This window comes from Anaerosporobacter mobilis DSM 15930 (genome assembly GCF_900142955.1).
Taxonomy (GTDB): domain Bacteria; phylum Bacillota; class Clostridia; order Lachnospirales; family Lachnospiraceae; genus Anaerosporobacter; species Anaerosporobacter mobilis.
Genome location: NZ_FRCP01000005.1, coordinates 288,358 through 519,043 on the forward strand (window position 1 = coordinate 288,358; position 230,686 = coordinate 519,043).

General features: G+C 34.7%; 207 protein-coding genes and 1 tRNA gene (2 of these 208 running past the window's edge). 10 read left to right on the forward strand and 198 right to left on the reverse strand.

Annotated elements, in window-relative coordinates; all coding sequences use genetic code 11:
* A protein-coding gene (locus BUB90_RS01190; protein WP_073281890.1) for an AraC family transcriptional regulator crosses the window boundary here: on the forward strand, positions 1 to 163 show its final stretch. 752 nt of this gene lie to the left of the window's left edge; the window shows 163 of its 915 coding nt (coding positions 753-915); the start codon falls outside the window, past its left edge; it ends in the stop codon at positions 161 to 163.
* A 391-nt stretch (positions 164 to 554) separates the two neighbouring features.
* On the opposite strand, the gene BUB90_RS01195 is transcribed toward BUB90_RS01190, so the two are convergent.
* From BUB90_RS01195 to BUB90_RS01645, 92 genes are all read right to left on the reverse strand, one after another.
* Positions 555 to 920 carry a hypothetical protein gene (locus BUB90_RS01195; protein ID WP_073281892.1) on the reverse strand — a complete coding sequence of 122 codons (366 nt, stop codon included), beginning with the start codon at positions 918 to 920 and terminating at the stop codon, positions 555 to 557.
* Positions 921 to 1,197: 277 nt separating this feature from the next.
* Complete coding sequence (locus BUB90_RS01200) at positions 1,198 to 1,596, reverse strand: hypothetical protein (protein WP_073281894.1); 399 nt, start codon at positions 1,594 to 1,596, stop codon at positions 1,198 to 1,200.
* Between the two features lie 108 nt (positions 1,597 to 1,704).
* Positions 1,705 to 2,112: a GNAT family N-acetyltransferase gene (locus BUB90_RS01205; protein ID WP_242952453.1), complete on the reverse strand. Its 408-nt coding sequence runs from the start codon at positions 2,110 to 2,112 to the stop codon at positions 1,705 to 1,707.
* Between the two features lie 577 nt (positions 2,113 to 2,689).
* Positions 2,690 to 2,989: a DUF3888 domain-containing protein gene (locus tag BUB90_RS24370; RefSeq protein ID WP_084139022.1), complete on the reverse strand. Its 300-nt coding sequence runs from the start codon at positions 2,987 to 2,989 to the stop codon at positions 2,690 to 2,692.
* 243 nt (positions 2,990 to 3,232) lie between these two features.
* Positions 3,233 to 3,799 carry a flavin reductase family protein gene (locus BUB90_RS01215; protein WP_073281897.1) on the reverse strand — a complete coding sequence of 189 codons (567 nt, stop codon included), beginning with the start codon at positions 3,797 to 3,799 and terminating at the stop codon, positions 3,233 to 3,235.
* A 294-nt stretch (positions 3,800 to 4,093) separates the two neighbouring features.
* Positions 4,094 to 4,252 carry a hypothetical protein gene (locus BUB90_RS23365; RefSeq protein WP_170865420.1) on the reverse strand — a complete coding sequence of 53 codons (159 nt, stop codon included), beginning with the start codon at positions 4,250 to 4,252 and terminating at the stop codon, positions 4,094 to 4,096.
* 22 nt (positions 4,253 to 4,274) lie between these two features.
* The gene (locus tag BUB90_RS01220; protein WP_073281899.1) at positions 4,275 to 4,484 is read right to left on the reverse strand and encodes a hypothetical protein; all 210 of its coding nucleotides are present in this window, start codon (positions 4,482 to 4,484) and stop codon (positions 4,275 to 4,277) included.
* Between the two features lie 132 nt (positions 4,485 to 4,616).
* Positions 4,617 to 5,075 (reverse strand): NUDIX hydrolase, encoded by a 459-nt coding sequence (locus BUB90_RS01225; protein WP_073281901.1) that lies wholly within the window; start codon positions 5,073 to 5,075, stop codon positions 4,617 to 4,619.
* A 483-nt stretch (positions 5,076 to 5,558) separates the two neighbouring features.
* Positions 5,559 to 6,485 carry a translation elongation factor Ts gene (gene tsf / locus BUB90_RS01230; protein WP_073281903.1) on the reverse strand — a complete coding sequence of 309 codons (927 nt, stop codon included), beginning with the start codon at positions 6,483 to 6,485 and terminating at the stop codon, positions 5,559 to 5,561.
* A gap of 244 nt (positions 6,486 to 6,729) precedes the next feature.
* Positions 6,730 to 7,458 (reverse strand): 30S ribosomal protein S2, encoded by a 729-nt coding sequence (rpsB, locus tag BUB90_RS01235; RefSeq protein WP_073281905.1) that lies wholly within the window; start codon positions 7,456 to 7,458, stop codon positions 6,730 to 6,732.
* Between the two features lie 201 nt (positions 7,459 to 7,659).
* The gene (locus BUB90_RS01240; protein ID WP_073281907.1) at positions 7,660 to 8,286 is read right to left on the reverse strand and encodes a hypothetical protein; all 627 of its coding nucleotides are present in this window, start codon (positions 8,284 to 8,286) and stop codon (positions 7,660 to 7,662) included.
* A 32-nt stretch (positions 8,287 to 8,318) separates the two neighbouring features.
* Entirely contained in the window at positions 8,319 to 9,011 is a 693-nt protein-coding gene (locus tag BUB90_RS01245; RefSeq protein WP_073281909.1) for a DUF6115 domain-containing protein, read from the reverse strand.
* 15 nt (positions 9,012 to 9,026) lie between these two features.
* The gene (locus BUB90_RS01250) at positions 9,027 to 9,344 is read right to left on the reverse strand and encodes a hypothetical protein (RefSeq protein ID WP_073281911.1); all 318 of its coding nucleotides are present in this window, start codon (positions 9,342 to 9,344) and stop codon (positions 9,027 to 9,029) included.
* 21 nt (positions 9,345 to 9,365) lie between these two features.
* Positions 9,366 to 10,970 (reverse strand): DUF342 domain-containing protein, encoded by a 1,605-nt coding sequence (locus tag BUB90_RS01255; RefSeq protein ID WP_073281913.1) that lies wholly within the window; start codon positions 10,968 to 10,970, stop codon positions 9,366 to 9,368.
* 131 nt (positions 10,971 to 11,101) lie between these two features.
* Positions 11,102 to 11,869, reverse strand: coding sequence for a FliA/WhiG family RNA polymerase sigma factor (locus BUB90_RS01260; RefSeq protein WP_073281915.1), 768 nt, complete (start codon positions 11,867 to 11,869; stop codon positions 11,102 to 11,104).
* 81 nt (positions 11,870 to 11,950) lie between these two features.
* Entirely contained in the window at positions 11,951 to 12,214 is a 264-nt protein-coding gene (locus BUB90_RS01265) for a hypothetical protein (RefSeq protein WP_073281917.1), read from the reverse strand.
* A 150-nt stretch (positions 12,215 to 12,364) separates the two neighbouring features.
* Positions 12,365 to 12,850 (reverse strand): chemotaxis protein CheD, encoded by a 486-nt coding sequence (locus BUB90_RS01270; protein ID WP_073281919.1) that lies wholly within the window; start codon positions 12,848 to 12,850, stop codon positions 12,365 to 12,367.
* Between the two features lie 9 nt (positions 12,851 to 12,859).
* Positions 12,860 to 13,468: a chemotaxis protein CheC gene (locus tag BUB90_RS01275; protein ID WP_330393717.1), complete on the reverse strand. Its 609-nt coding sequence runs from the start codon at positions 13,466 to 13,468 to the stop codon at positions 12,860 to 12,862.
* A 72-nt stretch (positions 13,469 to 13,540) separates the two neighbouring features.
* Positions 13,541 to 13,996 carry a chemotaxis protein CheW gene (locus tag BUB90_RS01280; protein ID WP_073281921.1) on the reverse strand — a complete coding sequence of 152 codons (456 nt, stop codon included), beginning with the start codon at positions 13,994 to 13,996 and terminating at the stop codon, positions 13,541 to 13,543.
* Between the two features lie 12 nt (positions 13,997 to 14,008).
* The gene (locus BUB90_RS01285; RefSeq protein WP_073281923.1) at positions 14,009 to 16,114 is read right to left on the reverse strand and encodes a chemotaxis protein CheA; all 2,106 of its coding nucleotides are present in this window, start codon (positions 16,112 to 16,114) and stop codon (positions 14,009 to 14,011) included.
* Between the two features lies 1 nt (position 16,115).
* Positions 16,116 to 17,267, reverse strand: a complete 1,152-nt coding sequence (cheB, locus tag BUB90_RS01290) for a chemotaxis-specific protein-glutamate methyltransferase CheB (protein ID WP_073281925.1) — start codon at positions 17,265 to 17,267, stop codon at positions 16,116 to 16,118.
* The gene (locus BUB90_RS01295) at positions 17,268 to 18,038 is read right to left on the reverse strand and encodes a flagellar brake protein (protein ID WP_073281928.1); all 771 of its coding nucleotides are present in this window, start codon (positions 18,036 to 18,038) and stop codon (positions 17,268 to 17,270) included.
* A gap of 81 nt (positions 18,039 to 18,119) precedes the next feature.
* Positions 18,120 to 19,010, reverse strand: coding sequence for a MinD/ParA family protein (locus BUB90_RS01300; RefSeq protein ID WP_073281930.1), 891 nt, complete (start codon positions 19,008 to 19,010; stop codon positions 18,120 to 18,122).
* Positions 19,010 to 20,227, reverse strand: coding sequence for a flagellar biosynthesis protein FlhF (gene flhF / locus BUB90_RS01305; protein ID WP_073281933.1), 1,218 nt, complete (start codon positions 20,225 to 20,227; stop codon positions 19,010 to 19,012). The genes BUB90_RS01300 and flhF overlap by 1 nt, the downstream gene beginning before the upstream one ends.
* Positions 20,227 to 22,260: a flagellar biosynthesis protein FlhA gene (gene flhA / locus BUB90_RS01310; protein WP_073281935.1), complete on the reverse strand. Its 2,034-nt coding sequence runs from the start codon at positions 22,258 to 22,260 to the stop codon at positions 20,227 to 20,229. Before flhA ends, flhF begins: the two co-directional genes overlap by 1 nt.
* Positions 22,261 to 22,277: 17 nt before the next feature.
* Positions 22,278 to 23,429, reverse strand: a complete 1,152-nt coding sequence (gene flhB / locus BUB90_RS01315) for a flagellar biosynthesis protein FlhB (RefSeq protein ID WP_242952454.1) — start codon at positions 23,427 to 23,429, stop codon at positions 22,278 to 22,280.
* A gap of 17 nt (positions 23,430 to 23,446) precedes the next feature.
* On the reverse strand, positions 23,447 to 24,223 hold the full coding sequence (gene fliR, locus BUB90_RS01320; RefSeq protein ID WP_073281938.1) for a flagellar biosynthetic protein FliR: 777 nt from the start codon (positions 24,221 to 24,223) through the stop codon (positions 23,447 to 23,449).
* Positions 24,224 to 24,256: 33 nt separating this feature from the next.
* On the reverse strand, positions 24,257 to 24,526 hold the full coding sequence (gene fliQ / locus BUB90_RS01325; RefSeq protein ID WP_073281940.1) for a flagellar biosynthesis protein FliQ: 270 nt from the start codon (positions 24,524 to 24,526) through the stop codon (positions 24,257 to 24,259).
* A 28-nt stretch (positions 24,527 to 24,554) separates the two neighbouring features.
* Entirely contained in the window at positions 24,555 to 25,403 is an 849-nt protein-coding gene (fliP, locus tag BUB90_RS01330; protein WP_073281942.1) for a flagellar type III secretion system pore protein FliP, read from the reverse strand.
* Positions 25,404 to 25,414: 11 nt separating this feature from the next.
* Positions 25,415 to 25,834, reverse strand: a complete 420-nt coding sequence (locus BUB90_RS01335) for a flagellar biosynthetic protein FliO (protein ID WP_073281945.1) — start codon at positions 25,832 to 25,834, stop codon at positions 25,415 to 25,417.
* Positions 25,835 to 25,838: 4 nt separating this feature from the next.
* Positions 25,839 to 26,201, reverse strand: coding sequence for a response regulator (locus BUB90_RS01340; RefSeq protein WP_073281947.1), 363 nt, complete (start codon positions 26,199 to 26,201; stop codon positions 25,839 to 25,841).
* Positions 26,202 to 26,229: 28 nt separating this feature from the next.
* On the reverse strand, positions 26,230 to 27,435 hold the full coding sequence (fliY, locus tag BUB90_RS01345; RefSeq protein ID WP_073281949.1) for a flagellar motor switch phosphatase FliY: 1,206 nt from the start codon (positions 27,433 to 27,435) through the stop codon (positions 26,230 to 26,232).
* A gap of 4 nt (positions 27,436 to 27,439) precedes the next feature.
* Positions 27,440 to 28,417: a flagellar motor switch protein FliM gene (fliM, locus tag BUB90_RS01350; RefSeq protein WP_073281952.1), complete on the reverse strand. Its 978-nt coding sequence runs from the start codon at positions 28,415 to 28,417 to the stop codon at positions 27,440 to 27,442.
* Between the two features lie 207 nt (positions 28,418 to 28,624).
* Positions 28,625 to 29,140, reverse strand: a complete 516-nt coding sequence (locus tag BUB90_RS01355; protein WP_073281954.1) for a flagellar basal body-associated FliL family protein — start codon at positions 29,138 to 29,140, stop codon at positions 28,625 to 28,627.
* A gap of 44 nt (positions 29,141 to 29,184) precedes the next feature.
* Entirely contained in the window at positions 29,185 to 29,994 is an 810-nt protein-coding gene (locus BUB90_RS01360; RefSeq protein ID WP_073281956.1) for an OmpA/MotB family protein, read from the reverse strand.
* Positions 29,987 to 30,805 (reverse strand): motility protein A, encoded by an 819-nt coding sequence (locus BUB90_RS01365; protein WP_073281958.1) that lies wholly within the window; start codon positions 30,803 to 30,805, stop codon positions 29,987 to 29,989. Before BUB90_RS01365 ends, BUB90_RS01360 begins: the two co-directional genes overlap by 8 nt.
* 78 nt (positions 30,806 to 30,883) lie before the next feature.
* Entirely contained in the window at positions 30,884 to 31,075 is a 192-nt protein-coding gene (locus BUB90_RS01370) for a flagellar FlbD family protein (RefSeq protein ID WP_073281960.1), read from the reverse strand.
* Positions 31,076 to 31,258: 183 nt separating this feature from the next.
* On the reverse strand, positions 31,259 to 32,683 hold the full coding sequence (locus BUB90_RS01375) for a flagellar hook protein FlgE (protein ID WP_073281963.1): 1,425 nt from the start codon (positions 32,681 to 32,683) through the stop codon (positions 31,259 to 31,261).
* A gap of 99 nt (positions 32,684 to 32,782) precedes the next feature.
* Positions 32,783 to 33,193, reverse strand: a complete 411-nt coding sequence (locus tag BUB90_RS01380) for a TIGR02530 family flagellar biosynthesis protein (protein WP_073281966.1) — start codon at positions 33,191 to 33,193, stop codon at positions 32,783 to 32,785.
* A gap of 52 nt (positions 33,194 to 33,245) precedes the next feature.
* The gene (locus BUB90_RS01385; protein ID WP_073281968.1) at positions 33,246 to 34,025 is read right to left on the reverse strand and encodes a flagellar hook capping FlgD N-terminal domain-containing protein; all 780 of its coding nucleotides are present in this window, start codon (positions 34,023 to 34,025) and stop codon (positions 33,246 to 33,248) included.
* Between the two features lie 24 nt (positions 34,026 to 34,049).
* Positions 34,050 to 35,390, reverse strand: a complete 1,341-nt coding sequence (locus BUB90_RS01390; protein ID WP_073281970.1) for a flagellar hook-length control protein FliK — start codon at positions 35,388 to 35,390, stop codon at positions 34,050 to 34,052.
* Positions 35,391 to 35,535: 145 nt separating this feature from the next.
* Positions 35,536 to 36,300, reverse strand: a complete 765-nt coding sequence (locus BUB90_RS01395) for a MotE family protein (RefSeq protein WP_073281972.1) — start codon at positions 36,298 to 36,300, stop codon at positions 35,536 to 35,538.
* Between the two features lie 2 nt (positions 36,301 to 36,302).
* Entirely contained in the window at positions 36,303 to 36,764 is a 462-nt protein-coding gene (gene fliJ / locus BUB90_RS01400) for a flagellar export protein FliJ (RefSeq protein ID WP_073281974.1), read from the reverse strand.
* 8 nt (positions 36,765 to 36,772) lie between these two features.
* The gene (gene fliI, locus BUB90_RS01405; protein ID WP_073282550.1) at positions 36,773 to 38,077 is read right to left on the reverse strand and encodes a flagellar protein export ATPase FliI; all 1,305 of its coding nucleotides are present in this window, start codon (positions 38,075 to 38,077) and stop codon (positions 36,773 to 36,775) included.
* 29 nt (positions 38,078 to 38,106) lie between these two features.
* The gene (locus tag BUB90_RS01410; protein WP_073281975.1) at positions 38,107 to 38,907 is read right to left on the reverse strand and encodes a FliH/SctL family protein; all 801 of its coding nucleotides are present in this window, start codon (positions 38,905 to 38,907) and stop codon (positions 38,107 to 38,109) included.
* Positions 38,900 to 39,916 carry a flagellar motor switch protein FliG gene (gene fliG, locus BUB90_RS01415; RefSeq protein WP_073281977.1) on the reverse strand — a complete coding sequence of 339 codons (1,017 nt, stop codon included), beginning with the start codon at positions 39,914 to 39,916 and terminating at the stop codon, positions 38,900 to 38,902. Before fliG ends, BUB90_RS01410 begins: the two co-directional genes overlap by 8 nt.
* 6 nt (positions 39,917 to 39,922) lie before the next feature.
* Complete coding sequence (locus BUB90_RS01420) at positions 39,923 to 41,521, reverse strand: flagellar M-ring protein FliF C-terminal domain-containing protein (protein ID WP_073281979.1); 1,599 nt, start codon at positions 41,519 to 41,521, stop codon at positions 39,923 to 39,925.
* A gap of 131 nt (positions 41,522 to 41,652) precedes the next feature.
* The gene (fliE, locus tag BUB90_RS01425; RefSeq protein WP_073281982.1) at positions 41,653 to 41,961 is read right to left on the reverse strand and encodes a flagellar hook-basal body complex protein FliE; all 309 of its coding nucleotides are present in this window, start codon (positions 41,959 to 41,961) and stop codon (positions 41,653 to 41,655) included.
* Between the two features lie 18 nt (positions 41,962 to 41,979).
* A complete protein-coding gene (flgC, locus tag BUB90_RS01430; protein WP_073281984.1) occupies positions 41,980 to 42,414 on the reverse strand; it encodes a flagellar basal body rod protein FlgC in 435 nt (144 codons plus the stop codon).
* Positions 42,415 to 42,464: 50 nt separating this feature from the next.
* Positions 42,465 to 42,851 (reverse strand): flagellar basal body rod protein FlgB, encoded by a 387-nt coding sequence (flgB, locus tag BUB90_RS01435; protein WP_073281986.1) that lies wholly within the window; start codon positions 42,849 to 42,851, stop codon positions 42,465 to 42,467.
* Between the two features lie 521 nt (positions 42,852 to 43,372).
* Complete coding sequence (gene codY / locus BUB90_RS01440; RefSeq protein ID WP_073281988.1) at positions 43,373 to 44,146, reverse strand: GTP-sensing pleiotropic transcriptional regulator CodY; 774 nt, start codon at positions 44,144 to 44,146, stop codon at positions 43,373 to 43,375.
* 317 nt (positions 44,147 to 44,463) lie between these two features.
* Complete coding sequence (gene topA / locus BUB90_RS01445; protein WP_073281990.1) at positions 44,464 to 46,542, reverse strand: type I DNA topoisomerase; 2,079 nt, start codon at positions 46,540 to 46,542, stop codon at positions 44,464 to 44,466.
* A gap of 297 nt (positions 46,543 to 46,839) precedes the next feature.
* Positions 46,840 to 47,973: a DNA-processing protein DprA gene (gene dprA, locus BUB90_RS01450; RefSeq protein WP_073281992.1), complete on the reverse strand. Its 1,134-nt coding sequence runs from the start codon at positions 47,971 to 47,973 to the stop codon at positions 46,840 to 46,842.
* Positions 47,974 to 49,512, reverse strand: a complete 1,539-nt coding sequence (locus BUB90_RS01455; RefSeq protein WP_073281994.1) for a YifB family Mg chelatase-like AAA ATPase — start codon at positions 49,510 to 49,512, stop codon at positions 47,974 to 47,976.
* A 180-nt stretch (positions 49,513 to 49,692) separates the two neighbouring features.
* Positions 49,693 to 50,154: a transcriptional regulator NrdR gene (nrdR, locus tag BUB90_RS01460; RefSeq protein ID WP_073281996.1), complete on the reverse strand. Its 462-nt coding sequence runs from the start codon at positions 50,152 to 50,154 to the stop codon at positions 49,693 to 49,695.
* A gap of 165 nt (positions 50,155 to 50,319) precedes the next feature.
* On the reverse strand, positions 50,320 to 50,580 hold the full coding sequence (locus BUB90_RS01465) for a YlmC/YmxH family sporulation protein (RefSeq protein WP_073281998.1): 261 nt from the start codon (positions 50,578 to 50,580) through the stop codon (positions 50,320 to 50,322).
* Between the two features lie 20 nt (positions 50,581 to 50,600).
* Entirely contained in the window at positions 50,601 to 51,383 is a 783-nt protein-coding gene (gene sigG / locus BUB90_RS01470; protein ID WP_073282000.1) for an RNA polymerase sporulation sigma factor SigG, read from the reverse strand.
* Between the two features lie 134 nt (positions 51,384 to 51,517).
* Positions 51,518 to 52,258, reverse strand: coding sequence for an RNA polymerase sporulation sigma factor SigE (gene sigE, locus BUB90_RS01475; RefSeq protein WP_073282002.1), 741 nt, complete (start codon positions 52,256 to 52,258; stop codon positions 51,518 to 51,520).
* A 15-nt stretch (positions 52,259 to 52,273) separates the two neighbouring features.
* A complete protein-coding gene (locus BUB90_RS01480) occupies positions 52,274 to 53,167 on the reverse strand; it encodes a sigma-E processing peptidase SpoIIGA (protein ID WP_073282004.1) in 894 nt (297 codons plus the stop codon).
* A gap of 259 nt (positions 53,168 to 53,426) precedes the next feature.
* The gene (gene ftsZ, locus BUB90_RS01485; RefSeq protein ID WP_073282006.1) at positions 53,427 to 54,650 is read right to left on the reverse strand and encodes a cell division protein FtsZ; all 1,224 of its coding nucleotides are present in this window, start codon (positions 54,648 to 54,650) and stop codon (positions 53,427 to 53,429) included.
* A gap of 264 nt (positions 54,651 to 54,914) precedes the next feature.
* A complete protein-coding gene (locus BUB90_RS01490) occupies positions 54,915 to 55,646 on the reverse strand; it encodes a cell division protein FtsQ/DivIB (RefSeq protein WP_073282008.1) in 732 nt (243 codons plus the stop codon).
* Positions 55,647 to 55,789: 143 nt separating this feature from the next.
* Complete coding sequence (murA, locus tag BUB90_RS01495; protein WP_073282010.1) at positions 55,790 to 57,052, reverse strand: UDP-N-acetylglucosamine 1-carboxyvinyltransferase; 1,263 nt, start codon at positions 57,050 to 57,052, stop codon at positions 55,790 to 55,792.
* 134 nt (positions 57,053 to 57,186) lie between these two features.
* On the reverse strand, positions 57,187 to 58,332 hold the full coding sequence (locus BUB90_RS01500; protein ID WP_242952455.1) for an FtsW/RodA/SpoVE family cell cycle protein: 1,146 nt from the start codon (positions 58,330 to 58,332) through the stop codon (positions 57,187 to 57,189).
* 57 nt (positions 58,333 to 58,389) lie between these two features.
* On the reverse strand, positions 58,390 to 59,751 hold the full coding sequence (murD, locus tag BUB90_RS01505; RefSeq protein ID WP_073282012.1) for a UDP-N-acetylmuramoyl-L-alanine--D-glutamate ligase: 1,362 nt from the start codon (positions 59,749 to 59,751) through the stop codon (positions 58,390 to 58,392).
* Between the two features lie 159 nt (positions 59,752 to 59,910).
* On the reverse strand, positions 59,911 to 60,879 hold the full coding sequence (gene mraY, locus BUB90_RS01510; RefSeq protein WP_073282014.1) for a phospho-N-acetylmuramoyl-pentapeptide-transferase: 969 nt from the start codon (positions 60,877 to 60,879) through the stop codon (positions 59,911 to 59,913).
* A gap of 76 nt (positions 60,880 to 60,955) precedes the next feature.
* The gene (locus BUB90_RS01515) at positions 60,956 to 62,899 is read right to left on the reverse strand and encodes a penicillin-binding transpeptidase domain-containing protein (protein WP_073282016.1); all 1,944 of its coding nucleotides are present in this window, start codon (positions 62,897 to 62,899) and stop codon (positions 60,956 to 60,958) included.
* Between the two features lie 135 nt (positions 62,900 to 63,034).
* Positions 63,035 to 65,170, reverse strand: a complete 2,136-nt coding sequence (locus BUB90_RS01520) for a peptidoglycan D,D-transpeptidase FtsI family protein (protein WP_073282018.1) — start codon at positions 65,168 to 65,170, stop codon at positions 63,035 to 63,037.
* A gap of 9 nt (positions 65,171 to 65,179) precedes the next feature.
* Positions 65,180 to 65,746, reverse strand: coding sequence for a septum formation initiator family protein (locus BUB90_RS01525; protein ID WP_073282021.1), 567 nt, complete (start codon positions 65,744 to 65,746; stop codon positions 65,180 to 65,182).
* 78 nt (positions 65,747 to 65,824) lie between these two features.
* Complete coding sequence (gene rsmH / locus BUB90_RS01530; RefSeq protein ID WP_073282023.1) at positions 65,825 to 66,760, reverse strand: 16S rRNA (cytosine(1402)-N(4))-methyltransferase RsmH; 936 nt, start codon at positions 66,758 to 66,760, stop codon at positions 65,825 to 65,827.
* A gap of 115 nt (positions 66,761 to 66,875) precedes the next feature.
* Positions 66,876 to 67,304 carry a division/cell wall cluster transcriptional repressor MraZ gene (gene mraZ / locus BUB90_RS01535; RefSeq protein ID WP_073282025.1) on the reverse strand — a complete coding sequence of 143 codons (429 nt, stop codon included), beginning with the start codon at positions 67,302 to 67,304 and terminating at the stop codon, positions 66,876 to 66,878.
* A 325-nt stretch (positions 67,305 to 67,629) separates the two neighbouring features.
* A complete protein-coding gene (lgt, locus tag BUB90_RS01540) occupies positions 67,630 to 68,508 on the reverse strand; it encodes a prolipoprotein diacylglyceryl transferase (RefSeq protein WP_073282027.1) in 879 nt (292 codons plus the stop codon).
* Positions 68,509 to 68,624: 116 nt separating this feature from the next.
* Positions 68,625 to 69,722, reverse strand: a complete 1,098-nt coding sequence (gene ychF / locus BUB90_RS01545; RefSeq protein WP_073282029.1) for a redox-regulated ATPase YchF — start codon at positions 69,720 to 69,722, stop codon at positions 68,625 to 68,627.
* A gap of 122 nt (positions 69,723 to 69,844) precedes the next feature.
* A complete protein-coding gene (locus BUB90_RS01550; protein WP_073282031.1) occupies positions 69,845 to 70,507 on the reverse strand; it encodes a thiamine diphosphokinase in 663 nt (220 codons plus the stop codon).
* A gap of 21 nt (positions 70,508 to 70,528) precedes the next feature.
* A complete protein-coding gene (gene rpe / locus BUB90_RS01555) occupies positions 70,529 to 71,179 on the reverse strand; it encodes a ribulose-phosphate 3-epimerase (protein ID WP_073282033.1) in 651 nt (216 codons plus the stop codon).
* 108 nt (positions 71,180 to 71,287) lie between these two features.
* Positions 71,288 to 72,166, reverse strand: coding sequence for a ribosome small subunit-dependent GTPase A (gene rsgA, locus BUB90_RS01560; RefSeq protein WP_073282035.1), 879 nt, complete (start codon positions 72,164 to 72,166; stop codon positions 71,288 to 71,290).
* Complete coding sequence (gene pknB / locus BUB90_RS01565) at positions 72,166 to 74,292, reverse strand: Stk1 family PASTA domain-containing Ser/Thr kinase (protein WP_073282037.1); 2,127 nt, start codon at positions 74,290 to 74,292, stop codon at positions 72,166 to 72,168. Before pknB ends, rsgA begins: the two co-directional genes overlap by 1 nt.
* Positions 74,293 to 74,431: 139 nt before the next feature.
* A complete protein-coding gene (locus BUB90_RS01570; RefSeq protein ID WP_073282039.1) occupies positions 74,432 to 75,154 on the reverse strand; it encodes a Stp1/IreP family PP2C-type Ser/Thr phosphatase in 723 nt (240 codons plus the stop codon).
* A gap of 15 nt (positions 75,155 to 75,169) precedes the next feature.
* A complete protein-coding gene (rlmN, locus tag BUB90_RS01575) occupies positions 75,170 to 76,213 on the reverse strand; it encodes a 23S rRNA (adenine(2503)-C(2))-methyltransferase RlmN (protein ID WP_073282041.1) in 1,044 nt (347 codons plus the stop codon).
* Positions 76,214 to 76,273: 60 nt separating this feature from the next.
* A complete protein-coding gene (gene rsmB, locus BUB90_RS01580; protein ID WP_073282043.1) occupies positions 76,274 to 77,641 on the reverse strand; it encodes a 16S rRNA (cytosine(967)-C(5))-methyltransferase RsmB in 1,368 nt (455 codons plus the stop codon).
* Positions 77,634 to 78,347: a zinc metallopeptidase gene (locus BUB90_RS01585; RefSeq protein ID WP_073282045.1), complete on the reverse strand. Its 714-nt coding sequence runs from the start codon at positions 78,345 to 78,347 to the stop codon at positions 77,634 to 77,636. The genes rsmB and BUB90_RS01585 overlap by 8 nt, the downstream gene beginning before the upstream one ends.
* Positions 78,348 to 78,388: 41 nt before the next feature.
* The gene (gene fmt / locus BUB90_RS01590; RefSeq protein ID WP_073282047.1) at positions 78,389 to 79,318 is read right to left on the reverse strand and encodes a methionyl-tRNA formyltransferase; all 930 of its coding nucleotides are present in this window, start codon (positions 79,316 to 79,318) and stop codon (positions 78,389 to 78,391) included.
* Between the two features lie 11 nt (positions 79,319 to 79,329).
* Entirely contained in the window at positions 79,330 to 79,812 is a 483-nt protein-coding gene (gene def / locus BUB90_RS01595) for a peptide deformylase (protein ID WP_073282049.1), read from the reverse strand.
* 546 nt (positions 79,813 to 80,358) lie between these two features.
* Positions 80,359 to 82,641 (reverse strand): replication restart helicase PriA, encoded by a 2,283-nt coding sequence (priA, locus tag BUB90_RS01600; RefSeq protein WP_242952456.1) that lies wholly within the window; start codon positions 82,639 to 82,641, stop codon positions 80,359 to 80,361.
* Positions 82,642 to 82,698: 57 nt separating this feature from the next.
* The gene (locus BUB90_RS01605; protein ID WP_073282052.1) at positions 82,699 to 84,174 is read right to left on the reverse strand and encodes a UDP-N-acetylmuramoyl-tripeptide--D-alanyl-D-alanine ligase; all 1,476 of its coding nucleotides are present in this window, start codon (positions 84,172 to 84,174) and stop codon (positions 82,699 to 82,701) included.
* 109 nt (positions 84,175 to 84,283) lie between these two features.
* Positions 84,284 to 85,753: a UDP-N-acetylmuramoyl-L-alanyl-D-glutamate--2,6-diaminopimelate ligase gene (locus tag BUB90_RS01610; protein WP_073282054.1), complete on the reverse strand. Its 1,470-nt coding sequence runs from the start codon at positions 85,751 to 85,753 to the stop codon at positions 84,284 to 84,286.
* Positions 85,754 to 85,798: 45 nt separating this feature from the next.
* Positions 85,799 to 87,271 (reverse strand): UDP-N-acetylmuramoyl-L-alanyl-D-glutamate--2,6-diaminopimelate ligase, encoded by a 1,473-nt coding sequence (locus tag BUB90_RS01615; protein ID WP_073282556.1) that lies wholly within the window; start codon positions 87,269 to 87,271, stop codon positions 85,799 to 85,801.
* A 194-nt stretch (positions 87,272 to 87,465) separates the two neighbouring features.
* Entirely contained in the window at positions 87,466 to 88,329 is an 864-nt protein-coding gene (dapF, locus tag BUB90_RS01620) for a diaminopimelate epimerase (RefSeq protein ID WP_330393719.1), read from the reverse strand.
* Positions 88,330 to 88,812: 483 nt separating this feature from the next.
* Positions 88,813 to 89,994 (reverse strand): trans-sulfuration enzyme family protein, encoded by a 1,182-nt coding sequence (locus tag BUB90_RS01625; RefSeq protein WP_073282057.1) that lies wholly within the window; start codon positions 89,992 to 89,994, stop codon positions 88,813 to 88,815.
* Positions 89,995 to 90,201: 207 nt separating this feature from the next.
* A complete protein-coding gene (locus BUB90_RS01630) occupies positions 90,202 to 91,755 on the reverse strand; it encodes an ABC-F family ATP-binding cassette domain-containing protein (RefSeq protein ID WP_073282059.1) in 1,554 nt (517 codons plus the stop codon).
* A gap of 153 nt (positions 91,756 to 91,908) precedes the next feature.
* A complete protein-coding gene (locus tag BUB90_RS01635) occupies positions 91,909 to 93,078 on the reverse strand; it encodes an ABC transporter permease (protein WP_073282061.1) in 1,170 nt (389 codons plus the stop codon).
* On the reverse strand, positions 93,065 to 94,195 hold the full coding sequence (locus tag BUB90_RS01640) for an ABC transporter permease (RefSeq protein WP_073282063.1): 1,131 nt from the start codon (positions 94,193 to 94,195) through the stop codon (positions 93,065 to 93,067). The genes BUB90_RS01635 and BUB90_RS01640 overlap by 14 nt, the downstream gene beginning before the upstream one ends.
* A 25-nt stretch (positions 94,196 to 94,220) precedes the next feature.
* On the reverse strand, positions 94,221 to 95,153 hold the full coding sequence (locus BUB90_RS01645) for an ABC transporter ATP-binding protein (protein ID WP_073282066.1): 933 nt from the start codon (positions 95,151 to 95,153) through the stop codon (positions 94,221 to 94,223).
* A gap of 264 nt (positions 95,154 to 95,417) precedes the next feature.
* Here BUB90_RS01645 and BUB90_RS01650 point away from each other — a divergent pair, with 264 nt between their 5' ends.
* Positions 95,418 to 96,512, forward strand: coding sequence for a sensor histidine kinase (locus BUB90_RS01650; protein ID WP_073282068.1), 1,095 nt, complete (start codon positions 95,418 to 95,420; stop codon positions 96,510 to 96,512).
* A gap of 4 nt (positions 96,513 to 96,516) precedes the next feature.
* Positions 96,517 to 97,143 carry a response regulator gene (locus BUB90_RS01655; protein WP_073282070.1) on the forward strand — a complete coding sequence of 209 codons (627 nt, stop codon included), beginning with the start codon at positions 96,517 to 96,519 and terminating at the stop codon, positions 97,141 to 97,143.
* A 97-nt stretch (positions 97,144 to 97,240) separates the two neighbouring features.
* Here BUB90_RS01655 and BUB90_RS01660 read toward each other — a convergent pair whose 3' ends face one another.
* From BUB90_RS01660 to BUB90_RS01885, 47 genes are all read right to left on the reverse strand, one after another.
* Positions 97,241 to 98,110 carry an AraC family transcriptional regulator gene (locus BUB90_RS01660; RefSeq protein ID WP_073282072.1) on the reverse strand — a complete coding sequence of 290 codons (870 nt, stop codon included), beginning with the start codon at positions 98,108 to 98,110 and terminating at the stop codon, positions 97,241 to 97,243.
* A gap of 85 nt (positions 98,111 to 98,195) precedes the next feature.
* A complete protein-coding gene (locus BUB90_RS01665; protein ID WP_073282074.1) occupies positions 98,196 to 98,564 on the reverse strand; it encodes an ACT domain-containing protein in 369 nt (122 codons plus the stop codon).
* 37 nt (positions 98,565 to 98,601) lie between these two features.
* The gene (locus BUB90_RS01670) at positions 98,602 to 99,411 is read right to left on the reverse strand and encodes a class I SAM-dependent methyltransferase (protein ID WP_073282080.1); all 810 of its coding nucleotides are present in this window, start codon (positions 99,409 to 99,411) and stop codon (positions 98,602 to 98,604) included.
* 2 nt (positions 99,412 to 99,413) lie between these two features.
* Entirely contained in the window at positions 99,414 to 99,932 is a 519-nt protein-coding gene (locus BUB90_RS01675; protein WP_073282082.1) for a GNAT family N-acetyltransferase, read from the reverse strand.
* A gap of 127 nt (positions 99,933 to 100,059) precedes the next feature.
* Entirely contained in the window at positions 100,060 to 100,506 is a 447-nt protein-coding gene (locus BUB90_RS01680; RefSeq protein ID WP_073282084.1) for a GNAT family N-acetyltransferase, read from the reverse strand.
* Positions 100,507 to 100,682: 176 nt separating this feature from the next.
* Positions 100,683 to 100,946: a CD3324 family protein gene (locus BUB90_RS01685; RefSeq protein ID WP_073282086.1), complete on the reverse strand. Its 264-nt coding sequence runs from the start codon at positions 100,944 to 100,946 to the stop codon at positions 100,683 to 100,685.
* A gap of 369 nt (positions 100,947 to 101,315) precedes the next feature.
* Positions 101,316 to 103,178, reverse strand: coding sequence for an ABC transporter ATP-binding protein (locus BUB90_RS01690; RefSeq protein WP_073282088.1), 1,863 nt, complete (start codon positions 103,176 to 103,178; stop codon positions 101,316 to 101,318).
* Complete coding sequence (locus BUB90_RS01695; RefSeq protein WP_073282090.1) at positions 103,162 to 105,099, reverse strand: ABC transporter ATP-binding protein; 1,938 nt, start codon at positions 105,097 to 105,099, stop codon at positions 103,162 to 103,164. Before BUB90_RS01695 ends, BUB90_RS01690 begins: the two co-directional genes overlap by 17 nt.
* A gap of 149 nt (positions 105,100 to 105,248) precedes the next feature.
* A complete protein-coding gene (locus tag BUB90_RS23880) occupies positions 105,249 to 106,397 on the reverse strand; it encodes a sensor histidine kinase (protein WP_242952457.1) in 1,149 nt (382 codons plus the stop codon).
* The gene (locus BUB90_RS01705; protein WP_073282092.1) at positions 106,391 to 107,113 is read right to left on the reverse strand and encodes a LytR/AlgR family response regulator transcription factor; all 723 of its coding nucleotides are present in this window, start codon (positions 107,111 to 107,113) and stop codon (positions 106,391 to 106,393) included. The genes BUB90_RS23880 and BUB90_RS01705 overlap by 7 nt, the downstream gene beginning before the upstream one ends.
* 8 nt (positions 107,114 to 107,121) lie before the next feature.
* A complete protein-coding gene (locus tag BUB90_RS01710) occupies positions 107,122 to 107,634 on the reverse strand; it encodes a signal peptidase II (protein ID WP_073282094.1) in 513 nt (170 codons plus the stop codon).
* A complete protein-coding gene (locus BUB90_RS23370; RefSeq protein ID WP_170865421.1) occupies positions 107,631 to 107,801 on the reverse strand; it encodes a hypothetical protein in 171 nt (56 codons plus the stop codon). Before BUB90_RS23370 ends, BUB90_RS01710 begins: the two co-directional genes overlap by 4 nt.
* A 234-nt stretch (positions 107,802 to 108,035) precedes the next feature.
* Positions 108,036 to 108,665 carry a hypothetical protein gene (locus tag BUB90_RS01715; protein WP_073282096.1) on the reverse strand — a complete coding sequence of 210 codons (630 nt, stop codon included), beginning with the start codon at positions 108,663 to 108,665 and terminating at the stop codon, positions 108,036 to 108,038.
* A 193-nt stretch (positions 108,666 to 108,858) separates the two neighbouring features.
* The gene (locus BUB90_RS01720; protein WP_084139025.1) at positions 108,859 to 110,799 is read right to left on the reverse strand and encodes an ABC transporter ATP-binding protein; all 1,941 of its coding nucleotides are present in this window, start codon (positions 110,797 to 110,799) and stop codon (positions 108,859 to 108,861) included.
* On the reverse strand, positions 110,786 to 112,537 hold the full coding sequence (locus BUB90_RS01725; RefSeq protein ID WP_073282098.1) for an ABC transporter ATP-binding protein: 1,752 nt from the start codon (positions 112,535 to 112,537) through the stop codon (positions 110,786 to 110,788). Before BUB90_RS01725 ends, BUB90_RS01720 begins: the two co-directional genes overlap by 14 nt.
* A gap of 153 nt (positions 112,538 to 112,690) precedes the next feature.
* Entirely contained in the window at positions 112,691 to 113,131 is a 441-nt protein-coding gene (locus BUB90_RS01730; protein ID WP_073282100.1) for a MarR family winged helix-turn-helix transcriptional regulator, read from the reverse strand.
* A 127-nt stretch (positions 113,132 to 113,258) separates the two neighbouring features.
* The gene (locus tag BUB90_RS01735; RefSeq protein WP_073282102.1) at positions 113,259 to 114,170 is read right to left on the reverse strand and encodes a magnesium transporter CorA family protein; all 912 of its coding nucleotides are present in this window, start codon (positions 114,168 to 114,170) and stop codon (positions 113,259 to 113,261) included.
* A gap of 74 nt (positions 114,171 to 114,244) precedes the next feature.
* The gene (locus BUB90_RS01740; protein ID WP_073282104.1) at positions 114,245 to 114,721 is read right to left on the reverse strand and encodes an LURP-one-related/scramblase family protein; all 477 of its coding nucleotides are present in this window, start codon (positions 114,719 to 114,721) and stop codon (positions 114,245 to 114,247) included.
* A 227-nt stretch (positions 114,722 to 114,948) separates the two neighbouring features.
* A complete protein-coding gene (locus tag BUB90_RS01745; protein ID WP_073282106.1) occupies positions 114,949 to 116,652 on the reverse strand; it encodes a M3 family oligoendopeptidase in 1,704 nt (567 codons plus the stop codon).
* 223 nt (positions 116,653 to 116,875) lie between these two features.
* Positions 116,876 to 117,616, reverse strand: a complete 741-nt coding sequence (locus tag BUB90_RS01750; RefSeq protein ID WP_073282108.1) for a LuxR C-terminal-related transcriptional regulator — start codon at positions 117,614 to 117,616, stop codon at positions 116,876 to 116,878.
* 134 nt (positions 117,617 to 117,750) lie between these two features.
* Positions 117,751 to 118,899, reverse strand: coding sequence for a PucR family transcriptional regulator (locus BUB90_RS01755; protein ID WP_073282110.1), 1,149 nt, complete (start codon positions 118,897 to 118,899; stop codon positions 117,751 to 117,753).
* A gap of 17 nt (positions 118,900 to 118,916) precedes the next feature.
* Positions 118,917 to 119,540, reverse strand: coding sequence for a cytidylate kinase-like family protein (locus tag BUB90_RS01760; protein ID WP_073282112.1), 624 nt, complete (start codon positions 119,538 to 119,540; stop codon positions 118,917 to 118,919).
* Positions 119,541 to 119,560: 20 nt separating this feature from the next.
* Positions 119,561 to 120,823, reverse strand: a complete 1,263-nt coding sequence (locus tag BUB90_RS01765) for a Zn-dependent hydrolase (protein WP_073282114.1) — start codon at positions 120,821 to 120,823, stop codon at positions 119,561 to 119,563.
* A gap of 83 nt (positions 120,824 to 120,906) precedes the next feature.
* The gene (gene preA / locus BUB90_RS01770) at positions 120,907 to 122,454 is read right to left on the reverse strand and encodes an NAD-dependent dihydropyrimidine dehydrogenase subunit PreA (protein ID WP_242952458.1); all 1,548 of its coding nucleotides are present in this window, start codon (positions 122,452 to 122,454) and stop codon (positions 120,907 to 120,909) included.
* Positions 122,455 to 122,488: 34 nt separating this feature from the next.
* Complete coding sequence (gene hydA, locus BUB90_RS01775) at positions 122,489 to 123,862, reverse strand: dihydropyrimidinase (RefSeq protein ID WP_073282116.1); 1,374 nt, start codon at positions 123,860 to 123,862, stop codon at positions 122,489 to 122,491.
* A gap of 530 nt (positions 123,863 to 124,392) precedes the next feature.
* Positions 124,393 to 125,580 carry an ABC transporter substrate-binding protein gene (locus BUB90_RS01780; RefSeq protein ID WP_242952459.1) on the reverse strand — a complete coding sequence of 396 codons (1,188 nt, stop codon included), beginning with the start codon at positions 125,578 to 125,580 and terminating at the stop codon, positions 124,393 to 124,395.
* An 83-nt stretch (positions 125,581 to 125,663) separates the two neighbouring features.
* On the reverse strand, positions 125,664 to 126,494 hold the full coding sequence (locus BUB90_RS01785; RefSeq protein ID WP_073282118.1) for an ABC transporter permease: 831 nt from the start codon (positions 126,492 to 126,494) through the stop codon (positions 125,664 to 125,666).
* Positions 126,495 to 126,512: 18 nt separating this feature from the next.
* Complete coding sequence (locus BUB90_RS01790; protein WP_073282120.1) at positions 126,513 to 127,343, reverse strand: ABC transporter permease; 831 nt, start codon at positions 127,341 to 127,343, stop codon at positions 126,513 to 126,515.
* Complete coding sequence (locus BUB90_RS01795; RefSeq protein ID WP_073282122.1) at positions 127,340 to 128,146, reverse strand: ABC transporter ATP-binding protein; 807 nt, start codon at positions 128,144 to 128,146, stop codon at positions 127,340 to 127,342. The genes BUB90_RS01790 and BUB90_RS01795 overlap by 4 nt, the downstream gene beginning before the upstream one ends.
* A gap of 76 nt (positions 128,147 to 128,222) precedes the next feature.
* Positions 128,223 to 129,371 carry an iron-containing alcohol dehydrogenase gene (locus BUB90_RS01800; RefSeq protein WP_073282124.1) on the reverse strand — a complete coding sequence of 383 codons (1,149 nt, stop codon included), beginning with the start codon at positions 129,369 to 129,371 and terminating at the stop codon, positions 128,223 to 128,225.
* Between the two features lie 41 nt (positions 129,372 to 129,412).
* Positions 129,413 to 130,744, reverse strand: coding sequence for an aminotransferase class III-fold pyridoxal phosphate-dependent enzyme (locus tag BUB90_RS01805; protein WP_330393720.1), 1,332 nt, complete (start codon positions 130,742 to 130,744; stop codon positions 129,413 to 129,415).
* A gap of 305 nt (positions 130,745 to 131,049) precedes the next feature.
* Positions 131,050 to 132,570, reverse strand: a complete 1,521-nt coding sequence (locus BUB90_RS01810) for a GGDEF domain-containing protein (protein ID WP_073282128.1) — start codon at positions 132,568 to 132,570, stop codon at positions 131,050 to 131,052.
* 409 nt (positions 132,571 to 132,979) lie between these two features.
* Complete coding sequence (locus BUB90_RS01815) at positions 132,980 to 138,796, reverse strand: DUF3320 domain-containing protein (RefSeq protein WP_084139026.1); 5,817 nt, start codon at positions 138,794 to 138,796, stop codon at positions 132,980 to 132,982.
* A gap of 279 nt (positions 138,797 to 139,075) precedes the next feature.
* Entirely contained in the window at positions 139,076 to 139,621 is a 546-nt protein-coding gene (locus tag BUB90_RS01820) for an N-acetylmuramoyl-L-alanine amidase family protein (protein WP_073282131.1), read from the reverse strand.
* A gap of 101 nt (positions 139,622 to 139,722) precedes the next feature.
* Positions 139,723 to 140,739 carry an ABC transporter ATP-binding protein gene (locus tag BUB90_RS01825; RefSeq protein WP_139241678.1) on the reverse strand — a complete coding sequence of 339 codons (1,017 nt, stop codon included), beginning with the start codon at positions 140,737 to 140,739 and terminating at the stop codon, positions 139,723 to 139,725.
* 46 nt (positions 140,740 to 140,785) lie between these two features.
* Entirely contained in the window at positions 140,786 to 141,568 is a 783-nt protein-coding gene (locus BUB90_RS01830; RefSeq protein WP_073282134.1) for an ABC transporter permease, read from the reverse strand.
* Between the two features lie 78 nt (positions 141,569 to 141,646).
* Positions 141,647 to 142,468, reverse strand: a complete 822-nt coding sequence (locus BUB90_RS01835) for an ABC transporter permease (protein ID WP_073282136.1) — start codon at positions 142,466 to 142,468, stop codon at positions 141,647 to 141,649.
* A gap of 43 nt (positions 142,469 to 142,511) precedes the next feature.
* On the reverse strand, positions 142,512 to 143,681 hold the full coding sequence (locus tag BUB90_RS01840; RefSeq protein WP_073282138.1) for a serine hydrolase domain-containing protein: 1,170 nt from the start codon (positions 143,679 to 143,681) through the stop codon (positions 142,512 to 142,514).
* A gap of 243 nt (positions 143,682 to 143,924) precedes the next feature.
* Positions 143,925 to 145,076 carry a serine hydrolase domain-containing protein gene (locus tag BUB90_RS01845; RefSeq protein ID WP_073282141.1) on the reverse strand — a complete coding sequence of 384 codons (1,152 nt, stop codon included), beginning with the start codon at positions 145,074 to 145,076 and terminating at the stop codon, positions 143,925 to 143,927.
* Positions 145,077 to 145,353: 277 nt separating this feature from the next.
* Entirely contained in the window at positions 145,354 to 145,818 is a 465-nt protein-coding gene (locus BUB90_RS01850; protein ID WP_073282143.1) for a low molecular weight protein-tyrosine-phosphatase, read from the reverse strand.
* Positions 145,819 to 146,024: 206 nt separating this feature from the next.
* A complete protein-coding gene (locus BUB90_RS23885) occupies positions 146,025 to 146,270 on the reverse strand; it encodes a hypothetical protein (protein ID WP_073282145.1) in 246 nt (81 codons plus the stop codon).
* Between the two features lie 247 nt (positions 146,271 to 146,517).
* The gene (locus BUB90_RS24375) at positions 146,518 to 146,799 is read right to left on the reverse strand and encodes a hypothetical protein (RefSeq protein ID WP_330393721.1); all 282 of its coding nucleotides are present in this window, start codon (positions 146,797 to 146,799) and stop codon (positions 146,518 to 146,520) included.
* 25 nt (positions 146,800 to 146,824) lie between these two features.
* The gene (locus BUB90_RS01865; protein ID WP_073282147.1) at positions 146,825 to 147,034 is read right to left on the reverse strand and encodes an excisionase; all 210 of its coding nucleotides are present in this window, start codon (positions 147,032 to 147,034) and stop codon (positions 146,825 to 146,827) included.
* A gap of 80 nt (positions 147,035 to 147,114) precedes the next feature.
* Complete coding sequence (locus BUB90_RS01870) at positions 147,115 to 150,186, reverse strand: HD domain-containing protein (RefSeq protein WP_073282149.1); 3,072 nt, start codon at positions 150,184 to 150,186, stop codon at positions 147,115 to 147,117.
* 878 nt (positions 150,187 to 151,064) lie between these two features.
* On the reverse strand, positions 151,065 to 153,773 hold the full coding sequence (acnA, locus tag BUB90_RS01875; protein WP_073282152.1) for an aconitate hydratase AcnA: 2,709 nt from the start codon (positions 153,771 to 153,773) through the stop codon (positions 151,065 to 151,067).
* A 124-nt stretch (positions 153,774 to 153,897) separates the two neighbouring features.
* Positions 153,898 to 154,386, reverse strand: a complete 489-nt coding sequence (locus BUB90_RS01880) for a hypothetical protein (protein ID WP_073282154.1) — start codon at positions 154,384 to 154,386, stop codon at positions 153,898 to 153,900.
* 15 nt (positions 154,387 to 154,401) lie between these two features.
* Entirely contained in the window at positions 154,402 to 154,935 is a 534-nt protein-coding gene (locus tag BUB90_RS01885) for a PadR family transcriptional regulator (RefSeq protein WP_073282160.1), read from the reverse strand.
* 240 nt (positions 154,936 to 155,175) lie between these two features.
* On the opposite strand from BUB90_RS01885, the gene BUB90_RS01890 reads away from it, so the two are divergent.
* Complete coding sequence (locus BUB90_RS01890; RefSeq protein WP_073282162.1) at positions 155,176 to 155,664, forward strand: CarD family transcriptional regulator; 489 nt, start codon at positions 155,176 to 155,178, stop codon at positions 155,662 to 155,664.
* A 69-nt stretch (positions 155,665 to 155,733) separates the two neighbouring features.
* On the opposite strand, the gene BUB90_RS01895 is transcribed toward BUB90_RS01890, so the two are convergent.
* Positions 155,734 to 156,609 (reverse strand): EFR1 family ferrodoxin, encoded by an 876-nt coding sequence (locus BUB90_RS01895; RefSeq protein WP_073282164.1) that lies wholly within the window; start codon positions 156,607 to 156,609, stop codon positions 155,734 to 155,736.
* Between the two features lie 326 nt (positions 156,610 to 156,935).
* On the opposite strand from BUB90_RS01895, the gene BUB90_RS01900 reads away from it, so the two are divergent.
* Positions 156,936 to 157,301 (forward strand): hypothetical protein, encoded by a 366-nt coding sequence (locus tag BUB90_RS01900; protein ID WP_073282166.1) that lies wholly within the window; start codon positions 156,936 to 156,938, stop codon positions 157,299 to 157,301.
* A 177-nt stretch (positions 157,302 to 157,478) separates the two neighbouring features.
* Here BUB90_RS01900 and BUB90_RS01905 read toward each other — a convergent pair.
* From BUB90_RS01905 to BUB90_RS01940, 8 genes are all read right to left on the reverse strand, one after another.
* Positions 157,479 to 157,551 (reverse strand) — tRNA-Thr (locus tag BUB90_RS01905).
* A 74-nt stretch (positions 157,552 to 157,625) separates the two neighbouring features.
* A complete protein-coding gene (locus tag BUB90_RS01910; protein WP_073282168.1) occupies positions 157,626 to 158,633 on the reverse strand; it encodes a LacI family DNA-binding transcriptional regulator in 1,008 nt (335 codons plus the stop codon).
* A 150-nt stretch (positions 158,634 to 158,783) separates the two neighbouring features.
* A complete protein-coding gene (locus BUB90_RS01915; RefSeq protein WP_330393722.1) occupies positions 158,784 to 159,623 on the reverse strand; it encodes an ABC transporter permease in 840 nt (279 codons plus the stop codon).
* Positions 159,595 to 160,386 (reverse strand): ABC transporter ATP-binding protein, encoded by a 792-nt coding sequence (locus BUB90_RS01920; RefSeq protein ID WP_073282170.1) that lies wholly within the window; start codon positions 160,384 to 160,386, stop codon positions 159,595 to 159,597. The genes BUB90_RS01915 and BUB90_RS01920 overlap by 29 nt, the downstream gene beginning before the upstream one ends.
* A 124-nt stretch (positions 160,387 to 160,510) precedes the next feature.
* Positions 160,511 to 161,227, reverse strand: a complete 717-nt coding sequence (locus BUB90_RS01925; protein WP_073282172.1) for a hypothetical protein — start codon at positions 161,225 to 161,227, stop codon at positions 160,511 to 160,513.
* A 248-nt stretch (positions 161,228 to 161,475) separates the two neighbouring features.
* Positions 161,476 to 162,315 (reverse strand): DegV family protein, encoded by an 840-nt coding sequence (locus BUB90_RS01930; RefSeq protein ID WP_073282175.1) that lies wholly within the window; start codon positions 162,313 to 162,315, stop codon positions 161,476 to 161,478.
* Positions 162,316 to 162,557: 242 nt separating this feature from the next.
* Positions 162,558 to 164,528, reverse strand: a complete 1,971-nt coding sequence (gene htpG / locus BUB90_RS01935) for a molecular chaperone HtpG (protein WP_073282177.1) — start codon at positions 164,526 to 164,528, stop codon at positions 162,558 to 162,560.
* Positions 164,529 to 164,683: 155 nt separating this feature from the next.
* The gene (locus BUB90_RS01940) at positions 164,684 to 165,181 is read right to left on the reverse strand and encodes a DUF5721 family protein (protein WP_073282179.1); all 498 of its coding nucleotides are present in this window, start codon (positions 165,179 to 165,181) and stop codon (positions 164,684 to 164,686) included.
* A gap of 256 nt (positions 165,182 to 165,437) precedes the next feature.
* Between BUB90_RS01940 and BUB90_RS01945 the strand changes: the two genes are divergently transcribed.
* Together BUB90_RS01945 and BUB90_RS01950 are read left to right on the forward strand one after the other, a co-directional pair.
* The gene (locus BUB90_RS01945; protein WP_073282181.1) at positions 165,438 to 166,730 is read left to right on the forward strand and encodes a M18 family aminopeptidase; all 1,293 of its coding nucleotides are present in this window, start codon (positions 165,438 to 165,440) and stop codon (positions 166,728 to 166,730) included.
* Between the two features lie 106 nt (positions 166,731 to 166,836).
* Positions 166,837 to 167,043: a hypothetical protein gene (locus tag BUB90_RS01950; RefSeq protein WP_073282183.1), complete on the forward strand. Its 207-nt coding sequence runs from the start codon at positions 166,837 to 166,839 to the stop codon at positions 167,041 to 167,043.
* Positions 167,044 to 167,325: 282 nt separating this feature from the next.
* On the opposite strand, the gene BUB90_RS01955 is transcribed toward BUB90_RS01950, so the two are convergent.
* The 3 genes from BUB90_RS01955 to BUB90_RS01965 form a co-directional block, all read right to left on the reverse strand.
* A complete protein-coding gene (locus BUB90_RS01955) occupies positions 167,326 to 167,997 on the reverse strand; it encodes a TraX family protein (protein ID WP_073282184.1) in 672 nt (223 codons plus the stop codon).
* A 193-nt stretch (positions 167,998 to 168,190) separates the two neighbouring features.
* On the reverse strand, positions 168,191 to 170,179 hold the full coding sequence (locus BUB90_RS01960) for an alpha-amylase family glycosyl hydrolase (RefSeq protein ID WP_073282186.1): 1,989 nt from the start codon (positions 170,177 to 170,179) through the stop codon (positions 168,191 to 168,193).
* 40 nt (positions 170,180 to 170,219) lie between these two features.
* Positions 170,220 to 172,016, reverse strand: a complete 1,797-nt coding sequence (locus BUB90_RS01965; protein WP_073282187.1) for an ABC-F family ATP-binding cassette domain-containing protein — start codon at positions 172,014 to 172,016, stop codon at positions 170,220 to 170,222.
* Positions 172,017 to 172,341: 325 nt separating this feature from the next.
* On the opposite strand from BUB90_RS01965, the gene BUB90_RS01970 reads away from it, so the two are divergent.
* The 3 genes from BUB90_RS01970 (at position 172,342) to BUB90_RS01980 (ending at position 176,727) form a co-directional block, all read left to right on the forward strand.
* Positions 172,342 to 173,970 (forward strand): ABC-F family ATP-binding cassette domain-containing protein, encoded by a 1,629-nt coding sequence (locus BUB90_RS01970; RefSeq protein WP_073282188.1) that lies wholly within the window; start codon positions 172,342 to 172,344, stop codon positions 173,968 to 173,970.
* 193 nt (positions 173,971 to 174,163) lie between these two features.
* On the forward strand, positions 174,164 to 175,255 hold the full coding sequence (locus BUB90_RS01975; RefSeq protein WP_084139028.1) for an HD-GYP domain-containing protein: 1,092 nt from the start codon (positions 174,164 to 174,166) through the stop codon (positions 175,253 to 175,255).
* 209 nt (positions 175,256 to 175,464) lie between these two features.
* Complete coding sequence (locus BUB90_RS01980; protein ID WP_073282191.1) at positions 175,465 to 176,727, forward strand: HlyC/CorC family transporter; 1,263 nt, start codon at positions 175,465 to 175,467, stop codon at positions 176,725 to 176,727.
* A 135-nt stretch (positions 176,728 to 176,862) separates the two neighbouring features.
* On the opposite strand, the gene BUB90_RS01985 is transcribed toward BUB90_RS01980, so the two are convergent.
* The 47 genes from BUB90_RS01985 to BUB90_RS02195 form a co-directional block, all read right to left on the reverse strand.
* Complete coding sequence (locus BUB90_RS01985) at positions 176,863 to 178,716, reverse strand: right-handed parallel beta-helix repeat-containing protein (protein ID WP_073282193.1); 1,854 nt, start codon at positions 178,714 to 178,716, stop codon at positions 176,863 to 176,865.
* On the reverse strand, positions 178,713 to 179,954 hold the full coding sequence (locus BUB90_RS01990; protein ID WP_073282195.1) for a right-handed parallel beta-helix repeat-containing protein: 1,242 nt from the start codon (positions 179,952 to 179,954) through the stop codon (positions 178,713 to 178,715). The genes BUB90_RS01985 and BUB90_RS01990 overlap by 4 nt, the downstream gene beginning before the upstream one ends.
* A gap of 235 nt (positions 179,955 to 180,189) precedes the next feature.
* On the reverse strand, positions 180,190 to 182,649 hold the full coding sequence (locus BUB90_RS01995) for a hypothetical protein (protein WP_073282197.1): 2,460 nt from the start codon (positions 182,647 to 182,649) through the stop codon (positions 180,190 to 180,192).
* A gap of 225 nt (positions 182,650 to 182,874) precedes the next feature.
* Complete coding sequence (locus BUB90_RS02000) at positions 182,875 to 185,238, reverse strand: ABC transporter permease (protein ID WP_073282200.1); 2,364 nt, start codon at positions 185,236 to 185,238, stop codon at positions 182,875 to 182,877.
* Between the two features lies 1 nt (position 185,239).
* The gene (locus tag BUB90_RS02005) at positions 185,240 to 186,001 is read right to left on the reverse strand and encodes an ABC transporter ATP-binding protein (protein WP_073282202.1); all 762 of its coding nucleotides are present in this window, start codon (positions 185,999 to 186,001) and stop codon (positions 185,240 to 185,242) included.
* Between the two features lie 28 nt (positions 186,002 to 186,029).
* On the reverse strand, positions 186,030 to 186,797 hold the full coding sequence (locus BUB90_RS02010; RefSeq protein WP_073282204.1) for a YfjL-like protein: 768 nt from the start codon (positions 186,795 to 186,797) through the stop codon (positions 186,030 to 186,032).
* 296 nt (positions 186,798 to 187,093) lie between these two features.
* Positions 187,094 to 188,287, reverse strand: coding sequence for a sensor histidine kinase (locus BUB90_RS02015; protein ID WP_073282206.1), 1,194 nt, complete (start codon positions 188,285 to 188,287; stop codon positions 187,094 to 187,096).
* Positions 188,284 to 188,973 (reverse strand): response regulator transcription factor, encoded by a 690-nt coding sequence (locus BUB90_RS02020; protein ID WP_073282574.1) that lies wholly within the window; start codon positions 188,971 to 188,973, stop codon positions 188,284 to 188,286. The genes BUB90_RS02015 and BUB90_RS02020 overlap by 4 nt, the downstream gene beginning before the upstream one ends.
* A 194-nt stretch (positions 188,974 to 189,167) precedes the next feature.
* On the reverse strand, positions 189,168 to 190,061 hold the full coding sequence (locus tag BUB90_RS02025; protein WP_073282208.1) for a hypothetical protein: 894 nt from the start codon (positions 190,059 to 190,061) through the stop codon (positions 189,168 to 189,170).
* Complete coding sequence (locus BUB90_RS02030) at positions 190,048 to 190,602, reverse strand: hypothetical protein (RefSeq protein WP_073282210.1); 555 nt, start codon at positions 190,600 to 190,602, stop codon at positions 190,048 to 190,050. Before BUB90_RS02030 ends, BUB90_RS02025 begins: the two co-directional genes overlap by 14 nt.
* A 10-nt stretch (positions 190,603 to 190,612) precedes the next feature.
* Complete coding sequence (locus BUB90_RS23375; protein WP_170865422.1) at positions 190,613 to 190,771, reverse strand: hypothetical protein; 159 nt, start codon at positions 190,769 to 190,771, stop codon at positions 190,613 to 190,615.
* 1 nt (position 190,772) lies between these two features.
* Positions 190,773 to 191,225, reverse strand: a complete 453-nt coding sequence (locus BUB90_RS02035; RefSeq protein ID WP_073282212.1) for a hypothetical protein — start codon at positions 191,223 to 191,225, stop codon at positions 190,773 to 190,775.
* Between the two features lie 57 nt (positions 191,226 to 191,282).
* Entirely contained in the window at positions 191,283 to 192,944 is a 1,662-nt protein-coding gene (locus tag BUB90_RS02040) for a hypothetical protein (RefSeq protein ID WP_073282214.1), read from the reverse strand.
* Positions 192,941 to 194,611: an ATPase, T2SS/T4P/T4SS family gene (locus BUB90_RS02045; protein ID WP_139241680.1), complete on the reverse strand. Its 1,671-nt coding sequence runs from the start codon at positions 194,609 to 194,611 to the stop codon at positions 192,941 to 192,943. The genes BUB90_RS02040 and BUB90_RS02045 overlap by 4 nt, the downstream gene beginning before the upstream one ends.
* Positions 194,612 to 194,655: 44 nt before the next feature.
* Complete coding sequence (locus BUB90_RS23185; protein ID WP_139241681.1) at positions 194,656 to 195,564, reverse strand: hypothetical protein; 909 nt, start codon at positions 195,562 to 195,564, stop codon at positions 194,656 to 194,658.
* Positions 195,558 to 196,205, reverse strand: coding sequence for a hypothetical protein (locus tag BUB90_RS02050; protein WP_073282216.1), 648 nt, complete (start codon positions 196,203 to 196,205; stop codon positions 195,558 to 195,560). Before BUB90_RS02050 ends, BUB90_RS23185 begins: the two co-directional genes overlap by 7 nt.
* Before the next feature lie 297 nt (positions 196,206 to 196,502).
* The gene (locus BUB90_RS02055) at positions 196,503 to 197,000 is read right to left on the reverse strand and encodes a hypothetical protein (protein ID WP_073282219.1); all 498 of its coding nucleotides are present in this window, start codon (positions 196,998 to 197,000) and stop codon (positions 196,503 to 196,505) included.
* Positions 197,001 to 197,218: 218 nt separating this feature from the next.
* A complete protein-coding gene (locus BUB90_RS02060) occupies positions 197,219 to 198,865 on the reverse strand; it encodes an amino acid ABC transporter ATP-binding/permease protein (RefSeq protein WP_073282221.1) in 1,647 nt (548 codons plus the stop codon).
* Positions 198,865 to 200,613, reverse strand: coding sequence for an ABC transporter ATP-binding protein/permease (locus BUB90_RS02065; RefSeq protein WP_084139029.1), 1,749 nt, complete (start codon positions 200,611 to 200,613; stop codon positions 198,865 to 198,867). Before BUB90_RS02065 ends, BUB90_RS02060 begins: the two co-directional genes overlap by 1 nt.
* Positions 200,614 to 200,682: 69 nt before the next feature.
* Positions 200,683 to 201,060, reverse strand: coding sequence for a YbaN family protein (locus BUB90_RS23020; protein ID WP_084139030.1), 378 nt, complete (start codon positions 201,058 to 201,060; stop codon positions 200,683 to 200,685).
* Between the two features lie 371 nt (positions 201,061 to 201,431).
* The gene (locus tag BUB90_RS23380) at positions 201,432 to 201,584 is read right to left on the reverse strand and encodes a hypothetical protein (RefSeq protein WP_170865423.1); all 153 of its coding nucleotides are present in this window, start codon (positions 201,582 to 201,584) and stop codon (positions 201,432 to 201,434) included.
* 28 nt (positions 201,585 to 201,612) lie between these two features.
* Complete coding sequence (gene pyrE / locus BUB90_RS02070) at positions 201,613 to 202,290, reverse strand: orotate phosphoribosyltransferase (RefSeq protein ID WP_073282223.1); 678 nt, start codon at positions 202,288 to 202,290, stop codon at positions 201,613 to 201,615.
* Between the two features lie 17 nt (positions 202,291 to 202,307).
* Positions 202,308 to 202,580, reverse strand: coding sequence for a CD3324 family protein (locus BUB90_RS02075; RefSeq protein WP_073282226.1), 273 nt, complete (start codon positions 202,578 to 202,580; stop codon positions 202,308 to 202,310).
* A gap of 137 nt (positions 202,581 to 202,717) precedes the next feature.
* Positions 202,718 to 203,620, reverse strand: coding sequence for a dihydroorotate dehydrogenase (locus BUB90_RS02080; protein ID WP_073282227.1), 903 nt, complete (start codon positions 203,618 to 203,620; stop codon positions 202,718 to 202,720).
* On the reverse strand, positions 203,620 to 204,387 hold the full coding sequence (locus tag BUB90_RS02085) for a dihydroorotate dehydrogenase electron transfer subunit (RefSeq protein WP_073282229.1): 768 nt from the start codon (positions 204,385 to 204,387) through the stop codon (positions 203,620 to 203,622). Before BUB90_RS02085 ends, BUB90_RS02080 begins: the two co-directional genes overlap by 1 nt.
* A 200-nt stretch (positions 204,388 to 204,587) precedes the next feature.
* Positions 204,588 to 205,658, reverse strand: a complete 1,071-nt coding sequence (locus BUB90_RS02090) for a branched-chain amino acid aminotransferase (RefSeq protein WP_073282231.1) — start codon at positions 205,656 to 205,658, stop codon at positions 204,588 to 204,590.
* Between the two features lie 172 nt (positions 205,659 to 205,830).
* Positions 205,831 to 206,322: a dihydrofolate reductase gene (locus BUB90_RS02095; RefSeq protein ID WP_073282233.1), complete on the reverse strand. Its 492-nt coding sequence runs from the start codon at positions 206,320 to 206,322 to the stop codon at positions 205,831 to 205,833.
* 61 nt (positions 206,323 to 206,383) lie between these two features.
* Positions 206,384 to 207,229 (reverse strand): thymidylate synthase, encoded by an 846-nt coding sequence (thyA, locus tag BUB90_RS02100; RefSeq protein WP_073282235.1) that lies wholly within the window; start codon positions 207,227 to 207,229, stop codon positions 206,384 to 206,386.
* 274 nt (positions 207,230 to 207,503) lie between these two features.
* Complete coding sequence (locus tag BUB90_RS02105; RefSeq protein ID WP_073282237.1) at positions 207,504 to 209,909, reverse strand: ribonucleoside triphosphate reductase; 2,406 nt, start codon at positions 209,907 to 209,909, stop codon at positions 207,504 to 207,506.
* Between the two features lie 308 nt (positions 209,910 to 210,217).
* Positions 210,218 to 211,468, reverse strand: a complete 1,251-nt coding sequence (gene hflX, locus BUB90_RS02110; RefSeq protein WP_073282240.1) for a GTPase HflX — start codon at positions 211,466 to 211,468, stop codon at positions 210,218 to 210,220.
* A 25-nt stretch (positions 211,469 to 211,493) separates the two neighbouring features.
* On the reverse strand, positions 211,494 to 212,702 hold the full coding sequence (locus BUB90_RS02115) for a tetratricopeptide repeat protein (RefSeq protein ID WP_073282242.1): 1,209 nt from the start codon (positions 212,700 to 212,702) through the stop codon (positions 211,494 to 211,496).
* Positions 212,703 to 213,250: 548 nt separating this feature from the next.
* A complete protein-coding gene (locus BUB90_RS02120) occupies positions 213,251 to 215,197 on the reverse strand; it encodes an ABC-F family ATP-binding cassette domain-containing protein (RefSeq protein WP_242952461.1) in 1,947 nt (648 codons plus the stop codon).
* A 69-nt stretch (positions 215,198 to 215,266) separates the two neighbouring features.
* On the reverse strand, positions 215,267 to 216,754 hold the full coding sequence (gene abc-f, locus BUB90_RS02125) for a ribosomal protection-like ABC-F family protein (RefSeq protein WP_073282244.1): 1,488 nt from the start codon (positions 216,752 to 216,754) through the stop codon (positions 215,267 to 215,269).
* Between the two features lie 526 nt (positions 216,755 to 217,280).
* A complete protein-coding gene (locus BUB90_RS02130; protein ID WP_073282246.1) occupies positions 217,281 to 217,910 on the reverse strand; it encodes a TetR/AcrR family transcriptional regulator in 630 nt (209 codons plus the stop codon).
* A 43-nt stretch (positions 217,911 to 217,953) separates the two neighbouring features.
* Positions 217,954 to 219,048, reverse strand: coding sequence for a radical SAM protein (locus tag BUB90_RS02135; protein ID WP_073282249.1), 1,095 nt, complete (start codon positions 219,046 to 219,048; stop codon positions 217,954 to 217,956).
* Positions 219,049 to 219,176: 128 nt separating this feature from the next.
* Positions 219,177 to 219,986: a GNAT family N-acetyltransferase gene (locus tag BUB90_RS02140; RefSeq protein WP_073282251.1), complete on the reverse strand. Its 810-nt coding sequence runs from the start codon at positions 219,984 to 219,986 to the stop codon at positions 219,177 to 219,179.
* A 575-nt stretch (positions 219,987 to 220,561) separates the two neighbouring features.
* Positions 220,562 to 221,326 carry an ABC transporter permease gene (locus tag BUB90_RS02145; RefSeq protein ID WP_073282253.1) on the reverse strand — a complete coding sequence of 255 codons (765 nt, stop codon included), beginning with the start codon at positions 221,324 to 221,326 and terminating at the stop codon, positions 220,562 to 220,564.
* Positions 221,327 to 221,336: 10 nt separating this feature from the next.
* Positions 221,337 to 222,260, reverse strand: coding sequence for an ABC transporter ATP-binding protein (locus tag BUB90_RS02150; RefSeq protein WP_073282255.1), 924 nt, complete (start codon positions 222,258 to 222,260; stop codon positions 221,337 to 221,339).
* Complete coding sequence (locus tag BUB90_RS02155) at positions 222,261 to 222,479, reverse strand: PLD nuclease N-terminal domain-containing protein (RefSeq protein ID WP_073282258.1); 219 nt, start codon at positions 222,477 to 222,479, stop codon at positions 222,261 to 222,263.
* Between the two features lie 28 nt (positions 222,480 to 222,507).
* Positions 222,508 to 223,614 (reverse strand): helix-turn-helix domain-containing protein, encoded by a 1,107-nt coding sequence (locus tag BUB90_RS02160; protein WP_073282259.1) that lies wholly within the window; start codon positions 223,612 to 223,614, stop codon positions 222,508 to 222,510.
* A gap of 370 nt (positions 223,615 to 223,984) precedes the next feature.
* Positions 223,985 to 226,210 (reverse strand): alpha/beta hydrolase family protein, encoded by a 2,226-nt coding sequence (locus tag BUB90_RS02165; protein ID WP_073282261.1) that lies wholly within the window; start codon positions 226,208 to 226,210, stop codon positions 223,985 to 223,987.
* A 116-nt stretch (positions 226,211 to 226,326) separates the two neighbouring features.
* Positions 226,327 to 227,004, reverse strand: coding sequence for a biosynthetic peptidoglycan transglycosylase (locus tag BUB90_RS02170; protein ID WP_073282263.1), 678 nt, complete (start codon positions 227,002 to 227,004; stop codon positions 226,327 to 226,329).
* Between the two features lie 170 nt (positions 227,005 to 227,174).
* Complete coding sequence (locus BUB90_RS02175; RefSeq protein ID WP_073282265.1) at positions 227,175 to 227,852, reverse strand: hypothetical protein; 678 nt, start codon at positions 227,850 to 227,852, stop codon at positions 227,175 to 227,177.
* Between the two features lie 264 nt (positions 227,853 to 228,116).
* Entirely contained in the window at positions 228,117 to 228,683 is a 567-nt protein-coding gene (locus BUB90_RS02180; protein WP_073282267.1) for a TetR/AcrR family transcriptional regulator, read from the reverse strand.
* 53 nt (positions 228,684 to 228,736) lie between these two features.
* Positions 228,737 to 229,282, reverse strand: coding sequence for a hypothetical protein (locus BUB90_RS02185; RefSeq protein ID WP_073282269.1), 546 nt, complete (start codon positions 229,280 to 229,282; stop codon positions 228,737 to 228,739).
* A 123-nt stretch (positions 229,283 to 229,405) separates the two neighbouring features.
* Positions 229,406 to 230,533: a 4Fe-4S dicluster domain-containing protein gene (locus BUB90_RS02190; RefSeq protein WP_073282271.1), complete on the reverse strand. Its 1,128-nt coding sequence runs from the start codon at positions 230,531 to 230,533 to the stop codon at positions 229,406 to 229,408.
* Between the two features lie 35 nt (positions 230,534 to 230,568).
* Positions 230,569 to 230,686: the final stretch of a TetR/AcrR family transcriptional regulator gene (locus BUB90_RS02195; protein ID WP_073282274.1), read on the reverse strand. It continues 458 nt past the right edge of the window; 118 of the gene's 576 nt are visible here — the last part of the coding sequence; its start codon lies beyond the right edge, outside the window; its stop codon occupies positions 230,569 to 230,571.

Genomic DNA, 230,686 nt, shown 5'->3' on the forward strand with positions numbered 1-230,686 from the left:
GGATAAAACAATATCAGAAATATGTTATCAGGTCGGTTTTTCAGGCGCTAGCTACTACACCGAAACTTTTCATAAAGCGTATGGATATACTCCCAAGAGATATCGGTCATTAAATTCCAAAAGCGATATACTACAATCTACTTTCGGTAAAAGCTTCTACTAAACCGTAATTTTTGGAATGTAATTATCAAACTTATGGTCTACTTCAAGCGTTACCTCTCCTATCCCCCCGCCTTCCTTAGCACTATGTATCGCACGTAATTACCAAATACTCCTTACATTCTCATCTTCTCCACTTATTCCTTAGTGTTCCATCATTTCATCATTACATTCAATGTATAGAAGTGCTACAATGAACTTGTTCCTAAGAAACAGTAGTCATTCAAAGGAGGATAAGATTATGTTTAATTTTTTCAGTTCTTGTAACTTAAGCGACTTATTAGATTTAATTTCTAAGTACTGCTCACAATAATATTTGACTTTTACGGCCCATCTTAGTAGGTGGGCCTTTTTAATTAACCTTTATAAAGCATGTCCCTTTCACATAACAGGTCTTAGCGACCTGCTTTTGGATCATATGGGAAATATGATATTTTTGTCTCCTCGTTTATAACCAAAGTATATGGTGAACCCAGAGTTTTTCTTACATTAAACAAAACACTACCTAGTGAATAATAATAACTCTCTTGATCAGGTGTTTGTACCGGATTACGTATCGCAGTTATTATAAATCCTTTTTCTCCTTTAGAACAACCCACACATGCAAGCGAGCTTTCATCTATTGAAACATTTATATAAATACCTGATTTATGATACTCCTCATATATTGCTTGATTCCATACTTCCACGATATATTCTCTTTCTGGTAGATTTCTTCCTATGAAAGAAATAAAAATTTCATACTTTTCAGTTACAAACATAATAGTTTCCTTTTTTATTCATATTATGAAATCTTAAATATAAATGTTCTACTCTTTAAAATATATCGTAAAATTAGTGCAATAGTTGGTTCTCAGACCTTATTATGGGTTAGTTAGAGTAACACTTTTTATGGATAAAGTAGATATTATTGCAATATGTAGCATAAATAAGTTTTTTAAGTAAAAAAGAGCTGCCGCTTTACGATTTTTCAATCGTTGAAGCGACAGCCCCTTGTTCAAATTAATCTCTATCCTGCCTTACATAATAGAAAATGTCCTATTTATTATTCAATAACATATAATATCTTTCTTCATTCCTATTCCAGCTAATGGGTAAGCCAATCAGATTACCGATTAAATACCCACTGAGTACAGACAAATTAAAATCACTACCTAAGACCACAAAACAGAATAGATAAGTTACCAAAAACACTAAACTATTAGTCATAAAACTATATAATAGATATAAAAGTTTACCTTTTTTTCTATTCTTCTCCCAATTTATAATGAATTTTTCGTCATCTGTATAAAATATTCTTGATACTTTGCTTGCTTTTATCTTATTTGATTTAATTAAATACTTAAATAAAAGGTTTATCGCAATATAGATAATAAGAACAATAACCAATATTTTCAATACCCCCACATTAATATCTAATCGTTTCCCATTAATCATAACAATACTCCCCCCAATTGATTTTATCTAAATGTTAAAACTTTGCTTCGCATATTTCTTATGATGTTACACAGAAATCAATAATTATATTATACCATACTGAATAGATTATCTTTGGTTTCGTAACATCCCACATCTGTTTTCTGGTAAATATTCAAATCGATGTTTACAGTAAAGTTTATCAGCAGGATGATTTGCTATCAGACAAATATAACTATCTTCATGTGTATGTTCTTCAAAATAATTATCAATTTCTTTCATAATCTGCTCCGCAAAACCATTTCGCTGATACTCTTCATCTACCATAATATCACTCACCACATAGGTTATGCCACTGTCACCAACTACTCTGCCAAACGCAACAAGTTTTTCCTCATCATATAGGGATGACGTGAACAAGGAGTTTTCTAAGGCAATCTGGCTTCTTTTTAGATTTTTATTACCCATACCAGATCGTAACCTAAGATTCACATAATCTTCTGCAGTCGGGGGTTGGTAAACAAGTTTCATATTCATAGTTTTCTCCTCCATAAATTCTAATTTGTTAAATTCCTATCTCAGGGTGTTAATTATTAAACTTACTAAATATAATACCAGTCATTTCATTAACTATCAATATTCAGTTTTTTAATGTACTCTTACATCGTTAAGTCCTAACATTAACATCCTTTCTATAGTATCAATATTACATTTAATTATATTAATTTACATTATTCACCTTCGACTAAAAATACATATTAATAATATGATTTTGAAAAGTTGTTGTATACATCTATTCGTAGAAAATCGATATTTTTTTATATAAATAAGATTTATTCCCCTATGCGAGTAACGTAGAATGGAATACGTAAAAAACGCAAACAAAAAGACTGGTATATCTATATACACCAATCTTAAGTAAGCTAAGGTCCAACTCACTTAGCAGATTTTGTGTTCTTCAACACAAATTAAATATATTTAATACACTATAGTGAAAATCGCAAATATAATAGGTATTATTTTCAAACTATTGCATTTTCTATTTTTCTGCTAATTCTAAACTAAAATTAAATGCCACAAGCAAACTATAATTATTTATATACTAACTTTTTGTTTAGGGATAGGGTTTAATCATATTAGGTTGGAACCGTAAGGGTATTTCGTACGATTTCTTATGAATAAAATTCACCAACGTTTTGGTCCCAGATGCATCCACTTTATAAGTAATTTCATCAACACCTACAGGAATATGTGGACCTATCATTGGTGTTGTCTCAAATGTAATGTAAATATTAATTGGTTCTCCCTGTTTTTTAATATCTTTAATCTTAAATATGTAATTGAAATATTCTAATGCATCTGTAAAATAATTATCATAAAACTTATTACTCCAAAAATTCGCATCTAACTCTATACTCCAATGCTGCCACTAACTATCAATATTCATTTTTCAATGCACCTAATTACTGTATCCATTAATCACCTCACTTTCTTAATATCAATTTTCAGTTTCAAATTTTAGTTTACCTTACTAACTTTTTTATTTTTACATAAAAAAACTACCAACTCAATACTGATAGTTGGTAGTAAAAAGATATTTATTTGTTACCTTATGATTATGCTCAAATAAATTCTACAACTGGAATTTATCTATTCCTCATTTCTTATAGAAGTCTCCAATTTTCCCAAGGTTCTTTCCGATGGAATGATACTGTCCTGAATATATCACCGGCTTAAATTCTACCAAATCAATTTCAAAAGTATCTCCTACTTTGATATCTTCATCAATTTGAATATTTTTTATACGACAAAAGAATGTATCTGATTCCCCTGTTTTTACTACTTCTGATACTTCACATTCATATATCCAGCGGCTAGAATCCAACAAAGGCGCATGAACATATTCACTTACAGTATATGAATAGGAAATATCATTTTTCCACCTATCTTTCCCTGATGTACTTCCAAAATAATCTACTAACTCCAGCATATCGGTACTTACTAAATTTACAGAAAGTTGTTTTGTTCTTACTATATTCTGCTTTGTTTGCTTAGTACCATACATACTAACAACAAGTAAGTAATCCTCCCCTTCACAAGTAACACTAATCCATGTAATAGGTGCAAAATCCGGATTACCATTCTCGTTGTATGTACCAATAATAAATGTTGGTTGAACACACATCGAATAATGTGTTCCAATAGATTTTCTTTTCACACGCATTCTCTTATACTCCCTTCATCAAAATCAAATTATATCATTATTTATAAATAACTTTACAAAAAGAAGAATACTACATATTATACCAACTATCAATATTAAGTTATCAATGTACTTAGTTCTCTAAAATATCAAATTTAACAGCTATGCTTAGTTGAGTCTGAATCTACTATGTCTGGTATTCCAAAAGGACAATCTTCACATCTGTAAATGCATCTAAACGTTCCACAATCTTCATTTGGGTCAACTCCATTTTTCTCTTCATTTATCATTCTTCTTCCTCCACTAGATCCTAATTTACTCTTCTTGTGATTCACAATTTCCAATGCACTCTCCAAGTGTTACATTCTCCAAATTGTCAGTAAGTTCACAGAAGCATAGTACTTCTCCAATTGCATTAACTTTACCTCCAATTGCATGTTTACATTGTTTTGCTATTTTATTTCCATCTTTCACAAATACTACCTCCACTAAAATATCACTTTAAATTAATAATTAAAATTCCATTTTCTTGTAATTCCGTATTGTATCCAGTATTAAAGTTTTCATGGCACATACATAACAATGAACGCTGATATGGATTTAAACTATTTAATTCTATACTTTTGTTGGTTTTAGTGTTAAACAAGTCATAAGGTTTACCTTTTAGTGTGTATACCATATCTTCTACTTTGTATGATTTTCTCATTATCTGCCTCCTCCAAATATCAATTAACAATTTCGAATTTTAGGTAAAAAAACTACCAACTCTATATTAATAGTTGGTAGTCTGGGTGTACGTATTAAATTATTCTGTATAAAGCTTCTCATAAAACTAGAATTACTTAATCAATCCTAACTTTATTTTATTATCTAATTCCCACAATGCAGTCTTATTACTATCATATTGAAGTCGTTTGTTTGCAATTTCATAACCAACCCATTCATATTCTATATGTTCATGAGATAATTCCAACTTTGTTCTATCTAAGTTAACTGCAAAAGAATATTCTGGGATAACAAGACATTCTTCTCCCCATACTTTTCTTGCTTTACTAAAACAAGAAGTCGGTATACTACTAATTGTATCTAAAGCACTATACTTACTGCTCATATCTATACCAGCTTCTTCATACGCTTCTCGTTTTGCTGAGACTAACTCAGATACATCTTCATCTTCACCACCTCCAGCAATGAATTGCCATGCATCCATATCGCTTCTATGAAAGATACCATATTTCACAGTGTCATTTTCTATGTAGTACGGAATAATTAATACCTGATATTTTGCTCTTGCCATTATACTCACCTCATGTATTTTCTGTGTTAATTAAATAATGTTTATAATACCATTTATCCAACCAACTATCAATATTCAGTTTTCAATGTTCCATAGTTACTTAAACTATCATTTTCTTTTCTACACAATATTCTTTTATATGTGTTATAACGTAACGACGATATTAACTCTCATTATTAACTTTCACCTGATAATACATATTAATCATCGACGAAGCATTAAACAAAGCAGTCAACATATAATTCTATATATTTCTCACTTTTGTCCGATTCTCTTGCATGTAGTCAATTTGTTGTCTAATATATCGCATATACTTAGACACACTCCCTCCTTCTGCTGAAGAATGTAGTTCTGTATTCGATCTCGGTATATTTTAGAAGATAGCAAAAAGGCCCCAAACACCTTATATATCATGTAAAAACCGATAATATAAGGCGTTTGGAGCCTCTGTAAGTTTAAATTATATTATATTGAAAACTTCGCTTATTTAGCCATTTGAGCAGCAACTTCTGCAGCAAAATCTTCTGATTTCTTTTCGATACCTTCGCCAGTTTCGAAACGAACGAAGCTCTTAATTGTGATATCAGCACCGATTTCTTTAGCAGCTGTTTCAACATATTTTTTTACTGTTAAGTCTTCATCTTTGATGAAAGCTTGTTCTAATAAACAAACTTCTTTTAATTGTTTGTTTAAACGACCAATGATCATTTTTTCAATGATGTTTTCTGGTTTATCTGGGTTTTCGTTCATAGCTTGAGCTTTTAAGATTTCTTTTTCGTGCTCTTTGTAATCAGCTGGAACTTCATCAGATGATAAATATTTAGGAGCGATAGCAGCGATTTGCATAGCTACATCTTTAGCAACAGTCTTAGTTTGGTCATTCACTACAGTAGTTTCAACTTCAACTAAAACACCTACTCTACCACCAGCGTGGATGTATGATTCAACAAATCCGTTTTCAGCAACGATTTTTTCGAATCTTCTGATGTTCATGTTTTCACCGATAACAGCGATTTGAGCAGCTAGAGCTTCTTTAACTGTCATATTTGTATCAGGAGCCCAAGCTTCTGATAAGAAAGCTTCGATATCTGTAGCTGTAGTTGAAGCTGCTTGAGCTGCTACATCTGCTACATAGCTTTGGAATTTTTCGTTTTTAGCAACGAAATCTGTTTCACTGTTAACTTCTACGATAGAAGCTACTTTACCATCTGCAGATACGTTAGTTGCTACAAGACCTTCAGCTGCGATTCTACCAGCTTTCTTTTCAGCTGCAGCTAGTCCTTTTTCTCTTAAGAATTCTACTGCTTTGTCCATATCACCATCAGTTTGTGCAAGAGCTTTTTTACAATCCATCATTCCTGCACCTGTCATTTCTCTAAGTTCTTTTACCATTGACGCTGTAATAGCCATGTTCGAATACCTCCGTTATAATTTACGTTTCCGTTTTTTATTCTTATTATGAGTAGCGTAAACGCTCTCTTTATAATACAAAACTAATACACATCATTCATAGAATTGACATGCAAAGTATTAATTTATTCATAAACAATAGAAAGTACGCTTTGCGAACTTTCTATTATCATGAATAATGCTTCAACCGGGTAACCCTGGCTGAAGCATTATCGCAAGCCCATTATGGGTATGAATAATCAGATTAAGCTTCTACTGCTTCTTCAACAGGAGCTTCATCGTTTAATTGAGCACCTTGATTAGCTTCGATAACTGCATCAGCCATCTTAGCAACGATTAATTTAACTGCTCTGATTGCATCATCATTACCAGGAATTACGAAATCTAATTCTTCTGGATCACAGTTAGTATCAGCGATACCAATTAGTGGAATTCCTAATGTATGTGCTTCTTGAATACAGATTCTTTCTTTCTTAGGATCAACAACGAAGATTGCATCTGGGATGTTCTTCATGTTCTTGATACCACCAAGATTCTTTTCAAGTTTTTCTTGCTCTTTCTTAAGATTGATAACTTCTTTCTTAGGAAGAACTTCGAAAGTTCCGTCTTCTGCCATAGTTTCGATAGCTTTTAATCTTTCAATTCTACCTTGGATAGTCTTGAAGTTTGTAAGCATACCGCCTAACCATCTTTCGTTTACATAGTACATTCCGCAACGTTCAGCTTCTGATTTAACAGAATCTTGAGCTTGTTTCTTAGTACCAACGAAAAGAACAGTACCACCATCAGCTACGATATCTTTAATAGCATTGTAAGCTTCATCTACTTTACCTACAGATTTTTGTAAATCGATAATATAGATACCGTTTCTTTCAGTGTAGATGTACTCTGCCATTTTAGGGTTCCATCTTCTAGTTTGGTGTCCGAAATGTACACCAGCTTCAAGTAATTGTTTCATTGATATAACGCTCATAATTTACCTCCATTTGGTTGATTTCTTCCGTATATTTCAACTTACTAACAGACCATTACGGCACCCTGTCAGAAATCAATATACGTGTATTTTAACATAGCAAGTATATCACATGAATTTACATATGACAAGCTTTTTTTACTTTATTTTAATTCTTGCTAATAAGACTCTACTCTTCTAGTGATAGCAATCAGATAACTGCTATTTCTTTCTTGTAATTATATCCGCTATCTTCTTATAAGTAGCATCCAGGGGAATCAGGTATTCTCCAACTAGTATTTTGCTTGAATAACCTTGTTCTGACATATAGATACGAAATTCATCTATATCTTCTATAACTCCCTTTTCATTTAACAACTTTCCCACGCTAGTAGCTGTCATCCCGGAAGTGATTTTAATTGGAGTATAGTCAATGGATATTATCATACCCTTATCTTTCGTTGAGTCCATATCGGATTCTACTTTATCATTACCATCTTTATTATTTTGTTGATCATCATCATTGGATTCTTTTAATTGATCGTCTTCTGCATCTTGTTCATCTTTTGCATCTTGTTCATCTTTTGCATCTTGTTCTTCTTTTGCATCTTGTTTTTTTTCTTGGCTTTGTTCTTCTTTTGAATCATTTTGTTCAACAGAAGTAGTATCGTCCGATGCATTCATTATCATTCCATAACCCATGGCTTTTTCCATAATTTCTTCTTTTGTTAATGCATTTTCTCTTATTATTCTGCTACGAGAGGCTTGTAATGACAGCGACATTACAATAGCTGTGAATACAATCCCCATTCCTAGCCCACGAATAAAGTATCTTAGTTTTAATTTCATATGCGAACCAAACCTTCCTAACCAATAACAAATTAATTCTGCTTATAAAGATTTAATACGAAACTCACTTCGCCTTTTCCTAAATCTAAAGTCTTAGCAATTTCAGTAATACTCTTCCCTTGCGTATATAACTTCATAATCTCTTGGTTGTTATTTTGTTTATCTTCATCTGTAAATTCTTGTTCATTATATGAATAATTCGTATTATTAACAAGCATAGCTGCCTCTTCGTCATTAATACCTTGAATCTCTCTCTCTGGCTCTGTGACTTTACTATCTATTACAGTTGAATTATTAGTATCTGTTTGGTTTTCTAAATCGTTACTTTTAGATTCTGAATCCTTTGTTTTGTTTTCTTTCTTACAATAATTTTCTTTCATAGCATTTTCTTTTTCATTAAGCATATTATACAGGAACACTACTTCCATATGGTTTTGCTCTATCTTCTCAAGAATCTGCTCTGAATACTCACTAATAGCCATTATTTTTTCATTAGTTACCTTATTAAGATCGTTTTCCGTCTTAACAATGGTTGCTTCTGATATCTTTTCTAAATTTTCTTCCAGCGTGTTTTGTATTACAAGTAAATGCTCCTCATCTAGTCCTATTATTGAATTAGTCACTTCTTCCTTTTTCCCCTTAGAAGTAACCTTCTCTGTGAAAAAGAAACTTACTCCAATTAAGACTAAACCAAGAATTAACATGCATACCTCAAATACCGTCATATACTTTCTCCTAGCTTATATTTTAATATCAAATGAACTTCTATTAGTAGGAGGAGTATTAACATGGGTTTCTTCTTGTTTCTTTTTCCCCTTCTTGTTTCTCTCTCCTAATGATTGTCCATTCCCTTTTTCTTTCGCATCATAACGCATTTCTTTGTATTCACCCTTTTTAGTTTCCACCGTTTTGTTCTGTTCATGCTTTATGTGTTGTTGAAACATACTGTTCATCTGCGCTTGTTCTTGTGCAGGTCGCTGCATCTCAACATGTCTAATTTGAGACACTTCGTTTGTACGAGGTACCAATGTTAACATATCTACTTGAGAAATTGACATAAGATCCTCCCTTTCTATAGGCTAATTCAAACCTAACACCTTAATATCCGCTCTATCTTTAACAAACTGGCAATGATGTTCTGTAGTCTTAATAATGTATACTACACTTCCAATTGATATACGCACACCCGAATACGCCATGTTTTCTACTACAACTTTACCATTAATATTTTCTTCCATCTTCTCTTGCAATTGATCGTATTGTTTTATTAATGGTTCAAGCACTTTATCTAATTCAGCATTTTGTATCGACAATTTTTGTAAATGTTGTAATTTCTCAGTTGATAGTTTCTCTCCACACATAACCTTTTTCTTAAATAACGTTAGAATTTGAACTATTTTATCTTTTTCTTCTTGCAGTGATACAATTTTCACTTCACAATCTCTATATGAATCGACTAATGTTGGGTCAACTCCCACTTCAAGTACTGTAGAAGTACCCATAGTTGATCCCGCAGTTTTTAAGCGAATAAGCGAACCCGCTTTAATCTCCCCACCAGTTACTAAGCCTTTCCTACCACTAACAACAACATCTGTCCTAGCATATACCTTACTGTGTAGGATTGTTTCAGTATCAACATAGCCACCCGACTTAACAGTTGAACTTTCAATGAACTTACTTAATATGTTACCCTCAGCTTGTAGAAGTCCGCGATTCATACCTTGAATTCCACGTTTTAAAATAATATGTCCCTCACTATATAATTTTGCTCCTTCAACAACACCATCTACAATAATATCACCTTTTGCTCGTACCGTAAATCCAGTTCTAACATTCCCCTTTACATAAACATTCCCGTCATATGTAATATCGCCTGTTGAAGTATCAACATCGGCTAGTACTTCCAGTGTATCCGATACAAAAACCTTGTCATCTGCTAATTCAACATGGCCTGATACACCAGAATACATCTTTAAGCCATCCTCTGACATGTAGATGTTATTTCCATGTCTCAAGATCTTATTAACAATCTTTTGTGGCCGTATTATATTACCAAGTACATCAATTCCTGGAACCCCTGCATCAGCTGGAACTAGCTCAGCTAATAATTGATCTTTATTAACATGACTAATCATATCTAGTTGATGAAAATCAACGGATCCATCTTCATTATGCTTTGGTTGTAATGTACGATCAGTCTGGAAATAATACTTAATTACTGCACTCTTTCCCTCTACAGCATCTAAGCCTTTCGCAATAACTATATTAGTGTTATAGCACCGTTCTCTTAGAAATTCAGCAATAGCTGTACTTTGTATCCCATACTTAATTCCTTCTCTTGTTAAATTTGATTTAATATCTTCATTATCTAATAATTTTCCATTGATTGAAGGTGGATACCATTTAGCAAAAGCAGTTTTCCTATCATCTGATATGGTTATTGTCATCAATTCCATAACAGGTAGCATAATATCCTCACTTAATTTAACTTCTGTTTCTTCAACCAAAGAAACTACCTCTGTATGTAATTTTTTAATGTCATAATTATTAACCTTAACTTTTGATAGGTATGCTGATATTTCATCTATAGTTACAGATAAGCCACCTTGCATGTTGGGAACTAGATGTATATACACTCCGTCATCTTTCATGTGTAAATAAAAATATCCATTTTTCTGTTTCATGTTATTCCCCCACTTTCGTCATTAACAGATACATTAAGGATCTGCCAGTCCTTCTCCATTATTATACATTTATATCTTGGTACTAAAACAAGTCCTCTGAAACCTTTTACGATAAAGAGAACTTGTCGTTATTAAAATATATTAAATATTTCTATATTATTTCCCATTTTACTTCTCATTTTCTGAAGTGCCTTAGTGTGTAACTGCGACACTCTCGATTCTGATACTTCCAATGATAAACTGATTTCCTTTAATGTTAATTCTTCATAATAATACAGTATTATTACTTTCTTTTCTTTTTCCGTTAATGATTCTAAACTTACTAATAAAATCTCTTTCAATTCATTACGTTCAACCAACTTCTCTGGCTGCATATAATGCGAGTTTTCATTCGCTTCTACTTTTACATCGCTTCCGTGTTCAATGTATTCATCTAATGATACAAGTGATGATACCTTAGTTTGACTTTGCCATGTGATTAATTCCTTAACTGTAATTTCTAACTCTTCTGCTAATTCTTCATCAGTAGCTACTCTACCTAATTTAGCCTCTATCTTTTGGTATGCTGAATCTATCTTCTTTTGTTTCTGACGATACGTTCGTGGTAACCAATCCATCTTTCGAATTTGATCTAAGATAGCTCCTCTTATACGTAAGGTTGCATAGGTTTCGAATTTTACACCCTTGCTATAATCGAATTTGTCAATAGCATCTATTAGTCCAAAGATTCCATACCCCACTAAATCATCATATTCAACATTATATCCGAGATACATACTGAGTCGTCCAGCTACTATTTTAACTAATTCAGCATATTCAAGAATTATTTTCTCCCGATTAGAACTAGTTCGGCTCTTACTGTACTCTTCCCATAATCTATTTTTTCCTTCTTCGTTCATGTTCGCCTCCAAAAGACTGTTTCATAATTACACTATTGGTTACTATTCAGTCATTCCTGCGGACTAACTAATTAATAACCTTTATTGCTCTGTAACGTCATCTTCAACAGTTACAGTTTCTTCACCTTCCGTAGCGACATCCATATCTTCCGGTTGTTTCATATCCGCTGATATAATTCTATTAATTAAGTTCCTTGCTATTAATCCAATCATATAGAATATGATTAATACACCAAGTAAAATCTCTAACGTTAACTCAACGCTATAAGATTTAATTAGGCAGAAAGCACAAGTTATTGTTCCTGCTAGCAGCATTATTATTGATGGTATATATCTTGTCCTCATTACATTCACTCCTGCTAGAATTTACTTTTTATGTTGCATTCCCATGCATTTACTAAAATATAATAACTAAAACGTTTAACAGTAATTGATTGCCTATTAGCATATGTATGCTCCATTCCTATTATGAAAATATCATAATGAAATAACACACTATATAGTCTTTATCGGTTTACCAACAGATTTAATTAATAGGTCTCCTGTCTCAGTATAGAATTCAATCGTACGTCCATAATTCAAACCTGTATCTTCTCCGATCACTCTTATACCAAGTGAAGATAGCTTGGCCTTTGTAGCCTCTACATTTCTGTCACCAATACGTAGCATATCATTATTCGATGTAAACGCGAACATTTGTGCTCCACCTGCTATCTTAGCAACAAGATTATGCTTGTTTGCACCCAATGAAATCATTTGTTTTATTAACTCATCTATACCTGTATCTGCGAATTTTGCATGGTTTTCATTTTTGCGTATCTTCGTACTATCCGGTAGCATTATATGAGCCATCCCTCCAACCTTAGTCGAAGGATCATACAATGCTATCCCAACACAAGATCCTAATCCAAGCGTTGTTAAAGCACCTGGATATTTACAGGCGTTCAAATCTGCCATCCCTATTTTTATCATCTCTCCCATATAAATCACCTATAACCCTAAAGAACTCATGATCTTGCCGTATGAGTCTAATGTCGGTATAAGTATAAAGTATCCGTTAACCTCATCATCATCTTCACAGAATTGAGATTGTATTAATAGTGCTTTATCACCTATCTTACCAAATTCTATTGCTGGCACACTTAGAATTGCTCCAGCCATATCAATTGACATGTAAGGTACGGAAGCAGATATTCGCATATTAGTTAAAGCAGAGAGGGATGACAGATACGCTCCTGCTATAATATTACCGATTTCATTCAGTGCCGATAAATCCATCTCTGTAAATTCATTCGACCCATCTGTTTTTTTGCCAACTATCATATCAACTAGATGATGTGCCGATTCTTCATCTAACATAAACATCATCATCCCATCTATATCACCATCTAATGTTAATAATATCCCTACAACTATCGTTTCTGCTCCACCTACAGTATCTGGCAAATCACGGAATTCAAGAAGATCAACTACAGGCACCTTCATATCAACCTTAGAATTAATCAACTGTGATAATGCCGTAGTAGCATTGCCCGCTCCTATATTACCGATTTCTTTCAATACATCAAAATGCATATTATCAATATGTTCTAAATCCAAAGTAACACCTCACAGTCCATACTCTTTCGTAAAAAGGGGTTGGATTTGCATCAACCCCTTCTCATATCAAGCTTACATAGCCTCTTTATCTACAATAACACCTGCGATATTAAGCAACGAGATTAAGTTATCTCCATGTTTGCCAATACCACTAAGAAACATTGATTTTTCATCTTTTGCATTATAAGTAACCTTATCAATACTTTCATCTTCTAATGTTACTACTTCCTTAACTTCATCTACAAGAATTCCAATTGCAGATTGCGCGTCAAACTTAAGAATAATAATTCTTGTTGCGTTAGTAATTTCATCTGCTTCAAGGCCAAATTTAAGACGTATACTCATCACTGGAATAATCTCACCTCTTAGATTAATAACACCTTTAAAGTACGATTGTGCCTTTGGAACTCTTGTTATACGCTGCATCCTTACAATGTTATCTACATTCTGAATATCAATTCCATATTGTTCATTACCAATTCTTACAACGATATATTGCTTTGCTTCTGTTCTTAATTTTGTATCCATAGTAAGTACCTCCTATACTAATGTATTAACATCAAGAATTAGGGCTACTTCACCATCGCCAAGGATTGTTGCTCCGCCAATCATCTTATTGTTGTTAATATATTTTCCTAGTGATTTTATAACAATTTCTTGTTGTCCAATTAGATTGTCAATTACAAGACCTGCTAGCTTGTCTCCCTTAGAAACAATAACCACTGTAAGATTTTCAGGAGATTCTTTTGTTTGTTCTACATCTAGAATATCAGCTAAACGGATAATTGGTATAACAGTTCCCCTTAAGTTGATAACTTCTTTCGTTTGAACGTATTTAATATCACTTACAGGAACATCTTCAATCGTTTGAATACTTCCAAGTGGTATCGCGTATTTTTCTGGCCCAATCTCAACCATTAATGCTTGAATAATTGCAAGTGTTAATGGTAATCGAATGATGAAATTACTTCCTTCGCCAAACTTAGTACGAGCTTCTATATCACCACCAAGAGCTTCAATTCTTGTCTTAACAACATCAAGACCGACACCTCTTCCTGACACATCTGTAATCTTTTCTGCAGTAGAGAAGCTTGGACGGAATAACAAGTCAATAACATCTTTATCTGTCATTGTTTCAGCTTGTTCTCTTGAAATCGTTCCCTTTTCTATAGCTTTTTGTTTCACTTTTTCTACATTGATACCTGCTCCATCATCACGTACTTCAATCACAACGTTATTACCATCTTGATAGGCGTCTAAGAATATTGATCCAACTTCTGGTTTACCGGCTTTTCTTCTATCTTCTGAGCTTTCAAGACCATGATCAGCAGAATTACGAAGTAAATGCATTAAAGGATCACCAATTTCATCAATTACAGTACGATCAAGTTCTGTATCTTCACCTGTCATGTATAATTCCATCTTTTTATCTAATTTCTTTGATAAATCACGTATCATACGAGGGAATCGATTAACAACACTTTCAATTGGTACCATTCGAACTTTCATAACGGATTCGTGTAAATTAGTTGTTACTCTTTCAAGATACTCAATTTGTTCATTAAATGCATTTTCAGAGCGGTTTTCATTGTCTCCAGAACTAATAGATACCAAACCGTTTTTCGCAATAATTAACTCACTTACTAGATTCATTAATACATCAAGTTTTTCTATATCCACACGTACAGAACGATTCACTACAGGTTTTGCCTGTTGTTTTGCAGTTGCTTGTGCTTTACTTTGATTCGTATCTTTCTTTTCCACTGGAGCTGTTGCAGTTGCTGATGCTGCTTGCACCGTATCCGCTTTATTATCAGTGGTTTCTACTTCTTCATTCTCTTCATTCTTTTCTTCAGGTGCTTGCATCACGTCAATATATACTGACTTAATTTCAGACACATTAAGAATTTTAGCTTTTACTTCTTCAAGTGATGACTTGGTAATTAAAATTACACTAAAATCAAATTCGAATTTTTCATCTTCTATATCTTGAACCTCAGGATATGATTTAATCACTTCTCCAAATTCCTCTAATGCTTTGAACACTAGGAATGCTCTTGCAGCCTTGAGAATACAAGTTTCTTGAATATAGATTGTAATACCGAATACATTTTGTCCGGTATCTTTTGCTTTTAACATTGCATGACTTTCATAATCAGCAATTCTAAGATCTTGATACTTAGCGCATTCCTCTTTTTCTTCTACTGTTTCAGCTTGAGTTGCCATAGCCGAAGTACCTTGACCTTCTGTTTTCTCACCAATGCCTTCTTGAAGAATCTTATTTAACTGCGTGATTATAGGCTCATTATCTTCCGTTCCTTCATCAGCAGTATCTAATATGTTACTTAAATAAGACTCAAGTGCATCTAATCCTTGGAATAAAACATCAACTAAGTTTGCACCAACGGACATTTTACCATTTCTAATTTCAGAGAATACGTTTTCCATATCATGTGTTAAACGTTGCATTCTCTTATATCCCATTGTACCAGCCATTCCTTTTAGAGAATGGGCTGCTCGGAATATTTCATTAATTGTATTCACATTATCTGGTTCTTTTTCAAGAATTAGTAATTGTTCATTAAGATTTTGTAAATGTTCTTTTGTTTCATCGATAAATATCTCTAGATATTGACTAACGTCCATCTTACAGCACCCCCACGTGATTTGTTATAGCTTCTGAAACTTTCTTTAATGGCACGACTTCATCTACCAATCCGGTTTCTGCAATTACTTTAGGCATCCCATAAACAGTAGATGTTTCTTCATCTTGCGCTATAACATAAATATTCTTGTTTTCATTAAGTTTCTTAATTCCTTGCGTTCCATCTCCACCCATACCAGTTAAGATGACACATGTTATTTCATCATAATTAGAATCTACTATTGATTCATACAAAATATCTGCACAAGGTTTTAATCCACCTCTTGCGGCTTCTAATGAGACTGATAAGAAGTGTTTATCGCGCTCTTTTCTAATTCTCATCTGATATCCACCTTTTGCAATATAAACATGTCCTTTTTGCACTTCTTCACCATCAACTGCCTCTTTAACAACTAGATCACTCATCTCGTTAAGTCGCTGTGCTAGCGAATATGTGAATCCTTCTGGCATATGCTGTACAAGTAAAAAACTTGCATTCAGATTCTTAGGCAGTAATGGAATCACTTCTTGTAATGCTTTCGGTCCTCCCGTAGAGCAGGCCAATGCGACTAGTTTGTTAGCATCTTTGTTAACAGACTTGCTTTCTTTGGTAATTAACGTACTATTCATCTTTTCTTTCATAAACTCACGTTTTAAGAAAGTGTTATTGTTTAGACTACTACCTATAACATTATCAATGTTTTTCGAACCTTTTTGTGTTCGATTATAGGTTTGTTGATTGTTAGAATTTTGTCCGGTTGCTACTAATAGACAATTGATTAATCGATTTTTAAAACTGTCTCCTTTCGCTTCGATAAAGCTCTCTGGTTTAGTAACGAAATCAAATGCGCCAAGTTCCAATGCCTGTATGGTTTCTTTCGTACCTTCTTTAGCTAATGTACTAACAATAATAACCGTTAGTTTAATGTTCAGTTTAGAGATTCTATCCATCAACTGTAATCCATTCATTTTAGGCATGTTTATGTCTAAGACGACCGCATCAATATTTCTATAATTTATGGTAATATAATCAAGTGCCTCTAATCCGTTAAAAGCGACTTTAGATACCACAAATCGATCATCTGAATTAATTATATCAGATAGCAATCTTCTCATAAGTGCAGAATCATCAACAACCAAAATATTTTTTTTCATTTAATCATTTCCTTTATCTCGTCGTCTTTTAGAACGCTGTACATCAAATACATAACGAACTATTTTTTCTCTTGTATCATTAGTTATATCATAAAATATAGCACGATACTCGTAATTCATTGGTTTCACACGAATACGTGATGCAGCTATAATACGAACATTCACTTCAATAAATAATTCACGGTTTCCTTCTGATAAAATAAAGTTAAACTTTAATTGATCTTTTATCGTATGCTTATCCTCTGAATGGAACCGTATACCACCAGCACTGAGGTCAGTTATTGTGGCAGTTAAATTATAGTTTTGTAATTGATTAAGACTTTCTCTACACATATTATAAATTTCATCATCTTTATTTAGATTAGAATCAATTCTTTTTTGAAGCATTTCTTCCATAGGCGTAATAACACGATATGCAGCCTCAAGAATACAAGCTAAGCGGTAATAATTTCTCCTTTGATAATGTTTGAGTTCCGTCAATATATAGATTTCAGCAACTTTAATACTCTTATCTATGTATTTTTGAATTATCTTTCCTTTTGCTCTATAAGTCTCTGTTTTCGTAAAAAACGTTAACATATATTCACCATCTTGCTCAAGGTTAATAATTCTATTTTTATAAATTGGCATTGTTATAACTATAGAGTTATCTGATTTTAATTCAATTAACTTCGATGCGTACATCTCATTACTTTCCTCTCGGAGTACATTTTCGTTAACTTTTGATATGCTAACTTTATCACCGATAGTAAGATTTTCCATGTTTGCCATATACTTTCGCTCCCCTTTATCATGATAATTTCGTAAACATACTCTTACAATTACCCCTTATTCTGATACTCTATGCTAATCTTATTTTATCTTGTTCTTTTTTAGTCTTACTAAATTCGAGAAGAGTTGCGAAATTCCTCTCTTTTGTTGCTTTTCAACAATCAATTCTTCGTTACATACTGCTATTGCAATATCAGCAATTGCCTTAGCAGCGTCTGAATTAGGATATGCTAATGTCACAGGTTTCTGTTTGATTACTGCCTTCGAAACATTCATATCGGTTGGTATTGCCCCAAGGAATTCGATGTTAAGGTGTAGAAAATTCTGAACTACTACGCTTAATTTATTGTATAACTCTCTCCCTTCCGCTATCGAAGCAACTCGATTTGGAACCATCTTTATGACCGTGTCTTCTATAGAAAACAACGAGCGTTTTGAAAGTGTTTTTAATAATGCATAGGCATCCGTGATGGAAGTCGGTTCAGGTGTAGTTACTAAGATTACTTCTGAACTAGCCGCTACGAATTCTAATACACTATCCGATATTCCAGCTCCCGTATCTACTATAATTACATCCGCTAGGTCATCTAACTCATATAACATCTTTCTCAAATCATCAAGTTGAACTCTTGTTAGATTCGCAAGCTCTTCAATTCCAGATCCACCTGATATAAAGCCAATGTTTTGTGGTCCTTCTGTAATTATTTCACGTAAAGTCTTTCCCCTGAACATTAAATCTGCCAAGTTATACTGTGGTCGAATACCTAGCATAATCTCTACATTCGCTAATCCAAAATCAGCATCTAGAATCACTACTCTTTTACCAATTTGGCTTAACTGCACAGCAAGGTTAACGGATATGCTAGTCTTACCAACTCCTCCCTTACCGCTAGTTACAGTGATTACTCTTGCCACATCGTTCTTACGCATATCTTTTTCTATCATCCTTCGTAATTCTTCCGCTTGATCCATCAATCACTGCCCCCTAACAGTTTTTTAGCAACAAATTGCGCATCGAGCCTTCCAATATCATTTGGCACATTTTGTCCCCAAGCAACATAAGATAAAGGTGAACCTGTCATCATTTTGACATTAAGGATATTACCCATGCATATCGTTTCATCAAGTTTCGTAAATATAATTCTGTAGTTTGCAATCGTAGAATACGTTTCCGTAATACGTACCAAATCTTTATATTTTGTTGTCGCACTTAATACCAAATAAATCTCCTTCATAGAGTCATCCACGGTACCTAAAAGTGCTTCTAAGTCATCTTTTTGTTCTGTATTCTTATGTGATCTTCCTGCTGTATCAATTAAAACAATATCGTAATCTTCAAATTCTTCTTTTGTCTGACTCATTTCTTCAGCAGAATAGATTACCTTTAGGGGTACTCCAAGAATATTCGCATAGATTCTTAATTGTTCAACTGCAGCAATTCGATACGTATCCGAAGTAACCAAAGCCATCTTCGTATTCTTATTCATCTTAAATCCAGAAGCAATCTTAGCGATTGTGGTAGTCTTACCTACCCCTGTAGGACCGATGAAGAACACAAATTTAGTATTCTTTTCTTCTAATTCAATGGTCTCTGGTTGTCCTAGCTTTAGCACGATTTTTTGATATATACTAGTTAACACCGTATCTACTGAGGCTCCTTTTTGTAAGGTAGCTTCAATTTCATTAATGATTTGATTGGCGTATTTTTCATCAACTTCATTGATAAGCATCTGTTTGTAGATAAGCTTAATATACTCGTTTTCATTGCTCTTATCTTCTTCAATAGATAGAGTTACATTCTCTTGCGTTGGTTTTATCTGTTTTTCAATCAAATTTTGAAGACTATCTAATCTTTTTTCAATTTCTGATGAATATGTGGACTTTACATCATCAAAAAGATTCTCCTCTTTATCTAATTGTTTCTCAATAACCTTTTTTGTTTCTGTTTGCTTATTCGAATGATTTTCGTTGATTAACTTTTGAAAAGAGGATAATAAACTATCCTCTTCATAATTAACTGTATCGTCGACAGCTGCTGTTATTTCAACTTTTGATGGTCTAAAAAACTTATATATTCCTTTCGGTTTAATAGTCTTTATATTAGTTACTATTGCATCTTTACCTAATTCTTCTTTTGCCATTAATATGGCTTCTTTCTCTGTTTCCGCTTGAAATTTCTTAATTATCACTACGATGTCACCATCCCTACTGATTGTAATTCAACATTTGTATCAATTTCACTATACGAGATTACGATCAAATCTTTAAAGTAATCGGAAGTCAATTTTTTAAAATACATGCGCACGATAGGGGACGTAATAACAATAGGATTTCTTCCCAAATTCTCAAGCTTTGATACTTCATCCCTAACAGAATTCATAATTCCCTGTGTCTTTTCTGGATCCAAGGTTAAATATGCACCTTGTTCTGTTTGCTTAACAGCGCCCATGATTTCTTGCTCGATTTGTGGATCGAGAGTAACTACACTTGTAGTTTCCCCATTTGGAAAATACTTATTTGAGATTGCTCGTTTTAGGCTCTGACGTACATATTCAGTAAGTACATCTGTATCTCTTGTTACAGCTGCATTATCTGCAAGTGTCTCAAAAATAGTAACTAAATCACGAATTGAAATTCCTTCATGCAATAAATTCTGTAGAACTTTTTGAATTTCACCAACACCAAGTTGTTTTGGAACCAACTCGGATACAAGTGTCTCATTAGCTTCTTTAACATTGTTGATAAGATTTTGAACATCTTGACGACTTAATAATTCGCTTAGATTATTCTTAACAACTTCAGTTAAATGTGTTGCAATAATTGAAGGTGGATCTACTACTGTATAACCAAGCGATTCTGCTCTCTCTCTTTGGTTTTCTGTAATCCAGATTGCAGGTAGGTGGAAAGAAGGTTCAAAAGTTGGAATTCCTGTGATTTCTTCTTCAACATATCCTGGGTTCATAGCCATATAGTGATCAAATAAAATCTCACCATCACTAACCGGAATACCCTTAATCTTGATTACATATTGATTAGGATTTAATTGTATGTTATCACGTAATCGAATGATTGGAACAACACAACCAAGTTCTAAGGCAATTTGCCTACGGATCATAACAACTCGGTCTAACAAGTCACCGCCTTGGTTAACATCAGCTAAAGGTATAATACCATAACCAAATTCCAATTCAATTGGATCAACCTGCAACAGCGCAGTAACATTCTCTGGTTTACGAATCTCATCCGCATTATCTTCTGTGGCTGCTACTTCATCTTCAATATTGCTCTCTTCAATCTTGGCATTGATCATTCTACCACATATAATAAATGCTGCACCATATGCACAGAATACAATAACATTAAGAGGAGTTGCTATTCCAAAGAATATTAATGCCCCACCAACTATATATAATACCTTTGGTATTGAAAACAATTGACTAACAAGTACTTCTGACAGATCTGCCTCTTTGGAAACCTTCGTTACCAATAGACCTGTTGCTAGAGAGATCAGTATCGAAGGTATCTGACTTACAAGACCGTCACCAATAGTAAGAATGGTATACTTTTGAAGCGCATCAGCCATTGGCATACCTTGATTCATTACACCAGTTATTAAACCACCAACAATATTGATAGCTGTAATAATTAAACCCGCTGTCGCATCTCCTTTAACGTATTTCGTAGCACCGTCCATCGCTCCGAAGAATGCAGATTCCGCTTGTAACTTCTCTCTTCTTTCTCTTGCTTCTGTGTCTGTAATTGCACCAGTATTCAGATCAGCATCAATCGCCATCTGTTTACCAGGCATGGCATCAAGTGTAAATCTTGCAGTAACTTCTGCAACTCTTTCAGAACCTTTATTGATAACCATAAACTGTACCAATATTAAGATTAAGAAAACAATTGCACCAATTACAAGGTCACCACCACCTACGAATTCACCGAATGTTCTAACCACATTACCCGGATCACCAGTAGAAAGAATTAACTTTGTTGATGATATGTTAAGCGATATACGGAATATTGTAGTAAATAACAGTACCGTTGGGAAACTTGACATATCTAATGCTTCTCTAGAAAATAGAGCATTGAATAAGATAATCATTGCTATTGCAATATTAAGTGCTAATAATACATCCAATAAAAGAGAAGGTATTGGTACAATCAAAAATACAATAGCCGCCAGGATATATAACCCAAGTACCAAATCTGACTTTTTCATTCACCTTACCTCCTAATCTAAATTTTATTTTTTATTCTATATACATAAGCTAATATCTCAGCCACCATTTGATAAAGCTCCTGAGGTATCTCTTGATCGATTTCGACATTAAAATATAACATTCTTGCAAGTGGTTTATTCTCAACAATTTCAACTTTGTTTTCTCTTGCTATATCTTTTATTTTTTGAGCCATAAAATCCGCACCTTTAGCGACTACAACAGGGGCAGAGCCCGACTCCCTATCATACTGCAATGCCACAGCAAAATGTGTTGGGTTAGTAATGACAACATCTGCATTTGGTATCGCATTCATCATTCTACGCCTTGATGCCTCTAACATCTTGGATTTGATCTTACCTTTGATATGAGGATCACCTTCGGCATTTTTCCATTCATCTTTAACTTCCTTCTTAGACATCTTCATATCTTTTTTGAATTTCATTCTTTGATAAAACAAATCAGCGAATCCAATGACTAAGAATACCGAACTAATCTGCATACCTAGTGAAATCACCATACTACCGATAACTCCAATTGCTTGGAATAGAGAAAAATCATATAAACTGAGAATTAACCCCCACTGATCTTTTAAAGTATCATAAACTAGGACTCCAATTAATATTATCTTAAGTAATGAAAACAGTAATTGTACTAACTTTTCTTTAGAAAACATCTTTTTAAATCCCTTTATCGGATCTAACTTACTTAATTTAGGCTTTAAGGGCTTTGTTGTAACTTTCCATTTAATCTGCACTTTATCAACTAAAAAACCCACAACTACACCAACCAAGAATATTGGGAGTGCAATTAAAATAATCGTTTTTATTGCATATCCAAGTAAAGACATTATGATATTCATCGACATATCATCTTCAACAACAAGTGTAATACTTCCATATATCTTCTCATATACATCAATAAATTGGTTTCCAATAGAGCCAATATAAATCTTTAGAACAAGAAATAACGCAAAAAGCATGACTGCAGTATTTAATTCGGTGCTTTTTGCTACTTGACCTTCGTCTCTCGCCTCCTTAAGTTTCTTAGGCGTAGCATCTTCAGTCTTTTCTCCGCCCTCATCATTTGCAAATAACTGCAAATTATATCGTAAGAGTGTCTTATGTTTGTATATTAAGTTCTGATTGAAATCATTCTTTTGTAAACTCAACTTCTCGTTACCTCAAATCATTCTATAAGATTCTTAACTATCATTTGAATCATGTACTTCATCTCCGAAAAGATAAAATCTGCAACTTGTGGCATAAGGCCAATAACAAAGAATAAAACAAAAAGTCCAACAAAAACTTTAAGCTGCATACCAATAACAAACATATTCATCTGAGGCGCTACTTTTGCTAGAATGCCTAGTACTATATTTACTACTAATAATGATGCAAATACTGGAAGTATAATTCGAAAACCAATAATAAAGTAATCTGTGATAAACTTTATAGCACCATCATATAATCCAGAATTAAAAACAGTATGCCCTATTGGTATTAAGTTGAACGTATCCATAATAGCTTTAATAAGATGCAAATGCATATCACTTAAAAGCATGATTAACATAACAAGATACGTATAAAAATTCGATGTTATCGTTGTCTGCATCCTTGATGTAGGATCAAATTGTGTTACCATAGAAAAACCGATCTCCATATCAATCATCTGCCCAGCAAAGGATAAAACAAAGACACACATATTGGCACTAAATCCAATTAAAATACCTGTGATTAATTCTTTGGTTACTAAAATGGCATAATCAATTATACCAACATATTCAAGCTGTATACCTTTTACAGAGCTAAAGATTACAAGTGCCATGAAAGCACTAAGTCCAATCTTAACTTTCCTAGGCACGCTATTTTGACTAAGGAAAGGTGCAGTATATACGAAACCTGAAATTCGAACTAATATTAATAAAAATACTTCTATATCTTCTACTGCTAAATCAACATTCATATTATCCTACCTAGTTATATACAGCATCTTTAATCATTTTATGTAGGTTCCGAAATTCGAAAACAATTCATAAGTAAAATCAACAATAGTTTTGAATACCCAAGAACCTGTTAACATTATTACTAAAAATATAGCTAATAATTTAGGAACAAATGTTAATGTCTGCTCCTGAATCGAGGTAATGGTTTGAAAAATACTTATAATCAAACCAACAATTAATGATACTAATAGCATCGGAGCAGAAGTTTTTATAATAACTAAAAGTGTCTCTCTCGCTATGTCAATTACTACATCTATATTCATATAAGCCTCCAAAACGAAAAACAATTAACTATCCATAGAAAGTCTTTACTACGTTTCCAATTATTAAGTTCCAACCATCGGCTAAGATAAATAACAGTATCTTAAATGGCATTGAAATTGTTGTTGGAGGTAACATCATCATACCCATAGACATTAGCGTAGATGCAACTACCATATCGATAACAATAAATGGTATATATAACAGGAATCCAATAATAAATGCGGCTCTTAACTCACTAATCATAAAAGCAGGTATCAATACAGAATTCGGTATATCATCAAGTTTATATACCGTTATATTAGCGTCACCTAAGTTGGCAATATCCATAAATAATTTAATATCTTGTGGACGATTCTTAACTTGATTAAACATAAATCCACGAATCGGTTCCATACCTTTTTTGAACGCCTCTTCTTGTGTAATTTCACCTTTGGATAAAGGTTTAATGGCTTCATTATTAACCTGTGTAAAAACCGGTCCCATTATAAATACCGTTAGAAATAATGCTAATCCAATAAGTACTTGATTTGGCGGTGTCGTTTGTGTCGCCAGAGCTGATCTAACAAAATGTAATACTACAATAATTCTTGTAAATGAAGTTACCATCAATAATAAAGAAGGCGCTATAGAAATTACAGTTAGTAATATTACTATTTGTAATGTTGATGCTACACCTGAGCCCTCTCCATTCGTAGAGAGGTTAAAATTAAAACCAAATGGTTCATCATTAGAAGTAATCGCAACATCTGATGAATCTGTCTGACTACTAGCTTTTACAGGAACAGAAAAAACTAGAATGATGGTAGACATTACAAACAAAACAACAAGTGAATTTATAATCATTTTACTAATTTTATGTTTTATCTTAGCGTTCATACTTTTAACCTCTACACATCATTCTCATCTTTTTCATTCTCTATACAATCCTTGGATTTTACATTTGTACCCAATTTAATCTTTGATAGCACTTCTTTAAAAGAAGGTGTATCCATAACACCTTCAAAGCTTTTCAATTGATCTCCATCAATATCAGTTAAATATTCAACATGATCCTTAGATACCGCAATTACAATATATTTATTTGCTATTTTAATTATCTGAAGATATTTTGTTTGACTTAATCTTAGCGTTTCTATAATTGTAATGTTATGGTTTTTGGTGGTCATTCCTGCACCAGTTTTACCTATCCACTTTGAAGTGTAATAAGCTAATACCAATATCAATACAAATACAAGTAATAATCCAAACAGTTCTGCAATATTACGTATCGTAGAACTGCCTTGGAATAAATAATTTTTTGCAATCATCTTATTAGCCTATCGCTTTTTTAACAGCTTCTAAAACTCTATCAGCTTGGAAAGGCTTAACAATAAAATCTTTTGCTCCAGTTTGGATTGATTCGATTACCATTGCTTGTTGTCCCATTGCCGAACACATAATTACATTAGACGCTGGATCCATTGCCTTAATTTTTTTAAGTGCTTGTATTCCATCCATTTCTGGCATAGTAATATCCATCATAACTAAATCTGGTTTTGTCTCATTATATTTTTCAACTGCCTTTGCACCATTTTCAGCTTCACCAGCAATTTCATAACCATTCTTTGTTAAGATATCCTTAATCATCATTCTCATAAAAGCTGCGTCGTCACAAATCAAAATTCTCTTCGCCATTTTTACCTCTCCTATCTATACTTCTCTTCTATTTAACAATCTCTGTCACTCTAATACCAAAGCACTCTTCGATTACTACAACTTCACCCTTCGCAACAAACTTACCATTAACTAAAACATCAATTGGTTCTCCAGCAAGCTTATTTAATTCTATAATTGTTCCTGGTGTGAAGTCTAAAATTTCTTTAATTGACTTATTTGTTCTACCTAGTTCTACTGTAACTTCAAGTGGAACATCCATAATCAAATCAATATTCTCTTGCCCTGGTAACTGGGCAGCATTATTATTAAACGCTTGAAATTGAGCTGGTTGAACATTTACATCTTGCATTGGCATCATTTGCCCCATTGCAGGTTGTGTGTAAGGCATCTGACCTTGATACATAGGAATCGTTCCATAACCAGGCATTGGTTGACCCATCATCGGTTGACCCATCATTGGTTGACCTCCCGTCATTGGTTGTACAGGAATAGTTTGTTGATTTAATTGTTGTTCCTGTTGTACTGGTTGCTCAACTGAACTAGCCTGTTGTTCTTCAGAATTAGATCCTGACTCCGAGAATTTCCTATATAAATCTCTCGCGAAATCAAACGGATATAATTGCATAATTTGACTATCAACCAAATCTCCTATCTCCATTTTAAATGCAACCTTAACAAAAGGTTGTTTTAAGAAATCTGATATCTCTGCCTCATTAATAGTACTGTTTAAATCAACAAGACTAGCAACTGGAGGACTAATGTCTACTTTCTTTTCAAGCATGGAGGACAATGAAGTAGCTGCAGAACCCATCATCTGGTTCATAGCTTCACCAATAGCACTAAGATGTAGTTCTGATAGTTCACCATCTACATTAATGCCTTCTCCTCCCATCATTAAATCTGTAATTATCTTCACATCTGATTCTTTAAGAATCAAGATGTTATTACCATCTAAACCTTCTTTATAAGAAATCTGAATAAACACACATGGCTTTCCAAACTCTTGTGATAGATTATCCCATGTAGAATAAGAAACAACAGGTGTTGTAATCACTACTTTATTGTTTACTAATGTAGACAAAGTTGTAGCTGCCGTCCCCATGCTTATATTTGATATCTCACCTACTGCATCTTTCTCATCTGCTGTTAAAGAATCTGATGAGCTAGAAGCCGTACCATTAGCAGAAGAATCCATGTTATCAATACTACCTAATAACGCATTGATTTCTTCTTGCGATAACATACCGTCCATATTCTTACTCCTCTCTAATAATTGATGTTAATCTTACAGCATATGTATCCGAAGATGCTCCCGGAAGTGCAGTAAATTTTTTGATGTTACCAACGAAAATATCTAGTTCATCATCGACCTTTGTATTCAGTCGAATAATATCACCTTTTTGAATATTAAGGAAATCATTTACCGATATCATACTGTTACCAAGAACCGCTTTGATTGGAATCTTAGCTTTCTCGATGGCTATCTCGATGATATCTTGATAAGTTTCATCATCCTTAACTTGCATAGTTGAATACCAATACTTTGTATTCAACTTATCTATAACTGGTTCTAAACAGTTATATGGTAAGCACACATTCATTAATCCTTCTACATTACCAATACGGATATTCATAGTAACAATTGAGGTCATTTCGCTAGGCTGAATAATCTGAGCAAACTGAGAATTTGTTTCAATTCTTTCTAGTCTTGGTTCAATATTAATTACATTTTGCCAAGGTTCTATTAATAAATTTGTACATATATTAAAAATTCTCTCAATTATTATTAACTCAATCTCTGAGAAATCTCTCGATTTTTCGAGCGGCAGTCCGTTACCACCAAGCATACGATCTACAATTGCATAACCTAAATTAGCCGCAAGCTCAATAACAACGTTTCCTTCTAATGGAGCAAAATTAATAATACCAAGCAACACTGGATTAGATAATGCATTCGAAAACTCTGAATAAGCAGCTGCCTCTGAATTCATTACTTCAACCTGAACATTCTTACGAAGATATGCAGGTAAATTCGTAGACAGTAACCTACCATAATGTTCAAATATAATCTCTAACGTTCTTAGATGTTCCTTCGAGAATTTTGATGGCCGCGCAAAATCATAATTTTTAATTTGCTTCTCGCCTGTGTCTTTAATCTCATCAGCATCTAATTCACCACTACTTAGTGCAGCAAGCAAATTGTCTATCTCATTTTGCGATAAGACGTCACCCATTATCTCTCACCTCCCAGGTGATATTTTATATTATTTCAAATTCCGCAAACAAAATCAATAGAAAATGACGGTTGTCGTAAATTTCTACATTCTTTTACATAAATAATCATAAAAATTAATTATAATTAATAATATCACATTTTTCATTTAATATAAAGCAATAAATTAGGATTCTTTCTGATACAAATGTATCATTTTTATAAAATATTATTGGTATATTAAGCTACCAAAAACAATATCTTGTACTACTTTATCACCATATTTATCATTTAACATCTGAATAATGTTTGCTTTTATAGTATCTTCATTAGCTTTTGCCTCATCAATTGTATAACTTGTAAACCCTTTTCTTATAGTATCATAGATACCATCTTTGGATTCATCTATATTCTTTTTAACCTTTTCATAATCAGAAACACCATTATATAAAGTTAATGAAATTTTTGAAACAACAGCGTATCTCTCTTTTGATGAATCTGTATCTTTCTTTAAATTAATAATTATTTCTTCCTCTAAAGCATAATTGTCTAAGTCATCTGATGTAATTATCTTTTCGTTCCCATTTTGCGCTTCTAAGTCTAGATTAATGATTTCTGATACTTGATTAATTAAATTATTAGTTTTACTTACATTAGGTACTACTGAGAATACAATTACAGCAGACAGAACCAAATTTACAATTGATAATGCTAAAATAACGATGGTTAATATATTTCTTTTCATAAGTTGTCACTCCCTATTTTTTTGTATAGTACTGAGTTAATAAGCTATTTGCTCAACTCATTGTATATCTTTATCTCGACACGTCTGTTCTTTGCACGACCTTCCGGTGTATCATTAGAAGCAATTGGATCAAATTCGCTTCGCCCTGAAGCTTCTAGTGTAGAAGGATCCAAACCTTTCTTGTCCGTCAGATAATTCCATACTGATATCGCTCTTGCTGCTGATAGATCCATATTATCAGCAAATTTAATGTTAGTGGTTATTGGTGCATTATCCGTGTGACCTTCTATTTTAATCAAACAATCACTATATTCATTCAATATATCTCCGATTTTATTAAGTATTGGCAATGCTTCTTGTTTTATCTCTGCTATACCTGAATCAAAGAGAACGGATCCACCAATGGACAACTTAATATACTGATTATGACCATCAATCTTAACATCAACTTTTTGATCAATCTTATATTTTTCAGTCAACTCTGTAATCTCATCATACATTTCTTCAGATAATTCTTTTCTTTGCTCTTCTAGATACTTCATAGGGTCTGTCTCATCTGAATCCACTTCTTCCTCTGCTTCATAACCCATCTCGGAAACATAACTATCTAATTTATTCAGCTGACTAACACCACTTGATATTAATTGCCCTTCGCCAATAGCTGAACCTCCACCACTGAAGATACTAAAGGAACTATTAAGGGAAGCTAATAATTGATCGTATTTATCTTCATCAACTGAAGACATTGAGAAAAGTAAAACGAAGAAACAAAGCAATAGATTCATCAAATCACTAAATGTATTCATCCAAGCAGGAGAACCCTTTGGTGGATCATCTTGCCTTTTTCTAGCCATTTACTTCACCACCTTCATTTTCTTCACTCATACCGCTTCTCATAACTGGAGGAAGGAATGATTTTAATTTCTCTTCAATAACACGAGGATTTTCACCAGCTTGTATTGATAACAATCCTTCTACCATAACTTCTTTTGTCATTATTTCAGTGTCATTATTCGATTTTAACTTAGTTGCAATCGGTGTACAAATCCAGTTTGCAAGCATGGAACCATATAAGGTAGTGATAAGGGCTACTGCCATTGAAGGACCGATCGAATCAGGATCATTCATTTGCTTTAACATATTAATCAGACCAATTAAGGTACCAATCATACCCCAAGCAGGACCCATTGTTGCAAGATCTTCCCAAAAGGATATTGTCTTTTTATGTCTTCCTTCTATGGAAATTAATTCGGTTTCCAAGATACTTCGTACAAGTTCTGGATCAGTACCATCGACAATTAATAAAATTCCTTTTTTCAAAAAAGAATCTTCAATTCCATTAGCTGCTTCCTCAAGAGCAAGCAACCCTTCTTTTCTAGCAACATTAGACAACTCAATAATAGTTGTAATTGTTTCTGCTTCATTGGAAGGTAATGTTTTTAATGCTAATTTGAAACTCTTTAAATTATTAAAGAACTCTTTTGTACTCTTTGAAGCTGTATAAACAGCCATAAAAGAACCACCAAACGTAATTAATACAGAAGGATAGTTAATAAAACTACCTAATTTGTAAAAATCAAAGCCTAATGTATCCTCATTGAAAACAATTCCGAATATAACTAATATAAAACTTAGTATCAATCCACCTATAGTTGCCATATCCATAGCTCCACCGCCTATTCTATGTATTTTAATCTATATCAAAAGTTTATACTTTTTAAACTCTATTGTTCAAAGCTAAAATCAAATCGCATTACCATAAATTTGTTTTTTAAAATTTATTACTAGTTTTTTAATTTGTTCCATATTCTCAGAAACAATAAACTTCTTCCCATTAGTCAAGGTAATTACTGTGTCTGGTGTTTCCTCTACGGTTTCAATTAAATCACAATTAATAGAAAACCTCGCTCCGTTCAGTCTCGTAACTTCGATCATAATCTTCCTCCTTGTTATGTTATCAATGATATAGTAAATCCTGCTTCTACATTGTAAGGAAGCAGGACTTACTTATCATGTAAATATGATTCTTCCTTGAATCTTTACCGTTCATTAAAACTTGTAGTTATTCTATTCCTTGCATGAAGTTTAATAACTAATCAAATAATACCGCTAATTTTATTATCTCTTAAGATTGATCAACTCATCTAATAACGTATCCGAAGTAGTAATAATTCTTGAATTTGCCTGGAAACCTCTTTGAGTTGTAATCATGTTTGTAAACTCAGATGACAAATCTACATTAGACATTTCAAGTACACCAGTTGAGAATTTACCACCATCTTCTGAAACGTCCTTACCTTTACCATCAAACTCACCAGAGTTTTGAGTTGCAGCGAACAAACTACCACCAATCGACTCTAAACCTGCTGGATTAGCAAAATTAGCTACAGCTATTTGTCCAAGCAATTTGCTTGTCCCATTATCATAAGAACCATAGATTTTACCATCAGTTTGTATACTAATACCAGATAAGTTACCAACTTTCTTTCCAGCACCTGTGTTTTCAAGACTTCCTTTGCTTGAAGAGATACTACAAGCTCCAGTTGTTGAGTATTGAGTGATGGAAGATAAGTCGTATTTAATTACACCTTCTTTACCAAACAAGGTAACTTTTCCTGTTGTATCGGAGGCTGCTGTAATTTTCATGTCAAGTGTCTTTATTGGTGCGGCTGCCGTACCTGTGCTTGTTGAAATAAATGCACCTGTATTCGCATCAAATTTAACAATTGCTGATGTACCTGTACCTGTAATTTTACCAGTTGCATCTATCGTGTAATTATCACCACCAAAAGTAACACCTGTCATCAAAGCACTCGTAACCGCTTTACCATCTTTGTCTGTAATACCTGCAAGTGTCATTTTGTATTGATTTTCATCCTTTGTAGCTGCTGTATCCTTTTCCAGCTTAATTTTTGCCGTATATGCATTACCTAAATTATCATAAAATTCAGATGAAATAATATAACCATCCCCAGTAAGATTACTATCTGTTTTATCTATATTACCTTTCAAAGTAACATCAGTAGTAGCCTCTGGAGGTGTTGTAGAATTCTCTGGTGTTTGTATTGCTATCTTATTCACGGTGTCTTGTTTAATCTTATTAGGATCAGCAGGATCTGGTGACCAACCCATTACATAATATCCTGATTCTGTAGCAAGATATCCAGAACCATCAATTGTGAAGGAACCGTTCTTTGTGAAATAATTTCCGTTTCCATTATTAACAACAAAGAATGCGTTTCCTGTAATCATAATATCGGTAGCGTTATCCGTTCTTTGTGCTCCACCTTGTGTAGACATGGAAGCTGAGATTGACGACAATGTAGTTCCTAAACCAATTTGCTTCGCATTCATACCTGCCATACCAGTTAGTGCATTGGCACCACTGGCACTTTGTGTTGTTTGATAGAAAACGTCTGAAAATTGTACTGTACTTGCTTTAAAACCTATTGTATTAACGTTAGCGATATTGTTACCAATAACGTCCATTTTTGTCTGGTGGACTTTAAGTCCTGATACCCCAGAATAAAGTGATCTCATCATAATGCATATCCTCCTATTATATAGCACGTTACGCAATTTGTTATCCCAATAACTTTATCTGTCATTCAAAAGTTATAAGCCTCCTATAAGGTCCGGCCTCTATGCTATAACCGCGCCATCAATGTTTGTAAATACTTTGCTTTCATTTTCGTCTATCGCTGTTACTACTGTACTACTAGGAACATTCACTATGAACGCCATGTTGTCTATCATAACAAGTGATTCCTTAATACCTTTTTGTTGAGCTTTACGTGTACCATCTTCCAAACGTTGTAAAACCTCACCAGACAAATCTATATTTCTACTCTCTAATCTTTGATTTGCATGTTTTGAGAATTTTAAAGATGTTTCCGTTTTTTCTTCTAGCCCTTGTTGATGTTTGGTTTGGAATAATTCTTTAAACGAAAGGGCTGTTTCTGTCTTCGGTTTTTCATGTGTTGTTTTACGATTTTGAAGAAACTGACCCGTCATTTGCTCAATCGACGTATATTGACTGTTTCTGATATCCATATCTTATCACCTCACACAGAGAAAAGTTCCTTCTCTTCTCCACCCATACCTGTTACTTAGTTGCATCACCCTCGTTTTTATCACCATCAGTTGTCCCACCGTCAGAATCTTCTTCTACAGGTTTATTGACAACTGTTACTGTTACCTTGTTACTAATCGTTGTTTCATATGAGTTATTGAAGCTTATTGAAATCCTATAAGTACCTTCTTCTAATTCATCAAAAGCTTCTTTCTTAATTGTTAATTTATCATCTTTAATAGTAATATACTTTTCACTGATTTCCTTACCATCAATTGTTACTATCGCTTTTGAAGCTGAATGTTCACCGAATCCTAGACTTATCTTGATATCTGCATCTTTCGGATCTGCTATATTGTACGTAATTTTTGTATCAGCTACCTGTGGCAATTGATTCATATAATCACTGTTAATTACCGTATCTAACTGATCAGCTGGATATAAATTACCACCAATTGAGAAATATGCTTTTCCATTCGTAACAGTGACAAAGTCTACCGTACCACTATAGTACGATGTACTACCATTACTATCAACCGCCTTCATAATTACATCTTTTCCAACTAAGCCAAATGATTGAGAATTTGTCATCGTTGTTCCAAGATTCTGTAACTGTTCCAATTGTGAAAACGTTGCTAATTGCGCAACAAACTCAGTGTCAGATGAAGGATTTAATGGATCTTGGTACTTCATCTGTGTTACTAGTAACTGTAGGAATGCATCTTTACCCAAAGAGTTGTTTGACGAATCCGAATTTACAGTTGATGTTTTTTTAATTACACCATCGGTTATTGTTCCTATTAGATCTGACATAGCCCTACCTCCTTTTTGAATTTTCTATGCACTATAATCGACACTGTTTCCATTTTGGCTCATAATATCAATCTTCATTGCATCTTCTTCTGTTATATCATCGTCAAGCAGATCAAGATCAGCTAAATTAATATTTTTCTTTTTACCAGAAGATTTTTGTTGTTCTTTACTTCCTTCAGACATGTTGTCTTGCGAAAAAGGCGAATTTGAAACTAAAACTTCTACAGCATCAACTTTCAAACCTTGATTCGTAAAATTTTCTTTTAGCGTCTGCATTTGACTTTCCAATGCTTCTTTCGCTATTTCATTTTGAACAGTAAATTGAGCTGTTAATAGCCCGTTTTTTTCAGCTACTACTAAATTTACTTTACCTAAACTTTCAGGATTTAGATTCATCTCCATACTTGTCTGGTCAGGTTTAATAATTACCTTGATTTGTTCCACTACTTGATTCGCAATATCTCTCAACTGTTGAATCTGAACAAGTTCATTACCAAAACTCTCTACTGTATTAACTTTAGTAACATTATTAAGAATCGTATTAAGGTTTGCATGTTCAACGGAAGCATCTTGGTTTTGCTTTTTAGAACTTGAAGAATCCGCATCAGAATCAGTGGTGTGTTTTTGCACTTCAACCTTAATATTTTGATTCTCCACAGTCGACTTTTGATTTAAAGTTTCTTGATTATCAACTACATTTTCTTCTGAATCATCACTAACAGCTGTAGTTACCATTGCTTCTTCTGCAGGAACCTCTTCTGCATTGTTAAGGTTCAAGTTCTCAAGATACAAAGCTATATCTTCAGTAGTTAATCCTATTTCTTCCAAATTAACTTGTCCAATTTGCTCAACTAATTGACTAAATTGGTCAGACAAAAGTTGGTCAGTTAACATCTGGGTAGGATCACTTAAACCATTTGCCTCCATGAAAACTTGAGCTAAATTACTAGGTTCTAATAACTGAAGATAGTTTAATCCCAAGGTTGACATAATAACTTCTAATTGTTCTTCTGTGATTTCAAGATTATCCATTATTATGTTTTTAACTTCTGTCGTCAATTGATTTAATTTGTCCTCAATCGGGTTTTTATCATTGCTTACATTGTTTGTAGTTTCTGTTAAATCCGACTTTTTTGTTTCATTAACCGTCTTTTTACTATCATCGTTATTAGCCGTTTTATTGTTACTCTGACTAACTACAGAAGATTTTTTTTCAACGGTCTGACTATTGTTATTTTCTTCTCTTGATTGTAAATTACTATCCATAATACCTTGAAAGTCAGTATTCTTTCCAGTATTTACTTTAGAACCAGCTTGGTAACTTGTAATAGTTGGTATCTGTGATATTACTTCATTTGCTTTCATGTTTTTCCTCCTTTCATAATAATAATCTATATCTAAAACTTATATTGTTATTAATCATTTGTAACCATTCAGAATCTTTAAGAAAAAGTAAGTCAAGCAAGCAGTATTTCTGAATAGTTACAATAATACAAGTCTTAGTACCAATTTAATTTTCGTCAAGCGTTGAAAGACGTTTAACAACTTTTGCATTAAACAATGGGTCCATCTCGTCCATAATCGTAGCACTTTGCGCTGGTTTCATTGCCTTCAATATTTTACATACTAACTTAATATCACCAGTCATCTCTTGCATTGTTTGTGCAGCCACTTTCGGATCCATCTTAGCAAAGCGATCTGCTTGCGCCTGGATTAGCTCATCTGCGGCAAGTTGTTCTATCACTTGTCTATAAATCTCTTCAGCATTAGCTGGATCTATTCCTTCATAAAACTTCTTATATTCTTCGATATCTGGTGCTTGTTCCGCGAATACTACTTCTTCATTAAATTCTTTAAGTTTCTTCTCGTACTCTAATTGATTATCTTCAAACACTTGTAATCTTGCGACTTCAGCCTGTAAATCTAGAATTGTACTATCATTTGTACTATTAGAACTTTGAGTAGATTCTAGCTGTCTCTCAAGTTCCTTAATTTTAGCGTTTGCCTTCGCAATATCGCTATATTCATAATCATTCTCTTCCGCTAATAGTTCATCAGATACATCTGGTAATATCTTATTAATAATAGGTACATCTTTCAGAATTGGACGTAATACCCCTGATCCAAAACCTCCAACATCGAATTTTACTAATAAAGCAAAAATAGCAAGCCAAATTAGGACTATAAGTACAGCTATAAGTACTGTAACAATTCGATTTCCACCTTTTTCTTCACTATCCAGTTCCATCTCATTTCTATTTTTGTTTTTCGCCATACTTAATCTTCCTCACTACTTACCGTATTATTGTTATATTTGAAACTTACTAATTCATCAATTTCCTTACTCTCTATGGAATTTAACTCATTCTTAAATTCTTCAAACTCATTCTCTTTCAACTTTTCATGAGTCTTACGATCAACCATAATTTCGGTTAGTTTTACTCTTGCAGCTTCTAATTCATTCTCTGCACGTTTTACCATAAGCATCTGAATTTTAATCTTGTACTTCATGGTTTCAACTGCGTCTTCATACCATTTGATATCTTGAATGTTTAGCACAGATTGCATCTGCATCTTTAATTCTTGTTGATATTTCTGTTTTTTTATGTTTAGATCTTCTAATTTCTTCTCTTCTTTGGTTAATTTATGTCTTGCTATAGAAAATACTGTTTTCTGTTGCTCTTCTAATTTATACTTAATATCAAGTATATTTTGCATTGTATATATGAACTTGGCCACCTTATCACCTATTCTTCAAATATATTCTCTAATAAAGAGACAACTTCATCAAAATCAAATTTTTCATCAACATCCTGTCTCAGGAACGCATTCACTTCTTCAATTTTTTCAATTGCATAATCAATATTCTTATTAGAACCACTCTTGTAGGCACCAATATTAATCAAATCTTCTGCTTCACTATAAGTGGCAAGAACACTTTTCAATTTACTTGCATTCGTTTTATGTTCCTTTTTCGCAACAGAACTCATAACACGCGAAATACTTTGTAATATATCTATTGCAGGATAATGATTCTTGTGTCCGAGTTTTCTAGACAGCATAATATGGCCATCTAAAATACCTCTGGCTGTATCCGTGATTGGTTCATTGAAATCATCACCATCAACTAGGACAGTATATAATCCAGTAATGGATCCAACTTCAGAATTACCAGCCCGCTCAAGTAATTTTGGCATCTCTGCATATACACTTGGTGGATACCCTCGAGATACAGGAGGCTCACCAGACGCCAAACCAATTTCTCTTTGAGCCATAGAAAAACGAGTAAGAGAATCCATCATAAGTAGAACATCTTTCCCTTGATCTCTAAAATACTCCGCTATTGCGGTTGCTGTCTTTGCAGCTTTATTACGAATTAATGCCGGCTTATCAGAAGTTGCAACAACTACTATTGACCTTCGCATACCTTCCTCACCCAAGTCCCGTTCAATGAATTCACGTACTTCTCTACCACGCTCTCCAATAAGAGCAATAACATTAATATCCGCTTTTGTGTTTCTCGCAAACATACCAAGCAATGTACTTTTACCAACACCACTACCTGCGAATATTCCGATTCTTTGCCCTTTACCAACTGTAATTAATCCATCAACCGCCTTAACACCGAGAGGTAAAACTGAATCAATTATCTTTCTCTTTAATGGATCAGGTGGCTCTGCCACAACAGGGTAAGACGAACTTGAATGTAACGCAGACCCATCGATAGGATTTCCTAGGCCATCTAATGTTTTTCCAAGTAACTCATCACCAACTTGAACTTGCAACGGTTGATGGGTACTTTCTACCATACTTCCAATTCCTACTCCTTCGACATTGCCATATGGCATTAATAGAATTCTATTATCTTTAAACCCTACTACTTCCGCCATAATCTTCTGCGTTTTGTCTTGCGAGGTAATCACACACAAATCATTCAGATTAGCACTTGGACCAATCGATTCAATTGTAAGACCAACAACCTTAACAACTTTACCAAGCCTACGCTCGTACTTTTTGTCAAGTAATTCTGTGTATTTATTAAAGTCTATCACACTCAACTGATTACCTGCTTTCTTCTATTCTATATACCCGCTAAAAAACGCAGGTCTGTGATTAGATTTTCTAATTGAACATCTAAACTGCAATCAATTACACTTGTGTCTGTTTCAATAAAGCATTGAGATTTCTCAAGTTTGTTATCTATTACAATCTCAACAATTGCATTTTCTTTTAATAACGACTTAACCACATCAACTCTGTTCTTTACATACTCATAATCTTCTCTTGATACACGAATACAATAATTTTCATCATTTTCATTATCTTCAAGAGCTTTTTGAATTAGATGTAAAATTACAGATTTATGTTCAGACGAAACAATTCCTGTTAACTTTCCTAAAAGCTTAACTACCAGATTGGTATATTGAGGCTCAATGCTTTGTATTATCCTTTGTTGTTCTCTTGCATTATCTCCAATCTGATTTTTTAGATCTTCTTGCAATTTAGACACTTCATCTTTACCATCTTGGTAACCTTGTTGGAATCCAGCAGTTTTTGATTCCTCAAATATCTGTTCTGCTTCTTCTTTCGCATCTTGAATAATACGTTTTGCTTCTTCATTTGCTTTATTAATAATGCCTTCCGCTTCTCTAGTAATAAGCTCGAAATCAGGTTGTTCTACCTGGTTTATAGGCACAGCTTGAAGACCTGGAACGAAACCGTCCAAGCCCCCTTCAGTCTCAGCTGTTTGTGTGGTTTTGATAATTTCTAAATTCTCAAAGCCTAGCGGTTTAAAAAAAGGAAGTTTGGAGTCAGAGTCGATAACAATTTTTTCTTCTTTATCATAATTCACATAATTGAATTTAATTAAGTTACTAGACAACGATCTCGTCACCTCCGCCTCTAGAGATTATAATTTCACCAGAGTCTTCTAATTTACGAATAATATTAACTATTTTCTGCTGTGCTTCTTCAACATCCTTCATACGAATAGGTCCCATGAAATCCATATCCTCTTTTATCATTGCAGATAAACGTTTTGATAAGTTATTAAAGATAACTGTTTGAACTTCTTCATTAGAACCTTTAAGCGCAACAGCAAGTTCATTATTATCAACTTCTCTAAGAACTCTCTGAATAGACTTATCATCAAGAGAAAGAATATCTTCGAATACGAACATTTTTCTTCTAATTTCATCAGCAAGTTCTGGTTCTTCGATTTCAAGAGTTTCCATGATATGTTTTTCTGTACCACGATCAACAGTATTCAAGATATCTACGATAGAATCCACACCACCAACGATTGTATAATCTTGATTTACAAGTGATGATAACTTTCTTTCCAATACTTTTTCCACCTCTTTGATTACATCCGGCGATGTACGATCCATCTGTGCAATACGTTTAGCAACATCTGCTTGTTTATCCGGAGCAAGCGAGGATATAATTGCTGCCGATTGTGAAGAAGAAAGGTATGACAAGATTAACGCAATGGTTTGAGGATGCTCGTCTTGAATAAAGTTCAACAACTGACTTGCATCCGTCTTTCGAATAAATTCAAACGGACGTACTTGTAGACTCGCCGTAAGTTTACCAATAACATCTCTTGCTTTCTCCGCACCAAGCGCTTTTTCAAGAAGTTCCTTAGCGTAACCAATACCACCTTCAGCGATATATTGTTGTGCAAGACAGATTTCATAGAATTCATCTAATACGTCATCTTTCACAGTTTGCGATATGCTTCGTGTATTGGCAATTTCAAGCGTAAGTTGTTCTATCTCATCTTCTTTTAAGTGCTTAAATATATTAGCTGACTTCTCTGGTCCCAATGCAATTAGTAAAATTGCAGCTTTTTGAACACCTGAAATATCAGAGTTTTTCTGTGTTGCCATATAAGGTCACCCCCAATCATCGTTGAGCCAGTTTCTAAGCAATTGTGCAACCGCTTCTGGATTCTCGTCGACGAATTTCTCTATCATCTTTCTAGTCTCAGATTTCTCACTAAATTCTATATCTTCAAGAGTCTGATTCTCTTTCGTAGTAGCTAATAACTGTTCAACAGATAATTCCGGCTCTTGTTCAGTAACTTCAACCGGCGCAGTTCCTTTGAACACAACGAACAATAATAATGCAACAATTAATACGAATAAAATAATTGCTAGATAATTAGTTGCACTAGATGTACCCTTTTCTGTAGCTTGGAATACTGGAACTTCAAAAGCTTGCACGCTTATAGATTTTGAAGAAATACCAGTAGTATTCGCAACAGTAGTGATTGTATCTTCATCAATTTCTAACTTAGTTCTTGTATTATTAGCCTTAACATATTCATCAAAAGTCATGTCACCAAGAACACCTTGTTTTTTAAGATCTTCTTCTTTATACACAACATATTTTGTGAGTATAATTGCAATCGAAGATTCTTCCGGAACAATCGCACCTACTTCTTTCTTCGTATTAGTAGATCTTTCATTAGGAAGATATTCAATAGTTGATGTCTTAGTTTCGGAGTCTGAATTAGAGGAATCCTGTGTAAGGTAATCCGTTCCGTCATTCGAATCTGTTCCAGGAACACCACCCGAAGTATTTGTTCCTGTTGTTTCATAGTTGTAACTTGATTTGTAAACACCTTGCTCTTGTCCTTCCGCAGGTGTATATTCATTTTGCAATTCTTCTACAACATCCATATCAAGTTTTAGATTCAATCCGATTTCAGCGTCATCATAACCAAGCTTTAACATCATCATATATATTGAGTTAGAAATTGTAGCATTCAACTTTTCTTTATATTCTAAATTCGTTTTAAAATTACCAACAGAATACAAATCACTTGTCCCATTATATAAGACATCTCCATTTTGATTTGTAACTTTAATCTTTTCTGTAGATTGATTTCCAATCGCAGATGCAACCATCATCGCTATTGCTTCCGCTGAACTTGCACTAAACTCATCATTAACAGTCAATAATACGCTTGCTGGTTTTTCCTTCTCATCTTCAAAAATTGTATATGAACTAGCATTATCACCTATGTATACAACTGCATCTTTCACACCTGTCATATTCGAACGGATGGTTCTTGCAATATCATCTTGAAGATAAATCGTAGCCTTTAAATCTCTCTCACTTTGTGTTGTCGTAATACTTGTATTAAACAAGTCTTCCTTTGTCATACCAGTTGTCATAATATCTTCAGAACCAAGTTTCAAAAGAGCATCTGTGTATCTTTTCTCATCAACATATATCGTTAAGCCATTATCTGATTCACGGTGCGGAATTCCCTCGTCTTCAAGTAAAGTTACAACTTCATTTGCTTGTTTTGTATTCTCACAACTCGTCAATTCCTTCCATGATGTACGAGAAAGCATATAAACTAGAATAACAATCGTCAAAAACACAGCTAGTACAACACTTATAATCAGCGTTTTTTGTTTGCTTGTAAATTTGTTCCACGTTTCAAGCAACGTGGTAGGTATCTTTTTTAATCTTTCTACCATTGTAACGCTCCTCTAATCACCCTTACCTAATACAACTCACTAAGCAATTTTGGGTTATTTCTTTTGCTTTGTATATTGTAAAAAATCTATTCTGCAAAATATACACTGCAAGATACTTCTTATATCTCTAACTAAAACTGCATATTCATAATTTCTTTATAGGCTTCTAATACTTTATCTCTCACAGCTACTGTGAATTGTAAAGAGGTGTTGGCTTTTGTCTGAGCTACCATCAAATCTAGCGCACTATCCGAATAGCCTAATGAATATTTGATTGCCTCTTCTTCTGCCTTATTTGTTAACGTGTCTGTCTCATTAACCATATTTAATGCAGACTGAAATAAACTCTCAAAACCTGTACCATTATTTGTTTTTTTTACAGCTCCATTATATGTATTATCTAGTATACTTGATATATTTTTAATAGATTCTATATTCATTCTGTACTCCTCTTAATATTATTTCCCAATTTCTAAAGCTTTAGATTCCATTGCTTTTGCACCATTAAAACAAGTAATATTTGCTTCATAAGCACGACTTGAATCAATAAGATTTGTCATTTCTGTTACCGTGTCCACGTTAGGATAACTTACATAACCATCTTGATCAGCGTCTGGATGAGCGGGATCATAAACTTTCCTCATCGGTGTTTGTGTATCCTCTACTATTTTTGTAACTTTAACTCCATTGCTAGAAGCTAAAACATTCTGTAAAACTCCACTAAAACTTCTGGTATCTTTTTCAGCAAAAACTACCGTTTTTCTAACATATGGTTTCCCATCAGCGCCACGAGTTGTATTTACATTCGCAATATTTTGCGAAATAATATCCGTTCTCAATTGTTGCGCTGTCATTCCACTTGCACTCACGTTCATTGCATTAAATAACGACATGCTATTCCTCCATACTAGTTATATTTTATCTATTCTTATCCGTGTTAAATTTACTTGCCCATTGCTATTTTAATCGCACTAAATCCTCGATTCATATAATCCACTAATGTATTATACTTTAACTGGCTTTGTGCATAATAAGAACTTTCTGTTGATATATCTACATTGTTACCATCTGAGCGATAACTTAAATTCGCATTATCTGTATATACCTGAGCATTTAATCTTGCTAAATCCATGGAAGCTATTTTCGAATCTAGACTTCCACCGCCAGACATCTGTGCTGCTAATAAGGATTCAAATTTAACATCCTGTCTCTTGTAATTTGGTGTATCTACATTTGCAATATTATTTGCTATAACTGTACTTCTCATCTTACTTGCAGCAGCAGCTTGTCCAGTTACATTAATATAATTATACGCATCTGATAATATCATTCTCTCACACTTCCTTTCAAAGGATCTTCAAAATAATCATTCCTATAATAATTATATTGATTTTTGTCAAAAAAACAAGTTTTATTTCTTTATAGCACAATTCTTTTCTTTTCATCAATTCTCTAAAAAATGTTGAATTTAAGCCATTTACAACCAATAATAGAATAATTTGAATTTCTAAGGGCAAAGTAAATAGGATTATTTTACTATCTAAAAATCAGATAAATATACAATAATTTTTATATTTCGATTAATAATTTCCGTGTATTTTGTCAATATTTTACATATAGTAATTTATTTTGTTTGTTTTCATTGTTAATATAGATTGCAAGCACTCGTTAATAATTATAAAAGACAAAAAAGTAATATAAGAAACCGAATTATTTTTTCCACAAATACCCAATCGAATAACATCAAAAAAAGAATCTGCAACGTGTGCAAATTCTTTTCATAATTGAGTTCGAAAAAATGATACACAACATACCAGTAAGAATTCTTCGAATTTTCAACCTTCCTACTTACTATTTGTATTTCAATTTTTTTAATTCATCAAATACAACATCATTAAGGACCTTAATATATGTTCCTTTCATGCCCGATGATCTCGATTCAATAACACCTGCACTTTCGAACTTACGAAGCGCATTAACAATAACGGATCTTGTAATACCAACTCTATCCGCAATTTTGCTTGCTACTAGAATTCCTTCATTTCCATCCAACTCTTCAAAAATATGTGTTATTGCTTCTAACTCTGAGAAAGATAATGTACTAATCGCAGATTTCACGATCTGTACTTTCCTATGTTCTTCTGCATTTTCTTCATTTACCGAACGCATCATCTCTAACCCAACAACTGTAGTACCATACTCACTAAGAATAATATCGTCTATTATATACTGTGCATTATTCTTGTATATGAATAATGTTCCCAAACGCTCCCCTGCAATTTCAATTGGAGTAATCATCGCCTGGCAATCATTAATATTATCGAATTCAAAACCAAGTGTTAGAAGATTCACATTTTCTTTTGTTGAAAGAATATTTAGCAAACGTTCATTCAAAAGTTTATCAATGTGACCTCCTACACTATCTTTAATAAGCTCTTTGATTTCACTAATATCACTACGATTTTTAATTCCTAGAACTTTACCCTTTTTACTAATTACCAATATGTTAGATTCAAGAATTTCACTAAGCACATCACAAATATCATTAAATACTACTTTATGAGAATTATTATTGTGAAGAAGCTTGTTAATCTTTCTTGTCTTATCTAATAATTGCACGCTCATATTGTCAGCCCTCCTGCTTTTTGTTACATAAACTCAACATTACTAACATCACGCACTTACTTATATATAGAATAACTATATAATTTTCTGCAAATAAAAGATATCTTCTTATATTTAAACAATAGACCCCCAATACGAGAAGACTTCAGTATTTAAACATACCATTTGCAAAATATTTCTTGATAGACCAAGTTTATCATACATTTTGAATAAAAACAATAGTTGTTTGACAATTATAGCACAAATCTCATAAATACTAAAGGTTTTATATAAAAAACTAGCGTTAATATATAATTACATAGTATTAGTTATTACTATTAATCTTCTTTTTTTATTTCTTTAGGTTGTGTATGCCCACAAGTTTCTTCACTACAAACAAGAGTATTTCCTCGTTCTACCATAATAGCTCCACATTTCGGACATTTTTCATTCGTAGGTCTTTGCCATGTCATAAAATCGCACTCTGGATTGTCTTCACAACCAAAGTACTTTCGGCCTTTTTTAGTCTTACGGATAACAACATCTTTGCCACATTTCGGACATGCAACACCAATCTTTTCAAGATATGCTTTCGTGTTTCTACACTCTGGGAAGCCAGGACATGCTAGGAATTTACCATGTGGACCGTATTTAATAACCATTTTTCTACCACATTCTTCGCATTCTACATCTGTAACTTCATCTTCGATTTTTATTTTTTCTAATTTCTTCTCTGCATTTTGAACTGCTTCGTCTAAATCCGGGTAGAAGTTACTAACAACAGTTTTCCAGTTAACAGATCCATCTTCTACTCTATCTAATAACATCTCAAGGTTTGCTGTGAAATTAACGTCTACAATGCTAGAAAAAGCTTGTAGCATAATTTTATTAACGATTTCACCAAGTTCTGTTACATAAAGATTCTTATTCTCTTTCGCAACATATCTTCTTGCTATAATTGTTGTAATTGTTGGTGCATAGGTACTAGGACGACCAATTCCTAACTCTTCCAACGTCTTAACCAATGAGGCTTCTGTAAAATGAGCTGGTGGTTGCGTAAAGTGTTGTTTACTTTCAGTGTCGATTAGTGTCAACTTAGAATTTGTATCTAATGTTTTAGATAGGTTATTCTTTTCTTCTTTATCATCTTCAGTATTGTATACAGATAAGTAACCATCAAACACTAGTTTTGATGCACTTGTGGTAAATCTATATCCGTTTGCAGAGATTTTCACAGAAGTTGTTTCGTACTTCGCTGGTTGCATACGAGATGCCACAAATCTTTTCCATATCAATTGATATAGACGGAATAGATCTCTACTTAACGACTCTTTAATCTTCGTCGGTGTCATATCAACATAAGTAGGTCGAATTGCCTCATGCGCATCTTGAATCTTCTTACCTACATTCTTATTGCCATCTTCTGAGGTTACATATTTTTCACTATAATTTTCCTTGATAAATTCTTTAACACTTGCATCTGCCTCTTCTGAGATACGCGTAGAATCTGTACGCAAATAAGAAATCAAACCAATTGTTCCACTACCTTTGATATCCACACCTTCATATAATTGTTGGGCAAGGCGCATCGTCTTTTGAGTAGAGTAGTTCAATACTTTGGCTGCTTCTTGTTGTAATGTACTAGTTGTAAATGGTAATGGAGCTTTCTTAATACGTTCTCCAACTTTAACATCAGTAACCTTGTACTCAGCATTCTCTAACTTCTTCAAGATTTCATTCATCTGTTCTTCGGATTCAATCTCTATCTTGCTCTTCTCATCACCGTAGAATTTGGCAACTAATGGTTTTTTTTCACCATTAGCCTGAATACTAGCTTCCAGTGTCCAATATTCTTGAGGTACGAACGCATTAATTTCCTCTTCACGATCGCAGATAATTCGAAGTGCAACTGATTGCACTCTACCAGCACTTAATCCACGTTTTACTTTTTCCCATAATAGTGGACTAATGCAATAGCCTACCATACGGTCTAGCATTCTTCTTGCTTGTTGTGAATTAACTAAATTCATATCTATTGTTCTAGCTTGTTTCAATGAATTCTTAACTGCTGTCTTAGTAATTTCATTAAATGCAATTCTATTTGATAATGTTGTATCTAACTTTAATGCTGTTGCTAGATGCCATGAAATTGCTTCTCCTTCACGGTCAGGGTCAGTTGCAAGATAAACTTTATCTACTTTCTTTACTTCTTTTCTTAGTTTGGCAAGTAAATCCCCCTTACCTCGAATTGTTATATATTTAGGTTCATAATCATGTTCAAAATCAATACCCATTTGGCTCTTTGGGAAATCTCTTACATGACCACTAGAAGCTAATACTTCATAATTGGAACCAAGAAATTTTTTTATTGTCTTTGCCTTAGCAGGTGATTCTACTATCACGAGATATTTTGGCATGTAATCACTCCTTTAATTATTAAGTGAATTTATATTCCCATACTATTTACTAATTCACTATTCATTATTCCAACGTTAATAACAAATATCTGACATTTGTATTACCGTAGTCTAAACTTAAACTAGCATACACTATTTTTTAATACGTTTCAAGCGAATTATTATTTATTTTCTTTTTTTGGGTATATTTACTATTTCCCTTCATAAATCAATCCATATTTTGCAGTTCATTTATATTATATAACCAAACATAAGAGATACCCTCCTTTTATAAGGAGAAAACCCATATTTCCATTATTAAGAATACACGAATATTGTATGTAATATATAGTATTGTGCAGATATCTCTTTTATTAAACCTTTCATCTGTAAAACAAAAATAACTTCCATTAACTTAACGGTATCTAATCCAGTATCTATTAATAGCTTCTCAAAATGTACTGGCTCATACCCTAGTTTCATAAGAACTAACTTCTCCTCATCTGTCACTTGATTTTCAAAAACAATAGACTCTTGTTTACTCTTTTTTCTCTTATTCACTAAGAAAGGATATCGTCCTGCTAGTTCATCTATAATATCACTAGCTGTTTGTACTAATTTTGCACCGTTTTGTATTAATCGATTACATCCAATTGATAACTGATCCGTAATCTTTCCTGGTAGCGCATAAATATCTTTACCTTGTTCAAGACCACAATCTACTGTAATTAGCGTCCCGCTCTTTTCCTTCGCTTCCACTACGAATATGCCATCTGATAGTCCCGCTATAATTCGATTCCTAACAGGAAAATGAAATGCTAATGCCGGAGAACCTAGTGGGTATTCCGATAGAACACCACCTTGATATTCCACATCGTGATACAATTGATAATTCTCTCTTGGATAGCAGATATTCACACCACTTCCAATAACACCAAATGTCTTTCCTTTCCCTTCTAATGCTCCTCTATGAGCATAGCCATCAACTCCTTTTGCAAGTCCACTTACAACTTGTATGTTGTTCATAGCTAATTCTTTAGCAAACTTACGTGCCACCTCTAAACCATAGGCAGAACAAGCCCTCGCCCCTATTATTGCAACAGTAGGTAACTTCTCATCTGGTAGTTCTCCAAGATAATACAAAAACCAAGGCGGATCATACATATTCAGCAATCGTTTTGGATATCTTAGATCTTCTTGTACTACAAAATGTATGTCCTTTCTATTTAACTCTTCATATGATTTATATTCTTTTTCTAGATCTATACCTTCTAGTATCGTAACTTTAGCACTATCAGATAACCATTCTAGTGAATTGATTTCATCTGCTTCTACCGTTAACACAGCTTCTATTGACCCATAATAAGCTAATAGGTTAGTGGTTTCTTTATATCCTATGTTCTCCTTCTTTGACCAGGCATACCATAATAATTTCTGTTTTGAACATGCCATTTATAAATCCCCCCAATATTTCTTATCTAAGCTTCGATAACTAATCGCTTCATACAGATGTTCTTTTCGTATCGTTTCCTCCCCACAAAGATCAGCTATCGTTCTGCTAACTTTAAGAATCCGATGGTATGCACGAGCACTTAAATTAAGCGTATTGAATGCATTCTCAATGATCTTTTCTTCTTCACGCCCAAGCTTACAATATTTATTAATCTGCTTCGTATTCAACATAGAATTATAATAGATTCCTGTACCTTTATAACGTTTACTTTGTATCTTTCTTGCTTCTTGAACCCGTTTTTGTATTTCTTTTGAAGACTCTCCTTTTTCAGAGCAAACTAATTCTTGATACTCAACTGGTGTTGTTTCCACACAGATATCGATTCGATCTAGTAATGGTCTTGATATCTTCCCTAGATATTGTTTAACTTGGTGAAGCGAACAGTTACACCTTCGTGTGTCAGGATAATATCCACATTTACAAGGATTTAACGCGGTAACAAGCATAAAACTTGCAGGGTATCTATAGGTCGCTTGAACTCTAGTTATGGTAACCGTGCGTTCTTCTAATGGCTGCCGCAAGACCTCAAGTGTACGAGTTTGAAATTCTGGAAGTTCATCCAGGAAAAGAACGCCTCCAGATGACAAGCTAATCTCTCCTGGGACTGGCATTCTTCCGCCACCAACTAACGCTGTTGGTGTAATAGTATGATGTGGTGCACGATACGGTCTATTATGTACTAATACTCGATCTCCTCCTAATAAGCCCGCGATACTATACACTTTTGAGATCTCCATGCTTTCTTCGACACTCATTCGAGGCATTATACTCGGTATCCGTTTGGCAATCATAGTTTTACCTGCCCCTGGCGGACCAATTATTGCAATATTATGCATCCCTGCAACAGCAACCTCAACAGCTCTCTTCATCATATTCTGTCCAACCAAATCACTAAAGTCATCATATTCTTGATAGCTTTCATTTTCAAACAGGGCTTCTAAATCAACGAAACACGGCTCGATTATTCGTGTTCCATTCAGATACTCTACCGCTTCCATTAATGTCCTTATACCGATTACTTCAATATCCGTTACTACAGCGCCTTCTCTAACGTTATCAATCGGAACTAAGCACCTCTTAAAACCATGCTTTGCCGCAGCAAAAGTCATGGGAAGCACCCCATTTACACGTTGTAGATGCCCATCTAGACTTAGCTCACCAATTATCATACAATCATCTATATTGTCTTGTGGAATATAGCCAGAAGCGACTAGAATCGCGATAGCGATTGGAAAATCAAAAGCAGTTCCCTCCTTGCGGATATCTGCAGGTGATAGATTAATTGTGATGTGTTTGGGTGGTAGACGAAATTCTGAATTCTTTAAAGCTATTCGCACTCTTTCTTTTGCTTCCTTAACTTCTGAAGCAAGAAAACCGACCATATCAAAACTTGGCAGACCATCACTAACATCTGCCTCCACTTGTACTGAAATTCCATCTATTCCTAAAATAGCAGCACAGTATGATTTACTAAACATAATGATCCTTTCCCTCTCTTCAAGACTTTAAGAACCATATATTTACACTATAGCATAATTACCATATATGTACAAGCTCGTCTTAAAACATAACATACCTACACGTCTTTTTTGCAAATCAAAAAGACTATCAAGTAATATATTAGTATCACTTCATAGTCTTTATTTACTAGTTTTAAGTTATTCACCTTGGTTATCAAGAATCTTCTTGAGTTCATCCATAAATGTATTAGCATCTTTGAACTCCCTATATATAGAAGCAAATCTTACATAAGCTACAGGATCTAATTCTTTTAATTTATCCATTACAATTTCACCAATTAAGTTACTATTAATCTCGTTCTTATCCAAGTTGAAAATCGCATTTTCAATGTCATCAACGACAGCCGTAATACTATTCACAGAAATTGGCCTCTTATGGCAAGAACGAAATACCCCTGCTTCAATCTTTGATCGATTGTAAGGCTCACGATTCATGTCTTTCTTTATTACTACTAATGGAATTACTTCTATCTTTTCATACGTAGTAAAACGTTTTCTACATTGGTCACATTGACGTCTTCTACGAATGGAACAATTATCATCGGCTGGTCTAGAGTCAATAACTCTAGTATTTTCTTCACCACAAAATGGACACTTCATTAAATCCCCCCTCAATTACATATTCGTTTTACTTTCTCCTATGAATATCGCATGCTTGTCTGCGTTATTACAAAAAATTAGAGTGTGTACAATTATATGTACACACTCTAATTATAGTAACTGATTGTATTATGTCAAGAACTTTATTGACATTTAACCTTATCATTAACACTTGCACCCAACAAGGCACCTTTCTTCATCAATATCTACTAGAATAACATCTTCTCCTATTTGCTTGACACATGCAATGTCAATGATAAATTCGCTTTCTCTACCAAGTATACCCCAGATTTTACAAGGTCCTGGTACTATCAAACATCGTATCTTTGCGGTACATGTATCAAAATCAAGGTCACATACAAATCCTAATCTCTGTCCGTTTCTACAGTTAATGACCTCCTTCTCTCTCAATTCACAAAAACGCAAGCATATCGCCCCTTCAGATTTTATTTGCCCATTAAATAATTCTTCATATTCTTAAGTGCTGATTTTTCTAATCTCGAAACTTGCGCTTGAGATATGCTTATCTCATTTGCTACTTCCATCTGCGTTTTTCCTTCAAAAAATCTTAATTTAATAATATTATTTTCTCTGTCAGATAATTTACCCATCGCCTCTTTTAAAGCAATTTCTTCAATCCAGTTCTCTTCTTTGTTCTTCTTATCACTAATTTGATCCATAATATAGATGGCGTCTCCGCCTTCTGAATAAACTGGCTCATATAGGGAAACTGGACTTTGAATTGCATCTAAAGCAAACACGATATCTTCTTTGCTTATGCCAATTTCGCTGGCAATCTCGCATACTGTTGGCTCTTTATCATTCTTCCTCATCAAAGCTTCTTTGGTATAGATTGCTTTATAAGCTGTGTCACGTAAGGATCTACTAACACGAATGCTATTATTGTCCCTAAGATATCTACGAATCTCTCCAATAATCATTGGAACTGCGTAGGTACTAAACTTTACATTTTGTGATATATCAAAGTTGTCAATCGCTTTCATAAGACCAATGCAACCAATTTGAAATAAGTCATCAACATTCTCATTGCTGTTAGAAAATCTTTGAATTATACTAAGAACAAGTCTAAGATTACCTTTTATATAAAGATCTCTCGCTTCTTTATCCCCTTTAAGTATACGATCAAAGAGTTCCTTTTTTTCGTCATTCTTAAGTAAAGGCAATTTTGCTGTATTAACACCACATATTTCAACTTTGTAAAGAGCCATTTCATTAACCTCCACATCAAATATATACATAAATGATGTGCTAATTAATGGCACTTTATACTTATTATATTTTTCATTATTTAGTACTTTTTACCATATTATATAGTATTCAACTTTTCTGGTAACGTTACACTCTACTCAAGTCTCACAATTTCTTTTTTTAGACGTTTCATTATTTTCTTCTCTAGCCTTGATATGTATGATTGTGAGATCCCTAAAAGATCAGCCACTTCTTTTTGCGTCTTTTCCGTACCATCTTTGGAATTCAAGCCAAACCGAAGCTGAACAATAACCCGTTCTCTCTCACTAAGCTTCCCAAGCGCTTTATTAAGAAGTTTTCTATCAACTTCATCTTCGATATTCCTATATATAATATCCTCATCCGTTCCCAATATATCGGATAATAGCAATTCATTTCCATCCCAATCTACGTTAAGAGGCTCATCAATAGATACCTCCAACTTTGTCTTATTGTTTCTGCGTAGATACATCAAGATTTCATTCTCGATACATCTTGAAGCATAGGTTGCCAACTTAATATTCTTATCAGGTTTAAACGTATTAATCGCTTTTATCAACCCAATCGTTCCTATTGATATTAAATCTTCGACACCAACACCAGTATTGTCAAACTTCTTCGCTATGTACACAACTAAACGCAAATTATGTTCAACTAAGATTGATTTCGCTTTTGCATCATCGTCGGTTCCCAACCTTGAAATAATATCAGATTCTCTTTCTGTATCTAGTGGTGCAGGTAAAACTTCCGCTCCACCAATATAGTGAATGTCACCTCTTTGTTTAAAAATTACATTTTTAAAATCTGGTATTACTCTGAATTGAAATTTATTCGGTATTGATACCTTTAGCAACATGCTCCATTCCTCCCGTTATAATAATTCCTCATGTAAGATAATATGATAACTGTTATCCACCGTTAATTTACCTTGATAAATTGCAACTGTAATATTCGGATTATGTACTACTCCATCTTCCTTAAGGATATTCACTTCATCAAATACAATTCCTGGCAAGATACCTTCTTCAGTACCCACAGCATGATAGGGAATCCATTTGATTCTTACCACAAATCGATCGATATTCTTATGTATTGCATCACTCATAAAATCTTTTGCATAATCAATCAATTCCTCTGGTAAAATATCTTTAATTCCATCTAGATCCGCAATAACTACTGGTCTCTTCGATACCGGTTCTCTAAGATGGTTCCCCGTATCTAAAAAACCTTTACATGTTATCTTTTTTTCACCAAATACTAATTCCACATTATAGAACAACTCCCTTGTTCCTTTCATTTGTATCAAAATTCGTTTCACAAGATGGATAAAACCTCCAGCAATAGCAAAAAAACAAATCAAATAGAAAAAATTAAGAGCTTTTGATGGCAATATTCGCATAAACTCAGTAATATAATATCCTGCACTTGTATAATAATATAAGTAATTCAATATACCACCAACTAAGAAGGTTATTGCATAATATACTAAAATATCTCTCGCAAGTGCTTTCATAGTTTCATAACGAAACGCGATCTTAAGCATAAAACCTGCCAATATAACTCCAAATAGTATCATAAAGATACCTGATCGAAACGTTGGTACCATAATACTGAAGCAAGCTCCCAAACCGCCTAGTATTGCAGCAAATATTTTTCGACCCATTTTACTATTCTTCTTCACGAGTTTTTGCATCATTTCTAGAAGTAAGTAATCCATGATTAGATTTACCCCGAAGACTAAATCAATGTAAACCTCTAGTTTCAATGTTCACCCCCATCTCTTGTCGCTTAACGATGTACCGAAACGTGATCATCAAACACACTCAGTGAACTCATTATAACGTATTTGCAATATTGTTTTTGTCATTTATTGGTAATATATTCCAATTACTTTTCATCAAAGTAATACAGAATCCTACAGAATGTAGGTCAAGAATACACAAACTTTATTTTTTAGAGAAAAAACAAGAGAAAAATAGGACCATTATGTACAATGGTCCTAATAAGTTTCAACAACAATTTTATTATTTACGATTTTTCTTTAAGAATTCAGGAATCTTAATACCATCATGATCGGTATCTTGAGATACTGGTCTTGAATAAGTCTGAACAGGTCTAGAGGCAGCTGATTGCGTATGTGCTACTGGAGTAGGATTGTTAGATAATGGTCTTGAGAATGAACTTGAAGTGCTTGTCCCACTATTTGATCCTGTACCAAACTTAGGTGCTTGTTGTGTTACCTGGCGGTTAGTACCTTGATTTAAAAACGAAGGAGCCTTTACAGGTTCTTTCTGAGATGATTCTTCTAATCCCGTTGCAATTACAGTAATTGTACATTGATCAGGTGATGATTCATCATACATAGCACCAAAGATTATGTTTGCACTCTCACCAGCTAATTCTTGTACAAAAGTTGCTGCTTCATTTGCTTCGATTAAACTGATATCACCAGAGATATTAATAATAACATGAGATGCACCCTCAATTGTAGTTTCTAGTAATGGACTTGTGATTGCTTGTTTTACTGCTTCAACACACTTATCATCACCATGTCCAACACCGATACCGATATGAGCTACGCCTTTGTTCTTCATTACAGTTTGTACGTCAGCAAAATCTAGATTGATTAAACCAGGTACGTTAATAAGGTCTGTAATACCTTGTACACCTTGTTGAAGTACTTCATCAGCTTTTCGTAGTGCATCAGGCATTGTTGTTCTACGATCAACAATTTCAAGTAATCTATCATTTGGGATAACAATTAATGTATCAACATTCTCTTTCAAACGTTCGATTCCAGATACGGCATTGTTCATTCTTGCTTTTGCCTCAAATTTGAAAGGCTTTGTGACAATACCAACGGTAAGTATACCAAGTTCTTTCGCTATCTGTGCTACTACAGGAGCTGCTCCAGTACCTGTTCCGCCTCCCATACCACAAGTAACGAAAACCATGTCTGAACCCTTTATAATTTCTGTTAAGTCTTCTCTATTTTCCTCAGCTGCTTTTGCTCCTACTTCAGGTTGTGCACCTGCGCCAAGCCCTTTTGTAAGCTTTTCACCAATTTGTAAGCATGTAGGTGCTTTACAAGTTTTCAAATGTTGGTTGTCCGTATTCACACAGACAAATTCAACCCCTTTAATATTCTCTTCTATCATTCGATTAACAGCATTATTGCCTGCACCACCAACTCCAATGACAAGTATTTTAGCAGTTGAATCAGATTCGTTAGTTCTTATTTCAAGCAAGGTACTTCCTCCTTTTTACTTATATCAATTTTTATAAAACAAAATCACTCCCCGAAGTGATCTTGTAATTTTCAAGAACGCCTTAGTGCGCTTGCTGCAAGTCATGCATCACTGTACATGACTCTAAACTTTTGTATGGCTTTTCAATCTCGCCGTTGGCTTTTATTCTTGGAAGAGAATAAAATTACTTACAATGATAACATCATAACTATATTATATAATATCTTTTATTACCTAAATAATCAACCCTTATTTAAAAGAATTTTACTTGGAATATTCAAAATAGGTCTTATTTCCTGTTGTAAAGTTTTCCATATGCAAAGTACCTTTTTTGCCTTCAATATTAGGCAACATATTCTTAAGTTCTGCAATCTGTTCATCATACATATCCTTCTTTCCAAGCAAAATTTTTATGTCTTGACTATACAATATTAACTCATTGTTTGACTGAAAATGTATGGTATCGATATTGATTTCATACTTATGTATAAGTTTTGTCAAATCCTTAATAACATCAAACAACTCGTCCTTTTGCACTGTAAGTTTTTCTGTTAGCATCATAGTTTTGAATGTTAGCCCTGTCACAATTGGAATTCCTTCGTATCGTTCATTAGAACTATCAACAACGATACCATCTTTATCAAAATACATATAGTCACCAAAATATTTGATACAGCCAAAAATTGATTTTTCATATACATGAACGGTAAGCGTATTTACACTCGTAAGTTTGACATCCATGTATTCAATGAAAGGTACATTCTTAGGTTCTCCATATTTGTACTTAAGATATAGATATATGCTATTATTATAGTGAGTGTCTGATAACAATATATCTTTTATCTCTTCCTGCGAATACCGTTCACAACCAATTACTTTGATATCCTGAATTCGGCTTACTTGTGAGAAAACAACTAGTCCAAGTGCTAGCAATACAAATACAGACAATATAATCTTAGCTTTTATTCTCTTTTTATATTTTCGTACTTTTCTCATGCTTTCTCACCATTTTCTTCGTATTCTAAGGTATCAACCAGTATTCTTCGCGATAACCTCTTCACCACAATAACAGAAACTTCTATTACCGTGGTGAAGGTTAGTTATCAAATTCGTAATTACATACACTATTACATATGTTATTACATATTTTCTTCCATATAATTCACATTAGCTCCAAGCATCTGTAAATCTCTACAGATATCTTCATAACCTCTTAATATATATTCAATCGAATGAATTTCCGTTGTTTCCTTCGCTATCATGCCTGCAATAACAAGTGCTGCCCCTCCACGTAATTCATATGACTTAACGGAAGTTCCATGCAAAGTTTTAACACCTCTAATTATAGCAATTTTACCATCAATCTCGATATTGGCACCCATTTTTATAAGTTCTCTTACCACCTTATATCTTGCTTCAAATATATTCTCAATCAGTATACTATTACCTTTCGCAACTGTTAAAGCAGCCATAACTGGCGACTGCAAATCAGTTGGAAAACCTGGATATGGCTTTGTTCTCAACAAATCATATGCATTTGGTCTTGATTTTTGTATAACTGTAATACCATCTGAGCTAGTTTGTGTAATACAGCCCATTCTATTAACTACCCCAATTACCTCCTCTAAATGCTCTTTTACTGCTCCACGTAAGGTTATTTTCCCTCCTGTAGCTGCTACTGCAGCCATATACGTTCCCGTAACAATTCGATCCGCCTTCACTGTGTATTCGCAATCATGTAATGCAGTCACACCTTGAACTGCAATAGTACCAGTTCCAATACCATCAACTTTAGCTCCCATACAGGTTAAGAATTCACATAATTCTTCAATCTCAGGTTCCTTTGCAGCATTTTTAATGATAGTTGTACCTTCCGCTAATACAGCGGCTAGTAATATATTCTCAGTTGCACCTACGCTAGGAAAATCAAGATTAATTTCACTTCCCATTAACTTTGTAGTCATACATGTAAGTAGATCGTTTGCTTCTATAATTTCGGCACTCAAACGTTTTAGCCCTTTAACATGTAAATCAATCGGTCTAGCACCTATTGTGCAGCCACCCGGATATGAAATGGTAACAAAATGCTGTCTTCCTAATAACGGGCCAAGTAATATAATTGAAGATCTCATTCTTGCTACATATTCATCTGGTATACGATAATTGTTAAGCTGTGTGGCGTCTACAATTATTGTAGACCCTTCTTTCTTAATCTTACAGCCTATACTATCTAATATACGAATCATACATTGTACATCACTAATATCTGGACAATGATGAATTGTCGTAACACCATTATGCAGAACACTGGCAGCCAAAATAGGAAGTACCGCGTTCTTTGACCCTTGAACTTCAATATCACCGTGAAGCTTTTTGCCCCCGATAACCTGAATATAAGTCACAGCGCACACCCCTAACAGTCCATAAATATAATATATTATATGAACTCTTAAAATATGTGTGCTAAATTAAAAACATTTGTAACTAATCGGGACTACCTCCCTCATTCATAATGAACGAAATCTTATTTATTAATTTATCTTTCCGTTCGAATTTGATTAGAAACACTTAAAGCAACACCGATTTCAGCCAATAATACCGATACAGAGGTACCACCGTAACTGATGAATGGTAGTGGAATTCCTGTTGATGGAATTGAATTTGATACAACCGCTATGTTTAAGATGACTTGTATTGCTATATGTGCCATTATACCAACCGCAATAAGCCCACCAAAAAGATCTGGTGCATTAATTGCAATGATGAATAATCTCCATAATAATAAAACAAACAATAATATAACTGCTATTGCGCCAAACAAACCTAATTCCTCACATATGATTGTAAAAATCATATCATTATGCGCCTCAGGAATAAATCCTAACTTTTGCATACTTTGGCCAAGACCTGTACCAAAGATACCACCCGATGCAATAGCAAATAAGCCTTGTAGAATCTGATATCCTTTTGGATGTGTCTCAACGTTTCTCCAGACATCAACACGTTCACTTCGATAACCAACCCCAAATACATAAAGAGAACCAACTGCAACACATAGTATTCCAACTATGATAAAGTATAATTTCTTTCTACTCGCTACAAAGCAAATAGACACCAAAATACCTGCTATAACAATCGCTGTACTTAAGTTTTCTTTCGCGATTAACCCTAACAAAGGTGCCATATAAACTGCGATGCGAAAGAAGCCTGTAATTTTGTCAAGTCTTCTTGGGGCTAGATTAACCACATATGCCACAAACAGTATTGTAGCTATTTTGGACAAGTCAGATGGTTGAAAGGATATAAAACCAAGATCAATCCATCTCTTTGCACCTTTAACCTCTCTACCGAAAATAAGAACCGCAATCTGTAGAGACACTGCACCTATGTAGATTAACGTTACGAATCGAATCTTTAATATAGGTACCTTTTTTAGGAATATTCGGTAGTCAATTTTCGAAATTACCAACATCGCTGCAATTCCAAGCACCACTGCCAATCCTTGTTGTTTTACAAAATGAGTAGAATCACCGAACATTCTTTGCGCATTAAAGGAGCTCGTACTGTATATCATAACAAGCCCAAAACAAACAAGAAATAAGGTTAGAAATAGTAAACTATAGTCGTAGTAACTATATCTTTTTTTCTTTTGCGTTATACTCCTACTTTCACTTCTTGCCACTTTCTATCCCCCTGCCTTTCTCGTTTTGAGTTTTTCCCAGAACAGGAATAAGTAATATTACTCTTCTATCTTATGAACCAATTCTTTGAAAACTGTTCCTCTTTGTTCATAATCTTTAAACATTCCCCAACTAGCACAAGCCGGAGATAATAATACAGCTTCGCCTGACTTAGCTTCATTCATACAAATTTCAAAAGCTTCTTCTAAAGAATCAGCAAAAACATAATCAGTAAATCCACATTTCTTAGCTGTATTTGCAATCTTCTCTTTTGTTTGACCTATTAATACTAATTTCTTGACTTTCCCATCAAAGGCTTGAATCCATTCTGTATAATCAGAATCCTTATCGTAACCACCACCAATTAGCATTGTTGGTGTTGACATAGACTGGATGCCTTTAATAGCCGCATCTGGATTTGTTCCTTTCGAGTCGTTATAGTATTTTACTCCTCTTTTCGTTGCAACATATTCTATTCTATGTTCAACAGCTTCAAAGGAACAGATTGCTTTTTTGATGTATTCCATAGGGACTTTCATTGTAATTGCAATTGCAATTCCAGCCATTACATTCTCATAACTATGCTTACCAATTACCTTGAGCTCATGAACATTACAGATTTTTGTTTCTGTTCCATCAAAACGGCTATAAATCTCTTCACCTTTCAGATAGATTCCTTCTTCTAACTCTCTAGCTGAACTGAAATAAATTACTCTTACATTAACTGTTTTTCCGATCTCTCTAAGTATCTCATCTTCATAATTAAGTACACAAGTATCCTCTGGCGTCTGATTCTTCATTATGTTAACTTTCGCTTGAATATAATTCTCCATTGTATGATGACGATTGAGATGATCTGGCGTAATATTAAGTATAGCACTCACTGTTGGTCTAAATCTCTGAATTGTTTCTAATTGAAAACTACTCATCTCAGCTACAGTAACAGAATCTTTGGTTGTCTGTGCAACAACGTTTGTATATGGAATACCGATATTGCCAACAACAAAAACATTCTCAAAATAAGTCTTCATAATTGCTCCCGTTAGCGCTGTTGTTGTTGTTTTGCCGTTCGTACCAGTTATTGCAGCCACATGACCTTTTTCAAACTGATAAGCCAATTCGATTTCACCCCAAATAGGAACACCCGCTTCTCTTATCTTGTTAACAAGAGGTAAATCCGTAGGTACTCCAGGACTTATAATCATAAGATCTAGTGTTGCAATTATCTCCTCGGTTAACTCTCCAGTCACAATATTAACATTCTCTACATTTCCAATACGTCTTTTTACTGCCTCCACATCTAACTCTACATTCGAGTCAAACAAAGTAATATTTGCTTTCCCTTGCTGTAAGAGCTCTGTTGCAGCAATACCACTAATCCCAGTTCCAAGTACTAATACCATTTTATTCTCTAATTCCATACTTATACCCATGCATATCGCAAGTATACTTGTGATTGCTCATATAAAAGATTGAAAGCGAGCAACGCATGACACCTTTCTTAATATTGAATATTCTTTCAACCATTTTCTCGTCTGCGTCTGATTATACGCTCGTGCGCAAGTACACACGAAATCATCTTACATAGCAGCAAACGCAACTATACAAAGTACTGCGGTAATGATTGAGAAAACAGCCACTACTCTTGTTTCTGACCAACCACATAATTCAAAGTGATGGTGGATTGGTGCCATCTTAAAGATTCTCTTACCACCAGTTAACTTAAAATATGTTACTTGAATCATAACCGATAGGATTTCCACCAAATAAATCAATGCCACAAGAATAATGAATAACGGCATTTTTAACATACATGCTGTAGCGGCAACAAAACCACCTAACGCTAGCGAACCAGTATCTCCCATGAACACTTTTGCCGGATATACGTTATATATCAAGAAACCTAGTAAACTTCCTGCAACTGCTAGAGTAATCGGAGAAATTCCACTGTTCGCACCGATTGGCGCAATAATTGCCACTACAGAAAAGAATGTCGCAATAAGTACTGTTACACTTGATTCTAAACCATCAAGACCATCTGTAAAATTAGAACCATTCACGGTACCTAACATTACGATAAAGAACATCGGAATATACAACCAAGATATATCAACTAACTTCCCACCCATAAATGGAATTAGTATCTCAGTACCAACATCTGAATAATTCATCAGGTAGTAACCGAATACTGCTGTTACTATAAGTTGACCAAGCATCTTTTGCCAAGCACGTAAACCAAGATTACGCTTCATAACTATCTTGATGTAGTCATCTAAGAACCCGATTAATCCAAAACCTAAAGTTACAAAAAGAATTGGAGTAATACTAGGATTGTCTTTAATATAGAACAAACAAGTAACTACTATACTTACCAATATAATAATTCCTCCCATTGTAGGAGTACCTGATTTCTTCTGATGTGATTGTGGTCCTTCACCACGAATATACTGTCCAAATTTAAGTCTCTTTAAAAACGGAATCACTATAGGGCACAGTATAATCGTAACTGCAAACGATATCAACACTGGTAATACTAATTTTAAATTCATGTCATTCACCTCATATTTTCATACGTATTTTGCATTTATATAAACGTCGCAAACCCGCCTAACTTATAATTATAATCTAATCAAGATATAGAATCAAGTCACTATTTTTGTCAACAGTCTCACCTGATAACGGGAATTGTTCTGCTACTGTATCCCCTTCTCCTATATAGTATATTTCACCGAAATCATGCACTTTAATCAATTGATTGGCTTCATCTTTTGATTTCCCTAGAAAGTCAGGTACAGTAAAACTTCCAATTCCATACTCTTCAATTTCTTGCTCAGAATAGTTTTCTTCAACCCCTAGATATGGCAATACATTATCAAATACTCCTGAGATAACAGGGGCTGCTATTGTTCCTCCATAGTATATTCCTACTGGTTCATCAATCAATACTATTGCAATAACCTGTGGGTTATCTGCTGGGGCAAACCCAATAAAGGAAGAAATGTATTTGCCCGTACCTCTTGGAAGTTTCTCTGAAGTCGCTGTCTTTCCTCCGATTCTAAAACCAGGTAGATACGCACGTTTACCACTTCCGTCTGAAACAACTGCTTCAAGTAAACTCTTCATCGTGTCAGAAGTAGTCTTTGACACTGCTCCATCACTCACATCATACTTAAGCTTCTGAACATTCCCCGTGTCTGGATTCGTAATTGATACTCCGAAGTGTGGCGTTATTAAGTTACCACCATTAACAATAGCACTGGCTGCTCTTAACAACTGCAAAGGGGTAATCTGAAAGGATTGGCCAAAAGAGATGGTTGCCAACTCTACAGCACCTATATCGTCTACCTTATGCATAATAGAATTTGCTTCACCAGGTACATCAATACTCGTTCTACTAAACAATCCAAGCTTTTTGAAATGCTTATACATATTCGTAGCCCCTACTCTTGCTCCAATCTCGATAAACACTGGATTACAAGAGTTCTTAATACCATCTATGAATGTTTCAGCTCCATGTCCGCCTACCTTATGGCACCGAATCTTGCGGTCCTCAACAATCTTATACCCCGGACAATAGAAGTTATCTGTAAGTTTAACAACACCTTCTTCTAATGCCGCTGCCGCTGTAACAGTTTTGAAAGTAGAACCAGGTTCATAGGTATCACTGATACATGCATTTCTCCACATCTCATTTAGCAAGTTATTCTTCTCTTTGTCAGTTAAAGTCGTTGCCTGAGATTCATCTTGATTAAGTAATGTATATGGCGAATTCAAATCGAATTCAGGATAATTTACCATGGCATAGATTTCACCATTCTGAGGATTCATCAAGATCATCTTAACACTCTTTGCTTGTTTTTCCTCCATAACTTTCTTAGCGGCCTGTTCACAATATTGTTGTATATTCACATCTAAGCTTAGCGTCAGACTATTCCCTTCCATTGGTTCCACACGATCCTCCGCTGCATTCTCAATTTCAAGACCTTGGGCTGTTGTCAGAGTTAAAATCGTTCCATCAATTCCTTGTAGATACTTGTCATATTCCACTTCCAAACCAATTATACCTTGGTTATCACTACCCGTGAAACCAATTACTTTCGACGCTAGAGAACCGTATGGATAATACCTCTTATAGTCTTCATCTACCATAACACCATCTAAGTCATAATTTCTTATTATATCAGCTGTTTCTTTATCAACGTTAGCCTTAATTCTTTCTATTGATGATACTTTTTCTACACGTTTTCTTACCTTATCTTCACTTATACCGAGTGTTTCAGATAATAGTTTTATTACCGTCTCAGGTTCCTTGATTTGGCTATGAATTACGGATATTGTACATACTGGTTTATTAGACGCAATCTCAATACCGTTTCTATCATATATAATACCTCTCTCAGCCTTGATTGGTCTTTCTCTTTCGTGTAATTGTTGTGCCCTCACTCCATAATAATCTGCTCGATATACCATTATGTAAGTAAGTCTGCCAACAAGAACAAGGGAAATAAGTAGTACAATTGAAAACACTGTAAAAATGTTCCTTCGATTATAAGTTCGATTTGTAGCCATTCCTAAACCTCGTTTTGTTATTAATTCATTGTATTACTAATAACTTTGGGTTATTCCTAAGCTTACAAACCTTCTTGTTATGCAGAAAAATTGATAGGTCGACAATGTTAAATTGAACACTGTCGACCCAGGTCGTTATTCTTCGCCTTCCGTGGCAGGTCCTTTTTCTTCCTCATCACTCTTGCTAGAATCTAACCCATTCTTAATCTGGCTATCAACATCATCGTCGAAGAAATCATAATTTTCAGTATCATTCTCCTCATCCTCACCAGACTCTACATTTTGTTCACCACTTGTAGCTTCATTCGCTTGATTTGTGTTGTCAGCATTTGCATCATTTGCATTTGTGCCATTTGTTTGTGATGAATTAGAAGCGTCATCTTTCTTGTCCGTAGTATCTTTTTTGTCCGTCTTATCTTTATCCTCAGTCGTACTATCATCACTTGATTTTAATACTCCTAAGAACGGAAGAATCTCTTCTAGGATATCATGTGATAACTGCTGTGCATAACGACTTTGTGCTTGATCATCCGCATTCACTTCATCAACAATTGTATAGATAACATATTGCGGATTATCATAAGGTACATATCCGATAAACGATACTAGATACGCACCTTCATCTCCTGTATGTTTCTCAGCTGTACCTGTTTTACCACCTATTTGATAACCCTTTACTCCTGCAGTTACAGCCGTTCCTTTTTCAACTGTGTTATATAGATATCTTCTTAGCAAGTCACTAGTTTTAGTACTAATTACTTGCTTTGATAATACAGCATCTTTATTCTCTACTGTGGCTCCATCCGCATTCTTAACCTTATTCACAAGATGTGGAGTATAATAATATCCACCATTGATAGTTGCACTTAAAGAGGAAGCCATCTGTACCATTGTAGTTGTAAGGCCTTGTCCAAATGAAGTTGTGGCAAGTTCAAGAGGATTCAACTGATCCTCTGTAAACACTTGCCCCTTCTCTTCACCTGGCAAATCAATTCCTGTCTTTCTTCCGAATCCATAATTAAATTGATATTTTGACATTAGTGAGCGTCCCATCTTAGCTACAACTTGCATCATGGTGTCATTACAAGACTTCATAATTGCTTCTTCAATTGTTAGGTCACCATGACCACTACGATTTACACAACGGATTCTCTTCGTTCCTTCCACTACTACTTCACCACCATCACAATAAAAATGGTCTCCATCTGATACGATTGCTTCATCTAGGGCTGCGGCCATAACAAAAGGTTTAAATGTAGATCCAGGTTCATAGTTTTGTGAAATCGCAAAATTCTTCCATATGTCATATAACGCATTCAAACGTTCTTCTTCCGACATTTTCTTAATTTCACTATCCGTATAATATCCTGTCAAGTCATATGGATCATTCAAATCATATTGCTTGTCAGATGCCATAGATATAATCTCGCCAGTATTAGGGTCCATTACTATAACCGCCGTATTCTTAGCACCAATATCTTTCATAAATTTCTTAATATGTTTTTCTACAATTTGTTGAATGTTTAGATCAATGGTTGATACAACTGTGTCACCATCTACAGCAGGTTTCACTGTTCTTTCAAGATTTAATTCCGAATCAAAATACCCATACTCTCTTCCATTCGTCCCATTAAGATAAGAATTATATGTCTGTTCAAGTCCCCAGTTACCAACATTCCCCGAAGAAGTGAATCCTATGATATCACTGGCAGTAGAGTTATATGGGTAGATTCTCTTATACTCCTCTTCAAACCAAACTCCTTGTATCTTACTATCCTCTTTTGCCATAGCTTCCTTAAAATCTTTAATTTCATTATACTCTAATTGTTTTAGCATAACTGTGTATTGATTTTTCGGTTTATCAATTAAGATTTGATTTAATTCATCATATTCTACATCGAAATATGTAGTTAAAGCTTGAAGCGTTGGTTCACGATAAGGTGTTGTCACTTCTCCATTAACCTTCTTCGTCTCTAGGATTGTCTTTGGATCAAGTATAAGATTATACACTTTAATCGAAGTAGCAAGTACCGTTCCATTGCGATCAACAATATCTCCTCTTCTATAAGGAATTACACTACTACTATAGGTCTGTTGTGATAGTACCTTTTTAGAATATCTATCGCCATTTTCATTCCTTAAATACGTTAGTCTAGCTACCAAAATTATCAACAATAGCAAAACAACACCAAATACAAGCAATGTTTTTGCTTGCATTTGGTGCGTAAATTTTTTCATTTTCTTCTCTTTCACTCGATCTCTTCTATTCATAAACGTCACCTACTTAGCATCTTCTTCACTTGGAATTTCTTCGAACTGTTTAACATAATCACTTTTTCTACTCTCATATTTAATTACTTGATTTGCATCAGGAAATACCATTCCTAGTTCTTTCGTAGCAATCTTATAAACATAACTCAAATCAAACGTTCTTGAAATCTCTTCTAAAGCAGCATTATTATCCTTCTTCATCGTTACCACTTGGCTCTCTTTTACTGCTATGCTTTTACTTAACGCCGTAATATCCGTGTGTACTCTAATATATTGAAGACATACATAAAACGTAACTGCCATCGCTGCTACAAGTACAATTAGTGATATTCCATCCATTGTCCTCGTTTTTTCTCTTCTGCGACTCGCAGCTCTTTCTCTACGCTTTCTTTCCTGATATGTCTGCTTTCTTCTTCTTTCTTCTTCCGCATAGTCATAATCATCATCGTAATCACGATTGTCTGCGTAATCTGGGACAGCCTGCAATTTTCTTGCAGTGGCTCCATCAACGTAGTTTTCTCTTTGATAGTCCTTATATTGCACGTTACGATTTTTTCTAACTTGTTGTCGTGCCATCGTCCATTCTCCTTCCCAGACTTAATATAGTAATATTAGTCGATGGCTTACTTTGTAGTCCCTTCGCCTATATCGCTATTATATTTTCTCAAATACCCTTAATTTAGAACTTTTTGATCTCTTATTCTCTTCTATTTCCTCATCTGATGGAATAATTGGTTTTCTTGTTATAACTTTTCCCTTTGGTTTCTTACCACATGCACAAATAGGAAAGTTCGGAGGGCATGTACAAGGATTTTCATTATTACGGAAGATGCTTTTAACAATTCGATCCTCCAAAGAATGGAATGTTATAATACATATTCTTCCCTCTGGGTTTAATAATTCAATCATATCATTCAAAGTATCATTCAATACTTCAAGTTCCTTGTTCAACTCAATTCTTATAGCTTGAAAAGTTTTCTTAGCAGGATGCCCTGTATTCATTCTTACTTTCATAGGGATTGCTGCCTTAATTACTTCCGTTAACTCATCGGTTGTCTCTATAGTCTTTTCTTCTCTCGCTCTTACAATGTGTTTTGCAATGTTTTTTGCAAACTTGTCTTCTCCGTAGTCACGAATAATCCGATATAAATCAAATTCACTATAGTTATTGACAATATCCTTTGCGGTTTGTTCTTTTCTTTGATCCATTCGCATATCAAGAGGAGCATTCTCACGATACGTAAATCCTCTCTCGGCCGTATCTAATTGATATGAGGAAACTCCCAAATCGAGAACGATTCCATCCACCTTTTCAACACCTAATTCCTGCAACACTTGACGCATATTACAATAATTATTTCTTACAATTGTTACTTTATCTGAAAATTCATTCAATCTCATTGTTGCAGCTCCAATGGCAGCCTCATCTTGATCGATTCCAATAAATCTTCCTTGTTCACCAAGGCGTTTACATACTTCATATGCATGTCCACCGCCACCTAGTGTTCCATCAACATAGATGCCGTCTGGCTTAATATTAAGGCCATCAATTGTCTCATCTAATAATACCGACTTATGTTTAAATTCCATTTCTTGACCTCCATCGCTGATGTTGTATATTCCATCTTCTTTAGTATATCCTACTGTCAATTGTGTATTCGAGATCTACTTTACTATTAATAGCCACTTGAAACTTTCCCAGCGACTAAAAACTCAAACCAAACTCTGACATGTGTTCTGCAATTTCATCCATATTTTCATATGTATTGTTACTTTCCCAGCGTTCTTTACTCCAAATCTCTATCTTATTAAGCACACCGACTAATACTAATTCCTTGTCAAGTCCTGCATGTTCACGTAATTTTTGTGGTATCAAAAATCTTCCTTGCTTGTCCACCTCACACCCAGCAGCTCCAGCCATAAAGTAACGTTGCAATTGTCTTGCTTCTTTACTTCCAGGAAGTCCTTTTAATTCATTTACAAAGCTAATCCACTCGTCATTTGGGTAAACAAATAAACACCCATCAAGTCCAAGAGTTAGAACAAACTCATCTCCCAGTTCTTCTCTAAATTTGGCGGGAATAATTACTCTGCCTTTGGCATCGACTGTATGATTATGTTCACCCATAAACATATGACACACCTGCTTTCGTGCTAGGTTGACTACCCCAAAATGAATTTGGTATACATGGTACTTTTGATTCTTTTACCACTTGATGAATTATTTAACCACTTTCTCACCACTTCGTACCACTTTACACCACTTTGCACCACTTGTAGTGTAATTTTATAACATTTTCAAGATTTTATCAAGCCTTTCTGTAAACAAAAAGGCGACAAATTATGGTATCATAATTTGTCGCCTTTAAAATTTTACAATATATTGTGTATATTTATTAATTTTTTCTTAAGAATACAATATATTGATTTTTTATCAATACAAGTCTTTAGTCCTATTTTTAGATCTCTTTTTTCTTTTGCCTGTAAATCATAACATGTTTGTATATCAATAAACACGCTGCAACTATAGCTACCACTATAGATAACAACTCTGAAACAGGAAGATTAGTTCCCCATAATAGTAGTTGATCCGTACGTAATGATTCAATCCACGCACGTCCAATTCCATAACCGAGCGCATAAATCAATGTAAGTTCTCCGTTAAACTTTTTGTGATTCGTATATAATAATATAAGAATCAACAACGCTAAATTCCATAGAGATTCGTATAAGAAGGTTGGATGGACTTGAATATATTCAACCCCATCAACTACAGCAATATGATTCATAAGTTCTGCACTAATATTCGAAGCTGCTACTTCCGATTTTTTTATCTGCATAGCCAAAAGTCCGTCGCTAAATCCACCGAAAGCTTCTCTATTAAAGAAATTGCCCCATCTACCAATAATTTGTCCAATTAACAAACCTACACAACTGGTATCGGCGAGTAAAGCAAAAGATACTTTCTTTACTTTAGAGAATACAACCGCTGTAAGAACACCAGCTATAATTCCGCCGTAGATTGCTAATCCACCACCACGTAGATTGAACACACTCCATAGATTATCTTTGAATTCATCAAATGCAAAAACTACATAATAAAGTCTCGCCCCGATGACTGAGATAACAATTGCATATAATGCAAAGTCAAGATACATCTCTTTATTCTGACCTGTTCTCTTTGCTTGCCACTCCACCAACAAGTAGCCCACTAACATCCCTATCGCGATTATTATACCATAATACGCAATCTGAATACCAAAAAAATCAATTCCAGTCCCTAAGTTTTCTATCTCTATACCAAGCTTAGGAAATCGTATACTTGCACCTAATAGCATTCTACCATCCCCTTCTATTGCAAAACTAAATTATATTCAAAGTAAGATAGATGTTACTTAAGCGACATTTATTCTACTTTAATACTATTATCTTTAGTTACATTTATATTATTATCCTATACGTTGAAACGGAATAATACTACATCTCCATCTTGAACAACATATTCTTTACCTTCTGAACGTACAAGACCTTTTTCTTTTGCTGCATTATAACTACCACAAGCTACAAGGTTATCATAACTAACGATTTCTGCACGAATGAATCCTCTTTCAAAGTCTGTATGAATCTTACCCGCAGCACCCGGAGCTTTTGTTCCTTTCGTAATCGTCCAAGCTCTTGTCTCTTGTTCACCTGCTGTTAGATAACTGATTAAACCTAAGATTTCATAACTTGCATGAATTAGTTTTTCCAGTCCTGACTCTTTTAAACCTAAATCTTCTAAAAATTCTTTCTTTTCCTCTTCATCAAGTTCAGCAATTTCTTGTTCAATTTGTGCACAGATAACGAAAACTTCAGAACTTTCGTTCTTCGCGAATTCTCTAACCTTTGTTACCATTGCATTATCTGCACCATCCGTAGCAAGATCATCTTCATTAACATTAGCCGCATAGATAACTGGTTTATATGTTAATAAGTTATAGGACTTAATCAATTCGATTTCTTCGTCATCGTCTGATTCAAAACCTTTTGCAAGTCTTCCTTCTTCTAAGAACTCTTTTAATCGCTTGATTAATTCCACTTCTTTAGCAAGTGCCTTATCATTCTTAGCTCCTTTGGAGGCTCTTGAAAATCTTCTTTCAAGTACTTCGATATCTGAAAAGATCAATTCAAGATTAATCGTCTCGATGTCACGTAGAGGATCAACATTACCATCAACGTGGATTACATTGCCATCTTCAAAACAACGAACAACATGTACAATCGCATCAACTTCACGAATATTAGATAAGAATTGGTTTCCTAAACCTTCTCCTTTGGAAGCACCTTTTACCAACCCTGCAATGTCAACAAATTCAACAACTGCTGGAAGAACACTTTTAGAATTATACATTTTAGAAAGAACATTCAATCTCTCATCTGGTACAGGTACAATACCTACGTTTGGATCAATCGTACAGAATGGATAATTTGCTGATTCTGCTCCTGCTTTTGTTAATGAGTTAAACAATGTACTCTTCCCTACGTTTGGTAATCCTACAATTCCTAATTTCATTTGTGTCTCCTTTTCTATCACTTAATCATATTCTATACTTATTAACTATCAAGCCATTTTCTGTATTCCTGAGGAATTATTCCATACTAAAATCTCCAGTAGAAAAGACTTGTTATATAAACTTAGTCTCTTGATTCAATTACAATAAGAATTCCTTTGTCTAGTTTGATAACTCCTTCCTCTTCAAGAAGCTCATTACTTATACCTAGACTATTCCCTTTAGTCATTGTCATATCATACAAGGGATATTTAAAACCAATTAATGTTACTCCAGTAACACAATCTGTATAAGGAATAAGAGACACATATTTACCATGTATCTTATCTTTTTTAAGATGCTTATCAGCGTCGATGACATAGATTTGATTATGAACATCAACGATCCTTGCTTCTATACCATGATTTAAACATAACGATAATAGATTCACATTCGCCATTACATGGTCAAGTCTTGTTCCAGTTGCTCCTAGTATGGTTACTTTAGTAGCACCTGATTCAATCGCCGTAACAATAGCAAGATGTGTATCTGTGTAATCTTTTTCTGGAGGAAATTCTTTTAATATCAATCCAGAATCGTCATTTGCTAATTGATTTTTTATTTCTACTAGTATCGATGGTTCTAAAGAATCAAAATCACCAAGGATATAGTCAATTGGAATATTCAACAACTTCGCTGTCTCCACTCCTCGATCAGCCGCTATTACCATATCAAAGCTCTCCGCTTCAAGGTATGCTTTAGCAAAAGTGGCATCCACGAATCCTCCCGTAATGATTATTACATTCATCTTTACACCTACTTTACCACTCTATTTCATCTTATCATAAAACAGCTTTACATTATTAGCCTTATCGCCAGAAAAAACTGCTGTACCAGCAACAATAATATTGGCACCCGCCTTAATAATGTCTTCTACATTGTCAAGATTTACTCCTCCATCAACTTCTATATCAATATCCATACCCCTATCACTAATAAAGTGACGAAGCTTTCTTAATTTTTCCAAAGTAAATGGAATGAACTTCTGTCCACCAAATCCAGGATTTACACTCATTATTAATACCATGTCAAGATCATCGAGAACATATTCAAGAACTTCTACAGGTGTGGCTGGGTTTAGTGCAACGCAAACCTTCTTTCCACATTCTTTAATCTGCTGAATCGTTCTATGGAGATGTTTACATGCTTCATAATGAACGGTAATAATATCTGCTCCAGCATCTGCAAAATCCCTGATATACCGATCCGGATCTTCAATCATCAAATGTACATCAAAAACACGACTTGTCTTTTTCCGTAGTGACTTAATAACCGGTATACCAAAAGATATGCTTGGTACAAACATGCCATCCATGACATCAATATGAAGGTATTCTGCTCCCGCTTGATCTATTTTTTTTACTTCTTCGCCTAATTTAGAAAAATCAGCCGCAAGAATCGACGGTGATAATTTGTTCATAACTAACCATGCCTTTCTCAAAGCCTGCATACTTTGGGCCGTAGGCACAAAGTTACATGTGAAAATTTTGATTCATCACACTAGCTTCTTTTACCGGGACTGTTTACCCTAATATTTCTTCTTGTCTTTTAATTCATTGTATAATAATAGATAGTTTTCATATCTGGTTTTGCTTATTTTACCTTCCTCTAAGGCTTGTTTCACACCACATTGTGGCTCATTAATATGAGCACACCCTTGGAATCTACAATACTCTTCATATGGAAGGAACTCAGGAAAATATGATTTCAATTCTTCCTTTTCAAAATTATCAATATATAAAGAACTAAATCCAGGTGTATCAAATATGAAAGAATCGTCATCAATCGCAAATAATTCCGAATGCCTTGTTGTATGTTTACCTCTCTTAATCTTCTCACTAATACTGCCTACTTCCATCTGGGCCGTAGGAATTAAAGAATTGATAATTGAGGATTTACCAACACCAGAAGGTCCTGCAAGAACTGTAGTTTTACTTTTGACAATGTCCTTAATTTGTTGTAATCCTTCGCCTTGTAAAGCACTAGTAAAGATTACATGATAACCACCTAAACGATATGTTTCTTCTAATAATTTCTGCTCTATAGCAGTAACGATATCTTGTTTGTTAAAACATACATAGGTTTCCACTTCTTGTTTACTCATCATAATTAAGAAACGATCTAGTAAGTTCAAATTAGGATTTGGGTCAGCAGCAGCAAAGATAACAAGTGCTTGATCTACATTGGCTACAGCCGGCCTTATCAGTTCATTTTGTCTAGGCAATATCGATATGATATTGCCTAGCTTCTTCTCTTCATCTAATACTTCAATCTCTACATTGTCACCAACAAGTGGTTTAATCTTTTGATTACGAAAGATTCCTTTCGCCTTACACTCATATATCCCTTTCTGGGATACATGAATATAATAAAAACCTGCTATTCCTTTAATAATCTTTCCCTGCATTATTTAGCTACCTTCTTGAATCTTACATTGGTACTACCGAATTCCTCTCCGTCAAGATAGAAGACTACCGTTGCACTACCTTCTTGCGTACCTTGAAGTGTAACAGTTTTAGGGAAATCTGCTGAGGATAATGTTTGCTTATAAGCATCCATAATAACTTCATCTGAATTATCATAATAGATATCCATAGAGATTACACCATCTTCCATATCATCAGCAAACGGACTTGAATCCATTGTTGCACTTGCCGTATAGATGTATGTTACTTCTTCTACTTTTGGTCCAAGGCTTACTGTAAAGTCAATCTTAGTACCTTCTTCCACTTCTGTATCAGGAGAATACGATTGATCCATAACAACACCTTGTGCATAGTTATCTGAGTTAGCAGTACTAACTTTACCCTTTACAAGACCTTTTGATTTCAGTATATCTTCTGCTTGTGATTGAGTATAATTACGTAAATCAGGTACTTTCACGTATTTTGTTTCTTTTCCTTTACTTACATAAACCGTTATTGTATCACCCTTTTTCACATCAGTTCCTGCTTTTGGTGACGTACGAATTACAAGGTTTTCTTCTATAGTATCGTTGTATTCATACTCATGCACAACTTTAAGTTCTTGATCATTCTTAAGGATGGTATCTGCTTGGTCAACAGTAAGTCCTGTTACATCGCGTAATTGATTAGATTCCACACCTGTACTTACTGTAAGCACAACCACTGTATTCTTATCAACTTCTTCACCAGCTACAATGCTTTGTTCAATTACATAATTTTCAGGAACAACATCTGATGGTTTTTCTTCGTTTCTAGAGCTCAATTCTGCTTTCTTTAATAAATCAATTGCTTCTTCTAATGACTTACCTGCTACATCTGGAACAGTTGTTTTGTTTGCAGTATCTTCAGTTTGCTCTGTATCATCAGTTGTTTCATCTTCTGGGAGCGTAGTTTCATTCTGAATATTATTATCTTTACTTCCGTGACCGAATTTGAACAAGCCAAAACCTTTGCCTACTATAGCAATGATTACGATACCAAGAACAATTGCTACGGTAATAGAACCTGCTATGATGAATTTTTCTAACTTTGGATCAACATCTTTATCCTCATCTAAATCCTCATCATCTGATTCATACAATTGATTTTTATCATCCATCTCATTATAACCACCTGGATTATTACGAGTTCCATTTCCTTCACCAGTATAACCAGAAGCTTCTCTGATTTCACCTACTTGTTCCGGGGTAAGATTAATGGTTGGAGAATCTGTAACTCCAACTGGTGCCATCTTAACAAATTCACCATTCGGATTTGCTAAGGAACGTTTTAAGTCTTGAATAAATTCAGAAGCACTAAGATAACGGCGTTCTGGCTTCTTTTGCATACATTTCTGTACAATTTTATCTAAGCTTGGTGGAATTGTCGGATCGAGTTGTCTCAAAGGTGTAGCTTCTCCTTGAATGTGAAGCAATGCTACGGATACAGCATTGTCACCTTCAAACGGAACTTTACCAATTAACATCTCATATAAAGTAACACCTAAAGAATAGATATCACTCTTTTCATCACTATAACCACCTCTCGCTTGCTCTGGCGAGATGTAATGTACAGATCCCATGGCATTCGAAGTAATCGTATTCGACGATGCAGCTTTGGCAATACCAAAATCAGTTACTTTGACTTTTCCTTCCCTAGATATGATTATGTTCTGTGGCTTTATGTCCCTATGGATAATATGATTCGCATGAGCTGCTTCCATACCTTGTGCGATCTGAATTGCAATACCAACAGCTTCTTTTATCTCAAGTTTTCCTTTTCTTTCAATAAAACTCTTAAGTGTAATACCTTCTACCAATTCCATTACAATATAATGTAGATTTCCATCATCACCTACATCATATACATTAACGATATTAGGATGGGATAATCCTGCAGCAGACTGTGCTTCGCCTCTAAATTTTGAGACAAATGTTTGATCATCACTATATTCAGGTTTTAAGACTTTTATTGCGACATTACGGTTTAAGCGATGGCATTTTGCTTTATAAACATCAGCCATTCCTCCTGTACCAACTTTTTCAATTATTTCATATCTGTCGCTAATAAATATTCCTGGTTTAATCATTTTCTCACCTCTCTATTATGGTTTTACGTAACTTTTCAGTTAACCAGTTTATTCAAAACTGGATATAATAAATTAAACATAACGTATTTTGTCACTGGCTAACTCGATAAAGTAAGTCCTTCTCGAGTATTCTGAATTATCACGGTTTCACAACAATTGCTGTTATATTATCTTTGCCACCATACTCGTTTGCTTTCTCAATTAAAGCTCTGACTGCACTCTTAATTTTGTCTCTTCTAGAGGATACAGTCTCAAAAATCTCTGTATCATCAATCATATTAGATAAACCGTCAGAACACATAAGTATTATATCCTCATTCTTTAAAGAAACTTCAAAGAAATCAGGTATTGCTTCACCACTAGCACCAAGTGCTCTAGTGATAATATTCTTATTCGGATGAAATCTTGCTTCACTCTTGGTTAATTCACCATTCTTAATCATCTCTTCTACAAGAGAATGATCTCTAGTGATTTGCTTAATATCATCATGTATTAGATACAAACGAGAATCACCAATATTTCCAACGTACAAAATATCCTCCATGATTGTTGCAATAACAAACGTTGTTCCCATACCTTCCAAATTCGGATTTTCTTTTGCCTCATTCAAAAGTAGCATATTCGTATTCTTAATGGCTTCCTCAAAAATCCGAATAGGTGATGTTAATTTACTACTTCGTATATATTCAACGACTTTCTCTACACTGAATCTAGATGCAAAATCCCCCGCTTTATGTCCTCCCATGCCGTCAGCAACTATAAACAAATTGGGAAGGTTGCCAACTTGATTTTGTTCACAAAAAACAAAGTCTTGATTCATCTTACGTTTTACACCGATATCTGTAATAGAAAATGATTCCATGGCGTTACCTCCTTATTAAGTAGTATGCTCATCCATGTAACTTTTTCTGAGCTGTCCACAGGCTGCATCAATATCTGAGCCCATTTCTCTTCTAATAGTAACATTAATTCGATTTTTTTCAAGTATATTTTTGAAATTTTGAACAAACTGCATCTGTGTTTGCTTGAAATCCCTCTCCTTAATTGGGTTTACTGGAATTAAGTTAACATGACAATTTAGTCCCCTCACAACATGAATTAATTCCTTCGCATTTTCTTCACTATCATTCACACCTTCTACTAAGCTATATTCAAAGGAGATACGCCTACCAGTTTTATTATAGTAGAATGTAACTGCATCAATAATTTCATTGATTGTATATTTATTAGCAATCGGCATAATCTCTTTACGAATCTTGTCATTGGGAGCATGAAGAGATATGGCTAACGTTATCTGTAACTCTTCATTGGCAAGATCTCTAATTCGATTTACCAGACCACATGTGGAAACTGTAATGTTTCTTTGGCTAATGTTAAGCCCGTTCTCATCTGTTAATAATTGAATGAACTGTAGAACGTTATCATAGTTATCAAGAGGTTCCCCTGTGCCCATAAGTACTACATTGGAAACTCGTTCTCCAGACATCTTCTGAATCTTATAGATTTGATCTAGCATCTCTGCAGGAGTTAAGTTTCTCTCAAGTCCACCAAGTGTAGATGCGCAAAAACGGCATCCCATTCTACACCCTACTTGCGAGGAGATACAAACTGAATTCCCATGTTTGTATTTCATCAGCACACTTTCGATTACTCGGTTATCCGAAAGTTCAAAAAGGAATTTACAAGTTCCATCTTTTGCTGACTCCCTCTTATCTACCACACGCAAGGAGGTTAATTCAAAATTCTCCGATAATTTATCCCGTAATGCCTTGGACAGATTCGTCATTTCATCAAAACTATCAATTAATTTCGTATGCATCCATTCGTAGATCTGCTTCGCACGAAATGCTTTCTCACCAAGTTCTTCCATCACTGCTTTAACTTGTTCAAAATTCATGGATTTTAAATCACGCTTATCCATATTATGTTATCACCTCCTGATTCATTCATAGTCATCTAATCCAACTACATACAAACTTAATTACTTCTTAACTAATCTCGCTAAGAAAAAGCCGTCCGTATTGTAGATACCCGGTATAAAATTAATATACCCTTTGTCAATGGTACTTTCTTTACCTTCTCGCTTAACGAATCTCTCAGGTAAATATGCTCTCAATGATTCTAACTCAAAGTCATACCTGTCTACAAACCACTCAACATTACTAAGATTTTCTTCCCTATTTACTGTACAAGTACTATATACTAAAGTTCCACCCTTTTTCACATAATGCTGTACAACATGTAAAATATTCCTTTGTAACTGAGCAAGATCCTTTTGTTTTTCAGGTGTAACATTGTATTTGATATCGTTTTTCTTGCCAATTACCCCAAGTCCAGAACAAGGTAAATCAGCTATTACGACATCTGCTTTATCAATTAATGTATCATCTAATTCTAATGCATCTTGTACTCTTGGTTCTACATTCGTATATCCCAAACGTTCCACATTTTGCTTAATTAAATCTACTTTATACTCTGTTAAATCACATGCAATAACGCTTCCCGTTCCTTCTAATAGTTGAGCCACATGCAAGCTCTTTCCCCCTGGTGCTGCACACACATCTATAATAAGGTCGTCCTTTTTGATTCCAGCTGCATGTGCCACCATCATAGAACTTTCATCTTGAACTTGGAATAAACCATTCGTAAAACCATATAACCTTTGAACCGAATCATATTCAGAGATACGTAAGGCTTCTTCCACATAAGCTCCATCACCAACAAGTACTCCTTGACTCATTAGACCTTTTCTTAATTCATCTGTTGTAGTTTTATTCGTATTGCAACGAATTGTTGTCTCTCGTTCTGTTAATGAACATTGCAACATCTTCTCTATCGTTTCAAACGAAAACTCTTCTAACCAATTACGAATAATCCATTCCGGCATTGAGTAAACAACACTGAGATAAGAAATCGGCTGTGCAATTTTACTAGGATAGGCGATATTTTCAACCTCTCTACTAATTGTTCTAAGAACACCATTCACAAAACCCTTGAGGTTATGAAATCCTTTTTTCATTGCCAGTTTAACCGACTCATTACATGCTGCACTCACAGGTACTTGGTCCATATATTTGATTTGGTATACACCTAAACGTAAAATATTACGAATTACTGGTTTTAACTTATTAACCTTCACATTCGAGTACTGATTAATAATATAATCCATCTCAATCATTCGCTCTATTGTACCTTCGGTTAATCTCGATAGAAACGCTCTATCTTGCTTCGCTAGATATTGATATTTTGATAAAGTCTGGTTAAGCACTTTATTACTAAATTCACCATTCTGAGTAACTTCCATCAGGATCGCGAGTGCTAGTTCTCTCAGATTCATTTCTTTAGTCACGATTTCTGTTTCCTCCAAATAATATAATTAAACGAAGTAATTGTAAAATCGATGCCGCTGCTGCCGCAACATAAGTAAGCGCTGCAGCACCAAGTACTTGCTTCGTTTGTGAAACTTCTCTATCTGATAATATTCCAGTGCTAGCAAGAATCTTAACTGCACGATTAGAAGCATTGAATTCCACAGGCAGTGTTACTATCTGAAATAAAACTGCTGCACAGAATAGAACAATTCCTAATGTAATTAATGTCTGGGACCAACTAAACAATACCCCAATTAAAATAAGGGGCCAAGATAACGTTGCACCAAAGTTTGCAACCGGAACAAGTGCTGTACGAATCTTAAGTGGTGCGTACTCTTTGTTATGTTGAATCGCATGTCCACATTCATGCGCTGCTACACCAATGGCAGACACTGAAGTATTACCAAACACACTATCAGACAAACGAAGTACTTTATTCTTAGGATCATAATGGTCCGTTAAATGTCCACTAATCCTTTGAACAGATACATCAAAGATACCAGCATTGCGAAGAATTCTCTCTGCTGCCTGTGCACCCGTAAGACCTGACATACTTCGTACATTAGAATATTTAGCAAATGTTGATTTAACCTTAGCAGATGCTAGCAAACTGATTATTACACCTATAATTACCAAAATATAAGTCGGATCAAAATAATATCTATAACCATAAAATAATGCCATAATAAAAGCTCCTTTCTATTATCTTAAGAGACTAACTCTTTCTAACCGAGTTTCTCGCCTTTTTCAACTGTAACACCACGTAAGAAAGAAGCGACATCCATACGTTTCTTTCCTTCTAGTTGAATTTCCTTAAGAGCTAACGCTCCATCTGCTGTTTTCACGCAGATAGAATCTTTTGTTACGTCAACGATTTCACCTAAATCTCCATCATACTGCTTCTCTATAACATCGGCCTTCCATACTTTTAAGGTCTTACCATTTAAGGCAGTATATGCGCTTGGCCATGGATTTAATCCTCGAATCAAGCGTTCTAACTCAACAGCTGATTTGCTAAAGTCAATCTTTCCTAATTCCTTCGTAAGTCTAACCGCATAATTTGACTTTGAATCATCTTGCTTCTCACGTGTTACCGTTCCTTTTTCAAACATTTCTAATGTTTCTACCAATAACTCTGCTCCAGCGACAGCAAGTTTGTCATGAAGACTACCATAAGTTTCTTCTTTATCAATTGGCACTTCAACTTTACTAATCATATCCCCTGTATCAATTCCAGCATCCATCTGCATGATTGTAATACCTGAAACAGCCTCACCATCAATAACAGCCCATTGAATTGGTGCTGCACCACGATATTTGGGTAGTAATGAACCATGAACACACACACAGCCAAAGGTTGGCATATCTAATAATGTTTGAGGCAAGATTTGACCGAAGGCAGCAACAACTCCGATATCTGGCTTTAATTGTCGTAATTCCTCAATGACACTTTCTTCTCTTACTTTAACTGGTTGATACACTGGAATATTGTGCTCTAAAGCCTTTTCCTTCACAGGTGTATACAAAACAGCTTTTCCTCTACCTTTTGGTTTATCTGGTTGTGTAACTACTCCAACAACTTCATGTCCCGCTTTGATAATACTATCCAACGTAGATACTGCGAAATCAGGAGTTCCCATAAAAAGAACTTTCATTCTAATCCCTCCTACTCTTCTTCTAAATCACTGGTATTGTAGAGTTTTCCTTCTACTTTCTCAACATATAAGTGACCATCTAGATGATCAATTTCATGGCAGAACGCTCTTGCTAGTAAACCTTCTCCTTCAAGAATTCTCTCTTCCATATTACGATCCAAAGCCTTAACCTTAACGTAATTAGGTCTCGTAACAACTCCAACTTTACCTGGAACACTAAGACAGCCTTCATCACCTGTTTGCTCTCCACTAACTTCTATGATTTCTGGGTTAATTAAAACGATAGGCTCGTTTGCCTCAGGAGATACATCAATAACTACTAATCTCTTCAAGATTCCAACTTGAGGAGCCGCAAGGCCTACACCCTGTGCCTCATACATCGTATCTAACATATCATCAATTAATTCCTGCGTGCGATCGTTCATCTCAGTAATTGTTTTTGCAGTCTTATTAAGTACCGCATCACCCATAGTTCTTATATTTCTTATTGCCATATTAATCTTCCTTTCCCTATTTAAATTATTATAATAAACCAGTTTTGATTATATAATCAATATTTCTGGATAATTTACTTGATAACTAATGAAATAAATACTTTTCTCACATTTTATATTTAGCTAGCTTTCTAGTCTGACATTATTATTGATTCCACTACCATTGAACCGCTCTGTGCACAACAAGACTCTCAATCACACCTCAAATTATTCAAACACAATCTTACTTACTCAAACCTTGTTGAAACTTAACGAAACTCGTTTCAAAGCCTAACCCATACTTCTATCCTTAAACACAATTCTAAGAAATGATAGCGAAGAAACTATAGTACTTCTTAGAGTACGCCGAGATACCTAGGAAGGTGAGGCATGGACGCCGAGCCAGCCCGAACACGACAGGATGTCGTGTTGAGGGTGTTTCCGTACGCATCTAACAACAAAACGCGCACTCTTAGAAGTACTTAGTTTCGTAGCGTATTTCGTGAATCGTGTTTAAGGCTAGAAGTATGTTAAACACCCTACCCGAGTTTTGTAACCCTCAACAAATCAATAGCTATTCATTGGATTGAAGTCAAATTGAACATTACAACCTTTGAAGATAGTTGAGTAATCAATGAAACCTTCCATAAAATTCTTTAGGTTCTTTAAATATATATAATCCATGTGCTTCATATATAGTACATATCGGTATATATCATTCACTTTCGCAACATTTGCTTTCACTGGTCCAATGATCTCAAGGTCCTCTGTTTCAACAATGTCTTCCGCTGTATCCATCTGGGATTTCAATTGTATCTTATAATCAAGAACTGCAGCTTTGAATAAATCAGCTGCCTTAGCAACCGCTTCATCATTCTTAGACGTCAGAAATGCTACAAGGATATTGGATACAGGTGGATACTTCATCATTGTTCGAAAGGCTATTTCTCGATTATAAAACGCTTCATAATCGTTATTAGCTGCGGTTGTTACACTATAATGCTCTGGATTGTACGTTTGAATAACTACTTCTCCATTGTCCTTACTTCTACCTGCACGACCTGCCGCCTGTGTTAATAACTGAAATGTTTTTTCAGCTGCACGGTAGTCATTGGCATACAGCGATAAATCAGCTGCTAGTATACCCACCAAAGAAACATTTCCAAAATCATGTCCCTTAACAATCATCTGTGTTCCCACTAAGATATCAGCCTCTCGATTCGCAAAGGCTGATAGAATCTTCTCATGTCCTTCTTTGCCTGTCGTTGTATCCATATCCATACGAAGCACCCTAGCAGTAGGGAATTCCTTCTTAACCATCTCTTCTACCTTCTGCGTTCCGGTACCAAACGTAGCTATATATGGAGAGCCACAACTTGGACACTTACTTGGCATCTCTTCTTCATAACCACAATAGTGGCAAACAAGCTTATTCTTGTCCCTACCATAATGGTAGGTTAGGGAAACATCACAATGGGGGCATTTCATTACATGACCACAGCTTCTACAAGATACAAAACCTGCAAATCCTCTTCGATTAAGGAACAGCATAATCTGTTCCTTATTATTCAAACGATCTGTAATAAGTTCTTTCAACTTCTCACTAAAAATCGATTTATTCTTCTTCTTTAATTCTTCCCTTAAATCCACTACATAGACACAAGGTAACTTCGCCCCACTAATTCTTTCATTTAATTCATACAACTTGTATTCTCCATCTTTCGCACGCTTATATGCTTCTAAGGATGGCGTCGCAGAACCAAGTACTACACTTGCACCAAGTAGGGAAGCTCTGTAAATCGCTACTTCTCTTGCATGGTACTTCGGAGGCATCTCACTCTTGTAGCTACCTTCGTGTTCCTCATCTATAATAATTAATCCAAGTTTCTCAAACGGCGTGAATAATGCTGACCTTGGACCAATCATAATATCGATATCCCCTTGTTTTGCACGCATATATTGATCGAATCGTTCACCCTTTGACAATCTTGAGTTCATAATGGATATTCGATCCCCAAATCTTTTATAGAACCGCATTACCGTTTGATAAGTTAGAGCAATTTCTGGTATTAGTAATATAACCTGTTTACCTTGTTCAAGTACATGTTCAATCATCTCCATGTACACTTCTGTCTTTCCACTACCAGTTATACCATGAAGTAGATATGTTTTTCTAATCCCTTCATCGTATTCGTTACAAAAGTCATCTGCAATAGCCTGTTGCTTATGTGTCAATACCATTGCCTGTTCTACCTGTTGCTGATTTTTAATTGGGTTACGATAAACCTTAGTTGCTTCAACTTCAATAATATTATGTTCTACAAATGTCTGTATTGTCGGTCTAGTAATCCCATACTTATTAATTGCCGTATCATAATCTACTACATTTCGTTCTAATAATAATTCTAGAAGACGAATTCTAGCTTTATAATTTTTTCGCTGTAATTCTATTAACTTAGCATTCGCTTCGTCCAGTCCTAATAGCAAACGAATTGTCCGTTTTTCCACCATCTTAACCGTTTGCTTTACTGGAAGAACAATTTTAAGTGCATCATTCAAAGTAGCACCATAATTATCGCGTATCCAAGATGCAAGCCTAATCAAATGAGATTCCATCACAAGGGCATTATCAACAACCTCGTCAATCTCTTTAATATACGACACATCTATACTTGGTGTTTGCGATAAAGAAATGATATATCCCTTGATAATACGATTTGCCTTACCAAATGGAAATCTAACAAGAGAACCAACAACCGCTTTTTCTTCAAGATGCTTTGGTACTGCATACTGATAGGTTTTGTCTAAGTTCTCATGCGAGATATCCACTATGATGTCTGCATATATCATTTCTCCCACCACCTTTATCGACTTTGTAATTGAACAGTTCCCTATTCATCAAACTTTCTATTGTTTTAACGCAGTAACGATCTCGTCTGTATGCATGCCTCTCGATCCCTTAACTAAGATTGCATCCTTTGATTTTAGTTTTTCTTTTAGATAAACTATCGCCTCTTGATTACTATCAAAAGAATGTGTAATAATATTTACTTTCGCACCTTCTACTGCTTTCACAATAGCCTTAGCTTCATTACCTATAGTTACTACTTCATCTATATTCTTATTGGCAATATATTCACCAACGCCATAATGACAAGAATATGAATATTCTCCTAATTCTAAAACATCTGCTAACACAGCAAATCTTCGAGAAACATTTTCTAGTTCAAGTAAAACATTAATCCCACCGCGCATGGAATCTGGACTGGCATTATAAGTATCATCAATTATTGTTATACCGTTCGTTTTCACAATCTCACCACGCATTGCTAATGGTAGATATTCTTTTAGTCCATGTTTTGCTACCGATGTTTCAATTCCTAACTTATTCGCAATTGCTATAGCAACTAGTGCGTTATAGATGTTATGTTCTCCAAGTACCTGTAATTCTATTTGATTCTCCTCATATTTTACTTCTTCTACAGTTTTTTGTAGATAAAACTTCGTATGACCAGAACTTACTGTAGCATCTGTAGCGTAATACATACAGTCTTTTTGACAACCAAATGTGACAACATCAGCACGACATAAACTTTCAACTGTAGCATCACTTACGTCAATTATATCATATTTCTGTGTTTTTTCTTTGTCAGATAACTTAAGAAATTGTGAAAAAGGTAAAATATGCATTAACATATCATCAGTTCCATTCACAAAAAGACAACTACCTTCGCCAAATTCATTTACAATATTCAATTTTTCTTTACGAATATTCTCTCTCGAACCAAGTTGGCCAATATGAGAAACGCCAATATTAGTAATAACTGCATGTGTAGGCTTAGCAACACGTGCTAACTTACACATCTCTCCCGCTTCACTAATCCCCATCTCAATCACCGCAACTTCATGGGTATGATCAATACGGAAGATTGTAAGTGGTAACCCAACTTGACTGTTCATATTACCAGCAGTCTTAAGAACGTTGTATTTGGTTTCAAGTGCAGCGGATATCATCTCCTTCGTGGTTGTTTTACCAACACTACCTGTAATTCCAATTACCGGAATATCAAATTTGTCACGGTAATAAGCTGCTAAGTCCTGCAATGCTTCCTTCGTATCCTCTACTTGAATAACCGCTTGGTTTTCTTTTATCCCATATAAATCAATTTTCTTACTTGTAATAACTGCTGTTCCACCAGCTTCTAATACAGACGGAATAAATGTATGGGCATCCACACGTTCACCAACAATTGGAACGAATAAGGTACCTTCTTCCACTTCTTTTGAATTTGTGCTTACTGCATGAATCTGTAACTTGTCATTACCACAAAGTAACTCTCCCTTCGTGGCCTTAACGATTTCTCCTATATTCAGTAATTCCATACGTTATAATTCCTTTCATATCTTTATTAATTAAGCAATCAAAAGCTATTTATAATAGCGGTAAAATGTGTTTTATGCCTTGTGTTACAATTTCACGAATCTGACTATATTAATAACGATTTCCCGCAAGAATATTCGCTATAATCACTCTCTCATCCATCGGATATTTGACACCTTTGATTTCTTGATAATCTTCATGACCTTTTCCCGCAAGTATAACAAAGTCCCCTTCTGTTGCATTGTCCATACAAAATTGAATTGCTTGCCGGCGATCTGCTATCATAATGCAACTACCTTTTCCTTTTTCGATTCCAATCTTGATATCCCCTATAATATCCATAGGTTCTTCATATCTTGGATTATCCGAAGTGATAACTGTCAGATCTGCCATCTTTGCAGATATCTCACCCATTTCATATCTTCTTAATTTTGAACGATTACCTCCACATCCAAACAAACATACAATACGTTTCGGTTCATACTCACGAAGCGTAGTTAATAGACTCTTTAAACTTAAAGCATTATGGGCATAATCAATCATAAGAAGATACGACCCCGGCACTTTAACTATCTCCATACGACCTTTTACGCTTACATGATTAAGTGCTTCTACAAGTATATTCATAGGTACCGGGAGATGTCTACATAACGCAATAGTGGTTAACGCATTATATACATTGAATACACCCGGTATTGGTAGGCAGGCATCAAGATTTACCTTTCCATTCACACGGAATTTTACGCCTAGCATATTTTCATCTTGATATCTTCTAATATCTGTTGCGTACGAATCCGCTTCCTTTGTCAGACCGTAGGACTCTACTTCACAGGTATGCCCTTCAAGCACTTGCATAACGTACGGATCATCGCTATTGACAATACCACATCTACATTGTTTGAACAATTTCCCCTTACATCTTATGTATTCTTCCATATCTGCATGTTCTTTCGGACCAATATGGTCTTCTTCTAGATTGGTAAAGATACCATAATCAAAGAGTATTGTGGCTGTACGCTCTAATTTAAGCCCTTGGGAAGAAACTTCCATTACAGCATACTCGCAGCCATCATCTACCATTTGACGGAGATATTTCTGTAATGTATAGGCTTCTGGAGTTGTATTATCCGAAGGTATTCTATCATCACCAATAATCGCTTCAATCGTTCCAATTAAGCCAGTTTTTAATCCAGCATATTGAAGAATAGATCGAATCATATAGGTGATTGTCGTCTTTCCCTTCGTACCTGTAACACCAATTGTTGTTAATTTCCTCGCTGGATATCCAAAATACGCAGCAGACATAGCTGCATATGCGTACTTCGTATCCGTAACACGAATAATGGTAACATTAAACTGCTCCATACCCGTTATTTCTTCTTCTACAACTATAGCTGCTGCACCTTTTTTGATAACTTCTTCCACAAATATGTGTCCATCGACGGTAGCTCCGTTTATACAAACGAAGGCGGTGCTCTTTTGTTCTTTTCTCGAATTCATGGATATATCGGTAATATCAATATCTATGCTTCCTTGTACTACAGTGTAAGAAACTTCTTGTAACAAGGTATACAGTTTCATGTATTCACTCCCATTAATAAAATCCACTTTATTACTAGTATATAACTATTTCAACGCAAATGTTCTGTTATTTGCATATTCCTCAATTACTTCACGCTCATTGTAATAATGTTTTACCCCTTTAATTTCTTGATATTCCTCATGGCCTTTACCAATAAGGATAATGATATCTCCAGTCCTTGCATGGTCGAGCGCATAGTGAATCGCTTCAGTACGATCTTCGATTTCCATATAATTACCACCGCTTCTAGCAAGTCCGACTTTAATATCATCATTGATATCCGAAACTTCTTCATCTCTAGGATTATCACATGTTAAAATTGACAAATCTGCCATCTTACCACATAGTTCACCCATATCATAACGACGTAATTTGGAACGATTACCACCGCAACCATATACACAAATTATTCTCTTTGGATTATATTCAGAAACTGTCGTTAATAGACTCTCAACACTTACTGCATTATGAGCATAGTCAATCATAACAATAAATTCATCCGATACTTTAACGATTTCAGCGCGGCCTCGAACCGTAATATTCGAAAGAGCATCTAACATAACTTCTTTTGATAAGCCAATATTAATCCCTACTAATAACGCTACCATCGAATTATACGAGCTAAATCTTCCTGGTATATTGGTCTTAACATGCGCATTTAACTTGCCTTCAACATCAAAGGAAATCCCAAGATGTCCATGCATCATTAAGAAATCGATATTCGATGCACGTAAATCCGCACCTTCACTAAAACCGAAGGTTTGCACTTCACACGTATGTCCTTCAAGCACACCCACATAATAATCATCATCTTTGTTTATGATTCCAACCTTACATTGTTTGAATAGTAAACTCTTACAATATAAGTATTCTTCCATATCTGCGTGCTCTGTAGGTCCGATATGATCTGCCGAAAAGTTTGTGAATACACCGTAATCAAATTCTATTCCAGCAACACGGTCCATCTTCAATCCTTGAGAAGATACCTCCATAACTACATACTCACACCCCGCCTCAACCATCTCATTAAATAAAGAGTGTAATTCATATGATTCCGGGGTTGTATTTTCGGTCTTTACTTTTGCTCCATTAATTACCGCACCAATCGTTCCTATAACTCCAACCTTCTTGCCTGCTTCTTCTAGCATCTTCTGAATCATGTAAGTTGTAGTAGTCTTACCTTTGGTCCCTGTTAAACCGATTGTTATCATCTTCTTAGCAGGATAATCAAAAAGTGACGCTGACATAAGTGCTAATGCTTTTCTTGTACTCTCTACTTGAATAACCGTTACATTGCCTTCAACTTCTATCATCTTTTGGACAACAATAACACTAGCTCCTTTTGCAACTGCATCCGGAATAAATCTGTGCGCATCAACAGCCGTCCCACTAATACAAAGAAAAGCCACATCTTTTTTAACTTTTCTTGAATCATAGATAACATCTGTGACTGACAGGTCTAATTTACCTTTTAATACTTTATAATCAACTTGTTCTAGTAATTTACGTAATTGCATTTTACATCCCATGCATAGTGTATCGGCCTCTCTCAAGTTCCTTTACACTTCCACCCATCGTAATATAATTAAGTGGATTACATGGCTCCTTTCCTAGATTTATTATTCAATGAGTCATTACTATTACGCACAAATATCCCCTCTTCTTCTCCATGCAACTCCATCATATCAAAGAATAGGGGATAACGTTATCATTATTCTTCCTTAACTATGTGTCCGACTTCAATATCGGATTCAAACATCGTATGAGATGGTCCAGTCATGAAAACATGATTTGTCTCTTCATCCCATTCTACTGCTAATGGACCACCAATTTGTTCAACAGTTACTTTGCGGTCACATCTTCCTGTTAATACAGCCGCTACTACAGCTGTACAGCAGCCCGTTCCACAACCAATGGTTTCACCAGTTCCTCTTTCCCATTCACGCATCTTAATATAGTCTCTACTAATTACTTGGGCAAAAGTTACATTTGTCTTATTAGGGAATAATTCTGTATTATATTCAAAAGCTTTTCCATAACCATGCACATCAAAAGATGCTACATCATCTATAAACTGTACACAGTGAGGATTCCCCCAAGACACTGCTGTTGTATGGAACTGTCTATCAAGGACAGTTACTGGTTGCTCTATGAATTCTTCTAACTCGCTATTCACAGGAATTACTTTCGTACTGAGTCTTGGCTCTCCAATATCAGCCTTGATATTCACTGCTACTCCATTTTCAATAAATAGTTGCAACTTCTGAATCCCACCAAGAGTTTCAATCGTTAGGGACTCTTTATCCGTAAATCTATGATCATATACATATTTGCCAACACTTCGAAGAGCATTACCGCACATTTCACCCTCTGTTCCATCCGGATTAAACATACGCATTCTAAAATCTGCCACCTCAGAAGGGCAAATCAAAACCATACCATCTGAACCAATAGCAAAATGTCTATCACTTACGTATCTCGCAAGTTCTGGTAAATTATTCACCTTTTGATTAATGGCATCAATATATACATAATCATTACCATACGCTTGCATCTTCGTAAAACGAATTCTCATCTTAACCCCATGCCTATCACAAACGTTCTTGTGATGCTGCTCTTATAATAGGTTGAAAGAAAGCAATGCATGGCCCCTTTCATAATATTTAAAATCTTTCAACCCTGCTCCCCGTATCTTGTAAACCCTTACAAACACTACGGTAATGAAGCACGAAAATTATTTTTGATTTATTGCTCTTAGCCTGTTGAATCTTAGTTATTTAATCTATCTACAATACTACATAAATAAATGAGCGTGAGCAGTCTATTGTTCTCACCTAGACCTGTGCAATTCTACACAGATCCTATCTATTATTTCTTTAACTACGTAATCACTTCATAATTTAACCAAAACAGCGCAATGCAAAACTCACCACAACTTAGACCCACACCTGAAAACTTGATGGGGTGCTAAGAAACGATAGCATAATAACTATAGTGTTTCGTGTATCCCATCAAGTTTTCAAGTGTGTTTAATAACTGTCGAGTTTCGCTTCACTATCTAGCTGTTTAATGCTTGATCAAGATCTTTGATAATGTCATCAACATGCTCAAGACCAACTGATAAACGTAAGAAGGTTTCTGTAATACCAAGTTTCTGTCTTGTCTCTTCAGTTAAGGATTCATGGGTTTGTGTACGTGGGTAAGTAATTAAAGTCTCTGTTCCACCTAAACTCTCTGCAAACATAATCATATCTAATTTTGATAATAACTTCTCTACAGTTTCCAAACTATCTACATTAAAGGAAATCATACCACCAAATCCTGACGTCTGTTTCTTAGTCACATCATAGTTAATATGATCTTCAAAACCTACATAATATACCTTTGTTACTTTCGGTTGTGTTCTTAACCAATTAGCAACCTTCATTGCATTCTCGTTATGACGATCCATACGAAGTGGTAGTGTTTTCAAACCACGAATTAATAACCAACTATCAAATGGAGCAAGCATATTACCTTGTGTCTTAATTTGGCCACGGATAAACTCTGCCATCTCCGGTGTCTTAACAACAACGATACCAGCAAGAGCATCATTATGACCACCAATAAACTTAGTACCACTATGAACTACTATATCTGCACCAAGTGTTAATGGTTTCTGGAAATATGGTGATAGGAAGGTATTATCAACTACGGTAATAGCACCAACAGTTTTCGCAATCTTTGAAATTTCTTCAATATCTGCCACTTTCATCATTGGATTGGTTGGTGTCTCAATAAAGATAATCTTTGTTTTCTCAGTAACTGCTGCTCTAACATCTTCTACGTTTGACATATCAACGTATTTGAAATCAGCTCCATATCTACGGTAAATATCCTCACCGATACGATACGTCCCACCATAGATATCATCTGTTAATAAAACTTCATCACCTTCATTCAAGTTCATGAAAACAGCCATATTCGCTGCTTGTCCACTTGTGAAAGCAAAGCCTTCAAATCCTTCTTCTAAGATGGCCATCGTTCTTTCTAATTCTTGTCTTGTTGGATTTTGAAGACGAGAATAATCAAAACCTGTTGATTGTCCTAATCCTTTATGACGGAATGTTGATGTTTGATATATTGGAAAGCTTACAGCACCTGTAATAGGATCATTACCTAATGCACCATGAACAGCTCTAGATTCGAAATGTAAATCTTCTTTTCTACTAAAATCGTTATAATTACTGAAATTTTTCATTTTATACACACCTCTTTACTTTCTGTGATTCCCACAAATGTCTCTAATGAGTGAGTGCGATTTCTTAATGAATCGCTTGTATCAAAAAAGTCATAAAAGAATTCTCATTCTCTTATGACTTATTCTTTATTGTTAAATTATAATCCACGTATCATACCATGTCAACTTTTTGTTAACATTCGATAATTCACATCAAAATTATAGTACTTAGATCCTCGTAGACCAATTAGAGCAATCAATTACTTTTGTTGCAAAGTCTTCATAGAATTCAGGCTCATGGCAAATCAAAAGAATACTTCCTTTGTAAGCTTTTAACGCTCTCTTTAATTCGTCTTTTGCCTCTACATCAAGATGATTAGTAGGCTCATCTAGTAATAAAATATTAGTTTCTACATTAATTAACTTACACAGACGAACTTTCGCTTGCTCACCACCACTAAGTACACGAACTTGACTCTCAATATGTTTCGTAGTCAAACCACATTTGGCAAGTGCCGAACGCACTTCGTATTGCGTATAGGACGGGAACTCTTTCCAGATTTCTTCGATACAGGTATTGTTCTTAGCACCAGTCATCTCTTGTTCAAAGTAGCCTTTGTATAAGTAATCCCCTAGTGTAACTTTACCTTCAAGAGGAGGAATAATTCCTAAGATGCTCTTTAATAAAGTTGACTTACCAATACCATTTGCACCAGTAAGAACTAGTTTCTCACCACGTTCCATTGAGAAGGTAATTGGTTTTGATAATGGTTCTTCATATCCAATTACAAGGTGTTCTGTTTGGAAAATATAACGGCTAGCAGCACGAGCTTCTTTGAAGTTAAACTCTGGTTTTGGTTTCTCTTTTGCAAGTTCAATTACATCCATCTTGTCTAACTTCTTCTGCCTTGACATCGCCATGTTTCTAGTAGAAACTCTGGCTTTGTTTCTAGCTACGAAATCTTGTAACTCATTGATTTCTTGTTGTTGTCTCTTATAAGCTGCCTCTAATTGTGCTTTCTTCACTTCATATACTTCTAAGAATTTATCGTAATCACCCACATAACGATTTAACTCCGCGTTCTCCACGTGATAGATAATATTAACCACACTATTAAGAAACGGGATATCATGGGAAATCAATATGAATGCATTCTCGTATTCTTGTAAGTAACGTTTTAACCATTCGATATGAACAACATCTAAGTAGTTCGTAGGCTCGTCTAGAAGAAGAATATCAGGTTTCTCTAGTAATAATTTCGCAAGCAGAATCTTCGTTCTTTGACCACCGCTTAAGTCTGTAACATCTTTATCAAGTCCAATTGCATCTAAACCTAATGCTCTTGAAATCTCATCAACCTTAGAATCAATGATATAAAAATCATGGGAATCTAAAGTATCTTGAATGACACCAAACTCTTCCATCAAAGCAGCAAGTTCATCATCGTCTGCTTCTGCCATCTTGTTACACAAATCATTCATCTTTGCTTCTAAATCAAAAAGAAACGCAAATGCTGATTTAAGTACGTCACGTATTGTCATTCCTTTTGTAAGTACTGCATGCTGGTCTAGATAACCTACACGTACATTCTTAGACCATTCTACATTCCCTTCATCTGGCATTAATTTACCAGTAACTATATTCATAAAGGTAGACTTACCCTCACCATTTGCACCTACTAGTCCAATATGCTCTCCTTTAAGTAAACGGAATGACACATTATTAAAGATAGCACGATCTCCAAAGCCATGGTTGAGATTCGTTACATTTAATATACTCATTATACAATATACTCCTTGTCAACTAAGATTGTTGCATGACGGATTATTACATGACCTCGCAGCAACCTAAATTAATTAAGGTCGACAGTACCGTCGACCTACTTATTAGTCAATGTATATTATATCGAAAAAATTCATAAAATCAAGTATTAATTATTCTGTGCGTTGACTTTTCATCTTACTAATTACTATTGCAATACAAAATAATGCGACAGCAAATACCATTTGTATTCCCATATAACCAAGCAATTCTGATACATTTGCTTTCGTAAATGTAGTAATCTCTGCAATCTTATCATTGGTATATACATACCAAAAATTCGGTGTAAATCTAGCCACCTTAAGCACCGTATCGGATAGTAGAAATTGTGGCACAAAAGCTCCACTTAAGAACGCAAGACCAAGGGAAACAATGGTTGCAATCGCTCCAACTACATTTTCTGATTTTGCTGTTAACCCAACAATATAGCTAATAGCAAGTGCACTAAATAAGAATACAAAAGAATTTAATATATTAAGTCCCAATCCAAACGATGCAACTTTGCTAGGGCTAAGCATAATACCTATACTAATCATAATTATAAAGAAGATACAAACAAAGATAAAATTAGCAATCATCATCTGTAAGTTAACAATCTTATTCGAAATAGGAGCAACAGTATTCCTTCTTCTTATATTTACATCATTAAATACTAACATAATACTTCCAATACAAGAAATGAACCCTGCCACAAATAGATACGATAGGAAATTAAAAAATATGTTATAATGCTTTGTTGCACTTGCAACCACTTTATCCTGTACCAGATTAACGGTAGCGGATTCTTTTAGGGTATCCCTAGTTAGGCTACAGAGTTCACCTAATGAAGCATCTGGCATGGTATCTGCATAGGTTTTTAGTGTATTAAAATATGTGTTTACAGCATTGTCAACATAATAACTATTCTGTGAGTCTGGAACACTTCTTTTATCAATTGCTACTACTTTTCCATCTAAGAAACGTTGTTCGAAACCCTCGTCAATATTAATGATATATTCAACCTTGCGAATGAATAACGCATCTTGTAACTCTTCTTGATCCGTTCCAATATCAATAAATTCACAATAATCTCCTAAGTATTCTTTAAAATCTGCTATTAACGCACTATCCTTATCATTATTAACGAATGCGGTCGGTACTTTTGTTGCTTCGAATGTTCCTCCTGCTTTACTCCCACCAGAATTTGAGAAGATAATTAAAATTACTGAAAATACTGCCACATAGATTAACAACGTGGGAATTGATCTTTTTAATACTTTGATATAACCATTAAATACTTGCATATTGTCTCCTCCTTGTGGCGAAATATGTGATTGCTACAAATACTAGAGTAACAAGTACCATACAAACGATATTAAACCAGTATCTATCAAGTGAATCAAAATAGTACAAATAATAGAAGCTATCTGTTATTAGATTAGCAGGATTGATTTTAGCAAAAATTGGTATATTATCCGCTACCATATATTTTACTTCAGGATTCATAAGCCCTGATAAGAACGATAATATCAATACCGCAGCATTTGAAATTGCATTAACAGTCTTCTCATTCTTCTTAAGAACAGATCGTAACATTGCACCAAATGTTACACCGCAAATACTTGCAAGCACACAGGTTAGTACCACTAATCCGACTCTTGAACCAAAATCAATGGACAACACATATGCCATAAAAGTAATGGCTACTAATACACAAAGCACTTGAACCGTGATTGCTGCAAATATATTGCAGATTAACAATTTTAACTTATGAACAGGAGCCACATTAATCCTCGCTCCCTTTGCTGATTTGTCTGCTTGTATATCACTAATCTCTGTAATACCAAAATTACTACCATACAAACATGCTAATGCTAATAAAGCATAATAATAAATCAAGGTAAAGTTTGGTGCCCTGCCAGATACGTTCGTGTCACTAATATAATCAGCTCTCTTCATTGATCCATTAATTAATTCTTGTACTTTCTCTGGATTAGTACTTGCTACAATTGAGATCTTCTTTACTGTTTGCAGATAATTATCTACAAAGGATTTCAGAATCGTTGCTTCAATTCCAGAACCTCCAATATATAAGCTCGGTTTCTCACCATCAACAATATATCCCGTTATCTCACCCTTCTTCAAAAGATCCTTTGCATCATTCTCGTTAACTTGTTGTATATCAAACATAGCGGTATCTTCACCATATTTCGCTTCTTTTGCTGCATCAATAATATAACTTTGCTCCTGTGATTCAACGATAGCAATATTTATTGTTGCAAATTGCTCTTCTTTCTCAAAATTCGAAAACACTAAACTAAATACAAATGATAAGAAAATCGGAAAAAGTGCAGACCAAAATAAGCTTTCTTTATTCCTAAAGAGACATTTCAACCTCATATAATATAATCTAAGCATCATCGTTCATATCCTCCCTTTCTTCCCATTAATCCCTCAACTCTTTTCCTGTGATCTCTAGGAATACGTCATTTAAGGTAGGAAGTTCGGAATAGATTTTACCCATAGGTATCTTACGGTTTTCAAAATAATTTAGTACATGAACTAAATTGTTCTTACCCTTTTTAGACTTAACTACTACCGTTTGTCCATTATAATCAACACTTGCTATGTTTGGTATATTCTTAATTTCTTCAATGTTTTCTTCTGTCAAATGATAAGTTTCAAGAGTGATGGTTTCTCCAAGAGAAATCATATTCTTAAGTTCTTCTTTCGTACCACTTGCAATTACTTTCCCCTTATCAATAATTGCAATTCGGTCACAAAGTTGTTCTACTTCCTCCATGTAATGCGTTGTATATATAATTGTTGCTCCACCTTCGTTCAATTTCTTGATACCTTCCAGTATCTTGTTCCTACTTTGTGGATCAACTGCTACAGTAGGCTCATCAAGTATAATTAGTTTGGGTTTATGCGCAATACCACATGCAATATTAAGTCTTCTAAGAAGACCACCACTTAATTTCTTAGGATAGAATTTCTTAAAATCTTCTAACGAAACAAACTCAATTGCTTCTTCTGTCAATCTTCTAATCTCCTTTGGATCTTTTACATAAAGACTACAAAAATAATAAATATTATCATATACGGTAAGTTCATTAAAGACAGCAACATTCTGCATTATAATTCCGATATCTCTCTTAATGTCGTAGGCATCTGGTCGCATCTGTTTTCCAAAAATCTCAATGGAACCTTTATCATATTTTAATAGTGATAGAATACAATTGATTGTTGTGGATTTTCCCGAACCATTTGGTCCAAGAAGACCAAATATCTCTCCTTCTTGTATCTCAAGACTCAGATGATCTAAGGCTACTAGTTTCTCGTACCTTTTAACTAAGTTGTTAACTTTGACTACCATACATTTTCCTCCATCATTCAACAGGGTTTATCCCTAATTCCCTACTAGATACATTAAATTTTAATCCTGTAGCATAACTATACCATGATTTGGGAATGGTCTCTAGTGTAAACCGTCATGAATTAATATGACAAATGTAACATGGGATTTTTATTGAGATTTTAATGTGGGGATGGTATAGTTTAAGAAGGTTTAGGTGAACATTGCCAACTCGAAGTTTCACATATTGGAATTATTCATCTAATAAGGAGGGGGTATATCGATTTGATTGAGATTATTGATAAACTAGTTTTGCTAGCACTCAGTAGTGCATTTTGCTTTTTGAATTTTAACAGTACCTATGCAATCGTGTACTTTCTTCTTGTTATTATCTTCACTTGCCTCTCTACCTGTACAGAGAAAAAGCAACTTAAGGTAGGTGTGTTTGTACTATTTTTAATAATTAGTGCCTTCTATCCAGTTTTACTGTATTACCTTCCAATCATGGTTTATGACATATTTACTATTGAACTTCAATCTGCAATTGTGTTTGCTGTCATTCCTTTTGTCGTTAACTTTGGCTTCTATTACAACAATAAACTACTTCTCTTTTGCGTAATGGTTGTAACAGGTTTACTAATCAAATATAAATCAGAAAAAGAAAATACTTTGATTAATGAATACAATAATCTTCGTGATGATACAAAAGAATTAGAAATCATACTTGAGAAACAAAATCAAACGTTGCTTGAAAACCAAGATATCGAAATTACTGCCGCTATGCTTAGTGAGCGTAATCGTATCTCTAAAGAAATACATGATAACATCGGACACCTATTATCAAGATCTCTGCTTCAAATCGGTGCCTTACTTACGATAACCAAAGAAGATATCACGAAAGAAACCTTAACAAGTCTAAGGGATTCCATTTCAGATGGAATGGACAGTATTAGAAGTAGTATTCACAACATGCATGACGAATCTATCGACCTATACAATTCCATTCATAGGCTCACAAGTGATTTCACCTTCTGTCATGTGAATTTTCAATATGATTTAACTACCCAACCAAATGCCAAAGTAAAGAGTAGCTTAATTAACATTGTGAAAGAATCTCTTAATAATGTTATGAAACACTCCAATGCAACGAATGTATCAATTAAGCTATTAGAACACCCCGCCATGTATCAGTTAATTATCGCTGATAATGGCACCCTAACCTCCACCGCTAAATGGTACCTATCCCAAAACAAAACCGGTGATGGTATGGGCTTGCAAAGTATGGCAGATCGTATTAAAGCTTTTCAAGGTAATTTTAATATCCTTACAGATAAAGGATTTGAAATATTCATAACAATTCCAAAAAAGGGAGGACAATAATTACATGAACATTCTGGTAATTGACGATGATAATTTAGTATGTTCATCACTAAAGATTATCTTATCAGCAGATCCTGATATTACCGTTATCGGTACAGATAACAACGGAGCAGCTGCAATAGAACTGTATGAAAAATTAAATCCTGATGTAGTTCTTATGGACATACGTATGGAAGGAATGACTGGTCTAGAAGCTGGCGAAGTGATTTTAAAGAAACACCCGGAAGCAAAGATTCTTTACTTAACCACCTTTTTAGATGATGATTATATTATCAAAGCCTTGAATATCGGTGCTAAAGGATATATGCTAAAACAAAATTATGAAAGTATTGTTCCTTCAATCAAAGCTGTTGAGATGGGACAAAACGTATATGGTAGTGAGATTATCACCAAATTACCTACTCTTATGAACCAATCGTCTTCAACTAAAATTTATGAAGATAATGGAATCACCACGAAAGAATACGAATTAATCACGCAAATTGCGGAAGGATATTCTAACAAAGAAATCTCAGAAACATTATTCTTAAGCGAGGGTACTGTGCGTAACTACATAAGCCTTATACTCGAAAAATTAAATCTACGCGATCGTACACAGATTGCTATCTTTTATTATAAGAATAAACAATGATACGAAAAAGACCTTCCCGGAGCTTTTATAAACTCAGGAAAGGTCTTTGTTACGAAATAGGTTATTCACCTTATGGTAATTTTAATAATATTGCTCATTATTTAGGAATTACTCTAATCCATGTTTCTTCATGGAATTTACCGTCAAAGTCTGAATAGTACATCTCAAAATCATACCCATCAACAATTTCATAATTTGCAGTTGGTAACCAGTCCGTATAGATGCGAGAATTTAGTTCTTGTAGAGCATTTGAGGTTTCTTCTATACTATGAGATTCATTCTCAAACACTGCCCAAGTAGCTTTAGGAACATCAACTACTGTATATCCTGTAGTGTCACTTAATGCTGTCTTCATTACACATAACATATAAGGGAATTTAGTCCCTTCCATCTTGCGATACCCACAAACAGCATTAACAATACTAGGATATCCTGCTGATTTTACAAGCTTCGCACATTCACCATTTGATAGTTTCTCAAGCCAAAACTCAGGTATTTTCTTAAGATTTTCTCCATTAACCGTATCAAAAATCTCCTCAATACCATACACCTCAAACGCTTCTTTTTCAACAATTTTGTAATTCATCGCATTCGCTCCTTTAATAGATATTTGAAAAGAGATACGTGGGAATGCTTTAATATCAGCTCCTAAGCTGCGCGCTGCTGTAGGAGTAATACCATGTATTCCTTGAAACGCTCTGGTAAAAGCTTCTGGTGATTCATATCCATAACGAAAAGCAAGATCAACAACCTTTATGCTGCTACTTTGCAACTCAAATGCTGCCAATGTCATCTTCCGACGACGAATATACTCCGATAGTGTAATATCCGTCATAAACGTAAACACTCTTTGGAAATGATACACTGAACAACAAGCTATTTGGGCTATTTTTTCATAATTTGTTTTGCCATGCAAATTATCTTCAATATAATCCATTGCAAGGTTCATGTCTTCAAGGTACTTCATTCACACCTCCCCCTTTCTATAAAGATCATAACACGATACGAATGATACTTCCTTGCAATCGTTGCAAAGAAAAGTCAGGTTCGACTTATAACACGATTTCATATCCATTGTCTCTAAGAATGGCAATTGCACTATTAAAGTTTTCTTCCTTCGTCAATATATAATCTGTGTTATAGGTGGATATGGCGAATATTCCAATTCTATTCTCTGCTAACAGAGTAGATATCTTGGATAAAATTCCAATCAGAGAAAAATCCAGAATTCCTTGAATTCTAAATGCACTCCAGCCATTATCACATTCAACAATATTATCGGGAACTGATTTAGTACTACAAACTAGCGACAATTCTTCGTCAGTTTTACTAAGAAAACAATATTCATCTGATAAATCTACTTCAGAGAAATCCTTAACTTTGCAGACTGAAAATTCTTGCTCAATTATTTTAATTTCCATACTTATCACTCCTTCTTCTCCATAAGTATTTACCTATCTAATACGAATTCTTATATACGGATGCTTTCAAACTAAAGGACATAGGATACTTGTCTTTGTTATGAGCGTATTCATATAACCCTTTTCCTTCTACCGGAAGCATATCCCCTGAATTAAAAAAATTCTCTGAAAATTCATTGAAAAACTCAATATGTAATCCCGCTCTTGTTAGTGCATTAATAATATCAGATACCGTATGCAGCCAAAAGTAATTTTTAGCCCCTTCTTTTACTTCCGAAGCATAACCACCAATAGTATCACACACATCTGGTTCTTTTGAAAGATAAGGATATTTAATCTCGTAGATCTCTTTTCCTACCTTGCTTTCATCAAATGTTAAGAAAAACGGATGAGAATCAAAAACATATAGATATCCATTCTCTTTCAATAACTTGCGAATCGTATTTGCCCAGATATTCAAATCAGGAAGCCAACCTAGTGCTCCCTCAGAGGTAAACACCATATCGTATGTATCCTCATGAATCTCCGCCAATTTCATGATATCTGATTCAATAAAATCTACATGTTCAACTTCTAAATCCTTTGCTAGCTGCTTTGCGTAAAATATATTATCTGGGACTAAATCAATACCAACTACACGACTCGCTCCCATCTGCGCTAACTTAATTGTATCAGCTCCTGTGTTGCACTGCAAATGAATTATTTGCTTACCATTAATATCACCTAATTCTTGTTGTATATAAGAATTCAATTGGTATCTATTATTACGATACTGTTTCAAGAACGTGTTATAGTGATCTTTTGATAATTGCCCCCAAGCTTCTTTGTTTGAATTAATCTCATTCATTATTATCCCTTTACCTTTCTATTGTCAAAAAAGAAAACATCTCCCAATGTTCCATCTTCATATTCTGTATCCATATAACCTTCAATTAGCCGATAGTCACCTTTTGTATATTCCTTAACTACCTTATCCCAAAAATAAACAGATGCTTTGTTTTTTGGATGTCTCTTTAACTGCCAACGCCCGCTAAAACTATCAAAAGCTTTAAACGCTGCAACTCTTCCAACTCCTAGTCTTCTATACTTATACATGACAAAAAACTCTGATATCACATAATCTACTTCTTCATCCGCTTCTGGAAAATCGTTAATCATTACAAAACCTGCCAACTGACCATCTACCATTATAAAGAATGGATAACGCCTTTTTTCTGTCCAATAATAATCAAGATATTCATAACCATATAAGCCTAATTTATTCACTTCTTTATTGGTCCATTGAGAGAATTCATATTCATATTTTTCTAAAAGATTTTTTAATATTTCCTTTTCTTCTAATTCAACTTCTTGTAATTCTATTTTCATTTTCTTACTCCTCCCCTAATATAGAAGCCATTGTATTGGATTCTCCACAGTACGTTGTCATCTTCTAATTTAATTCTTTTATAATTTTCTTTTATCAAATTCTACTTAATTTTCTTTACATGGATATTTACTTTGCAAGAAAAATAATCTCTTCACATTCTGTAAAGCCATTCTTTTTATAAAATCTTTCAGAAGGGAATCCCCGATCCGTCATTAATATAATAGCGTTCATCCCCTCTTTTCTAATATCCGATTCAATAAAATTTAAGAAATAGCTTCCGATTCCATTTCCTTGAAATTCTCTACTAACGCAAAACTGATCAATATAATATTCCATTCCTTTGATCCAAGGTTTTCTTTCTCCTAAACTTAATGCAATAACTTCCTCTCCTTTCACTAGGACATATCCAAGAAAATAATTATTGTTTCTATAGTTTTCAAAAAATGTAACCACCTGTTCTCTGGAATCATATACATCGTTCCACGGTTCTTTTGAAAAGGTCTCTATAAATAAATCTACGCATCTATTCAAGTTACCGCTGTTCATTGGTAATAGACAAAATTCTTCTCTCATAATCTGTTCTCCCTCTCGCATCTATATTCGTTATAGCAGAATTGCTATATTTACTATTTTATATCAACATACTACTCAATTTCACCGATTTTATCTAGTGTTATCTTGATTTAAACCATTTATAACACAAAAAGAGGAACTGTCACTTAAGACTGCCCCTCTTCTATATAGAAACATTAACGCCTGTATACTATTCTTTTTACAGAATCGTATGAAAGATGATATTCTTTCATAAGTTCCTCTATCTTGTATCCTGCTAGCTTTTTGCTTTTGATTTCCCTGTTTCTCTCTTCTAAGAGGCTTTTCGTTGTGGTATTGCTTCCCCATTCCTTATGCTCGTCTTCAGAAAGTGGAATATATATTAGACCGCTATTAAAATATTTACGAATTTCAATCAAAAGTTCCTCAGGAAAAACTTCTTTAGCGTTTACATATGACATGCGAATCACTCCTTCTAATAATCAATTACATATTTATTAGAGTGCAACACATTCATATATTTGCGATTCAATAATCGCTCTATGCACCGAATCGCTCACTAATATATGTGCTGTGTTGCATAGAGTGTTTTTGGACTCATACTTGATTTTTTAATACTTAACAAATATTCTAACATATTAAGATCCTCCCTCTGTGGTTTGATGATAACTATTTCTTATACAAAACTATTCTACATCTTAACTTAATACGAATCGTACTTCAATAGATAATACTTAGTATACCAAGATTTTGATACTTACACAATATTGGGTTATTCATTCAATGTTTTGTTATTTATCTAATCCTTTTCTCTTTATTAAATAATATAATTAACCTAATCCCTCATCTACCTCATCAGCATAATATCTTGCCTGAGCATTCCAGAGTTTCGCATAGATCTTATTCTCCTCGTTCATCAAAGTTTCATGACTTCCCCTTTGCACTAACACTCCTTTGTCAAAAACCAATATATCATCACAGAAACGGCAGCTGCTCATTCTATGTGATATATAGATACTAGTCTTATCATGAACCATCTCATTAAAACGAGTATAGATCTCATGCTCACTAATCGGATCAAGCGCTGCTGTTGGTTCGTCTAAGATAACAAATGGTGCATCTTTATATAATGCTCTCGCAATAGCAACCTTTTGAGCCTCACCACCAGAGATATCTTCCCCTTCGCCTGAGTTATGAAATAATTGCGTGTCTAACTTATTAGACATAGTATCGATTTTCTCCTTAACGCCAGCGCATTCTAATACCTTCCAAACCTTCTCCTCATCTATATTCTCACTACACCCCACATTCTCTTTTACCGATATAGAGAACAATGAGAAATCCTGGAATACTGTGGCAAAGAGATTTAGATATTCTTGATAATCATAGCTTCGAATATCCACCCCATTTAACGTAATCTTGCCTTCTGTAACATCATATAATCTGCAGAGCAATTTAATAAAAGTTGTCTTCCCTGCACCATTACGCCCCACCACAGCAAAGCGACTTTTCATATCTAATTTAACCGATACATCGTTTAGTGTGTATTCCTTACTTTCAGGGTATCTAAAACTTACATGATGAAACTCGAACTCATATTCATTATCTTTACGTTTCTCTACTGGTAAGGAACCCGTATCTAACTTACTCTTTTTATCCAGAAACCCGGTATAGAAGGACAAATATGATTGGCAAAGTTGAAATTCACTCAATGCGTCAATGACAGCTCTAAGCGAAGCGTTCATCTGTCTGACCGCTCCAACATATCTAGTAAATGCTCCAATAGATATTGCCCCCACATATGTTTTAACAATAACAAAAAGATACGCTAGTAGAAGAACCAGATCATTCAAGAAAGAGGTTGTCATTAAGAATCGTCTTGTAGTCTTCCAAAATCGTTGGTAGAACGAGATAATTTCTATATTTAGTTTTTTCCATTCCGCATAAATCATTCCTCCCATTCGATATAAGCGGATTTCTTTTGCGTAGTCAACATCCATAGTGAGTTCCATTGTCATAAATTCCATCTTTTGATTGATATCCATCATCTCCTGGTACATGGCAAAGTTCTTCTTACGGATATCTTTTGATAAAGCGGAATAGATCACTGCTAATATTAAAATTAGTACACCTATTAATGTAAAAGATCCTATTCTTGAAGTGATGACTCCAAGGAATCCTGCTAATTTTATTTCCTCAAGACAAAGCTTCACTAACATAATAATTGCAACTAAAAATCCAACTGTACCCGTTAATATTTCTGTAAAGTAAAGCATATACCTACCAAATCCACCATTACGAGAAACATTATAGTCTGCCGCTTGAAATTCCTCTAGATTCTTTTTATCTTCAAATGTTGCATAGTCTAGCGAAATAGCCTTCAAAAGTATTTTACTATTACATTTCCGATTAATAGTCATACTTTTTACTTCTATTATTTGATTAACATAACTAGATAGAATTCCTACCATACCAGTTAACACAATCATTACTACTGCTTGTAATATCGCTTTCTTCCACTCTCCTAGTAATAAGGAATCGATAATATACGCACTCCCCACTATAGTAATAAATGGTTCTGAGGCATTTGATACGGCACCTATTAACGATACTGGTATAAAGTTTCGATCTAAAGAGTGAACCATCTTCAGCAATCGATAGGTATCCCGCCCTATTTTAGATGCCTGCTTCATATCGCTCCACCTCCTTTTGATAGTAATGGGACTGTATTCGATACATATTCGCATACTTTCCATTCTGATTCATTAAAGTTTCATGGTTACCTTCTTCTAGTATCTTTCCCTCCTCTAAGAATAAGATACGATCACAAAAACGAGTAGAACTTAACCGGTGCGAAATGAACACTGCAATTTTCCCCTCACTTAAATTTGCATATTCTTCGTATAATTCACTCTCCGCAATTGGGTCTAATGCTGCTGTTGGTTCATCAAGGATCAAGATAGGTGCATCCTTATATAATGCACGTGCCAACATCAAACGTTGTGTCTCCCCACCAGATAACTGAATCCCTTCCACATCTAAAATCTGTGTAAGCGGCGTGTGAATTCCTTTTGGTAATGTACATATTTTATCCCATAGATTGGCCTGTTTTAAGGCATCTACTATCCGTTTTTCCTCATAGATGTTATTTATTAAAGTTTCAGAATCTAATTTCGTAAAGGCACGACTTAAGAGATTATCATTCCCTTCTGCCTCCATTTCCGTCATCTCCTTTGTTGTCCATGCACAGGAAACATTCTTAGCGATTGAGAAGGGAAGTACATGAACATCTTGAAACAGAATCGAAATATAACGATAATACAGATCTTTATCTAACATGGCTATATCCTGCCCATCCACTAAAATCCTTCCTCCATTTAACGGATATAATCCACACATTAATTTCATTAAGGTTGTCTTCCCTGCTCCATTCACACCAACTAATGCTACCTTCTCGCCTACCTTAATGGTCAAAGAAAAGTGATCAAATATCATTGCCTCATAATAACCAAAACTTACATCCTCAAAAGTTATCGTATGACAAGTTTCTGGTATCGAATGTTCTATAGCTTTCTCTTCCTTTGCGTTCTTATCTTCATTAATATAGGCGCGAAACAGCGCAATTTCATCATTAATTTTTCGTAAATATGTATAGCTATCAACAATTTGACTTACCCAAACTCCAAATCCTGCTACAACTCCAATATAAAAGAGAAACTCTGCAACGTCCATTGAATTATGCATTAATTGATAAATTAAAAATCCATATGCAAAACCATCTCGAATCATAGATGTGATTTTCACCACTATGTTTGCATAACAATGTCGTTTCTGTATATCATTATAAACTTCCTTTGCCTCTTTTGTATTCGTATCAAGCTCACTCTCAAACCAATTATACATATGATACATACGTATATCTTTCGTCTTTTCTGTATTAATCGACTCTCTTTTTAGATACCAAAACTTCCTAGCATTTTTCCAAAAGGTTGTTATATGGTTGAATTGATACCGAATTGCTTTCGACTTAGCAAAACAATTCATAACTGCAGTTAAAATTAATATTACAAGCAATAACGGATGTACTCTCCCAGCCAGATATGCATACAATAAAAATCCCATAACATTAATTATAAGATTAATTCCATAAAAGTAGAAACCCCGAATACCAGCAAAATGGTCCACCCCATCCTGATCCTGTAAACTGCTTCTAACTTCATGTAAACGTTCTTGTTCTTCATTATCCTCTAATTGTTTTAAATCACAAGACAGTACCTTCTTATTTAATTTACGCCAGTATTGAACTTCTGTAAGGACAAAGACCATATTATCAATTTGCTGGTGTGCAAAAGTACGAACAAGATTCAATATCAAAATGCCGCCAATACAGACTAGAATATACAGTAGTAGTTTTTCTAGTTCTATCTGATTTTGTAATAGTCGTACCACTTGTGCCGGTATTTGTATTAATAAAAAAGGTACAATAATTTGAATCAAGATATCTAACAGCAAATAGACATAGTAACGATATCCAATAATCTTCATATCTGATAACGCATACTTCATATTTCGTAAAAGTGTATATTGTTTTCTTGCTTCTTCTCTACTTAACATATTTACTCCTCCCCCTTCTCATGTATTAAGATAGATAATTGTCAAATACGATTCATATTATATCGTCATAAAATAAAAAAAACTGCTTTGTTCATGAAATATCATATTTCATTCACCAAACAGCTTTTTTCTAGAATTAATAAATATTTCTATAAAGGTATCATAATTTCACTTGCAAAGACTCCTGGTTCATTTTTCAAATTCAAATATCCTTCATATTTATCCACGGTAAGCTTAACACGTTTCATACCATGCCCATGTTCTCCACGTTTTTCACTGATATAGTTTTTTTGATTAAAGCTGATTTCCTCTGTGGCAGAATTAAACACGGAAAAATAAAACTGGCTATGAACAATATCACCATAGATTCGAATAAACCTTTTCTCCTCCTCAATCTGATCACAAGCCTCAATTGCATTATCCAGTAGATTTCCTAACATGACACATATATCAATATCCGAAATATTTATTTTCTCTGGTATTGCGACTTTACAATTAATAGGAATATTGTGATTTTTCGCTAATGATAGTTTAGAATTAAGTATAGCATCTACCATTAGATTTCCACTTTTAATCAGATTATCCACCGTGTTCAAATCCTTCTCAAGCTCCCCAAGGTACTCTCCAATACAGTCATAGCGCTCAAGTGCAAGATATGCTTTCATAGTCTGAATATGGTTGTGATAATCATGACGCCACCCCCGCATATTGAGATATACAGATTTTACTTCATCATAATGGTGCAACATAACTTGATCCTGAAAATCTTTCGTATTCTTAACAAAATTTTGCTTAAAACCTCTGTATAACGACTCAATTAAGTATAATAAACAGATTGTACAAGCATACATTATGTAACCATATCCTTCTAATCCTAAATAAAAGAATATAATAGAAAAAAAGCTTATCCCAATAAACAGTACATACTTCCTTCTTTTTTGCAACCACAATTGTATAAGATAAACAACAGGAACGAAAAGGATTGGTAACAACATTAGAAACTTAACTCCACCTAATACCACAAACATAATTAAAAGCACACCCAATAGACCTAGTTGTAAGAGACAATAACTTATATAATGTTCATACTCTTTTGCATAGAACAATATATACAAATCAATTAAAATCAGTTGAATAAACCAACCCACCACAACAATATCTAAATACTTGGTTACAACAAGCACGCTAATCATCATAAAGAATACTACTATCAAACTTTTTCCTTCTTCGACAACCGGAAACATCCATAATGCACATAATACAACTCCCACCAGGAAAAAGATACTAGCCATCAACATTGCATATTCTCCCTCCTGAAATGACAATTCATAAATGCTTCACTAATCTCGCGATGCTTTCCTCTTGGAACCAGTATCTTATCTCCATTCATCAAAGAAACTTCCTTTGGGGTAATTCGAGCAATGCTATATAAATTCAATATATCACTACGACTAATTTTAAAGAAATTATCTTCTATTAGCACGCTTTCCATCTCTTTCATACTTCTTTTTATTCGGTAACTCTGCTCTCCTGTAAATATATTTAGATAATGCCCCTCACTTTCTACACGAATAATATGATCCTTTTTAATTTTTACAATTTCTTTTTCCACTCGTAATAGTAAATAGCTATCCTGTTTATTACATTGTTCCATCGCCTTATTCAAACAATCATATAGCTTTTCTTCTTCATATGGCTTTAATAAATAATTAATAGCATTTACCTGAAATCCTTCAAATATATAATCTGTCATAGCCGTAATGAAAATAATGGATAATGCCTCGTTCTTACTACGTAATTTCTTAGCAAGAGATACTCCATCCATTCCTGCCATTTGAATATCTAAGAGAACAATATCTATATCGCTATTCAAATCAAACTGAAACCATAGTTCTTCAGCACTTTCATATTCTTGAATACATACTGGAATTACTTTTTCATTAAAATATCTTTGTACACTCGCAGAAATATATTCTCTCTGCACTAACTCATCATCACAAATAGCAATCTTCATCTATGTATTTACCCCTTCTTCAAACAATACTCTATGTATTCCTTAAATGATATCTCCTTCTCATGCTTAAGCCCAATAACCAATAAGAAACACTCTGCAATCGTTAGATAACAATCTTTAATATCGCAAATAAAAAAATTATATATCTGGATAAAGTCCAAACTTCCACCCCAGAATATCTTATCTATCAAGCTACAAATGGCCCCCGCCATTCCCGAGATATACAAGATATTAACAGACATACTGGGGTTATTTTTCTTATTTCGATAAAAAGAATATCCACTTAGTAAGACCACAATAACAAGAATATTAATAATCAAAGCTAGCCATATATTACTGAGAATCCCGACGAAATTACCACCCCAAGTTAAATTTATATTCTGTTTGGGTTGAAAGCTTATAAGATTCCCTATTATACTGAATTCCTGATTCATAAATCGCTTACTAATTATTATCTTTACCACTTGATCAATAGCCACTAGTAGTAATATTCTTCCGATAAATTGTTTGACATACCTCATAAGTTCTCCCCCTTATAAAGAAAAAAATACTTAATTAATTGCCGAAGAAGAAACATACTTCCGAATACAATACCAAAAATAACAAAAGATAATAAGGCATCTTTTTTACCATACACTTTCGTTTGTTGAACATATTCTTTATTAGCTCCAAGCACCCCATTATCCATCTTTCTACTCCTTCAAATTTATTAATACCTTCTATCTATGTACTATGCCTTTGACCCTGTACTTTTGCCTTTCCAAACAATGTTTAATAGAAATGGTTTAACATTATTTAATTAATTAAAGGTTTTATTTCAATGGAACGTGATTAAAAAGAGAGGAAAACATAAAACAAGCCCAAAATGAACTTTTTCATCTCGAACTTGTTTATCATTATATATGTATCTTTACCATTTTCCTTATTTTATCGCTGTAAATCCAGCTAACAAAGTGTCTTTACCCTCTGCCGTATCCTCCGTATATGTAACGGTTAATAATAACATTCTGTTTCCAACTTGTCTAATGTACATCTGTTGTAACAACTCTTGACCAGCGTAGTTTCCTACACAATCAAGGACCGTGTACTTCTCACCAGCAAGTTCAACATCTTTTGTTGTATCCCCAAATGTGTATTCAATTCCCGTAGCTAGAAGTTGTTGTTTTGAAGATTCAATATAATCATCTATTGATACTTTTCTTCCCAAAAGATTTTCAATAACAATATTTACATTCGGTGAATTAATTGTTGCCTCAGCACACATCATTTCATATACAGTTACAGCTTTCGAGTAATCAATAACTTTTTGATCCTTATCCTTATAAACTATTCCTTCCGCAAATTGAACATATTGGTTCAAATCATCTTCAGCAAACATAGTATATCCTTCTGGTGTAGTAAATTTAAGATTTAGAAATTTACTCTCATAAGTATCCTCTTTGATGACACCTTTACTATACACTTGCTTACTAGATTCTTTCATGCTGCACCCTGAAAACATGGTGATTACAACAAGCATTAATACTAATAGACTCCCTCTTAACTTTTTCATAAAATTCTCCTTTACCCTATTCTCATATCATGTTTTATGGTAATACAGCGAGCATACTATAGTATGCTTGGGTAATCCATGACATGACATAATAAACATTATAAAGGAGAATCGTTTTTTACACAATATGTCTATTTAACTATTTTTTCATGTATTTCCTAATATATTTATTTTTTTATCTTACGCTTGTTACTTAGCTTTGTTCCAATAATCCCGTATACAATTGATAATATGTTCCTTTCTTTAAAAGTAAACGTTCATGATTGCCTCGCTCAATAATATTACCTTTATCAAGTACCATAATTACGTCTGCATTCTTGATTGTAGACAATCTATGAGCAATTACGAATACCGTTCTACCATGCATTAGACGATCCATACCCTCTTGAACTATCTTCTCTGTTCTTGTATCAATACTTGATGTAGCTTCATCTAGGATTAATACCGGTGGATTTGCTATAGCTGCTCTAGCAATTGCAAGTAACTGGCGTTGCCCTTGTGATAAGTTGCTACCATCTCCTGTTAAAACCGTATTATACCCTTCAGGTAAATGCTTAATAAAATAATGTGCATTGGCTAACTTCGCTGCTTCTATAACTTCTTCATCTGTTGCATCTAATCGACCATATCGAATGTTATCCATAACCGTACCAGTGAATAGATGGGTATCTTGTAATACAATTCCTAGAGAGCGACGAAGGTCTGCTTTCTTAATTTTATTGATATTGATACCATCATATCGAATCTTACCGTCTTGAATATCATAGAAACGATTAATCAAGTTTGTAATTGTTGTCTTACCTGCTCCAGTTGCCCCAACGAATGCTATCTTCTGCCCTTGTTTCGCATCTATAACTATATCATGAAGAATAATCTTATCATCGTTATATCCAAAATCAACATGGTCAAATACAACGTCCCCACTCATCTGTTGGTAAGTTATGGAGTTGTCAGCCTTATGATAATGCTTCCATGCCCAGATTCCAGTTCTTTTCTCTACTTCGGTAATTTCACCTGAATCTGAGATTGATGCATTCACAAGTTCTACATAACCATCATCTACTTCCGGTTCTTCATCTAATAATTTAAATACACGATCTGCTCCAGCAAGTGCCATAATAATAGAGTTAATCTGCTGTGATACCTGTGAAAACGGCATGAAGAAAGAACGGTTAAATTGTAAGAATGAGGCTAACCCACCTAATGTAAATCCTCCAACATTGTAAATAGCAAGTAGTGCCCCTACTATTGCAGTTAGAACATAACTAATATGGCCTAAGTTACCAGTGATTGGCATTAGAATGTTTGCGTATTTGTTTGCATTGTTTGCACTCTCAAAGAGCTCTTCGTTTATCTCTTCAAAACGTTTTAGGTTCTCTTCTTCATGACAGAATACTTTAACAACCTTCTGCCCTTCCATCATCTCTTCAATGAAACCATTTACCTTACCAAGATTTCTTTGTTGGTCAATAAAATAGGTGCCACTCTTTGATGCAATTTTTTTAGTTACAATCAGCATTACAATAACCATCACAATCGTAACCAGCGTTAACGAAACATTCAAGATTATCATGGATATGAATACACTTACAATTGTTATTAATGAAGAAATTACCTGTGGAATACTTTGACTAATCATCTGACGTAACGTATCCGTATCGTTGGTATAGATACTCATGATATCGCCATGTGCATGGGTATCAAAATATTTGATTGGCAATGTTTCCATGTGTTTGAACAAATCATTACGTATACTTCTCATCGTTCCTTGGGCTACATTAACCATCATTCTTGAATATGCCCATGTTGAAACTACTCCAACGAGATATACAAGTGCCATCTTACCTAATACCTGTAATAAGGATGAAAAGTCTGGGTTTTGTTGCCCTAAGAATGGCATAATGTAATCATCAATTAGATTCTTAATGAACATGGTTCCCATAACACTAGCCAAGGAGCTAATAAAGATGCATATAATAACCGCAATACATGCAACTCGGTATTTTTTTAATATATATGCTAACATACGTTTCATAATCTTGCCTGGGTTTTCAAGTTTTGACTTGGGACCCATTACCATTCCTTGTCCCGGTCCTTTGGCTGTTCTTTGTACCTGTTGTCTATTTACTGCCATTTTGATCCGCTCCTTTCGTTTGAGATTCATATACATCACGGTAGATGTCACTACTTACAAGGAGTTCTTCATGTGTTCCAATATCAGATATTGCACCTTCATTCAACACAATAATTTGATCTGCATCTTGAACCGAAGTAATTCTCTGCGCAATAATAATCTTTGTTGTATTCGGAATTTCCTCTTTGAATGCCTTGCGAATTAAAGTGTCTGTTCTTGTATCTACAGCACTTGTAGAATCATCTAAGATTAAGATTTTAGGTTTCTTAAGTAATGCTCTTGCTATACATAATCTTTGCTTTTGCCCACCAGACACATTGCTACCACCTTGTTCAATGAATGTATCATATCCATTAGGGAACTGACGAATGAACTCATCTGCCTGTGCTAACTTACATGCATGAATCATCTGGTCCTCTGTTGCCTGCTTATCTCCCCACCTAAGATTCTCTTTGATGGTACCAGAGAATAGTACATTATTTTGTAGAACCATAGCTACTTCATCTCTAAGCGCCTCCATATCATAATCTCTTACATCTACACCACCAACTAAGACTTTACCAGCAGTTACATCATAAAGTCTTGGGATAAGCTGTACAAGAGATGATTTGGCACTACCTGTTCCACCGATAATCCCAACTGTTTGACCTGATTGTATCTTGAAATTAATATTTCTTAATACATTAGACTCCTCCTCTCCTTCATCATGTTTCTTGTATGTAAAGGATACATCATCGAATTCAATAGAACCATCTTTCACAACCTTCATAGAATCTTCTTTATTCGTTAAATCAGACTTTTCATTAATTACTTCAGCGATACGATCTCCAGACGCTTTTGACATGGTAATCATAACAAACATCATTGAAATCATCATTAGACTCATTAAGATATTCATAACGTAACTGAATAAACTCATTAATTGTCCTGTTGTTAAAGAACCTCCAACAATCATCTTCGCACCAAACCATGATAATAATAAGATACATGAATACATAGCAAATTGCATGGCTGGCGTATTACAGATCAAGATTTTCTCCGCTTTTACAAACATGCAATATACATTCGTACACGCTTTTTTAAACTTACTAATCTCATAATCTTCTCTAACATAAGCTTTGACTACGCGAATTGCATTGATATTCTCCTGAACACTTGCATTCAAATCATCATACTTACGAAATACGGTTAAGAAGATTGGATGTGCATTACTAATAATTATGAATAATACTACTCCTAGGAAAACAATTGCTCCTAAGAAAATGAACGCTAACCTTGCATTAATTAAGAACGCCATAATCATTGCAAAGATTAACATGAACGGTGCCCTAGCACACATTCTTATAACCATTTGATAAGAATTCTGCACATTAGTTACATCTGTAGTTAAACGTGTCACTAGACCTGCTGTAGAATATTTATCAATATTAGCAAAGGAATAATTTTGTATATTTTTGAACATAGCATTTCTTATGTTTTTTGCAAATCCGGTACTTGCTCTCGCAGCAACTTTACCTGACATCGCACCAAATGTTAGTGATAACATAGCTACTGCTATCATACAAAGTCCCATAATACAAACATGACGTATATTTCCCTTCTCAACGCCATTATCAATGATAGAAGCCATCATGACTGGAATGATTATCTCCATAATAACTTCTAAGGTAATAAAAACTGGAGCCAGTATTGAGTCCCTTTTATACTCTTTGACTTCAGCTAATAATGTTTTTAACATATAAATCCTCCTATCTTTTACTATAATCTTTTGTCTAAATCTGTTAGCTCCCTATCTGTAAGCTTCCTAACATTCTCTGCTAAAATAATAGAAAGCACTTGTTATGAGCTTTCTATTATTATTATGAAAATAGAAAAGTATATACCATACTCCTTAATTACCCTCTAGCTTCTTTCTAAGCTTAGCTGTAATCTTGAAAAACATCTCTTGTTCTTCCTTCGTTAGACATTCAGAAAGTTCACGTTCGAACTCGTTAATGTTTGAATGAATCTCTTCATTCAAATCAATTGCTTTCTGTGTAAGTACTAACTTCTTAAGTCTAGCATCATGTGCTACAGGAAGACGATTCAGATAACCATTTTTCTCCATCAACTGCAAAATTCCCGTTGCGGTTGAACGACGAATCTTAAATTCTTTCTCAATATCCTTTTGAAAAACATCATGATTCTTACTCTCATCATGTATGTATCCAATAATCCAACCATGCATCTTTGTATAATCACGATTATGAAACTTTGATAGTTTAGCATCAACATTTCTCATTAATAGATTTGAAACTGTTTTAATTTCAAAACCGATCAGTTGAGTTGGCATCAATACTCTCCTCCTTTTGTTAGCTTCCTAATCTTTTTTGTTAGCACCCTAACATTGTATTGCTATCTAACATTTTTGTCAAGAAATAATTTTGTTAGAAAGGTTACTTAGTGTAATCAACAAACCACTACCAGTATTTTTTCTTTTTGAACAATAATAAGCTACCTATTACGATTAATGCACTGATTAAAATAACCATAGGATACCCAAATCTCCAAGATATTTCAGGCATATAGACAAAGTTCATTCCATACCAACCAACAATCAAAGTAAGTGGTAGGAAAATCGTAGTTACAATTGTTAGGACCTTCATTACATTGTTCTGCCTAATACCAATTTCCGATTGATACACATCTTGTACTTGCATAGCGTATTCTCGCAACGTCTGTGTCTCATTCTGTAACCTTGATGCACGATCCGTAAATACACGGAATGTAGCATAACCTTCCTTTTCAAAGAACTCTTCTTCATTATCTAAAATCTCTTCACCTAGATCTGTCATCTGACTATAATAACGATATAATTTTGCAATCATTTTCTTTATCTCTAACATCTTAGTATTAAAATTATCAAGAGTTCCTTTTAATACATATTCTTCAATCTTAGAGATTTCTTGTTCGATTAATTCAAGGAATAACAAATCATTTTCAATAAGGTTTATAAGCACATCGTACAGGAGTCGTTCCAACGAATATTTACGACGAATCTTCTCCTGTGCAATACGATTAATCTCATCTACAATTGTATTGCTATCATCTATAAAGATAATCTTTCCTTCAATAATATAGAATACAAATTCTTTATGGCTCATATGTTCTTTAGGAATTGGAACATAACAAGTTCCAAACAGATAACCAATATGACGCTCAACTTTACAAAAATGAACATTCTCTATGGATTGAGTCAATTGGTACTTGTTTTGTAGCTTCTTTTCTTCTTTCCATTGCTTATGATTAAAAACTGCAACTACGTTTCGTTCCTCAAGAAATGTATTCTTATCAACAGGTACTACCTGTTCATTATCTACCCTAAAATACATTCAAGTACCGCCTTTCTACTTATGCTATGTAAAATGCAATCAGGTATATTCTAACCAGAAAATCCAAGCATTATTTAGTCATTCTGAGAACAATTCGCGGCATCAATAGCGATTACCAACATTAACCCTTGAATCTCATCTGCTGGATTGTTAAAGTCTATTACATACGTATCTCCCCAATTAAGAATCTCTTTCTCAATATTCATAATTGTAGAACTACCATTCGTAACCTCGTAATTCCAACCAAGGAAATCCCCATCTACATTCCAACCATTATATTCAATCTCATATCTTGGTCGGAATAATGTAAACTTCTTCTGGATTTCACCAATCACTCGACCTCTAATCTCCACTTCAAATCGGGGCATTAAGGAGAACAATTTCTGATGTATTACTCCTATCTCTTCACTCGTACGCGAATCATATACATGAATTTGGTGACCAAGGGAAAAGAATTCTCCCTTAACAAAATATTTTGCATTGCCATATTCATCATAGACATCATATGTATCCGACCAAGAAAAAACTCTTTGTTTAATTAATAATTTCATTTAAATACCATATCCTTCCCAAAACAATTCACGTTACATATCTATATGATAACCTACGACGATTAGAAATCAATAAGAAAATTATTAAGAATTCCTTCACAGACACCCACAGTGTATATAGTCTAATACAAAGGGGGATTTGCAAAGTATTCATATACTCTGAACACCTTTTGCAAATCCCCTTTACACTCCTGTTTAGCAATAGCTTTAATTAATTATAACGATTATTACATATCTTTAATTTGATCTAGTATAATATCTTTTACATAAGACATTGCTTTCTTAACGCTTCCTTCTTCAAATGGAATTGCTAAGTTTGAATTTCTTAATGTTTCAAGATAGCTTAAACTTCCACCTACATTACATAATTTCATGTAGTCATTCCAAGCTTCTTCCTTATTCTCTGCATAACGTTTCTTAAGTTCCATTGCACCCATTGTAGTTAATGTATAATTGATGTAATAGAATGGGTATAGGAAGATATGAAGTTTGTGGTACCAGAAACCACCACGTTCCATGAACTCATCCTCTTCATATTCTCTCCAAGGCATATACTTTTGTTCAAGTTTTCGCCATTCATACGTACGTTCCTTTGGTGTTAAATCTGGATTCGCATACATAATATGTTGGAATTCATCTACCGCAACACCAAATGGTACGAATGTAACTGCTTCTTGAAGGTGAGCAAAACGATATTTATCAGCATCTTTACCAAAGAATTGCTCTACATATGGATAAGCAAACTGTTCCATTGCCATAGAATGAATCTCAGCAATATCTGTTGATTCGCTATAATAATTTGAAATTGGTTGATGACGCATTGCTTGGTATCCTGCAAAAGCGTGACCAAGTTCATGGGTAAGCACCTGCATATCAAAGATTGTTTGGTTAAAACATGAGAATACATATGGTGCCTTTAATGGTGTAAGGTATGTCATATATCCTGTTGACGCTTTGTTTGGTGTATTCTTAAGATCCATTAACTCATGTTCAATCATATAATCAATGAATTCTCCTGTTTCTTTGCTAATATCATGATACATCTCTCTTGCCTTATTAATCATGAAATCGTCATCACCCATTGGCTGTGCATTACCATCTGGAAATACGAATTTTTCATCATACACTTTAATCTTGTCAACACCAATACGTCTTGCTTGCGCTTTGTATAATTCTTCACACAATGGAACGATTTCCTCTCGAACTTGCTCTCTGAATCTAGCAACCTCTTCTTGCCCATAATCTGATCTTCCTTGTTGTTTGTATCCAAGATTGATGAAGTTCTCGTCACCAAGACTTCTACCCATCTTATTACGGATATCAACTAACTCTCCAAAGATCTTTTCCATCTCTTCTTCGTTATCATGATAGAAATCAGAATAGGCTTTGAATGCTTTCTTACGAGTTTCACGATCTGGATTTTCAAAATATTTCTGAATACCATATAGATTCAATGTCTGTCCATCGAATGGAATCTCCGCTGTCGCCATAAGTTTTTGATATTGTGTTGTCAATAATCCTTCTCTTTGTAGATATGGAACAAGCTCAGGATTAAAACTATCTATCTCTCTTTGCATACCAATTAATAGCTGTTTTCCATATTCCTTCTCAAGATCAGCTATATATGGGCTAGCAAGGATTGCTTGGTTTAACCCAATGTTCGCTTCCATTGTTGTAGGTGCAGTAACAGTAATGAACTCAACTTCTTTTTCGTAGAATTCATCTGTCGTATTCAAAGTATTACGAATTTGCGCGATTGTACACATAAACTCAAGCTTACCTGAACTCTCTAATACTTCAAGCATTGCATCTCTCATAACTTCATAACTATTTGCAGCCTTAACTTTTTTTGTAGTATCTTCAAGTTCTTTCACGAAGGCATCAAAGTCTGGTCGTATGTACTCTAATTCACTAAATTTAAAATTTTCCATTAAACTATCCTTCCTTAATTCATTATTATACTTAAACTTCGCACTTGTAGATTTCGAAGAGTAGGAAACTGCTAGATTTTATGTGCGAAGTATGAGTTACTATATAAAAATTATTATAATATAGTCAGCTTTAAAATACAATGTGTTCCGTTGTGTTTTACAATTAAGTACACCACGACTCTCAAAAAGATAGCTCGCTTAACTCTCGAATCCAGTCTGCTTACTACTCAAATTCTTTAACTTTCTTAAACAGTTGTGTACGACTACTAATTTCTAATTTACGATAGATATTCATGATATGTTTCTTAATCGTGAAGATGCTAATCATCATCTCATCACTAATCTGATAATTATCTTTTCCTGCTAACATATTCTTAAGGACTTGGGTTTCTCTCGGTGTAAGGTTAAATCTATTGACAACTTCACTAACGGTGTATTTCACTCCTGATTGTTCTTGCACCTCCACAGATAATCGCAACGCAAGGTGTTCTTTTAATACATTACAGATTGCCATATCATCATATTCAAAATCTTGATTTCCAATATAACGATATAGATTTATTACACCCACTCTCTTATCTTCATAAGATAGGATAACATGTAAGGCGAATTGGAATTGATTTTCCTTATACAATGTATGAATATATCTTTTTTGTTCAAACAAATCCTCTTTTTGATAATCTGACTCTCTATATACGATATTCGTATTCTTATCAAGGATATCTATATTAAGTCCTAACTCCCTCGCTGTCCTTTTGCCTTTTGCATGATAATGTAACGAGTTACTAAGAACATATTCCTTATTCAATTCGTCATATAGATACAAATCAGCAGCATCGTATTCGATAAACATTCTCAGACTCTCGAATAGGCGACTAGTCATATCACTAACGTTATGTATGGCGTATACCTTATAAATCAAATCACTTACAACCGCTAATTTACCATGCCATGATTCTCCCATACTATTGCACCAATCCCTTCTTACAAATCCATAATCTTACTATCTCTGACAGCGATGCTTCTTCCTGATATACGTCATTATTACCTAGCTAGAACATAGAAACAATAAAAAATCTCAGCGAGGTCCTTTTCTCCTCACTGAGATATCTCTTTAATTCGAAATGCTAACATTAAACGGAACTTATCATCTAATGTGCTGATTTCGCTTTCTATTATTTTCTTAATTTTGTTTAACTGATAATTAATCGTATTGCGATGTACCTTCTCTTCTTCAGCGATTTTTTGAATGCTTCCATCACATGCAATATATCGTTGTAACAATTCTACATAGCTCGTTTTATGCTCTTTATCATAATCTTCTAGGTTTCCTAATGTATCTCGGTAATACTCTCTTAGGATTCTTGGCTCATCAACTGATATTAGAATCTTCCTACTATCTAGTTTATCAAAGACTAGGTAGGTACTTGATGTATTTGCTGATAAAATCATCACCCGCATTGCTCGGTAATAACTTCTTGCTAACAAATATATGTTATTTACATTCGGTCCGATACCTACATGAACATCACTGTTATTATTATGACACATTTTAACAATATTATCAATTATGAATTCTATTTTTTCATTCGTATATCCGATGAACACCATACAAATCATTTGATTCTGTATAAATATATTGATGTTTTCTAATGAATCTGCTGTTACTTCCTGTATTTTGTTAATCACAAAAACTAATACATGTTCTTCATCCATTCTGGCTGCTCGAATGCCTACTACACAATAGGTATCATCTCTATGAAATCCATACTTTTCAACTACTTCAACCTGATTCTCCATATCATACGAAGTTTCCATTAGTTTCTTAAGCGCTGTAGTGAGTTGTTCTTCTCGTTGCTCGTCTTTGATGATCTGATTGCAAAAATCTCTAGTCATATCAACTAGTTTTGTTTTCCATGGCACTTCTAATATGGGAAAATGTTTTTCATTGGCATATTCAAGTACTTCCATTGGTACATTATCAATGTATGGGCCAACATTAATTACTAGACCTGCTGCTTCTTTTTCAACCAAATTCTTAACAAAGGGAGTCAACCAGTTACCTTCTCTTTTTGCAATACCGGTAGTGAATATTAACTCACCTCCACGTAAGAAGCTACTTGCCTCAATGTCTTCTATTGTATGTACCCATTGAACATTCTTATTCATACTCTGTTCACCTGCAAGAATACGCATTCCATACAAGTAATCAGAATTTTGACATAATTTTTGAAGATGTATCGCCATATCGCATCACTCGTTTCCTACTTGAACTTAATATTAATATACTCTTTAATTAGATTCACACAATCTTCTCTACCAATACGATTACTATTAAGTACAAGGTCATAATTGATTGGATTCGTCCAATCTTTACCCCCGGTGTAGTACTTGTAATAGTTACTTCTATATTTATCTGTTTTCTTTATTAGATAATGTGCTCTTTCTTCAGAAACATTCATCTTGTTCATGATAGAAGCTACACATGCATGACGTGGTGCTTCGATATATATACAAATTACATTACTATATTGCCTAAGAACATAGTCTGCACATTTTCCCACTATAATACATGCCTCTGTCTTTGCAAGGTTTCTAATGATTTCTGCTTGAATATTATATAAGTTTGTATCTGACACAAAGTCTTTTTCCGTAGGTTCAATAATCGTATTATAAGGAACCGCCTTCAAAAGTTTCGTTAAATAGCTACCATGTAGTTTCTCATCAACGGAAACAAATTCACTTTCATCAATTCCACTCATCTGAGAAGCCATGGTTAAGATTTGTCTTTCATAACAAGGTATCTGAAGTTCTTCTGCTAATTTGGTAGCAATCTCTTTTCCACCGCTACCGAAACCTCTTGCTATTGTAATTACATAATTCTTCATTACAATTCCCCCTCACTATCTTATTCAGCATCTGCTTTCAAAACTGCATTCAACATAACTGTTGCTCCATCTGTACAATGTTCTGGAGTTGAATATTCTGGTTCACAATGTGATAAACCGTCTTTTGATTGAACAAATATCATTGTTGTTGGTAACATGTATGCAGCAAATTGAGCATCATGACCTGCGCCAGAGTGGATATATTGATGTTTTATTCCTAATTCTTCTGCTGCCGACTTAACATAAGATACTAATTTCTTATCCCAATAAACGGTATCACGGTTCCTAGCTTTTACCACCTCACAAGTACAACCACTCCACTCTTTACAAACAACACTCTTTACAATTGCAAGTACCTTCTCAAGTACTTTTGGATCTTCATGTCTTGCATCAATTGAGAAATCAAAGTAATCAGCTACACAAGTATGAACACAAGGGTGGCATACAACTTCTCCAGTTGTATAAACCAAATCATCAACTCCTAATTGATCAATTTCGTCATGTAAGTAACAAAGTGCTCTTGATGCTGCGTAGAATGCATCACGTCTCTTAGGCATTGGGAAAGTTCCTGCGTGAACAGTTTGACCATAGAAACGGACACGATAGTTAAACATTCCAAGTACACAATCAACCACTCCAATCGTGTTCCCTGCATCTTCAAGAATTGGGCCTTGCTCAATATGGGTTTCAAACATATATTGATATTTATCAGGAGAGATTCTATTATCCTTATCACCTTTGAAACCAGATACTTCTAATGCATCACCAAATGTTTTCGTTTTATCTAGAATACTTTTAGAGTTCATCATATCTTCGTATCGAAACTTACCGCGGATATCTTCTGGTAGATAATCATAACATACAATTCCAGAGCACATCATTGCCGGTGGATACAATGACCCTTCTTCATTGGTCCAGATCATGGCAGTTAATGGATGTTTATGAGGAATATTCTGTTCTGCAACTGTTTCTAGTACTTCCATTGCTGACATAACTCCAAGAATACCATCGTAGTTTCCACCGTTCTTAACGGAATCCACATGAGAACCCATAACGATTCTCTTAGCATCCGGATCGCTACCAGGTAGTGTAGCATACATGTTGGCAACATCATCTATTTCAATGATTGCACCGATTGCTTCCATACGTTTCTTGAATTCATTTCTCGCCATAAATGCTTCTGGTGAAAGGGAATATCTTGTAATACCACCATGACCAGCATCTCCGAACATTGAAAATGTTTTGATTTTATCTGACATTCTAACTAAACTACATGTGTACATAATAATTACCTACCTTTCTAACTTCTTGTGCTTCTATACGTTTACATATGGCTCACTTAAGGATTAGTACTGAATCGATGTCTTTATTTCTTCTTTACTCTAACTCCAAAAGATATGGCATCTACTGGACATACCGTAGTGCACAAATGACATCCCACACATTTATTCGGATTCATAATCGGCTTTCTATCTTCACCAGCAATTAATGCTTGATGTCCTCCATCGTAACAAGATACGATACATCTTCCACAGCCAACACAACTACTTCTATTAAACTTAGGATAGCAGATGCTATCTCTTTCTAAGTTTTCTGCTGATACTATCTTACTTAACGCTTTACCTAATATATCATCAACCTTATTAAATCCTCTTTCTGATAGATACCTAGTTAAACCGTCAATCAAATCATCAATAATTCGGTATCCATATTCCATAACAGAGGTTGTAATTTGAACCGTGGAACACCCCATTGCTATGAATTCCATGGCATCTTTCCAAGTTGTTATACCACCCATTCCACTTATCGGTATATTTGCAAGCACCTTATCTACTTTCATATCATGAATAAATCGTAGTGCTATTGGTTTAATTGCCTTGCCCGAATATCCACCAACAGAAGAATACCCTCCTACCTCTGGTGCTGTTGAGAACGTATCGATATCTACATTCATAATACTCTTAATCGTATTGATTGCTGCTAGACCATCTGCCCCTGCTTCTATTGCTGCCCTTGCTGTGATCTCCATGTTCGTAATATTAGGTGTCATCTTCGCGAGGACTGGTAAGGAAGTACCTTTCTTTGTTGCTTTCGTAAACTTACTTACTAGTTCAGGATTCGTTCCAATATCACTACCGAGTCCCGTTCCACTCATATGTGGACAAGAGAAGTTACATTCAATAATATCTGCACCAGCCTCTTCAACTAGAGTGGCTAGTTTTGTCCATTCTTCCTCATCTCTACCCATAATAGAAGCAATGATAATCTTCAATGGATAGTCCTTCTTTAATCTACGGAAGAACTCAAGATTTTCCTCTAACGTATAGTCTGAGATCTGTTCGATATTCTTAAAACCTACAAACTTTTCACCTTCTTTTTCTATTTGCGAAAACCTTGGCGATACTTCGTCTGGTACGAACATTCCAACTGTTTTAAATGCTGCTCCTGCCCAGCCCATATCAAACGCTTTCGCCACCATATCATAATTACTGCAAACAACAGAAGAGGATAAGAAAAATGGATTCTCACAGGTAACTCCACATAAACTTGTTGATAAATCAATTGATTTTGATTCATAATACGGTAGGTTTCCTACCCCTGTCATGATCTTGTCAATTGCAACTGCTTGATCAAATTTACTTCTAACACATGCTCTCATACATGTTTTATCGTCGCATGTAGTGCAATCTATATTCTCAGTAAGGATTTCTCTCGCCCCACTTACATTCTCAAATCGTAGTGCCCGTATTACTCTTGCAGGATCCATATACTTGCTACACGCTTGTGTACAAGCTGGATTCTCACAAAGAAAACATGCACCTGTTAATGTATTTAGTATTCTCTCGATTGCCTTCATTAACATCGCCTCCACTCTTGGTTTTCTTATCATACGTATCGTAGCTATTTCACCCATTGGCGTTTCACCAATGTGCCAAAAAGTATTTATTTTATAGATTTATTTTTGCTTCTCTCTTAACGAATCTGCCTAAACCAGGTTTACCGACAAAGTCACCATGATCATAAACCAAATTGCCTCTTACATATGTCTGCACTGGATACCCATGAAGTTCTTTACCCTCCCAGATTGTATGATCATAATCAGAATGCATATTTTCTACATGCACGGTAAAATCTTTCTCTTTGTCATAGATTACGATATCTGCATCTTTACCTATAGCTAATGAACCTTTTTCCTTACAACCAAAGATTTTCGCTGGATTTGTAGAACATAATTCCACAACTCTCTCAAAAGATAACTTTCCTGTATTGGCTGCATCTAACATATATGGATACAGATTCTCAACACCTGCACAACCATTTGGTATCTTAGTGAAATTATCTTTTCCCCAATCTTTTTCGTAACTTTGGAATGGACAGTGATCGGTTGCAACTGTATCAATAAATCCTGTCTTAATTGCTTCCCATAAAGCCTCTTGACTTTCTTTTCCCTTCATTGGCGGAGAACAAACGAAGTTTCTTCCGTCTTCTCTCTTATATACATCACAAGTGAATTCAAGATATTGTGGACAAGTTTCAACATACACTTCATGTCCTGACTTCTTAGCTTCAATACAAGCTTCTAACCCTTCTTTATCAGCCATATGTACAATGTAGATTGGAGCTTCTAGATGCGTTGCCCAGTGTACAGCTCTCTTATCTGCTTCTGCTTCTACGAATTCCGGTCTACTTAAGTAGTGATACCATGCACTGGTCTTACCTTCTGCTAAGAATTTCTCTATATTCAAATCAATCAGGTCTGGATTTTCTGCATGAACATTGATTATAGCCCCAAGCTCTTTTGCTCGTAGCAACAATCTTGCCAATGTGCCATCATCAACCATCATGTTTTCTTTCTTATACACTAGGAAACATTTAAAGCTTGTGATTCCTGCTTCTACTGCTCTTTCCATTTCCTCTAATATCTCACCACCGTTTAAATCAGTGATACAACAATGAAATGCGTAATCTACACAAGCTTCATTCACAAGAATCTCTTTCTTAGAATTGATTACTCCTAAGATTGTTTCACCCTTATGTTGAATCGGATAATCAAAAATTGTAGTGACGCCACCACATGCTGCTGCTCTTGTTCCAGCTAGATAACTATCTGCTGATACTGTACCACCGAATGGCATTGCAAGATGTGTATGTACATCTAACGCTCCTGGTAATACTAACTTCCCAGTGGCATCCACCACTTTATCTGTTTCCCCAACTAAATCTTTACCGATTGCTACAATCTTACCACCCTCAACACCAATATCTGCTACAAAGCTTTCTTTCGCTGTTACAATTGTTCCATTCTTAATTAATAAATCCATATCACACCATTCCCTTCTACTTAATCACCGCAAAACTTCTACCATATCTATCATTACTTCTTACCTAACGCACTATGACACAAAACACGTTTCGCATTTAAGTACTTCTATGTGTTCACCACATTCATCAATGAATACGGACCCGCCTTCGATTCGGCATCCTGCCTTAGCTCAGGCTAGCTCGGCGTCCATGCCTCGCTTTCCTAGTTTTATAAGCACACACTAAGAAGTACTATAAATGCTCCACTACCGTTTTTTAGTCATTGATGTTAGTCAAGAAGTAAATCTACGTATTAAGAGTTTTGCTTTTACTACTTTTTGTACACAAATAGGCGATATTGAATAAATATTATTGATTGTTCGTCATTAACAACATTGAAAATGAATACTAGAGAATATTTATTCCTCCAACTTCTAACCTGTACTTGTGTATCCTCACTGTAAGCAAAATTCTTAGTCACAAAATGTTGCTTCTCTACTGGCATACTATTGCTAAAAAACAGAATTCTATAAGAGTTTGCTCAAAAACGTTATTTCATAAATGTATCTAATTTATAAACAAGTACAAGTCCTGATCTTTGATATACTTGTGAGATCTCTAACAAGTCCATACCACCTGAATTTGCAGCTATTAGATTTGCTAACCAAGTTACGCCAAAATCTACAGTGCCGTTACTTACCGCTGTTGTTTCACTGATATCACCACCACCAGATACAACATTTACCTCTAAACCAACTTCATCATAGTAACCTTTTTCAAGTGCTACATAGTAGCCCATGAATTGTGCTTGTGGAAGCCATTTTAATTGGATTGTTACGCTAGCCTTTTCAGGCGTTCCAAATTTGCCATCCGTTGATGCAGTTGCTCCTTCCCAGTAAGAAGTATCTCTAACATCGTCTAAGGTAAGTTTGCTAAGTTTATCCGCTGCTGCCTTATCATCGAGTGCAATATATTTTTTAGCTAATTCTAAGGTTTGGCTCATAGCTGCTTCATCCATCTTACCAAGCTCAGTAACCGTATTTCCGTTTATGTCTGTTTCAACTAACTTCTTAACTTCACTAGCCATATACAATTGATGCTCTGCTGATACAGAGGAACCATATTTGTATACGATTTCAGCTGCTTCCTCAGGGTTTTCGCAAGCGTATTTCCAGCCCTTCATAGAAGCATAGATGAATGCTTTTACCGTATTAGGATTTTGCTCTGCGAATGCTCTAGTACAGAAGATATTATCCTCTAGCATCGCTACACCTTCATCATTCATATCGATTGTACCAACGGTGTCACTATAGTTATAAGCACCATCATAACTGTTCTTAACTAAGCCAAGTTCGTTATACGTCATTGCAGAAGCTAATGTAATAGAATCATCGTCAAAGCCGTCCATATCGAATGCCTGGCTTAGGTATGTAATTGGTTGACCATATTTGGTTAACAAAGCTTGAATTTCATACTCATTACCAAGACCCCAGTTACCAACTTTTCCTTCTGATGCTGCTAGTTTAACAATCTCCTCATTTGACATTACTGCCCTTACTTCCGTAGAAGTATCTGCTGTTTCACCTGCCTTTGTATCTGTCGATGTAGTTTCTTGTGTTTGGTTACTAGTTATCTCCTTCTTATTGCTACTACAACCAGCTAATGATGCCATCGTCAACGTTGCAACCATCAATATAGCTACCATTTTCTTTGCTTTACATCTTCTCATATCTTTCATAAAATCCTCCTGTCTGCCATCAGTTGCGGCACTATGTTTATTGTAGAACAACCATATTTTAAGCTATGAAACACTCCTGACCACTATTTTCTGTTCCTTAGCAAAATACCTTCAAACATCATTAAGATACAATACATACTTATTCCAATTAGGCACGCCACCGCAATGTAGGTCCAAGCGGTTGCATACTGTGCAATAACGATATTCTCTCTAATCTGCCTGCCAACTCCTGTAATATATTCTGCAAAATATTCGCTTACAATTGCACTAATAACACTAGAAGGTACTCCTACTCGAAGTGCTGTGAATATATAAGGCACACTGTTTGGTAGTCGTAACTTAAAGAAAACCACTCTTTTCTTTGCTGCATAGGATTTCATCAAGTCTAATGAGAATTCCGGCAAATTATTCAATCCTCTATATGCATTCACACTCATCGTTGCTATGGAGACAATCATAACTACTAATACCTTCGCTACCATACTTCTTACACTTGCATCACTACTCACATCTTTAGTCCAGTTTGTCATAACTGGTGCTAGTGCTACAATGGGAATGGCATTAAATGCTGCAACAATGGATAATCCACCTGCCCCCCATCTTGGAAATACCGTTGCCAAAACCGCGATTAGATATCCAATGAAAGAACCAATAGCTAAACCGATTACCGCAACTAAGACGGTTGCCTTTACATTCAACATTATCTTAGGAAGGTTATCCCCTATGATGCGATTGATCTGACTTGGTAGTGGTAATGTAAAGGTATCTGTACCCAGTATCTTATGTAAAATCTGTGTTTGCCATAATGCAAACACCAATACTCCAAGTGCTACTGGTAATATAACGCTTAAGAAAGGCTGTACCTTAGGATTCCTAAAAAACCGTATGAATATATTTTTCTTTCTTTTAATCATCTACACTACCATCCTCTCCTATACTTTTTTCCTTCTTTTTCGATCTGCTCTCATATGTGGGGATACTCGTTTTTCTATTACTCCCATCAATACACTACTTAAGATACCGACAAAGGCACTGAAGAATACAATTTGCCAGAACACATAGATGCTCATCGCATGCTTTAGTGATTGTGATAACATACAACCAAGTCCGCCATCACCTTGTAGGGTATCTACAAGAATAGAAGCTGTAATTGCCATAGGCGCTGATATCTTCAATCCTGTGAAAAAGTAGGGGATACAAGATGGGATTAGTACCTTCCGATAAATCGTCCATTTACTAGCTGCATAGGAATACATGAGTTCATATTTCTCCTTCGACACAGAATTAAGCCCCGCCAACGTATTGGTTGCTACTGGATAAAACGTTAATATTGCTGCAATTACGATACGACTGGTTCCTATGTCATGGGTAATTGCTAGTATAATGGGCGCCATACCAATTATTGGAATCATCTGAATCAACATCAGATATGGAAATATGGTTTTCTCAACCAACCCGGATAGTTTCATTAATAATGCCATTAAAAACCCAAATATTGTACCGAATAAGAATCCTATAAAGGCTCTTTCTAAAGTAGCTTCCGCACTACTCCATACAATCTGTGTCGCTGTCTGTGAATTGCTGACCATCTTATCACTGAATACAGATGCTACAATTTGACTTACATGAGGAAGTACATTCTCTGGAGTACGTTTCGTCTTCTCCATATTAGCTGCACCCATCTCCCAAATTGCTACCAGTACAAGAACCCAGACAAGCATAATAAACGGTTTCGAAGATACGATCTTCTTTGCTTTACTCATAGGCTTCCTCCTTCAAAACTGTTTCTTACTTTCGCAACAAGCTCGGTGAATTGTATACTATCTTTCATACCGATTGTTCTCGGTCTAGGAAGATCAATCTCTACTACAGCTGATAATCTTCCTGGATGCGGAGAAAGTACACACACCTTATCGGATAGATAAACAGCTTCTTGAATATTGTGGGTAACAAAGATAACTGTCTTATTGGTTTCTCTCCATATCTTTAATAAATCATCATGTAGTTTTTCTTTGGTGAATTCATCTAATGCTGAAAAGGGTTCATCCATTAATAGAATATTAGGCTTTATTCCAAATGCTCTAGCAATACCGACTCTTTGTTGCATTCCACCGCTTAACTGTTTTGGATAGTGATCTGCAAATTTTGTTAACCCTACAAGCTCTAACATTCTATCCGCTTGTTTCTTGCGTTCTACTTTGCTCCAATACATAATCTCTAAAGGTAATTCCACATTCTTCTTAACTGTTCTCCACTCAAACAATACGGGATTTTGGAATACAATACCGAATTTTTGTTGTAACCGAATCTCTTTCGGTGTCATTCCACTGATTCTTACCTTCCCAGAAGTTGGTTCTAACAAATCGGCTATTGTTCGAAGTAAAGTCGTCTTACCACAACCTGACGGTCCAAGAAGGGCGATAAACTCACCTTTTTTAATAGCAAGGTTAATACGATTTAAAGCTTGCACATCGTTACTGTTATTATCTTTGAATGACATGCATACATCATCAATCTTGATTTCTACCTCTCTCTCCACTTCTCTTTCTTTTATCATCTCACTCATATCGATTCCTCCTGTACTAAGCAACAAAAAAGCGTGGCAGCAGGTCATATTAAATGACACCGTTGTCACGCTTTTCTTAATAAACTTCCTTATATAATTTCATACAATCTTCTTTGGTAACCACTCTTCTAGTGTTTGAAGGACTTCCACTTGCAACTGCATCGGTTGCCATCTTTTCTATAGCACGATCAAATGTATCTTGATTAATTCCATATTCACTTAAAGTAGGTATCTCACAAATCTTGCAGATCTCTTCTAACTTCACGATGAATTTATCTGCTGCAATGGTGTCGCTCTCCTCTAAAGTTGCTACTTTCGTTTCTCTAGCTAAGATTGCTAATCGGTCTGTTACCTCGGGTGCTGCAAACGCCATACATCTTGTCAACAACATCGCATTGGACATCCCGTGTGGTACATGGAATAGTGCACCGATTGGTCTACTCAAGCCATGCACTAGAGTGACACTGGAATTATTAATACAGATGCCCGCTTCTAGTGCCGCAATTGCCATCTCTTCTCTTGCTTCTCGGTTACTACCATCTTGAGATACAAGAGGTAAGTACTTAACAATACGTTTGATTGCCGAAACTGCTAACGTATCCGACATAACCGTTGCTTTTTTCGAGGTATATGCTTCTACTGCATGAGTTAATGCATCTAATCCAGTTGCTACTGTAACAGACCTAGGTGCTGTCATTCCGAATTCGTAATCTACTATTGCAAGCTCTGGTATAAGATAATCACCCTTCAATAGCATTTTAATATCCTTCTTAGAATCTGTAATAATAGTAAATTTTGTTGCTTCCGAACCTGTTCCAGCTGTTGTTGGAATTGCAACTACTGGTGGTATCCTATTCGGTATCTCTTTACCGTTATAATCTGCGATAACACCTGGATTCGTAATCATCGCACCGATTGCTTTTGCTGCATCAAGCGGACTTCCTCCTCCGATTCCGATTAAGAACTCACAATTATTATCATGATACACCTTGATTCCCTCTTCAATCATGCAATCTGTGGGTTCACCAGTTATTCCATCGAAAATATTATATTCTATTTCTATATCCTCTAATTTTTCTATTAATGCTTGCATCATCGTTGATTTTACAACATGTTTACCTGTAACGATTAATGCTTTCTTCCCGTATGATTTTATATAAGCTTTTGCTTCATCTAATGCTCCCTTGCCAGTAATGATATGGGTTGGTACCGTAAACTGTGCCATCTAATTCACCTACTTTTCTTTACTCATTAGAATAATACTCTTTATATATATTCCTTATCAACTACAGCTAATACTTCATCCATCTTTACTAATTCTTCTTTTAATTGCTCTTCTGTGATAATTAAAGCCGGATTAACAAATAGCATGTTCTCATGGGAATACGTCATGAATCCCTTTTCTTTAAGATTACCAATGATACTTCCCATGACACCGTTTGGATCCTTACCATATTCAACAAGAGGTTCTTTTGTTTCCTTATCTTTTACTAATTCAATTGCTGAGAATAATCCGATATATCTAACATCGCCTACGCATGGATGTTTTTCCTTTAATTCTTCAAGTAATTCGCCAAGAACCTTCCCTACTTCATAGACATGTTGGATTATGTTTGACTCTTTATAATAGTTAAGACATGCAACACCAGCTGCGCATGCAAGTGGATGACCACTGTAGGTTAGTCCACATGATAGCATATGTTCATCAAAATATTCTGCAATTTTAGTACTTACTGCTACTCCACCTAATGGAACATATCCACAATTAACACCTTTTGCAAAACTTACTAGGTCTGGCTTAATATCGAAATTTTCAAATGCAAACATCTTACCAGTTCTTCCGAATCCGGCCATAACTTCATCGCATATCATTATAATGTTGTATTTATCACAAAGTGCTCTAACTCCTGGCATATATCCTTTCGGAGGAATAATAACACCATTGGAACCTGTTATTGTTTCCATTACGATTGCTGCTATGCTATCTGCTCCTTCATATTTGATTTGTTCTTCTAATTTTGCAAGATAGAATTTCGTTGCCGCCTCTTCAGAAGGGAAATCAATCGCTTCACGATATATGTATGGATCAAAGAATTTAACGAATCCCGGAATTCCAGGTTCCAATGGGAATCTTCTAGGTTCTCCAGTAAGATTTCCCGCTCCAAAGGAAGAACCATGATAACTTCTGTATCGACTAAATACCTTATTCTTACCAGTATACATCCTAGCAATTTTAATTGCGTTCTCATTGGCATCTGCTCCTGCGTTGGTGAAGAATACTTTCCCAAAATTATCTGGTAGAAGATCAATAAGCATCTTGGCTAATTCTGCTCTAGGTTCCACTGCATACGAAGGTGCAAGATAACAATATCTATCAACTTGCTCTTTAATCGCATTTGCAATCGCTTGATTACCAAATCCCACATTTAAGTTAACTAATTGAGCTGACATATCTGCATATCGCTTTCCATTGTAATCATACATATAGATGCCTTCTGCTTTTTCAATAGGAACTGGATTAAGCGTCTTTTGTATACTCCATGATTGCAACACATATTTTCTTGATAATTCTTTTACTTCTTCTCCTGTCATATCCATCTCTCCTTTGACTACCTCTGTGCATCAGCACATGTAATTATGTATTTTAGGTGAAAACTATTCAATTATAGTTCCATTATTTGTGCTTCAACACAATTACTATTGTGTTTGATGTATTATTTATATCTCTATTTTGATATTTCTACAATCACAAAAAAGAAGTAATTATCTACTACTTTTGTAGTAATCTACTTTGTGCAAAGTACTACTTCTTATAAAAGTCAATGTTTATAATCTCAAGATTTTCCTTACTTTGAAGCAAAAAAAGACTACCAATAATGGTAGCCTAAAGTAGTATCATAATATTACATCTGTTCAATATTTTTCATATTTTTCTTTATCGCATACATATTACGGTCTGCTCTTCGAACCAAATCTTCTATGTATCGATCCTCGTTGTTATTCCATTTAGCATACCCTATGGCAAAATCCACTTTAATTTCATCAGTACTATTAAGCAATCTATCATTCTCTATCGTTTCCAGCACATTAATTAATTGCATCGTATTAATATCCTCAAGAAATACTACGAACTCATCTCCACCATATCGATAGATCTCACCGAATCCCTTCAATGTTCTTGCAAGAATCATAGCGGTTAATCGGATTAATTCGTCTCCCTTTTCATGCCCTAGTGTATCGTTAACGTTTTTAAGATGATTAACATCTATCAGCAAGCACCAAAGTTTTTCGATTTCTTGTTGCTTTTGGTTAAACAACTGAATCTTCTTATTATAAGCATTTCGATTCTTTACACCAGTGCTCTGATCAATATAAAACTGTTGTTCAACTATATTATTATGAATTTCTATAATTTCATCAATAATTGTTTTCGCATTTACTTGATCTGAATTACATTCTCTGTTCTTCCATTCCAGTTGTATGTTATTCTCAAATGCTAATCTAAACATACAATCATGATAACGCGTAGTCAATTTATCCAAGTGTTTACTTTTTCCCGAGACAATTAATGATACACTACTTTCACTGCTACGATATATACCTTTGTTAAATTCATCTCTGAATGCTTTGTCAACAATCATCATGAAGTGATCCTTCTTGCCTTGATCTACCTCGATTACGAATGCAGTTAAAATTACATTTTCCTTATGATCGAGCATCTTATCCTCTAGTACTTTATAAAAACCATATTGATTTACTAACTTTGTTTGCATATCCACATATTCTCCTGGATCTTCAAGCGACAAGAAGATATTAAATATAACTAATGTATCAAAAAAACCGGATATTAAAACAGTAGGGAATACAAATTGCAAGATACATCTCATCGTTACCAGTACCATAGAGCGAATGATTCCATTTCGCCTATTCTTGTTGATAACTCTCCAATGCTTTATGCATAATACAATCATACATACAATATAGAATATACAACTTACATAATTTATGTTTATTACTGGTCCTAACGAATACTTCGCATCCGAAACCACTACATAATAGATTCCACCAAACACTGAAGTTATCAATGAAATGACAATTGGAAGAAGTAAAAATATCTTAATCTGTATTGGCTTAATCAAAACTCGTATATAGGATATCAAATAATAAAACAGTAGAAACACAAACAAATTATATGTATACAATGAGACCCGATGAGAGATATCTTCTAGCCAGAACGGTATGGTGTCTAGATGATTCACGGTATACTTTGTTATCACATCAAAGACTAAATTAATAACCAGATTACATAGCATACAAATATAAATAACTGTTGTAACCGTGCGCAATTGCTTTTTTCGCACATAATACTCCCCTAATAATAATACAACTATCAAACATATTAGTTGTGATTTATAATCATTCATACTTTCCCCTACCTAATTTTCATTCGTCCTACTATATGTTTCCCTTACATATACTATAACGAAGCTGCATTGGTAAACCCAATCCAACTTCGTTATATTTAATAAGTTCAAGTGCCCCTCAGCACTATGATTTTAGAATATGTATTGTTAGAATGTCAAAAACCCTCTTTATATTTTGAATCGCCAATTTGACGAAGGCAAGTTATTAAAGGGCTTTTGACACCCAAACCATTTACTCAAACTTCACATATAAAAAATTCGCTCAGAGTAGTTAGTTGCTATATTCATAAGGAAAACTATCTGAACACGTCAGCACTACTTATCGAAATCTTCATATGCGAAGTTTGAGTAATTAATATAACATCAATATATCACAACCATATCCATATTACTAGTCCTAATTACCTATTTAATTATCTCTTATCATTATTCTTTCACTAACTTTATCAAATAGTAGATATCCTCTTCTTTCTGCCTCGTCAATTCCTTGGGCACAAGCAGCCTCCATAACTGCTCCCAATCTTGAAAATCCAAATACCTTAGCAGTTTCCCGTATCATATCATTCTTACTTATGCTAATCTGTGAAGCTATAATTTCCTTCATCGCATTAGCTATCTCATACGGTGGTATATCTTCTAGGTTTCTTTTATCTTTCTCTTCATTAGCAACACGATAATCCATATAATCTTCTGGATTTTGATCCATTCTCCAATAATAACTCATATCACCAACTACAGTTTTATTAAGATTACCACCTTGTCTTAATTCTTGCAGAATACTTGCCAAACGGTTCTCTACTCTACTTCCTAAACGGGTAATATTCCAGCCTGAAACAACCTTCTTAGTAAGTAGTTTTTTACTAATAGGTGCTTCATTCTTAATAATATCCATTATTACATTTCGAATCTGTAGCTCGGTACTATCTTGATAGAAATCATCTTGATAACCAAATTCTATCACCTTCGTTGCTTCGTAAGAGCTCGACTTCTCGTGTCCTGAAGTAGCAGCAATTTCTTCTTCTGGTATTTCACTTACAAGACGCTCATTACTACTTTGCCTTCTTGTATTTCTAATTAGTTCCTTTTCAATAGAAGCTTTCACTTTACTTAATACCTTATCTGGATTATCTAACCAATCTAGAATCCATATTGCATGAAGCTTCCAACCAAGATCTGTTAACACTTGTGGTTGTAATAAGTTACGCTCTCTTGCCGTATTCACTTCTCTAGCATTGTCCCCATCTAGTAGTATTCCTAATATATAAGTATTCTCATCCTTAGGATTGATTACACCTATATCTATAGTATACTTAGACCACCCAACATTACATCTTGTTTTATATCCCATATTCTCAATCTGCTTAGCAATGTGTTCAAGTAGAGTGGTATCTTTATATATAATATCTTCCTTATGAACAGAGATTGCACTCTTTCCTGCTCTAGCATAAGTGAGGAACCCCTTTAATCCAGCAACTCCCTCAGCACGTGTTCTTGTTAGATCGATCTGTTCAGGTGTTATCGTAGAATATACCAGCATCTCTTTTCTTGCTCTTGAGATAGCAACATTCAATCTACGATATCCACCATCTCGGTTTAATGGTCCAAAGTTCATAGAAACCTTACCGTCTTTATCTGGTCCATATCCTACAGAGAATAAGATAACATCTCTTTCATCACCTTGCACATTTTCAAGATTCTTAATAAATATAGGCTCCAGTATCTGTTCGTTTATCTTCTCTAATTTCTGATTATCTAGAAATTCTTTTTCTAACAAATCCTCAATTAGATTTTGTTGAGCAGAACTAAATGTTACAACTCCTATACTATCTTTTCTCTTCTTCTCATCAAGGAGACGATTACAGATTTCTTTCACTACTGCCCTTGCTTCCTCCAAGTTTTGTTTCGTTCCACCTTTATCATAAAGTCCATCAATCGGAACCAACTTAACTCTCGAACCCATTTCGTCAGGTGAAGGATAGGTGTATAGACGATGACCATAATATTTGGCATTGCTATAAGCAATCAAGCTCTCATGACGAGAACGATAATGCCATAACAGATGTTTTTGTGGCATAGATAATGCCATACAATCATCTAAAACACTCTCTAAATCCTCTAATTCATAATTCTCTTCGTCATAATACATATTACGGAAAAAACGAGTTGGAGGTAATTGTTTTGGATCACCTACGATTATCGCACTTTCTCCTCTAGCTATCGCACCAACTGCTTCACAAGTTGGCAATTGAGAAGCTTCATCAAACACTACGATATCGAATTTATGAAGTTTTGGATCAAGATACTGAGCAACAGACATCGGGCTCATAAGCATACAAGGGCATAATCTTGAGATTAGATGCTCCGTCTGGTCGAACAACTTACGAATTGACATCATTCTGCCCCCGCTACGAATCGCCTTCTGAAGTATTCCTAGCTCTGAAGAAGCAGCTCCCGTAACAGAAGAATCTGGTATCTTAGAAGACAATTTCGCACCCAACTCTTGCATTGTAAGTTTATCAAACTCTTCTGTAAGTTCCTTATATTTCTTAATCGTATCTTCGAACTGCACACCTTGGAAGTTCTTTAATATAGGCTCTGCTTGAATTGTTCGTTTAATAATTGCTAAATTTAAATTACAAATAAAACTCTCTATTAGTTCCTCTGGGAGTATCTTACCTGATAGGAATTCATCTGCTGCCTTATTAAAACCATAATTTCTTACCTTATTAATCTGTTGCAACAACGCTGACCAATCTCTAAGTTCACCAATATGATTCACCCATATAGAAAGTTCGTCTCTTGTATTCGAAATCCAGTTGTCATCTTGATGGTAACAATCTATCCTAGCCTGATACTGATTAACAAGTTTTACTTCTTTTGTCATGCACAACTGCCAACACTGAAGATAATTCAAGATATCTTTTTGTAAATAATCTTTTTTCGGACTATGTAGTGCAACTAGTTTTCCTGATTTTTGAGTTGCTGTTATTACATCATCTCTATCTAATGCAATCTCCGATAATGCACTACGTAATTGTAAGGTATCTTGTAATGCCTGCGTGAGTACCTCCCAGTTTGTATGTAATCCTTGCCATAGATATGAGAAACTTCCTGTAATTGTAGGGTCAAGATTATTCAAGTAATCGCATAGTTGTAACCGCTTAATAAGTTTGTTGTACCATATAGTAATGGTATGATTATCCACATCAATCGGAGCTTTTGCATACACTCTTAATTCTTTTATTAATCTATTCTTCGTTAGTATTCTTCGAATAAACCACTTTGATCCTACCTCCTTCCACTCTTTAGATGCTTTATTCACGTCATATTGATATACCTCAGCATCAAAAGCCTGACCAATTTCTTTTTCTAGAGATACCAATTCTTTACCACAAGCTACCACATCATATAAGTTCTTTTCTTTTCTATCATTTACCGGCTCTAACATCAGACTATCTAGTTGGTACCTAGCACTGGCTAGACAACTTAGTAACTCTGTAAATGCTTTATAATTCGAATAGTTTTCTGCTATTCGTACGCCAAATACCTCCTCGAAAGAATGGAACATCTCATCTAGCTGTATTAACGCTTCATCGAATTCCTTACATAACTTAGCAAAAGATTCTCGCAGCTCTAGAGAATAATTAGGATTATGATATCGTTTGAATACAGAATCTACTCCTCCTTTACATTCCTCACTTGCTCTCTTACACTGTCTAATTCCCTCTAACCATTCCTCGTACATTCCTTCTTTTAACTTAGATATGCATATGTCGTCGATTGTAAGAACATCTTTATATTGTTTGTATGTCTCATATCTACTAATGGCATCGTATAAAGACATACCATACTCTCGCTTCTTATGAATAGCTTCTATAACTTGATTCTGTTCTTGTCGTAACATATGGACCTGTGTTGCAACTTGATTGTATTCTCCACTCGTTCTCGTCTTTGATACTTGTAAAACTTGATCTAATTGATTCAGTACTTCTTTTTTCTGTGCCTTATTCGAATGAAGTTCTAAACAAAATGCACCAAGTCCTAAGTTTTCTAATCTCTTTTGCACAACTGATAACGCCGCCATCTTCTCCGCTACAAACAACACTGTCTTTCCATGGAATAATGCATCTACAATTATATTGGTAATTGTTTGTGATTTTCCTGTTCCTGGAGGACCATGTAGTACAAAACTCTGTCCCTTACTAGCTGCCCAAATAGCTTCTAATTGAGAAGAATCCGCACGAATCGGAACAGCCAAATCCATTGGAGCAATCTGTTCATCAAATTGTCTTGCCGTTATCATATTCCCTTGTGGTGTCCACTCTAGTTTTCCAGATAGTAAACTGGCAACTAATTTATTCTTCTTCAGTTCATCAGTTCGGCTATGAATATCATTCCATAATATAAACTGATTGAATGAAAATAATCCTAAGAATGCATATTCTTCTACCGCCCAGTTTGACTTATTAGCAATTCCCTTTCTGACTTCACGAAATACATACGATAAGTCCACACCACATTCATCCGTTGGTAACGGATCGAGTCCTGTAATCTCAATATCATAATCCTGTCGTAACAACTCCAATAAGGTTATGTTCATCTGGGTTTCTTCATCTCGAATTCGTATGCCATATGTATGGGCTTGCACTTTTCTAACTAAATCGACAGGTACTAAAACTAACGGAGCATATCTTGCATTCTGACTCTGTTTTGTTTCATACCAACGCAAGAAACCTATCGCTAGATACAACGAGTTTGCACCATTTTCTTCTATTACAGTTCGTGCATGTCTATGAATATTCTTTAAGACACCCTCTAATTCTTCTTCCTCTAGAAACGTTCGTATTCTTCTATGCGTGAATTCCGAAGTAGCAATTGCTTCAATGTATTCCACATCCTTTTGAATTGGATAGACATTCAAATCGTTTCGCATAGTAGCAATTTCTTTGGGCTTACCCATGATCATAAACTGTTCACCACTAGCTATGTAATCCCGTAATTCAAAAAGATTAGCTGTCATCAGTTGCACTGTTGTCTTCGTCTTTCTGAAATTCAATAACGTATTGCGTAAACTTAAATCCAACAATTTTCTTTCCCATAATCTTACTTTTTCCTGTCCACTCGTTTCATCTATAGCTTCCCTCTTATTGTAGTCATATCCTAAGAATTCTTCTGACATGTCAGTATCCTTGCTTGTAATCACGTCAACTGTTACATATTTATCATCCTTTAGAATACGCAAAGGAAGTGGACAAATTCCACTCGCACGACAGCTCTTAATATCTACTGCTACTAGAAACATCTCTGTATTAGAGATGAGTTCTTTCGCATCTTTCTTTGCTTGTATAAAATCTACGCAATGGTCTTTAATAATATCGGTGCACTCTATAAATCGGATACTATCCTTTCCTTCCTCTCTCTTCGTTAGTACAATTAGATCGTCTTCCACACATTCTGCAAATGATTCTTCTTCCAAATGACAGCCAAGAAACGCATGTCCTCTAAGAAAAACTACTACCGGTTGTAAGCCGATTGCCTCTAAACAACTTACATACAGTAAAGTTAATTCCAACGCAGTTCCCTTACCTTCTTCTATCACCATCTGCGGTAGATGCAATCTCTGAACATTCGTTTCGTAGCTTACCTTTGGTACTTCTAACTCTAGCTCAAGGTCCTGCAACGTCTTATAGACGGCTTTCATCTGTTCCTCTACTAGGTCAGAATTTTTCGTTTGATACCCTGTAAAACAATCTGTATTCCCCCATGCCTTTAGATATTTAGTTGCATTTTCAACTATGTCATTCACCTTTGGTTGAAAGGGTGTTACGTAGGCAGCAATCATCTCGGGTAAATAATTAATACCCGTCCATTGATCATAAGCAAGTATTGTGATAGGATAAGTCTTAATCCAGATACAATTCTGCGCTTCTTTTACTTCAATAGTTAATTTTCCTTCTATCTTCTCTGTCAACGAAATCAAGTACTCCATAGAAGGGACAATCCGTATTGGTGATAACTCCACTGGCTCATTAGGCTTCAAACACTTGATAGTAACTTCGTACGGAACTGCGAATTCTGGTTGGAACGAGACCTTGATAGTAAGATCCGTGTATATTTCTTTTGAAGTATTCGCTATCACTAAGCTACTGATAATGGGTATACAATTTTGCTGTAACGCATAATGAATTGTTTCATTTATATGAGTTTCTACCGTAATTTTTCTCAAAGTGATCCCCCTCTTAATGGTATATTGATAATGTTACACCGTTTATACGATTCCATAATTTTACATTTATTCATTATACCATTAATTGGTAATAAAATCTATATAAAGTTCTTGCTAATTATAAAGCATAAAGGATAAAGGAAAGAAGGACTAATTACCATCTAGATAGCTGGTAACTAGTCCTTCTTTCGTACTCCTTTAGCCCTTATTAATAAATTACAACTTATTCCTCTTGTTTATTAATCAAGTTTAATCAACATTCCATTCCCTGATGACAATTTACAAACTATTATACTGTAACCCTTGTACTTCTAAGAAGGATTTTGCTACAGCTTCAACAATTTCATTATATTTACTCTCTAATAAAATATTATCGCTATCATTCGTAATAAATCCAATCTTAATTAGTAATGCAGGCATATTCGTATGATATAATACAGTAGTGCACTTTCTTGATTTAACTCCACGATTTATAAAACCAATTGCTGCAATACTATCGTTAATATCTTTAGCAATCTTATATTTCATACCCTTTTTATTGTAAACCAATGTCTTAACCCCAGAAGTTTTTTTGAATATAGCAGTATTCCTATGAATTGATATAAAGTAATCAGCATTTAAGCGATTTCCTATATTAGCTTTATTAATCGGGCTACTATATATATCTTCTGTTCTTGTATACACAACATCTACTCCATTTGCTTTTAAAATCTTACCGAGTTGTAACGCCAAACGTAGCGTATCATCTTTTTCATATCTTTTACCATTAACTGTACCTGGATCTTCTCCACCATGTCCAGCATCAATACAAACTCTTAACGGCATGCCATCGCTCCAATCATATTTGTCAATTTTCGACATGTTTCCCTATCAGCATATGCTCTTTGTTTGAATTGGTGCATACTTTTTATAAAATATTTAGATTCTTATTCTTTATTACCAGTCTCCTTATATATTTTAGTAATTATGGTTTCCATAGACAGCTCTTTGATTGATATATCTGTAAAAGCATATTGTGAAGATAATTCGTTCATAAACTCACTGATAGATATAACATCGGTATCTACTTCTAATGTGGTCTTTTGATGTGATAATTCACTGATTACAGTTGTCCCTCTAATCTCTATATTCTTGTTTCCATAAACTATTCCCTTCTCCGAATAAGAATCCACAGTCAACTCAACCACTTTCTTATTACCTAGATTTCTTCTAAGGTCGGCAATGGAACCATCAAACACCTTTTCTCCTTTATTAATAATAATTACATCCTTTGCTAATTGCTGTACATCTTCAAGATCATGGGTAGTTAGGATAAAGGTGGTTCCTCTCTCATTCATTTGTTTAATAAATTCTCGTATATTTTGTTTCGCAATTACATCTAATCCAATGGTAGGTTCATCTAGATAAACAATAGGTGGATTATGAAGCATTGCCATAATGAATTCACATTTCATACGTTCACCTAAGGATAATACCCTTGTTGGCCTCATAACCTTATCTTCAAGTTCAAGAATCTCAATTAATGTATGTAGTGTTTCTTCATATTCTTTATCAGGAATTCCATAGATGGCTTTGTTCATTCGAAAGCTATCAAGGGGAGGGATATCAAATATCAATTGGCTCTTTTGTCCAAAAACTGCTCCCATATTCCTCACATAGGAGATACGATCTTTATAAGGACTAAAACCCATAACGTTAATAACTCCTTCTGTGGGATATAAGGTACCCGTCAGCATTTTTATTGTAGTTGATTTACCTGCACCATTTGGTCCTAGTATACCGATGATATCTCCTCTTTTTACTTGAAAGGTCACATCTTTTACTGCATCTACATATACTTTTTCTCTATGAAAGAAACTTTTTACACTAGCTTTAAATCCACTCTCTCTTTTATATGTAGTATACTTTTTACATAAATGTTCTACTGAAATTATATTTTCCACAGCTCGTTCCTTTCTGTTTGTCTTGTAGAATTCGTTGGTCAAATATTCAACCGCCTACTCCTTCATATAGTCGTACCATATAACGATATACCCATATCCCCAACATCAGAAATAGAATACATGGAAAAATGGATACAAGCATCCACCACTCTAGCCTACCTAATAAAGCAGATGCTGGGAAAAAACCAATCATTCCTACTGGTAATATAAATGAAGTCAAATATATAATACTTTTATTAAATATAGTCTGAGGGTAATTCCCAAATTGGCGTACACTTCCATACATTTCAGGAATACGTGAATTTGCCACCCATTTAAATGAAGTTGCTGCCATCAAAAGCTCCATTCCAAGCATAACAAAGAGTCCCATGAGAAATAACAATAAAAATTGTAGCCACATAACTATGGTAGCATTCCCAACATGCACCAAAGAGATGATAAATACAACCATACCACCTGCAACTACACCGAAACTATGAATACCAAAATTAGTTGCTAGTAGGTAAAACATACAGTCTACCGGCTTAATTAACACAGTTTCAAAGGTTCCCTCCCTCACGTGTTCCATAGTATTCCAAACCATTCCTCCAAAAAACATATTAGAGAGTCCTGTGGACATGGTAAATATAGATTGTATTAGCAAAACCTCATACATAGACCAGCCTTCAAAGCTTGCACCTGAGCCATAGATAAGAAGTGTCACTAATGGGAATACAATATTTCCAAGCAAAGTTATTATACTATGTAAAATAAAATTCGCACGGTAGGTAGCTGCTGATGCAATAGAGACTCGCATGGATTCTTTATAAATCATAAGGTATTTTTTCATTTTAATCCTCCATTCTTTCCGTAACCCGCAAACTTTAGGCCATAAGCACAAAGATTTACATAATCTTTATTATTCAAATTAACCTCCTGCGGCAGTAAAACGATATATTGCCCTTCGGTATAGTACTTCACTTAATCCTATGGTAAGCAACAAGATAATTCCCTGAAGTAATACAATCTGAGGAATGCTCATAGAGATACCTGCTAGAGTATAACTACCAGAGAACACCATAGCGGGAACATACGTAGTATATTGAAATGGGAGGAAAAACAATAGTTTCTGAATAAAGTCCGGAAAAAATACAAGGGGAATTAAAGCTCCCGAAAAAACACTGGATAAGGCTTGGAAAACATTTCGGATTCCAGAAGCTTGTACAAGCCAAAAAGCAGATAACCCAATGCAATAATTCACATAGAAATTCATAAAAAATGCAAATAAAATTGATATTATCGTAAATCCCAAATATTTAGGGATCATATCTATCTTAAAGATGAATTGAAAAATAAGAAAGCATGGTAGGAACTCAAACAAGAATCCTAGCACACGATGTCCCAATTTTTGTGATAACGCAAAAAAACGATGATGGATTGGCCTTAGTTGAAAGGTTAAAAACTTTCCTGAATGAACCAACATCTGCAAGTTCCAATCTGCAAAATCCATAGTTAGATAACCGATTAATGCAATTGCTCCATAGTATCGTAACATTTGTTCTAGTTCTAATCCATGTAAAGCAGCACCTTGATTTCCGTATACAGCATTCCAGATAAAATACTGGACTAAAAAATATACTGGTCCTACAAATATTGATACCATGGAGTGGGTGCGATAAGCACTCCACTCCTTATAAGTTACTAAGGCTACCGCTTTGATTACTTCAAAACGATGCTTAATATTGTTCATAAAACTCTCCATTCTATCCCAAGTTTGTTAACACTTAGCTTGATTAGATAATCCCTGACCAGATAATTGATGCTACATTTCGAAGTGCATGTGCATGCCACTGTGACTCATAAAATTGGCAGGTCCAAACAGCAACAAATCTTTCTTCAAAATCAAGCATTAAGGAACAAGCACCAAAACCCTCATGACTAATGACTCCTGGGGTAATTAGCATAGATTCACTACTGCTATTAAATATGTCAGGGCCTAGACCATAAGAACGATAATTGCCTTGTGCTCCCCAACAAAAATCCTGAACCTCTGGTTTAGTATGTATCCTTCTCATAGCTTCAATGGCTTTACGTCCGATGATTCGTTTCCCATTGTAAGAACCGTAATTCAATATCATGTTACCAAACTTACTTAAGTCACGACTGGTAGAATACAGTCCACCACCCGTGGAAGGAATATAATCATCAAAAATATTTTTTTCAAGCTTTCCTTCCTTCATAGCTGCAAACATTTCTTTTGTATGATTAGAACGAATATTGTAACGGTCAAGCTGCTTTACATCAATCGTAAAGGAGGTATCCGTCATATCACAGGGTTTCACAATGTTCTCTTCAATATAGGTGTGGCAATGAACATGACTAATTCTTGTGATAATCTCACCTAGGATCGCAAATCCTACAGAAGAATAGGACCATTCTTTTCCTGGTGAATTCCTTAATCCTTTCTTTAACACAGCTGTAATCCAATCTTTCGGATGGTCTTCGTCTAAAAAATTCCACCAACCTATCTCATATTTATTCTCATGGGCTCCCAAATCTGCACAAAGCCCTGATGTATGAGTTAATATATGTACAATTTGTATCTCATTATAAGGTGGAGTATTGAATTCTTCAAGGATCTCAAAAACGGGCTGATCTAATCGAAGTCGTCCATCTTCTACGAGTTTTAATATTGCTATCGATGTAAACAACTTAGTAATTGAAGCGATTGCAAAAATCGTATCGGGTTCAAACACTCTTGTATCCTCTTCTTCAAATGAAAGGCTTCCCAGCGCATTGTCTACAAAGACTTTTCCTTCATGCGTTAAGCAATAGCTTCCTGATATCAGCTCTTTTTTATCAATCATTTCACTAAAATGGTTATTTAATACTTCAAGTCTTTCTGCTTCGTAACCCGCTTCTTGTGGTGTATAAGGGGTATCCTTAATAACTACATTTCCCATAGATAATCTCCTTCTCTATCTAAATTATTTACTTAAACTTCGCACTTGAAGATCTCTTGGAGTCGCTAACTGCTATATTCAACAAAAAAACCGCTCTCCCTTACCTTCACACGAAGCAGTACTAAGATTTCACATTGCTCAATCAAGTGCTGACGCGTTCAGATAGTTTTTCTTATGAATATACTAATTATCTACTCTAAATATAGTTTTTATGTGCGATGTTTTAGTTATTTGTTTATATCTTTACTCAAGTCCCGACCATATAACAGAAGCAATATTTCTTAAAGGCTCTGGATACCATTCATATCCCTTAAATTGAGAAGACCATACAACAACAAATCGTTCTTTGTAGTCTATTGCTAGGCAACAGGTTCCCCAGCCCTCATGACTAAAGGTTCCTGGTGTAATCAATTGAGATACATCGGATTCACTAAATATATCACAGCCAGCACCAAAGCTTTTATACACTCCATTTGCTCCCCAACAATAGGTTAATACCTCAGAGGAGGTATGTATGCGCCTATAAGATTCCACTGCTTTTCGTCCTAATATATGTCTTCCTTTATATTTCCCATTATTCAAAAGCATAGTTCCGAATTTCATTAAATCACCACTGGTAGATAGTAATCCGTTCCAGGTTCTAGGAATGAGTTTTTCAGGTGTTTGTTGATTCCTGCTATCTGCACGATCAATCCACTCCTTTGCCCAGTCGAATCGTATATTGTAACGTTCTTTATACGTAGAGGAATATTCCCAATGTGTATCGTGCATCTCACAAGGCTTAAGAATATTCTCTGTTATGTAATCGTGGCAGAAATCCCCACTTGTCCTAGTTATGATTTCACCTAACACATTATAGCCTAGAGAGCAATAGGTCCATTCCTTTCCTGGAGCATTTGATACCCCCTTACTTAATAGTGTATGCAACCAATTATCGCTACACATAATATCTTCAACACTCTCATGGTGTTTGTCCTCCTTTGCACCATCATCGCTGTATAGTCCTGAGGTATGAGTTAATAGATGAATCACTTGGATCTGTTGAAAGGGAGGTGTTTGAAACTCCTGAATGATCTCTCCTACAGGTTGGTCTAGTCGGATTCTTCCGTTCTCCACTAATTGCAGAATAGCCACTGCGGTAAACATCTTTGTCACAGAATAGATTCCATATATGGAATCTGGTTGAAATGCTCTCTCATCCCCTTCAATATAAGTAAGCTTACCTAGAGCATTGTTTGCAAATACTTTATTGTCTCTAGCAAGACAATAGCTTCCAGATAGTAATTTATGCTCTTGTATCAATCTTTCAAAGCATTGATTCACAACCTCAAGACGTTCCTCTTGATACAAAGCTTCGTTGGGTGAACAATCCACTTTACCTTTAACTACTTCCATAGATACCTCCTATTTATCGTTAATGATTTTGCATTAGCTTGGCATTATATTGCATTATTTGGTGTTTATTCCTTATTATAACATCTATCGAACGTATTTTCTATATAAAATATCATAAAATTTACATAACACTATATTAAGCACTCTATATTAAGTATCACATCCATTGGAACCAATATGATTTTGAATTAACACAAAAAACCCCTTTTGTCAGACTTATTTTGTCTAACAAAAGGGGTACTTCATTGCGCTCATCAATGTCTATATAATAACAGCTCTATAATTGAATTCTACCTTCTTTTTTCAAATATTCAATAAAACCTTTACATCCTGCTAACACATCGCGATACGTTGCATCAAAGTCATGAGTATACCAAGGATCCGATACCTGAGAAGAAGTTCCCGTAAACTCTAACATAAGATAAATCTTATCCTTATGTCCCAACATACGTTCCATATTTTTGATATTATAATTATCCATACCAATTAAATAATCATATTTATTATAATCCTGTTTTCTTAATTGTACCGCTGTTTTACCTTCACAGGAAATTCCATACTCTTTCAATTTGGATTTCGTCCCATAGTGTACCGAATTTCCAATTTCCTCTGTACTGGTAGCTGCTGATGCAATCTCAAATTGTTCAGATATTCCAAGCTTTTTTACCATATCTTTTAGAACAAATTCTGCCATAGGCGATCTACATATATTGCCGTGGCAGACGAAAAGTACTTTTATCATGTTATTTTAACTCCTTATATCTTCTCAAAGCCTTATAAATACTGGATTTTATAGGTTTATGCAATTTTACTAATGTAACGTTATTTTCTCTTAATCGTATTTTACCATGTTTTTTCGAGTAAACGGGGTAAATTTGGATTAATACCTTCCTTTGCAATGTTACTACAATAGATATGTCTACAAATGTGTGGCGTTAAAGGTGGTAATTACAATGGTTGCTCACGATTATACTTGTTTCTGTCATACTGCATATACTTTTCCCAATGAAGAGCTACCATTGGTTTTCCATTCTTATCAAGATATAGAAATCCACCATAACCGTCAATTATTGGTTCTCGCTTTGGCTTCTTACGGTTCCTCACAACACGCAAGCACGCCTCCTTAATTTCAGCTGTCATTAGGAGCTTTCTTGTACCACTAGTGGTCTTTGTAGATTCAATCACATACTTCATGACTCTTGTTCTCTTAATCTGATGATCTATATTGATAATCTCATTCTCAAAATCCAAGTCTCTGACTGTCAGACCACAAAAACACGGATACGCATTCCTGTGTTAAACAGAATAAGGACACATCAGCCACATGCTTACTTGCAATTTCTTAAGCACATTCACAATAAATCTATAATTAGCCATTGTATTATGCTTTACACCTGATTTAAGCGAAATGTAACACTCTATAAGTGCTAAAACGGTCAGATCACTTCAATTGATTCCCTGCATTTGTGATGATTGTACCTGTCTTCCCTTTTCTCTTAAAGACAGATCCTTGTGTTTTCCTGATGGAGTCTTTAATCTGCCTCTGTAAGTCCCCATCTAGTTTTTCTTTTACCAAGGGCATCATATCGGCATCGTCCGTCCTGGTCTTGCCACTCTCCTTGCAAAAGAACTCTGTCTTTATTATCACACCTCTTTTGGATTCATACTCCTCTACCTCCGAGGGTATGTGACATACAAACAGTATATCATAAGCATTCCCCATCAGGCACCTCCCTTCTCGTAATTTTTTAAACCTTTATAGCTTCCGGCCGATCTATGTATGTTTCAAATTTCACTCTTTTTATTTGAACACGGTTACCATTCCATAAAAGATAATCTGCATATGAATTTTCACTTACCAGCTTACGAAGCTTCCCTTCACCAATACGAAAATGGGATGCTGCTTCTTCAATGGATAAAGCGTACTTTTTACAATATGGAATTTCATAATTACTCAATTAAGCGAAGATTCGTTGTCACAATTAAAGGCTTTTCTAATCTCCATCTTCGATCTATCACACTAAACACAATCCCTCTATCATCGCCCCCTTCTCGACCAATCATTTAAATCATAAAATGATATCTTATTACTCATTAACATATTGATAAGCTCCTCCCTGTCTATTTTGCTCCAAAACATTTCTTTAATGTCTTCTGATAATCTTTCCAAAATTTCCCTCTCTATTCGATTATGAAAGATTTTTTCAAAGTATTCTGCACCTTTTTCACGTGCAATATATGTATACTGTTTGTTTACAACCATTGATACGAGAAGTTGTAGTGCATACATTTCTATGTTTGAATTCTGATAATCAAATAATGATATTTTCTCAACCAAATATTTTGTCATTTCATTTGAACATTGTAAGAAAACTCCCATCTTAGTTTTTACTCCAACTTCTTCGTCTAAACCAGTTATGTATTCTTCTTCATTTTTAGGTATAAATGCAACGCTATACTGATCCAAATTATCATTATTTATTAGATTTACTTTAATCCATTTCTCTTCTCCAGTAATAAATGAAATATCAATTTTTCTTTCATTCCGATTCACTGTAATAGCATTGGCGGTTTTACCCTTTAATGCTACATTATGTAATATGCTACTCATCTCATAATCACATAATAAATTCTGTCCTGTAAAAGTATCACTTTCAGTAATTGTATTTACTAATCCTGTCAATGATATATTACTTTTCGTCTCTTTTAATAAATACTCTGCTGCATTTATCATATTACTCTCAGACATATTTATTCTATCAAGACATTTAAGGTAATTAACAGAAACAAGTTTTCTATTTAAAGCATCCTCAAATAAAATCGTTTCTAAATCGCTAAATACATCTTCGAATATTTCTTTTTTCTCTAATATTGACCCACCAATTCCATTATTCTGTGGATTAACAAGTTGTTTTACCAAAAACTTAATTTCTGATGAAATCCAAGAAAGAGAGCGTCCCTTTTTAATGAATTTCTCGATTTGACTTTCCAAATACTTTTTATATACAGTATATATTATTTTTAAAAGTTGATCTCGCCCCTCATTATCCTCAACCGATGATCTTGCAACATTGGTTTTAACAATCTTGTTATTGTTACTATTCATAATAGCTAAAAATGTATCTCTGCGATAACCCGGTGTATTATCTGCAATCCTTATTCCTTCAAAACACACCCCTATTGGAATTGGTTCGTCTGTACTATATCCAACATTATTTCGTCTATTATATTCAACTAATGAATACTCTTGTAAATATTCTCTATATCTTAAAGCATAAGCAACTGTTATTCCATCAACCTCAACCTCTTTTATAACAATACTACTACCAGCTTCGATAGCTCCCCTTCCAATATAATCTTCCAGAGCCTCTTTGGGTGATGAATAGCCAATTTTGATTGGCTCACTCGTATCTTTTACCAATTTAACATCACAATACGGGAATATAATCCATTTTTTTATATTATATTCTAAATTGTCAGTATTCTCATTATCTCTCAAATGCAATTTGATCATTGTACCATGATTACTAATTAATTTGGGGATTTCATCTTTGGTAACTGATTTTAGCAAATATTTCCCATCTACATTACGGAAAAATACTCTATTTGCTTCTCCATTTTCACTAGAACATGTTAAAATCTCAATGTCATCTGCCACTAAAAAACAAGTTAAAATTCCTATACCAAATCTACTTATCGAAACAAAATCCGGATATTCTTTTTGAAATATTGGGCTACTATATTTTGAGGTTCCAACCTTTAAAAGATAATTTTCAATTTCATAAACCGTCATACCTGTACCATTATCAAAAAATGACAATGAATTTTCTTTGCTATCCCATTTCACAAGTATTTGTCCTCTTGAACTCTCGACTCTATTACCTTTTTCTATTTCATTCTGCAACTTGATTGCATCAAGACCATTTTGTATTAATTCTCTGATCACGACTGAACTGTCATTATATAATGTATGTCCAACCAACATTTGAAGAATGCTATTTTGATCAAGCTCGAATTTAAGAAGATGATTACTAAAATTTTTTGTTTCAATTCCAGAATCATCTACGTCCTTCCATGGAAATAAGTAATCAACTGTCCCTTGCTTCTTAATAGAATTTTGAATAATATCATAACTTGTTCTCAATTCAGTTTTTACATATCGTAAATAATTCATAAGTGCAAAGAATGCTTCTGCTTGATTAGCTGTCTGAAAATATGCTGTTATAGCGATAGCATCACTTTGAATTGATTTATCAATTTCACAATCTTCATTTCTCATTTCTTTTGGCTTTATTGCACGAATTGCCATCTGTTTTTGCCACTCTAAGACACTTATTGGGTCAGATGGACAAAATGCATTGAACTCTATCGTTGGTGTTCTATCCATCGTTATATGTAACAGGTCAGCTGTTCTTAAAACAACTGCAATATATTGCAAATTCACTTTCGCTTGGTCTGATGATTCATAACATTTGTTTGTATTATATATTGAGCAGTCATCCAAATTATTCAAATGATGACTTTCACAAATCATAGCAAGATCTTGGATGAATAAACTATCAATTGATATTGTTAATTTTTGTATTTCAGTTGCGATACTTTGTGTATACTTTAGATTCTCGTCCAATTCTCCTGAAATCCACATTTTTATACGCTTTGCATGATTTTTTCTTATATATTCTTGAAACAAAAAGTTATCAGAATCAGGTAAATCCTTTATTTTAGCAATATAATCTCTTCCAAACTCGCCACTATACGCTCTGTCTTTATATAGCTTAAAATCTGTTTTATCTCGATTATCATATTCATCACTAGTAATCAACATTCCCATATCATGAAAATAAATCGACAAAACAAGCATCATCCATTCTGATGAAGTCATTGCTTCTTTTGTTTTATCTGGTATTAGCCATTCGGCAATATTAAGCATCTCATCAATATGTGAAATATCATGTTTCGTATACTCTGTAAATATACCATAATCCCCTATATGACTTAATAACTTCTCCACTTCCTTCTTGATATGTAATAATTTTGCTCCACTAAAAACACGTAATGTTTCAGCCAATTCTGCCCTTTTTTCTATTTGGGAATCTAATTTTTCAACCATTCTTTCTCTTTACGTCCTTCCTATTATTTATCTATGATTGAGGTCTATTCTTTTTCCTAGTTTAAGCTGTAATTACAATCACAACTAATAAATCCTTAACCAAAATTCTTTTAATTTTGTTTCTACTCCTAGTTCATTTAATGTTTCTTTCTCAGACAACATTAAAAAAATGATTATACCTTATATATAAATATCATTTATTATGTATTCCAAAGGTGCCTCTGCTCCCTTCGACAGATTATTTGTTGATTCGCGAATATATTCAACATTATCTGATTTTATCTTCTTCCTCATTTCCTGGTATACTACCTCAGCTTATCATAACCCATTATAACTAATTGCCATAATATTTTTCCCCTCTCTTTCCCAACTATCAATTAACGACAATTTTATTATACCACTGAATATGCAAATCCACAATTTAGATATGTAAATATTGGATAAGCATTTCCATATATATACTAGCAACGAAATCAGACCTTTTTGTATCTGCTGAGTTGATATTTCCATTTAGGAAATATCCATATTATTTTCAAGCATAAATAACAAACCCTGTCGGTAACATCAAGTCATCACCATCATCCTGGTCATCTTGACATTACCGCCTGGGCTTGTTTGTTCGTAGTCAAGGGAATTTAATGATAAGTCCCCTGCAATCCATTATTCATTTTTATGTCTGTCACATCCCAAAAATCAAATTAACAAATTTCTTTTCCCTTCACCACATAACCCACAAGTGGGTTATTTCTGAGTTATTATATTTTCAACAATCCCTTGTATTTACTGTCTTTCATAAGAATCCTTCAAACCCTGCCGTAGCAAACGAATAATACTTTAATCATATATTTTACTCCTTTAAACACTGTATTGCATACAAATCAAAATAATTTTTCCCGTAATACCATTGAAAGAATTCCGCCATGGCGGTAATAGTCTATATCAACGTCTGAATCAAAGCGTACCCTAGCCATAAATAACTTTTCACTCTTATCTTCTGAGACCGCTTTAACTTGAACTTTCACATGTGGCATGATTGACTCATCGATATTTATTTCAAATGTCTCACTACCAGTCAGTCCCAAACTATCCGCAGAATCTCCATCTAGGAATTCAAGTGGAAGGATTCCCATCATTACTAGGTTCGATCTGTGAATTCTTTCAAAACTTTCTGCTATAACAGCTTTCACACCTAACAGATAAGAACCTTTTGCAGCCCAGTCTCTAGATGATCCCATTCCATAATCCTTTCCAGCCAGAATTACAAGACCAGTGCCATCTTTTTGATATTTTTGTGAAGCGTCATAGATTGACATAATTTCACCAGTTGGCCAGTAGCTGGTGTAACCACCTTCTGTACCTGGAGCAATTATATTTCTGATACGAATATTGGCAAAAGTTCCTCGCATCATAACTTCATGATTTCCTCGTCTGGAACCATAGGTATTGAAGTGGGCAGGCTCTACACCCTGACTAATGAGATATTTTCCTGCTGGAGTGCTTTTGCCAATGGCACCTGCAGGCGAGATGTGGTCTGTAGTAATAGAATCTCCAAACTTACCAAGAACACGTAATTGTTTTAATTCCTTGATTGTGCCAACTTCCTTTGACAGACTCTCAAAAAATGGTGGATTCTGTATATATGTTGATTTTTCATCAAAGTCATACAGAGCACCCTTCTTAGCTTCAATGTCATTCCACATGGAGTTACCTTTATAGACCTGGTCGTATTCCCTTGTAAATACCTGTGGTTTCAACACCTTTCCAATCATCTCATTGATTTCCTCGGCTGAAGGCCAGATGTCTTTTAGATATACTTTCTCTCCCTTCTGGTTCTTCCCGAGGTAATCCTTATCAAAATCAATATCCACTGTTCCTGCCAGCGCATAGGCTACAACTAAGATAGGAGAAGCAAGGTAATTTGCCTTAACAAGTGGATGAATTCGTCCCTCAAAATTTCGATTTCCTGAAAGTACGGAGGTAACCAAAAGATCTTTTTGTGTGATAGCATCTTCTATTTCCCTTAGAAGCGGGCCTGAATTTCCTATACAGGTAGCACATCCATATCCCACTGTTTCAAAACCAAGTTGATCAAGATAGGTCTGAAGCCCTGCATCTACTAGATATTTGGTAACTACCTTAGAGCCAGGAGCTAGAGCAGTTTTTACATGTGCAGGTACACTAAGTCCTTTTTCTAAAGCCTTTTTAGCCAGAAGTCCTGCACCTAGCATGACATATGGGTTAGACGTATTAGTACAGGAGGTAATTGCTGCAATTGCGATGGAGCCTGTTCTTAATGTGCTTTTTCTTCCATCACTAAGTGTAACATAAGCTTCCTTAGTAAACTCCTCTGCTGTCAAACCATGTCCCTGATTTCCCATTGGTGCAGTCACTGATTTTCTAAATTCCTCTTTCATATCTGTTAGAGTGATCAAGTCCTGTGGTCTCTTGGGTCCGGAGAGACTTGGCACTAAAGTAGATAAATCTACAGTCAATATCTTCGAATACTTAGGTCTCTTACAATCCTTAGTATAAAACATAAGGTTTTTTTCCAGATAGGTTCTCACTAGTAATACCTGTTCTTCACTTCTACCTGTCAATCTTAAATAATCTAAGGTAACCTCATCTACTGGGAAAAATCCGCAAGTAGCTCCATACTCTGGAGCCATATTGGCAATGGTTGCTCTATCGGCAAGTGATAGTCCTTCAATTCCCTTTCCGAAATATTCTACGAACTTACCTACGACCCCTTCTTTTCTGAGGATATTAGTAATCTTTAGCGCTAGGTCTGTGGAAGTGGTTCCTTTTGGTAGCTCACCGATTAGTTCTACACCGACAATACTAGGTACTGGGAAATAGGACGGTTGACCAAGCATTCCAGCTTCCGCTTCAATTCCTCCTACTCCCCAACCAAGAACACCAAGTCCATTGATCATGGTAGTATGAGAATCTGTTCCAACTAAGCTGTCAGGAAATAAATATGTCTTATCTCCCTCCACTTTTTGTCTTACTACTTGCGCTAAATATTCCAAATTAACCTGATGAACAATTCCTGTTCCAGGTGGCACTACCGTGAAATTATCAAAGGTTTCCTGAGCCCATTTTAAGAACTCATATCTCTCTTTATTTCTCTTAAATTCCATATCCATATTTGTTTTTAAAGCATCGTCTGTTCCATAGGTGTCAACCTGCACCGAGTGATCTATGATAAGATCCACAGGAACCTCTGGATTGATTTTCTCAACACAGTCAAGACCTCCGATTTCTTTCATTGCATGGCGCATTGCAGCCAAGTCAACGACAGCTGGAACCCCTGTGAAATCCTGCAAAATTACTCTGGCAGGTTTAAATGGTACTTCATCACCTTCGTGCTTTTCACTAGCCCAGTCAGCTAAGATTTCAATGTGTTTTTCTGTAATAGAGTGCCCATCACACTGTCTCAGTGCAGACTCCAAAAGAACTCTAATAGAAAAAGGAAGATGCTCTATATCGCTCCCCTTCTCTTTTAGTGACTCTATGCTGTAGTAGCTATATGTTTGCTCATTTATTTGAAATTCTCTTAATGAATCTTCTTTTACTTTAGTTTTCATAACATACCTCCAATCATAGTACAATTGTTATATTACTAAGTTTATAATGTTAATGTTAACAAGGTCTGGTGATTTGTCAATAGAAAACTGAATGTTGCACCTACAACTGTAAAGTTTTTCTCAATTAATCATGATGCAATGTATAATAAGAATTCATAAAGTGACAAATACCGAAAATTACAATTGCAACTCCGGCCGGTATATTATGAAACCATAAGGCTGCAAAAGAAAAGTACACAACAGGAAACACTGCCAAGGGAGCTGGTATAAAACCAAAATTCTTTCCAAGATAACTTACATCTCGTCCGTTTATGAAATATCTTGCCCACAGATAGTAATACAGCAGTAAGAATACTACCATTCCAATTATGTAAACAGGCTTATTATAATCCATGTTCTTATTCACAATAACAATAAGGAAGATTATGAATAAAACTCTTGATACATTCTCCAATTGCTCCATATAGATACTAGGCGTTGTTTGTTCTATAGTAATATTATTCTTTGGCAGGATTCCATATAGTATACTGGGCAACATAGCTAATACCACAACTAGAAAGCCTCTTATCGAAAAACCCACATGTTCTTGAATTACTCTTATTATTTCTTTCATAGCATACAGTCCTTTCTACGATTCCCGCTTTAATAGATCTTCACACCAAGTTATATATAATCTCTGTTGTCCGATACCTAGGTTTAAGACATCAACTATCTGTCTATGATTCTCATGCAATTCAATACAACTCGTTAACTGTGCATGGTATAGTTCAAAAAACTCCAGTTGCATCTTCGCCTGATCCATAAATATCTCAATATGCTTACGCATTGTAGCCCAATCCTTTTTTTGTGACACATATAATTTCAATAAGAATTCACTTCGTGTTGTATCTTTTTCATTTTCTTCTAATAGCCATGTATAAATCTCTTCTCTTCCTTTGTCTGTAATATGATAGCGGACTTTTTCTCTCTTCGTACCACTCTCTTCCTGCTTTTCTTCAATCATACCCTCTACAAGTAACGACTTCAGTTCTGGATAGATCTGACCATAACTTTCTTGCCAAAAGAAGCGCATTCTTTTATCAATAATCTGTTTCAATTCATAGCCACTTAAATCTTCCTCTTGAAGGAGACCTAATAGAACATATCTTGTTTTCTTCTTCATTGCTTCTCCTTTTAATTATGAATTCACATTATATATCTTTTAGATATATTTTTAATTGAGTCTAACACAATTAACATACGAAATCAATGCCAAAATAAAAATATTTCAGAAAAAGTCATACCATTTAGATATATCAATGGCTTTTTCTATAAATTTGTGCTATACTAGTATTGTAACTGCTATTCAAGTATCTTTTTTGATACCAAAATAGCTTGTTAATTAAGGAAGCATGGTGAGCAAATGTATCAAGTAAATGATGTAATTGTATACGGAAATAATGAAGTATGTAAAATTGAGACTATTGATATTCCCGATTTTATTGAAACGACTGAAAAATACTATTATCTTAGACCTTTAAGTAATCCAGCATCAATTCTATATGTTAAGACTACGAATACGCAAAAACCAATGCGTAATATTCTATCAAAAGAAAATGCGGAAGACCTTTTAAGTGAACTACCTACTATAGAAGCTTTATATAATCAGAATGATAAAGTTCGCGAAAAAGAATTTCGTGATATTATTAGATCTTGTGATTGCAAGCAATTACTACAAATGCTAAAAGGAATACTCCTTGAAAAGAAACAGAAAGAAACCACAGGAAAGAAACTAAGTCTCAATGATGAACAAAATTTTCATAAAGTTGAAAGTTGCTTAGCTAATGAATTTTCTGAAATCTTTCATATATCAGTTGAACAAGCGAAGAAACAAATTAAGCTTGCAATGTAAAAAAAGGTCGCCTAAATGGCGACCATTTTTACATATTCACAACAGTACTGAAATTAAATACTATTAAATTTACAATTCTAAGAGATACTTTCGTACTCCACTTAGCATAATTCCCTTTGTCAACTCTTCTATATCAACCTTATCTATAATCGGTAGCTGCTTTCTTAATTCTTCAAGATGATACCCTTCTTTTAATACTATGAAATTTCCAATGCGCAGTTTTAAAGCTTTTTGAGGGCAATTGTAAAGACACCGCAAACAAAGGTGACATGTATTTTCAAAATGTGGCCTATTACTTTCCATCGTAATATTATCTGCTGGACAACTTCTACTGCATTTGCCACAACCATTGCAAGTGCTATCCACTTTAATATATCTTCCCAATAATCTAGCTGCTGGTTTTTCAATCTCACCCATTCTAGAAAAACATCTATTAAATAGATTGGGTTTGGATCTTAATCTAACACCAAAAGACACATCACGAATAATTTCTTTAACTTTACTTGGTAACACATCTAACAACATAAGCGATATAGGATCTGGAATAGCCACCACCCAATTTGATGGCATAACTATCATCTTCTCATATGTAACTTCATAACCTCGTCTCTCTAACTTTCTGATAGTGCTAATTCTACAAGCTTTATTAGGGAAGACCTCACCACCTCCTGAAACCGATATGGCAGTGGTCTGAATCTTATCTACCAACTCCAAATTATCAATCCATCTATATACAGAATCAGGTGCATTAAATGCGTGAACTGGAAAAAGTATAATAAGTCGGTCAAAGGTTAACTCTTTTATATGTACACCAGTTGTTATAACTTCAAGCTCCGTCAAATGCCCTTGTTCTTTTAATGTATCTGCCATACATTCTGCAACAATTTTTGTTCCCCCAGTTCCTGTATAATAGGCGATTCGATACGTAAATTTTTCTTGTTCCAAAGTCAATTTTCCCCACAATTTTTAATATATTTTTCGTTTAATTATATACCAATTACCTTTTTCTGTAAAGCATTCTCTATCAAGCAAAAAAGCCGCTCTCACGAGCGACCTTTTCTTCTTACATATTCACAAACACCTGCAAATACTAGGTTTTCATAAAGCAACTTTTACCCTTATTTTTCATAGAAAAATTCATAGAAGATAATATTCATTTCCAACGAATGATTATTTTTAACATATATATTTAAATATTTGAGTTACTAGTAGATTTTTCCTAGAATTATGGTAAAATATGTTTGTATATAAAATTTAAGGGAGGTTTTTGTATGAAAACAGCAAGACTAGTTATAGGTATCATTTCAATAGTACTATTTGCATTTGTTTCATTTCAATCATGTGCTGCAGGATTGGGAAATGCAATAGCAGATAACGGAGAAACTTCTGGATCATCAGGTCTACTTATTGCATTTTGCTTTTTAATTGCAGGTATTGTAGGTATCGCTACTAGAAATAAGAAAAAGGGTGGAGCAATTACTGCCGGTTGCTTTTATGCTCTTGGTGGAGTTGTAGGAATTGCAACTAGTAGCTCATTATATGGTGATTTAAAAGTATGGGCAGTATTAAGTTTAATATTTGCAGTAGTATTTATTTTAGGTGGGGTTAAGCAAAAAGACGATGAATTATCTCAATAACCAATACTGTATTTTACATTTATTGTTATTCATTATGAACTAAGTATGAAGCTTACTAGATAATAATTTATTCTTATAGCAAACATTTAGTAGACAAAGCAACAAAAAGGTCGCTCTCACGAGCGACCTTTTCTTCTTCCATATTCACAAACACTTGCAAATACTAGGTTTTCATAAAGCTGAAAAAGGGACTTGAACCCTCGACCCCTTCATTACGAGTGAAGTGCTCTACCAACTGAGCTATTCCAGCAACATATGAATATAATAATACTTTCCCTTCATATTTTCAAGTATTTTTTCTATTTTTTCTAAAAACTCAAAAAATTAAAAAGATTCCCTACAAATGTATTCCATCGGAAATGTAAATATTCTTTCTCTCTTGACTAATGCAGTTTTATCGATAATTAAATCTACAGCCTTACGCGCCAAATTCTCATAATCATGTCCAATTGTTGTTATGGAGGGATATACAACACTAGATAAATTAATGTTATCAAACCCAACAATCTTGATATCCTCTGGCACCGATAGTTTATGCATGTGGCACGCATTCAGTATTCCGACTGCTATGATATCGTTAATACCAATAACTACTTCCGGTCTCACTGGTAGGCTTAATAATTGCTTCATTGCCTTCATACCATATTCTACTGAGAACTCACCATCAATTAGATACTCTTCACGCTCATTAAAGATTCCTTTACGTACAGCTTCTTGGTATAAACTAACTTTTAATTCAGTCGGCATTACGCCGCGCTTTCCTGCTAATAAGGCAACATCTCTATAACCTTCTTTAGCAATTTGATCAAGTAACATCAAAAAGCCTTGTTCTTCATCGCTTTGTACGCAGAAGCAATTAATATCTTGCATGCTCCAATTAATCATCACAATGGGTAAACGATCCTCATATTTCTTAAGTAATTGGTGTAACTGCATTGTTTCGACACTTTCACCACCCATGTAGATAATCCCAGTAACTTGTCTCTCAACTAATGTTTGAAGATACATAGCATAGTTATCAGAATCCCCCCTAGTATTACATATCATCATGGTGTATCCATTCATAAGCGCATACTTCTCTGCTTCTAATAAAACAGTAGAATAATACGGGTTTGTAATATCCGGTAGTATACACCCAATAAGCTTTGTTTCATTCTTGAACAAACTTCTAGCTACTTCATTTGGTTTGAAGTCATACTTGTCAATAATACTTTGAATCTTATACCTCGTGTTTTCCGCAACCTTGTCATTGTTATTAAGAACACGTGATACGGTAGCAACTGATACTCCCGCCTCAGCTGCAATATCATATACTGTTAAATTTCTACGCATTTTTCACACTCTCGAAAACGCAAATATCCCCCTGATAGCTTCCTTACAATATGTAGTATGCTAGATATCCGTTTATCTGCAACCCTTTCTATAATATGAAAACTCACCTATCCTTATTTTACTAAGAATAGGTGAGTTTTTCAACAAAGATTAACACGATCCACTATATTTTTTCTCAAAATAACCTAATATTTTATATAATAAAGCTGCTACGATGCAAAGAATTACAATACTCATGATAACGTAGTCTAGTTTGAAAACTTGACTACCATATATAATTAGATATCCAAGGCCAGCCTTAGCAGCTAAGAATTCTCCAATAATAACTCCGACTAATGACAAACCAATATTTACTTTCATAACACTTATAATTGACGGAATATTACTTGGTATAACAACTCGGAACAAAATATCCTTCTTCGTTCCTCCTAGTGTCCGAATTAATTTAATCTTATCCTCTTCCACTTCTTTAAAATCAGTATATAAGGTTATAATACTACCAAATACAGCTACAGATATTGCAGCAATAATTATTGTCTTCATATTATTACCCAACCAAACAATAAACACTGGAGCTAATGCTGATTTAGGTAAACTATTGAGAATAACGAGATATGGCTCTAATACTTTGGAAACACTATCATTCCACCAAAGTATAATCGCTATTAAGAGACCTAATATGATAACTAATGCAAAACTAATAAATGTTTCCAACAAAGTTATTCCTATATGCCGAAATAAACTTCCATCTGCCCCCATCGTATAGATACATTTGATAATACGACTAGGGCTACTGAATACAAATGGGTCTATAATACCGACCCTGGTAGCTGACTCCCACACACCAAGGAATATAACTAGTATTAAGATTTGGGCCAAACGAACTCGTTTCATTTTCGTAATATATGCTGACACATATGCACGCTGTGCAGAGGATACCATATCGGAGCTTTTTTTGTAACTACGCTCTAAGCTTCGTAATGTCCTCATGCTGATTCAACTCCTTCCATATTAAGTTGAAGTAGTCTTTAAACTGAGGTGCACTTCTTGCCGCAAAAGGTGTTCTCTCCCCTTCCACAGTTAACTTAACATCTATAATTGTTTTCACCGTAGCTGGTCTATCTGTTAAGACAATAATTCGATCAGCCATACTTACTGCTTCTGCTATGTCGTGTGTAATCAATACTGCTGTTTTCTTTTCTTTACGGATAATACCCCAGATATCGTCGGAAACTTCAAGACGTGTTTGGTAATCCAGTGCCGAGAATGGTTCATCAAGTAATAAGATATCTGGTTCCAATAATAAGGTACGGATTAATGCAGCACGTTGTCTCATTCCTCCTGATAATTGCGATGGTTTTGAGTCGCGAAAAGTGATTAATCCATACGTATCTAACATCTTATTAATAATTACATAGCTTTCTTCTGTTAACTTATGCTGAATCTCAAGACCTAGAGTTAGGTTTTTTAAAGTGGATCTCCACTCAAGTAAATGATCTTTTTGCAGCATATATCCAATGTTCTTTCCTGAAGTCTTGGCTTCTTTTCCATTTATATAGATATTTCCACTACTCGGAGTAATAAGTCCAGCAATTAGCGATAGCATTGTTGATTTTCCACAACCACTTGGTCCAACAATCGCTACAAATTCACCCTCAGAAACGGAAAAATTAACATCCGTTAATGCTGTTGTCTCACCCGACAGTGTGTGGTAAGAATAACTTAAGTTCTCTATTTTTAGTAGTTCCCTCATATTTGACCTCCTGTCTATCAGGTGGATACCTACGTTCATATTGTATTATATGTAGCCAAATAATTTGGGTTACCTTATTAAGTGGGCAATCTTTCTATCTTTGACATATCGCTTGATTCACTTACTAATTGTTTTCTTTCATTCCTTTCATCTCTTTTAAAATCGGTGATACATCATATAAATTAACAATTTGATTACCGTATGTACTATACACTGGTGTTGCATTATTCGTATCCACAAGTACATAACTCTTTTCTAGATATCCGTTGACCATATCAACGAATTCAGATACCTCATCGAAATCTGATTCCTTTGGATTATATATATCAAATTCCATATTCTTTTTTAAAAGATCTTTCTCTTTACCGTCTTCAGCCAATGAGAATATGCGTATGTTAAAATTTGCAATATCCTGATAGATTGTAGGTTGCCAGATAACCAGATATTCATTCTTTCCATCGTTATAGATGTAAATACCATTCCACCCTACGTGAACTGTATCAGCATGCCCCGTCCAAAGCAGTTCACCGGAACTGCCAGAATATACAGTAACAGTTTTTTCCTCACCAGTCTCAGGGTAATTAATGACATAGGTCAGATCCATAACTATCTTTTCATTTATTCCATCATGAGTAAGATCCGCATACCAAATAATTGGTTCCTCTAGCTTCACATCAGAATCCATTGAATCCTTCTTTAACACTTCAAGATCTACCAGAAACTGAGAATTATTTCCCGTTTTGCTTACATTAAATGTTGAAGTATTATTGTTGCAGCCAGTGAGGTAGATAGGCAATATAATTAATACTAAAATAATTGAAATATTCTTTAATCGAACCATAAATTCGGACCCTTTCTTTGTTTAGCATTTATTTACATTTTATACTATAATTTTATTATTTACTACCAGTAATTGCAAGTAATAACTGGTGTTCTGACATATTGTTGGGATAAAAATAGACCTAAGACAGGACTTGGCTTTCCTATCTAGGTCTATTTGTTAATATATTCATAATTTTTTCTATTATGTCAAAGAGTCTAATTCGTTTTACTTCAATAATATTGAGAAGTGTAAAAACTACTTTTCAATTAATAACTAACAATAATCCCACCGTCATTAGCATATAACGAACTGATTCCTGAGGTGTCACAGATAAAGAAATCTTTGAATGGTACACGTTTCATGATTTCATCTTTAACAAAGACTGCTCTCTCATAATTATTGCAATGTGCGATTGCAAGTGTGCGATTTGCGATATTGGTTGCATCTTTCTTGATTAAGTCTGCCATTAATAATAAAGTCTTATTAATACCCCTTGCTTGATCAACTTTCTCAATTGATCCATCTTCCGTGCCTCGCATTACTGGTTTAATATTAAGTGCACTAGCTAGAATCGCTTTAATATTACTAAGTCGTCCGTTTTTTCTCAATGTTTCTAAGGATTCTAATACAAACTTTGTACTCATATTATCGCGAAATTCGCTCGTTTCACGAACCACTTCTTCGAAACTCTTGCCTTCTTCTTCTAATTGTTTCGCTTTTAGAGCTATTAAAGTTTGTCCAACAGAAGCTGATCTGGAATCGAATATTTCAATTTGCTTATCCGGATTTTCTTCAAGATATAAACGTTTTGCTAACATAGCACTATCATAGGAACCGCTTAATTTTGAAGATAATGTAACAACGTAAACATGATCTTCAGGGCCATCAAAGGCTTTCATATATGCATCTGGTGAAGGACAAGAAGATTTTGGACAATTTGGGCTTTCTGACATTCTTTTTAGAAAATCTTTCTGGTCAAATGATTCATCATCTGTAATTAAATATCCATCTATATCAATACATAAAGGCACTATTTGAATATTGCTGTCTTTTTTTAATTCTTCTGTTAAGTCTGTACAACTATCACCAATAATTTTATAACTCATCGTCGTTCCTCCTAAATACAGTAACCAAATACACAACAATCTAAAGTAATATCATACTTTATTATGTAGTTTTAATTACTATATATAATAGCATATATTCTTATATTGGTCAATCAAAACTATATTATAATAAGAACATTCTATGTAACTTTTCAGTTAGCATTCTATAATATAGAATACCCCATAAAGTATTATTTTAAACATACCTTACGGGGTACCATATCTTTTATATTCGGGCTAAATTATTTTGCCATCTTTAACATGATTTCATTACTTCTACTAATGAATTTTGTCATAGCTTCTGCTTCTAATGGTTTATGGCTTAATAAAGCTAAATCATATAACTGTTCACAGAAGATTGATACATCCTCATCTTTGTGTTCGAAGATATATTGCACTAACTTATTGTTTGCATTAAGAACTAATGTCTCACTTGAACCGAACATACCAGGGTCCATTCCATACATGTTGTACATCTTCATCATGTCTTGCATTCTACGGCTCTCTTCTGAAAGAGTTACCATAGAAGAAACATTTTCATTCTTTAACTTCTCAACTTTAACTTCAAGTTTTTCTTTGTTAAGGACTTTTCTGAATAACTCTGTAAGAGCATCTGTCTTTTCCTTTAACTTATCAGCTTCTTCACCTTCTGCTACTTCTTCTTTGAAACTATCAGTAAGATCAGCATCAATTCTTTGGAAATGAAGTTTATCATCTTGTTGTTCTAATTGAGAGATGAATGGTTGATCAATGTTGTGAGTTAATACAAGCGCATCGATTCCAGCTTCTTTGAACATATTAATGTATTGACTTTGTTGTTGTAAGTCAGTTGCATAATAGATCTTATCATTTGCTTTTTCTTTGTTTGCTTCTGCATAGTCTGGCAATGTAATATATTTACCTTCTAAGTTCTTGAAGATGATAAAATCTTTCATCTTATCACGGAATTTTTCATCTTTTAAGCAACCATATTTGATGAATGGGCTAATATCATCCCAGTATTTTTCATAAGATTCTTTTTCAACTTTGTACATGCCAGAAAGTTTATCAGCAACTTTCTTAGTGATGTACTCAGAGATTTTCTTAACAAATCCATCGTTTTGTAATGCACTTCTTGATACGTTAAGTGGTAGATCTGGACAATCAATAACACCTTTTAATAACATTAGGAACTCTGGAATAACTTCTTTGATGTTATCTGCGATGAATACTTGGTTATTATATAGTTTGATTGTACCTTCAACTGAATCATATTCTGTATTAATTTTAGGGAAATATAAAATTCCCTTTAAGTTAAATGGATAATCCATGTTTAAGTGAATCCAGAATAATGGTTCTTTGAAATCATGGAATACATTGCGGTAGAATTCTTTATACTCTTCTTCTGAACAATCATTTGGGTGTTTTGTCCATAATGGAGTTGGGTTGTTAATAGGTTTTGGTTCTTTATCCTCTACCTTTTCTTCCTCATTTGCTTCTGTATCATCTGCATCAGAATTTTCTACTGCATTACCATCTGCATCTACTTCAGCGTCGATAATTTCTTCTTTTTCTTCTTCCTTTTTCTCTTCAATAGGGGCATCTGCGTTAGTGAAATAGATCTCTACTGGCATGAAGGAACAGTATTTCTGAATTACTTCTTTCGCACGATATTCGTTAGAGAATTCATAGCTATCTTCATTTAAGTAAAGTGTGATTTCAGTACCTCTTGTCTCTTTATCACCTTCCGACATCTCGAATTCAGTACCACCCTCAGATTCCCAATGAACACTTGTTGAACCTGGCTTATATGATAGTGTATCAATCGTAACTCTGTCTGCTACCATGAATGCAGAATAGAACCCTAAACCAAAGTGTCCGATGATTTGTTCTTCGTTTGTTTTATCTTTATATTGTGCTAAGAATGCTTCTGCACCAGAGAATGCGATTTGATTAATGTATTGTTTTACCTCATCAACAGTCATACCAATACCATTATCAATAATCTTAATTGTTTTGTTTTCCGGACTAACGATTACGTCAAGACGATACTTTTCACCATCTACTTCTTCGTATTCACCCATTATGGATAATTTTTTTAATTTTGTGATTGCATCACAACCATTTGATATTAACTCTCTATAGAAGATGTCATGGTCAGAATACAACCATTTTTTAATGATTGGAAATATATTTTCTGAATTAATTGATAAGCTTCCTTGTTCTCTACTCATTACAATCTCTCCTTTGATTATTTTCAAAATAATAATGACTCTATGTCACTTACTGATACTAATATTAATACGAGTGAAATCAAAAGTCAAGAAAAAATTAGCACTCATCTTAAGCGAGTGCTAATAAGTACGTTTTTTAACAATTATTGCTTTCTTTAAACTTCTTCAAACACAATTTCAAAATGTTTCAAGAAGCGCTTCATATTGCTATCCCATTCCTGCTCTACCGTTTTATCCATTGTAAATACCTTCATGGATACCCCTGTGACTAGATGTAAACTTCCATTCTCATAACGGATATTAAGATAAAGAGAACCCACTTGAGACAATTCAAAATTCGGTAAAGCCTTCTCAATTATCTTCTTCGTGTTTGCTGGTGATAGGATAAGTACAATTTTAAACATAGCTGGTACTTTCTTTCCCTTCATAAGAGAAAAAGCAATGGGTTTAATTTCAGCCCAAGTAGAATACTGTCGCTCTTCTAGAGCTTCCTTTTCTTCCTCGTCATACCAACCGCTATTCAATTTACCATTAATTTTAAATTGATTATAGGTAGTAATTTCTAATTCTGATAATAAAAAATTATCAAAGACAGTCTGAATCAACAGATGATTCATGAATGATTTCACGTCTACTACATGTAAAGAGATCATAATCTTCCCCTTTTACTAATAACTTGTTTTTTATAATAAAACTTCGTATAATGTAACCTATAGCTCTAGAACTTCGTTCCTAGTAGAACCAGCTCTAGAACTTCGTTCTTTCGCTAACTTATAGGGTAAAATCAAATGCCGCTTCGCGTCGCTTGATTTTCTTCCTATAAGTTATATTATAACACAGAGTAGCTTTTCACAAAACATAAATATAAATTATGAAAAGAGAAAACCAAGAATTATGGAGGATACAAATATGGATTTTGAAAAAGATGCATTAGAATTAATGGAATTCATTGAAACAGCAACTTCACCATTTCATGTAGTAGCTAAGAGCGCAACAATACTTCAAGAAAATGGTTTTACTGAATTAGATATGAAACAACCATGGGCATTACAACAAGGAGGGAATTACTATACAATTCCTTATCCATCAACTTTATTTGCTTTCAGTATTGGCAAAGATACATCAGATTCTTCTGATTTTAGAATTGTAGCTACACATACTGACCACCCATGCTTAATGATTAAACCACTTGCAGATATGTCAAGCAATGGATATAGAAAGATAAATACGGAAATCTACGGCGGTCCTATCCTAAACACGTGGCTTGATCGTCCTCTATCAATAGCAGGACGCGTAGCAATTACAAGTAACAAGGTCTTTGAACCAGAGATGCGTTTTATTGATATAAGAAGACCTGTTCTTACTATTCCAAACTTAGCAATTCATATGAACCGTGAAGTAAACAAAGGTGTAGAACTAAACCGCCAAACCGATATGATTCCTATCATTGGTCTAGTTAACGATAATCTTAATAAAGATGGATATTTTATGAAATTCTTAGCAGGAGAACTTGGTGTTGACGCAGATAAGATCCTTGATTTTGAATTATATATCTATAATTCAGAAAAAGGACAATTAGTTGGTGCTGAAGAAGAATTCATCTCTTGTCCACGTCTTGATAATCTTACTTCTACTTATGGCGCCCTTCGTGCCATTACGAATAAAAACCGTCATGACGGCATTAATGTTATTGCCTTATTTGATAATGAAGAAGTTGGAAGCAAGACTAAACAAGGTGCGGATTCCACACTAATGACCATGTTATTAGAAAAGATCTTTGAAGGTCTTGGATTCTCACATACGCGTGAAGCGATTATGCGTAGTATGCACTTATCCGTTGATGTGGCACATGCCATTCACCCAAATCATTCAGAAAAAAGCGATCCAACTACATTCGCTAAGTTAAACGAAGGTGTTGTTATCAAGATTAATAACAATCAAAAATACGCGACTGATTCAAAGGCTATTGCCACTCTTCAACAATTATGCGAATCTGGAAGTGTGAAATACCAAAAATACGTAAACCGTTCTGATATTGCAGGGGGTGGTACTCTCGGTTCTTTAGTATCATCACAGATTCCTATGTTAACAGTTGACCTTGGTATTCCAATGCTAGCAATGCATTCTGCAAGAGAATTAATGGGCGTTAAGGATCAAACGTATATGAATCAATTACTTCATACCTTCTTTACCGCTAAGTAATTAAACAGGCTGATAGCTAAACTTGGTAATCTGTCTCGTATAAATCGTAAAAATCCGTTCATAATATATATATTAAGCAATAGCCAATTGTGAAAGGAGATTTACCATGAGAGCAAGCAGTAAAGCATATGAAGATGTAGCCTGTCATTGTAGTGAATACTTACCAGTTCAAAAAGATAATGTTTCTAATTGTAGTAATTGTGATAAGAAATCTTGTGTTACTTGCCGTCACTTTGATACGGATAAGAGTTTCTGCAAGATTGATTTATATGACCGTATCGTAAGAAATCATCATATTGATGAAGAAGAATAGATTTGTGTGACTCACACACACCAATAAAAAACAATCTTCGTAAGTTAAATGCCATTTGATGGATTTATATCCGTCACCGGCACACACCTTGCGAAGATTGTTTTTTACATTTCATTCATTGCATTTAAAGGCAAAAACAAGATTACCCTTACTTCCAACTGTTTATTCAGCTTACTGTTCGATTGTTAATGTAAAAGTTAATGTGACAACTATTCGTTATGAATATAAATAACAGTCACGACTACGATTTACTTTGCCATCTCATATTAATTCCTTAGTTTATTAAATCAACGACGACATTACATATAGAATCAACATGTGGGCTGGATAGAACACATAGAAAACATAACGCATACTTGGTCCCTTTTTTCCATTATAGAGATATATCGGAATTAGCGCCAAAAGGGAATACAACTGAAAGGTATTTCCTAAGTATAAGGTTACAATACATATTGAAATTGCTATCTGTATTATATTTCCACGACCTACATAGAATGCAATGATTATTAAGATTCCTAACATACTATAATCCGTACTTAAAAACCAAGCAGTTGTCATTGCAAGAATAATTACTGCAAATTGTAATACTAATGCTTTAATATATGAGGTCGAAAAACGTTTTTTTATCTCATCAATTGCATAAATAGTAATAAGACCTAATGCCAACGTAAAGAAGACATTTTGATGTTGCCAGTAAAAAGGTTTTTGATAGAAACATAAATCAAATGGTATCTCTGAAACAAGCGCAAATCCTGCTAATCTGATCATATATTTCTTCACATCTCTTGTATGATAATATCCTTCAACAATTAAAAAACAAAAGATTGGGAACGCAATTCTTCCAAAACCTCTCATTAGTAAATATGGCATATTTATAGGTGATAAAAATACTGCTGCAATATGATCTAGTGACATGGCTAGTATTGCTAGTATTTTTAATGCGAAAACGCTCACTTTTCTCCTCCTTTACTATCTTCCTAAGAAATTGTAAAACTCATTGTAATTCCTATAGACACACAAATGTGTTTTATGTCTGTCGTTACTATTTGCCGAATTGTGTTAACGTCACATACAATGCTTTTATGTATGAGTAAGTAACACAATTTCAAACCAAATGTAGTAGACAGCCTTAAAAGGCAGGTGTATTTTAGGAATGGAGAAGAGTTTCACAATTTCTATCCACACTTTTTAATACAACAATTGACCTTGGTGCAACAAAAACTGCGCGATTATTCAGACGCATATTCTTCTCATTGGTTGGTGCCGTATTGATATAGACTTCCCATCGTTGTCCCATCGGTAATTGTGGTAAATCGAACTCATGATTCTCCCAATGCATGTTGTATGCTACATAAAAATAGGAATTCAACTTGTTCTCTTCTTTTGATCCGTACTGACCGCAGTACATAACACCAAACATACGACTATAGTATGAAAAGTCAGGGTACCACGCTTTCGTTCCATGATAAGACATGTCTGGACAACCCATGGATTGATAATCCATCATACGGTATTCATTCTCTCTACCAAATACCCCTTGTCTCTTACGAACACTAATCAACTCCTTAACAAAGCATTCGATATCTTCATTCTGCACCCTATTATTCCAATTAATCCAAGAGATAGCGTTATCCTGACAATACGCATTGTTATTGCCTTCTTGTGAGTTACCAAACTCATCTCCCATCATAATCATTGGAGTTCCCTGACTTAACAGTAACATTACTAAAGCATTTCTTATCTGTTGTCTACGAAGTTCTTTTATCTTCTTCTTACCAGTTTTACCTTCGGTCCCACAGTTCCAACTATAATTGTAATCCGTTCCGTCCTTGTTGTCTTCTCCATTCGCATAATTATGTTTCACATCATAACAAACAAGATCCATTAATGTAAAACCGTTATTATTCGTTATATAATTAATTACTGCATAATCAGCTGGATTTCTTCTTATACGATAAGCAAATGCATTCACTTGTTCCTCATCACTCTTTAAATATCTTCTTGCATCTATTAAGAACCCGTCATTGTATTCAGCTAGATTACGATATGATTTGCAATTTGTATCTGTAAAGTTATGATTTGTTTCCCATGATGTTGCTAAGAATTTAGTACGTGATAAAACAGGGTCTGAAGATAGTATTTTCGTAGATACTACATTATTATTCACGCTAAACCCATCGATATGATACGTAAAATACCAATAATGTAAACAATCAAGAATCGACTGTTGCGTCATATCCGGCGTGAAATTAAACTCCATTAACACTTCAATTCCAGCATCATGTAACTCCCTAATCATTGTCTTTAATTCTTCCACTACATTAGTTGGCTCATATGCATACGAGGCCTTTGGTGCAAAATAATAAGTATTCTTGCCATATCCCCAATAATTGATTCTATACGGAATTCGAATCTTATCCTCTTGCTTACTATCCCTCACATACACCTCCCGTAACATCGTCTCACGATAAGTATCCTCATCTTTTGCAATATTGATAAACTCGTAATCTTTTTCTTCCTTCTTATCTTGTGTACCTGGAGAACGCATATAATTTTCTTCGATCAGTATCTCGTCAAACTCAACGATTGGCATCAGTAAAACCGCGTTAATTCCAAGTTCTTTCAGATATGGAATCTTCTCGACGACCCCTCTAAATGTACCTGCAAATTTTCCAGTTTTAGAGGAAGTGTGTTTGGTGAATCCCCTAACATGCATCTTATAGATTATTAGATCTTTATATGGAATCTCAAGGGGCATATCTTCCTTCCAATCAAATGCTTGAAAAGCAAAACCACCTCGTAACGAGTAAGGATCAAAATAATGATTATGCTTTCCCCATTTTTCTCTTCCAGTAATAACCTTAGCATATGGATCAACAATAACCTGTCCGTCTATCTCATACACATATTCATACTCTTCATATGGTAGGTTTTCTATAATTATAGAATAGACATTTCCAGTACGATAATCCGCTGGAATTGGAACATATTGATTTTTCTTATTATTTTTCTTGTGCAGTAACACAAGTTTACATACTTCACAATTTTGTGCTACTATTGAAAAATTAATCGACTCATTCTCTTTTGTTGCTCCTAGTGGTAATGGAGTTCCTTTTCTAAACCTTAATTGATTCATATTTCGTCTCCTTACTGTCACTATTGTTTTCAGTTATTGTTTACTTGCTTTCTTCAATTTTCTGTGCGAGCTCCGTTAGATACATCCATCGTTCCATCTTAACCTCTAGTTGTTTCTCCCTCTCTTCTTTTTCCTTCATTAATTCATTCAATTTCCCATAATTAGATGCATTGCTCACCATGTCCGCTTCTAGTTTTTCAATGTTAGCCTCTAACTTAGCAATATCATCATCGATTGTGTCATATTCTTTCTGCTCACTATAAGTGAACTTTAATTGACTAGATCGATCTTTTTGATAACTCTTTTTCTCTTCTTTTGGCTTCTCTGGTTTTTTCTCCTCTGGAACATCATCGCCCTTTGTTAGCATATAGTCGCTATATCCGCCCTCAAATTGTTTAACCAACCCATCCCCTTCAAAGGCAAAGATACGATTAACCATACGATCTAAGAAATAACGATCATGGGATACAGTTACTACGATCCCTGGAAATGTATCTAGATAATGCTCAAGTATAGTTAACGTTTGAATATCCAAATCATTAGTAGGCTCATCTAGAAATAAAACATTAGGCGCACCCATTAATACATATAATAAGTAAAGACGGCGTTTCTCTCCACCTGATAACTTACCTATTAGCGAATACTGCATAGCACCTGTGAACAAGAATTTTTCTAACATCTGAGAAGCAGTGATGCTTCCTTCACTAGTAGCAATATACTCAGCAACGCTCTTAACGTAGTCAATCACCTTGATGTTTGGATCCATCTCTTCATTCTCTTGTGAGAAATAACCGATTTTAACCGTTTCACCAATCTCTACATACCCAGAGTCTGGTTCAACAATACCATTGATTACTTTTAATAAAGTAGATTTACCGCAACCATTCTTACCAATAATACCAATTCGGTCATTCTTAAGTAATATATAAGTGAAATCGCGGAATAAAACCTTCTCCCCATAAGATTTTGATACCTCATGTAATTCAATCGTCTTCTTACCTAATCTAGAAGCCACTGAATTCATCTCAACAGACGCTGCTTCTTTTGGCTTTTCTCTATCGCGTAATTGTTCAAAACGTTCAATATGAGCTTTTTGTTTTGTGGACCTTGCTCTAGCACCACGCATCATCCATTCAAGATCCTGTCGGTACAAACTCTTATTCTTTCGTTCAGTAGCAAGTTCCATCTCTTCTCTTTGCGCTTTTAGCTCTAGAAAACTTGAATACCCACCTGCGTAACTGTAGATGTTTCCATTGTCAATCTCTACAATGCGGTTTGTTACCTTATCTAAAAAATATCTATCGTGCGTAACCATGACAATCACACCACGGTATTGATTGAGATATTTCTCAAGCCACTCTGCCATATCATTGTCTAAATGGTTCGTAGGTTCATCTAATACTAGAATATCTGCAGGGTTCAGAATTGCTCTTACAAGTGCAAGACGTTTTCTTTGTCCACCTGACAATACATCAACTCTTCCGTCGTAGTCACGAATCCCCAATTTATCTAGCATTGACTTGGCATCTGCTTCTTTGTTCCAATCTTTCTCATGAGAATCCTGATCCTGAAGCATAACATTCTCAAGAATATTCTTAGCAAAATCAAATTCCGGTTGCTGAGCTAGATATTCAACCTTAATATTTCTGCCAGTAGTAACCTCACCTTCGTCTGCTTCTTCGATACCTGCAATGATCTTCAATAAGGTAGATTTCCCAGTACCATTGACACCAATAACACCAATCTTATCTCCTTCTTGGATTCCTAGAGAGATTTCTTTAAACAATACTTTATCTGTATACCCTTTTGTAACTTTATCTATTGTTAACAAATTCATGTAATTACTCACTTTCACTTTACTTTTTATCAACCAATTTCGCGATTTAATATGGGTTCATTTACGAGTAATCGGTCTAATTTCACTATTTTCTATTATAGCTTATGGGATAAGTTGTTACAATCCCCAAAATAGGTAGCATTCCACCTACTTTTTCCACTTTGCTTTCCCTATATTAAACAAAAAACACTTGCAAAATGCCAAATTTACGGTAAAATAGAGTCTGAGACTAAATATTCATTTTAATACTAGTCAACGAGTCAGTTAAAACTGATACGAGATGTATATAAAAACTAGTAAGAACACATAGAAAGGTTTTTAAATTATGATACAAGCATGTAATGTTACACTAAGATTAGGTAAACGTGCTCTTTTTGAAGAGGTTAATATTAAGTTTACCGAAGGAAATTGTTATGGATTAATTGGTGCCAACGGTGCTGGTAAATCTACTTTCCTCAAAATACTTTCAGGACAAATTGAACCTACACAAGGTGATATCGTAATTACTCCAGGACAAAGATTGTCATTCTTACAACAGGACCACTTCAAATACGATGAATTCGATGTTTTAAGTACTGTTATTATGGGTAACAAAAGATTATACGATATCATGAAAGAAAAAGATGAAATCTATGCAAAAGAAGATTTTACTGAGGAAGACGGTATCAAAGCTAGTGAATTAGAAGGTGAATTTGCTACACTTAATGGTTGGGAAGCGGAATCTGATGCTTCTACTTTGTTAAATGGTTTAGGTATTGATAACGACTTACACTACAAATTAATGTCAGAATTAACTGGTAGTGAGAAAGTCAAAGTATTACTTGCTCAAGCATTATTTGGTAACCCAGATATTCTATTACTAGATGAGCCTACTAACCACCTTGACCTTGATGCAATTCGTTGGTTAGAAGAATTCTTAATTAACTTTGAAAACACTGTAATCGTTGTATCCCATGACCGTTACTTCTTGAACAAAGTCTGTACACATACTGCTGATATTGACTATGCTAAAATCCAATTATATGCAGGTAATTATGATTTCTGGTACGAGTCAAGCCAATTAATGGTTAAGCAGATGAAGGATGCAAACAAAAAGAAGGAAGAAAAAATCAAGGAATTACAAGAGTTCATTCAAAGATTTAGTGCGAATGCATCGAAATCCAAACAAGCAACTTCTCGTAAGAAAGCACTTGAAAAAATCGAACTTGATGATATTCGTCCATCAAGCCGTAAGTATCCTTACATCGATTTCAGACCATCTAGAGATATCGGTAATGAAGTGCTTACTGTTACAAATCTTTCCAAAACAATTGATGGTGTAAAAGTTCTTGATAATATTTCCTTTATAATAGGAAGAGACGATAAAGTAGCTTTCGTTGGACCTAATACATTAGCTACTACTACTCTATTCAAGATTCTAACTGGTGAAATGGAACCAGATGAAGGCGAATACAAATGGGGTATTACTACAAACCATTCATACTTCCCTAAAGATAATACGAAAGATTTTTCTGGCGATGAGATGATCGTTGATTGGCTAATGCAGTTCTCACCAGAAAAGGATGTTACCTATGTTCGTGGATTCCTTGGAAGAATGTTATTTGCTGGTGAAGAAGGCGTTAAAAAAGTTAATGTGTTATCTGGTGGAGAAAAAGTGCGTTGTATGCTTTCTAAGATGATGATTCTTGGTTCTAACGTATTAGTTATGGATGAACCTACAAACCACTTAGATATGGAATCCATTACAGCATTAAACAATGGTTTAATTAAGTTCCCTGGTGTCTTATTATTCACATCACAAGATCATCAGTTTATTCAAACTATTGCAAATCGTATTATGGAGATTACTCCAACAGGCCTAATTGACAAGATTTCAACATATGACGAATATCTTGATAATGACGAATTAGCTAGAAAACGTCAAGTTATGGATATGGCTACAGATGAAGACTAAATAAAGTCACGTCTATCGCCTGTTTATGAACAATCAATGATATACCTATTACCAATAGATGCAATAGGAAGTTCAGTTATGAATCCTTCCTATTGCATATGATAAGTCGAATCCAGGGGGACAAGTAGGTTCACTTATCTAACAACAGCTCAAAAGGATTTGGATGTTAATGTAGATAGGGAGGTTTTCACTAATGAAGTCACGCACTATTTTTACATTCCAAGCTAAAGAAGGAATGTGTATATCAAAAGATGTATTTAATTCAACTGGACAATTATTAGTTGCTGAGGGAACAGAGATAAATAACAAAGTAAAAGAGATGCTTAGCTTTTACTCCGTTATGAAAATTAACGTATATGATAAAGAGATTTCTACTGAAGTTAAACCAGCTCCACCCGTCATTAATACTGACACATATTCACAACGAGTTAAAAATAGCGAAAGATTTCAAGAGTTTAAGAAATCATTTAGTGCAAATGTAAAACAGTTTCAATCCGATATCATTACTTTTGTTAACAAAACCGATGAGGTGGATTTGAAGAATTTAAAAAAAGAACCTTACTCTGTCTTAAGTAAGAGCGATACAACCATTAGCGTTTTCGATATGTTACACAATATTGAAGACTATAATGACTCCACATACTCACATTCATTGAATGTCGCTTTAATCAGTAATGTTATAGGAAACTGGATTGGCTACAATGAACAAGATCTTGAAGTACTTACCTTAGCTGGTTTACTACATGATATTGGAAAATTAATGGTACCTGAAGATATCTTGAAAAAACCAGACAAACTAACGGACGAAGAATTCCAATTAATTAAATTACACCCAATTATGGGATATGACTTAATTAAAGATGAAAACCTCGATCCACGTATAAAAGAGGCGATTTTAAAGCATCATGAAAAATGTGATGGATCTGGTTATCCGTCTATGTTAAAAGGTGATAATATTAATGAATTCGCCAAAATTATTGCTATTGCAGATATCTACGATGCAATGACTTCTAAACGTTCCTACCGTGAAGCTCTTTGCCCATTCGAAGTTATTCGTCTATTCGAAGATGAAGGTTTCCAAAAATATGATGCAAAAATCCTTATTAACTTCTTAGAAAGAATTGGTCAAGCTTACATCAACAATCACGTTGAACTGAGTGATGGTAGACGAGGTGAAATTATCCTACTTAACAAAAACGCATTATCCAAACCTGTAGTTAAGATAAAAGATACCATAGTAGATTTATCTAAAACTCATAACTTAACTATAACAAAGATTCTATAAATCATCAGATTTTATAAACATTAGATTTTAAAGATCTTAAATTTTATTAATCTAAGATTTTATAGCTCTTCAAATTATATAAAATTATATTTATAATTCTTTATTAAAAATTTTATTAACGAACATTTCAACATATGTTATACTAGAACAAATTTATTAAATCAAACTATATTAAATAAACTATACTAAAACAAAATGGAGATGATACTTTGGACCCGAGTGATGTCACGCAGATTATTATTTTACTAATTCTATTACTACTATCTTGCTTTTTCTCATCAGCAGAAACTTCATTAACTACAGTAAACAAATTACGTATTAGAAGTTTAGCCGACGAGAATGTAAAAGGTGCAAAAACAGTTGTAAAACTTATTGAAAACCCTTCTAAGATGTTAAGTGCAATCTTAATTGGTAACAACGTTGTTAACCTATCCGCATCTTCAATTGCTACTTCTCTTGCAATTGATCACTTTGGAAGTGTTGGTGCTGGTATAGCAACAGGTATTGTTACTATCATGATCTTAATTTTTGGTGAAATAACTCCAAAAACATTAGCAACTATTCATGCAGAAAAACTTTCTTTAACTTATTCAGGGATTATTTACTTCTTAACTCAACTACTAACGCCAGTTATCTATATCGTGAATCAAATTTCACTAACGATACTTCGTTTGTTGCGTGTTGATCCCAATACAAGAGTTTCTGCTATAACAGAGAACGAACTTCGTACTATAGTTGATGTAAGTCATGAAGAGGGTATAATTGAAAGTGAAGAACGTAGAATGATAACCAATGTTGTTGATTTTGGTGATTCACTTGCCAAAGACGTAATGGTACCTCGTATCGATATGGAATTTGCAGATATCGACCTTACTTATGATGAGCTTGTTACTGCTTTCTCAATCGAAAAATTCACTAGAATGCCTGTATATCAGGAAACTAGAGATAATATCGTTGGTATTGTTAACTTAAAAGACGTCTTTTTCTATCAAGGTAAAAAAGAAGACTTCTGTTTGAAGGATATCATGAGAGATCCTTACTTCACATATGAGTACAAGAAGACTTCTGAATTATTCGTTGAGATGAAAAGAGAATCGATTCCTATTGCTATTGTATTAGATGAATACGGTGCAACTGCTGGTCTTCTTACTTTAGAAGACTTGATTGAAGAGATTGTTGGTGATATCCGTGATGAATATGACTCTGATGAGGAAGATTCTATCCAATGCATTAATGAGAATGAATTTATAGCAGATGGTAATACCAAACTAGATGATATTAATGAAGTTATTGGACTTCATATTGAATCAAATGATTATGATTCCATCGCTGGTCATATAATTGGTTTATTAGATCATCTTCCTTCACAAGGTGAAACCGTTGAAGAAGATCATGTAATCTATACCGTTGATGCAGTTGATAAAAATCGTATCGATAAAGTACACATTGTTGTATTACCTACTACAGAATAAATCAGTGACTGTTTTTATATTTTAATAGCAATCACACATCAATAAAAAGACAATCTTCATGTTGTGTATGTGGATTCATGGATATTATGTCCGTACTTTCACTTACGCAACATCTGAAAGATTGTCTTTTCTCTATTAAGCTATGTTATTGGGTTTACACTCTGTAAACTCGCAATTCTCTATTCTATGACCTCCCGACTTATCAATTGCACCGCCACTATACTCCGAGATGCATCGAACAAATCTACACTCTTTAATTTCTCCTCTAGAACCATACATGATAATACCGGCACCACTTTTTTGTCTACAATTAATAAATAGGCACTTCGCGATTACTCCCGCACATGAATAAATTGCTCCATCTTGACAGTAAGTGAAAATCGTATTTGTTATCTTTGGTTCCATGGCATCATATATGGCACGTCCATTCTTGATATTACGAAAAATTGCATGTATCACTATCATTCTACTCCCTGTAGCACGGAATCCAGCATTCGTTGCTCTCCCATCAATCTCAGAGTGGTCAATGACACAGCCCCTAGATCGGCTAATATCAAACATATCACGTTGTTTTAATCCATCTGCAAGTATTCTCGATCCCTTGATCTCTATGATACCTCTACTTTGAACTTGTTGTCTTAAGTAAACCACAACATGATTAAAACTAAGAATTCCTAGTTCACTCACCCGAATTGGTACATCAATAATCGATGCAATAGAAATACGGTAATCCTTATCAATTACTTTTTCATCATGCCCGTGAAGATACTGTATGATTTCTTCTCCTTGAGGATAGCATTCTATATACTGACAGTCCATAACATTTGACTTCACTTCGTTATTATAGAAGATGGCACCGCCATGTTCTAGAGCGTAGCAATGCTTAAAAGAACAGCATGTTATCATAATATCTGCTTCCGCGTAGATAGCCCCACCATCCTTAGCCTCGCACTTTTTGAAGGTAGAATGCGTTACGCTCCCATGTCCTTGTTGAATCTGTATTGCCGCTCCATTCTCAACCGTATAGCATTTGTGAAAACTACAGTTATTAATTTCTATTTGATTACCCCAGAACTTTATTGCACTATTCTTAGTTGTGTGATATATTTTAGAATCCACAATTGTAAGGTTTCCATTCTTTTGATTAATTGCACTTCCAATATATCGACAATCCATAATGGAATTTGTTATCTGCACTTCTGAGTAACTTTTTATTTCTAGTAATGCATTACCTCTATCAGATTTATTAATGATGGTTGTATCTCTTATTATCAAAGTCCCACCATCTACTATTATTGACCCATGAAGATTGATCACTGCATGATCTAATACCAGCGTACCATCCTTAGGAACAATAAGTTTATCTTTTATTATACATGCATCAACAATTCTAGTTTCTTTACCAGGTAAGACCGATTTATTTTCAATTTCCGTTATATACTCCATATCTGGCATATAATATTTCAACTCTGTCATAGTTAATGGTAAATCAATTTTTCTCATTGAAGAAAACAATCGAATGCATTGTTCCATATTATTCTCATAAGCAGCTTGGACAAATTGCCAAAGTAACTGAAGTATATCCTTTGGTACCTGAAACAGAACACGGTAACGCTCTATCGATTCTATTTCTTCCTTTGAAAGTGGCTCTTTACGTAAACTTATATGAATCAAATCCATAAGGAAAAGATATTTCTTTAACGCATCATTCATATGCCACAACAAGCTATCCGTTAATCTGGAACCGTCGGTTGCTATACGAATGGTTTTGGCAATCTGCTTAGGTTCAAGTCCTAACCCCTTCAACATTAATCGTTCTAATTCATAGTTGTTAAGCGTACTGTTTGACTTATTAAGTCCAGCATGAGCGAATATTCCTGCACAATATATGGTCTTTTGATCTAGGTCTTCTATGAATAACGGGTGCTTTGGTGATAGGAAGGACTTTTTCTTACGATTGAATTTGGTTAATAAGTCTGTCTGAATCATGGTCGTTCCTCCTCACATGCATTGAATACAATACTATCTTCTGGTAGACAATGGTCATATTCACAACGGTAGATTTTCTGTCCATATTTTTCATATTCAAAATAAATCGCACCACCAAGGTATCTACCAACACAATTGGTAAATCTAGAATTCGTAATCCTTGAATCCGATAAGGAATCCGAATAGATTGCACCACCGTGTTCTTCCTCACAATGATAGAAATCACAGTCATCAACCACTAGCCGTCCTGTTTCTTTTACCCTAACGCCACCAGCTAAACAGTCTGCAAGCGTTGTTCCATTCATAATAAGTGAATCACCTGTAAAACGAATCGCTGGTGCCAAATCTGTATTCAATATGGAAACATTATTAATCGTTAGGCAACCTCTCTTTTGCCAGATTCCACCGCACTTAAAATTACAATTTAATTCTACTGTACTTATATCTACCTTAGCCGTATTAGTAATATGAATCATCGTATCACTGGTGCAATCTTCCACAGTTAATTTAACAGTATCTATTACAATTCTTCCTCCATCTACCATTATGCTACCATTAATTCTAACTTCACAGTTTTTAATTATTAATACTGCACCATTCGTTACAGCAACCTGACCATGAATCCTAGATGGCTTATCTATTATGAAGATCTCCCCTGTATTCAATATCAGATTATCGTATATATCCTCAATAAGGATATCTTCACATATATATTTCAATAAATTATAGCTAATAGTATAGCCGTCCTTAATAAATCGGTGATATAGACGTATTGCCTCGTTCGTATCTTTCTTACGAGCTGCTTCATTGTACTGTAAGAAAAATTCCTTTTCATCACCCGTGAATTTGAAGATAGCGAAGTAATTCTGACAAACCTTTTTCCCATAATCTTCCGACCAGAGCGAGAAATTACTAAGCTTTAATAAATCCGCCGTGAATGTGTACTGCTTCTCTTTTGTGTCAAGCACGGCAAACACATCATTGATTTTATAGTCAAAATTATTATTCATATCTTCAACTAACTTACCTGCATAAGAGGAGGGAAGTTTTATGTTAGTAAGAATCTTTTGATACTCCCCTAACAACTCTCTCATACTTTTAACCGTGCCATATGCCAAAACACCAATTCCAAAACAATAACTGTACTTGAACGTATTATCTTTATATGCAAAAGGGTGAATAACTTCATCCCTATCTATTTCTCCATCTTTCTTTTTAAAATATTCAAAAATATCCATACTCATCGCATCCTTGCTTTAATATTCAAGAACACCTTGGCATTCTTGGCGATGGCCTGCTATCTTCTATGCTGACCCATCTAAGATATACATCGGCTTAATTAACCTAATTATTTAGTAATTAGACAACAATGACTGAATCCTGTTCAATACAGAATTCAGTCATTGTCTTTTTATTACTTAAACTTCGCACATAAAACTTTATTTAGAGTAGGTAGTTGCGAAGTTTGAGATATTATTTAAGCGTTATATTTTTTAATACAAACTTCACTGCATCATCAATGGAATCATCTTCATTTAAGGCACTTATATTAACTGTAATGGCAATATAATAATCTCCTAATGGCATTACTGCATACCCATAAGAAGACGTATAGCCTTCAAATTCGTAAGTAATTGTTTTGTAATTATATCCATTATAAGATTGTAGATCTGATAATTCTGCATCGTAATTTTCTATATAATACTCGAATTCATCATTAAAGATATCTTCTGCACTATCACCCATAAAAACAAAAAAACTAGCATAATAATTTCCATCATTCATATCGGCAAATGCATATGAGTCACTGTTTTCTATCGTAGCTGTTTTATCGCTACATATTAGTTGAATCTCATTATTATCATAATCTTTAAGTGTAATACTTTCATTATTCGTACTATTATCATCTGTATCTAAATCATTATCAAAAGGGTCATCATAATCTTCATTAAAGATATCGTCGATATCATTATCATCATAGTAAAGGTCTGGAGATGACGTTGAAACATACAAATCTATGATTGATTCTATCCAATCTAGGAAATTTCCATTTTCGTTCACTTGTATATCCGTTATGAATTCATCAATGTCTTGTGTGGTCATATCAAAGACATTTGTACAATCCGTATCATCAGGAATTGCTATAGTACCGTCAGAATTCACATTCACTTCCGCTGACATATCAAAAGTTAAAATATCACCAATTATAAACTCGATCTTATCCAAGTTAATTGAATATGATTTTCCTTTTTTAACATTGGATAAACTTCCCTCACTCTTAAGAGTTACAATTGCCTCATCTTCAGCATCACGGATGTCTCCATTAATAGATATATTATCCCCATCAAGCTTAGAAGAAAATGATGCTGTTCCCAATGTTTCTCCATTTTCTTTTATTGAGATAGTTAAGTCTGATGCAGTTTCAGTAATATTATTTTCAATTGACATAGTAACTGTATTTGGGGAGTGGTTTATTTCTACCGTTCCTAATATTTTATGTTTACTAAATTCAAAATCTATGTCAAGTATACCTGTTTCCCCTTCTACTTGCATTTCATGGGAACTTAGTAAGGCAACCATTTTGTCTTTATGCACGTAAACGGTAAACACTATGTCATTTTGAAGTATTTCATCAAATGTATCAAAATCACTAGTCCCACCATATTCAACAATATCATTAAACAACGTCCTAATATCTTCACTTAAAATAGTTGCTTGATATTCTGTACATTTTAATGTCTTACCATTGATTTCTTTCTTAACTTTTCCTTTATCTTTCACAACCATGTTTTTATATATAGCACGATAGTCTTTTTCTATCTTTTTTAGATCAACCTCACTATTTGATTCTTTATTAAAAATATCAATATCAGAATCATCTTTCATTTTTTCAAGTCCAAAATATTCTCTAAAATCTGATTCATTAAATTTCTTAGAAAAATTCTTTATATCAAATGTTAAAGTCTCATCAAAGAATTCTGGAATTGATACTCCAAACATATCTTTTGTTGCGAAATATTTCGTATCAATTGCAGAGTCTGATAATTTCAGATAAAAGCTCCCGCTTTGTCTTTGTTCTTTTGCATTTACTGTATTCTCAAACGATAATTCTGAACCACTTAGATAAGTATTAATAATATTCAAAATATCTGAATCAAAATCACCTGATATCTCATTTAATGTTAATTTAAAGCCCGAATATAAATTTTTATTCTTCGAATTTTCTTTAATTCCTTCAAAATTGATTTTCTTATCAAAAATACCTACATAACTATCATAAGTTTTATTCATTGCCTTAATCATTTTGGCTTTGGGATCGCAAAATAATTTGAACATAAAAACAGAAATAATAGCTATCATTGCAATTGCCAGGGCAGAAATTACAGCAATGACTGTTTTATTCTTCTTTTTGTTTTTATTTCCATTCTGGCCTGCTCCCCCAGTATTCTTAGCATAAAAATCATTAGGTTGTTGATTGTTATAAAGTTGTTGATCGTTATAAGGTTGCTGATTATTATAAGGCTGTTGATTATTATAAGGTTGCTGATTGTTATAAAACTGTTGATTGTTATAAGGCTGTTGATTGTTAATCGGTTGCTGATTATTATAAGGCTGTTGATTGTTATAAGGCTGCTGATTATTATAAGGCTGCTGATCGTTATAAGGCTGTTGATTGTTAATCGCTTGCTGATTGTTAATCGGCTGTTGATTGTTAATCGGTTGCTGATTGTTATACTCTAATGACTGGTTGAATTCTCTATTATTTGTGTTTATATTAGGTATAAGCTCAGGAACTTGGTTGTTATTATTTTGAATATTTTGATTTATCTCTTCTGACGAATATAAATCACCGTTAGGTTTTGGTATATCATTTGATATACTTCCTCCTTCTTCCGGATTTGTGTTACTTGTTTCATTCGGATCTAAATTCATACTATTCTTCCCCCTATAATATAATTTAAAATTGACTTACCATTTAAGTAATAAAAAGATACTCGAATAAAACAATATGTTTTACCTAGAAATGGTATTCCAAAATTTTTGTCGTATTAAAGTATTTTACATCATTTTATCAATTTTGTATATATATTCCTTAGTTGTTCATGCAATTGGTTAATTGAGGGAGACTAAATATAAACTCAGTTTATCTATTATTAATTATTCTTGAATTAACATTTTACAAGACACTCTCTTAATCTTTCTTGATAATAACCAGGAATAAACGAATGTACAAGAGCAAATCCACAAACAAGGAATCAATATATTCTGTACAGTATACTTTGTATTAAAATGTGTAATTCCTATATTATAAAGCATATTATTCATTAAAACGTCATTGGTTAAGACATTTAGTATCGTTCCAAGAACAGTTCCAATTAGAACAACCGTAACAAATCGAAAGCTAAATTGGAATCGCAAACTTCCTGTGGTAAATCCGACTGATTTGTAAATTCCCAAATCTACTTTCTCTCGTAAGAATGCTTTCCTGCATATCATTCCAATTACAATTGCGATAAAGAATAAGCTTATTAGATAGATTACCATTGTAACTCCCATGATAACCATACGAATGGTTTCATTTGTAGAATCATTTTCTTTCTGATTATTGGAAACTCGTATTTCGTTTTCATATTCTCTTAAATTCGTCTCTAATGTAGTTACAATGCTTTCCACTTTTGAGTCATCAGTTACACAAAAACTCACATCCATAATATTGAACTCTGGATTCATTTTATGGACACCTTCTAACAATATTGTAAAGTTTCGTCCTAAATCGTTCATGTTCTTACAGATTCCAACGATCAAAAATTCCTCTTGTACACCACTATTATCAATGATTACCGTATCACCAATATCCTTACCTAATTCATCTTTCATAACTTCGGTAATTGCTATTTCATTATTATATTCCGGATTTTTTCCTTCTAGAGCAGGCTGCAACACACCATCGGTATGGTCAATCACTCTGCCAAGAAATTGTGTTCCATCTACCATAAAATATGCATTATTCGTTGAGTACTCCTTCGTAATACTAGTTTCCTCTTCTATTGTTGTTCGTATATTCGCCAGCAATGGTCGCAACTCATCTGATGTAATTCGCACTGTTATATGTGATTCTATCGTACCAACCATAGAGTACAGATTTTCTTCTTTGGTTAATTGATTCATAGAAGTCGCCATAATTGTAAATGTTGTCAATAGAATAATGATAAACAATGTGCTTATATATTCCTTGGTATTAGAAACTAGAGCTTTAATGACTAGTTTCATACTAAGTGGTAAATGTTTCATCTTATCCACATAAAAATCCATTTTCCCTTTAAAATAAACAGGTTCATGGCCAAGAGAAAATGCCTGTACTGGCGATATCTTTGCAATTTTTTTTGTCTTAATAAATGTAAAAAGTGCTATGAATAAAAACAAAGCAATTACTGCTAACAGGCTTAAGCCTAATTCAAGTTTACCCTTCCAAATCAATCCTGTTAACGAAACAAACTCTTTTCCCAGTAGATTCGTCGCAAAAACACTTCCAAGCAATCCAAGCAGAGTTCCTACAATACCCGCTACTAAATATTGAAGAACTAGACTCAAACGAATTAAACCATTCGTAAAACCTTGTGATTTCAAGATTCCAAAACTAAGGTACTCCATCTCAATACTACTGCTGACATTATGACTAATTACAATTAACACTACGATTAATAGTAAAAATGCAAAGCAAGATATGATTGCACTAAGAATATTATCCATCATTAAGGTAAAGCTCTTAGCTTCAGATTTTGTCATAGAAGTAACACAGCCATTCTGTACTCCTGTTTGTTTATTAATCTTATCAAGTGTCTTACTTTCCTTGTAGTTAGCTTGATTCTTGATTTCGTCCTTAATAAATACGTGAATAGTCTCCATATTAACGCAAATTTCTTCCGTATTTTCTCTTAGGCGATTAAGATCTTCTTGATTAATTAGTACATTTTTATAACCAATCATCTCCGCTCCAATAAACGGCTCCTCGAAAAACCTCGTTATTGTAACACTCTCTTCTCCATAACCAGTATCAACACTAATTGTATCACCTATTTTGCAACCTAATTTCTTCTCCATAGCCTTAGGGAGATAGATTTCTCCTTGTCTTGGGACCAAATTGCTTCCTTTATCATCAAAGAATTGATACATCTGTCTATCTGGTTCATAGGCAAAGAAAAACACCATACTCCGATATTCTCTTAGTTTCGTTGAAACTCTTCTACTACTAATACACGGTATTTGTATAACTTTCTCAACTTCATTCATAGAAGTAATCTCCTTTATCATGTCATTATCAACTTCATCTGAATTATATATATATACAATATCCCCTGTATTTGTCATCGATATAGCATTATCATATTGACTATCTAAACATACAGTCACACTAATAATCGTGGCTAGCATACATGTAATGATAGCTACTAAGATAGCGATTCCTATAAAGCTTTCTTTCTTTGATTTAATATTTGCTTTAATTAACTTCAAAATCGCCATTTTACCACCCCCTACTTGTTAGGAATGATACAATCATAGTCTCTTTGGACTTTTTGTTTTCTTCACTATAGGGAGGCATCTCCATCTCACCAACAATTTTACCATCTTCTAGATACAATAACCTAGTTGCTCGTATAGCTGCCTTCACATCATGGGTAACCATTAAGATACTTTGACCTTGTTGATTAAAACTTGATAATAAATCAAGTACATCATTCCCCGCAGCTTTGTTAAGTGCCCCCGTTGGTTCATCTGCAAAAAGTAACGAAGGATTACTAATAAGAGCTCTTGCTATACAAGCTCTTTGTTGCTGACCCCCAGATGTCTGAGAAGGTAATCTTCGTTTGAATTCTTCTACTCCAACCTGTTCTAATAATTCGTCCGTCTTTTCATTCACTTCCTTATTCGTAAACTCTTTCACTAAATAACCTGGCACTGCAACATTCTCAAAAAGTGATAGGTTCGATACAAGGTGAATCTGTTGAAATACGAATCCAAAATCTTTTCTTCTTAGATAGGACAATCCTTTTTCTTTCTTCTTTGTTATGTCTTCATTCTTATACCACACTTCACCTGAAGTCACTTTATCCATACCACTTAATGTATAGAGAAGAGTTGACTTACCAGAACCTGAACTTCCCATAATAACAGTAAAATCTCCTACATAGATATCTAAATCAATATGATTTAGTACATGATTTTGCATACCATTGTTCGCGTAACTCTTACATAAATCTTTGGCTTGAATAATCGCTTCTTTCATCTCTTTTCATCTCTCACTCTCATATATACTATTCTAAAGAATTCTTTAACTCATAATCTTCCATCACCTTTGGAAGGTTTTTCTCAGACATTAACTCTTTAGGGAAGTCATTTACTACTAACGAATTCACCCATGATACCCCTTCCTCCTCATTCTTTGGTTTATCTGATAGGGGTATTAGTCGAACACTATAAGTATCAATTGGTATATTGTGATTTTCTAGAACCTTTTCAATCGCTTTTGCAACTTCTGCAATCTTTGCATACGAAACTTCTTCTGTAAATACAACTATATACGTTTCTAGCGGAAGAGGCGGACTAGAGATATCTAACTTCATATCCCTACGAAGCTTTAATAAATCTTGATTACTTTTACTAGTCTCAATAAATTGAATAAATACCTTATCAAATACATAATCAAGTTCACCACGAATTAATTGGTTAGCTTTTTCATCAATCTCCATGTTTAACCGATTCCATGTATTGAAGTTATTAGTAACCCTATGCTCATAATCGTCATAATCAATATTTCCCAAACCATCTATATAGATTGTAAAACTGGTATCTTCACTTGTTTTTGATTGTACATTTACTCCATACGTCTTAAACTTAAAATTATAATATACCTCTTTTATCTCTAGATCCAAATCACTATACTTGGCTTCTATATAATCTCCCGCTGCTCTTTTGGCTAAGAATTTGGATATCGGATTACCTGTGATACTATTTATTGCCGATACAATAAACAGCAAAATTAAACCAACACTTATAATTATGAAACACTTCCTTAAACTCATCTTAACGCCATTCCTCCTTCAATCATTTTTACATAATCTATCCTAACAAAGAAGTTATTAAGAAGTCTTTAAGAAAGAAACAGAATATATAATTAATAATACTTGCAATCTGGTAGTTAAATTTAAAAAAGTTACATAACGTTCACATAAACTTCATTTTCCTTCCATAATTACTACACATTTGAATGGTATTCTAAATACATCAAATAAAACAACTACCTTTTAATATAGATAAAATTTTCATAACCCTCCCCCCTAATAAGGCTGTCGTAAATCGTACGACAGCCTTATTAATGTTATTGAACGGGAAAAGTTAACTTCACTCCTAAACCCTCTCTTTTGTTTTCTAATTGAATGGTTCCATTCATCTCCTCAACAAGGTACTTAACAATATAGAGTCCTAAGCCTGCCCCTTGTTTATCAAATGCATTCTGCCCACGATAAAATTTTTCAAAGATGAACGGCATGTCCCCATCCGGAATTCCTGGTCCTTGATCTTGTATGTATATTTGTAGACTGTGGTTTTGTTCTAAGCTTACTAATACCTCAACTGTCCCGTCACCAGCATATTTGCACGCGTTAGTAATAAGATTCTCTAATATTTGTTCGAAACGACGTCGATCCACTTCAATCATCACATTTGGTACTTTTGAACACAATCGTATTCTAGAATTATCCCCTGCAATTGCTGTAAGCATCTCAGGAAGTTCTTCATCAATTTTGCAAGAATTCATCTGAATCTCTAATCTTTGCAAATCTGATATAGAATGAAGGAATAAATCATTGGTTAACTTTGTTACCTCATCACATTTGCGCATAATTGTTGAATAATAACGTTCCCTTCGGTCTTGATTCGTATCCATATTCGCTTGCAATGCTTCTGTATAGGCGCGTATTGAGGCTATCGGGGTCTTAATATCATGAGAAATTGTAGCAATAACCGTCTTATTATTCTCGATTGCTAACTCCTGAGCCTTCCTTGATGCCTTTACTTCGCACCGCATACTATCGAATGCCCAAGTAAATGCCCCAAAAAGATTTTTACGTTCATATTGCACTGGAGTATCAAAATCACCTCTAGAAACAGATGTCGCGAAATCTGTTAGTCGATCAAATGGCTTAATTACCACATGATAGATGTAACCAAACAAAAGTAATACATTACTAATGAAAATAATATATATTAAAGCCCCTAGATAGAACAATTGCTTTTTATGTTGTTCCAATCCACTCTCTGATTTTTGTCCACGCATACTATCTTGCAAATCACGAATAGTTTCTTGTATTATGATATAATCGGTTTCCGTAATCTCCTTGTTTTCTCCCATTATCGACTTTTCAAGTAATTTCTCTACTTCATTAAGTTTAACAATCCATTCCCTCTGTGACGATACTTCCTTAATTGTGAGTACTTTATAAAGGCATATCCCCGTTATACACGTAATAATTGCAATGCATATCACGATAATCTGAATTAACCTCTTTTTCATTCTCCCACCTCAAATCGATAACCAACACCCCATACGGTCTGTATAAATACCGGTTTTGAAGGATTCTCTTCTAGTTTTTCACGCAACCATCTTATATGTACTGCTACCGTACTAACCTCCACCATATTGAATATCCCCCACACATCTGCAAGTATTGTCTCTTTCTTTAATATAATATTCTTATGGTCGATTAGATATCTTAATAAATCATACTCCTTTAATGCTAAGGGCACTACAATTCCACCACGTGTTACTGTCCTAGTTGCTTCATCTACGATCACTTCTCCGAATGTTATCTTCTTTGCTCCCGTATCAAAACCATAGGTACGACGCATTGTCGCATTGATCCTTGATAATAGCTCTTGCAAAGAATACGGCTTTGGTAAGTAATCATCGCCTCCAATATCAAGACCTTTAATTCGATCTGTTTCACTTGTTCTTGCACTTATGAATATAATTGGGACTGTAGAATGTACCCTAAGTTCCTTACAGAATTCAAATCCTACTCCATCTGGAAGGTTGATATCGAGTATAATCAATTTAACTTGGTTCTGATCTAAAACAACATAGGATTCTTCTATTGAACAGGTATGTATCACCTGATAACCATGGTCTTCTAATAAATCGCAAGTAATCATGGCTAAGTCACAATCATCATCGACGATTAATATATCAATATTCTTCATAATAACAAACATACTCCTCTCTTTCGTCTGGATACTGTGTGTTGCACATATATTCAGTTTTAATAAACGGTAAGAGGCCTAAAGTACCCCCTTATTAATATTTTTATATTCAGTATATCAGATTATAATAATATTGGATATATCTGTTAACCACATTGTAAAAAGTAGATCGATTGAAAAACACATGTTACAAATTACTCTGCCTTTCTAACTCTTGCACCTCCTAATGCGATTCTATTGTAATACCCTAGTGTAGAATTCCCATATGGATATCCCTGAAACAATACTAACATACTAATATCATCAACCGTTCGATACCATTCTTCCATATCAATATTCGGTAACGAGAAATGATACTTAATTCCATAATGCTTTGCAATGTTATTGTGATTCTCTATATATGTATTCATTGTTTCCGTTAAGCAATTGATTATTACCAACCGTCTCTCCTTATCAAAGTCTTCCCGCGTACTAGGGAGTATTTCTGGAAACAATGGGATTAAGTCCCCATAATACCCTTCTATGTTCTCCTTAGTCTGTAGGTTAATTACTCTTATGAAATCTGTAAGTGTATATTGAATCAGATAGGAATCTGTACGGCATTCAAAGGGTATTCGTTCACTTATATCCATACTTGTGTTCCATTCTCCTACATTCCAATATTTTGATTGCTCCTCCTCATGCCCCTCCACAACGTTATCTTTTTCACCATTATCTTCTCCAGCAGACTCTTCTCCTACTTCAACTTTTTGATATCCCATATACAGACCGTCTTGAACAATATATGCGATAACCGGAACATAGTTTAACAGAGATTTACCACCTTGCGACTCTGCATTAAGTCCTAGATTCCAAGCTAAGTAACGTAGGAAAGAATCGGTTATAGAAGCAAAATCAATTGAGGTTGACGCTAAGGAATCTTGATCGACAATCTGCATAAGAGCATCTTCTACAGCATTATCAATAGCATTATTATATTGACTCTGGAGTTTCGTTATAGCCACAACGGTATCAATCTTTTGATTAAGAATTAAGAAAACAGATACCATAATAAGTACAAATATAATACTAAGATTAATATGCTTCATCTCGTATAAGTCCTCCATACACCGTAACATAATTCCCATCTGTGTAATCTACGCCTACTAGTAGTTCCTGCATTTGTTTTCCTAGTGTTTTGTTCTTAAGCTTAACTTTAATGGTAAGATAGTCATCTTGATTCATCTTATAGATATAACCATTCTTCTCATTATAGAGTTCTTCTAGAATATCTGGTGTGTAATAACACATATATCGTCTATATGTATCTTCTTCCTCTCCCATATAACCGGATATAGCCTCGTAATCGTTACCAACTTCTTCTCCATCCTCCTTATAAAACAAAGCATGATAGTGAGTCAATTCTACCTCATACAGATTATTCCCTAATTCAATTCTTTGCATATATTCTTCATACATCTGCTTTGTTATATAACCAAGGTTTCTAACAGAATCTATGAAATAACTTGTCTCTGTAGTTACATACTGCTGCATAAGTATATCTTGTTTCTGGGCTACGTATTGAATCGGGCACACAAACAGCAGTACAACAGCGATTAATATAGCTACCATCTTTCCAAATGCATTCATTCAATACTCCTCATCGATATGGATAGATTGCATGTTGTTCATAAATATATCTCGATATTACATCTTTTTCCTGGTTAACCGCATGTGTCGCGTAAACCAGAAGAGATACAGCGATACAAAAGCATGCAACTGCTGCCATACTAACTAATAACTCCTTTGCATTATCCATCTTAATTAACCTGTGAAAATATGATTCCAATAATCGTATAGTTCACATCTCGTATAATACTCCCTAGAAATTGCCCATTGGGATTGATATACGCGTTACTTTGAGAATTCTGAGCCGACTTAACAGATGCACTGCTTGTACCAATGATTTCAGTCTGCTTGTCATCAAGAACATTATCATAATATGTAGAACATTTTTTAGTATTTACTTGAATGGCAATATCCCCATTCTTAAACTTATTAATTACGTTGATTACTTCACTTCCTGATACGCTCAAACCATCATACATAACCTTATCGCTTTCGTTAAATTCTGCATTTAACTTTGAGATTTGACCTGCACCACTTGCTGCTGTATCTCTTGCTTCTCTAGATATATAGAAGCCTAGTGATATTACGATACAAGTAATTATTGTACCTGCTGCTAAGATTAATCCTTTTAAACTATTATCCATGTTACGCCTCCTTGTTACTATGTTGTTTAATTGTTTGCAAAATTCTTCGCAATTTCACTAAGTCAATCCCTGTAACTGACTGACATAAGTCATAAACTGTGATATACTTTCCAGAATAAATGGTACTATTAGATATCCACCAATTAACAAAACCATAGGGAAAAATGCAATAAATTTTCCAATAGTGCCTTGGTTATCCGTTCGTATCTCATTATCCTGCTTCCTTTTTTCTATGTTATAAGAATAATCACCTGGTACTTCTTCAAAAGCATGGTATATTCCTATTCGATCACTAACTTCCAGATTCTTAACAAGGTGCCTGAAGGATTCGTTATCACAGGATTGATACATGGTATCTAACGCCTTCTCATTGTCCTGCAAAAAACAATCGATACACTCAAGTATAGTTGGAAGGAATATCTTACTTCCATAAGCTAACCACTCTAATAAAGTTTCTACCGTCATTCTTCTTATAGGTGTCAACATGATAAGCACCGCTTGTAGGCGCATTAATTCATCTTCTACATCTCGATTATCACAGGCTAATTTAATAATTAATTGAATGTTTGGAACATAATACGAGAAAATCGTAATTAGAATAATACATAAGATAATTAGAAAATAATTCGTATCTCTTGCTGCCACAGCGATTTCTTGCTGTGTATATAGCAATGACGATGTAATATTTGATACACTATTTTCTCGAATAATCATTGATATCATAACAATACTAGTGATTATACAAGAAGAAACAGCTAAACATATCTTCACAAATAAAAATTGATAAACCGTATAACTGGAGGAAATACTTACAAGATTACGATATACTTTCTTCCACTTGTCTTCTCTTTTGTGAATATGCTCTATTAAGAATTGCTTTACTATCTGTATATTGCAAAGCTTATCTAGATAAATATGCGGTCTTTTCACCAACTCTTTGGGTTCTATTAGATATTGAATCAACCGAAAAATTATTATAGTAACTATACATAGTATAGATTTGACAAGTAATCCATATCCTCCATCATAATACCTTATTAATTCTGGAAGATTGCCTATACTCCACCTTCGTATACAGTCTATAAAGAGTATCGGGAATACCGTAACGAACAATAAACCACTGAATACATGATTCAAACACTTTCGACGTAATACTTCATTATGTATCTCCTCTTTAAGATGATTCATATTGCTTAGAAAAGCTGATCTCCCCATTGTATAAGAGTCCCCATACGTAATACAGGTTTTACATAATATATAGAATGTCAGTATATAGGGGAATGCTATTCCTTCTTTGTATTCTTGTAACTCCTCACTATCTTCTAGATCCAAAGCCATGAATAAACTTTGCATGTGGCTTGCTATCTCTTCTTGCGATTCCCAGATGGATTCTTGCAAAGCTTCTTCAACCATTCCCGTATTCTGATATATATTCCTCACATTAACTAAGAACTGTTCAAACTGTAATAACAAACTCATATACTTCTTTCTAGTATAATGAAAACGATAATAAAGACTCACTAAATAGACTCCCATTATAATCATCAATAGGCTTTCAAAAGATAGCTCCCAAGCAAAAAAAGCGATACATAAGAACGTAATACATAAAGACAGTTCGGTATATAGATACCTTCTGGTCAAACAAGTGATTCGTTCTTCTTCACCTGGTATGAGCCATTCTTGAATTACTCTTCTTGTTTGTAAGAATCTTAACATCATAGGTAAACATTCCCCCAATCCTGCTGATTCTTAATGAATTCCTCTTCTTCAGAGGTGGTAAGATGTTTCATAATATGATCCGTTATCTCTTCACTTATGGGATTCTTGAGTACATATTTTCCATTCTCATAAACAACGATATCTTGAACTATGAACTGCGCCTCTACCACTCCCTCATCTTTCGAAGGACGATAACAAGTTTGTATAACACTCTGTCTTACAGGGATAATCTGTGAGATTCTTTCTACGTATCTATGGCCATCCGCATGCTTGCACATATGTACATCAAACTGAATGGCATCCACTACTTGCTTGGTTGCCGCAACTTCATTATGAAACCCGCCCTCAGTAAGTAACGCATTTCTCATGGAATAAACCAAGTCCTTTGTGGTCTTTGCATGATGTGTAAACAACGTGAATAAAGATGCAACCTGTGACATTGAAATCATCCAACTAGCGACACTTGCAGTAGCCACTTCTCCAAGGATATTAACACTGCCATCCGTTTTCTTTGCAAAGTCTAGCCCCTCAATACCGCTGACATAATCCGTTTCTTTAAAGGAAACGATGTTCCTACGCGGGTATATCTTTCTTAGATGTAATTCAAAGGATAATTCCTGCACTCTCAGATTATACGTAGGACGAATGAAACGAATCAATGACATCAATAATGTTGTTTTACCAGAACCTTGTTCTCCTGTTATCGCAATGACCTGACAACCTCTAATCAGCCATTTCATTAATTGAATCGGGATCATACAATTGTTACCAGTAATCAAGCTATGAATATCTCTTTGTAACTCTTGGTGGAACTTACGAATGAACAGAACCCAACCTTCACAAAACGGCGGTCTAGCAACTGCGACACGAGACCCGTCCATCATCTCATTCACTATGTACCCACGTACCTCTGATAATTGACCTGGATTATTATATCGATAGATATTCTTGCATACACGTATCAGCTCTTTCTCACTCTCAAATCCTAAGAACGATAGATGTATGGATTTTCCCTTATAGAACAACCAGATACTTTCATAGGAGGCAGGTAATACACGCACTTCCCCAAACCTTTCCACTTCCATACCATTCGTAATTCCTGATACCCCTGCTGACACTCCGTCTATGGTCATATCACGTATCTCATCAATTACACCATTACCTCGATACCATGAATACAACCTCTGGCTAAGAATCTGCAGTTTATCGTAATAATCTAACGACACATGATTGCGACGATAGATCGCATGTATTTGTTCCTCTGAGATTTCATAATAGACTTCTCCATCTTCATTGACTTTAGGTTCTTCTAACTGGTTATCTTCTATCATAGTGATTATTGCTCGATTCTCATGCTTTTGTATATATTGATACAACAAGATATCAAACTTATCTCTAACTGAGAGATTTCCACTTTCAAAGGCTATGAAGTGCTCGAGATCTCCTTCCCTGAAATGAAGTTTGCTTATTAGTATATCTACGATATATTCCTTAATATATAACTTGGCTTGCCAATCACCAAACGTACATGTTTTCAATGCACTTCTCAATTCTCTCCTTCTTTGTAACTGTCTTTGCTGTTCTACCAAACTAGCATGACTATCAAAGATATGCGTACGTAAGATATCCCGAAAGGTATTCTCAACTTCTGTTCGTAAACTATTCATGTTAACAATTTGTTTTATCTCTACTTTCGTATTCTGTCTTTTCCCTATATGTAACAGTCTTCACACCTACCTTTACTAATAGATTGTATTGGTATTACCGCCTCTGTTTTCATAGCAAGCGCAGATACTTGTTCGTTTCTATCTTGTCTGGCTTCCTCAATTGCTTCAGTTAACATCTCTGCTGCATGTCCAACTGCATGTAAGAAGGAATAATTAGAATCTCCCCTAGTGCATTCTACATTGGCTGACATAAAATCAAGTAATCCCCCCTCGGTCATAGCCTCCATACATAGTGTATTATACGGTATGGTTGCAATATCCTCATTAGGAATCTTATACCTTCTACTTATATTTTTAACATTAAACTTGGAGTTTGGTTGATAATTACCAATAAGATATCGAATCTTCGATATAGATATGTCTTTACACGTTACTATTCCATCAGAGGAATTAACATGTTGCATAAGATTTAATATAACAAGATCTGCATGCTCTAGAATAAAATGCGTACTTTCCTTGGTGATATCCTGCAAATCCATAAACACAAGATCATCACTCTCCTTGCATAGTTTTACCAACTTTGGCAATATTCTAGCAATGTCCTTCTCAAAAAGTGAACTTTCCATCTGACGATTAGGAAGATAATATAAGGTACCCGGATACAGTTCTTCGGCTAATTCCTTTACTTCCCATGATAGATCAAGATTTTCTTTTTGCTGCAACCTACAAAACAACTCTTTCGAACCACTAATATGATAGGACTCTACTCTTTTACTAAGAAATGATAGTTTTGTTCTTGGAGTAACATTGTCCCCAATCATATTCCAATTCGTATGGTTTTCCCATAATAAGATCTTTTGCTTCTTTCTAATCGCTAGATAGGTAGCTAAGCAACAAAGATTACTTGTGGTTCCTGCATTCCCCCTAACGTTACTATAGAAAGCAATTAGCATTCCACCACCCCTTTCTTTAATTGTTTTATCGCTTCTTTAATCTCCTTGTCTGTAAATGTCTGTAGCCCTCTTAATATACATGATAAGGTCCCAATCATATCATCTGACATTCTTATGAAATTCTTCACTTCTTCAAGCTCTAGACATTGCTTATAATAAGAATCAAAGCTATCTAGCCAAATCTCACTTACCGTACAAAGCTCCTTGCAATCAGGATAATTACGCATGAAATAATTACTATCTAACCTCTTACTGCAAATATCTCTTACAATTAAGTTGCATTTCCTATTATACCCAAGAATTGCCTGCGCTATCTGCTCCATCACCTTCTTATATAGATTCGTTATTCCAACTATATAATCAAACATAATATAGGTGTCATTATATAAAGCCACCTCACTAACTTCTAGTTCATATAACGCATAGGAATATTCGCCTAATATCTCTTCATGCACTTGAAGCCATTCTTTACTACAGGTTAACCAATCTAGCCCCATATAATAACTCGGTTGATATTCTTTCTCCTCTCCCTCCTGATATGTAACGATCAATACCTCTTGCCCACATATACGCAATAATCTACCTATATAATATACGATATCTCGGCTAGGCACTCCAATAAAAGCTATTGACTTAGCCATTCCTCCTCCTTTTGATATCCAATACGACGATACGTAACTACCTATCTTACAGATATCTGCATATACTTCTTACCTTATTATAGTTTTGTAACAGGATTACATTTTGATAAACTTTGAAATAAATGAATAAAAACGATAAACTAGATAATTTAAGACTTGCTTCAGATAAAAATGATTATATCCCAGATTTTCTCATTTGTAAACCTTTTTTTTACATTTTAAACAGAAAAAGCTGAAATCAGTTTATCTTAACTAATTTCAGCTTCTAAATTTGTTTTTATATTATTTTAATCTTATTTATTTTTGAGCATCATCAGCGATTTGTGCTGCTTCTGAAATCTTTGTATTAGAAGTTGTCATATATTCATCACCTTCTCCAATTGCAGCCTCAAAAGTATTAAAAGTTTCTTGATCTGTAATTGTCTCTTCCGTACAACCTTCGATTGCTTTACGGTAAACGGCAATACCATCGATTGCTGCTTCTGCACCTTCTTTGAAAACTACTTGTGCATCTTTATAGATTTTAGGAGCTTTTAAATCTCTTAATGTAGTGAATTCCGCTTCCATAGTGTCAAGATCTTTAAGAGTTGCGGTTCTCGCATCTTCGTTTGTTACATCGCTAAGAAACGTTTGTAAATCAGTGATTAATGTTGAGTTTGCAGTTGATGCATTGTTAACAGCTGCCATAACGTCATCGTAATATTTTTTTTCTGCTTTTTTGTCAGAGCATCCTGTTAATGCAAATGCCAAACATAACGTTAGAACTGCCATTAGAATTTTGTTGAATTTTTTCATTATTCCTCCCTTAATGTATCATAAGATCCCTTATAACACCCGCCACCTATTATGCTAAAGATATGAATGTGGCTATTCTTATTTTTTATATCTTGCATTCTAATACATAGACTACAAATACAATCCTAGCAGAATAACCTTATAATTTCAACTATTAATTGTAAAATCAGGTCTTTTTTCCCTAGTTCTTACACTAGATTTACTATGACAACTTATTATTACATATTAACCATATGATCAACAATTCCCATAGTAGATTTTCTATGAGATACAAGGATAATGGTCTTATCCTCTTTTTCCTCCTCTAAACTCTTTAGAATAATTCCTTCATTCAAACTATCGATGTTGCTAGTTGGCTCATCTAAGAAAATGATGCTACTCTTATGAAGAAATGCTCTTGCTATTCCAATTCGTTGTCTTTCACCACCTGATAAGGATTCTCCTAACTCACTTACTATTGTATCATAGCCACTTGGAAGTGAAAGAATGAAATCATGAATCGATGCCTTTTTAGCAGCCTCGATTACTTCTTCTCTTGTTGCATCTTCTTTTGCAATCTTAATATTATTCTCAATGGTATCATGGAAAAGATAAGTTTCTTGTGTTACGTAAGCAACATTTTTTCTCAATGATGATGTCTTAATCGTATTCACAACATTCTTACCATACGATATTGTTCCTTTATTTGTTTCATAGAAACGCATCAGTAATTTTAATAAGGTTGACTTACCGCATCCACTCTTACCTAAGATTCCATGAATGTGATTTTCTTTAAATGTTACATTGAAGTTATTTAAAACTACCTTGTTCTCATAACCAAAAGTTGTTCCATCGCAAATAATATCTCCACTGCAATCCTCTTCACCGGTAACATTATCAAGGACAATTGGTTCTTCGTTTAATAAACTAAGAACACGATTTCCGCAAGCTAGGGTATGGTTTAAGTTATTGGATAAGGCAGATAAAGCTGCAGTTGGACCGAATGAACTAATCATTGCAACCGTTGCGATTAATGACATTCCACCTTCAATCTCCCCTTGACCCGCGAGATATCCTGAAACACCAAGCATAGCGATTCCTGCAAACAGGATAATCCAATCTGTTGAAATCTTTTGTATACTTTCTTCTTTCTTTAATTCCTTGGCTATCTTTTCTAAGCTTTCCGTCTTCTTTGCCAAACAACTTTGTCTTTTCTCTTGTTGTCCGTATTGAATAATTTCTTCTAAGCCGTAAAGATTGTCAAGAACAGAGGTATTCAATTCACCAAAGGAATCTCTATATTCTTGTCCCTTTTCTCTACCTCTTCTACTATTTAACACGGGTACTATAAAACCTATTAAGAGATAGAAAACCAAGGCGACTACTCCTAATACTGGGTGTATTATTCCAATAAAGACACACATAAATACTGACGTAATAATTGCTATCGCAATTGGTGATATCGTATGTGCATAGAAAACCTCTAATAATTCAATATCACTTGTTATTATTGATATAAGATTACCCTTATCATTCCCATCTAACTTCGCAGGTGCTAGACGACGCAATGATGCAAACACTTTGTGACGGATACTCGCTAATAGCTTGAATGCAATATAATGATTACATGCTTGTTCAGCATATCGTAAAATTCCCCGTATTACAGCAAATATAATAATGACCGTAAAGATTGTTGTAATCGTAAGCTTATTATAAAGACCAGCCACTGATAACAATCCATATCCACCCAAAATAGTGATAAAAGTAGCTACAAGATTACCTATGCATCCCATTAAGATTGCTAGTAACATAAACCCCATTAGAGGACGAATCATACCAAGCAACTCTAACATTATTTGAAAGCCATTCTTTTTCTTTTGTTGCATTAGTTGGCTACCTCCTCTGTATATTTTTCTAACTCTTTTTGACTTGTATATAATTGATGGTAATACTTTTGTTGTCTCATTAAATCTTCATGCGTTCCTGTCTCAATGATTTTACCATTCTTCATAACAAGAACTTGATCTGCTTTTACGACATTTGCTAATCTATGAGAGATCAGGATTACTGTCTTCGTTTTAGCGAGTGTATGAATAACTTCCATGATCTTATTCTCACTTTCAACATCAATATTGGAAGTTGCTTCATCAAATATATAGACTTCACTGTCATGCAAGATAGCTCTAGCTAAAGCTATTCTTTGCTTCTGCCCACCAGATAAGTTCGCAGCTTTCTCTGTAATCTCCATGGATAACCCACCCTTTTCCATTATGGTCTCAAGAAGATCAACCTGCTCTAATGCATGTAACATCTCATCTTTAGTAGCTTGTTCACTACCCATACGAAGATTATCTTCCACGGTTCCTTTGAATAAATAACTATCATGACGAATTCTTGTAATTTTATTATGTATGAACTCTTCTGATAAATCATTTATATCACAATCTCCCATTAGTACATGTCCTTCATTTGGTCTGTTGTCATTCATTATTAACGATGCTATTGTACTCTTTCCACAACCAGATGTTCCAACTAGTGCAGTATATGAGTTCTTTGGAATCACAAATGAAATATCATTAATAACAGTCTGACCTTCCTCATATCCAAAGGTTACTTTATTAAACTTAATATTTGCTTTAAGATCTTGCCTCTTACCATCTTGTTCATTGAAATCATTCTTATCTACAGGCATATCAAGCAAAGCAAATATCTTATTAGCCGCAGCATTTCCATTCATTGCAATATGGAAGAACGAACCTAGTAAACGTAATGGTAAAAAGAAATCTGCTGCAATTAACATAATAAATAAGCACTGAACAAAGGTAATTTGTCCACTTCTATATTCAAGAATACTTAAGATAATACCTACAGCTGCACCACCATAAGCAATTAAGTCCATGACACTGATGGAGTTTAATTGCATGATTAATACTCGCATAGTAATCTTACGAAACTTCTCCGCTTCTTCATCCATCTTCTTTGCATAACGTTCATCTGCTTGATAAATCTTAAGCGTTGTTAAACCTTGTAGATTCTCTAAGAAAGTGTCACCAAGACCTGTATAGATACCCCAATATTTATTCAACATCTTCTTGGCAAATTTCTGAACAGCAATAATGGAAACAGGTATTAACGGTACACATAGTAGTAATACCAGTGCTACCTTAATACTCATAAAACTTACAATTACGAATAATGTGATTGGCGCTAATAAGCTGTAGAAAAATTGTGGCACATATCTACCAAAATAGATCTCTAGCTGTTCTACCCCTTCTGTACTAATCTGTACGATTTCTGATGTAGCCATGCTCTTACGATATCTTGTACCCAAATCCATTAACTTTTGATTCATCACTTCACGTAATCTACTCTTCACCTTTGTAGAGGCTAAGTACGACATAGTGTCATTCATCTTCGTCATACCTCCCCGAATCAGTATCACCGCAACAAATGTAAGGAATAGTTGTACCATTTGTTTTGTAGTAAATGTATCTTTCACAATTGTATTAATTGTATTAGCAATTACAAACATTAGAGCCACATTGGATAACAAAGAAATCCATTGTGTTAAAACCATTCCCACAACTTGTTTTTGATTATCTTTAAATTCTTGCAATAATCTTTTATGAAACATGTCTTTTAATTCCTTTCTTCTTATGTAGTAGCACATTCTAAAACAGTAATATACACGGTATAACGCTAGTTAAGATTCTGTGCTCGTTTTAATTCGGAATACAAAATAATAGAAATGGCCCAGTGCCACACAAACAATAACTACTCGCCCATACCAAACTGGACAAAGTAAAAATCCAATAATAAATATAACACCAAGCATTACTAATGTAGTTATCTTAGACTTATACGTCATAGTCTTATTCTTAACCACCTGAACTATGTGCTTCTGGTAAAAAGCTGTGGATATAAACCACTTATGAAATCGTTCTGATCCTTTTGCAAACAATACTGTCGCAAGTAATAAAAAAGGAGTTGCCGGAACAAAAGGTAATACTACACCAATAGCACCCAACCCCACACATACAAACGCCAAACCTACACATATACTATTCATTAACCGCTTCATTTAACCAAAAGCTCCTTTCCAAATATGATACTATATGCATCACTTCTTCCTCGTTGTAATACCTACACTAGTTAATTCTTCAACGTTACCTAAAACTAATCACAGTTAGTTAGTATATACTAACGATTATGTATTGTCAATCATTAATAACCAGGTTTTTGGCTATAATTACTCTTATTGTCGTACTTTCTTAAGAAATGAAAGAAAAAAAGGGAATGTTGCAGAATGATTAAAAAATCAATCTTACAACATTCCCTTACATTTTATTGTAGAAAATGAATCTCCATACGATCAAAAGTACCTGTTACGTATCTAAACTGAACGATTTCGACCTAGATGAAGCACCTGTTAAACTCCATGAAAAATTCAATCTAGAATAATATATCTGACTTTTTACTAAGTAATCTACCACCATTGATAATAGTAGTAACACCTACTCCAATACCAAATACAATAATACATATACCGAATACTAAATTACTAGTACCTACTGACTTCATAGTCTTATATATTCTTTCACTCATCTTCATTCCTCCAATCTATCAATAGAAGTTATTCCCTTACACCGTACTGCTCATAGTATGCATCAATTGCTTCTTTTAATGTATCATCAATGATAATTTTACCATTATATGGTTTATTATACAAGTGTTCCACAACTTCTTCCATGGTAACAATCGCTGTTGTTTTTAGACCATATGTCTCTTCTATCTCATGTAGTGCACTCTTCGTCCCTTGACCACGTTCCATTCTATCAACAGATACTACAAGACCAAGTACATCTACATCACCTTGTGCTTTAATAATCGGTAAAGTCTCTTGGATAGAAGTTCCTGCTGTAGTCACGTCTTCAATAATAACAACTTTATTCTTGTCCACGATAGGACTTCCAAGTAGGATACCCGTATCTCCATGATCCTTAACTTCTTTACGATTAGAACAATATCCGATATCTACGCCATAATGTTCACTGATTGCCATAGTAGTAGCTACACTAAGAGGAATACCTTTATAAGCAGGTCCAAAGAGAATATCAAAGTCAAATCCGAATTTGCTTTCAATTGCTTTTGCATAATATTCACCTAATTTACGCAATTGTGCCCCCTTACGGTAAAATCCAGTATTAACAAAGAATGGAGTCTTTCTTCCACTTTTGGTAACGAAATCACCAAACTTTAATACTCCACAATCAACCATAAATTCAATAAACTCTTTCTTATATTGTTCCATTGTATATCCTCCTGTTTTTAGATGCTTTTTTGTTCCAATACAATTCGTTGAATACTCTTAACTGATAGAAAATACTTCTCAGATAACTCGTTGGTAGTTAAACCATTCCTATAATCTATATATATCTCTCGGTTTCTTGCCTTCGTCATTTCGCGAAACCTAGTATTTTCACCCCATGATTTATAATTTTCCTTCTTCCTTGGGATATATAAACACTGTCCATCTGCGTACTTTTGAACAAGTTCTAATACTTCTTTCGGTAATATTAATTCTGCCTTTATATAGCTCACTTGTGCTCCTCCCAATTGCTATATTATCTTGGAATCGAGCAAAGGCTATTTTTTATAGTATTTTATGCAATAGCCTTTGCTATGCACACTTAACTGTTGTCATACACAACCCTCCTTTAAGAGCTATAACATTCGTCCTATTTCACACAACCAATAAGAGAATTGATATCCCCTATATTATTCTTCTTAAGATACGCTTCTAAACCTTGTACAATTTCTATTGTTGCCAATGGATTAGCAAAATTGGCTGTACCTACTGATACTGCTGATGCTCCTGCCATTATGAATTCCAAAGCATCTTCTACATTCATAATACCACCCATTCCTATAATTGGCAAGTTTACTGCATTCGCAACTTGATAGACCATACGAATGGCAATTGGCTTAATAGCAGGGCCTGATAATCCACCAGTTTTATTCGCAAGCACGAAGTTTCTTCTATTCACATCAATCTTCATACCTGTAATTGTATTAATTAAGGACAATACATCTGCACCACCAGCTTCTGCTGCCTTTGCTGTTTCTGTAATATCCGTAACGTTTGGACTTAACTTCATGATAATTGGCTGTTTTGCTACTTTCTTAACTGCGCGGGTGATATCTTCTACACTTTTTGGATTTTGACCAAAAGCAATACCACCTTCCTTTACGTTTGGACAGGATATATTGATTTCCAACATATCAACTGCCTCATCCGCTAATCGTTCTACAACTTCAACATAATCGCTTGTTGATCTACCGCATACATTTACTATAACTTTTGTATCATATTTCTTAAGAAAAGGTAAATCTCTTTCAACGAACACGTCAATACCAGGATTTTGTAATCCTACTGCATTCAGCATCCCACCGTATGTTTCCGCAATTCTTGGGGTGGCATTACCCTCCCATGGTACATTTGCTACACCTTTCGTAACCACTGCACCCAAACGATTTAAATCAACGTAATCACTATATTCAATTCCAGATCCAAATGTACCAGAGGCAGTCATTACTGGATTATTAAGTTCAACACCAGCCAAATCAACTTTTAGATTCATTATAGTTCTACCTCCTGCGCATAGAATACCGGACCGTCTTTACATATTCTTGTATTATGAACATGGGTATGATGATCAACCTCTTTTGTCTTACATACACAAGCAAGACATGCCCCGATACCACATGCCATTCTTTCTTCTAGAGAAAGTTGTGCTTTAATTCCATGTTCTAATGCATATGCCTTAATACCACGTAACATTGGCGTTGGTCCACAAGCAAAGATAATATCTGCATCGATTGCATGTTCACGAATTGCATCGATAACATTTCCTTTTATACCTGTACTTCCATCTTCAGTCGCAACATATACATCTCCATATGGTTCAAATTCTTTGTCCATGAATGTAACATCTCGATACCCTAGTACAATGCTTTTCTCTATATCAAGTTGTTTTGCTAACTCTAACATAGGAGGAATTCCAATTCCACCACCAATTAAGATTGCCTTTTTCCCTTCTAGGGTAAATCCGTTGCCAAGTGGTCCCATTATCACCACATCATCACCTACTTTATATGTAGCGATTTCCTTTGTTCCTTCACCAATTAAACGAAATACAAATCGTAATGTACCTTCGCTATGATTAATTTCACAGATACTAATTGGCCTTGGTAATAGGCGACTTCCATCTTTACAATAGAACGAAACAAATTGTCCTGGTTTTGAAGCCATCGCAATTTCTTCATCTTTGAGCCACATACTGACAATATCATCTTGTAACTTAACTACACTCGTTATCACGGCCGTATTTCTGAAATTCTCTGCCACTACATTGTACCTCTCTTTTCTGAAATCTAAGTATTTAGTTTATAACTTTGCTTTTCTTTAATTCTAAACTATTCTAACAAATAAATTTTGGTATATCAACTATAAATTCTCCAATTTTTTTCCCATCAATAGCTATATTTAAAACTAAAGGAGAAGCCTTTAGATAGTATCTATCCAATGACCTCTCCTTAACATACTACTTATTTAACCTCAACTGTCCAATTGAAGGTATCTTCTATATCACCTAACTGAATACCTGTAATCGTATCATAGATTCTTTGGCTAAGTTCTCCAATTCCACCGTCACTAACTTGCATTACATGATCTTCAAAACGAAGATGGCCTACTGGTGAGATAACTGCTGCTGTACCAGTACCAAATACTTCTTCTAACGAACCGTTATTAGAAGCTTCATACAATTCATCTACAGAGATTTTTCTTTCTTCTACTGGAACACCCCATGTTTTACATAATTCAATAACAGAATTTCTTGTAACACCTGGTAAGATACTACCATTTAACTTAGGCGTAACTACGGTTCCATTGATCTTGAAGAAAATATTCATGGCACCAACTTCTTCGATGTATTTTCTTTCAACGCCATCAAGCCATAATACTTGTGAATATCCATCATCATGTGCCTTCACTTGCGCAGCTAATGAAGCAACATAATTAGCCCCTGTCTTAGCTTCACCAACACCACCTTTAACAGCACGAACATATTCATCTTCAATCCAAATCTTAACCGGATTCAAGCCCTCTGGATAATATGCGCCAACTGGTGATAAGATAATAATGAACATGTACGTATCCGATGGGCGAACACCAAGGAAAGGATCAGTCGCGATAACAAATGGTCTAATATATAAAGATGTTCCTGGTTTTGTTGGAATCCATGCTTCATCAGTCTTAACAACCGCCTTAATTGCATCTAAGAAATCTTCTTCTGGAATCTCAGGAATACAGATTCTACGGTTTGTATTATTTGCTCTCTCAATATTCTTATTAGGACGAAATAATAACGTTCTTCCATCTTCTGTCTTGTATGCCTTCAAACCTTCAAACATCTCTTGTCCATAGTGGAATACCATAGCTGAAGGGTCTAAGCTAAGTGGTGCATATGGTACGATTCTTGCATCGTGCCATCCTTTACCTGTTTCATAGTTCATAATAAACATATGATCTGTGAAGATTGTACCGAATTTTAAAGGATTGTCTTCCTTAGGCAATTCTTTTGGTGCAGTTGTTTTCTCATATCTGATATTTAACATAGTCATTCACCTTCCTAATTGTGATTTATCCGTCGTTATGCCAATTCTGTACATGTTATGCGAATACTTTTAGTATATATTAGTCTTCTTAAAATCGAATTTCAATAGTTTCCCAACATTTTTTCGCATATCAATTGTTCATGGCTTATATTCATCATAGTTATGCGTTTACTTATTTTTGCTTCTCGTATTTGATAAACCAGTACTCCAAGTCATAATATGTTTGTTCTTCGGATTGTTCCGTAATTTTCCACTCTGGCATCTCATCTAGATTTGGAAAATACGTATCTGCTTCATACGCATAATCAATCTTCGTTATATGTGCAACATCACAATATGGAAGCATTTGATGATAAATCGAATCCCCACCAATTACAAAAACATCTTCAGTCTTATAGCCCTTAACTAACTCTAAAGCTTCTTCTATACTACCTACAACGGTCGCTCCATCAACTTTATAATCTGCTTTTCTTGTTATAACAATATTGGTACGGTTTGGTAGTGGTTTGCATTGTGGAAAGCTTTCTAGTGTTTTACGTCCCATAATAATCACTTTTCCCGTAGTTTCTTGGCGAAAGAATCGTTGATCTGCAGGGATTCTAACAAGTAAATCATTCTTATTCCCAATAGCCCAATTCTTATCTACTGCTACAATTAAATTCATCTTCTTGTTCCTTTCTTTGTTTGGCAATCCTCATGTTACCAGTGCTCCACTTTGCTAACAATTACACAGCAACTGGAATATTCTCAACCTTAGGTCCTGTCACATAGTTATCAAGACGGAAGTCATCTACTGTAAATTGATAGAAGTCTTTAATCTCTGGATTCATATAGAAGGTTGGTGCATCATAAGTTGGTCTTGTTATTAATTCTTCGATAATTGGTATATGACGGTCATAGATATGAGCATCGGCGATTACATGAACTAATTCTCCAACTTCCATATCACATACCTGCGCTAACATGTGAATAAGAACTGCATATTGGCAAACATTCCAGTTATTGGCTGCAAGAATATCTTGTGAACGTTGATTAAGTATGCCATTCAGATACATCTTACCATCTTTCTTCTTCGTTACATTGAAGGTCATGCTGTATGCACATGGATATAGATGCATCTCATGTAAATCCGCATGTACGTAGATATTCGTCATAATACGACGGCTATAAGGATTATTCTTGAGATCATAGATAACACGATCTACTTGATCCATCATTCCTTCTTTATATTGATGTTTTACTGACAACTGATATCCATACGCTTTTCCTATAGAACCTGTCTCATCCGCCCAACTATCCCATATCTTACTATTCAAATCATTAACATTGTTCGATTTCTTTTGCCAAATCCATAGCATTTCATCGATACAACTCTTAATGGCTGTTCTTCGAAGTGTTATAGCAGGAAATTCTTTTGATAAATCATAACGGTTTACAACTCCGAATTTCTTAATTGTATAAGCAAAGGAACCATCTTCCCATTTCGGACGAACCTTCTCTCCTTCTGTGCTCACGCCATTTTCTAATATATCTTTACACATATCTATAAATAAATTGTCCGCTAAACTCATTTGCATCCTCCTTAATTACTCTAATTATAACTATTTGATATTACTATCTGCTTAGTATTATCTTTTGCTTAGTATTACCTTCTGCTTAAAGTTCTCTAATTATTCTAAAGTATCTATCTACAAAATACAAGTACTACTTACTGTATATTATAACGAATGAAGATTGAAGCTTACCACATTCTGGTGCTAAACGTGATCTCATTTGAGATATTTATCTGTGTACATATAAAAAACAGGCTTTTGCATAATAAAAACCACAAAAGCCTGTTCGTCTCTATACTGTTAAGCAATTCTCTTCAGCAAAACGCTTAATGTTTGAAGCATTCACATATTTCTTAATTTCTCCATCTTTGACTTCAACCAATGTTGGTGCTTGCATAATGCCAAGTTCAGATGTTATTTCCATGTTCTCCTCTGCGTCTACTACCTTAAAAGCCACCCCTTCAAGGTATGTTTTAGCCATGGCACAATTCGGACAAGTCTTCGTTGTAAACAAGTATAATCCATCATTAGATGCATCACTATTCTCATTAGATTCTAGTGTCATACAACTTTTTGTAGTAACTTCCTCTTCTTCCTTATGAACACCACGGTTTGTTACATGAAAGGAACTTCCTGGATTATATAGTTTACGATTTACATATTCTTGTGATTTTCCTTCATTCCAGTTTTGTACTGGTCGATAGTAGCCTGTAATACGGCTATACACTTCCGCCTTCTCTCCACATTCTGGACAAGTGAAATGTTCTCCACTAAGGTATCCATGGTGCTTACAAATTGAATAGGTTGGAGACATTGTATAGTAAGGTAATTTATAATTAGTTGCAATGGTACGAACTAGTTTCGCAGCTGCTTCCCAGTCTGGAAGTTTCTCTCCTAAGAATGCATGGAATACTGTTCCTGATGTATATAATGTCTGCAAACCATCTTGAATATCTAATGCTGAGAAGATATCATCTGTATAATCAACTGGTAGATGTGAACTGTTTGTATAGTAAGGAGTATCTCCCTCATTACCAGCAGTCTTAATATCTGGCCAACGTTTCCTATCATGTTTTGCAAGACGATACGATGTTGATTCCGCTGGAGTTGCCTCTAGATTATACAAATCTCCATACTCAACTTGGTACTCAGATAAACGTTCTCTCATATGGTTTAATACTTTAGCTGTGAAGTCTTGTGTTTCTTTACTTGTCATATCTTTTCCTAACCAACGAGCATTTAAACCAACTTCATTCATACCAAGAAGGCCAATTGTAGAGAAATGATTCTCAAAAGATCCAAGGTATCTCTTTGTATATGGGTATAAGCCTTCCTCTAATAATTTAGAGATAACCTTTCTCTTAATCTTTAACGAACGTGCTGATAGATCCATCATTCGATTCAAACGTTTGAAGAATTCATCTTCATTCTGCGCTAGATATGCAATACGTGGCATGTTAATTGTAACTACACCCACACTTCCAGTACTTTCTCCTGAACCAAAGAAGCCACCCGTTTTCTTTCTCAACTCTCTAAGATCAAGACGTAAACGACAGCACATAGAACGAACATCACTTGGTTCCATATCGCTATTGATATAATTTGAGAAATATGGCGTACCATATTTGGCAGTCATCTCGAATAATAATTTATTATTTTCTGTTTCTGACCAATCAAAATCACGAGTAATAGAATATGTAGGGATTGGGTATTGGAAACCACGTCCATTCGCATCACCTTCAACCATGATCTCGATGAAGGCTTTATTAACCAAATCCATCTCTTTCTTACAATCCTTATATTTGAAATCCATCTCTTTACCACCCACAATACAAGGGAGCTCTGCTAAATCATTCGGAACAGTCCAATCAAGAGTGATGTTTGAGAATGGGGCTTGCGTTCCCCAACGGCTAGGTGTATTCACACCGTAGATAAAAGATTGTATACATTGCTTTACTTCTCTATATGATAAGTTATCTATTTTAACGAAAGGAGCCAAATACGTATCAAAGGAGGAAAACGCCTGCGCACCTGCCCATTCATTTTGCATTATTCCAAGGAAATTAACCATTTGATTACATAATGTAGATAAGTGGCTTGCAGGTGATGAAGTAATCTTACCAGGGATACCGCCTAGACCTTCTTTAATTAATTGTTTCAATGACCATCCAGCACAATATCCTGTCAACATAGATAGATCATGAATATGTATGTCTGCATTTTTATGTGCAGCTGCTATTTCTTCGTCGTACACTTCGGATAACCAATAGTTTGCAGTTATTGAACCTGAATTGTGAAGAATCAATCCACCAACAGAATAGGTAACTGTTGAATTCTCTTTTACTCTCCAGTCTTCTTCTTTCACATAACTATCAACAATTTCTTTGTAATCAAGAATTGTTGACTTCATGTTGCGGATTTTCTCACGACTTTTACGATATAGGATATATGCTTTTGCAACCTCCGTATATCCTGTTTGCTCCAATACATGTTCAACTGAATCTTGAATATCCTCCACATTAATTACGCCATCTTTTACTTTACTCTGAAAATCCGAAGTAACTCGTAGCGCTAAGAGATTAATGATATCTTCATTATAAAGCTTTTCTGTAGCATTAAAGGCTTTTGAAATCGCATCCGATATTTTTTTAATCGTAAATTCTGCAATTTCCCCATCTCTCTTAACAACATTAAACATAAAACCGTTCTCCCTTCGCAACTGATTTTTTCCATTCAACACCACTATATCTTGTGTATAATATAAAGCTCCCCAAGTAACATGCCTTATATTTGAAACAAAAAAACCGACAAGAAAATCTTTAATCTGTACATTTCGCTATTCCCTATATTAAAAATATATGTCATAGCTAAATGTAGCATCCTTGATTTTCCTATCGATTAAATTGTAGCAGAATTAAACTTCTAAGTCAAGCAATATATCCACCATATATATACACATTTTCGCACACAAACACCATATGTTGTGTTTTCAATGGTAACAAAAGACTATTTTTCTAGTTGCAAATATATCTCTTTTGGTACATATGCTTCTACATAAATACCCTCTGTTTGGTACTCTTCCTGTAGCAATTGCCCATATTTACGGATAGCTTGAATCTTACCAGCATCGGAATATGGAAAAACTTTTTCAATCAATATCTTGTGTTCCTTTAAAATTTCTTCGATTATATTTAATAGTTCATCCATTCCTTTACCAGTTTTAGCTGATATCTGAACAGTACGATCTGCCTTGAAATCCTTTAGAATTGGTTGCTCTTCTATTTTATCCATTTTATTAAAAGCTGTAATGATTGTTTTATCCCTAACGCCTAAATTTTCTAGCGTTTCATACACTACATGCATATGTTTATATGCTTCTGGATTGGAGCTATCCACCACATGTAAGATAATATCCGCATATTTTGCTTCCTCAAGGGTACTACGGAACGCATTAATCAAATGATGTGGTAATTTGCGTATAAATCCTACCGTATCTGTAAGAAGAATCTGTTGACCACTTTCAAGCTTAAGATTTCTAGTCGTTGGATCTAGTGTCGCAAACAGCTTGTCTTCAGATAATACACCTGCACTTGTTAATGTGTTCAACAACGTAGACTTACCAGCGTTGGTATAACCTACAATTGCAATAACAGGAGCCGGATTCTTACTTCTTTGATGTCTTGTTGTTTCTCTTGTTCGTACTACATCGTCTAGTTCTCGATTCAATTGAGAGATGCGATCCCTAATCAAACGACGATCCATCTCTAACTTCTTCTCACCTGGACCTTTCGTACCTATTCCACCACCAAGTCTTGATAATGAACTTCTAAGACCAATCAAACGTGATGAACGATATTTTAATTGTGCTAACTCAACTTGAATCTTACCTTCACGTGTTGAGGCTCTCTGTGCAAATATATCAAGAATTGTAACCGTACGGTCCATTACTTTGATCTGAAGAGCTTCCTCTAAGTTCTTAAGTTGCGCAGGTGATAATTCATCATCGCATACAACACCTGTCGCATCTAAGTCCTGTGCTAGCAATCTTACTTCTTCAATCTTACCTTTACCGATATACGTACCCGGATGGACACTCTCACGATTCTGAATTACCTTCGCAATTGTCTCTGCTCCAGCTGTCTTTATTAATTCTTCTAACTCGTCTAACGATTCTGCAGTATCATCACCATCACTGGTTGCAACACCTACAAGAATCATACGCTCTTCTTGTTCTTTTATTTCAAATGTTTCCGCCATGTTAATACCATGCCCTTTCTATAACCTACTTCGTGTTATCTATGAGGGCGTTTTCCTGTCTGGTTTTAAGGAATTCAATTTCCTTTGTCATGCCCTCATCTTCTGGATATTCTTTTAGATATTTCTTCGCTTTTTTATATGCTTGCTCGAAATCACCTTGATGCTCAAGGGCAATAATCTCATTATATTTCAGTGGTTGCATAATAGCGCTATCATTCAGTTTGATTCCCTCTTCGAACGCCTTCAGGGCCTGTTCATAGTTTTCCGACTGAAGATAAGCTTCGCCTAGTTGATTATAAACAACTGCAGATTTTAGATTTGGCGTATTCTGAATATACTGCTCATAATTAGATACTGCGGTCTCATACTCTTTTTCCGACATAGCAATTTCACCAAGGTAGAAATACGCACCAGTAAATCCATTCTCTATAGCGGTAGCTAATTCTCCTTTTGCTACATCGTTATTACCTTGATAGAAATGCAATATTGCCACATTATAATAGTCCTCTTTGGATTCTGTCTTAATCGCTAATGCATTCTTAAGAACTTCTTCTGCACCAGTACTATCACCTTGTTGTAATAGGATGGCATACTTTCCAAAGTAGTATTCATAATTATCTTTATCAAAAGAAATTGCCTTATCAAAGTCCGCAACAGAACCTTCAAGTTCACCCATCTGTCCTTTTAATACTGCACGCTTATAATAAGCATCGCTTTGTTTCGGCTTCTTCTCAATAATCTTAGTATATGTTGCAATTGCTCCTTCTTGATCCAAGGTTTTTGTTTGTGCATCACCAAGATAGAATAGAATATCCAAATCAAGATCAGTACGTTCCGAAATCTTTAGCGCTTTTTTGAATTCTTTTATAGCAGACGCATAATCCGCCGAATCATAATAAGCTATCCCTATACCACGATAAGCCATCTTATTATTCTCTCTAACAATCTTATTATCTTTATTAAGGATTGCTTTGTTAAACTGGATTAAGGCTTCCTCATAATTACCACACTGAATAAGTGTCATACCATAATCAATGTAATACTCCGCCTTATTCGGATTCTTCGTTACTGCCTCTTTCAGACTTTCACTTGCTTCTTCGTATTTCTGTGCTTTGTATTGTTTCATTCCTTCTTTATAATAATCACTAGCACTCTTATTGCCGCTACAACCAGTAACTGCAAGCATAAGTACCATTGATGCTAAAACCACTTTGCCCCGTCTTAATCGAACCATAATGACGCAATACCTCCGTATTTTAATTTTCCAAATTATAACTGCTTCAGATCAAGTTCCTTGACCATGTTACGGTCTTACACTTCGTGTAACCCCTAGCTCTAGAACTCCGTTCTATCGCTAACTTGTCGGGTGAAATCAAATAGTTAGACTTGTTAACTTATGACTCCTTTAGGTCAAGTTACTTGACCATGTTACGGCATTACACTTCGTGTAACCCCAAGCTCTAGAACTCTGTTCTATCGCTAACTTGTCGGGTGAAATCAAACAGTTAGACTTGTTAACTTATGACTCCTTTAGGTCAAGTTACTTGACCATGTTGCGGTCTTACACTTCGTGTAACCCCTAGCTCTAGAACTCCGTTCTATCGCTAACTTGTCGGGTGAAATCAAACAGTTAGACTCGAGAAATTACTTTATAATTTCCCTCGTTAACTTATGACTCCTTTGGAGTTACGGTCTTACACTTCGTGTAACCCCTAGAATCGACTACGCCGATTCTCATAAGTTACATTATAATTTGTACCGAGTATAATTGCAAGCTATGGTTTACTGTAGCTGGTCTAAGGCTTCCACCAGCTCTTCCCATTCTCTTTCTTTCTCATCAATCTGGTTCGTTAATATTTCTAGCTTCTTATAATCCGACCCGTTTTCCTCTTTTAGAATTTCATCTTTTAACTCTTCCATCTCCTCTTCACATATAGCTATCTTTTCTTCCAGCTTAGCAATCTGGCGTTTTCTCTTTGCTTCTTCCTTACCAGGATTCGATGAGTCCTTCGGATTGTCTATGCGATTGCCAACGGTACCACCAACAGATGCTTGCGTTTTCAGTTTTCTGCTTGCTTCTTTTGCTTTACTTTCTAAAACTATCACTTCTTTTTTCTGTCTTTCTATTACATACTCTTCATACCCACATGGATAATAGACAACTTGATCTCCTTCAAACACAAGCATCGCCGTTGCAACCTCTTTTATAAAGAAGCGGTCATGAGATACAAATAATACAGTTCCTGTATAGGCCCTTAGCATACTCTCTAGCGCTTGCTTCCCTATCATATCCATATGATTCGTAGGTTCATCTAATATCAGGTAATTCGGTTGTTTCTTGAATATCTTAAGAAGTGCAAGTCGTACCTTCTCACCTCCGGATAACTGGTTGATCTTCTTGAACACATCATCTCCGGAGAATAAGAAATGTCCTAATGCAGTTCGCACTTGTGTCTGCTTCAAATTAGGATAAGCGTTCCAGAAATCATCAAGTACTGTTTCTTCACTAGAATACTGTGCCATTTGCTGTTCAAAATATCCCAGCTCCACATCAATACCATACTCGTACGAACCTTTTAGTGCTGGTATTTGTCCAACTAACGTCTTTAATAGGGTTGATTTTCCTTTCCCATTTTCACCTATAACTGCAATCTTTTCACCTTTTATAACATCTAGATTAACGGTGCTAAGAATATGGTCATAGCCGATGCCTAGTTTCTTAATTCTCATTACCTCTTTATGAGATTCGATTCGTGGAGAAAACTGAGCATGGAACGCTTTCGTATCAAATCTGGTTGGTTTCTCTATTTTGTCCATATGCTCGATTGCCTTTAATTTGGACCTTGTCATAGCAACTTTCGTTGGTGTGTTCTTCCACTGTTCTACAAGTTTTTGCAATCTTGCAATTTCCTTTTGTTGTGCGATATAATCCTTCTCTTGTTTGTCTGTATCAAGACGCTTCCTTTGAATGAATGCACTATAATTTCCTGGATACCGTTTCATGTGTGTATATTCAATCTCATACGTAACATCAATGATATGGTCAAGAAACATACGATCATGAGAAACAATAACAACTGCTTTGTTGTAATTCTTAAGATATCCCTCTAACCACTCGATGGTTGGCATATCAAGGTGGTTTGTTGGCTCATCTAACAAAAGAATATCTGGCTTACTAAGTAGTAATTTGACGAATGCAATTCTCGTCTGTTGTCCACCCGATAATGCCATTACCTGTTTCTGCAAGTCTTCTAATGGAAATCCAAATCGTTGGAATATAGTCTCCATATCTTGCCTGAAGGTATATCCGCCTAAACTTTCATATAGACCAGATAGTTTCCCATACTCATTCAAGATTTTCTCAGAAGAATCCGTCGCCATTCTCTCTACAAGCTCATCCATTCGTCGCTTCATAAGTTGTATTGGTTCATACACCTTCATGATTTCTTCTTCAATTGATAAGGTATTGTCTGTGAAATCAATTTGTTTTAAGAAACCTATCTTCAAATCTCCCGCCATATAGATTCCACAATCTTCATCACTGTCTAGATTACTTAGTGATATATTTCCTGCAATAACATTCAGTAAAGTAGTTTTGCCACAGCCATTTCGGCCTACTATTGCAATCTTTTCATTATCTCTTATTTCAAAATTAATATTATCTAAGATGGTGGTTGCTGCAAACCGAACGATACCACCAATAATTTGATATTTCATCTGTATACCCATGCAAATCGCAATCCTTCTTGCGATACTGCTTTATAATTAAATGCAGTGCATGGCTCCTTTCTTAATCATTTATAACTTCACTATTTCATCAGCCAAATGTTCAACAAAAGCTTGATCGTGCTCCACCATAATAATTGTTGGTTTATATCTTTGGATTAGTTCCTCAATCTGAATGCGAGATAAGATATCTATAAAATTCAACGGTTCATCCCATACATAAAGATGTGCCTGTTCACATAAGCTTCTGGCAATTAAAACTTTCTTCTTCTGTCCTGCACTGAATTCCTCCATATTCTTATCAAGCTGTTCCCTAGTGAAATCTAATTTACGTAAAAATTGCTTAAATAAACTCTCATCAATTCCGCATTCTCTTGCATATTCTCTTAGATTTCCTTTTAAGAAGGAGGAATCTTGCGGTACATAGGAGATTATTACACCGCCAGGTACAATCATCGTTCCTGTCATTGTAATCTCTTCTCCCATGATTTTTTTTAGTATTGTAGATTTTCCACTACCATTTCTACCTTGTAAGGCAAGGCACATTCCTGTCTTCACTTGAAAATTCACACTTTCACAAACTATTTTTTCGTTATATGCAAGCGATAAATCTTTGGCCTCTACAACAACGCTTTGGTGATACTTAAGCGGTTTTAGAATAATCTCCTCTTTCTCTTCAATATTCTTTAGTAATCCCGCTTTTTCATCTATCTCTTTTTCTTGTCTGCGTTGTAGGTTTTTTCTCCTTTGTTGCATCCGTTTGGACTTTTCTCCAACAAATGCTCTTGTATCAATACATTTCTCATATTTCTCCGACTTGGCACCAATCTTCGTTGATTCTACTTCGTCTGCCCATCTCTTCGATTGGGTTGCCGCTTGCTTCAAACGATTGATATCCTTTTTAAGTCGTTCGTTTTCCGCTAACTCATACGCATCTTGCCTTGATTTATTAGTAAACCAAGTAGAATAATTTCCTTGTACAACTTCAATATTGGTACGATTAATGGATAATACATGGTCGATACACCCATCCAAGAGATTTCGATCATGTGAGACAAGAATAAATCCTTTCTTTTTATTTAAATATTCTTTTACAATCTCCCTTGTTTCTAAGTCTAGGTGATTTGTTGGTTCGTCAATTAACAAAAAGTGATTTTCCTTAGAAAATAAAATTCCTAATAGTACTTTTGTCTGCTCCCCATAACTTAACGTCTCAAATGGTCTCTCCCATATATCATCACTAACATGTAGTAAGGTTAACTCTCTACAAACTTTCCAAAATTCATAATCAGGATTAATGCGTTCTAATACCCTTAAGGTCGATTCAGTTTGGTCCTTTACTTCATAAGGAAAATAATCGAACATAACGGAAGCGTCTATTGTCCCTGTATATTCATATTTACCCAGTAAAAGATTAAGGAATGTTGTCTTTCCTCTACCATTCCTTCCAATAAACCCCAGCTTCCAGTTCGTATCAATTTGAAACGAAACCTGATCAAATATTTCATCGTAACTTCCTTCGTAATAAAAGGAAAGATTGTTTACTTGTATTAATGACATAATGACTCCAATCTGTACACGGTCTATCCCCGTGACATGCCATTAGCAAGGTGTTTTGATAGCTATAAGTTTCAATGTCTTATAACACAAAAAAGACGCGAGGCAAATACCTAGCGTCTTTTTATCAACATAAAAGCGTAAATTAATCTTATGTACGTCACACAATACTAGATAATCTTATTCCGATTATCTAATACAAGTATATAAAACATAAGATACTCGCATTATTTATCTAGTCGGATTTCACTCCAACCGGGATAGACAAAAGATACTATACTTGCTAAATGGCATTCAAAAAACATTGCATATACAAACTAACGTTGTTATGCTTCTGAATGTGTTGTTAAGTTTCCATTTAAATTAGCAAGTAATAATAATCATCTTCGTCCCTCCATACTATGTAAACAAATTCTTATTTATAGTTTACACTTAGCTTTCTTTTCATTTATATATGTATAATATCTTACGAATTCCCATCTGTCAACCATAATCTCCTTATTTTAGTAATATGTATCACTATACAAGCTTACATCTCATATAGTTTTAAAAACTGATAAACATGTCTCCTTATTATTTCTTGTGCTTCCTCTTCTTTACCATCTAACGAATCATATTGACATATCAATAGATAGATTGGGGCATAAAACTGTAATGCCATACTCTTAGCATCTAGTTTTTTCAACATGCCACGTTCCATTAATACATTGAATAATTCTTCTTGAAAGTTTAACGCATTTTCAAAATATATTTTCTTGAATGTATCGCCAATCACTTGATTTCGATATTGTTCCATCATTAATATTCTACGGAATTTGGACGTGTAAGGATCCTGAAGAAAATATAAGAATATCTTATATACAATCTCATAAAGTTTATCCGCTGTAATGTTCATATAAGAATCTACTACACTGGAAGCCTCTCCATGTGGGAGATGAAACAAGGACATTGCTTCATCATATCTAATCTCCATATACTTTACAATGGAATCAAAGATGTCTTGCTTACTCTTATAATGCTTATATATAGAACTGCCCTTTATGTTAACCGCAGCTGCAATATCCCGCATCGATACTCCTTCATAACCACTCTGTGAGAATAATTCAAGTGCCATATAAAGTATCTTTTCTTTGGTCCCCATTTCTTCAAAAGATTTCATACTATTCGTGTCTCCTTTTCTGAATGCATAGTTTCGCAATTGGCTAGTACTTGGTATTCATGAAACCCTCTACTATTTCTCTTTGTTCAAACAGTACACAGCCACCAACGTGTTCTTTCATCAGAATATTGTCTGCACGCAGTTTTTGAAACAAAGGTGATTGTAGTGTCTCCAATAGTGTATTGTCTCTAACATTCGTGTCCGAATATGGAGAGAACGGACACGGTTCTGCTCCACCCATTGCATTAATATGAAAGAATCCTCTTCCAGCTGCTAAACAACCTCCTGAAGTCTTTTCATCACCGGGGAAAGATACAAAAACCAGGTGCGGTTGTTCCACTCTAAGTTTTACCAGCCGTTGTTCCATCAATGTACGTTCCTTATCGTTAATGGCAAGCCCCTTTGTCTTCTCATCTACAGGAACAAACTCTACATAGATAACTACTTTAACACCCTTATCTACTAACATATCTGTAAAAACTTCACTCATTACCTCTTCAAGGTTACTCTTTGTTACTGTTACTGATACGCCATATAGAATTCCTTTCCTCTGTAGGTTCGTCATGTTCTCCTGCAAAGTCTCGTACATGCCAATTCCCCGTCGCATATCAGTCGCTTCTTTTTGCCCTTCTATGCTTAATATTGGTACTAAGTTCCGATTCTCATCAAACAGCTTCATATATTTTTCTTCAAACATGGTACCATTGGTAAAGACCGGGAATATGATATCTTTATGTTTTGCTGCCTCTTCTACCACATCTCTGCGAAGAAATGGTTCTCCCCCTGCTAACAAGATAAAGCTTACCCCTAAATCTTCAGCCTGTGAAAACACAGTATTCCATTCTTCATTCGTTAACTGTCCTAGGCTTACCACATCTGAGCAACATTGATTTGCCCTAGCATAACAACCAGCGCAATGAAGATTACATTGAGTAGTAATACTAGCAATTAAGAATGCTGGTATATGTATATTGCTCTCGTCATACTCTTTTCGTATCTTCGCCGCTTTCTTCGCTGATAACGTATATTTACCTAAGAATACAGATTCTTTTGGATTTTTCAAAGTCGCTTTCATTGCTCCCTTAATGATTCTCTCAATTCCACCGTATAAATATTCCCCCAAATTAATTTCTTGCATTGTAATACTCCTTTCCATATTAGAATTTACAATAAGTATTTTCATTTGCTAACACTTGTTAGCCTGATTATATAATAGCTAACAAGTGTTATCCTGTCAAGTACTATCTGTAAAGTAATTACTTCTATTTAGAAACTAATATTAAGTAATCTTGTTTTCGCATATCGTCCAGCACTCGTAATTGTTTTCTTGCTTAGATGATTATAATACCAACATCCTGATATCGGTATCCCCCCCTGTTCTCTACAGATATCCCCCAAATGATATTGCAAACTTCGGCCTACACCTTTTCTTCGTTTCTCTTCAATGGTAATCATTCCACATGCCAAATATCCTTTTTGAATCTGATTTGGCACAATCACTCCATATCCCAAAACCTCTCCTTCACTCTCTAATTGATATAAGGCATATCTTCCTTCTGTAAAGTCTTCTAAGGTGAAACTATCAAAGAAATCCCCTGTGGTTTCACGCATCTTTTGAATACATTCACTCTCGTGCACTCCAATCTGCTTAATACAATCTCTTGTAAACTCTGGTTCCCTGACCTTGTGCGGAATTGTTCCATCAAAGAAATACGCTTGCAGTTCAATCTTTTTATGTAAATCTATACAGATTGATAAGAATGCTTCATCACAAGTCGCTACAAATGCTCGAGTTAGATTGTGTTCTTTAAGTATCCTCTCTACTAGATCCCTTGCATATGGATAATACATTTCTTCCACATAAAACGAAGTAAGATAGGTATCGTCATTCCATAATAGCCTGGTTGAAAAACAACCACAAACCATATCTTCTCCCTCAGCCGATATCAGGTAAATGTCTCCCTTCAAGATATGTTCTTCCCAAAAGTCATCTACGACACCGGAGAAGGTCTGTATATACTTTTCATAAATTGGCATTGCTTCTTTCATCGATACTTTTTTTAAGTTAAAATTCATATAAATCACCCTGTCCCTTCAAAAGTCTGGCGGCTTTGTGCAAGTCAACTTGTTGACTTTTGGCACCAAATCGCCGTGTGTAAGATTCATCTTTCACACTATCTCTCTAAAATAAAAATGAAAAAACTACCATACAATAAGCATCCTGTATGCTCTTATAGTATGGTAGTTTGATTTATCGTTATAGACTCTTAAAAGAAAGCACGAATTCCAGACAGCAGAGTAAATCAATGTACATAGATACATAATTGCTCATGTGTGCAGTTTTACTGCGTGTATTTCATAAACCTATCACAGAAAATTCCGATGAATTCCCCATAACACGAAAAAGACACACCCTCGTGTGTCTTATACATTGCTTTCTATTCAGAATCAAATTCTAAGTTAAGAACATACATAAAGGATACTTTAACGTTAACATAAGTAACAACACTTATGTTAACATACCTATTCAGTTATCTGAATTGATCCTCTACACGTAACATATGTTCTCCTCCTTAGAGCCTAGAATTATTCATTGTGTTTGCTCTTCAATCAGATTAACATATAACCTCACATGTGTCAACAATTTCCATCTACAGTTTTTTCTTATTGAATACCATAATTGCTCCTAGTAAACTAAGTACCGTTAATATAATTGTAATACTTATTGAATAAACGAAATCTGCAATCGCCATCTCACTAGTTATTAATGACATATTGCCTGATGTAAGACGGATTGGATTAAATTCCTGCAACCTTGGAACCATGTTAATTAGAAATAGTGTAACTACTACACCTCCTACTAACAATAAACAGGCATAATTACTCCTAACGATTGCCCCCATAAGAAGTAGTATCGCAATCAAGAAGACCCCAAATAACCATAAGCACGCTACTGATTGTAAAATTTGTTCCAATCCATCAATATTCCAGTAATAAGCAGTATAGTATGTTGAAATCATAAAACATAGTGCTAAACTTATTGTCCACATGCATACAGACATCGTAAATTTAGAAAGAATAATTGTACTCCTCTTAAGGCCCTTTGTGACCATATTGACAAAAGTTCCTTTACTACATTCTCCCGTCATACCTCCGCTGAACATAATTACAAGAACAATCAACCCCATCTGTGGTACATTCTTATAAAATTGAAGCCACGAATCCATTGCTGTTGGTTCTGGAATTGTAATCGTAATCCCCTCTGTTGCTAAGCTAGACAGAAGTTCTGGTGTAATCTTCGCCGTTATAGGATTCATAATTCCAATAATAAAGAAAACTGCTAATAAGATGAAGAATCGATACGTACGAATGCTCTCCAGCCACTCCTTTTTTGTAAATGCTATATATGCTTTCATAGTTACTCCTTTACTCTTTCACGATTTCCATAAAAAGATCTTCAAGCGTCGGTTTTACACACATAAATTTAACTGGAACTATATCATTTTGAGCTAGAATTTGTAATGAAACTTTGGACAATTCATTCATGTTACTTGCCTTTAATTCAATTGCTAAAGGACTATCTTCTTTCCCCTTGAATACATTTGCTAGATCTTTCGCTTCCTTTTGAAAGCGTTTTAAATCCTCTATTTTAGAAAATTCTATCTCTATTCCTTCTTTCGCATGATTCGTTTTAATTGTTACCAAGTCCCCCTGCATTTGAATCTTTCCTTGATGTATTAATGCTATATTATCACATATTCGCTCCACATCAGAAAGAATATGTGTTGAAAACATTACCGTAGTCTTATCCTTAACCTTATACAAGATATCAAGAATTTCTTTCCTTCCAATTGGATCGAGAGCTGATGTTGGTTCATCACAGACCAATAGTTTGGGTTCACTTAATAATGCTTGTGCAATACCTAATCTCTGTTTCATTCCTCTAGAAAATCCTGCAATCTTCTTGTTTGCTTTCTCTAATCCTACTAGATCTAGTAACTCTTCCGTCCTTAACTTACATTCGTTCTTCTTCATCCCCGTGATTTCACCACACAAAGCAAGGTATTCCAGTGGCTTCATATAACCATAGAACTCTGGCACGTCTGGGAGATATCCTATGTAACGGTTTGTCTTAGTCTGACCATACGTTACCCGTTCTCCATTCACCATAACAACCCCTTGGTCAGCTTGTAGGAGTCCAAGAATAATCTTCATTGTGGTAGTCTTACCCGCACCGTTTTGTCCTAGGAAACCGAATACAGAATGTTCCGGCACATGAAAATTCACACCATCTAAGATTACCTGCTTACCAAAAGCTTTACTGACTTCATTAACTTCAAGAATATTCATCTATTCGTCTCCTCTTCCAAGCACGAAATAAACCACTGGTCCAAAAATCTGAATAACAACTACAATAATTGCCCACATCACTTTGTTTCCAAATCTATACGAGTTGTGACGCAATACATGTACTAGTGCCGTAATCATTAAAACCAATTCTACAATAATTAATGGTAATAACAATGGTAAATATTCTTGTAACTGTTCTAAACCTGTTGATAAATACATAAAAACACACTCCTTCATATATAATAATTTACTGTAACAACTCTAACTGTTTTATCATATTCTTGAACTCGCTTTGCTCCTTGATCCCAATAAAAATTGGATTATCTTTTATCGCTGCTATCATACTTGCCTTAACTGATTTTTCATCCCTTGGTGATACGGTACCTAAATCAAACAGATCAAATTTGTTCTCTACCATATCGAAGAACTCATCTCCTTGTAATCTTGCAGGGAATTCAAAGGATTTACAAACGCTAACATATTGATTAAGATAATCGATAGCAGCTTCTGTTTGACCTTGTTGTACGTATGCAGTAGCAATGATGTAATAGAAATTTACCATCATATTTGGATTTAGCTTCTCTAACTCAAAAGCATCTGCTATTTGCAGTGTTCTTTTTTTGATTTCTTCAAATCTATCTTTCTCTGTGATAAATAACATTATATATGAACTTAACTCATTAATGATATGCATCACATTCTCATAGATTCGAAACTGTAAGGTCTCGATAGCTTTATCTGTTTTTCCTAACATTAGATATGCATTGGCTAAAACTACTTCATCGGCTTGTGCTGGAACCATTGTGTCCTCTAGTAATTCAACAACTTCCAACGCTTTCGAGAGTACTAGATTCGCTGTTGCTTCTAGAGAATTAGCATTCCTCATTAATAAAGGATCTCCTGATTCCTCTTTAATGCGCTTACTTATATCTATTATCCTAGCAATCATTAAGTTTTTCAATTCCTCTGTTGGTGCTCCAATCCCATAATTGAGATATAATATTGCCAATTGTAATTGCAACTCGAAACAAGAATAGTATTTCTTACTAATCTTTTCACTTACTTCTAATGTCTTGATATAACCTTCATTTACGAATTGTTCCGATAGAGAAATATATACCTCATGAATAGCTTCCCTTGTTAACTGCGGAGAGTATCCCAGTAATTCATCGACTGATATATCAAAGAAAGTTGCAAGTACTGGTAAAATCGTAATATCTGGATAACTTTGTCCCGTCTCCCACTTAGAAACAGATGCTTTCGATACCCCCACATAACTAGCTAAATCTTCTTGTGTAATTCCTCTTTCTTTACGTTTCTCTATAATTTTCTTAGCAATATTAATTTCTTTCATATGAATCTAGTGACTCCTTTCCAAAGTCAAAGGCTTTGTAAATGTTGCGTAGGTCGATATATCCTATTGTACTACTTGAAGTAAGCACGAGGGACCTGCCTCCTTAATACGTATAGTTTTATTATACCTATAAACTACAAAAATACAATGGAATGGTAGTTGATTTCGGTTGATAAAGTTAACCATTAAGAAACTTTAGCGAACTTTCAGCCAACACAAAACTGCGGTTCAATGTCACTCGATTTAACAAAAAAAAACTCTATGAGGTACTCTTCCCCATAGAGTTTATTACTTTGGTTAAATTAGCAGTTAACAATTAACTAGTAGAAAATATTTCTTCTGCACTAGCAGATTGTTCTTTCGATGTAATTTACCTATTTACTCTAAAACCAATATTATCAATTTTGACATGTCCAGATTCCATATCATCAAATATAAACTCTATTGAAGTGATACTATCTGTTTTAATTTCTGCATTATCTGTTAAGAATTGTTCTTCTTTCACAGAAACAGTTTGAAACTGATGTTTGTACTCATATTCATTAAACAAGAAATCCACTTTATATAATTGTACTGGTAACGAAGGATATACTATAGTAGTATCACTGATTTTCACATTAGCTACGTTACCAAAGATATCCGTAATACGTACGGTTCCATCAATTATTTGCTTATCCCCATTCTCATTTTCTACATTCATATCTGCTATATCGAATTGCAGATCTTTACCCGTCATCTCATAAACAGGTATCTCAAACTTGACTGTAGCCTCATTCGTATCTCTCCACTTAAGTCTAAGTGCATAATTCTCATTCGTACCACCGTCACCATATGCAGTCTTCATCTCTTCCCATATCCTTGTACGGGAGGTGGAGATCTTAGCACCTGACATGGTTGCAGTTGTTAGATCCGAATCCTCTTCAAAATCACTTACACAATCAAAACTGGAATCTTGGTACAATTGTTGATAAACCGTCTTTGGAAGATACTCTTCATAAGCAAGGTAATTACTGAATAATTCCTTATTCGTCTCGTCCCCCTTCAAGGTTACGTCTAAGAATAACTTTGTGAATATCTTAAGTATCTCTTTTTGATTTTTCGTTGTTATCAGATTCTTAACATTCAAGAAATAGTGACTCGGAAATCCCATGTCATACCTTCCCCATTCACTATTGAATTGTCCATGATTGGCTCCTGCTACATAGAGTGCAGATTTAAAGTAGTTTCCTTCCCCACTAAACGTGGTATTCTTATATAATTTGTTCCCCATAACCGTTCGTACGTCTTGATCATTCGTCCCATGTATGAGCAGATAATTCACATCTGATATTGATACTTCATGCTGTGCAGGCATGTACTGATCAGCGGTTGGCGCAATCGCGATGATTGATTTGATTGAAAAATTATAATCCAATTTAATGTTACCATTATCCGGATACACGTCATATTCATTGAATAGATATGCCGTAGATACACATTCTCCACCTCTTGAATGTCCTGCAATTGCTATGTTTTCTTCATCAATTTTTCCATATAGTGGATTCGTTTTATCCTTATTAAACTTAAGAACTTGTTTAATATTCTCAAGCAATAGAATTGCTCTAGCATCATTCTCATTACTTAACTCATTACAACTATTCTCATTAACCGATACTACAACATAACCATTTGATGCTAGATATTTACCTAGATAATCATAACCAAGATAAGAATCGGTTGTATAGTTATGATTTCCGTGCACGATAAATAATACCGGACACTCATCTTCTGTAACCGGATACCATACCTTTCCTGTTATAGGCGCTTCTTTTAAATCATAGTCAAAGTACTGATTCATTACCCAACCAGAGACAGAACTTCTCTGCGCAAATGTTGATAAGTTGTATACAGAAGATTGTAAATCAAAAGAATCACCAATACCATATTCTAATGATGTTGTTTCATAATCTCCCTTCACCGTAGCTTTTTTGAAAGCATTATCTACCTTAAGCAGGTTATCATCAAGTATTTTTTCCTCTTTCATTGTGAGATAATCCTCAATATATTGATCTTTGAATCCTTCATCCGTTAGTAGTGCTCCAATAATACCCAACCCCGAAGTTGTAATAACTAAGGTGATAACTAGGGTAATCGTTCGTCTTCTTAACTTAACGATTGCCCACATACTTCTTCCAAAGAAATCTAGAAGGATAACGGTAAGAACAGCTAGGTAAAAATTAGCATCCGTCCGATCCCCTTGCGTCGCTACGGTTGCAATTGTATAGATAATTACAACAGGAAGGCACCAGTATATGAGTCCCTTTCTTCTGTTCCCAAATAGTACCTTAGATGCAAGAAATATCAAACAAAACAGTACAATCGTTATCACTACTCCTACTAGATAACAGATCTTTATACTTAGTGGCGAGAAATACAACTTCAAATCTGCAGCCACTCCTATTGCGGTTACTAATACAGAACAGATGGCAAGGCCTTTATACGTATCTCCGAAGTTTCTTTGCCAATAGGAACGGAATATATGCCATACTTTTTTTACTATTGCTATTACTCTATTTTTTGAATCTTTTATCATTTTTAATTTACTGTTACTCTCCATAGTTACCCCCTCCTGGTAATTCTATATCCATATTACTATTACGTTAGTGCTTGCTTATCACTTTAGCATCTCGTAATAATAATGTCAATTTAAGAATGGTAGGGAACTATTGTAAATTAATTGGTCGAATTTTGCAGAAAATAAGTTGTGGTTTTGCTATCATAGGTTGCATATACTTGATTGGCACTTGGATTATAATTATTAGGTGATTTAATCGTATAAACCAATGCCTCTATTTGGTTTGTTGTAAGTTCATTTGGTTCAACTCCATAATAGTGATTTGCCGCTTCCTTAATGCCGTAGCAATTCTCACCAAAATAAATCACATTGCAATATAATTCTAAAATCTCCTCTTTCGTTAACTTGTCTTCTAATTCTCTAACAACAAATACTTCGGCAACTTTACGTTCTAACTTCTTATCAAAGGAGAAGAACATATTCTTAGCAAGCTGTTGTGTAATCGTACTTCCCCCTTCTTTGAAGGCTCTTGCTTTCACATTGTTAATCATAGCACGAGCTGTTGCTAAGTAATCAATTCCGCTATGCTTATAGAATCTCTTATCCTCTGATTTCACAAGACTAGTAAGGTATTCATCGGATATTTGATCCAACGGTAGATAATCTTCGTCTGACTGAATCTCTGCCACCTTCTCATCAATACTAATTTCAGTGACTGCTGCTTCGTACATAGCATATCCACGTATAATAATTGGTGTAACTAGACAACCTACAGCTATCATACAAACTAGACAAAATCCAAGAACACCATATAATAATTTTCTTTTTTTACTCATAGAAAAACCCCCTTCTATTATATATAACGTATTAAAGTGCAAATTTTCTTCAAATCTTGTAAATCACTTTCTATGCACTATATGACATTATAATAACAGAAGGGGGTAATCGCTACCATTTATCTAACTTACAGTAACCTAACATTTTTGTAAGGTTTTACATCTATTGTCTATTGTTCTTCCTTAATTACTTTCAACAGATAAGCCCAGTCACCATAATATACTACACTTAATGAATCTCCGTCAGCTGTTGTTATTTTCTTTAAAGCAATTGCATTAATTGGTTGTTGTTCTGGTGGAGTACTGAAAGCAACTCCACTGTCAGGATCAACTAATAATTTCGTAGATTCATTATTTGTCATAAAATCTTTGATTGCCTTATAATCTTTTTTAGGCAAATCTTTCAAAACAGCTTTACTATCCCATATGTAATTCTTAACTTCTTTCATAGGAGAAGAATCTCTCGTTATATCTCCCATCTCATCTGTCATATTAGTAAGTAACTGTTCTTCTGTAATGTTCGGATATCTCATAACTACTGCTTGCAGTCTACCACCATGATCTGTAATCTTACATAATTCCTTCGAGAACAGCAGATAGATTTGTGCATCTGAACCGAATTTCGTGATTGGCTCTGCTAGAATAACTGCTACATGCATTCCATCATCTAATTCAACCGTTTCGTATTTCGCGTCGCCAATAACTGCTAACGCATCTCTTTGCGTCATTCCCCAGGTTATCCCTTTCATCGGAGGATTAAACCCCTTACTGCTTTCCTTCTTCTTACAAGCTGCAAAACTTAGAATGAACACGATTAGTAAAGTAACTAACAACAAACGTTTTCGCATACTTTGCCTTCCTTTTATATTCTCTTACTATTTACTATTATAATATTGGGAAAGGCATATGATGTCTATTTTATGAAAATATTTTAAAATTGTATAAAAACTTCACTGAGATACTTGATTAAATGGAAACCTTTTGTGATAATCCTAATCCTAATCTGAACAAAGCCAATGCCAAGACCATTTGAGAATCCCAACGAGGTCTTGGCATTGTAAAAGTTTAAACATATTGATTCATTTTCTAAATCTTTAAAGCGAGTTTTAAGTTCACTCTTTTTCAGAATTTTGAAATTTCTTAAGAGCTTTTGACACATCGCCATGAATAAGAATATTTAGATGCTCTATTATATACGATGGGTTTTCCTTCATACCTTTTCGAATCCAATCTAACATAAGTCCTACGAATGCATATTTATAGAAGTTTGCAATAAAATCTTTATCGCTCTGTTTAATTTGCATTCCCTTTGCTTTTTCTTCAATAACTCCAATTAATAACGCATACGTTTCCTTATATAGAAAATTCTCTAGGTAATCTCTACTAACAGAATTGTATGTGTTAAGTACGAATTCTCGATTGCTTTGTACATACTCAAAGATATAATAAAATCCCTGTTGCCAGGTATCATACGTATTCTTACCATCTAAAGCCTTCGTAGCTTCGTTCAAATATACCCATTCTAACAAATCATAAATATCCTGAAAATGATAATAGAATGTCTGGCGATTTACTTCACAATCATTAACAATATCAATTACAGTAATCTTATCTAGTGGTCTCTCTGCTAATAGCTTCTTTAATGAAGCTGCTAATGCTTTCTTCGTAATCTTTGACACGTGGCATTCCTCCTACATCGTACCCTTATTGTATCATAATCAATTACGAAATTCTAGAAGAACAACTTTCTGATTCCTTTTCTTCTACTATATATTGGGCCCACAACGCCAACTAAGAACGCAACACACCAAATTCGAATACACCATAACTTACCTTGAGTTGCTAGACTTGCTACCTTGACTAACGAATTGATATCCTCCGGAAAACGCTGTAATACAATTAACAGTAACGTATTCTCAACAAGATCGAATATTCCTCTTATTACTGGTATTACATACAAAAGCCCTTTTATCTTCTTACTCTTAACAAAAGCATACACTATGTATAATAGGTAGAATTGCAATGCACCAAACGTTAGAATAAACAAGTAATCACATACAAAATATTGGCGATATACTGTAAATCCTTTTGGCTCCATATTGGTAAGTACTTGATTTACCTGTTCCACATCATAGGCCTTCATGTCGAAGGTTCCGTAACCATGATTATATTTTGCTAACTCATTACTACTATACGGACTAAATTCTACAAAGTATAAGGTAATTCCAAACAATGCAATTAATAGCATTGGTATCCATTTTCTACTTTTGTTTTTCATGATATGAATCTCCCTTATTATATTTACTTTAATTCAATGTCCATCGTATTACATTTACATCATATTATTGGTTCGTAGTCATAAACACAATTTTAAACTCCACTTAATCTCTATCTAGGTTAATTATTCCAACGATTCAATAATCTCCATAACATTCTTATTGGCGCGACAATGATACGTACAAGAGCCACATTTTATACATGTATTCATAAGCTTTGACTGTGCTTCTTTTATGTTTCCCCGTTCTATAGCTTTCACTACTGCATTCACGGGTATCCTGGCTGGACATTTTCTTGCACAAGCGCCACAATTCTTACATGGATTTTGATTACTAAATCGAATTGGTTCTTGATAACCCACAAAATTAATATGTACATCCACACATTCCCCCTCTGTAACTGGATGTGCATTCATAATTCCGCCGCCACAGTATGCTTCTAATGACGCCTGCTTACCATAGATTTTTTCCAATAGCGTACGTATCCTCATTCCATACGGAGCACGTACTACTGTTGCTTGTGAAGTGAATAGATTAGCGACTGTAAGATATCTACCTGTGTTATTATAGCCATTCTTAATAATTTGTCCTAGCGTGTAGACGGTTTGAATATTCAAGATAAGGATTCCGTGCTTTGCAGGAATCTCCTCTTTCCCAAGTCTTTTCCCTGTTATAAACTCAATTAATATATGTTCTTCCCCCATTGGGTAACGATTTGGCACTTGAACGAAACGAATCTTTCCCTCTGATTTGTGTAATCCTTTGGTAGCTACTACTATGTCTGCAAATCCAATATACGCATTGAGAACTTCAATTCCTTCTTTAATTTCCTCAAGACGGTTCTTCAGTAGCCATGAATCATGAATTAATCCTGGGTCGCATTCCACACCATTCACTAATAATATACGTTTGCTCTCCTTGGACTCTATCAAAGTTCGTATCTTATCTGCTACCTGATAACCTCCTCCACTTAAACCTTCCAGATTGCTGTCTTTGATTGTTGCTACGATACTCTCTACATTCAATCCCTTACTTTTCCTATTGCTCTGCAACTTTTCCTGCTGCAACTTTTCCTCTTGCTTTATATCAAGGTTAACAAAGCTACTTCCTTCATTCAATTTAACAACCTTATAGATCTTAGCTTTGGCTCCTCCACCACGAATCTTTTTATATTGCTTCCTATCTTCCTTTTGAATTCCTTTCATCATACGATTTGATTTACATAACCTCTTAGTAATTATCGGATTTCCCATATCCATACCCCTTTCAAATAAATTCCTGTTGTTAGTTATTCCTTCGTATCATTTAGATTATTACTCATAAAATTCTCCACATGCTTTCTTAGGTGTCTTTCAAGAGTTTCGTCCTCCTCCTTTACCGTATGAAACAAGAAAAAGGGAGCGTAT

What these genes read in the sequence shown, in the direction of transcription:
- BUB90_RS01245 (WP_073281909.1), bottom strand. Translation starts at nt 9,011, where the DNA reads ATGACGGTATTTGAGGTATGCATGTTAATTCTTGGTTTAGTCTTAATT.
- BUB90_RS01765 (WP_073282114.1), bottom strand. Translation starts at nt 120,823, where the DNA reads ATGTACACATGTAGTTTAGTTAGAATGTCAGATAAAATCAAAACATTT.
- BUB90_RS01360 (WP_073281956.1), bottom strand. Translation starts at nt 29,994, where the DNA reads ATGGCTAGAAAAAGGCAAGATGATCCACCAAAGGGTTCTCCTGCTTGG.
- BUB90_RS01335 (WP_073281945.1), bottom strand. Translation starts at nt 25,834, where the DNA reads ATGATTGCAAAAAATTATTTATTCCAAGGCAGTTCTACGATACGTAAT.
- BUB90_RS01260 (WP_073281915.1), bottom strand. Translation starts at nt 11,869, where the DNA reads ATGAACGAAGAAGGAAAAAATAGATTATGGGAAGAGTACAGTAAGAGC.
- BUB90_RS01755 (WP_073282110.1), bottom strand. Translation starts at nt 118,899, where the DNA reads ATGGCGATACATCTTCAAAAATTATGTCAAAATTCTGATTACTTGTAT.
- BUB90_RS01250 (WP_073281911.1), bottom strand. Translation starts at nt 9,344, where the DNA reads ATGTCAATTTCTCAAGTAGATATGTTAACATTGGTACCTCGTACAAAC.
- BUB90_RS01645 (WP_073282066.1), bottom strand. Translation starts at nt 95,153, where the DNA reads ATGGTAGTCAAAGTTAACAACTTAGTTAAAAGGTACGAGAAACTAGTA.
- BUB90_RS02015 (WP_073282206.1), bottom strand. Translation starts at nt 188,287, where the DNA reads ATGAAAAAGAGGTTAATTCAGATTATCGTGATATGCATTGCAATTATT.
- BUB90_RS01385 (WP_073281968.1), bottom strand. Translation starts at nt 34,025, where the DNA reads ATGTCAGATCTAATAGGAACAATAACCGATGGTGTAATTAAAAAAACA.
- BUB90_RS01300 (WP_073281930.1), bottom strand. Translation starts at nt 19,010, where the DNA reads ATGGATCAAGCGGAAGAATTACGAAGGATGATAGAAAAAGATATGCGT.
- BUB90_RS01920 (WP_073282170.1), bottom strand. Translation starts at nt 160,386, where the DNA reads ATGAGGGAACTACTAAAAATAGAGAACTTAAGTTATTCTTACCACACA.
- BUB90_RS01840 (WP_073282138.1), bottom strand. Translation starts at nt 143,681, where the DNA reads ATGGGAAATGTAGTTATTAAGGATACCCCTTATACACCACAAGAAGCG.
- BUB90_RS02130 (WP_073282246.1), bottom strand. Translation starts at nt 217,910, where the DNA reads ATGAAATCTTTTGAAGAAATGGGGACCAAAGAAAAGATACTTTATATG.
- mraZ (WP_073282025.1), bottom strand. Translation starts at nt 67,304, where the DNA reads ATGTTTATGGGTGAACATAATCATACAGTCGATGCCAAAGGCAGAGTA.
- cheB (WP_073281925.1), bottom strand. Translation starts at nt 17,267, where the DNA reads ATGAAAAAAAATATTTTGGTTGTTGATGATTCTGCACTTATGAGAAGA.
- BUB90_RS01615 (WP_073282556.1), bottom strand. Translation starts at nt 87,271, where the DNA reads ATGCAATTACGTAAATTACTAGAACAAGTTGATTATAAAGTATTAAAA.
- BUB90_RS01890 (WP_073282162.1), top strand. Translation starts at nt 155,176, where the DNA reads ATGTATCAAGTAAATGATGTAATTGTATACGGAAATAATGAAGTATGT.
- BUB90_RS02145 (WP_073282253.1), bottom strand. Translation starts at nt 221,326, where the DNA reads ATGAAAGCATATATAGCATTTACAAAAAAGGAGTGGCTGGAGAGCATT.
- BUB90_RS02030 (WP_073282210.1), bottom strand. Translation starts at nt 190,602, where the DNA reads ATGAATGCATTTGGAAAGATGGTAGCTATATTAATCGCTGTTGTACTG.
- BUB90_RS01790 (WP_073282120.1), bottom strand. Translation starts at nt 127,343, where the DNA reads ATGAGTAAAGCAAAGAAGATCGTATCTTCGAAACCGTTTATTATGCTT.
- BUB90_RS01740 (WP_073282104.1), bottom strand. Translation starts at nt 114,721, where the DNA reads ATGAAATTATTAATTAAACAAAGAGTTTTTTCTTGGTCGGATACATAT.
- BUB90_RS02055 (WP_073282219.1), bottom strand. Translation starts at nt 197,000, where the DNA reads ATGAAAAAATTCAACAAAATTCTAATGGCAGTTCTAACGTTATGTTTG.
- BUB90_RS02005 (WP_073282202.1), bottom strand. Translation starts at nt 186,001, where the DNA reads ATGAAAGAAGCGATTATTCAAGCCAAAGATTTATGTAAGAGTTACGCG.
- BUB90_RS01965 (WP_073282187.1), bottom strand. Translation starts at nt 172,016, where the DNA reads ATGAATTTGTTAACAATAGATAAAGTTACAAAAGGGTATACAGATAAA.
- BUB90_RS01295 (WP_073281928.1), bottom strand. Translation starts at nt 18,038, where the DNA reads ATGGCAAACATGGAAAATCTTACTATCGGTGATAAAGTTAGCATATCA.
- def (WP_073282049.1), bottom strand. Translation starts at nt 79,812, where the DNA reads ATGGCAATAAGAAATATAAGAACTATGGGTGATGCGGTACTTAATAAG.
- BUB90_RS01280 (WP_073281921.1), bottom strand. Translation starts at nt 13,996, where the DNA reads ATGGATACAAAATTAAGAACAGAAGCAAAGCAATATATCGTTGTAAGA.
- rpsB (WP_073281905.1), bottom strand. Translation starts at nt 7,458, where the DNA reads ATGAGCGTTATATCAATGAAACAATTACTTGAAGCTGGTGTACATTTC.
- BUB90_RS01960 (WP_073282186.1), bottom strand. Translation starts at nt 170,179, where the DNA reads ATGAATCAATTAAGGTTTAGAAAAGGAACTCCATTACCACTAGGAGCA.
- BUB90_RS02185 (WP_073282269.1), bottom strand. Translation starts at nt 229,282, where the DNA reads ATGAAAAACAAAAGTAGAAAATGGATACCAATGCTATTAATTGCATTG.
- BUB90_RS01880 (WP_073282154.1), bottom strand. Translation starts at nt 154,386, where the DNA reads ATGAAAGAAATAATAAGAGTAATTCAAGAACATGTGGGTTTTTCGATA.
- BUB90_RS01680 (WP_073282084.1), bottom strand. Translation starts at nt 100,506, where the DNA reads ATGAGAGAAGAATTTTGTCTATTACCAATGAACAGCGGTAACTTGAAT.
- BUB90_RS01390 (WP_073281970.1), bottom strand. Translation starts at nt 35,390, where the DNA reads ATGAAAGCAAATGAAGTAATATCACAGATACCAACTATTACAAGTTAC.
- BUB90_RS02095 (WP_073282233.1), bottom strand. Translation starts at nt 206,322, where the DNA reads ATGAATTTAATTGTAGCAGTAGATAAGAATTGGGCTATTGGGAATAAG.
- BUB90_RS01265 (WP_073281917.1), bottom strand. Translation starts at nt 12,214, where the DNA reads ATGAGGACAAGATATATACCATCAATAATAATGCTGCTAGCAGGAACA.
- rlmN (WP_073282041.1), bottom strand. Translation starts at nt 76,213, where the DNA reads ATGGATAAGCGTGATTTAAAATCCATGAATTTTGAACAAGTTAAAGCA.
- fliQ (WP_073281940.1), bottom strand. Translation starts at nt 24,526, where the DNA reads ATGAATATAGATGTAGTAATTGACATAGCGAGAGAGACACTTTTAGTT.
- BUB90_RS02010 (WP_073282204.1), bottom strand. Translation starts at nt 186,797, where the DNA reads ATGAGTTTAAGGAAGTGTTTCATAATTATAAGTGTTGGTTTAATTTTG.
- BUB90_RS02025 (WP_073282208.1), bottom strand. Translation starts at nt 190,061, where the DNA reads ATGAAGCATATTAATCTTAGTATTATATTTGTACTTATTATGGTATCT.
- BUB90_RS02000 (WP_073282200.1), bottom strand. Translation starts at nt 185,238, where the DNA reads ATGGCGATTTTGAAGTTAATTAAAGCAAATATTAAATCAAAGAAAGAA.
- BUB90_RS01455 (WP_073281994.1), bottom strand. Translation starts at nt 49,512, where the DNA reads ATGTTTAGTAAATCATACTGTGCTGCTATTTTAGGAATAGATGGAATT.
- BUB90_RS01950 (WP_073282183.1), top strand. Translation starts at nt 166,837, where the DNA reads ATGAGAGCAAGCAGTAAAGCATATGAAGATGTAGCCTGTCATTGTAGT.
- BUB90_RS02090 (WP_073282231.1), bottom strand. Translation starts at nt 205,658, where the DNA reads ATGTTAAATATCAGATATGAGAAAACAACTGCACCAAAAGAATTGCCT.
- BUB90_RS01785 (WP_073282118.1), bottom strand. Translation starts at nt 126,494, where the DNA reads ATGATTAAAAGAAAGAAAAATATATTCATACGGTTTTTTAGGAATCCT.
- BUB90_RS23380 (WP_170865423.1), bottom strand. Translation starts at nt 201,584, where the DNA reads ATGAGTGAAAGAATATATAAGACTATGAAGTCAGTAGGTACTAGTAAT.
- BUB90_RS02060 (WP_073282221.1), bottom strand. Translation starts at nt 198,865, where the DNA reads ATGCAACAAAAGAAAAAGAATGGCTTTCAAATAATGTTAGAGTTGCTT.
- dprA (WP_073281992.1), bottom strand. Translation starts at nt 47,973, where the DNA reads ATGGCATGTTCAAAACAGAAATTATTATGGTATGCCTGGTCAAAGAAG.
- BUB90_RS01630 (WP_073282059.1), bottom strand. Translation starts at nt 91,755, where the DNA reads ATGAGTATATTAAATGTAACGAATCTCAACCATGGCTTTGGAGATCGT.
- fliE (WP_073281982.1), bottom strand. Translation starts at nt 41,961, where the DNA reads ATGAATATAGAATCTATTAAAAATATATCAAGTATACTAGATAATACA.
- BUB90_RS02150 (WP_073282255.1), bottom strand. Translation starts at nt 222,260, where the DNA reads ATGAATATTCTTGAAGTTAATGAAGTCAGTAAAGCTTTTGGTAAGCAG.
- BUB90_RS01735 (WP_073282102.1), bottom strand. Translation starts at nt 114,170, where the DNA reads ATGTATTTTAGGGTAGATAATGAACAGGTAGTACCTGTTGATAAGAAT.
- BUB90_RS02045 (WP_139241680.1), bottom strand. Translation starts at nt 194,611, where the DNA reads ATGAATAGTTTACGAACAGAAGTTGAGAATACCTTTCGGGATATCTTA.
- BUB90_RS01925 (WP_073282172.1), bottom strand. Translation starts at nt 161,227, where the DNA reads ATGGTTCGATTAAAGAATATTTCAATTATTTTAGTATTAATTATATTG.
- BUB90_RS01900 (WP_073282166.1), top strand. Translation starts at nt 156,936, where the DNA reads ATGAAAACAGCAAGACTAGTTATAGGTATCATTTCAATAGTACTATTT.
- BUB90_RS01490 (WP_073282008.1), bottom strand. Translation starts at nt 55,646, where the DNA reads ATGAGAAAAGTACGAAAATATAAAAAGAGAATAAAAGCTAAGATTATA.
- BUB90_RS01820 (WP_073282131.1), bottom strand. Translation starts at nt 139,621, where the DNA reads ATGCCGTTAAGAGTTTGTATTGATGCTGGACATGGTGGAGAAGATCCA.
- BUB90_RS01215 (WP_073281897.1), bottom strand. Translation starts at nt 3,799, where the DNA reads ATGCGTGTGAAAAGAAAATCTATTGGAACACATTATTCGATGTGTGTT.
- BUB90_RS01240 (WP_073281907.1), bottom strand. Translation starts at nt 8,286, where the DNA reads ATGAAATTAAAACTAAGATACTTTATTCGTGGGCTAGGAATGGGGATT.
- BUB90_RS01945 (WP_073282181.1), top strand. Translation starts at nt 165,438, where the DNA reads ATGGATTTTGAAAAAGATGCATTAGAATTAATGGAATTCATTGAAACA.
- BUB90_RS01990 (WP_073282195.1), bottom strand. Translation starts at nt 179,954, where the DNA reads ATGGATATTTTTGAATATTTTAAAAAGAAAGATGGAGAAATAGATAGG.
- BUB90_RS01750 (WP_073282108.1), bottom strand. Translation starts at nt 117,616, where the DNA reads ATGGGAGAATCATGGCATGGTAAATTAGCGGTTGTAAGTGATTTGATT.
- BUB90_RS01710 (WP_073282094.1), bottom strand. Translation starts at nt 107,634, where the DNA reads ATGAGGTATGTCAAACAATTTATCGGAAGAATATTACTACTAGTGGCT.
- sigE (WP_073282002.1), bottom strand. Translation starts at nt 52,258, where the DNA reads ATGTTGCTAAAGGTATCAATACCGAATAAATTTCAATTCAGAGTAATA.
- BUB90_RS01800 (WP_073282124.1), bottom strand. Translation starts at nt 129,371, where the DNA reads ATGGCACAGTTTACGGTACCAACCCATATCATTACTGGCAAGGGAGCA.
- BUB90_RS02155 (WP_073282258.1), bottom strand. Translation starts at nt 222,479, where the DNA reads ATGTATTTATCAACAGGTTTAGAACAGTTACAAGAATATTTACCATTG.
- BUB90_RS02175 (WP_073282265.1), bottom strand. Translation starts at nt 227,852, where the DNA reads ATGCGAAAACGTTTGTTGTTAGTTACTTTACTAATCGTGTTCATTCTA.
- BUB90_RS23185 (WP_139241681.1), bottom strand. Translation starts at nt 195,564, where the DNA reads ATGCTAATTGCTTTCTATAGTAACGTTAGGGGGAATGCAGGAACCACA.
- tsf (WP_073281903.1), bottom strand. Translation starts at nt 6,485, where the DNA reads ATGGCTATTACAGCGTCAATGGTAAAAGAACTTAGAGAAATGACAGGT.
- fliG (WP_073281977.1), bottom strand. Translation starts at nt 39,916, where the DNA reads ATGGCAACACAGAAAAACTCTGATATTTCAGGTGTTCAAAAAGCTGCA.
- murD (WP_073282012.1), bottom strand. Translation starts at nt 59,751, where the DNA reads ATGGAATTAGAGAATAAAATGGTATTAGTACTTGGAACTGGGATTAGT.
- dapF (WP_330393719.1), bottom strand. Translation starts at nt 88,329, where the DNA reads ATGAGAATTCGTTTTACGAAGATGCAAGCGTATGGTAATGATTATGTA.
- pyrE (WP_073282223.1), bottom strand. Translation starts at nt 202,290, where the DNA reads ATGGAACAATATAAGAAAGAGTTTATTGAATTTATGGTTGATTGTGGA.
- BUB90_RS01380 (WP_073281966.1), bottom strand. Translation starts at nt 33,193, where the DNA reads ATGGATATCAGAAACAGTCAATATACGTCGATTGAGCAAATGACGGGT.
- BUB90_RS01685 (WP_073282086.1), bottom strand. Translation starts at nt 100,946, where the DNA reads ATGTCATATGTAAACGCTAAAGAAGTTTTTCCTGAGGAACTTTTGATT.
- BUB90_RS02120 (WP_242952461.1), bottom strand. Translation starts at nt 215,197, where the DNA reads ATGGGTATACAGATGAAATATCAAATTATTGGTGGTATCGTTCGGTTT.
- lgt (WP_073282027.1), bottom strand. Translation starts at nt 68,508, where the DNA reads ATGCTATTAGGTGCAAGTATACGATTTCCTAAGCTTGGTATAGAGATA.
- BUB90_RS01805 (WP_330393720.1), bottom strand. Translation starts at nt 130,744, where the DNA reads ATGGATATGACAGGAGAAGAAGTAAAAGAATTATCAAGAAAATATGTG.
- BUB90_RS02050 (WP_073282216.1), bottom strand. Translation starts at nt 196,205, where the DNA reads ATGGCTAAGTCAATAGCTTTTATTGGAGTGCCTAGCCGAGATATCGTA.
- BUB90_RS01705 (WP_073282092.1), bottom strand. Translation starts at nt 107,113, where the DNA reads ATGAAGATTGCTATTTGTGATGATGAGTTAGTGCAGAGAGAATATATT.
- fmt (WP_073282047.1), bottom strand. Translation starts at nt 79,318, where the DNA reads ATGAAAGTTCTTTTTATGGGAACTCCTGATTTCGCAGTATCTACGTTG.
- thyA (WP_073282235.1), bottom strand. Translation starts at nt 207,229, where the DNA reads ATGAGTTTAGCGGACAATTTATTTATAGATATGTGTAAAGATATATTA.
- BUB90_RS01655 (WP_073282070.1), top strand. Translation starts at nt 96,517, where the DNA reads ATGAACATTCTGGTAATTGACGATGATAATTTAGTATGTTCATCACTA.
- fliY (WP_073281949.1), bottom strand. Translation starts at nt 27,435, where the DNA reads ATGGACGGTATGTTATCGCAAGAAGAAATCAATGCGTTATTAGGTAGT.
- BUB90_RS01795 (WP_073282122.1), bottom strand. Translation starts at nt 128,146, where the DNA reads ATGAGTGAGATGATAAAAGAAAGAGAAGTGGAGAGAGAGGTAGAAATC.
- abc-f (WP_073282244.1), bottom strand. Translation starts at nt 216,754, where the DNA reads ATGTCATTAATACAAGTAAACAATCTTTCCTTTTATTACGAAGGAAGT.
- BUB90_RS01760 (WP_073282112.1), bottom strand. Translation starts at nt 119,540, where the DNA reads ATGAAGAATTATGTAATTACAATAGCAAGAGGTTTCGGTAGCGGTGGA.
- BUB90_RS01525 (WP_073282021.1), bottom strand. Translation starts at nt 65,746, where the DNA reads ATGGCACGACAACAAGTTAGAAAAAATCGTAACGTGCAATATAAGGAC.
- BUB90_RS01375 (WP_073281963.1), bottom strand. Translation starts at nt 32,683, where the DNA reads ATGATGAGATCACTTTATTCTGGGGTATCAGGACTTAAAGTCCACCAG.
- hydA (WP_073282116.1), bottom strand. Translation starts at nt 123,862, where the DNA reads ATGGATTTATTAATTAAGAATGGAACAATTGTAACAGCGAAAGAAAGC.
- BUB90_RS01870 (WP_073282149.1), bottom strand. Translation starts at nt 150,186, where the DNA reads ATGGTTGAAAAATTAGATTCCCAAATAGAAAAAAGGGCAGAATTGGCT.
- BUB90_RS01910 (WP_073282168.1), bottom strand. Translation starts at nt 158,633, where the DNA reads ATGCGTAGAAATTTAACAGTATATGATATTGCAGCTGAGGCGGGAGTA.
- BUB90_RS23370 (WP_170865421.1), bottom strand. Translation starts at nt 107,801, where the DNA reads ATGGATAATGGGGTGCTTGGAGCTAATAAAGAATATGTTCAACAAACG.
- BUB90_RS02135 (WP_073282249.1), bottom strand. Translation starts at nt 219,048, where the DNA reads ATGCAAGAAATTAATTTGGGGGAATATTTATACGGTGGAATTGAGAGA.
- codY (WP_073281988.1), bottom strand. Translation starts at nt 44,146, where the DNA reads ATGAGCGTGCAATTATTAGATAAGACAAGAAAGATTAACAAGCTTCTT.
- BUB90_RS01365 (WP_073281958.1), bottom strand. Translation starts at nt 30,805, where the DNA reads ATGGATATGGCAACTATAGGTGGATTGATACTAAGTTTTATATTAGTT.
- BUB90_RS01930 (WP_073282175.1), bottom strand. Translation starts at nt 162,315, where the DNA reads ATGAGTTATAAAATTATTGGTGATAGTTGTACAGACTTAACAGAAGAA.
- BUB90_RS01940 (WP_073282179.1), bottom strand. Translation starts at nt 165,181, where the DNA reads ATGATCTCTTTACATGTAGTAGACGTGAAATCATTCATGAATCATCTG.
- BUB90_RS01695 (WP_073282090.1), bottom strand. Translation starts at nt 105,099, where the DNA reads ATGTTAAGTAGAGAAGAAGCAAGAAAACAATATACACTTTTACGAAAT.
- BUB90_RS01570 (WP_073282039.1), bottom strand. Translation starts at nt 75,154, where the DNA reads ATGGAATCATTTTCTATTACAGATATCGGTGTAAAACGTAAGATGAAT.
- BUB90_RS01225 (WP_073281901.1), bottom strand. Translation starts at nt 5,075, where the DNA reads ATGGCAAGAGCAAAATATCAGGTATTAATTATTCCGTACTACATAGAA.
- BUB90_RS24375 (WP_330393721.1), bottom strand. Translation starts at nt 146,799, where the DNA reads ATGGGGAATGCTTATGATATACTGTTTGTATGTCACATACCCTCGGAG.
- flgB (WP_073281986.1), bottom strand. Translation starts at nt 42,851, where the DNA reads ATGATATTATCAGATGCGTATAATTATATTAATGTAACTGGACAAGCT.
- BUB90_RS01690 (WP_073282088.1), bottom strand. Translation starts at nt 103,178, where the DNA reads ATGAAGCAGGCATCTAAAATAGGGCGGGATACCTATCGATTGCTGAAG.
- BUB90_RS23375 (WP_170865422.1), bottom strand. Translation starts at nt 190,771, where the DNA reads ATGGATAATGCAAAGGAGTTATTAGTTAGTATGGCAGCAGTTGCATGC.
- BUB90_RS01725 (WP_073282098.1), bottom strand. Translation starts at nt 112,537, where the DNA reads ATGTTAAAAACATTATTAGCTGAAGTCAAAGAGTATAAAAGGGACTCA.
- priA (WP_242952456.1), bottom strand. Translation starts at nt 82,641, where the DNA reads ATGATATATGCAGACATCATAGTGGATATCTCGCATGAGAACTTAGAC.
- preA (WP_242952458.1), bottom strand. Translation starts at nt 122,454, where the DNA reads ATGGGTGAAATAGCTACGATACGTATGATAAGAAAACCAAGAGTGGAG.
- BUB90_RS01970 (WP_073282188.1), top strand. Translation starts at nt 172,342, where the DNA reads ATGATACAAGCATGTAATGTTACACTAAGATTAGGTAAACGTGCTCTT.
- BUB90_RS01720 (WP_084139025.1), bottom strand. Translation starts at nt 110,799, where the DNA reads ATGGCAGTAAATAGACAACAGGTACAAAGAACAGCCAAAGGACCGGGA.
- BUB90_RS02165 (WP_073282261.1), bottom strand. Translation starts at nt 226,210, where the DNA reads ATGGAGAGTAACAGTAAATTAAAAATGATAAAAGATTCAAAAAATAGA.
- BUB90_RS01675 (WP_073282082.1), bottom strand. Translation starts at nt 99,932, where the DNA reads ATGAAAATAGAATTACAAGAAGTTGAATTAGAAGAAAAGGAAATATTA.
- BUB90_RS01515 (WP_073282016.1), bottom strand. Translation starts at nt 62,899, where the DNA reads ATGGCTACAAATCGAACTTATAATCGAAGGAACATTTTTACAGTGTTT.
- BUB90_RS01550 (WP_073282031.1), bottom strand. Translation starts at nt 70,507, where the DNA reads ATGAATGTAATAATCATTACGGGAGGATTCGTGGATGCCACTTTTGCT.
- BUB90_RS01640 (WP_073282063.1), bottom strand. Translation starts at nt 94,195, where the DNA reads ATGATGCTTAGATTATATTATATGAGGTTGAAATGTCTCTTTAGGAAT.
- BUB90_RS01585 (WP_073282045.1), bottom strand. Translation starts at nt 78,347, where the DNA reads ATGGCATTATTTTATGGTTATAGATATTATTTTGATCCGACTTATATT.
- BUB90_RS02080 (WP_073282227.1), bottom strand. Translation starts at nt 203,620, where the DNA reads ATGAATCTAAAAGTTGATTTGGCTGGTGTTGAACTTAATAATCCAGTA.
- BUB90_RS01395 (WP_073281972.1), bottom strand. Translation starts at nt 36,300, where the DNA reads ATGGCGAAAAACAAAAATAGAAATGAGATGGAACTGGATAGTGAAGAA.
- BUB90_RS01850 (WP_073282143.1), bottom strand. Translation starts at nt 145,818, where the DNA reads ATGATAAAAGTACTTTTCGTCTGCCACGGCAATATATGTAGATCGCCT.
- pknB (WP_073282037.1), bottom strand. Translation starts at nt 74,292, where the DNA reads ATGATTAAACCAGGAATATTTATTAGCGACAGATATGAAATAATTGAA.
- rpe (WP_073282033.1), bottom strand. Translation starts at nt 71,179, where the DNA reads ATGAACAAATTATCACCGTCGATTCTTGCGGCTGATTTTTCTAAATTA.
- BUB90_RS01810 (WP_073282128.1), bottom strand. Translation starts at nt 132,570, where the DNA reads ATGAATGATTATAAATCACAACTAATATGTTTGATAGTTGTATTATTA.
- BUB90_RS01625 (WP_073282057.1), bottom strand. Translation starts at nt 89,994, where the DNA reads ATGAAAAATTTCAGTAATTATAACGATTTTAGTAGAAAAGAAGATTTA.
- BUB90_RS02170 (WP_073282263.1), bottom strand. Translation starts at nt 227,004, where the DNA reads ATGAGTAAAAAAAGAAAATTATTATATGGTGTTCTTGGATTTTGTCTA.
- flgC (WP_073281984.1), bottom strand. Translation starts at nt 42,414, where the DNA reads ATGTCGTTATTTAATGCAATGAACGTGAGTGCAAGTGGAATGACAGCG.
- fliP (WP_073281942.1), bottom strand. Translation starts at nt 25,403, where the DNA reads ATGAACGCTAAGATAAAACATAAAATTAGTAAAATGATTATAAATTCA.
- BUB90_RS23880 (WP_242952457.1), bottom strand. Translation starts at nt 106,397, where the DNA reads ATGTTGATGGCTAGTATCTTTTTCCTGGTGGGAGTTGTATTATGTGCA.
- BUB90_RS01605 (WP_073282052.1), bottom strand. Translation starts at nt 84,174, where the DNA reads ATGGAATTACTGAATATAGGAGAAATCGTTAAGGCCACGAAGGGAGAG.
- BUB90_RS01285 (WP_073281923.1), bottom strand. Translation starts at nt 16,114, where the DNA reads ATGGACGTTAGTCAATATCTAGAGATATTTATCGATGAAACAAAAGAA.
- BUB90_RS01835 (WP_073282136.1), bottom strand. Translation starts at nt 142,468, where the DNA reads ATGAACAATATTAAGCATCGTTTTGAAGTAATCAAAGCGGTAGCCTTA.
- BUB90_RS01670 (WP_073282080.1), bottom strand. Translation starts at nt 99,411, where the DNA reads ATGAATGAGATTAATTCAAACAAAGAAGCTTGGGGGCAATTATCAAAA.
- BUB90_RS01195 (WP_073281892.1), bottom strand. Translation starts at nt 920, where the DNA reads ATGTTTGTAACTGAAAAGTATGAAATTTTTATTTCTTTCATAGGAAGA.
- flhA (WP_073281935.1), bottom strand. Translation starts at nt 22,260, where the DNA reads ATGAAAAAGTCAGATTTGGTACTTGGGTTATATATCCTGGCGGCTATT.
- BUB90_RS02035 (WP_073282212.1), bottom strand. Translation starts at nt 191,225, where the DNA reads ATGGATAATAGTTTAAAAGGATTAATCTTAGCAGCAGGTACAATAATT.
- BUB90_RS02190 (WP_073282271.1), bottom strand. Translation starts at nt 230,533, where the DNA reads ATGGGAAATCCGATAATTACTAAGAGGTTATGTAAATCAAATCGTATG.
- BUB90_RS02140 (WP_073282251.1), bottom strand. Translation starts at nt 219,986, where the DNA reads ATGAATTTTAACTTAAAAAAAGTATCGATGAAAGAAGCAATGCCAATT.
- BUB90_RS01915 (WP_330393722.1), bottom strand. Translation starts at nt 159,623, where the DNA reads ATGAGGACATTACGAAGCTTAGAGCGTAGTTACAAAAAAAGCTCCGAT.
- BUB90_RS01730 (WP_073282100.1), bottom strand. Translation starts at nt 113,131, where the DNA reads ATGCCAACTCAACTGATCGGTTTTGAAATTAAAACAGTTTCAAATCTA.
- BUB90_RS01845 (WP_073282141.1), bottom strand. Translation starts at nt 145,076, where the DNA reads ATGGAAGTAGTTAAAGGTAAAGTGGATTGTTCACCCAACGAAGCTTTG.
- BUB90_RS01370 (WP_073281960.1), bottom strand. Translation starts at nt 31,075, where the DNA reads ATGATCGAAGTTACGAGACTGAACGGAGCGAGGTTTTCTATTAATTGT.
- BUB90_RS23885 (WP_073282145.1), bottom strand. Translation starts at nt 146,270, where the DNA reads ATGAAGTATGTGATTGAATCTACAAAGACCACTAGTGGTACAAGAAAG.
- BUB90_RS01200 (WP_073281894.1), bottom strand. Translation starts at nt 1,596, where the DNA reads ATGATTAATGGGAAACGATTAGATATTAATGTGGGGGTATTGAAAATA.
- sigG (WP_073282000.1), bottom strand. Translation starts at nt 51,383, where the DNA reads ATGGCTCTTTACAAAGTTGAAATATGTGGTGTTAATACAGCAAAATTG.
- hflX (WP_073282240.1), bottom strand. Translation starts at nt 211,468, where the DNA reads ATGGCGGAAACATTTGAAATAAAAGAACAAGAAGAGCGTATGATTCTT.
- BUB90_RS02065 (WP_084139029.1), bottom strand. Translation starts at nt 200,613, where the DNA reads ATGTTTCATAAAAGATTATTGCAAGAATTTAAAGATAATCAAAAACAA.
- rsgA (WP_073282035.1), bottom strand. Translation starts at nt 72,166, where the DNA reads ATGCAGGGAAAGATTATTAAAGGAATAGCAGGTTTTTATTATATTCAT.
- htpG (WP_073282177.1), bottom strand. Translation starts at nt 164,528, where the DNA reads ATGAGTAGAGAACAAGGAAGCTTATCAATTAATTCAGAAAATATATTT.
- BUB90_RS01975 (WP_084139028.1), top strand. Translation starts at nt 174,164, where the DNA reads ATGAAGTCACGCACTATTTTTACATTCCAAGCTAAAGAAGGAATGTGT.
- BUB90_RS23020 (WP_084139030.1), bottom strand. Translation starts at nt 201,060, where the DNA reads ATGAAGCGGTTAATGAATAGTATATGTGTAGGTTTGGCGTTTGTATGT.
- BUB90_RS01995 (WP_073282197.1), bottom strand. Translation starts at nt 182,649, where the DNA reads ATGAATTTAGATCCGAATGAAACAAGTAACACAAATCCGGAAGAAGGA.
- BUB90_RS01780 (WP_242952459.1), bottom strand. Translation starts at nt 125,580, where the DNA reads ATGAAAGATATGAGAAGATGTAAAGCAAAGAAAATGGTAGCTATATTG.
- fliR (WP_073281938.1), bottom strand. Translation starts at nt 24,223, where the DNA reads ATGAATGTTGATTTAGCAGTAGAAGATATAGAAGTATTTTTATTAATA.
- BUB90_RS01885 (WP_073282160.1), bottom strand. Translation starts at nt 154,935, where the DNA reads ATGAAGAAGAAAACAAGATATGTTCTATTAGGTCTCCTTCAAGAGGAA.
- fliM (WP_073281952.1), bottom strand. Translation starts at nt 28,417, where the DNA reads ATGGGTGACGTCTTATCGCAAAATGAGATAGACAATTTGCTTGCTGCA.
- BUB90_RS01635 (WP_073282061.1), bottom strand. Translation starts at nt 93,078, where the DNA reads ATGCAAGTATTTAATGGTTATATCAAAGTATTAAAAAGATCAATTCCC.
- BUB90_RS01205 (WP_242952453.1), bottom strand. Translation starts at nt 2,112, where the DNA reads ATGAATATGAAACTTGTTTACCAACCCCCGACTGCAGAAGATTATGTG.
- nrdR (WP_073281996.1), bottom strand. Translation starts at nt 50,154, where the DNA reads ATGAAGTGTCCATTTTGTGGTGAAGAAAATACTAGAGTTATTGACTCT.
- BUB90_RS02020 (WP_073282574.1), bottom strand. Translation starts at nt 188,973, where the DNA reads ATGAAGAATATTGATATATTAATCGTCGATGATGATTGTGACTTAGCC.
- BUB90_RS01270 (WP_073281919.1), bottom strand. Translation starts at nt 12,850, where the DNA reads ATGGGAGAGATGATAAAAATAGGGATGGCAGATTTGAACGCCTGTAAA.
- BUB90_RS02105 (WP_073282237.1), bottom strand. Translation starts at nt 209,909, where the DNA reads ATGTTTAATGTTGTTAAGAGAGATGGGGAAATTGCAGAATTTACGATT.
- BUB90_RS01420 (WP_073281979.1), bottom strand. Translation starts at nt 41,521, where the DNA reads ATGGTAGAAAGATTAAAAAAGATACCTACCACGTTGCTTGAAACGTGG.
- BUB90_RS02040 (WP_073282214.1), bottom strand. Translation starts at nt 192,944, where the DNA reads ATGATGTTAAGATTCTTACAAACAAGAAGAGTAATTCAAGAATGGCTC.
- BUB90_RS02115 (WP_073282242.1), bottom strand. Translation starts at nt 212,702, where the DNA reads ATGGTTCGATTAAGACGGGGCAAAGTGGTTTTAGCATCAATGGTACTT.
- BUB90_RS01715 (WP_073282096.1), bottom strand. Translation starts at nt 108,665, where the DNA reads ATGAAAAAGTTAAGAGGGAGTCTATTAGTATTAATGCTTGTTGTAATC.
- BUB90_RS01355 (WP_073281954.1), bottom strand. Translation starts at nt 29,140, where the DNA reads ATGAAAAGAAATATATTAACCATCGTTATTTTAGCATTATCAATTGTA.
- rsmH (WP_073282023.1), bottom strand. Translation starts at nt 66,760, where the DNA reads ATGGAATTTAAACATAAGTCGGTATTATTAGATGAGACAATTGATGGC.
- BUB90_RS01830 (WP_073282134.1), bottom strand. Translation starts at nt 141,568, where the DNA reads ATGAAAAAATACCTTATGATTTATAAAGAATCCATGCGAGTCTCTATT.
- BUB90_RS01340 (WP_073281947.1), bottom strand. Translation starts at nt 26,201, where the DNA reads ATGGCGAAGAGAATTTTGATTTGTGACGACGCAGCTTTTATGAGAATG.
- BUB90_RS01220 (WP_073281899.1), bottom strand. Translation starts at nt 4,484, where the DNA reads ATGAGAAAATCATACAAAGTAGAAGATATGGTATACACACTAAAAGGT.
- BUB90_RS01610 (WP_073282054.1), bottom strand. Translation starts at nt 85,753, where the DNA reads ATGAAACTGTATACCTTGTTACAAGAAGTTTCTTACACTGTAGTACAA.
- mraY (WP_073282014.1), bottom strand. Translation starts at nt 60,879, where the DNA reads ATGAATTTAAAATTAGTATTACCAGTGTTGATATCGTTTGCAGTTACG.
- ychF (WP_073282029.1), bottom strand. Translation starts at nt 69,722, where the DNA reads ATGAAATTAGGAATTGTAGGATTACCAAACGTAGGGAAGAGTACATTG.
- BUB90_RS01745 (WP_073282106.1), bottom strand. Translation starts at nt 116,652, where the DNA reads ATGGAAAATTTTAAATTTAGTGAATTAGAGTACATACGACCAGACTTT.
- topA (WP_073281990.1), bottom strand. Translation starts at nt 46,542, where the DNA reads ATGCCAAAATATCTCGTGATAGTAGAATCACCTGCTAAGGCAAAGACA.
- BUB90_RS01255 (WP_073281913.1), bottom strand. Translation starts at nt 10,970, where the DNA reads ATGAAACAGAAAAATGGATATTTTTATTTACACATGAAAGATGACGGA.
- BUB90_RS01660 (WP_073282072.1), bottom strand. Translation starts at nt 98,110, where the DNA reads ATGAAGTACCTTGAAGACATGAACCTTGCAATGGATTATATTGAAGAT.
- BUB90_RS01520 (WP_073282018.1), bottom strand. Translation starts at nt 65,170, where the DNA reads ATGAATAGAAGAGATCGAGTGAAAGAGAAGAAAATGAAAAAATTTACG.
- acnA (WP_073282152.1), bottom strand. Translation starts at nt 153,773, where the DNA reads ATGAAAACTAAAGTAAAAGAAGATTCATTAAGAGAATTTCAAATAAAT.
- BUB90_RS01665 (WP_073282074.1), bottom strand. Translation starts at nt 98,564, where the DNA reads ATGGAAATTAAAATAATTGAGCAAGAATTTTCAGTCTGCAAAGTTAAG.
- BUB90_RS01985 (WP_073282193.1), bottom strand. Translation starts at nt 178,716, where the DNA reads ATGATTCAGACAGACTTATTAACCAAATTCAATCGTAAGAAAAAGTCC.
- BUB90_RS02160 (WP_073282259.1), bottom strand. Translation starts at nt 223,614, where the DNA reads ATGAAAGAAATTAATATTGCTAAGAAAATTATAGAGAAACGTAAAGAA.